Origin of the sequence: Pyxidicoccus caerfyrddinensis (genome assembly GCF_010894405.1) — a bacterium.
Lineage (GTDB): Bacteria > Myxococcota > Myxococcia > Myxococcales > Myxococcaceae > Myxococcus > Myxococcus caerfyrddinensis.
Genome location: NZ_JAAIYA010000014.1, coordinates 113,618 through 305,811 on the forward strand (window position 1 = coordinate 113,618; position 192,194 = coordinate 305,811).

Consider the following 192,194-nt stretch of genomic DNA (forward strand, 5'->3'; position numbering starts at 1 on the left):
GGACTGGCTGGTGGGGATGAACCTGTCGCGCCTGTACACGCTGGCGCACGGCGGGCACGGGGAGATGCTGAGCGTGGGGCGCGTGCAGACGCCCACGCTGGCCATGGTGGTGGAGCGCGAGTTGGCCATCCGCGACTTCGTCCCCCGGGACTACCTGGAGGTGGTGGCCACCTTCGTGCCGCGCTCGAAGGCGGTGCCCGTGGGGGCCCGGTACCAGGGCACGTGGTTCCGCTCCGGGCCGGACGGCAAGCCGGTGGTGCCGCACGGCGAGGCCCCGCGCGAGGCCCGCCGGCTGGACGCGGACGGCAAGGAGGCCCAGACCATCATCGACCGCGTGCGCAAAGGCAGCGCGGCGATTGAGTCCCTGGAGGCGGAGGAGAAGAAGATGCCGCCGCCGCTCCTCTACGACTTGACGGAGCTGCAGCGGCACGCCAACCGGCTCTACGGCTTCAGCGCGCAGCGCACGCTGGAGGTGGCGCAGGCGCTCTACGAGAAGCACAAGCTCTTGAGCTACCCGCGCACCGCCAGCCGGCACCTGTCGCGCACGGTGGCGGACACGCTGCCGGAGGTGGTGAACGCCATCCGCGCGCCCTTCGAGGAGGACCTGGCGCCGGGCACGGGCGCGCGGCCGCTCGGCAAGCGGTACGTGGATGACGCGAAGGTGACGGACCACCACGCCATCATCCCCACGCCCACGTCGCCGGACGGCGTGCGCCTGTCGCCGGACGAGCAGCGCATCTACGACCTGGTGTGCCGCCGGGTGCTCCAGGCCTGGCACGAGGACCACGTCTGGCGCGTCACCACGGTGATTACGGCGGTGACGTCCGGGGACGCGGCGGCGCGGGTGGTGGACCGCTTCCAGAGCACCGGCACGCAGGTGGAGCGGGTGGGCTGGAAGGTGCTGGACATCGGCGGCGGGAAGAAGGCCCCGCGCCCGAAGGCGGAGGGGAAGAAGGGCGAGGACGAGGAGCGCGAGCCGGACGACGAGCCGCAGTCGCTGCCCACGGGGCTGGAGCGCGGGCAGCCGCAGAAGGTGGAGGACGCGGAGGCGGTGAAGAAGCGCACGCGCCCCCCGCCGCGCTTCTCGGACGCGTCGCTGCTCACCGCCATGGAGACGGCGGGCAAGGCGCTCGACGAGAAGGAGCTCGCGGACGCGATGCGCGAGACGGGCCTGGGCACGCCGGCCACGCGCGCGGCCATCATCGAGGTGCTGCTGGACCGCGAGTACCTGCGCCGCACGGGCAAGGTGATGGAGGCCACGGAGAAGGGCATCCACCTCATCCAGGTGGTGCACCCGCACGTGAAGTCGCCCGCAATGACGGGGCAGTGGGAGGCGTGGCTCCAGCGCATCGAGAGTGGCGAGGGCCAGCTCGACGAGTTCCTCCGCGGCATCGAGAAGTACGTCATCGACGTGGTGGGGCAGGGGCCCACGAGCCCGGCCAGTGCGCCGCCGCGCTCCTTCCCCGCCGCGCCCTCGCCGGGGCTTCCCGTGCCCGCTCCGCTCTCCCTGGGGACGCCGTCAGGGGGGCAGGGCGGGCCGCGCCGCAGCGCCTCCAGCAATGCGTTCTCGGACGCGGTGGTGATGTCGTCGGGACGGGAGGCCGCGCCTGTCTCCATGGGGGCCCGTGCCGGTGCTCCCGGCAACGCCCTCGCACCGACCCGCACCGCCGCCTCCTCTCCGGCCGCCCTGGACGTGGACCCGACGGGCTCCCGGGCCTGGCGCGGTCCCGCGCCGGAAGCCTCCTCGTGGAACGCGGGCCCGGCGGGAGGCAGGACACCTTCACGCCGGAGTGCCGCGCCCACCGCGCCGCTGGCCGGGCAGCGTCCCGCGCGGGTGCCTCGCGCGCCCACGGCGCCGGACCAGCTCCGGCCGCTGCTGAAGCAGGCCTTCGGCTTCTCCGAGTTCCGGCCCTACCAGGAGGCCGTCTGCCGCGCGGCCACGGCCGGGGAAGACTTGCTGCTCGTCATGCCCACCGGCGCGGGCAAGTCGCTCTGCTACCAGCTCCCGGGCCTGGCGCGCGCGGGCACCACGCTGGTGGTCAGCCCCCTCATCGCGCTCATGGAGGACCAGGTGGCGCGGCTCCAGTCGCTCGGCTTCGCGGCGGACCGCATCCACTCCGGGCGGGACAGGGCCACGTCCCGCCAGGTGTGCGCGGACTACCTGGAGGAGCGGCTCGACTTCCTCTTCATCGCCCCCGAGCGGCTCGGCGTGCCCGGCTTCGTGGAGTTCCTCGCGCGCCGCACCCCCGCGCTCATCGCCATCGACGAGGCCCACTGCATCTCCCAGTGGGGCCATGACTTCCGTCCGGACTACCGCCTGCTCGGCTCGCGGCTCCCTCTGCTGCGCCCCGCGCCCGTGGTGGCCCTCACCGCCACCGCCACGCCGGACGTGCAGCGCGACATCGTCCAGCAGCTCGCGCTGCACGGGCCCGGCGGGAAGGCGCGCACCTTCATCCACGGCTTCCGCCGCACCAACATCGCCATCGAAGTGCGAGAGCTGAACCCCGGCGCGCGCGGCGACGCCATCCACTCGCTCCTGCAGGACGAGGACAACCGGCCCGCCATCGTCTACGCGGCCACGCGCAAGCACGCCGAGCAGCTCGCGGACATGCTCGCGGGCGACTTCCCCTCCGCCGCGTACCACGCGGGCCTCCAGCCCGCCGAGAGAGACCGCGTGCAGGCCGAGTTTCTCAAGGGCGCGCTGGAGGTCATCGTGGCCACCACCGCGTTCGGCATGGGCATCGACAAGCCGGACGTGCGCACCGTCATCCACGCCGCGCTGCCGGCGAGCCTGGAGGGCTACTACCAGGAGCTGGGCCGCGCGGGCCGCGACGGCCAGCCCTCGCGCGCGGTGCTGCTGCACTCGTACATCGACCGGCGCACGCACGAGTTCTTCCACCGTCGCGACTACCCGGAGCCCCACGTCCTGGAGCGGTTGTTCCAGTCCACGGGCACGCAGCTGGAGCCGAAGGTGGTGCTCCAGGGGCGCGTGCGCGGGGACCCGGAGGTGTTCGACAAGGCGCTGGAGCAGCTCTGGATTCACGGCGGCGTGGTGATGACGCCGGAGGAGACTGTGGCGCGCGGGCGGCCGGGGTGGATGGCCTCGTACACCTCGCAGCGCGAGCGCAAGCTTCTGCACCTGGAGCAGATGGGGCGCTACGCGGAGGCCCACGGCTGCCGCATGAAGCAGCTGGTGTCGCACTTCGGTGACGTGCAGGACTCCGGCGAGGCGTGCGGCCTGTGCGACGTCTGCGCGCCCGAGACGTGCGCCACGCTGCGCTTCGTCGAGCCCACCTCCGCGGAGCGTCACTGGCTGGAGCGCATCCTCGAGTCGCTGCACGAGCGCGACGGGCAGGCCATGGGCCGGCTCCACCGCGAGCTGTTCGGCGAGGCCCTCCCGCGCCGCGACTTCGAGCGGCTGGCGGGCGGCCTGGTGCGCGCGGGGCTGGCGCGGCTGGACGTGGACTCGTTCGACAAGGACGGGCAGGTCATCAACTTCCAGCGCCTGTCACTGACGGACGAGGGCCGGCGCACCCGCGCGGTGGACCCCGGCCAGGTGTTCCTCCCGCTCCCGCTGGAGAAGGCGACGAAGAAGAAGCGCCGCGGCAAGGCGGAGGCGTCGGGCGCCACGACGAAGCGCCCCTCGCGCAAGCGCGCCTCGCGCTCGGCGGGGGAGGCGGGCCCGGCCCGGACCTCGCGCTCGCGCGGCGCGGCGCCGGACGCGGGGGACGCGGACCGGCCGACGCACTGGCGCGCCAATGCCCCGGGAGGCTCGGAGGGCCGGTCCTCCTGGAATGCGTCCCGCGGGGCGCGCCCGGACGTCGTCTACGACGATGCCCCGGCCCCCACGTCACGCGGGCGGCGCGCGGTGCTGAGCGACGCGGACGGGGCGGAGGCGTCTCCGGCGCTGGTGGAGGCGCTCAAGGCCTGGCGGCTCGCGGAGGCACGCAAGCGCAGGGTGCCCGCGTTCCGCATCCTCACGGACAAGGTGCTGGGCGCCATCGCCGTGGCCCGGCCGGAGAATGGCCGGGAGCTCATGGCCATCCACGGCGTGGGCCCCGCGCTCACCGAGCGCTACGGCACGGAAATCCTCTCCCTCGTCTCGCGTCGGCGCTGAGGCCCGGGGCCGGGTGTCACCGGCTCCGCAATTCCCAGCCCTGCCGCGTCGTGCGCCCGACAGGTGTCGGGGCCCGGACGCTCCCCTCGTACTCCTCGTGTGGCCCGTCCGTGTCCATCTGTCCCGTTGGGGGCGACACGGGAGGCCGCGGATGCGAGGCGCTCGGTGGGTGAAAGGGTGGGGTGTCGGACTGGTGGCGGCCCTCATGGCGGGCTGCGGCCCGCTGCCGAGTGACGGCGTCCGCGTCACCATCTACGACTGGCACTACACGCCCACGCACATCCGGGTGAAGCCCGGGCAGACGGTGTGGGTGCTCAACATGGACACGGCACCGCACTCGGCGACGAGCGCCTCGGACCCCGGCAGTTTCGTCCCGGGCGAGTCGGACGGCATCTTCTTCGACACGGGCCCGTTCCTCGGGGAGGAGCGCTCCTTCACCATTCCCGAGGACGCCGTCCCCGGCTCCAAGGTTCCCTACTTCTGCACCGTCCACCACGACTTCGAGCACGGCGTGGGCCGGCTCGTCGTCGAGTAGGGCCGTGGCCTTCTCCACCTCCCGGAGCGGCCAGCCAGGCGGGAAATCGTTTTCCCTGCACGCAAGGGCACTGTGCCTCCCTGTGCACGGGCTTCACCTTTCGGCCCATCCAGCGCGGGGGTGCGCGGGCGAGGGGGAAGCGCGAGATGGAACTGGGTTTCGAGACCATTGGGAATGCCACGGTCATCTGCCACGACGACGGTCCGGTGTTGGTGACGGACCCCTGGACGGACGGTGGCGCGTACTTCGGAAGCTGGACGCTGTCGCATGAAGTCCCGGAGGCCCAGCGCGACGCCATCCAGCGGTGCGGGTACGTGTGGCTGTCCCACGGCCACCCCGACCACCTGAGCGCGGAGTCGCTGGAGAAGCTGCGCAAGGCCACGCTGTTGGTACCCAATCACTTCGGTAACCGCATCCGCGATGACTTGCGCGGCCAGGGCTTCAGCGTCCACATGCTGACGGACCGGGTGTGGACGCAGCTGTCCCCGCGCATCCGCGTCATGTGCCTGCCGGACATGAACCAGGACGCGGTGCTGCTGGTGGACGTGGGCGGGCGGCTCATCGTCAACCTCAACGATGCGGGAGACCGCGGCTGGGGCCGCTACGTGCGCGGCATCGTCCGGGGCTACAAGGAGTCGTACCTCCTGGCCCTGTCCGGCTACGGCGACGCGGACATGATCAACTACTTCACCGAGGACGGGCAGCGCATCGTCCCGTACGCCGCGGCGAAGAATCCGGTGGGCCGCACCATCGCCCGCCAGGCCGAGTTCTACGGCGCCCGCTACTTCGTGCCCTTCAGCTCCATGCACAAGTACCAGCGCGCCGACAGCATCTGGGCCTCCGAGTACACCACCACGCTGGAGGACTACGCCCGCGGCTTCGAGTCCCAGTCCTGCGCGCTCCTGCCGGCCTTCATCCAGCAGGACTTCATCAAGGACAGCACCGAGCTCATCCGCCCGAAGGAGCGCGCCCTGCGCCCGGTGGACCCGAAGGAGTTCGGCGACGACTGGAGCGAATTGCTGGAGCCCGAGGAGGCGAAGGCGCTGCGCGAGTACTTCGGCTCCGTCGAGCACCTGGGCAGCGCGCTGGACTTCCTCCGCTTCCGCGTGGGCGGGCAGGACCACGTCGTCGAGTTCCACACGCGCCGCTTCCGCCGCGGCATCACCTTCGAGGCGCCGCGCAACTCGCTGATGACGGCCGTGCGCTACCAGGTCTTCGACGACCTGCTCATCGGCAACTTCATGAAGACCACCCTGCACGGCGACTTCGGCGAGGGGCGGCTGTACCCGGACTTCAGCCCCTACGTGGCCAAGTACGCGGACAACGGCCGCGCGCGCACGCGCAACGAGCTGAAGACGTACTTCGCCGACTACCGCAACCGAGACCCGGTGGGCTTCCTGCGCGCCAAGGTGGAGGCCCACTGCGTGCGGCCCCTGCAGACGCAGTCCGCGGAGCTGCTGCGCACCCTGCTGCCCGCTGACTCCGCCGCCTTCCGCGCCGCGAAGGAGACCTTCTGGAAGGTGCGCCGCGCCCTCTTGTAGCCGCGCGAAGCAACTTCTTGCGCGGTGCGCCGATACTGCATTCATCCGGCCGCATTGCGTCGAAGGATTGACGCAGCAGGCCTGGATGAATACCGTGTAGGACTCACACTGCGCGCGCGAGTGCGTCGTGCTCCCCGGACCCCGGGGAGCTGCGACCCCCGTGCCGGTGACTGACAACCCGACAGCACTGTCCTTTTTCCACACATTTCCCCGTGCGGGGCAATTCCCTTTTCCCCACGTGGACTTAGAGTTGCAATTGTAAACTATGTTTACAATTGCCATGTGATGGCATGGAGTGCGGATACTCCAGGTTAAGCGGCGATTTCTGTTTTCACCCTCTGAGTGGGAGCTGGCCCGTCAATTGCTGATGGGCGGGGCGCGCCGGACCGCGGCTGGTGAGAGCCAGGCGGACGGCGCGTCCCCCGCAGTCGTTTTCAGAGGATTCCCGATGCTCAAGTTTCGCACCTTTGCGCTGATGGCTGGTGTTGCCCTTCTCGGTACCGCGTGTGGTGGCCCCGAGGCCTCCGAGACGCAGGCCCCTGTCATGTCGTGGGAGGAGTTCCAGGCGAACGCCTTCCAGGACGCCGAGGGCAAGTGGATCATCGACGGCGACCTGGCCTTCGATTCGAAGGAGGAGCTGCGCGGCTTCTACGACAACAACATCGCCGAGGAGAAGGGCACCACCCAGGGCGGCCTGGCGGTGTACTACATCGGCGGCGACATCAAGTGGAGCTCCACGCAGAAGGGCAACCTGACCTACTGCATCAGCACCAGCAGCTTCGGCACGCGCAAGACGGCCGTGGTCAACGCGATGAACAGCGCGACGGCGGCCTGGGAGGCCACCGCGAGCGTGAACTTCGTCTACAGCAGCACCTACGACAGCAACTGCACCGCGTCCCAGACGGGCGTGCTGTTCGACGTGCGTCAGACGACGGACACGTCCTACCTGGCGCGCGCGTTCTTCCCGAACTCCAGCCGCTCGGGCCGCAACATCCTCATCTCCACCAGCGCGTTCGGCAGCATCTCGCCCTGGACGCTGACCGGCGTGCTCCGCCACGAGCTGGGCCACACGCTCGGCTTCCGTCACGAGCACACCCGCTCCACGGCGAGCGGCTGCTACGAGGACAGCCAGTGGCGCGCGCTGACGTCCACGTATGACCGCTCCTCCGTCATGCACTACCCCCAGTGCAACGGCACCCAGACGGGCGACCTCGTCCTGACCAGCCTGGACAAGTCCGGCGCCCGCTCGCTGTACCCGTAATCACCTGGGTACACGGCTGACGCACCCGCCACGGCGTGAGCCCTGGCGGGCCGCGTAGGGCCCAAAGGCCGGAGGGTTCCTCTTCTCACGAGGGGGCGCCTTCCGGCCTTCGTCGTTTCCAGCGCCCGGGCGCCGCGCCTCACAGCGGCGAGCCTTACATCGGTGCGCTGGTGCCGAGCTCGTCGCCCGCGCTGGACTGCTCGAAGAAGATGAGCGTCTTCACGTGGTCCGACGTCTCGATGTCGAGGCACTCCAATTCGCCGCTCTCGCTCTCGTCCGCGTAGATGTGGTCCGGCGTGCTGATGCGGTGGGTGATTTCGTCCCCCGGCCGGCCGACGATGATTTCGACGGAGCCCCGGTCGCTGCCCTTCTCCTCGAGGGCAATCTCGATGAGCGGAAGGCGGCTGGCGAGCGGCTGCTCACCCAGTTCCGGGCTCTCCATCTCGATGCGGACCCAGTGGTCCTTCTCCAGGTTGCTCAGCAGGGCGAGGTAGTCCGCCCACCCCTCCCGGGGAATCTCTCGCGTGTGGTGCATGTGCGCTGCCTCCGGCTTCCGTCTCTCTGAGGAAACCGTAAGGCGTGTGCGCTCGCGGTGAGCGGCGGGCCTGCCCTCCCGGTGTGGCAGGGAGGCCCCCTCCACGCCCTCGCAGCGCCGGCCGGTGGCCCGCGGCGGGACTATTCCGCGAGCGCCCGCACCTCATCGCCCGCCATCACCAGGCGGACGGTGCCGGACGCGTCCTGCCGGCCGAAGTGCTCGTAGGCGGCGCCCTCCAGCAGCGGGGCCAGGGTGGTGCGCAGACCTCGTGCGCCCGTCTCGCGCTTGAGGGCGCGCGCCACCACGTGCTCTCGCACGGCGGGCTCCACCAGCAGGCGCAGGCCCTCCTGCTCGAACTCGCGCTCATACGCGCGCAGCACGTTGTGCTGGAGGATGTCGCCCAGGGTGGCCGCGTCCAGCGGGGCGAAGGACACCAGCCGGTTGAAGCGGCCGATGAGCTCCGGGATGAAGCCGTAGCGGGCGAAGGCGGTGGTCTGCTCCAGCTGCTCCTGCGATACCTGCGAGGCGATGGCCTCCTGCTGGAAGGCGCGCGGCTCCCGGCCGAAGCCCAGCCGCTCCTCGCGCGCCATGCCCTCGGCGGTGGAGCGCAGTCCACTGAAGGCGCCGCAGGCGATGAAGGTGAGGCAGGCCAGGTCCATGTTCTCCGGCTGCAGGCGGCTGGTGAAGCCGAAGTCCGCCGGGAAGTCCGCGCTGGAGGCGGAGAGCAGGTGCAGCAGGCTGCGCTGCACGCCGAAGCCGCTGACGTCCTTGGTGGTCTGCTGTCCGGCGAAGCGGCTGTCGGAGCGACTGGTGGCGAGCTTGTCGAACTCGTCCATGCAGATGACGCCGCAGGCGGCCCACTCCGCGTCCTTGTCCGCCACCTCGTACAGGCGCGACAGCAGGGTGTTGACGTCGTCGCCCACGTAGCCCGTCTCGGAGAACTGGGTGGCGTCCGCCAGCACGGTGGGCACCGCGAGGATTTCGCGGAACAGCAGCTCCACGAGGAACGTCTTCCCCGAGCCGGTGGGGCCGAGGAACAGGCAGTTCTCCCGCAGGCCCGGCTCGGGGGCGAGCCCCTCCAGGTGGAGGCGGCGGATGCGGCGCAGGTGGCGGTAGGCGAGCACCGAGGCCGCGCGCCGTGCCTCGTCCTGCCCGCGGTAGCCCAGGTCCGTCAGGCGCGCGTCGATTTCGCGCGGGGACAGCACCTCGAGGGCGGCGACGCGCGAGCGCACGTCCTCACCACGGGGGATGGACCGCGGCTCCAGGCCAGTGCGGGCGATGCTCATTCCAGGGGCTCCAGGCTCCACGCTCTTGCGGAGGGGCGCATCATCCCGGCGGAGCGGCGCGTCCACAAGGCACCCGAGGCCTGTGTGGCGCCCGCCTGGCGTGGACCGCGCGCTCCCCTGGCCGCCTGCCTGCCGGGACGCCGGGGTCGGGCGCACGCTGCTCGCGCTGGCGCGCCTGGAGTTGCCTGGACTGCGCCGGCTCACGCTGCCCTTGCCACGGCACCGTGAGCCGGGAGCTCCTTCGACGCGCTGGCTAGCGCGCGACGGCGGACGTCAGCGTGAAGGCCACGCTGGACTCCGCGCCGCCCGTGGTGGTGACGCTGGCGGGCAGGCCCGGGTTGGTGGTGAAGCCGAGCCCCTCGGGGCCCATGACTTCCACCTGGAAGGCGCCGGGGATGAGGAACTTGAAGTTGGCCTCGAAGGTGCCGTCGCCGTTGGCGTCGGTGAAGGCCAGCGGCTCGCGGCTGCCCTCGGCGTTGACGAGCACCGCGCTGAAGGCGGACAGGTCCACCTTCGCGTCGCCCACCACGGGCAGGGTGACGCCGGTGCCCAGCTTCAGGCTCACCGCGACGTTGGAGGAGAACTCCAGGTCCGCGCCCTTGATGACGGGGCTCATCACCCAGCGGTTCGAGCCGCCGGCCGCGTGGCCGAAGCTCTGCGCCACGTCGAAGTCCACGAGGATGACCTTCTGCTCCTGCTCGCTGGACACCGTCACGTCCGCGTCGTTGGCGAACTTCACCTTGAGGCCCGACGTGGAGAGGCTGGGCATCTGCAGCTCACCGTCCACCTCGACGCCCGAGGGCACCTCGGCGTAGTCGGACGTGGCGTAGACGCGGCTGATGCCGTCCTCGTTCACCTGCACGTACGCGCCGGAGATGACGAAGCGCAGCTCCTTGTAGGTGCCCTGCGGGACTTCGGCGTCCTTCACCAGGTCGGCGGTGTCGTTGGCCAGGGTGAGCAGGTCCGTGGTGAAGGCGTCGTCGCGCAGCACCACCTCGCCGGAGCCCTCCGCGCTGCCCTCGGCGCCGCCGCCCTTGAGGTACACCTTGGTGATGGTGACCACGGCCTTCTCGAAGCCGTCGCCCGGCGCGTCCGTCAGCTTCACCGTGACGCGGGAGTTGTCGTCACCACAGGCGGCGAGCCCCAACATGCTCACCGCGAGCAGCAGGGAAGAGACCAGGTTGCGTCGAGTCTTCATGGAAGAAAGCTCCGAGGGGGACGGGAAGGGCACCGGCCTGGCCCACCCGCGATGTGTCGGGCGGAAGACCTGCTGATGACGGGAACGGCCACCAGCCGTCCGCTTCCGGCCGGGCGCGGGATGTGGCCATGGACGCTTCCGGAGAGTCTTCCGTGGCGACATGTCTCATCACGTCTTCGAGGCTGCCCGCCCTGCTCATTTTGTTCCGCGGGGCCGCTGGCGCTGGAGGGTGCTGGCCCTCGCACTCGGCGTCCTCGCGGGCTGCACGGAGCAGCGTGACGCGCGCGTCGTCGAGTCCGGCTCCCCGCTGTGCGTGCAGGGTGCGAGCGCCTCGCTGGACGCGCTGTATGCGAGCCACTTCGCGGCCAGCGCGTCCACCGGATGCGCCAGCTCCGGCTGTCACGGTACGGGCGCGGGCGGGCTGACCTTCACCAACGCGCAGCAATTCTGGGCCGCGACGGTCAACGATGGCGCACGACAATGGGTGGTGCCCGGTGCTCCCGAGCAGAGCCTGCTCTACACGAAGCTGCTGCCGGACGCGGCCAACCGCATGCCCGAGGGCGGGCCCTATCTCGACGACGCGGCCCTCGCGCAGGTGGCGGCCTGGATTTGTGCCGGGGCGCCCGCGCCCTCCGACGCGGGGGTGCCGGAACCGGTGCCGGGAGGCCCCGCGCTCAGCGGCCTCACGCCGGACTCGGTGGCGGTGGGCAGCGCGGACGTGAGCGTGCAGTTGGAGGGCGCGCGCTTCGAGTCAGGCAGTCGCGTGGAGCTGGGGGGCGCGCCGCTGCCCACGCGCTTCGTCAGCGCCAGCCGCCTCACGGCCACGGTGAGCGCGGCCATCAACGCGCAGGCCGCCGAGCACCGCGTGCGCGTGGTGAATCCGCCGGACGGCGGCATCAGCGAGGAGCGCGTCTTCCGCGTGCTCAACCCCACCCCCACGCTCACGGCGCTTGCCCCGGACACGGTGGCCACGGGCGGCGCCGCCTTCGACGTCTCGCTCGCGGGGAGCAACTTCACCGCCAGCTCGGTCGTCCTGCTGGACGGCGCCGAGGTGGCCACCACGTGGGTGAGCGGCACGTCGCTGCGCGCGCGCATGCCGACCTTCCCCGCGCCGGGCAGTCATCAGGTGGCGGTGCGCAATCCCGCGCCCGGCGGCGGCACCAGCGCGGCGCGCACGCTCACCGCCGCGCTCATCGACGGGCCCACCATCACCGGGCTCAGCCCCTCGCCCGGCGAGGCGGACCGCGCCTTCCGCCTCGGCGTCACCGGCTCCGGCTACGACTGCACGCCCACGCGGGCCTCCGTGCTGTTCGACGGCAGCGCGCTCACGCCCGCCACCTGCGCCGCCACCCGGCTGGAGGTGGACGTGCCCGCCACCGCCGCGGGAGACCACGGCGTCCAGGTGCGCAACGCCGATGGAAAGCTGAGCGCCACCGTGACGCTTTCGCTCCTGGCCCCCAACCCCGTGCCCGCGCTCGCCAGCCTCACGCCCTCCGAGGCGAGTCAGGGCGGCACCGCGCTCACCCTCAACGTCACGGGCAGTGGCTTCGTCTCCGGCACCTCGCTGCGCTTCAACGGCGTGGCGCGACCCACGAGCGTGCAGGGCGCGAGCGCGCTCAGCGCCAACCTCACCTCGGCGGACCTCGCGGTGGCGGGGGACTTCCCCGTCACGGTGGTGAGCCCCGCGCCCGGCGGCGGCACCAGCAACGCGCTGGCCTTCGCCGTGGTGCGCCCCAACCCGGTGCCCCGCCCCACCTCGCTCTCTCCCTGCGGCCTGGTGGCCGGCGGCGCGGGCTTCACCCTCACGCTGGACGGGCAGGACTTCGCCTCCGGGGCGAGCGTCACCTTCAACGGCACCGCCGTGAGCGTGTCCACCCGGAGCGCCACGCGCCTCACCGTGACGGTGCCCGCGTCGCTGGTGGCGACGGCGCCCGCGTCCGGTGCCGCCTCCGTCGTCGTCACCAACCCGGCGCCCGGAGGTGGCGCCTCCGCGCCGGCCTGGTTCGGGCTCGCCACGCGCGCCGTCACGCTGGCCACGCACGTGCAGCCCCTCTTCGAGAAGAACTGCAACTCCGGCTGCCACTCCAGCCCGTCCACGCCCATCAACCTCACCTCGGGCCGCGCCTACGGCGAATTGGTGGGGCAGACGAGCAGCGGCTGTGCCTCCACGCTGCTGGTGAAGGCGTGTGGCCCGCTGCGCAGCCAGAGCGTGCTCATCGACAAGGTGCTGGCCACCAACAGCAGCCCCGCCTGCTCCGGCGCGGCCATGCCCAAGGGGCAGCCGCTCACCGCGGCGGAGAAGCAGACGCTCATCGACTGGGTGGCCCAGGGCGCGCCTCCCTGAGTCCCGCGCCGGGGCCCCACCGTCCTCCGGTTCCCATTCGGGCAGGACGCGTGCCCAGCCGTGAACATCTGCCCCGGGCGGGAGCGGACGGGGGTGCGGAACCGTCCTCCCAACCCGGGGCAGGCGCATTACAGAAGCAGCCACATGGTTCCCGCGGACGGCATTCGAACGACACGGACGGCAGTGCCCCGGTTGGGGGTGTGGGTGGAGGGCAATGGGGTGCGGTGGCGCGTCTGGGCGCCCGGCCACCAGCGCGTGGAGGCGGTGATTCACGACGCGCGGGGGCAGCCCGGGCGCATCGTCCCGCTGGCGCCGGAGCCCGATGGCTCCGGCACCTGCTTCGGCGCGCTGATGGAGGGGCACGGCGCCGGCACGCTCTACAAGCTGCGCGTGGACGGCGAGGGCCCCTTCCCGGACCCGTGGTCCCGCTCGCAGCCGCTCGGCGTGCACGGCCCGTCCGAAGTCGTGGTGCCGGACTTCGAGTGGACGGACGCGGGCTGGAAGGGTGTGGAACCTGAATCACTCGTCATCTACGAGGTGCACGTCGGCACCGCCACGCCCGAGGGCACCTTCGAGGCCCTCATCTCCCGGCTGCCCGGCCTCAAGGAGCTGGGCATCACCGCACTGGAAATCATGCCGGTGGCCGCCTTCCCCGGCGTGCGCAACTGGGGCTACGACGGGGTGGACCTCTTCGCGCCGCTGCACGCGTACGGCGGGCCGGAGGGGCTGCGCCGGCTCATCGACGCCGCGCACGCGCGCGGGCTCGCGGTGCTCATCGACGCCGTCTACAACCACTTCGGACCGGACGGGAACTACCTGCGCGCGTACTCGCCGCACTACTTCACCGGCCGCCACCACACGCCGTGGGGCGATGCGGTGAACTACGACAGCGAGGGCAGCGCGTACGTGCGCTCGCTGGTGCTCTCCAACGTGGAGATGTGGATTCGCGACTACCACGCGGACGGCCTGCGCCTGGACGCCGCGCACGCCATCGTCGACGAGGGCACGCCGCACCTGCTCACCGAAGTCGCCGAGCGCGCTCGCGCCAGTGCACCGGGCCGCCGTGTGCTCGTCATCGCCGAGGACGAGCGCAACGAGCGCAAGCTGCTGCAGCCTTCGCCGGAGGGCCACGGGCTGGACGGCGTCTGGGCGGATGACTTCCACCACCAGATGCGGCGCGCCTTCGCGGGAGACAGCGAGGGCTACTACCAGGACTACACGGGCAGCACGGAGGACCTCGCGCGCACGCTGCGCCAGGGCTGGTTCTACGAGGGCCAGGTGTCGAAGAACCTGGGCCACGCGCGCGGCACGAAGGCCGAGGGGCTGGAGCCCTGGCGCTTCGTCCACTGCATCCAGAACCATGACCAGGTGGGCAACCGCGCCTTCGGCGAGCGGCTGGGGCACGACGTGTCCCCCGCGGCCTTCCGCGCCATGAGCACGCTGCTCCTGATGTCGCCCTTCACGCCGCTGCTCTTCATGGGGCAGGAGTGGAACGCGAGCACGCCCTTCCTCTACTTCACCGACCACAACGCGGAGCTGGGCCGGCTCGTCACCGAGGGGCGCCGCAAGGAGTTCGCCGGCTTCGCGCGCTTCGCCGGCGCCGAGGTGCCGGACCCGCAGGCGCTGGAGACGTTCACCCGCTCCAAGCTGGACTGGAGCGAGGCGGAGAAGCCGGAGCACGCGGGCGTGCGCGCCCTGTACCGCGAGCTGCTCAACCTGCGCGCGTCGGAGCCCGTGCTGAAGGAAGTCCGGGCGGGCGGCCATGACGCACGCGCGCTCGGGCCGGACGCGCTGATGCTGGAGCGGCGCGGAGGTGGGCAGGGGCTGCAAGTCATCGTCTCCGTCCGGGGCGCGCTGGAGTACCGCGTCCCCACGGGCGCGGAGCTGGTGCTGTGGAGCGAGGCGCCACGCTTCGGCGGCACCGTGGAAGCCGCGCCGCTGAAGGACGGCACGCTGCGGCTGCATGGGCCCGCGGCCGCTGTCGTGCGCTTCACTCCGAAGGGCTGAGCAGGACGGAAGGCGCTCCTCCGCGCGGGTGCTGCCCGGGCGGGGGAGCGGGCCTCGAGAGGGAAACGCGTTGGGAATTCCATATCGGCTCAAAGGGTATGTCGGCCCGCAGTCCGAACGTTGAGCAGTCAACGGCGCTGGCCGTGGTCCGCAGGGAGCCTCACGCACCGAACGTGGGCGTCTGCCGGGTGGCGGTCAGCGAATGGAAGCCAACGCGCCGCGGGGGGAACGCGGCGCGCCGGGAGGACACCGTTCCGTCCCGGTGAGTCGTGGCACCACGCGGCCTCACCTGAGGTAGTGAATTGAATCGACAGCACATGACTTCGTCCCGCGGGGGATGGAAGCGCTTCCGCATGCCGGTCAGCGCGCTCTCGCTGGCCGCCTTCGTGGCCACGACACCCGCGCTGGCCGCCGGGGGTTTCACTTCCGTCACCGCCAGCGGGAACGACGGCAACGTGCCGGCCAACGCCATCGACGGCAACCTGTCCACGCGTTGGTCCAGCAGCGGCGTGGGGCAGTGGATTCGCGGCGACCTGGGCGCGGTGAAGGCCATCAACGCGCTCGACATCGCGTGGCACGCCGGCAACACGCGCTCCAACAAGTTCGTCATCGCGACCTCGTCCGACGGCACCACCTTCACGCAGGTGTTCGCCGGTACCTCGTCCGGGAAGACGGCGTCCTTCGAGCGCTACACGTTCCCCACGGTGAACGCCCGCTACGTGCGCGTCACCGTCAACGGCAACACGCTCAACACCTGGGCGAGCATCTCCGAGCTGGCGGCCATCACCGGCACCACGCCGACGCCGACGCCGACGCCCGACCCCACGCCGACGCCCACCACCGGCAAGGACAAGTTCGGCGTCACCATGCTCTACCCGACGAAGGCCGGCGGTGAGACGTGGGCCCTCGCGGACAACGCGACGAGCGACTCGCGCTTCGACCCGCAGGACACGATTACGCGCAACGCGGACGGCTCCTGGAAGATGAAGGACAGCCAGGTGCGCATGAGCGTCTTCACGTCCACGGGCTACAGCTCCTCGAAGATTCCCACGTACGACCGCGACGTGCTGGCCAGCCGTGGCTACATGCAGGCCGCGAACGACTGGAAGAACATCGAGATGACCGGCTTCGTGAAGCTCAACGCGGCGCAGGACGGCTCGGACAACTTCGACTGGTACGCGCGCGGCGGCAAGCACAACGACAACAGCTCCGGCTGCGAGGGCAGCAGCTACAAGGGCGGCCTGCACTATGACGGCCGCGCCCGCTGGCAGAAGGAGACGTGGCACGTCTCCTACGAGCAGGCGTCCTACAAGCCCGCCACCACGCCGCTCAAGGGCCGCTGGGTGGGCTTCAAGGCGGTGATGCGCAACACCACCGTCAGCGGCAAGGAAGCCGTGCGGCTGGAGATGTACGTCAACGAGAACGCCGACAAGGTCACCTGGAAGAAGGTCTACGACATGGTGGACTCCGGCACCTGGGGCGGCGACGCCCAGCACTGCGGCGGTGCCGTGGGCGCCATGCCCATTACGTGGGGCGGCCCCATCGCCACGTTCCGCTGGGACAACGCCAACGACGTGGACTTCAAGTGGCTGTCCGTTCGTGAAATCCAGCCGTAGTCCGGTTCGGATGCAATGACATGCGAGGGGCGCGGAAGGAGCATTCCTTCCGCGCCCTTTCGCATTTGCGGGCCGGCGCGGCGAAGATGCGCGGCCATGGGAGCCCTCGAGCGCTGGTTCCACCTCCAGGAGCGCGGCACCACCGTGGCCACGGAGCTGCGGGCGGGCGTGACGACGTTCCTGACCATGGCGTACATCCTGCTCGTGAATCCGCAGATCCTCGCCGAGGCGGGGATGCCGGCGGAGGACGTGGTGTTCGCCACGGCGGTGGGCTCGGCGGTGGCCACGTTCATCATGGGCGTGTACGCCAACTTTCCCTTCGCGCTCGCGCCGGGCATGGGCATCAACGCCTACTTCACCTACGGCATCGTGAAGGGGCTGGGCGTGGACTGGCGCGTGGCGCTCACCGCCGTCTTCGCCGAGGGGCTCCTCTTCCTCGTCCTGTCCGTCGGCGGCGTGCGCACGCTGCTCATCAACGCCATCCCCCAGTCACTGAAGCTGGCCACCACCACCGGCATCGGCCTGTTCCTGGCGCTCATCGGCCTGCGCACGCGGGGCTGGTGGTGGCGAGCCCCGAGACGCTGGTGCAGATGGGCAACCTGCACGAGGGCCGTGTGCTCTTGGGGCTGGCGGGGCTGCTCCTCATCGGCGCGCTGGTGACGCGGCGGGTGAAGGGCGCGCTGCTCATCGGCATCGCGGTGGTGGCGGTGGGCGCGTGGGTGCTCGGGCTGTCGCCGGGGCCGTCCGGCGTCTTCAGCTGGCCGTCGCCGCCGCGCGAGACGCTGGGCGCGCTCGACTTCCGCGGCCTCTTCAGCGCGAAGGTGCTGGGCGTGACGCTGGCGCTGCTCTTCGTGGACCTGTTCGACACGGCGGGCACGCTGCTGGGCGTGGGGCGCCTGGGCGGGTTCCTCACGCCGAAGGGCGAGCTGCCGGGCGCGGGCCGCGCCTTTGTCGCGGACGCGGTGGGCACCATGGCGGGCGCGGTGCTGGGGACGAGCGCGATTACCACGTACATCGAGTCCGCCGCGGGCGTGGAGGAGGGCGGGCGCACCGGGCTGACGGCGGTGACCGTGGCCGCGCTGTTCCTCCTGTCGCTGTTCTGCATCCCCCTGTTGTCCGCGATTCCGTCCGTCGCCACCGCGCCCGCGCTGGTGGCGGTGGGAGCGATGATGATGTCCGGTGCGGTGGAGGTGCCGTGGACGCGCTTCGACGAGGCGCTGCCGGCCTTCCTCACGGTGGCGATGATGCCCTTCACGTACTCGATTGCCCACGGCGTGTCGGCGGGCATCGTCAGCTACGCGGTGCTCAAGCTCCTCACTGGGCGTCACCGGGACGCGCACCCGGTGTTGTACGGGCTTGCGGGGTTGTTGGGGCTGTATCACGCGCTCGCCTGAGTGACGGCTGACAGGGCTTCCAATGGGCGCCATCCGTCCTGGCGGCGGGGTAGGCTGGGGGCCGAGTCCCTTCCTGCTCTGCTCCGGGGTTCCCACAGTCGACAGAGCCCCCGCTCCTTGCTCTACATCCTTCCGCCATGGCCATGAACGTCCAGACCGCTACCGACTCCTCCGACCGCATCTGGGAGAAGGAAATCCTCCCGGCGCTCGAGCGCTACATCCGCATCCCCAACAAGTCGCCCTCCTTCGACCCGGAGTGGGTGAAGTCCGGCCACATGGATGCCGCCGTGCAGCTCATCGCGGACTGGTGCCGCGCGCAGGCCCCGCACCTGCCGGGCCTGGAGCTGGAGGTCATCCAGCTCAAGGACGAGAAGGGCAAGCCGCGCACGCCGGTCATCTACATGGAGGTGCCGGGCACCAAGGGCGAGGACACCGTCCTGCTGTACGGCCACCTGGACAAGCAGCCGGAGATGACGGGCTGGCGCCAGGGCCTGACGCCGTGGGCGCCGGTGCGCGAGGGCGACAAGCTCTACGGGCGCGGTGGCGCGGATGACGGCTACTCCGCCTTCGCGTCGCTGGCGGCCATCCGCCTGCTGAAGGAGCAGGGCCTGCCGCACGCGCGCTGCGTGGTGCTCATCGAGGCGTGCGAGGAGAGCGGCAGCTACGACTTGCCCGCGTACATCGAGGCGCTGGCGCCGCGCATCGGCAAGCCGTCGCTGGTGGTGTGCCTGGACTCGGGCTGTGCCAACTACGAGCAGCTGTGGATGACCACGTCGCTGCGCGGAATCGTGGGCGGCAACCTGCGCGTGGACATCCTCACCGAGGGCGTGCACTCCGGTGACGCGACGGGCATCGTCGCGTCGTCCTTCCGCATCCTCCGGCAGGTGCTGTCGCGCGTGGAGGACGAGTCCACGGGCCACATCAAGGTGGACGCGCTGCACGTCGAAATCCCGAAGGAGCGGCGCGAGCAGGCGCGCGAGGCCGCGAAGGTGCTGGAGAAGGAGGTCTTCACCAAGTTCCCCTGGGTGCCCGGCGCGAAGCCGGTGTCCGACGACGGCGCGGAATTGGTGCTCAACCGCACCTGGCGCCCGGCGCTGGCGGTGACGGGCGTGGACGGCATGCCGGCCCTGAGCAACGCGGGCAACGTGCTGCGGCCCTTCACCACCTTCAAGCTGTCCATGCGCATTCCCCCGCGCCTGGACCCGAAGGCGGGCATGGAGGCGCTGAAGGCCGCGCTGGAGAAGGACCCGCCGTACGGCGCGAAGGTGACCTTCGAGGGTGAGAAGACCAGCGTCGGCTGGGACGCGCCCCCGCTGGCGGGCTGGCTGTCTCGCGCGGTGGAGTCGGCGTCGAAGACGTTCTTCGGTCAGCCGGCCATGGCCATGGGTGAGGGCGGCACCATCCCCTTCATGGGCATGCTGGGCGAGCGCTTCCCGGAGGCGCAGTTCGTCATCACCGGTCTGCTCGGGCCGGGCAGCAACGCGCACGGGCCCAACGAGTTCCTGCACATCCCCACCGGCAAGAAGCTCACCTGCTGCGTGGCCAACATCATCGCCGACCACTTCAAGCGGTAGTCGCCCGCGAGGAGACGGGGCGGGGCGAAGTGTCCCCGCTCCCGTCACCTTCACGTTACAGGCAGTTGGCCAGGCCGTCGTAGATGGACTGCGTCGTGCGGGGCAGCGGCGCGCGCAGCGGGTCGGGGCCGGAGAGCGCGGACAGGAACGCACTGAGCGGGGTGCGGGGCGCCAGCGGCACCTGGCAGGTGAAGGACTGGGCGTCCACCGTGATTGCGCCGGTGGCCGGGTTGATTTCCTCATTGCTCGCGGCGAAGACCCAGACGCACTGGCCGATGACGCCGGTGCGGTTGTCGACGGAACAGCGGAAGCGCAGGGATTGGATGTTGCTGTAGTCGCCCTCGCAGAACGTGTCCCCACAGACGTCGTCGAACTGCTGGTTCAGGGTGGAGACGAGCTGGTACCACGCGTTGATGTCCGCCTCGGACGTCAGATAGGCGGAGGTGTCCACGTACTGCCGGGCGTTCTGCGCGAAGGCGGCGGAGGACAGGCCCAGGACGGAAACGACAACCCACGAACGAATGTTCACGATGGTGCTCCTTGTTGGTCGGCGTGAAGCCTGTTTCGTTCTACAGAGTCCCGCTGCACCAGCAACATGGTGGAAACAACCCTTCCGGCCGGAGGAGTCCCGATGAAGCTCTATTTCAATCCCAGGAGCCGCGCGGTCGTCGCGAAGTGGATGCTCGACGAGTGCGGCGCGCAGTACGAGCTCGTGCCCATCGACCTCACGAAGCGCGAGCAGAAGGCGCCGGAGTTCCTCAAGATCAACCCCGCCGGCAAGCTGCCCGCGCTGGTGGACGGCGAGGCGCGCCTGTTCGAGAACGCCGCCATCTGTCTCTACCTCGCCGACAAGTTCCCCGAGGCGAAGCTCGCGCCGAAAATCGGTGCGCCGGAGCGGGGCCGCTACCTGTCGCTGGTGGTGTACTCGACGTCGCAGCTGGAGCCCTCGATGGGCGACCACATGATGAAGCAGCAGACGCCGCCCCAGCGTGGCTGGACGGACTACGAGAGCGCGCTCGACGCGGTGGAGCGCGAGCTCGGCGACGGGCCCTGGCTCTTCGGTGACTGGTTCACCGCCGCCGACGTGATGATTGGCTCGATGTTCCTCTACATGCGCATCCTGGGCGGGAAGACGGGGCGCCCGAAAATCGAGGCCTACTGCGACCGGCTCCAGGCCCGCCCCAAGGCCATGAAGGTGGGCTGAAGCCAGGACGCGTCGGTGACCCGCCAGGAGGCAGGGTGGGGGGGAGGGGAATGGGGGGGACCCCGCCTCCCGGCAGGTCGAAGGCGTTAGTCCAGGTAGCCGATGGTCTCTGCGCGGTCCACGGCCTCGCCGTAGACGGTGTAGCCGGAGTACCAGGACGTGTCGTTGGTGCCGAGCTTGTCGTACTGGAGATGCGCGTGCGGGCCGGTGGCGTTGCCGGTGGCGCCGATGTTGCCCACCTGGCAGCGGTCACACGTGCGGTCGTACGAGTCGGCCGTCTTGATCCAGTGCCACTGGCGGAACGTGTAGCCGTTCTCCCACAGGTGCTTGGCCTCGTTCTGCGTGCCGCTGCCGGTGCCAGCGCAGTAGGTGCCCACCTTGCGGATGGTGACGTTCCAGGACACAGAGCCGACCACGCCCGTCTCGGCGCCCCAGTAGTTGCAGCGGCCGCCCGCGCCGATGTCCACCGCGCGGTGGGTACCGCCGCTCGGATAGGTGGTGGTGGCCGTAATCGTGCCGGGGTGCGTACCGCGAACCTCGTGCGCCGTCACCGCGGCCGGGACCAGCGCCAGCGAGGCCAGCGCCGCCAGACCCGTCTTCATGAAGCTACGCATCGTTGTTCCTTTCGGGCCGCATTCCGCGGCCCCCGAATGGGACTGCTTTTCTCAAGGAGCCTGCTGCAACCGCTGCTTCTCCCTCAGGATCAGGCTCCACTCCTGAAGGCCCAGGCCGAGAGCCCGAATCCACGCGTCGACCTCGGGCGCCAGGCTCGGGTCCACACCCCGGAGGCGCTGGAGGTCGGGAATCGCACCGGCGAAGCCGAGCTGGGCAATGCTCTGCAGGAGCATCTTCCGCACCCCGGCGTCCGGCTCGTCGCGGTACATGGCGAGCAGCGCCTCGCGCGAGCCGGCCATCTGCTCCGCGGGCACCCCGCCCAGCGCGTTGGCCGCCGCCGCGCGCACGCTGGCGTCGTCACTGCGCAACAGCGACTTGAGGCGCTCACCGGACTCCGCGCTGATGTGCTCGGTGGAGACGCTGTCGAGGATGCGCGCCGTCACCTTCGGGTCCGGAGAGGCCGCCGCGCTCGTCACCGCCGCGTCCGCGGCCGGGCCGTGGTGCCCCGAGTAGACGAACTGGTTGTCCTCGATGAGGTTCGTCGCCGCCTCCTGGCGCACCTCGGGCGAGGCGTCCCGGGCCAGGCGCTCGTACAGGTCTCCCGTGTTCTCCGTGGCGCTGGTGCGGCGCAGGGCGCGCAGCGAGGCGACGCGGAGGGCCGGGTCTCGCTCGTCCAGGATGCGTTTGGCCACCACGCCCATGGCCGCGGGGTCCGCGCCGCGCTCGGTGCGCGCCACCAGCGCGGCCGCGAGGTGCTCGGCCATGACCGGGTCCGTCTCCCGCTCGTAGGCGGCGCGCAGCTCGGCCTCGGGCAGCGTGACGGCGGACTCGCGCAGGAGCGTGCGCAGGTACTTGCGGTAGGCCGCCGACTTCGAGCCGAGCCCGCGGCGGATGCTGTCCATCAGCCCCTCGACGGAGCACGCCTCGGCGCGCAGCGCGGGTGCGGGCTCCGACGAGGCCGCCTGCGCGGAGGCCACGGTGGGGACGAGGTGGAGGAGCGCGGCCAGGCCGAGCGCACGCAGGGGAAGGGACGGGGTGCGAATCATGGAGGTGGCTCCCGTGCTCACTCGTGGCGGTCGAGACAGGTGAAGGGGTCCTGCTCGGGCAGGCTGTTCCACACCCTCACGAAGTCGAGGGTGCCGCTCGCGTAGATGGCCTCGAAGGTCTGGTAGAGGGGCTGGAAGCGCGGGTCGGTGATGGCCATGTTCGCCATGGTGGGGAGCGCCTCCTTGCCGGACACGCGCGCGGCGAAGCGGAAGAGGGCCCAGCGCGCGCAGACGTCCGGCTCCACCGCGAAGGCCTGGGCGAACAGCGCCAGCGTCTTCGCCCGGTCATCACCGGCGGACACGGAGAGGTTGTGCGCCGCCGCCTCGCGGCCCTCCGGACTGCCCTCGGTGGTGAGGACCTTCGCGTAGCGCTCGTACGTCGCCTCGTCCATCACCGGCGTGGTGTGCATGGGCATGGACAGCGCGAGGTAGCGAATCTGCTCGTCGGGCGACTCGGTGCCGATGGTGAGCAGCTTGTCCATGTACGGCGCGAGGTTGCCCTTCTCGTTGAAGTCGCGCTTCATCACCCGGCCGATGGTGCGCGCGGCGGCCCAGCCCGCCTCGCCGGAGACGGGGTCCTTCGCGAAGTCCGCCAGCGTGCCGAGCATCCCCGGCTCCAGCTTCTTCTGCGTGTCCAGCGCGGACAGGATGCCCGCGCGGCGCTGGCCGTCGAGCGTGAGGTCCATTCCGTGCTCCAGGAGCTTCGCGGCGACCTGGGGCTGGTGGACGGCCTCCGAGTTGCGCAGCGCCATCATGATGACGTTGAACTCGCGGGGGCCGGCGTCGCGGCTCCAGCCCAGCACCTCCGTCGCCTTGGCCGCGTCGTTGCCGATGAGCTCCGTGAGGCGCTCTCGCAGGTAGTCGCGGACGTTCGGGTCTCTCGACGCGAGCAGGGGCGCGGCCCAGTCGCGGAAGTTCCCAATCGTCACCGCCTCGTTGAAGCGCTCGATGTCCTTCCAGCAGGTGGTGGCCTCGAAGCGCGAAGGCGGCTCCTCGGCCTGGGGCGTGCCCTGGCCGGAACCGCCGCCGGAGCCGCCGTGCCCGGACCCGCCCCGGGCGTGGGCCGTGGAGGCGGCCTCACCGGAAGTGGAGGCCCCGTCACCACTCGAGCCACGGACGAGCAGCGCCACGCCGGCCAGCAGCACGATGACGCCGAGCCCGGCCAGGACGAGCGGGGTACGCCGGCCCTGGGCACCCGTCACGGGAGGGGCGGAGCGGTGGACGGATTCTGGAGTCATGGGCGGTGGGGGCCTGGGAAGGGTTCCAGCCTTCCTGGAGGGCCCGGGTCCGCCGCCGTCTTGAAAAATGATTTCGGGAGGATTTCTCCCGGGATTTTCCTGCCCATGGCGGGCCGGGCCCCGACGTAAGCGCCCGGAAGGACAGCGGCCCCCTGAGGCCCCCGCCCTCGTGGGGAGCTGCCGCGGTCCGGGAGGCTCCCGCGCACGTGGCGTGGGAGCGCGGGCTCAGTCCAGGAAGCCGATGGTCTCGCTGCGGTCGACGGCCTCTCCGTAGACGGTGTAGCCGTCGTACCAGCCGATGTCGTGGGTGCCGAGCTTGTCCTGCATGAGGTGGGCATGCGGGCCGGTGGCCTGCCCGGTGCCGCCGGCGTTCCCAATCTGGCAGCGGTCGCAGGTGCGGTTGCGCGAGTCCGCCGTCTTGATCCAGTGCTTCTGGCGGAACGTCCAGCCGCTCTGCCAGAGGTGGCGCGCCTCGTTCGCGTTCTCGTAGCCGTTGCCGTTGCAGACCACGCCGGTGGTCTTGATGGAAACGGTCCACGAGACGGAGCCGACCACGCCCGTCTCGGCACCCCAGTAGTTGCAGCTGCCGGGGCCGATATCCACGGCCCCATGGTAGCCGCCGCTCGGGTAGTTGGTGGTGGCCGTCACCGTGCCGGGGAACGGGGAGCGGACCTCGTGCGCAGGCGCTGCCATGGGCATGAGCGTCAGGGACGCCAGCGCCGCCAGACCTGTCTTCAGGGTGTTTCGCATCAGGGGTTCTTCCTTTCGGACCGGTCGCCGGTCCGGCATGGAAGAGGCCCCGGCCCCCGCCGCCGTCTCACGGAATCCGCAGGGCCCGCGTTTTCTCCGGCTGCGGCCCGCTGCCTCCCTGCCTGCCCTGCGGCGGAGCGGAGCGGCCGGGCAGGAGGCTCCTGGACGTGCGGGCGTGCCGCTGGTGGTCCGGAGCCTCGGGCGACACCACTGTCAGTACATGCGGACGGAGCAGCCCCAGATGGAGCGGGCGGTGGCAGTGGGTCGGGTCAGCCCCCGGGGCGTGCGGCTGTGGATGCGCTCTCCCGGTGGAGGGCCCCACCGGCTCGAGCTCTGGCTGGCCGCCGTGCCGTCGGAGCGCGTCGCGTACGACTTCGACATGGGGGACCGCTCGTACAGCGACCACACCCATGCCTTCGCCTTTCCGGATGACATCCCCGGGGCCCGGCCGCTGGAGCCGGTGACGGAGTACGGCTTCCGGCTGAGCCGCGCGGACGGCATGCGCGTGGGCGAGGGGCGCTTCGAGACGCTCCCCTCCCGGCGCAGCCAGATGCCGAAGCGCTTCTGCATCGGCGTGGCGAGCTGCCACCAGCCCTTCGACGAGAAGGGGGAGATGCACGAGATGGGCGTGCGGATGCTGCGCGTCGCCCGGGCCGCGTGGGAGCGCTGCGACGTGAAGCAGGTGCTGTGGGTGGGCGACCAGCTCTACGCGGACTTCCCGGAGAATCAGTCGCTGTTCGACCCGGAGTACTTCAAGACGGTGGGGCCTCCGGGGCGGAAGAGCCTGCTGGAGTGCACCCACGACGAGGCGCTCGCGGTGTACCACGCGCGCTACCGGCGCAACTGGGGGCACCCGGACTGGATGGCGCTGCAGGCGCGCTTCCCGGGCTACCCCATCCTCGATGACCACGAGGTGGTGGACAACTACGGCTCCCTGCCCGAGCACCACGAGAAGAAGTGGCGCCACCTGCGCGACGCGGCCGAGGCGGCCTACCGTCACTACCAGCAGTCGCGGGTGATGCCGCTGACGCCCGGCTTCGAGGGCCCCTACGACTACAGCTTCGAGTACGGCGCCGCCGCGGGCTATGTGCTCGACGTGCGCTCGGAGCGGCGCTCCACCGACGGAGACCACGCGCGCGTCTTCGCGCCGCACCAGCTGCAGCACTTCTCCACCTGGCTGAACGCGAATGCCGACGCGCCGGTGCTCTTCATCGTGGTGAGCGTGCCGCCGTTCTTCATGCCGGCCTGGCTGTCACGCATCGCCCGCTACGTGCCGGGCAGCTTCCGCGAGGACGCGCACGACCGGTGGATGCACCCGCAGTACCGCGCCGACCGCTGCCGCATGCTGGAGCTCATCAAGCACCACCAGCAGCGCCACCCGCGCCAGAAGGTGGTGCTCGTGGGCGGCGACGTGCACGTGGGCTACGTGGCCCGCTGTGACTGGCGCACCGAGCCGGCGACGTCGCTCTTCCAGTTCGTGTCGAGCTCCATCACCCACAAGATGTCCTCGCTCGACTGGCACATGGCACGCCACATCCCGCGCACGCACTTCGCGCTGTCGGACCTGGACGGGAAGTGGGCGCGCATCCACCTGCTCGGCGGCAGCATGTCGCGCGTGCTCGAGCAGCCGGTGGGGGGCCTCAACGTGGGGACGATTGAAGTCGAGCTCGACGGGGACGACGTGCGGCTCAACTTCAAGCTGTACGGAGAAGATGAACACGCGCCCGAGGAGCCGAAGCTCCTCTTCGAGTCCGGCTTCCAGTGAGGCTCGAGGCGCTGGCGGGGCCGCCACACGGGAGGCCCGCTGCGTCTCAGCGGCCCGTCTTGATGCCCAGGTTGCCGCCGCCCTGTCCGGGCTTCTTCGTGCCCGGGCCGGAGGAGGGCTTCCCACCCTGGGGCCGCAGCGCCAGGCTCAGCTCGCTGTCCGTGGCGGACACCCGCCGCGTCACCGGCTCGTAGCCGCTCAAGGCCAGCGTCACCTCCACGGAGGAAGTGCCGGGCTGGAGCGTGAGCTTCGTCGGCGTCTTGCCCAGCGTCTCGCCGTCGATGCTCACCGTGGCGCCGGGCGGCTCGGAGAGGACGGGCAGCTCCACGGGCCGCGCCGGCTCGGGCGTGGGCTGCGTGGGCGGCTGCGCCGGCTGCGTCACGGTGACGGGCTGCGGGGGCGGCTGCACTGGCGTCGCCTCGGCGGCGTTGGGGCCGCGCAGGAAGACGAGCGCCGCGCCGGCGACGAGCAGGCCCACGCCCGCGACGGCCACGGGCATCCAGGGCACTCGGCGCGCGTCGGGCCGGTCCAGCGCCGCGGTGCCCCGCGTCTTCTCACGTGCGGGCGGCACGGCCGCGGCCTGGCGCGAGCGCGTGCTCGGGGCGGGGCTCTGCGAGGGGCGCGGGACGGCGCGGGACGCGGCGGAGCGCGGTGCACCCGGGCCTCCGGGCACGCCGCTCAGCGAGGAGTTGGAGCGCGAGTCCAGGTCCGCGTCCTCGGCGAGCTGGTCCAGCTTCGCCGGGTCCGCCTCGGTGGTGATGCGCTCCGCGTACACCTCGCGCAGGTACGCGGACAGGTGCGCGCTGCTGGCGGGCAGCCGCAGGTTGAGCGCGTAGTCCTCCAGCGCCAGCCGGAAGGCGCCGCAGTCCGGGTAGCGCCCCTCCGGCGTGGGGGCCAGCGCCTTGAGGAGAATCTCGTCCAGCCCCGGCGGCAGCCGCGGGTTGAGCTGCGACGGCCGCGGAACCTGGCAGTCCTTCACCAGCCGCAGCGTCATCATGTCCGACTCGCCCTTGAAGAGGCGCTTGCCCGTGAGCAGCTCCCACATGACGATGCCGAGCGCGAACAAGTCACTGCGCGCGTCGATGCTCTGCCCGCTCGCCTGCTCGGGAGACATGTAGGGGTACTTCCCCTTGAGGACGCCGGTGGCCGTGTTCTGGCTGCTGGTGGCCGCCTTGGCCACGCCGAAGTCGATGACCTTCACCCCGCCGTCGAAGCCGACGAGGATGTTCTGCGGGGACACGTCGCGGTGCACCAGCCGCAGCGGCTTGCCCTGCGCGTCACGCGCCTGGTGCGCGTAGTGAAGGCCCGCCGCCGCGTCCGCGATGACGCGCAGTATCAGCCCCACCGGCAGCGGCTTGCCCTGCGCGCGGGAGAACTTGTCCAGACGACGCACGTCGTCACCCTGGACGTACTCCATGGCCAGGCAGTGCCGACCTTCAATCTCCGAGAGGTCGAGGATGGTGATGAGGTTGGGGTGCGTCAGCCGCGCCACCAACCCGGCCTCGTCCAGGAACATGCTGAGGAACTCATCGTCCTCGGCGAGGTGGGGAAGGATGAGCTTGAGGACCACGAGCCGCTCGAAGCCCGTCCCGTGCTCGCGGGCCAGGAACACCTGCCCCATACCCCCAGAGGCAATCTTTCGCAGCAGCTCGTACTTACCGAATGGCACAGCCATGATGTGCCCTGAGGATAGCCCCCTTTCTCACCGGGTGGGAAATACCCAGTCGGCAAATACCCCACAGTGACCCCGCCTTCCGGGGCAGGTGACACGGTGGGATGTAGGGGTCAGGCCTTCATCTTGTAACCGGACTTCAACACCATCCACGTCACGACGGTGGCCACCACGGCGACGCCGGCGAGGATGGCGCCGCCCACCGCGGGGGAGAAGCTGCTCTGGCCCAGCATGCCGTAGCGCAGCCCCTCCACCATGTAGACCATGGGGTTGAAGAGGCTGACCTCCTTCCACGGCGAGGGCAGCGTGCGCACCGAGTAGAAGACGCCGCCCAGGAAGGTGAGGGGCAGCATGACGAAGGTGGGGAAGAAGTTGATCTGCTCGAACTTCTCCGCCCACACGGCGGCCAGCATGCCCAGCACGCTGAAGACGTAGGAAGACAAGAGCAGGAAGTACGCGGCCACCCACGCGTGCTCGAGGCTGAAGCCGGTGAAGAGGGCGGCCACCGCCCAGGTGAGGCCGCCCACCACGAGGCCGCGCACCATGGCGCCGCCGATGAAGCCGGCCATCAGCTCGCCGGGGCCCAGGGGCGACACCAGCAGGTCCACCACGGTGCCCTGAATCTTGGTGATGAACAGCGACGAGGAGCTGTTGAGGAAGGCGTTGTTGGCGATGCCGAGGAAGACGAGCCCCGGCACGATGAAGTGCAGGTAGGGCGTGCCGTCCACCGTCTGCACCCGGCCGGAGATGGAGTAGCCGAAGACGATGAAATACAGCGTGGTGCTGATGAGGGGCGAGAGGACGGTCTGGCCCGGCACGCGCATGAAGCGCCGGACCTCCTTCGCGAACAGCGTCTGCATCCCGAGGACGTTCATGATGGGCAGTGGGCGCGGTGGGTTCAGGCGGCCTGGGGACGGCCGCGGAGGATTTCGATGAGCACGTCCTCCATGCGCGAGCGGCGTGTCTCCACGTCGGCGATGGGCTGCCCTTCCGCGTAGAGCGCGCGGAGCAGCTCGCCCGAGGGCGCGCAGCCCTCGCGCTCGACATAGGTGAGGGTGCGGCCATCCGCGGAGAGGCTGGCGGCGAAGCGGCGGCCGACCTCGGACAGGGCGGCCTGGGGGTGGTCGAAGGTGACGACGACGCGGCGCTCGCCGAAGCGGCGCAGCAGCGTGGCCTTGTCCTCCACCATGAGCAGCTTGCCCTCGTTGATGATGCCCACGCGGTCGGCCAATTCCTCGGCCTCTTCCAGGTAGTGCGTGGTGAGGACGATGGTGGTGCCCTCGGACGCGAGCCTGCGCACGTACGTCCACAGGTCGCGGCGCAGCTCCACGTCCACGCCCGCGGTGGGCTCGTCGAGGAAGACGAGGCGGGGCTTGTGCACCAGCGCCTTGGCGATGAGCAGCCGGCGCTTCATGCCGCCGGAGAGGGCGCGCGTCATCGCGTCCTTCTTGGCCTGGAGGTTGAGGGCGGTGAGCACCTCGTCGATGCGGGCCTCGTCCCGGGGGCGGCCGTAGTAGCCGAGCTGGATGCGCAGGGACTCGGCCACGGAGAAGAACGGGTCGAAGTTGATTTCCTGCGGCACCAGCCCGATTTCGTAGCGGGGGCCCACCGAGTCCTGGTCCAGGTCCTTGCCGAAGACGCGGATGGTACCGGAGGTCTTCTTCACCAGGCCGCAGACGCTGCCAATCATGGTCGTCTTGCCGGCGCCGTTGGGGCCGAGCAGGGCGAAGATTTCGCCCGGACGGATGGCGAGGTCCATCGAGTGCAGCGCGGTGAAGTTGCCGTACCGCTTGGTGAGTCCCTGAAGCTCGAGGGCGGGCGTCGTCGACATGGCGGCGCCTCGAATAACACCTTCGAGGCGGGTGCGCCTGACTCTCGTGTGGCGCGGTGTGCCGAACGCCGGGAGATTTGTCAGGGAGCGAGCTGGCGGCCTCCCTGCACACGGGTCAGGGGTCGATTAGAAACTCGGGTCTGATGTCCCTTCGAACGCGTCTCCAGGGCCGCTTCCACCTGCTGGCGGCCGCCCTCGTCACCGTCGTCCAGCTCCCGCCGGTGCTCTGGTTCTGCTGGCTCACGCGCACGCCGCTGCCGGCGCTCGTGGCGCTGGGCGTCTCGTGGCCGTACCTGAAGCAGCTCCAGAGTCCCTGGACGACGACGCCTCGCGCGGCCTCCACCTATGTGGCGCTGGGGTGGTGGTCGGCCTGCCTGGTGTTCGACCTGCTCATGCTCCCCGCCGTGCTCGCCATCCAGGCGGGCGCTCCCGGGGGCGTGACGTGGGGAATGGCGGGGGCCGTCGCGCTGATGATGGGGAGTGACGCGGTGCTCGGCCGGCCCCGGTTGCGGAAGCGGACGGTGCGCGTGGCGGGACTTCCGAAGGAACTCGACGGCTATCGCATCGGACAACTCTCGGACGTGCACTGCGGACCCCACGTGCCCGAGGAGAAGGTTGCCGGGTGGGTGTCGCGCCTCAACGGGCTGGAGCTGGACCTCGTCACCGTCACGGGGGACTTGATTACGAATGGCTCCTCGCACGTGGAGGCCGTGGCGCGGGCGCTGGGAGGACTGCGCGCGAGGGACGGCGCCTTCGCGTGCATGGGCAACCACGACTACTTCACGGATGGCGAGCACCTGGTCCGCGAGCTGGAGCGGAACGGGCTGACGGTGCTGCGCAACCGGGGCGTGGTGGTGAGGCGAGAAGGGGCGAACCTGTATGTCGCGGGTGTCGATGACACGTGGACGTCACGCCACGACGTGGAGCGGGCGCTCGAGGCACGGCCGGACGGTGCTCCCACGGTGCTGCTGGCGCATGACCCGGACCTGTTTCCCCAGGCGCAGGCTCGTGGCGTGGAGCTGACGCTCTCGGGGCACACGCACGGGGGGCAGCTCGCGGTCCCGTGGGTGCGCCGACTGTCGCTGGCGCGGTTCATGACCCGGTGGACGGCGGGGATGTACCGGCAGGGCAGCTCGTGGCTGTATGTGAATCGCGGCGCGGGCACCACGGGGCCGCCGGTGCGGCTGGGCGCTCCGGCGGAGCTGGCGGTCATCACGCTGCGGCGGGCGTGACAGCGGACCGGGGCGAAGCGCCTCAAACCTCTGTCGCATCAAGCAGTCCGCGCAGCCGCTCTCGTTGCTGCGAGAGTGACAGCGGCCCCGGACGGAGCGCTTCAGTCCCCTGTCACGTCGAGCAGTTCGCGCAGCCGCTCCTCCAGGAAGCGCCGCTCCGGCGCGGTGCGCACCAGCGCCAGGGCGCGCCGGTAGCTGGCAGCTGCTTCCTCATTGCGTCCCAGTCGTCGCAGCAGCTCGGCGCGCGCGGCCGGGAGCAGGTGATAGTCCGTGAGCCTTCCGGACGTCTCCAGGTCGTCCACCAGCGCGAGGCCGTGCTCGGGCCCGCGCGCCATGGCCACCGCCGCCGCGCGGTTCAATTCCACGACGGGGCCGGGCGACAGCTCACACAGCTTCTCGTAGAGCGCGGCAATCTGCGCCCAGTCCGTGTCCTCGGCCCGCGCCGCCTGCGCGTGCAGCGCGGCGATGGCCGCCTGGAGCGTGTACGGCCCCCGGGCCCCCAGCGCTAACGCCGCGTCGAGCTGCGCCAGCCCCTCCCGAAGCTCCTCGCGGTCCCACAGCGCGCGGTCCTGCCTGTCGAGCAGGACCAGTCCCCCATCCGCCGCCACGCGCGCACGGCGACGCGCATGGTGCAGCAGCATCAGCGCGAGCAGGGACGCGACTTCCGCATCGCGCGGCAACAGCGAGCGCGCGAGCCAGCCCAGTCGCAGTGCCTCCGCGCACAGTTCCACCCGTAACAGCTCCGGCCCGTCCGTGGCCGCATAGCCCTCGGAGAACACGAGATACACGGTGTGCAGCACCCCGTGCGTGCGCTCGCCCAGTGCCTCCGCTTCCGGCACGGAGTAGGGAATGCCCGCGTCGCGAATCTTGCGCTGCGCGCGCACCAGCCGCTGCGCCATCGTCGCCGGTGGTACGAGGAAGGCGTGCGCAATCTCCTCCGTCGTGAGGCCGCACAACGTACGCAGCGCGAGCGCCACCTGGGCCTCGGGAGAGAGCGCCGGATGGCAGCACGTGAAGAGCAGGCGCAGCGTGTCGTCCGGAAGCGCCTGCCACTCCGTGCCATCCGGCGGCGGCGCGAGCTCCTGCTCGATGCGCGCCACCGCCTCCAACTCATCCACGCGAGTCCCCAGGCGCACCCCGCGCCGCACGCGGTCCACCGCCTTGTTGCGCGCGGCGCGGATGACCCAGGCCCGCGGCTCGTGAGGGATTCCCTGTCGTGGCCACTGCGTGAGCGCATCCGCGAAGGCTTCCTGCACCACCTCTTCGGCCGCGGCGAAGTCTCCGCCGAGCACACGGATGACCGTGGCCACGATGCGGCCATAGTCCTCGCGGTAGGTCTGCTCCAGGGTGGAGCCCGGGGTGCTCACTCGCGCGCGTTCAGCCCTGCTTCGTGAAGTCCACCACGGGGCGCACCTCGATGCTGCCGGTGCGCGCGCTCGGAATGCGCGAGGCGATGGCGATGGCCTGGTCGATGTTCTCCGCCTCGATGAGGTAGAAGCCGCCCAATTGCTCCTTCGTCTCGGCGAAGGGGCCGTCCGTCGTCAGGCGCTTGCCGTCGCGGATGCGCACCGTGGTGGCGGTGGCCACGGGCTGCAGCGCCTCGCCCGCCGTGTAGTTGCCGCTCTTGCGGATGCTCTCCGTGAAGGACATGTACTCGCCCATCACCCGCTCGGCCTCGTCCTTCGGCAGGGTCTCCCACACCTTCTCGTTCTCGTAGATGGCCAGCACGTAGCGCATGGTGTTCCTCTGAAGTTCGGGGGGAGTGGAGCCTCCCCGACGAAGGGTCGAACGAGGTCCGCGAAAATCGACCGGCATTTTCGACGGGATTTTCCCGGGGCTCCAGGCCCCTCCGTCCCCCATGGTTCCGCGGGGTTGGACGGCGGCGCGAGTCCGATAGACTCGCAGGTCACATCTCCGGCCCGGGTGGCACTTGAGGGTGTCCCCGTTCCACGCCAGGAGAGCCATGCTCACGCCACCGACCCTCAGTGAAACCGATGTCCGCCTCGCCGCCGCGGGGGACCGCTCCGCCTACGAGCGGCTGGTGCGGCGCTGTGCCGGGCTGGTGAGCGCCATCGCGCTGTCCATCGTCCACGACGTGGGGCGCAGCGAGGACGTGGCCCAGGAGGTGTTCGTCGCCGCGTGGAAGGACCTCGCCCGGCTGCGCAACCCCCGCACCTTCCTCCCGTGGCTGCGCAACATGACGCGCCATCTGTCCTTCCGGATGCTGCGCGACAGGCACGTGCCCACGGAGGACGAGCGCCTCGCGAGCCAGGCCGATGAGCGGGCCACCGCGGCCGAGCAGTTGCTCGCGGCGGAGCGTGACTCCGTCCTGGACGACGCGCTGATGGCGCTCGAGGTGGAGGACCGCGAGGTGCTCTTCGTCTACTACCGAGAAGGCAGGTCGCTGCGGCAGGTGGCGTCACTGTTGGACCTCTCCGAGCCGGCCGCGCGCAAGCGGCTCTCTCGCGCCCGGGCTCGGCTGCGCGAGGGCGTCGAGGCACGGCTGGGCGATTTCGCCGTGAGCACGGCGCCTGGCCCGAAGCTGTCGGCGAACGTCATGGCCCTGCTGCCGTCGACGCTCGGCTCGGGCGCCGCCGTCGCCACGTCCTTCAAGGTGGCGACCAGCGGTGGCGCGACGTGGCTCTCCTTCGTCGCACCGCTCGCCATGCTCGCCGGGACGCTGGGCGGAATCTCATTCTCCGTCCGGAAGCTGCGGGCCCGCGCGCGCGACGAGGAGGAGCGGCGGGGAGTTGGCCGCTATGGGCTCATGGCCGGCGCCGCCACCAGCATCGCGGTGGTGGGCATGGGCGTGGCCACCGTCTTCGATTTCCCGCTCTCGTGGTTCATCGGGCTCTGGGCGGGCTTCATCTTCACCTGGGACTGGCTGGTGCTCGTCTACCTGCCGCGTGTCACCGCCCGCCGGCTCGTGCTGGAGCGCGCCGAGGACCCCTCCGCCGCGAGCCGCCAGCACCGGGAGCGCGTGGCGGCCCTGGTGCTGATGGCCCTGGTGACGGGCTGCTCCCTCGCGTCCCTGGGCCTCATGCTCCGCATCCTGCTGCGCGGCGCCTGACCCCTCCGGCGATATCTGGAGTCTGGAGTGCCCCCGGCGTGCATGCCGGGGGCCTCGTGTGTCCCGGCGTCAGGCTCCGGAGGCAGCCAGGGCCGGGAGTACATCCGGCCCGGCGCTCGCGGCACCGGACCGGAGGGTCGCAATGGCCGTCCCGGAGGAGCCCAGGTAGCCCAGAATCATGACCACCGCGAGGCCGCCAGCCGGAATGAACTTCAAGGCCTTGTTCATGTCCGGCGTGGCGAGGAAGCGCAGGGCCTGGCCGGGGATGATGTTCGTCAGGGTGCGGGCGAAGGCCAGCGGGTCGCGCTTGTCGGCGGGCAGGGCGGCGTAGTGCCAGGAGGTCATGATGATGTTGGCGGCGCCCCAGAGCGAGATGCTGACCTCGCCCGTGTAGATTTTCAGCTTGCCGGCGCGCATCAGCAGGAGGAGCAGCCCGCGCGTGGGACCCAGCCCGAGCTGGAGCAGCCAGATGAAGCCGGGGAAGCCGGCCTGGCCCGGGCAGAACTCGGGAGCAGGCGTGGCGGGGTTGAGCGCCCAGGGCATGCTGCACAGGGTCGTCACGTAGCGAAGGAGGACGGAGACGAGGCCCTTGGTGGGGTCACCCTTCCCAGCGGCATGGAGCGTGATGAGGAGGCCATCCGGAGCAATGCGCACGAACATGGTGGCCGCGTAGGTGGCGAGGCAGAAGTCCCGCAGCAGCTTCTCCCAGCCGGGGTCGGCGGCCGCGAGCGGGGCTTCTCCGGACGACGGGAGTCCCAGCTTGCCCTTCAGCCACTCCACGGAGAACGACTTCCGGAAGAGGTCCAGCGTGGCGTTGTCCGGGATGGGCGTCTTGTCCAGCAGCACCTTGTAGAGGAGGGTGGTGGGAATCGCGACGAGGTACGCAACGAGGTCCACGGGCTGGAAGCTCAGCGTGTCGCCGGTGAACAACTTGTAGAGCTGCGAGACGACGGGAATCTCCCACTTCTCGGTGATGGCCTCGCGGAAGGCCTGCACCACGTCCGCGAGCAGGTCGAAGAGGGAGAGGACGACGCCTCGGGCCGCGTCGAGCGCGAAGAGGGCGATGCTCTCCATCACCTTGATGACGCCGCTGAGCAGCAGCTCCAGCGCGCGGTCCGGCTCGTTGCCGATGTTGGTGAAGTAGCCCACGCCCTCGTTCCACGCCTGCTTGCCGTCCCCGAACTCGAAGTTCTGCGACAGCTTGTGGAACTCCTCCATCAGCGCCTCCAGGCTGGAGGACACCGCGGGCGAGCGCAGCGCGAGGCCCATGGCGCTCCTGGACGCGGGGTCGTCCGAGCTCTGCTGGAAGGCGTTGAGCAACAGGTTGTGGTCCGTCGCGTGCTCCTCATCCTCCGAGGGCCGGTTCCGGGAGAAGTAGCTCCCGGTGCTGGGATTCCCATCGGCCTGGAGGATGGACACGGTGCGGTCCACGACCTGCTTGAGGTCATTCTTCAGCGTGTCGAAGCCCTCCGCCACGGCCCCCCGGACGTGCTGGATGCCCGCCACGGTGACGCCCAGCACAGTGTCGATGGTGTGCCTCACCACCTTCGCCGTCCGCCGGATGTCGTCGAAGTCGAAGAGGAAGGCCAGCCACTCGTAGAGCTGCTCCAGCTTGACCTTGAGCCAGTTCCAGACGCCCTCCACGAAGTCGAAGGCCTGCTGGGCGAACTCGATGACCGCCTCGAAGATGCGGTTGCCAATCTCGAACAGCACCTTGCCGATGCCGTCGATGACGGTGACGACGATTCTCTTGATGTTGTCGACGACCCAGCTCACGCCGTTCTTGAAGGCCTTCCACATGCTGCCCCAGTCCACGCTGAAGAGGCCGCCCAGGGCCTCGGGGCCCGTCGCCTTCGCCGCGGCCCAGCTCCGGGCCTCCGCGACGCTGGTGGTCCGGTACATGGGGAACCCGGAGGTGAAGTCCACCTCCCACGCCTGCTCGCCCAGCGCGCGCAGGTCCAGCTGCGGCCGGAAGCCCGCCGCCGCCGCGTGGCGCGCGACGAACGCGTAGGAGACGGCCCGCGCGCCCCCATCCGTCTGGGCAATTTTCATGGAGGCCTGGGACAGCTCCGCCAGGCTCCGCGCGTACTCGGGCTTGCGGTACTCCGGCGGGAGGAGGTACTTGCCGGAGCGGTCCTTCGCCTTGAGCACGTCGTCCGCCTTCAGGCCGGCCAGTTTCTGCTGGAGCTGCCCGTTGGGCTCCACCCGCAGCGGGCTGCCGGCGAGCGTGGTGGGCGTCTCCACGAACAGGGTCGCGGCCGCGAGCGCGTTGGCGCGCTGGTGGATGACGATGCGCCCGTCAGTGCCCGCGCGCACCTGGACCTTCTCCACCTGGCTGCACCGGTACGCCAGGCCGTCCACCCAGAGCGTGGTGAGGAAGGACGTGTGGAGCGTCACCGGCGCGTTGGCCATGGGCACGCCCTTGCGGCTCAGCACCGTGAGCTCGAGCGCGTGGGTGGGCACCTTCGCCATCGTCTCGCTGACGTGGGGAACCTCCACGGGCTCCTCGAACCACTGGCTCGTGCCGGGCGCCTGCCAGAAGCGCAGCAGGTCTCCACCCCGCGTGACGGTGTACGCCTCCGAGTAGCCCGAAGCGCTCTGGCCCACGGAGAAGAGGGCGTTGCCCACCGAGTTGCCCAGCGAGAACAGCGGCGCCCAGCCGGCGAGCCTGCCGCGCGAGTCCGTGCGCTGCGCGGTGTGGTGGAGCCGGCCGTCCTCGCTCACGCCGAACACCTCCAGGAGGGAGTCGAAGCGCGGCGTGGCGAAGATGCGCGACAGCTTCGTGTCCTGACTGGCGTCCACGCGCACCCAGTCGTCGAACTGGATGCCGCCGGTGGAGTACTTCCGCTGCTTCTTCAGCCAGAGCCGGCCGGTGTCGCGCTCCACCGCGAAGACATTGAGGAGGTCCTCCGCGTCCGTCACCACGGAGAGCGTGCTCACCAGGAGGGGACCGAGCTCGTGGAGCTGGCTCGTGCGGAAGCTGTCCTCGGCGAAGAGCACGCGGTCGTTCTCGCCGATGGCGAAGAGCGCGGACTGGACGGGGTTGTTCGCCACCTGGGTGATGTCCTTCACCCGCGCGTCCTTGCCGTCCGGCCCCTTCACGGGAGCCCAGACGGGGCCACCCCACCTGGTCCACCCCGGCTCGAGGAAGTTGGTCCCCAGCCGGCCGTCCTCCAGGATGACGTTGGCGTAGACGGTGCCGGTGACGCCGCGCACGGCGAGGAAGCGGCGCACCCGCTCGTGCGCGTCCTTCGGCTGGTTGACGGCCTGGAAGTACGCGTCCGTGGCCTGCTCGTACCTGCTGAGGGTGAGGCGGCCTTCGCTGTCGACGCCGAGGATGTGCGGGGTGTCCGGCGAGCCGCCGTCGGGCACGAAGAGGGACAGCTGGCGGGCGGTGATGCCGAGCGCCGTCTCCGAGTAGGGCGCCTTCGCGGCGTCACCCCGGCGCAGGCGGTAGACGGCGTCCCCGGTGCCCACGGAGTAGAGGTCCAGCGCTCCCTCCGCGTTGAGGAACGTCTGCAGCTCCGTGCCCGAGGAGAAGGGCCGCACGAGCTGGAAGGTCTCCATGTACTTCGTGCTGGCGCGCAGCGCGGGCTGAGCACCCGCGGGTGCTGCATCGCGAACGGCCTGGGGAATCATCATGGCACTGCCTCCTCGGAAAGGTGCCGCGCCCGCGCCTCTGCGCGCTCCGGCGACGGCGGATGGGCGACGCAGCGCCGGGCGAGCTGCAGGCCCGGTGAGCGCCAGATGGGACGTCCATGGCTGTTGCAGTACAGGGCCTGGTCCGCGGCGGGATGCCGGGTGTCCGCGTCTCCCCACGCCGCGCGCAGCGTCGCGAGCGCGGGGTGGAGGGACGCGGCGCCGTGGACGACGGCCCGCTCCACCGCGTGGAGCAACTCCACGCCGTGGGCATAGAAGGGGGTGGCGGAGCGCAGGAAGGCCGCGCTCCCTCCGGTGATTCGCACGCCCGCGGCGACCGTCCGTGTGGCCCCTTCGTGGAGGGTGCCATGCGTCCAGCCCACGCGGGCACAGAGCGCGGCCACGTTGGCGTTGACGCACAGGTCCACGGGGTTGTCCCGGCCCTGCTCGCACAGCCACGTGCGCACGGCGCCGGTGCGCACCCAGGGGCCGTCACCGCCGCGCACGGAGAGCAGCCTGGCGGGCTCCACCACCGTGGCGAGCGCCTGGTGCGCCTGGGCGTTGGAGCGCCGCCCGCCTTCGAGGAGGGCGAGCCACGCGAGCGCGGTGTCGTCCGCGTCCGCCGGCAGGTGGATGGGCAGGCGCGGGGTGTTCAACGTGTACGGGTAGAAGCGGAAGGCGCCCGGACGCATGGGCTCCTCGCACGCCTCCACGAAGTCGAGCGCCGCCTCGTGCGCGGCTTCGAGGCGGAGGCGCAGCGGCGCCGTGTCCGCGCGGCGCAGCAGCGTGCCCAGCAGCAGCGCCACCTGCGCGGTGACGAAGCACGTCTCATCGTCGACGGCGTCCTCGCCTTCGCCCACGCGGGAGGGGAAGGCGCCGCTGGAGGACTGGAGCGCGAGCAGCTCCCGGAGCGGGCCGTACGTCATGGCGCTTCCTCCGGTGCGGGCGCCAGCGTGGCTGTCACCCGGGAGGAGCCATCCGCTCCGAGCACTGCGCCGACGAGCGTGTGGCACGTGCCCTCGGAGAGCGCCGCGTAGAGCCCCTGCGCCCAGCCGCGCGCACGGCCCACGGACAGCAGCCGCTCACGGGCCCGGGCGTCGGGCCCGAGCAGCGCATCCGCGATGGAGTACCAGGTGAACGCGAGCGGCCGTCCCCCGGCGTCGAAGGCCTGGCTGAAGCCCGAGTCGTGCGTGGGCAGCTCGAAGCGGACGGTGCGCTGCGTGAGCGCTTCGATGTCGCGCACCACCTCCGAGCCCCGGGCCGGCAGTCCCTGCCTGCGCAGCAGCGTGTCCAGCTCCGCCGCGTAGAGCGGGCCGGTGCGGTAGTAGACCTCCACGCCGCCCCGCTCCGGGTCCAGCCCCACCATGGTGGCGCGCACGCCCCGGTTGGGCAGCACCGCGGGCCTGCCGACGACGGACGCCTCCCACTCCCGCCACTCCGCGTCCGCGGGTACCTCCAGGTACAGCTTGCGCCGCACGGCGCCGCCCCGCACCCGCAGGCCGAGCCATGCCCCATAGCGGCAGGGCGCCCCGGCCTGCCAGCCCGCGATGCGCTGGAGGACGGCACGCTGCTCCGGCGCGAGGGCAGCCTCCACCGCGTCCGCACACGTGCGCAGCCGCTGCTCCGGCGTGCCCAGGGGACACGGGTCGATGGAGAGCCGCACGTCACCCTCCGGCCAGACGAAGGCGACCTCGATGGGGGCGCCCGTCGGTGTCAGGCGGCTGGCGAACGCCGCCGCCGTGGTGGAGCCCCGAGGCTGGTGTCCGCCCCGCGCGAAGTCCTCGAGGAGGCCTCGCGCCAGGAGGGGCGCCTGCGCGGGCGCATGGGCCGCCAGCGTCAGGAGCGTGTCCCGGCGGAGGAACGGCACCGCCGGGAGCCCGGGCTCTGGCCATGGGGGGGCCGCCGGCCCCAGGCCGGTATGTCCGTGTGCAGGTGTCATGGCCCGGGCTCCCGGTGGTGCTCAGCGATGCTTGAGGTCGACGACGCGGCGGTTGACCTTCGGCTTGTCACTGGTGCCGACGGGGGGCAGGACGAGCTGAAGCTTGTTCTTCACCTCTTCTTCGTCCACGTACTTCGAGGTGCCGTCCTTCAGGACGTACTCGGCGCTGAAGAGGAAGGTCGTGTTCCCCGAGGTCCGCTTCTGGCGGATGTTGTAATAGAGCGGCAGCGAGCGCTGCTCCGTACCCGCCGGGTCGAGCAGGTCGAAGCGGAGCACGTTCTCTCGCTCCCCCTCGACGGCCCTCACCTCCGCCGGACTCAGCAGCCCGAAGGGCTTCAGGAAGAACGGTGGGGGCACGTCGCTCATCGCCGCGCCAGGCGGAGTCACGTTCCGGAGCTGCGCGAAGTTGATGTAGATGGTGGCGACCAGGTCCCAGTCGATGTGGGTCGTGTCGATCTTCACGCTGTACGGGTACTCGTCCGAGCTCAGGATGAGCGACCGCCGCTCCGTCGGCTGGGTGAAGCGGTCGAGCGTGAAGTCGTCACCGTCGCCGTAGATGAGCTGCCCGCTGAGCTCGAAGTAGGCCGTCTGCGGACTGGGCAGGGCCTGGAAGGTCCACGGCTCGCCCGTCTTCAGTCCCTTCGTCTTTTCGGGCTGCCAGGCCCAGTCGTGGCGCGCCTCGGGCTGCTGCTGGGAGTTCTTCGGGTCGTAGTAGGCGGCATTGACCTCGATGAGCTCGAACCCGCTCTGCTCCGTCGCGTTGAGCGCGCGCAGGCTGAAGGTGACGAGCGCGTCCAGCGGGGAGAAGACCTGGACGAGGTCGACGTTCGCCGAGCCGAAGGCGGGCGGGCCCTGCGTGGTCACCACCGTCCCGTTCGCCATGAGGTAGCGCAGCCGGTAGCTGTACGTGTTGGTGAGGGGCAGGTGGTAGACGCTGTCGAAGCTGACCGTCCCGTCGGTGCCGTTGGCGGTCATCTCCCGCGTCATCACGGCGGCCGTCTGCCCGGGCGGAGGCTGGAAGAAGAAGTCCACGAAGACCTTGGACACCGTCCTGTCCTTCGCCGGGTGGGTGCCCGCCGCGAAGGGCACGTTCGCCCCGACGAAGGCCACCTGCCGGATGCCGAAGAGGTTGGGGCGCAGCCCCACGAAGGTGTCCTCCGAGCTCATCCAGCCGGAGGTGTACGGGAGCGCGCCACCCGGGTAGTTCACCTTGTATTTGTACTGGAAGCGCGGGTCGAACCGGCCCTCCTGGCGCGCGCCCGGCGCGACGTACGTCAGCGTCGTCCGCGAGGGGTCGGCCGGGATGAGGACGAAGGTGTTCTTCGTCTGCCGGGTGGGGTAGTCGACGGTGACCTCCACGGACTCGAAGAGGACCTTTCCCTCGGCTCCGAGCAGGTCGCCCTCCAGTGCGAAGGTGACGACGAGCTCGCGGTTGTCCACCTCCGTGTAGACCTTCCTCCACGTGTCGTCGTCGAACTTTGGCAGGTTGGCGGAGACCGGCGTGCTCCACTCGACGACGGTGTCCTGCGAGTACGTCTGCTGGAAGGACGTGGTCGCCGAGACGGGATTGGGGCCGGTGGCCATCTGCCGCGCGCTCTCCACCGTCTGCGCGACCTGCGTCTCCAGCGTGGTCTTCGCCCAGTCGGTCACGCGCTGCACCAGCTCTTTCGAGCCGCCCGCGCCCTCCGTCACCTCCACCTTGCCGGCGCCGGACTGCCACAGCAACTGCTTCACGCCGACGAGGACGGACTTCTCGTTGCCCCAGGTGTCCCTGCGCTTCTCGTACTTCTTCTCGAACTCGATGGCGGCGGTGGCGTCGTACTTCACCAGCGCACTCGCCCCCAGCAGCTGCGTGAGCGCCCGCATGTCGTACTCGATGCGGAAGGGAGACAGCCGGCCGTCACCGCTGAAGGCGTTGACGAAGCTCTGCACGTCCCCTTCCGTTCCCAGCTCCACCTGGAAGGCCGCCACGTTGCTGGCGAAGAGAGAGGGCGTGACGGTGGCCAGCCGCGACTCGCCATCCAGGTCGAAGGAGAAGAAGGTGTCGCCGCCCGTCCACGTGAACTGGCCCCACGTCACGGGACGGCCCAGCTGGCGCTCCGCCGCGGCACGAGCCTCGCCGGGGGAATACAGCTCCACCTCGAAGGTGCACACGCCGGACACGCCGCCGTCGTTCGTCTTGTAGCGGGTGAGGGAGAAGACCGGCTGGCCGTTCTGCGACCGCAGGCGGGGGACGGGGACCAGGTAATACGTATCCTTCTCCTGGCGGTCCCGGAAGATGACGACGAATTGGTCGTCACCATAGAAGACCTGCTGCGCTTGAGTGATGTCGAACATGTACGGCTCCTGTTCGTGGCGGTGGACGTCGACGCACCTGGGTAGCAATTGACGCGCCACCTCGAATTGCGAGGCCGCATCACTCGCGCGTCACTCGCGCTTCAATGAGGAGACGTGGCGCGGCGGGCGCGCGGAGCGAACCTGGCGCGTCCGGCGCGCACGCAGCCGCGTCGGCACGCAACGCCGCGTGTTTCATTCCCGTTCGCGCGTAAGGGAGTTCACCTACGACAGCCGGGCAGGGGATGTGGAGGCCGCTGGAGCGCGCGGAAGCAGGGCGGGAGGGCGCTCGGGGCGTGTGGCGCGCAGGACTCTTGGAGGGGCACCGCGGCGCCTGGCGTGTTGGCGCGGGACGCACACTGCTTGAGTGCGCTGTTCCACCCTGGTATCCGCTGAGCCCCTCACCCCGCCGGAGGCAGGAAAGCCGCAATGGCCCAGAATTTCATCTTCACGATGCAGGACCTGCGCAAGGTCAAGAACAGCAAGGAGATCCTCAAGGGCATCTACCTGTCGTTCTTCCCGGGCGCGAAGATTGGTGTCATCGGCCCGAACGGCTCCGGCAAGTCGACGCTGCTGCGCATCATGGCGGGCGTGGACACGGAGTTCTTCGGCATTGCCAAGCCGGACCCGACCGCCAAGGTGGGCTACCTGGCGCAGGAGCCGCAGCTCGATTCCTCGCTGGACGTGAAGGGGAACGTGGAGCTGGGCCTGAAGGAGATTCGCGCCGCGCTGGACCGCTTCAACGAGGTCAGCGCGAAGTTCGCCGAGCCCATGGACGACGCGGCCATGGAGAAGCTCCTGGCGGAGCAGGGCCGGCTCCAGGACTACATCGACTCGGTGAACGGCTGGGAGCTGGACCGCACCCTCGAGATGGCCATGGACGCGCTGCGCCTGCCCCCGGGTGACGCGGACGTGACGAAGCTGTCCGGCGGTGAGAAGCGCCGCGTGGCGCTGTGCCGCATCCTCTTGGAGAAGCCGGACCTGCTGCTGCTGGACGAGCCCACCAACCACCTGGACGCGGAGAGCGTCGCGTGGCTGGAGGTGGCGCTGAAGGAGTACAAGGGCACCATCGTCTGCATCACCCACGACCGGTACTTCCTGGACAACGCGGCCGAGTGGATTCTGGAGCTGGACCGCGGCGAGGGTGTGCCCTGGAAGGGTAACTACTCCAGCTGGCTGGAGCAGAAGCAGAACCGGCTGGCGCTGGAGGAGAAGTCGGAGAGCCACCGGCAGAAGACGCTCAAGCGCGAGCTGGAGTGGGTGCGTCAGTCGCCCAAGGCGCGCCAGGCGAAGAGCAAGGCGCGTATCGCCGCGTACGAGGACCTGCTCAACCAGTCGCAGGACAAGCGCGAGGCCACGGGCGAAATCATCATCCCCCCTGCGCCGAAGCTGGGCGGGCTGGTGGTGGAGGCCAAGGGGCTGCGCAAGGCGTACGGCGACCGGCTGCTCGTGGACGACCTGAACTTCAAGCTGCCGCCGGGTGGCATCGTCGGCGTGATTGGGCCCAACGGCGCGGGCAAGACGACACTGTTCCGGATGATGACGGGCGTGGAGAAGCCGGACGCGGGCGAGCTGCGCATGGGCGAGACGGTGAAGCTGGCCTACGTGGACCAGAGCCGCGACGCGCTGAATGGTGACAACTCGGTGTTCCAGGAGGTCAGCGGCGGACTGGACCACCTGGACCTGGGCAAGGGCGGGCAGATTCCCAGCCGCGCGTACCTGGCGGGCTTCGCCTTCAAGGGGCAGGACCAGCAGAAGCGCGTGAAGGATTTGTCCGGCGGCGAGCGCAACCGCGTGCACCTGGCGAAGATGCTCAAGGAGGGAGGAAACCTCCTCCTGCTCGACGAGCCCACGAATGATTTGGACGTGGAGACGCTGCGGAGCCTGGAGGATGCGCTCCTGAGCTTCGCGGGCTGCGCGGTGGTCATCAGCCACGACCGCTGGTTCCTGGACCGCATCGCCACGCACATCCTGGCGTTCGAGGGGGACAGCAAGGTGTTCTTCTTCGAGGGCAACTTCCAGGACTACGAGGCGGACAAGAAGAAGCGCCTCGGCCCCGAGGCCCTGGAGCCGCACCGCATCCGGTACCGGCCCATCACCAAGAACTGAGCAGTGGTTGTACGGAGCCCCTGGCCTGGATGCTCAGGGGCTCCCGCGGCCGACGAGGCGCGCGAGGATGGCCTGGAACTCGTCGGGGCGGAGATTCACGTGCTCGACGACGTACCCGTAGAGCATCGCCGTCGGGACGTTGCGGCCGCCGCGCTGCTCCTGCAGCTGGTGCAGCGTGTGGAGGATGAGGCGCTCCACCCGGGTGAGCCCGTCGCGCACGTCGGGGAGGTAATCACGAGGGTCCTGGGGCATTGCCGGCCCCAGCGTACCTCGCGGCCGGGCAGCCTGTAGACTCCCGGGCATGTCCGTTGCCCAGCCGTCACCGCAGCCCGAGCCTGGTGCCGTCCCGGCCGCTCCCGAGGCGCCCTGTGCCGACTGCGGCGCCGTGCTGACGGGCGCCTACTGCGCGCAGTGTGGAGCGAAGCGCTTCACTCGCGACGAGCAGCGCTTCACGCCGTACGTGAAGCAGTTGCTCCAGGAGCGCCTCCACCTGGACGGCAGGCTGTGGCGCACCCTGTGGCTGCTCGTCACACGGCCCGGCTTCCTCACGGTGGAGGCGCACTCGGGGCGCTTCGGGCCGTACGTGTCGGCGCGCAAGCTGTTCCTCCTCGTCGGCGCCGCTTACTTCCTCTTCGGCAGCGGGACGTTCTTCCGGATGGACCGGATGCTGGGCGAGCGCGCCCAGCGCTACAACACCTTCGTCGAGTACTCCGCGCGCGAGCTGGGCGTGGAGCCCGCGGTGCACCGCGAACACATGGAGGCGCGCTTCCAGCGGGTGAACAAGCTCGCGCAGCTCGGAGGCGTGCTGCTGCTGGCCGGGGCGCTGCCGCTGCTCTACTGGAGGCCGCGTCGCTACTTCGGTGAGCACCTCACCTTCGCGCTGCATGCGTCGGTGTTCCGGTTCCTCATTGGTGCCGTGGGCCAGCAAATCCACCTGCTCGCGGGCTCATGGCTGCCGAGCATCCTGCTGGTCAACAGCGTGTTCCTCGTCTACCTCGCCGTGGCGCTGCGGCGGGTGTACGGCGGCTCCTGGGGGCCGACGTGGGGCAAGGCCGTGGTGCTGTGCTTCGTCACCATCCTCACGGTGTTCCTCAGCATCGCCACGGGCATGACCAGCGTCTTCATCCAGTGGCACCCGGGGTAGGGCACGGGCCTCAGGCGGGGCGCCGGGCCCACAGGCGCAGTCCCACCGGTTTCAACGTGCCGGCCTCGATGCCACGCTGCTCCGCGCTGTAGACGTGGTCGGTGATGGCTTCTGCTTCAGCATGAGCGGCCGTGCCCGCGCCGATGTAGCGGTAGAGGTACGGGCCTTCGTGGGCCCCGAGCAGCTCGAAGCGCCGGCCGAGCTCCTCCTTCATCCGCCATCCCTCCGAGAGAGCTTCTCCGTCATGCGAGTGCTCCTCGCGCCAGCGTGACACGGGCTCCGTGGACGGCGCGCCGTGGATGCGTGCCGGCGGGTAGCGGCCCGCGGCGGCGAGCAGCTCCTGCGTCTCGAAGTACCAGCGTGCGGTGGCGGCATCCGGCGCCTCGACGGAGAACTCCTCGGCGATGAGCAGGCCCCCTGGCACGAGCAGCCGCCGCGCATGCTCGACGGCCTCGGCGAGCGGGGTGATGTGGTGCAGCGACGTCACGAAGAGGAGGGCGTCGAAGGGAGCCGCCTCGAACTCGAGCAGCCCTGTCTCATGCCACGTCACTCCTGGAGCGGCGGCGCGCTCCGCTGGCTGCTTCACGTCGATGGCCGTCACCTCGTGGCCGGCGCGCGCGAGCACGGCGGCAAGCTCTCCCTTCCCACAGCCCACGTCGAGCACGCGGCGCCGTCCCGCCAGCAGGGGCTCAACGAAGGCGCGGGTCTCTCTCAGGGCTCGGCTCTGCCAGATCGTCATCGTCAGCGCGTCTCCTCAATCCCGGTCCTACTCGTCCCCGTGGTGAGTGGCCATGTCTTCCCAATCGGAAGTGGATATTGCGACGGTGCGAGGTCACATCGACCATGGGCGCTGATGAATACGTCCAGGCTCTTTCGAAGGTCTCTCCTGTGGCCCCTCCTGGCCATCGCCTCGCAGTCCCTTCAGGCGAGCGCACAGGAGGGTTCAAGTGCAGCGAAGCCCCAGCCTGCACGGCCTGTGATGCGAGACGGGCAACGTGACTTCGACTGGGAGCTGGGGACCTGGAAGACACAGCTGAAGCGCCGGCTGCGTCCCCTGACCGGTTCCAATGACTGGGTCGAGTACGAGGGCACGACAGTGGTTCGGAAGGTCTGGAACGGGCGCGCCAACCTGGTGGAGCTGGATGTCACCGGTCCGGCAGGGCACATCGAAGGGTTGTCGCTGCGCCTCTACAACCCCGAGTTCCGCCAGTGGAGCCTCAACTTCTCCAACAGCGCCAGCGGCACGCTGACCCTGCCCACGATGGGCGGCTTCAACAATGGACGCGGCGAGTTCTACGCCCAGGAAACACTGAATGGCCGGGCCATCTTCGTTCGCTTCGTCATCTCGGACATCACGCCGGAGTCATGCCGATTCGAGCAGGCGTTCTCTGACGATGGGGGCAAGACCTGGGAAGTGAACTGGATTGCCATGGACACGCGGGTGAAGAGTCGAGCTGACAAAGCGCAGTGAAGGCTCACGGCTACAGGTCGACAATGACCAGCGTCCCCCGGCTGCCCTCGCGCACGGTGTGAGGCGTCCGCGCCTCCACGAGGTACAGCTCTCCCGCGCGCACGGTGGTGGGGACACCGGACACCGACAGTTCCATGACTCCCTCCAGCACCAGCAGGGCTTCGTCGTACGGATGCGACTCCTCTTCGAGCGGCAGCGCATCCATGCGCAGCACCTTCACGTTCGCCGCGCCCACCTTCCCCAGCACGCGCGAGCGCCAGGCCTGGGGCAGCGCGGCGGATTCCGAGACGAGATTCAGCAAGGGCATGTCCTGGCTATAGCCAGTGCCGGATGACCGGGAAAGGGCTCGGAGCGCTCTTGATGGACTGTACCGGGGCCGGGCACGCGTGGCTGTGCCTTGCCCGGCAAACCTCCGTCTCGATTTTCCAGACAGCGTCTGGACAGTTGCAGAAGGCGGAGCCGCCCGCGGACTCGCCGATGGCGAAGGTGAACGGGAATCAGGCGCGGCCTTCACGGTGAGGCAGCGCGGGCACGCAGGCGCTCCGCGAGCGCGCGATTGAGGCCCTCGTAGGCGGGCCGGAAGCCTTCGATGCGCTTGCGCCCCATGAGCGTGATGATGAAGCCGGAGAAGTCCTCGCCGTGGACCAGCCGCGTTCCCGTGCCGTCCGGAGTCAGGCGGAAGTAGTGGAGGCCACTCAGCACTCCGGGCACGCCGCCCCTCCATTCGAGCGCCTGGCCGGGCTCCCAGCGCACGAGGGTGGCCTTGAAGCCGTACCGCTTTCCCGAGCCGTCCGGTGAGCTGACCTTCATCGCCACGCGCCCGCCCTGCTTCGCCTCACCCCGGGCTTCGAGCAGGAGGGGATTCCATTCGGCGTAGCGGGCGAAGTCGCTGAGGACCTGCCACACCTCGGTGGGCGTCGCGTCGAGCCGCGTCTCTGTCTCCAGCCGGACCATGGCCCCAGTGTTTCCCAGCGCCCCTTCTGATTCCAAGCCCCGGCACGTGGCCGATTCGTCCAATCGCTCCTCGCGGCTCACGCCTACCTTGCCAGGCAACCCACTTCGGGAGCCCCCCATGTGCTTCGACGCTGATTCCTCACCTCCCATCCCCAGCAACCCGCGCGTGGCCGTGAGCTCCCAGCGGCTCATGCTGACGGCGGCGGATGGCAACAGCTTCGCCGCGTTCCTCGCCGCCCCGGAGCGTGCGTCCGGCGTGGGCGTGGTCGTCCTCCCGGACGTCCGGGGCCTTCATCGTTTCTACACGGAGCTCGGGCTGCGGTTCGCGGAGAGCGGGCACACGGCACTCGTGCTCGACTACTACGGACGCACCGCCGGGACCGGCGAGCGGGACGAGGACTTTCCGTACAAGGAGCACATGGCCCGCCTCACCCCCCGTGGGCTGTGGACCGACCTGTCCGCAGCCGTCAGCCACCTGCGCTCCGCTGAAGGAGGCGCCTGCCAGTCGCTCATCACCGTGGGCTTCTGCCTCGGTGGGCGCGTGGCGATTCTCGCCGGGGCGCAGGGGTACGGCCTGGCCGGTGTCGTCGGCTTCTACTGCTGGCCCGCTGCGGGACGGGACGGCGCGCCGGGGCCGACCCAGCGCGCGGCGGACCTCGCCGCACCGGTGCTGGCGTTGATGGCGGGCGACGACCCGGGCATCCCCGCGGCGGACGTCGCCGCCTTCGAAGCAGCCCTCGCCCAGGCGGGCGTCGACCACGAGGTGGTGACGTACGCCGGTGCTCCGCACAGCTTCTTCGACGTGAAGCAGCGGGACTTCACCGAGGCCTCGGCGGATGCCTGGAGGCGCGTCCTCGCGTTCGTCCAGCGGGTCACCGCGCGGGTCGATGCCACCGCTGGAACTTCGTAGGGATGCAGCACCGTGTCCTTCCGAGCGCGGCTGCGTGACACCGGGGCTCGCACCGTGTGACACCCGGCCGGCATGAGCATGACACCCGCGCTGTCACGCGCGGCGGTTGGCGCGGTCCGCAAAGTGCACTGCGGAGGGCTGTCCTTCTCGAGGAGCCCACCGTGAAAGCCTTCTGGAACCTCTGCGCCCTTGCCGCCTTCGCGACCGCATCCACCGCCCTCGCGGGCGAAGTGAACGGCCAGTTCTTCGCGCGCTACTACGTCGACCTGAATTCGCGCAGCCCGTCCGGCACGCCCATCTACTCGACCTTCATCCCGCCGGGCGGCAGCACTCCGATTCCGTACGAGACGTTCACCATCGCCGACAGCGTGGCCGGGGTAGGCACGTGCTGGAGGGTCTCGGCCATCCGGCTCGGGACTTCCGCGGAGCAGAAGATGTGGATTCAAGCCACGCCTGGAAACTGGGTGTCGCTCGCTGATGACGTCGTCAACACCCTCGACCCCAGCGCGTACATCTACACCGCGAACCCGAACGAAACCGTCATCCGCATCGCCGACTACTCGGCCTTTGCCCCGGGCTCGCAGGGCCAGTTCCTCGTCACCCTCGATTCCATCTTCTACCCGCCCGAGACGCGCCTGCAGTCCTGCGACCGCTTCGCGCTGAGCTCTGGCTGGCCCTACGTGCGCATCAGTGCCTCGGGCGCGGTGACGTTCGTGAAGCGCCAGGGCTACCCGTAGCGACGGCTCCCCCTCCGCGAGGCAGGCAGCCAGGCGGCGGGGCAGGGCGGACGAGCGTTGCCGCACCCGGAGCCCTCATGCATGCTGGCGCGCCTGCATCCATGAGGACCGCTCTCAGACCGTTGCCCGCGCTCACCGGCCTGCGCTTCCTGGCGGCCTTCCACGTGGTGCTGTTCCACTACCTGGACCGGGACGGCCTGCCGGCGTGGCTCGCCAACACGGTGGACAGCGGCCCCAACAGCGTGACGCTGTTCTTCGTCCTCTCCGGCTTCATCCTCGCCTACAGCTACCTGGGCGCCGAGCCGGACGCCACGGTGCCCCGCCGCGCGTTCTGGCTGGCGCGCTTCGCCCGCGTGTATCCGGTGTACCTGCTCGGCCTCGTGCTCGCCGCGCCCGTCTTCGTGGGCAAGGTGCTCCAGCAGCAGGGCGTCACGGGCGAGTCGCTGCTCACCATCGCCGGCATCGGCACCGCGGTGGGCGGGCTGTTCCAGGCGTGGCTCCCTGGCGCGGCCTGCCAGTGGAACTGCCCCGGCTGGTCGCTGTCCGTGGAGGCATTCTTCTACCTGGTGTTCCCCTTCGCGGCGCTGCCCGTGCTGCGCATGAGCCGCAGTGGGCTGCGGGTGGCCCTGGCTCTGTCGGCGCTCGCGGGCGTGGTGCTCATGGGCGGCTGGCTGTACGGCCTGTACGTGGCGTCGCAGCCCGGCAGTGGTCTGGACTCCGAGGCCTGGAAGGTGGTGGGTGCGTACAACCCGCTGCTGCGCCTGCCGCAGTTCCTCTGTGGCGTGTTCCTGGGCCGGCTGTACTGCCTGCGCCCGCGAGTCTCCGTGCCCTTCGACAGGGCCATGGTGGCGGTGGGCGTGGTGGTGAGCCTGGTGCTGTTCGGGGTGCAGTGGGGCCATCTCGCGCTGTACTTCAAGGACCTGGCGTTGCTGCCCGGCTTCGCGTGCCTCATCTGGGGGCTCGCGGGTGGGACGGACCCGCTGGCGCGCGCGCTGGCCCGGCCAGGCATGGTGGCGCTGGGCGAGGCCAGCTATGCGCTGTACCTGCTGCACTCGCCCCTCAACAACTGGCTGCACGCCGTGGACGTGTACCTGCGGCTGGGCTGGTGGTCCCGGGGCCCGGTCTTCTTCACCGGGTACGCGCTGCTGTGCGTGGCCGTCTCGCTCGTCGTCTTCCGCCGCGTGGAGGAACCCTCGCGCCGCTGGCTGCGCAGCCGGCTGGCCGCGCCCGCGCGCCCGGCGTCACCGGCGTCGCTCGACGTGGGGACCGCGCGGACGTAGCGCTCACCACTCCCGCTTGAAGGGGAAGTTCAGCAGGGCCCAGAGGGCGCGGAGGCGGTGGATGGCGGGATAGGTCTCCGCCCCGAAGTGACTCTCGAAGTGCTGGCGCCTTCGCTCTTCGAGATAGATCTCGTGGATGCTGAGGGTGCGCACCTCCTCGCCGTGCCAGGTCTCGAACTCCCACGAGGCGAAGTCGTCGATGACTCTGTGCGGAGGGCCCTGGGGTGGGAGCCCCTGGATGAGGCTCGAAATCCTCCGCATGACCGAGGCATTGAAGACGTGCTTCGTCTGCTCGGAGACCCGACCCGCGCCATGGACGAGCCACGAGTGCGTGTATGTGGCCCGGCCCGAGGAGGTGAGCCGGAGCTGGACGGCGTGGAGCTCGTCCTCGAAGCCGGGCACGCGGGCCATGACCACCAGCTCGCCCTTCTTGAGCCGCTCATACGGCATGGGTGCTCCAGGTGCTCATGGGCGCTCACCGCGCAGCCGGGGGGCTTCGCGCTGGAAGGCCTCCACCAGCAGGTCGATGGCCGCCCGTACGCGCGCGGCGTGCTGGAGGTCCGGATGCACGACGAGCCACGCCTCTCGCGTGGGAAGCGCGTCCACTGGAGAGAGCCTCGCGAGGTCCGGCACCGCGTCCGCGAGGTAGCAGGGCAGCACCGTGAGCCCCAGTCCCTTACGTGCCGCCTCCAGCAGCACATAGCGGCTGTTGCTGCGCAGGGCGAACAGGGCTCCGTTCCCCGCGCGCTCCAGCCACTGCTGCTCCGGCGTCTGTGACAGGGAGTCGTCGTAGCCGAGCAGCACGTGCTCGCGCAGGGACTCCAGCTTCGGACGCCCGTGCTTGCGCACATATGCCTTCGAGCCGTACAGCGCGAAGGAGAGGTCTCCCAGCTTGCGCACGGTGAGCGCGGGCTCCTGCGGGCGGAACAGCCGCACGGCGAGGTCCGCTTCCCGGCGCGAGAGGTTGAGCACCTGCGTGGCCGCGAGCAATTCCAGGCGCAGCGCGGGGTGGCGCGCGCGCCAGTCGGGCAGGTGGGGCGCGAGCACGTGGCTCACCACCGTCTCCGGCGCCGTGACGCGCACGCTGCCGGACACCTGGACGTCCGCTCCGGCGAGCTGGCGCTCCAGCGTGGTGGTCGTGTCGTCGATGTGCCGGGCGGCCTCCACCGCCTGCTCGCCCGCGGCCGTCAGCCGCATGCCTCCGGGGGCCTTCTCCAGGAGGCGCACGCCCACGGCACGCTCCAGCGCCGCGAGCCGCCGGCCCACCGTCGCCGCGTCCACGCGCAGCTTGCGAGCCGCCGATGCGAGCGAGCCGCCCTCATGCACGGCCAGCAGGTAGCGCAGGTCATTCCAGTCCACGCCTGCATTCTCGCATGCCTGCCCCCGCGCTCCTGCCCCTTCCGCGCGGGCACCCCGGCTGGCACATCCATGGGGCCGCGCGCGGGTGTCCGCGCCGCGGACAGGAGTCCCACGTGTCCTCCGAGCTCCGGGCCGTCACGCCCCAGTCCATCCTCCAGGCGCGCGAGCGCATCGCGCCGTTCATCCGTCACACGCCGCTGGAGCCCTCCGCCGCGCTCTCCGCGCGGACGGGCGGCCGCGTCTTCCTCAAGCTGGAGTGCCTCCAGGTGACGGGCAGCTTCAAGCCGCGCATCTCCTTCAACAAGCTGCTGTACGTGGACGCGTCGACGCGCGCACGGGGCGTGGTGGCCTCCACCGCCGGAGGGCATGGCATCGGGCTCGCCCATGCGGGGCGGCGGCTCGGCGTCCCCGTGGAGTTGTTCCTTCCGCATACCGCGGATGCTCGCAAGGTGGAGGTCATGCGCCGCGACGGAGCGCGGCTCCACTTCCACGATTCAGTACCCGCCGCTCGCGAGGCGGCCCGGGCCCACGCTCGCGAGCACCAGCGCCTCTTCGTCTCCGCCTACAACGACCCGGACATCATCTCCGGCGGTGGCACCGTGGGGTTGGAGGTGCTCGACGACCTGCCCGAAGTAGACCTCGCGGTGGTGGGCATTGGCGGGGGTGGCCTCATCAGCGGCATGGGCGTGGCGATGAAGGCGCGCAACCCGCGCATGCAACTGTGGGGTGTGCAGCCCGAGGTGAGCCCGGTGCTCGCCGAGTGGATGCGCCACGGCCGGCCCGTTCCCGTGGAGTCGCGGCCGAGCATCGCCGACGGCCTGGGCGCGCAGCCCGAGCCCGACACCCTCACGCTGCCCCTCGCTCGCGAGTACGTGGACCGGGTGCTGCTCGTGTCGGAGGAGGACCTCCGGGACGCAATGGCGTGGCTGCTGGAGGAACACCAGCTCGTCGTCGAGCCCTCTGGAGCCGCCACCGTGGCCGCGTTGCTGCGCCATCCGCCCGAGGGCTTCCGCCACATCGCCGTGGTCATCACCGGCCGCAACATCAGCCGGGCCCGGTACGTCCAGTTGCTCGGTGAGCGACTCACAGCGCCGCCCGCGTGAGCTGGCTGTCGACGAGGAGATGCTTCACCCTCACCTCTAACGAGCCGCAGCCCCTCCAGCCATAGAGAAAACCTCACCTCGACGAAGGAACAATCTCTGGATGGCCCCGGCCTCCGCGCTGTTCCAGGTGCGCCACGACACTTCCCGGCCTGGGCGACTTGCATCTGCTCCGCGCCGTTGAATGTTGAGGTCAACGCGCACTTTCGGAGAGAGGGCCATGAAGAGAAGTTTCGTCGGTCGCATCGCGCTGTTCATCCTGACCAACCTCGCGGTGGTGGGGATGCTGGCCATCGTCGGTCGGCTGCTCGGCGTGGACAGCTTCCTGGCCCGTCAGGGCACGGGGCTCAACCTGACCGCGCTGCTCATCATGTCGGCGGTGATGGGCTTCGGCGGCTCCATCATCTCGCTGCTGCTCTCCAAGACGATGGCGAAGTGGAGCACCGGCGCACGCGTCATCGACTCGCCTCGCACCGAGTCCGAGCTGTGGCTGGTGCAGACCGTCCACCGCCTGGCGCGTGACGCCGGCATCGGCGCGCCCGAGGTGGCCGTCTACGACAGCCCGGACATGAACGCCTTCGCCACGGGTGCTCGGCGGGACAGCGCGCTGGTCGCCGTCTCCACCGGCCTGCTCCAAGGCATGCGGCGCGACGAGGTGGAGGCGGTGCTCGGCCACGAGGTGGCCCACGTCGCCAACGGTGACATGGTGACGCTCACCCTGTTGCAGGGCGTGCTCAACACCTTCGTCATCTTCGTCAGCCGCGTGGTGGGCTTCGTCGTGGACCGGTTCCTCAACCGCTCCGAGGACGGTGAGGAGCGTGGCGGCACCGGGCCCGCGTACTTCATCACCAGCCTGGTGATGCAGCTGCTGCTCGGCATCGGCGCCAGCCTCATCGTCGCCTGGTTCAGCCGGCGGCGGGAGTTCCGCGCGGACGACGGCGGCGCCACGCTGGTGGACGCAGGCTCCATGGCCCGCGCCCTCAACCGGCTGCGCCAGCTGCGGGACGAGTCCGCCCTGCTCCCGTCCAACATGCAGGCCTTCGGCATCCGCGGCGGCGGCATGCTGGCGCTGTTCTCCACCCACCCGCCGCTGGAGCAGCGCATCCAGCGGCTCGTGGACGGGAGCTGGCGCGGCGGCGCACGCCTCGCCACGGACGCGGCGGTCTGATGTTGAATTGCGTCTGTAGCCAGGGTGCCGGGATGGACTGACGCCCGGCCCCCTGGAGTGGGAGCAGGGGAGCGGCGGTCAGGTGTGCGCCAGCACGGGGAAGCGGTGGGCCTCGCGTGACGGGGTCAGTCCTCGCACGAAGAGGTCGGCCTCGGTGTCCTCGCCGGCCTCCACCGCGCCCGGCCACCAGCGCTCGGGCGTGAAGCCGAACCGGATGCTCCGGATGGGACGGTCAATCAGGCGCGGGAGGCTGGCGCGCAAATCGAAGGGCTCGCGGGTGAAGATGTCGTCGAGGTGCAGCGTGTCGCCCTCGACGCTCGCGGACACCCACGTGTCGGGGCCGAGCTGCCGCAGGGGCCGCGCGAAGCTGTTCGCGAAGTGCCAGCTTGCCACCGTCGAATAGCCTCGCGCGCCGAAGCGCTCCGTGGACGGATGGCCCTCGCGGGAGAGCGCGGCGAAGCGGGCCCGGACCTTCGCGTCCTCCAAATCGAGCGTGGGGGCGGGAGGTCCTTCCGGCACGGCTTCGTGCTCGGCGGCGAAGAGCGTCTGCAGCCACGGCTGGAAGCCGAAGCGCGGGTAGTACTCGCGCACCCGGGGGTTGGCGAACAGCAGCACCGGCGTGTCGCCGCAGGCCTCCAGCGCCGCGTCCATCACCACGCGCGACAGGCCCTTCCCACGGTGCGAGGGGATGCAGCCCACCGCGCCGAGCTGGAAGGCGGGGACTTCTCGCCCGTCCATGCGCAGCCGCATCCGCATCACCGAGGTGTTGGCCACCACGCGGCCGTCCTCGAAGAGGGCGAACGCGCGGTAGTCGTCATCCCACTCACCCCACTCGCGCCAGTGGCGGAAGTCGGCGCGGCGGAACACCTGGGGCACGTAGTCGCAGAACGCGGTCTGGAGCACGGTGTCGCGGGAACCAATTTCGGTGACTGGGGGGACGGGAGCAGGGCCCATGCACGGACTCTACCGTGTCATGGGGGGCCCGAGCGGCCCGTGAGCCCGGCGTGATATTGAAAATGCATGGCAGGGGTAACACGGACGTCTCGCATCACCTGGGCCTTGCTCACCGCGCTGCTGGCCGTCCCCGCGTCGGCGCTCGCGGAGGAGCGCTACGCCGTCGTCATCGGCGCCAACGTGGGCTGGGCCAACGACAAGCCGCTGCGCCACGCGGAGTCCGACGCGGAGCACGTGCGCGACGTGCTGGTGGAGCTGGGCGGCTTCTCCGCCGACCGCGTCCACCTGCTGAGGGACCCGGACACCACCGAGGTGCGCGCGCTGCTGCGCAAGATGAGCGGCTGGCTGCGCGCCGGGCGCGGGGACACGCTGCTGTTCGTCTACTACTCGGGCCACGCGGACGCGCGGCACCTGCACCTGCGCGGCGAGCCGCTGTCCCATGAAGAGCTGTACGCGATGCTGCGCGACTCGCCGGGCCGCGTGCGCCTGGGTGTGGTGGATGCGTGCCGCAGCGGCTCCATCGTGGACACCAAGGGCGGCCGGCCCGTGGCCACCTTCGAGTCCCAGGTGGTGGACGAGCTGGAGGTGAATGGGCTCGCGCTGCTCACCTCCAGCGGCGCGGATGAGCTGTCGCAGGAGCGGCGCGCCCTGGCGGGCTCCGTCTTCACGCACCACCTCGTCTCCGGCCTGCGCGGCGCGGCGGATGCCAACGAGGACGGCAAGGTGACGCTCTCCGAGGCGTACCAGCACGCCTTCCAGCGCACGGAGGCGGACACCGCGGCCACGCCGGTGCCGCAGCGGCCCGCCTTCCGCTACGAGCTGAAGGGCCAGGGCGAGGTGGTGCTGACGTGGCTGGAGCGTGCCTCCGCCACGCTGGTGCTGCCGCGCGTGGAGGGCGAGCGCTACGTGGTGGTGGACCGCGCCGAGCGGCGGCTGGCCGCCGAGGGCCGCACCCAGCCGGAGCGGGAGTTGCTGCTGGCGCTCGCGCCGGGCGACTACCACGTCAAGCGCGTGGGCGCGGAGTCGGTGGAGTCGGCGGCGGTGAAGCTGGAGGCGGGCTCGCGCGTGGCGGTGACCGGGCTGGCCTTCGAGCCACGGCCGCTGTCCTCGGGCCTGCTCAAGGGCCGCCCGGAGGACACCGGCGACCCGGCGGAATTGCGCGACTGGCGCCGCGACGAGGCGCTGCGGCTGCTGGCGGCCGGTGAGGCGCGCGCGGCGCTGCGCCTCTTCGACCAGGTGCTGAAGGAGGTGCCGGACGACGCGGCCTCGCTGCGCGGGCGGGCGCGCGGGCTGGTGCGCCTGGCCGAGGCGTACGAGCGCACGGGAGACAAGGGCCGCGAGCACCGGGCCCTGCGCGCGGCCATCGCCGCGGACCCCACGCTGCCGGAGGACCCGGACTTCCTGCGCCGGTATCAACAGCTCCAGGAAGAGGAGGCCACCCAGGCGCGCGACGAAACGCAGCGCGCGGAGGCCCTGCTGGAGTTCCAGCGCAACCCCCGGCTGGGCCGCATCTGGGGCGTGGGGCTGGACCTCTTCAGCTCGCGTGGGGTGATGGTCATCGCCGCCACCTACGTGGCACGGAAGGACTTGTTCCCTTACGTCGCGCTGGACATCGGCTTTGGCGGCATCGACGCGGGCACGCGGTGGTCGCTGGTGAACTCGCGCTTCAGCCCCTTCCTGGGCGCGGGCGTGCACGTGGGCGTGCCTGGGCTCGGGAGCGACAACGCGAGCATCGGCGTGGGTGGCAACAACATCACCACCGACCCGAAGCGACCCGGCGACATCCCCGCCGAGGAGGTCTTCAACCTCAACCTGCACCTGGACGCCGGCCTTCAGTACGTGGCCGAGGGTGGCTTCTTCATCGACGCGGGGCTGGGGCTCGCCATCTACCCGAAGGACGGCAGCCCCCACCTGCAACTCCTGCCCATCATCGGCGCGGGCTGGCTCTTCTAGTCAGTAGAGGTCGTCCGTGTCGGGCCCGGGCGGCCTGTCCCAGTCCACGTCATCCAGGTCCGTCACGGGCTGGAGCACGTAGCTGTGCTGGCCCGGATAGCCCGCCACCCAGATGAGCGGGAAGAGGAGGCCGCCGAAGAGGAGGGCGGAGATCTCGACGCTCCCGTCTCGGCGCATCACCGCGTTGAGGGGCTGGTAGCCCTCCTTCTCCAGGCGGACCGTCACCTGTGAGAACGAGGCGCGCCGGTCGGAGTACTTGCAGGGCGTGGTGCCCACGCGCTCGTTGTCGACGAAGACGGTGGCGCCCGACGGCGTGCTGCGGATGGTGGTGGTGCTCGCGCACCCCGTCAGGAGCGCGGCCGTGAAGAGGGCGCACACGCGGCGCGCGGTGGGTCGGCTCATGGGCGCTCCCTGTTCATGCGCGAGGCGTTCCAACGCTCATGGCTCCAGGGCATGCCGCGCACTGTGCGAGGCCACCAGCGGCCCTCGGGATGCCCGGGCGAGATTGCACGCCGCGCCTGTCCCCTCGCAAGTGCCGTCCACGCTCCTCCGAGTCACCACGGCCCCAGCGAGGGTTTTTCCCTCCGTGTTGTTCCCCGGAGACCTCACGGAGAGAATGGAAGGACCGCGACGTCCCACGTCCTTCCCTGCGACGGACGTGAATGCGGCGCTGACCCCGTCTCGCGGTCTGTGGGACATGCCTCCCCGGTCCTGTGGGCCTTCCACGTTCCGACATCCTCGCGGGCGGCACAGGCGTTGCTCGATGCGCCGGCCGGGGAGCGATGGACGCTCCCGGGTGCTGCCTTCGGGCAGGGAAGCGAGGTCTTCAATGCGCCAGTGGAAAGCGGGCCTTGTGGCGGCGGTGATGGCGGGCGTGGTGGGCGTGGGCTGTGGCAGCGAGGCGACGGTGGAGGACTCCGCGCAGAGCGCGACGGAGCGCTACCTCAACCAGATGGGGGAGGACTCCGGCCAGCAGTGTGGGAAGAAGATCTGCTTCGACCCCATCGAGCGCGACAAGAACATCACCCACATCTTCCTCGACTTCGGCGATTGCCCCGTCAGGGACTTCCGCGTGTTCCTCAAGACGGAGTCTCGCGGCACCGAGGAGGTGACGGACCGGCTCAAGACCAACGGTGGGCCATGCCAGGAGCTCAACGCGGACTACCGCTTCGAGGTGCAGGGCCCCGACAAGGTGGCCCAGGTGTGCATCATCTTCGAGGACTACCTCCCGGGCGACGTACGCATCGGCGCGAAGTCCGCGGACGATTGCCGCTATGAGGGTGCCGACAGCCTGCGCGCGTCCCTGGGGTACGAGTGCCGGAAGTGCGAGTGCAAACACTGACTCCGCCGTGAGTCCCCGGGCCCCTCCGCTGCATGGGAGGGGCCCGCCCCGTGGGCTCAGGACGGCGAGGAGCGGTTCGCGCCGAGGGTGACGAGTCCCTCACCCGCGCGGATGAACAGGTCCTGGGCGAGCCGCTCGCTGAAGCCGAGCAGGAAGCACACGGACATGTTGAGGTAGAGGGCCGACTCGGGCGTCGCCGGCTGGAGGGGCAGCACGCCGGACTTCATCAGCGCGAAGCCGAAGATGGCGCAGTACATGCCGACCAGCGGCTTGAAGAAGCCCTGCATCAGCATGGAGACGCGGCTGGCGCCCCGCATCTTCTCGAAGTCCCCCAGCCGCATGAGGATGCTCACCACACCACCGACGGCGCCGCACAGCCCCACCAGCAACAGCGTGCGGGCGGGAACGCCGAGGAACGTCGTGGCCTCGGTGGTGAGCAACTGGTGCACGAGCGTGGCGAGGCCGTGGCTGCACAGCAGCAGCAGCCCCAGCCCGAGCACCACCTGCATGGAGGGCGAGCTGGAGCGGAGGATGGGCAGCGGGCGCAGCGGGTAGAGGCGGTCCGCGAGCGCGGAGGCGATGCGCAGGCGCGTGCTGCGCGCGAAGGAGAGGTTGGGCTTGTCCCCCAGCAGGGCCGTGATGCACAGGTCCAGCGTCTCCACGGCGGGCGCTCCCAGCTCCGGAGCGGCCTTGCCGCGCAGCACGAGGACGCGTGAGAGCTCGGCCTGGAGGTCCGGCTCCATCGGCTGCGAGAGGCGCTGGCGCAGCTGCGTGGCCAGGGGCTCCGCGAGCGCTGGGGCTTCCCGCATCTCCGGTGCATCCGAGGGGATGACGGTGAGGGGCTCGAGCGTGGCCGCGGTGCCGGGGCTGCCGCGTGGCGCAAGCGTCCACGCGGGCGCGGTGACGACGGTGTTCCGCGCGGGCTGGACGGCCGGGAGGGCCGACGTGGACGTGGCGGGGGAGACCGTGAGCGCGGACTCCGGGGTGGGCGGGGGCGGACTCATCGCGAGCGCCGGCGCGGACTCGGCGGGAGCGCTTGTCAGCGCGGGGGCGGGGACGGGCGCGCTGACGGCGACGGCGGGAGCGATGGTGGCGGGTGCCACCGTGGGCACCGGTACCGGAGCAGGCTGGCTCACGGCGGCGGGCGCGCTGGCCTGCTTCGCCAAAGCCTCGGTGCCCGTGTCGCTCCGCGGAAGGAGCGCCTGCTGCTTCCGCAGCGCGTCCAGCGTGGCCGCGTCGAATTCGGCGGTGATGGGGAGCTGCTGCTGCGCCTGGAACTTCTTGAGGGCCGCCTTCGTGTGCGAACCCATGGCCCCGTCGGGCGTGCCCGGCTCGAAGCCGAGGAACATGAGCCGCAGCTGTCCCTCGCGCACGCCCACGTCCGGCGAGGCCTGGGTGGACAGGCGCAGGTACGCCGACGCCAGCTTCTTGTCGTACTGGTTCTTCTCGTAGGCCGGGCCGTTGTAGCCCTTCGCGAAGGTGGCCCAGTCGTGGTTCTGCAGCGCCTTCCCCAGCCCGTTCTTCTCGATGAATGCGGCGAGCGCGCCGAGCTGCTCGTCCTCGGACGCCATCATCCGGTCGACGAACTGCTCGACGGAGCCGTAGCCCAGGTCCGTGGCGTGGAAGCCCATCACCTGGCCCAGGCCCCAGGACGCGCTCATCAGCGCCGCGGACGCGTCCAGCGCGAGCGCCCGCTCGAGCCGCTCGTACTCCGCCACGCCGCCCGCGTAGCCCCCGGCCTTCGGGTTGCTGACGTCAGGCGCCTGCGCGTCGAAGCGGCCCTTCGTCCGGCGGCTGAAGATGTGGCGCTCGAAGAGGATGATGGGCCGGCGGTCGGCGAAGTAGCCGCAGCCGCGCGTCTCCACCTGGAGCACCGTCCACAGCTCCGCGGGGTGGACGGACAGCCGGCTGGCACAGGCGTCGATGCCCTGGGACGTGAGTGGAGTCGCGGCTCCCGTGAAGCGGTTCGTGGCGGACCTCGCGGCTGGGGTGTGCCCCCGAGCGTAGGCGCCCGCGCTCCGTGGGAGCCATCCCCCCTCTCGCGCGGGCTCGCCTGCCCACCTGGGAGCCATTCGCCAGCGCTCCATGCCGAGAGTGAAATGTCGTACACCCTCCTGGAGGGGTGGCAAGGAAGTAGGACTCGACCCTGGGCGCCGCTATGGTCACCCTCGTCGGGACCCGCCCCGAGGAGCCATGAACTTCGTCTTCATCTCCCCCCAATTCCCGCCCCAGTACTTCCACTTCGTCGCCGCCCTGCGCGAGCGCGGCGTCACGGTGCTGGGAATCGGCGATGCGCCCTTCGACTCGCTGCGCTCCGAGCTGCGCGAGTCCCTGCGCGAGTACTTCCTCGTCCCCAACCTCCATGACGAGGACGCCCTCGTCCGCGCGGCCGGCTACCTCACCTGGAGGCACGGGCGCATCCACCGCATCGACTCGCTCAACGAGTCCTGGCTGGAGGTGGAGGCCCGCCTGCGCGAGGACTTCCACGTCCCCGGCCTGCAGCCCGCGGACATCCACCGGCTGCGCTCCAAGTCCGGCATGGCAGAGGTCTTCCACGCCGCCGGCGTGCCCCACCCGGAGCTCATCCGCGTGCGCGACGCCGGTCAGGTGAAGGCCTTCGCGGAGAAGGTGGGCTACCCGCTCGTCCTCAAGCCCGACGTGGGCGTGGGCGCGGCGCACACGTTCAAGGTGGCCAGCGACAAGGAGGTGGATGCCGCCCTGTCCCACCCGCTGCCCACGTCCTACGTGGGCCAGCCCTTCGTGCGCGGCACCATCGTCACCTACGACGGCATCGTCGACAGGCACGGCGCCATCGTCTTCAGCCTCAGCCACCAGTACAGCGACGGCGGCATGGAGACGGTGCTGGAGAAGCGCGACATCTCCTTCTGGAGCCTCCAGGAGACGCCCCCCGGCCTGGACGTCCTGGGCCGCGAGGTGGTGGCCGCGTGCGGCCTGCGCGAGCGCTGGTTCCACCTGGAGTTCTTCAAGCTGCCGGATGGGAAGTTCATCGTGCTGGAGGTGAACCTGCGCCCGCCCGGCGGCTTCATCACCGACATGATGAACTACACGTGCGACATCGACGTGTACCGGCTCTGGGCGCGCGTGGTGACGGGGGACCCGGTGGCGGACTTCCGCTATACGCCGCGCTACAACGTCTGTCATAGCGCGCGCCGCAAGAGCCGCCGCTACAAACACAACCACAAACAGATTGTGGAGAAGCTGGGCAAGTCACTCTTGCAGCACCAGGAGCACCTGCCGCCCGTCTACCACAGCCTCATGGGCGAGGAGATGTACCTCACCCGGCACGCGGACCTGGACGCCATGCACGACGCGGTGCGCTTCATCCAGGCCACCGAGTGAGGCTTCAGCGCTCCGTCCAGGTGAGCTGGTACGTGCTGCTCGGTGCCTCCGGGTCCACGTGAATCCGCGTCACCTTGGGTGACTCGGCGCCGCCCACGCGGAGCATGGACTCGAAGAGGGACTCGACGTAGCCGGGCTGGTCCAGCACGGAGTTCATCTTCATCTCGTAGGTGGTGGGGCCGCGCTCGACGAGCTCCGCCTCCGTGTAGTTGTCCGTGGCGTGCAGCGTCTGCGGCAGCCGCTGCACCAGCCGGCGCGGGCCGAGCAGCCGCATGACGCCGTACACCGCGCGGCCGATGACGGTGCGCCCGTAGCCCTGCACGTGCGTCTCGGCCAGCCTGCGGAAGGCCTCTTCGCGGGGCATGCCCGGGTACGTCTCCTCGACGATGACGGAGAGGCAGTGCATCCACAGCGGCACGGGGTAGGCGGGCAGCAGGGGACGGTCCAGGTCCACGCCCACCTGCCGCAGCCGCTGCTTCAGCCGGGGTGACACCTTGCCCTGGAGGCCATGCTGGAGCAGGCCCTCCACCACCTGCACATAGACGAGCCGCTGCTCCAGCGGGACAGGCTTGCGGAGCTTCAAGTCAGGCGCCTCACCCCAGCAGCCACTGCATGGCTTGCGGCAGGCGGCGCTGCCAGTCGCGCTCGTGGTGCTCGCCGCCGGGCTCGAGCACCAGGGACAGCTCGTGGGACGCGTAGCCCGCGCGCTGGAGGTGCTCGTAGAAGGCGCGCGTGGCCTCGCCGTAGTTGAGGGGCACGCCGTCGGTGTGGATGAACTCCCGCTCACCGGCGTCCAGGTAGATGCGCGTCCAGCTGCGGCGGTGGGCGGACCACTCCTCGAACAGGCGGCCCTCGCTCCACATGACGGTGGGCGACAGGGCGCCGATGCGGCCGAAGACGTCCGGGTAGCGGCAGCCGAGGTACAGCGAGATGAGCCCGCCCAGCGACGAGCCCATGGCGCCCGTCCACTCGGGCTCGGGGCGGGTGCGGTAGGTGCGGTCCACCAGCGGCTTGAGGTGCTCCACCAGGAAGCGGCCGTAGGCCTCGCCGCGAGCCTTCACGTGGCCGCGCGGCTCATCCCAGGGGGAGTACTCCTGGAGGCGCCCGGCGCCCGAGTCCACCGCGACGATGATCCACGGCTCCAGGCGGCCCTCGCCCACGCCCTGCTCCAGCGCGAGGTTGGCGCACCACGTCTCGAAGCGGGCCGACTCCGGGTGGGCGAAGACGTTCTGCCCGTCGTGCATGTAGAGCACGGGGAAGCGGTGGTGCGGCAGCGCGTCGTAGGCGTCGGGTGTGTAGACGCGGACGGTGCGGGCGAAGCCCTCCTGGGGGGAGGGGAAGTCTCGGACGATGTGGACGTATCCCATTGGTGCGGAGCGACAGCATACATGGATGGGGAGACACCTTCCCCCTGGCGGCTCGGGCCGCTCCCCGGTCCACGGGTTGTGAGGGATTTGCGGGTGCTCGGCTGGTGGCCTGGGAGGCTGGCCCCGGGTCTGCACAGGGCCCAGGTCGAACGGGTGTCGGGCCCCCATGCCAGGGTGGTTGTTATTGGATTGGACGCTGATGGAACTGGACCGGATGCACCTCGCGGCGCTGCTGCTGACCACCGACTCCGACCTGCGCCAGGCCCTGGCCGGGCTGGACGGCTCGGAGGAGGCGCGGCTCCGTCACGCCGCCGCACAGGCCCGCGCTAAGGCGGCGGAGTCCGTCGCCGAGGAGTTGCTGAGGGTGGACCCCCGTGCCGCGTGGGCGTGAGGCGTGTCTCCGCCGTGGACGCCGCGTCCGTGGCGCGGACGGTGTGAGGGATTGGGGTTCCTGTAGGGAACAGTGGTCCCGGATGTGCAGAGGGTGTGCGGCGTGCGTCGCGTGCTCTCACTGGGGTTGCTGGGGTGCTGGCTGTGCCTTCCGGTGCAGGCGGCGCCGTATGAAGTGGAGCCGGAGGCGGTAGGTGAGCTGGACCTGCTCGCGCTGGCGGAAGAGGGGGCCATCTCCGGAGAGACGCTCGCGGCGCTGCTGGCGCTGAGGCGGGCCGGCGTGGACCCGAGGCTCGCGACGCGGGCCACGCTCTATGGACTGCCCGGGCTGACGTACGCGGAGGTGGATGCGCTGCTGCGGGCTCGGATGCGAGGGGGTGGCTCGCGTGCCGTGTCCAGCGGGGGGCTCACGGAGGAAGAGGAGCGGAGGCTCGCGTCGTTCCTCGTGAGGCGTGAGCCCGGACGCCTCGTCGGTGATGCGCGGCTGCTGATGGCCTTCGCCGCGTCGGATTCGTTGCCGCCACCCGCCGCGTTGCAGGTTCGCGCGGGAGGGCTCGCGGGGCTGCGAGCGGGCGTGCTGCTCTCCCTCGCGCGTCGTCGCCTGGGCGTGCTTCGGAGAGATGAGGGCCGACGTGCCCTCGTCGTTGAGGCCCCCGGTACGGCGGTGCTGCTGCCGAAGCTCTACGCGCAATGGACGGGAGCGCGTGCCTCCGTGCTCGCGGGCACGTACCGGCTGGGCTTTGGACAGCGCCTCACGCTGGACACGACGTCGTTGCCCTCGCCGGATGGCTTCCTCCCCGACGATGGCGTGCGTCCACCCGGCGCGCTGGAGCGGGAGTGCCTGGTGGGTGGCACCGGATGCGAGCCCGAGGAGCGCCTGTCCGACGTCACTCCCGACTTCGCCTGGGATGAAGGCTTCCGTGGGCTCGCGGGCACCGTGCGTGGCCCGGTGGGGGCGGGCGCGGAGCTGTCGCTCACCGGCTTCGGCTCGTACCAGCGTCGCTCGCTCCAGCGGAGCGCGGTGCTGGACCGCTCGGGGTGCATGGACCCGCGAGGCACCTGCCGGGCTCCGGACGTGCTGGTGCCGCTGTCGGGCTCCCACGTGGAGAAGCTCACCGCGCGCACCCTGCCGGGCGTCTTCCACGAGTGGGCGGGCGGAGGCAACGCGACGCTGTCCCTGTCCCCGCGTGCCCATGTCGGGGTGACGGGCTGGGCCGCCCGGCCGGTCTGGTCGCTGGAGGGAGCCCGGCTCGACTTCCAGCCGGGGGCCCGTTTCCCGGCGGGCGGTGGCTTCGGTGCGGTGGGGTTGGATGCGGCCTGGGGCCGTGGCGCGGTGGACCTCTTCTTCGAGGGCACGCGCAGCTTCGATGCCGCTCCCGAGGGAGGCGGTGGCTTCGCCGCACTCCAGCGCACCGTGCTCTCCAGCGAGCGGCGCGAGCTGGAGGTGGCGCTGCGCTACTACGGGCGCGACTTCGCCAACCCCTACAGCGGCGCGCCGTCCGGGCCGGATTCACTGGAGGGCCTGCGCGTGCGCAACGAGGTGGGCGCCCGCGTGCGCTACCTCCAGCGGGAGGAAGGTGCCTGGAGGGTGCGAGGGCAGGTGGATGCCTGGACGCTGCCGGCCGACGGCGCGACGCCGGGAACGGCGGGCACGATGCACCTGCGCGCCTCCGCACGGGCGGACTGGCTCGCGTGGTCGCGATTCCAACCGTCGCTCCAGGTGGAGCTGCGCGACTCGGATACCGGTGTCTGCTCCGGGGACGCGAGTGCGGACTCCTCCGTGCAGGACGAGGCAGGTTCCTGCTCACGAGGCCGATACGGCGTCACGGCGCGGGTGCGGTCCGAGGTCGCCGAGGGCGTGACGGTGGCGGTGCAGTATGGCTACGCGCGTGTGGAAGAGCCCGAGGCCAGGGGTCCCCGATATGACGGACAGGCCGTCCTCGACGTGCGACTCGCGCCCACGGAGTCCCTGAAGCTGGGCGGGCGCGTGGTGTGGAAGGACGAGGACCTCTCCGAGCGCAGCCGGCTGCGGCAGGAATTGCGCACCGCCGTGGACGCGAGCTGGGCTGCCTTCCGAGCGGTGACGGCCCGGGCCCGGTACGCGTGGGTGCTCGACCTGAAGGACGCGAGCGTGGCCCGCGTGCCGCCCGACCCGCCGCGCCACCTCTTCCACCTGGAGTTGGAGACGCGGTTCTGACGCGTCGCGGATGTGCAGTGAAACGGAGGACGTCGAACGTGAGGGTTGCCGACATGAGGGGATGGGGAAGGAGTCTTGGAGGGGTGGTGCTGCTCGGCGCATGGGCCTGTGGAGGGACACCACCGGGCGAGGGCATGGACGCGGCGTGCGCCGGGCTGTTGCCCGGGGACCTCGTCTTCACCGAGTACCTCAATGACCCGGTGGGGACGGACACCGGCCAGGAGTACGTCGAGCTGCACAACCCCACGCGTGCCACCGTGGACCTCGAGGGGCTGACGCTCTACGCGGCCCGCGTGGATGGCTCGCAGGAGCGGGCCTATCTCTTCACCGGCTCCGTGCCGATGGCCGCGGGGAGCTATCTCGTGCTGGGAGACGTGCGCGAGGGACCGCTGCCCGCGCACGTGGACCACGCGTATGGCGAGGCGCTCGGAGCGCTGGGCAACTCGGGCGGGACGCTGGGCGTGCGGTGTGGGGAGCGGGTGGTCGACGAGGTGCAGCTCACCGCGCCCGCGAGGAGCGGCGTGGCCCGCGTCTACGACGGACGGCTCGTGCCCGACTCGGCCGGCAATGATGACCCGGAGCGATGGTGTGACGGGAGCGGAGCGGAGGATGCCGCGCCGGGGCGGGGGAGCCCGGGAGCGGCGAATGCCCCGTGTGATTCCACGGAACCGTCGAGCCCCGCGACCGGGGACGCGGGCGTCGTGGCGTCCTGCGTCCCGGTGGGAGCTTCCGTCGCGCGGCCCGTGGTGTGGCCGCGTCCGGGAGAACTGGTCATCACCGAGGTGATGGCCAATCCCCGAGGCGACGACACGCTGGGCGAGTGGGTGGAGGTGCTGGCCACCGCGCCCGTGGACCTGAATGGGCTGACGGTGGGCTCGGACTCGACGGGGACGAAGGTGGAGGGACGGGCGTGCGTGTCGCTCGCGGCGGGCGCGCAGGTGGTGCTGGCACGTCGCGAGGACGCGGTGCTCAACGGTGGGCTGCCTCCACCCGTGGCCACGTTCGGCGTGGACCTGCGCAACTCGGGCGGGGTGGTGATGGTGCGGGCGGGAGACGTGCTCGTCGATGCCGCCGTGTATGGACTCGCCGAGGAGGGCGTGGCCACGCAGGTGTCCGCGCCGCTGTCGGACGCGAAGCGCAATGACTCACAGGAGGCGTGGTGCAGGGCCACGGAGGTCTACGGGACACGCGGAAACCTGGGGACGCCCGGCCGTGCGAATCGGGTGTGCAGCAGCGGAGGCTCGTATGGAGGTGTGCCAGATGCGGGCGCACCGGATGGAGGCAGGTCCGACGCGGGAGTTCCGGATGGGGGCAGACCCGATGCGGGGGCTCCGGATGCAGGCACCGTCGACGCGGGGACTCCCGCGAATGGGTGCATCGACCGTTCGACGGGGAAGGCGCGCGCACCGAGAGTCCCTGACGCCGGCTCGCTGGTCCTCACCGAGCTCATGGCCGACCCGAGCGCGGTGGCGGATGCGACAGGCGAGTGGGTCGAGGTCCTCGCCTTGCGGGACGTGGACCTCAACGGCGTGGCCCTCTCCAACGAGAGCGGGAGCAGCACGGTGCTCACCGCGACGCTGTGTCTGTCCCTCAAGGCTGGCGGCCGTGCCGTCCTGGCGCGCAGCGAGGACGCGGCCGTCAACGGCGGACTGCCCGCGGTGCTCGGCACTTTCTCGTTCAACCTGGCGAACAGCGCGGGCAATCACCTGCTCCGACTCTCCATGGACGGGCGGCTCCTGGACGCGGTGACGTGGACCGCGGCGGCGGTACCGGGCGTGTCCTCGCAGGTGGACCCGTCGCGGAGTGATGCCACCCGGAACGACCTGGCGGGCAGCTTCTGTCCCGCGCCCGCCGGGGCACGATATGGCCTCGGAGACCGGGGGACTCCGGGCGTGGAGAACCGTCCATGCGCGCCCTGAGAGGGTGGATGCTTGCTGTGCTCGCCACCGTCCTCCTTTCCTGTGGAGGGGAGCCGGCTTCTCCCTGTGGCCCCACCACGGCCCAGGTCGCGGAGGCCATCGACGGGGACACGCTCCTCCTGGAGGGGGGCGAGCGCATCCGCTACCTGCTCGTCGACACTCCCGAGAGCACTGGAGGCGCGAAGGACTGCTTCGGCCCGGAGGCCCACGCCTTCAACCGTGGCCTCGTCGAGGGACGGCGGGTGACGCTGGCCTACGGCGAGGCGTGCACGGACCGCTTCGGCCGGCTCCTCGCGTACGTGTCCGTGGACGGGCGCGAGGTGAACTCGCTCCTGGTGGAGCGGGGCCATGCCTGTGTGCTGCACGTGCCACCCGCGGGGCGCGCGCGGCGCGCGGAGTTCGAGTCGCTGGAGGCGGAGGCCCGGCGCGCGCGGCGAGGGGTGTGGGGTGCCTGCTCGCCGGTTCCCTGTCAGCGGTGAGCGTCTGCCTGGCACGAGGGGCGCACCCGTGGCCGCCTCCCGGGCGGGGCATCACTCGGGCCCGATGCGAGGGTGGGCAGCCCCCGTGCACTGGCGGAAGTATCCAATGGGGGAGCCCATGTCCCCCGCTCATCCATCCAGGAAGCCCACCTCCTCGCGAGCGGCCGTGGGTGCGTCCCCATTCGGGGTTGCCGAAGGGGAGGCGCTTGCATGAACCCCTGCGCCACACCGCCGTGCCGCCTCCCGGACCTGCTGGAGGCGCGGAGACAGGACATCCTCCGGCGCTGGGAGGCACGGGTGGGCGAGCTACTCGGGGAGGGGGCGCCGCCCCGCGCGGCATGGGTGCGCGCACCGACGGGACTGGTGGATGCAGTGGTGGACCTGTTGCGCGGAGCGCACGTGTCGATCGACCTGGAGAGGGCCCGGGCCTTTGGTGGCCGGCTCGGCCGCGAGCGCTACCTGGCGGGCGTGGACGTGGGCACGCTGGTGCGCGAGTACGGCCTCTTGCGCGATGCCATCCTCGAGGTGCTGGAGGAGGCGGGCTGGATGCCGGAGCTGGCCGGGCTGCGCCTGCTCAACCAGGCGCTCGACGTGGGGCTCGCGGACGCGATGGTGCAGTATGGCCGCGAGCAGGAGCGGGGGCTGCGGGCCACCGAGTCGACGCTGCTCGGCATCCTCGACCACGCGCCGGCCGCCATCTACGCCAAGGACCCGCGGGGCCGCTATCTCTTCATCAACCGTACCTTCGAGCAGTCGCTCGGGAAGGGCCGCCGCGACGTGGTGGGCCACACGGACCAGGAGATGTTGCCGCCCGACCTGGCGAAGGTCTGCGAGCTCAGTGACAGGCAGGTGCTCGCCAGCCGCCGGACCCTCGTCACCGACGAGCACCAGCTCCAGCCGGACGGGCCTCACATCTTCCAGTCGGTCAAGTTCCCGCTGCCGGACGAAGCGGGCGGCGTGGCGGCCATCTGCGGCATCTCCACGGACGTCACCGAGGCGCGGCGCGCCGGGCGGGAGCGCGACGAGGCCCGCGAGCACCTGAGTCGCATCATCACCCAGCTGCCCATTATAGTCTGGGCCTCGGATGCGAAGGGCATCATCACCCTCTGCGAGGGCGAGGGGCTGCGGGCCGCCGGCGTGGATGGCAGCCAGCTCGTGGGTCGCTCCACCTTCGAGGTGTACGCGGACCGGCCGGACCTCATCGAGGCCACCCGTCGCGCGCAGGCCGGCGAGTGCTTCGCCCTGGAGATCGAGATGGGCGGCGCCTGGTTCGTGACGCGCATCTCGCCCGTGCTGGGGGCGGACGGCGAGGTGGTGAGCGTGGCGGGCGTGTCGCTCGACATCACCGAGCGGCACCGCGCGCAGGAGGTGCTCCGCCAGTCGGAGATGCGCTACCGCCTGGCCACCCTCGCCACCAGCGACGTCATCTACGACTGGGAGCTCGACACCGGCCACATCGAGTGGAGCGAGCTGGCCGCCCGGCAGTTCCGCCTGCCGTCCCACCACGTGCTCGACATCCACGAGTGGACGCGGCGCATCCACCCCGAGGACCGCGCGCGGGTGAGCCGGCAGATGCAGGCCGTCATCGACCATGGCGAGAGCCACTGGGCGGACGAGTATCGCTTCCAGCGCGGGGATGGGACGTGGGCCGTCATCTCGGACCGGGGCCAGGTGATTCGCGACGCCGCGGGCCGCGCGGCGCGCATGGTGGGCGCCATGCAGGACGTCAGCGAGCAGCGCGCCGCGGAAATGGAGGCGAAGCGCCGGGCGGAGTTCGAGCAGTTGCTCATCGGCATCGTCAGCCATGACTTGCGCAACCCCATCTCCGCCATCACCATGGCCACTACCACGCTGCTGCGGCGGGAGGACCTGGACGAGCGGCAGCGCAAGGTCATTGGCCGCATCCTCTCCAGCGCCGAGCGCGCCACGCGCATGCTGCGCGACGTGCTGGACTTCACCCAGGCGCGCCTGGGCGGCGGCATCCCCATGCAGCCCCGCGCGCTCGACCTGCACGAGCTGACACGACAGGTGGTGGACGAGGTGCAGCTCGCCAACCCGGAGCGGCGGCTGGTCATCGAGTGCAGCGGCGACGGCCGCGGCCTGTGGGACGCGGACCGGCTGGCGCAGGTCATCACCAACCTGGTGAACAACGCCATCCACCACAGCCTGGAGCAGGGGCCGGTGCGGGTGCGCACGCACGGCACGCGCCGGGCGGTGGCGTTGGCGGTCCACAACCTGGGGCCGCCCATTCCTTCAGAGCTGCGCCCGCGCCTGTTCGAGCCGATGAAGCGCGCCGAGCGCAAGGACGCGCGCGACAGCCGGGGCCTGGGGCTGGGCCTGTTCATCGTGAAGCACATCGTGGACGCGCACGGCGGCGGGCTCCGCGTCCACTCCACCCCGCACGAGGGCACCACCTTCCTGGTGCGCCTGCCGCGCCTGCTCGGGCGGGAAGTCGCCGCGCGGGACATGCCCCACGCGAGCGCCTAGCTGGCGCGCGCGTGCCGAGACAGTCGGGCCACCAGCGCCACCGCGATGGGGGCCACGCCGGACAGCAGCATGGCCGTCCGTGAGCCCGCGGTGTCCAGCAGCACCGCCGCCGCCGCGCTGCCCGCGCCGATGCCCAGCGCCCAGCCCGCGTTGAATAGCGCGAAGCCCTCCGCGTGCCGGTCCGAGGGCAGCTTCCGCTGAAGGAGCGAGATGTAGAGCGCGGACTGCGGCGCGAGGAAGAAGCCGCCCGCCGCCAGCCACAGGGCGATGCCCCAGGCGCTCCCCATCAGCCCCGTGGGCACCAGCATCGCGCCCCACAGCGCGAGGAAGAAGAGTCCGCGCCGCAGGGCCCCCGCGTCGGTGCCCGGCGTGCGGGACTGCGCCGCGAGCAGCCCGCCCACCGCGCTGGTGGCGGACAGCAGCGCGGCCATCAGCCCCCACGCCTCGGCGCGTGCGCCCAGTTGCTCCAGACGCGGAGGAATCGCCGCGTCCACCAGGCCCCAGCTCACCCCGTTGGCCACGACGCCCAGGTAGATGAGTGCCGGAAGGCCGGTGCGGAAGGGGGCCAGCGACACGCGCTCGCCGGGGGCGGCGGAGGACGGGGGCGGCTCGCGGTGGGACAGGCGGCGGTTGAGGAGCGCGCCACCCGCGTTGCACACCGCCAGCGTGACGAGGGCCAGGGCGGGGTGCGCCAGCGCGAGCGCGCCCACCAGCGGTGGGCCCATCATCCACTGCACTTCAATCAGCACCGCGTCGATGGAGAAGGCGGGCTCCAGGAGGCGGGCCGGCAGCAGCGCGGGCATCAGCGCGCGGTACGCGCCGAACACGCCCGCGGGCACCACGCCCAGCGCCAGCGACAGGCCCAGCAGGAGCGGCAGCGGCGCGCGCAGCACGCTGCACACCGCCAGTGCCAGGCACAGCCCGGAGGTGACGAGCAGCGGCCCGAGCATTCCGTCCGGCAGCCGGCGCCGGTCCATGGCGCGGCCACCGAAGGGCGCGGCCCCGGCGGCACCCAGGGCGTAGGCGCTCGCCATCCACGCGCCGGACGCGTACGAGCCGGTGGCCGCCTCTCCCGCGAGCAGCAGGGCGAAGGCCGCCATCGTCCCGCTGAGCCGCACCACGGACGACGCCGCCACCCACCGGCGCCAGCCCGCGTCGGCCCAGAGCGCGCGCTGCGCACCCCGGCCCTCCCCGAGCATTCCCGCGTGTTCGGACATGGCTTCCCTCCTAGCTGGAAAGCGCCCCGAGTGCCTCCTCTGCGCCCAGGTCCGGCAAGCGTGCCCATGGGAGGAGGGCCGGGGAGCGGGAGCCCCTTGCTCCCCGAGGGCCTGCCCGGTTAGCACGGGGGCGGCACGAAGCATGTCTCGTGGAGGGGTTCATGAAGAAGGTCCTCATCGGCGTGGGCGTTGGGTGCGGTCTCATCATCCTGGTAGGCGTGGGCCTGCTGGTGGCTGGCGGCCTGTGGGCGAAGAACACGTTCGGCGGCAGCATCGAGGCCGGACAGAAGCTCGCGGCCCAGGAAGAGGAGCTGGCGAAGCTCAACCAGAGCATCGCCTTCCAGGCGCCTCCGGAGGGCGAGGTGCTCGCGCTCGACGCGAAGCGGCTGGAGACCTACTTCGCCGTGCGCGAGGGGGCGCTGCCGGTGTTCAAGGCGATGGAGCAGAAGGCCGACGCCTTCGAGAAGGAGCACGGCGGCGATGACAAGAAGAACGCCAACTTCGGCGCGGCCGTGGACGCCGCGAACATGATGATGACCATGACGGTGGACGTGCGCGCCGCCTACCTCGAGGGCTTGAAGAAGCACGGCATGTCGCCCGCCGAGTTCCAGACCATCACCACCACCGTCTACACCTCGCTGATGGCGGACGGCATGGAGCAGGCCCAGGGGGCGCTGAAGCAGAGCCGCGAGGCGATGGAGAAGCAGCTGGCCGCGCTGGACAAGAAGCTGGAGGGTGACTCGCTCTCCGACGAGGAGCGCACCCAGACGGAGGAGGCGCAGACCCACCTGCGCACCGCCATCGAGGCCATGGAGAAGGGTGAGGCGAACCCGGGCCTGGGCAACCTGACCGCGGAGGGCCGGAAGGTGGCGGCCGCCAACGTGGCGCTGCTGAAGACGTACGACAAGCAGGTGCAGGCGATGGCCAGCTCCGCCTTCGACAGCTTCCTGCTGGGTGGCTCCGCCACGGACGCGCCAGAGGGCGCGAGCGCGCAGGAAGACGACTAGCACCCGTCACGGGCGCGCCCGGTTCAGGCCTCCACCTCGGTGGAGTGCCTGGGCCCGGGGTGCTCCCGCGGCTGCTTCTGGCCTCGCGCCTCACGCCGCCGGGCGCGCAGGCTGGCCCACACCGACGCGCCGATGAGCACGACGATGATGCCCACGGACAACAACGGCGTGACGTGGAGCCACGGCTCCAGCACCATCTTCAGTCCCGCGAAGGCCAGCACCCCGGCCAGCCCGTAGTGGAGGTAGCGCAGCTGCCCCACGGTGCCGGACAGGAGCAGGTACAGCGCGCGCAGCCCGAGGATGGCGAAGGCGTTGGAGCTGTAGAGGATGAAGGTGTCCTGCGTCACCGCGAAGGCGGCGGGCACCGAGTCCACGGCGAAGAGGATGTCCGTCAGCTCCAGGCCCATCAGCGCCAGCAGCAGCGGCGTGGCCACGCGCCGGCCGTCCGCGAGCCGGACGAAGAACTTCTTGTCATGCACCTCCTGCGTCACCGGCAGCCGGTGCGCGAGCCAGCTCACCGCCTTGTTCTCCTGCTGCTGGGCCGGGTCCTCGCGAAACACGCGCCAGGCGGTGATGAGGAGGATGGCGCCGAAGACGTAGGCCACCCAGCTCCAGCGCTCCAGTGCCGCCGCGCCCAGGAAGATGAAGAGGGCGCGGAAGACGAGCGCACCGAAGATGCCCAGGAAGAGCACGCTGTGCTGGGCCCGCTGGGGAATGCCCAGGCTGCGGAAGATGACGAGGAAGACGAAGACGTTGTCGAGGCTGAGGCTCTTCTCGATGAAGTACGCGGCCAGGTACTCCTGCGCCGCGCGCGCGCCGAAGACGCGCCAGACGAGGACGTTGAAGAGCAGCCCCGCGGAAATCCACACGCCGCTCCAGATGATGGCGGCCCGGTGGGACTCGCCGCGGCGCCCGCGGTGGGCAATCAGGTCCACGACGATGAGCGCGAGCACCACTGCCCAGAAGACGGCCCATATCCATGTGGGAATGTGGTGCATGGCTCCGTCCAACCTATGCATCTCCCCGGGCGGCCAGCCTCCGGCGCTCCGGCCCGCAGGTGGGGAACGGTAGGGGCGTCGTCACCCCGCCCCTGGGACGAGCGGGCGTCCATGACGGACTGCGTAAAGACAGACACAAGCGGGCAGACGGGGGCTTGCAAGCTCTCTTCGCGAGCATCCGACCTCCAGATGTGCCAGCCTCACGCGGTACGCCGCCCGTGGGGGGCGGCATGAACAGTCATCGCGTGCGGGGGAGGGGCGCGCAGACGTGCAGGAAGTGGAGGGGGTAGTGAGATGAACAAGGTCATCTTCGCCTGTGTGCATAACGCCGGTCGCTCGCAGATGGCGGCGGCGTTCTTCAATGTGATGGCGGACCCGGACAAGGCGCGCGCCGTGTCCGCGGGAACGCAGCCCGCGGAGCAGCTGCACCCGGAAGTGCTGGAGACGATGCGCGAAATCGGCATCGACCTGGCAGACGCGAAGCCCCGCTTGCTGACGGATGCGCTGGCGCAGGACGCGCACTGGCTCATCACCCTGGGCTGTGGCGAGGCGTGCCCCAACGTGCCGGGGCTGAAGCGCGAGGACTGGCCGCTGGAGGACCCGAAGGGCCGCTCCCTGCCGCAGGTGGAGCGCATCCGCGACGAAGTGGCCGCCCGCGTGGCGGACCTGCTGGAGCGCGAGGGCTGGATGCGCGCCGGGTAGCTGAAGCCGCGGCTGGCCTGAGGAAGCGTGCGGGCCGCCGCGCCACCGTACCGGAGCCGACAGCTGCTGAGGGCCGGAGCCCGCCGCTGAGGCGCCGTGCCGGCCCCGCCGGCCAGGGGAGGTGACGGACCGTCCGGCGTCCGGGTGCGACCGCTCACCCCACAGGCGGTCTTTCTCGCCGGGGACATGCGCATCCTGGAGTCGTCTCCAGTCCGAGGTGCGCCGTCATGAGCACGTCCGTTCCGCCTGATTCCACGTCCCTCGGGGCACCGCCCTCCGCGCCGTCACTGGCGTCGTCGCCGGGGGCCTCGCCCTCCTCGCCGTTCCTGGCGTCGTCGTCGGAGTCCACGCCTCCAGGGGAGTCGTCCGCTGGAGCCACCTCGCCCCGGCCCACGCCTCCCAGGACATCGTTCCCCGGAACCGCTCCGTCGAGGACGTCGTCGTCCCGGCCGATGCCTTCCAGGAGCGCCTCGCACGACGACGGCGGGGCCGTTGCTTCGTACCGGCAGGCGGCTCCCGCCACGCCGCTGTTGCCCCACGTCCGCGCGCCTCGCGCCACGCTGGCGGCGGCCCTGGGCCTGGGTGTCCTCGCGGAGGTGCTGCTGGACCGGCCCCTGTGGGGCGCGTCCTTCCCGCTGGTGGTGACGGCGCTGCTGGGGACGCTCGTGCTGCTCGGCGGGCGCGAGGGCTGGCAGCGGGCGCGGCCCAACGCATGGCTCGCGGCGCCGCTGCTCGTCATCTCCGGCTTCGTCGCGGTGCGCGCCAGCTCGTGGCTGCTGGTGCTGAACGTGCTGACCTCGGCCGCGCTGCTGTTGCTGCTCACGCACTTCTGGGCGGCGGGCCGGGTGCAGCGGCTGGGGCTCCTGGGCTACCCGCTGGTGGCGCTGTCCTCCACGTTCCGTGGCCTGCTGTACCCGCCCGCGCTCGTCCGTGACTCGGTGGACCTGCGGGCCGCGCGCGAGCACGCACCGCGCCTGCTGCCCTTCGCGCGCGGGGTGCTCATCGCCCTGCCGGTGCTGCTCGTCTTCTGTGTCCTCCTGCAGTCCGCGGACGCGGCCTTCGCCGGGGCCATGAACCGGCTCTTCGCCGTCAACCTGGGGGAGCTGTTCGGCAGCACCCTCGGCCGGGCGTTCGGGGTGGGGTTCTCCGCGTGCGTGGCGGCGGCGGCGCTCGGCCACGCGCTGCGCCGTCGCCGGGGCCAGGAGTCTGGCGAGGCCGAGGCCGCTCCGGCCGTGCCGAGGCTGGGGCTCACCGAGGCGCTCACGCTCATCCTCGCGGTGGACGCGCTCTTCCTCGTCTTCGCGGGCTTCCAGGTGGCGTACCTGTTCATCGGCGGCGCCTCGTCGCCAGCCGAGGGCTACACCTATGCGGAGTACGCGCGCCGCGGCTTCTTCGAGCTGCTGCTCGTGTCGATGATGACGCTGGGGCTCGTCATGGCGCTGGCGCGGTGGACGCGCCGCGAGTCTCCGCTGGCGCAAGGGGCCTTCCGCGTGGGGGCCTCGCTGATGGTGGCGCTCACGGTGGTCATCGTCGCCTCGGCGGTGAAGCGCATGACGCTCTACGAGGACGCCTTCGGCTACACGCGCCTGCGCCTCTTCACGCACGTGTTCATGTTCGCGCTGGGCGCGGTGCTGACGTGGCGGGCGGTGACGCTGTGGTGGCGGCCCGAGCGCTTCGCCATCGGCGCCTTCGTCACGGCGCTGGGCGCGGTGCTGGCGGTGAACGCAGTCAACCCGGACGCGCTCATCGTCCGATTCAATATCGCCCGCGCCACCGACTCGAGCAGCCCGGACGTGAGCTACCTCTCCGGCCTCTCCTCGGACGCGGTGCCCGAGCTGGTGCGTGAGACGGCCACGGCGCCCGGGTGGCAGACGGAGCTGCTGCGCCAGTACGCGGAGCGACTGCCGGCCGAGAGCTCGTGGCCCGAGTGGAACCTCTCGCACGCGCGGGCGCGGCGGGCGCTCCAGGCGGCGGGCGCTTCCGTGCAGCAGTAGTCACGGGACGCGGCGTGCCGGTCCGGTGCCCTCGGGTGCCGGACCGGCCACGCTCAGCGCAGGTGGTAGTTGAAGGGCAGCTCCACGGTGACGCGCCCGCCGAGCTCCGGCGGTGGCGGCGGGAAGGGTGCGGCGTCGCGCACGGCCTTCATCGCGGCGTCGCAGAGGACGTAGTGAGGGCAATAGCCGAGCACCCCCAGGTCGAGAATCTGGCCCCGCGCGCCCACGGAGATGCGCACCACCAGCTTGCCCTGGATGCCGGCCATGGCCGCCTGGTGCGGGTAGCGCACGTTCTCGAAGCGGTCTCGGAACATCGTCTCGAAGTACTGCTCGCGCCACGTGGCGAGCTGCTGCTCGGTGGGGCGAGGCGGCGGTGTGAGGACGAGTCCCGGGTTGCTCGCGCCCAGCACGCCGCGCACGAGGCCGCCCACCACGCCTCCCGCGATTCCGCTCGGCATGCCCCCGGGGGTCGCGGCCGCCACGTCGGTGCCGCCCTCGTCGGCGGGGTCCGGAGTGGGCGGCGGTGCTTTCTCGGCGGGAGGCTTCGGTGGCTCGACAGGCGCGGGCCCGGGCGTCGGAAGGGTGGGCTTCGGGATGGGGCGGGGCCGGCGTGCCACCGTCTTCCGGGCGACGTTGGACGTCGGGGCGGAGGACTTCGTGGCGGCGGGCGGTGGAGGCGGCGCCGAAACGAGCCGGAGGACCAGGTCCCCGGCGCCGTCCGTGGCGCGGGTGTTGCCCCCGGGGTCTCCATGCCAGACGGTGGTGAGGCCCACGAGGGCCAGGGCATGGACGCCGAGGATGAGCGGCAGCAGCCACAAGGAGCGCCGGCGGTCCGGGGCCTGGCGCGCGCGGGCGTGGATGACGGAGGCGAACAGCGCGCCCTCGAGGCTGCCGGCCTTCGCGCCTGAATCCGGCATTGGATGCCTTCCCCTCTCCGCCTCTGGATGCCACGGCGGCCCGGCTGCCACCCCTGGTGTTAGTGGCGGTCGGCGGCCCCGTAAAGGGGGAGGCACCTCAGTGCATGTGCTCCGGTCCGCATTCTTTCCCGGCGGATGTCAGCGGGGCTTCATTGCCGGGGCTGGTGTACCCTGGAGGGCCGGCCGTTCAGGGACTCGGGCGCTTGCGGAAGACGAGCGTGAGGTTGTTGCTGGGCATGTCCACCACGCGCTCGCGCTCCAGGCCGTGACGCGCGGCCTCGGCGGTGACGGCGCCGAGCTGGCGCACGCCCCAGGCCGCGTTCCTCTCGCGCAGGGACGCGTCGAAGGCGAGGTTGCTGGGCGCCGTCTCGCGGCCCTCGACGAAGTAGGGGCCGTACATGACGAGGCACCCACCCGGAGCGAGCACCCGGCCCGCGCCGCGCATCAACCCCTGGCACGAGGCCCAGGGAGAGATGTGAATCATATTCACATTGAGGATGACGTCCGCCGAGGACACCGGCCACGTGTCGCTGCTCGCGTCGAGCACGAGCGGCGACAGCAGGTTGGGCAGGGACTCCTCGGCGCGCCACGCGGCGATGCTCTCCAGCGACTCGGGCTCCATGTCGGTGGGCTGCCAGCGGAGGCCGGGGAAGGCGCGGGCGAAGAAGACGGCGTGCTGACCGGTGCCGCTGGCGATTTCCAGCACCGTGCCGGAGGCGGGCAGCACCTCGCGAAGGACGGCGAGCAGGGGCTCGCGGTTGCGTTCCGTGGCCTGGGCGTGACGCTTCATGCCCGTGGGTCTCTCACAGTCTCCAGGGCTCGCGCGAGCGCGGAGGTGAGGCTCCGTGGGGCGGAGGACGTCCGCGTGGCCGTGCTCGCGTGGCTCAGGGGCTCGGGTGCGTGGCCGGGGCCGAGGTGTGTGGGCGCTGGACCGGGAAGGAGGGCAGGTAGCAGGCCCCTTTGTAGTCGTAGGCGTCTTCGTCGCAGGGGGACTTCACGCGGGCGAGCTCGTACCAGCAGCCGCCGCGCAGCTCGACCTCGCCCTTGCGGTTGCAGGGGGGCTTGCGCTGGCCGGGGAAGGGACGGTCCGGCATGGGGAGGCTCAGTCCGGGCGGCAGGCTGAAGGAGGGCACCGGCGCGAGGATGGTCACCGGTGAGGCCACGGCGGCGTCGCCCACGGCCACCGTGCCGCCGTCTCGGGTCTCCTCGTGCGCAGAAGCCTGGGCCATGGGGGAATCAGCATGGGTGGGGTGCAGGAACCAGCCGGTCGCCGCGGACAGCAGGGACACGACGACCGTGGCCACCGCGAGCCAGGGCCACCTGTCTGCGTCGTGTAGTGAATCCGCGGGGCCGTGCGAGCTGGGTGACGGAGGTTCTGGGTGAGGCCCGCTCCGTGGCGGAGGCGAGGGAGCGTGCGCGCCTCGCGATGGATGCGCTGGGAGTGGTGGAGGTGCGGGGGCGAACTCGATGACCGGCGTGTCGGTGCGAGAAGGCACGTGTCCGGCGTCCTGTGCGTGAGCGACGCCTTCTCCGGTGCGAACCCATGAGGGCTCGTATCCGGCACTCTTCACGTCAGGTTGCGCGGCGGGCACGGAGAGCGGCAGGTCGGCCAGGGGGCTCGCCGTGCGCATCGCCTCCTCCAGCGCACGGGCGACAACGGCCGCGCTGCCACCGCCGAGGCGCTCCTCGGGAGGGTCCGCGAGCATGTGAAGGATGAGCGCGTCCAGTTCCCCGCACACGGCGGGGTTGCGCAGGCGCGGAGGAAGCAGGGGTGCCACGTCGCCTTCCTCCGCGCCGGTGCCGCGCGGCGGCGGCGGGTACGTCCCGGTGACGAGCCGGTACGCAGTGACGCCGAGGGCGTACACGTCATCCGCGGGCTGGGCGGCGTAGTGGGCGGTGGGGTGGCTGCGGTAGTCCCACTGGAAGCGAACGGCCTCCGGGCTTCGATACGGTGGCGTTCCGGGAGGTAGCGGTGGGGCCGTGAGCGTGGGCGCGCCTCGGAAATGGCCCGCGCCGAAGTCGGTGAGGATGGCCTCTCCATCGCTCACGCGCACCAGCACGTTGTCGCCCTTCACGTCCCGGTGGACGGCGTCCACAGAGTGCGTGGCGTCCAGGGCGCGGGCCACCTGCGCGAGCAGTCGCAGCACCTGCCGCGACGTGGGGTGTTGCTCCAATCCCCAGTCATAGAGGGGCTGGCCCTCCACCCACTCCATGACGAGGAAGGGGAACGGGCCCGCCGGATGCGGCCACAATCCGTGCGCGTGAAGGCGGGGCACGCCGGAGTGGCGGATGCGCGCGAGCAATTCCGCCTCGCGGTCGAAGCGCGGGTCCACCGGGTGCGTGGCCAGCTTGAGGGCGAAGGGGCCGGAGCCGTCCACGGACTCGACGCGGTAGACGGCGCCGTAGTTGCCGCGGCCCCGTCGCTCCAGCACGCGCCAGGAACCGACCTCCGTACCCGGTGGGAGGGAGGCCGGCGCCAGGTCCTGCATTGCCCGTCGTGTCCCCATGAGAGCCCCTGCCGGAATGGGGCGGTTTGCTCCGCCCGGGCGAGGACACTACCTCATGGGTAAACCGTTTGATAACCTCTCCGTGGAGTAAGATTTCATCTCGAACCGGGGCATTGGCCACGGCCGCTACGCGTGTGGCCTGTTCCCCCTCGCGGGGGCGGATGCCCGGCCTCCCGTGAGATAGTCCCGAGCGCGCTGGAGGCACCTCTCCCGGCGCTCGGGAGGCTGTGATGACGGACCGGGCCGCACAGTTCGAGCAGCAGGGCTACCTCGTGCTCCCAGGGTTCGTCTCCGCGGCGGACTGTGACGCGCTGAAGGCCCGCGCGGAGGAGCTCGTCGCCGGCTTCCAGCCGGAGACCGTCTCCGTCTTCACCACCCGCGAGCAGACCCGGACGTCCGACGAGTACTTCCTCTCCTCAGGCGACCGCATCCGCTTCTTCTTCGAGGAGGGCGCCTTCCGTCCGGACGGCTCGCTGCGACAGGACAAGGCGCTGTCCATCAACAAGATAGGCCACGCGCTCCACGACCTGGACCCGCGCTTCGACCGGTTCTCCCGCACGCCACAATTGGCGTCACTGTCCTCCGAGCTGGGACTGCGGAAGCCCTTGCTCCTGCAATCCATGTACATCTTCAAGCAGCCCCATATCGGCGGCGAGGTGGGCTCCCACCAGGACTCCACGTTCCTCTACACGGAGCCGCTCACCTGCCTCGGCTTCTGGTTCGCACTGGAGGACGCGACGCTGGAGAACGGCTGCCTGTGGGCGCTGCCCGGAGGCCACCGCCTGGGCCTGAAGAAGCGCTTCGTCCGCGCCGAGGGCGGAGGCACCGCCTTCCGCGTGCTCGACGCCACGCCCGTGCCCGAGGAGGGCATGGTGCCGCTGGAGGTGGGGAAGGGCACCCTCGTGGTGCTCCACGGACTGCTGCCCCACCGCAGCGGCCCCAACACCTCGCCGAAGAGCCGCCACGCCTACTCGCTGCACCTCATCGACGCCGCCGCCACGTACCCCGAGGACAACTGGTTGCACCGCTCGCCGGCCATGCCTCCGCGCGGCTTCTCCTGAGCGTTACCGCTCGCTGTCAGTCCCGTGCATGAGGCCCCGTCGGGGTGCCATTCTTCGCATGGGGGAGCCCCAGTCATGTCCAGCCGCGAGCTCATCGTCCTCGGTTCCGCCAGCCAGGTGCCCACGCGCCACCGGAACCACAACGCGTACTTCCTCCGCTGGGACGAGGAGGGAATCCTGTTCGACCCCGGAGAGGGCACCCAGCGGCAGATGACGCTCGCGGGCCTGTCCGCCACCCAGGTCACCCGCATCTGCGTTACCCACTTCCACGGGGACCATGCGCTCGGGCTGCCCGGCATCATCCAGCGCCTGTCGCTGGACCGCGCGAAGCACCCCGTGGAGGTCTACTACCCGGCGTCGGGACAGGCCTTCTTCGAGCGGCTCCGGCACGCCACCATCTTCATGGACGCCGCCACCATCATCCCGCGCCCCATCTCCGAGGACGGCGTGCTCGCGGAGACGAAGGGCTTCAAGCTGTCCGCCGCGAAGCTGGAGCATGCGGTGGACACCTACGGCTTCCGGCTCGAGGAGCACGCGCGCGTGCAGCTCCACCCGGGACGGCTCGCGGAGGCCGGCGTCTCCGGTCCGCTGACGGGCGAGCTGCTCCGGCGCGGCTCGGTGGAGGTGGGCGGCCGCACGGTGCGCGTGGAGGAGATGGGCGAGACGCGCGCCGGCCAGGCCTTCGCCTTCGTCATGGACACGCGCCCATGCGCCGGCGCCACGCACCTGGCCCGGGGCGTGGACCTGCTGGTCTGCGAGTCGACGTACCTGGACACCGAGCGGAAGGAGGCGCACGACCACTTCCACATGACGGCGCTCCAGGCCGCGGAGCTGGCCCGGGAAGCGCGGGCGCGTCGCCTCGTCCTCACGCACTTCTCGCAGCGCTACGAGGACACCGCGCCCTTCGTCGAGGAGGCGAAGCCCCTGGTGGCGGACGTGGTCGCCGCGAGGGACCTCGACCGCGTCGAAGTCCCCAAGCGCTCACGTCCCGCGTGAGCCAGCCCGCCTCTCCGCCCGCACTACGGCGGGCGGGCGGGCCCTCTGCTGCCCGGCAGGCCCCGGCACCTGTCCCGGGCCGGTGCTCGAAATCCCAATTTCCATGAATCCGGGTCAAACCGGGTCAGGTAGGTGTCAGGAGTACAGGCCCCGTGTCCTGAAGCATGACCTTGGGGCTGGGGAACGCTGGACCCGTGACAATGCGCGCGGGATTTCCTGGGGGGTCCTGGAACCGAGCGCTTCAGGGGCCCATGATGGCGGGCCTCGAAATGCGCCCTGTCCGCCCCACTTCCGTGCCGTCCGTTACCGCTCCGGCACTGTCACCGGCCGTGGGGTTCCACGGCAGGGGGGCGGGATCTGCGTTATCTCTGGCGTTACCGTCCCGGGTCGGGGAGAGTCCGGCGCGGCGACCCCCTCCTTCCGGGCGAGCGGGCACCTGGAGGCGCTCCTGTATAAGGAAAGCGACCTGCCAGGCGCTGGACGCGGGAAGAGTGGGCTGCCTCACATCCCTGTCCGGCAGCTTGTTGTACCGAAGTGACCTGTCACACCTTTAGAGGCGACAGGGCTGAAACCGAATTTCAAAGGAGCTTCACATCATTCGCGAACAGAGAAGCAGCCGCGGCGGGAGCCGCGATCAGAGGACCAACCGCCGTATCCGCGCTCGCGAGGTCCGCGTCGTGGGGTCCGACGGCGGGCAGCTCGGAGTCATGCCGCTCGAAGCGGCTCTCGACCTTGCTCGTACCGAGGGGCTCGACCTCGTCGAAATCAGCCCCATGGCAAGTCCACCGGTCTGCAAGATCATGGACTACGGCAAGTTCAAGTACGAGGAGAAGAAGAAGGCCGCCGAGGCGAAGCGCGCCCAGGTGACGGTCCTGCTCAAGGAAGTGAAGCTCCGTCCGAAGACGGAGGAACACGACTACGAGTTCAAGGTCCGCAACATGCGGCGGTTCATCGAGGACGGGAACAAGGCGAAGGTCGTCATCCAGTTCCGCGGGCGTGAAATCACGCACAAGGAGCAGGGCACCGCCATCCTCGACGACGTGGCGAAGGACCTGAAGGAAGTGGCCATCGTGGAGCAGCCGCCCCGGATGGAAGGGCGTCTGATGTTCATGATTCTGGCCCCCACGCCGAAGGTCGCCCAGAAGGCCCGCGAGCTGGTCCGCCAGGCCGCCGTGGCCGCCAAGCGCGAGAAGCCCGCTGGTGAGAAGACCGCTGGTGAGAAGCCCGCTGGCGAGAGGCCCGCTGGCGAGAAGCCCGCTGGCGAGAAGTCCGCAGCCAAGCCGGCCGCCGCGGAGGCTCCCGAGGGTGAGAAGCAGGGCGAGCAGCCGCAGGAAGCGAAGCCCGTGGACACGCAGCCCGCGACTCCGTAACGGACAGCCGCTGGCACGCGGTGGAGCCGTCCACCGCGTGTGGCGGCTTCGCGCACGCAAGCCGCCGCGCTCTTCAGACCGCCCGAACGGGCGTCGGGCGTGGCGGAGCCGGAGGACGGTGACCTCGCAGGCGCCCCACCGCCGCGAGCGCCCCGAGCGCCGCACCCACCAGGAACCGGGGCCGCCGTGCGAGCCGGATGGTGTCGCGGTAGGCCGTAAGCAGCACGGCGAGGGCGAGCGGACCGGGGATGCCCTTCCTCCCTGCGCGGCCCTCGCGCTGGGTGGAGTCCAGCGCGGCGAACCACTCCCGCGTGCGCCCGGCGGGCCGCGTGCTCCAGGTGGCGTGCGTGGGCGTGTCGCCGGGATTCCACAACTGGTGCACCGCGCCCTGGGGAACGTCGAGCACGTCCCCGGCGTGCAGCGTGTGCACCTTCCCGTCCACCACGGCGCGCAGGGCGCCGACGATGACCTCGAAGCGCTCGTACTGGGACGGGTGGAAGTGGGGCGGCGGTGGCGAGCCCTGGGGCGAGTACTCGACCTCCACCACGAGCGCGTCGGGAGAGTGCTCGCGGACCGTCACGAACTCGGAGCGGGTGAGGCAGTAGGTGGTGGGCATGGCTCGGCTCCTGTCCCCGTGAAGATTCGGGCCGGGGAGGCGAAGCGCAGGCAGCGGGCCGGAGCAGCACCGTACCGGCCGTCCCGTAGGGCAGGGGGCGCGGAGGAGAACGGCTGACCGCACCCGTGTGACGGGAAGGCTCAGCCTCCGTGAGGCCCCACGGCCTGGAACTCCAGCCGGTTGCCAAACGGGTCCGCGCTGTGGAACCGCCGCACCTCCGGCACCGAGTCGTCCCACGTCACCGGGTGCCCCGCGGCGCGCAGTGCTTCCGCCAGTGCATCCAGCGTCGACACGCGGAAGGCCGGGTGGGCCTTCTTCGCGGGCAGGAAGGGGTCCTCCACGCCGAGGTGCAGCCCACGTCCATCCGCGAGCTCGAACCAGAGGCCCCCGCGCTTCGCCAATTCGGGCGGCTTGGGCACCTCACCCAGCCCGAGCAGTCCGCCGTAGAAGGCCCGGCCCTGGGGCTCCTGGCCCCGGGGCATGGCGAGCTGAACGTGATCCAATCCGTGAATCATGGCCGTCCGTATCCTTCATGGGCCGCAGCGCCCGACTTGGGAGACGAACCTTTCGAGGTCCGTGCCTCCGTGCGCCAACCCGGCGGGCGCCGGGGCGAAACTGCTCTGATGTGAGAGCTCGGCGTGGTCGAGTATTTCAGGTTTGAACCCTTGCTGTCATCTTCGACCCGCTAGTCTGCCATTTGAAAGGAGCTAGACTGTCTGTTGTCGAGGGGGGCATGTCGCGCAAGTTGCCCTGTCGCGGGGGGAGCATCTTGCTTGGCATCAAGAACAGGAGCCCGTTGGAAGCAGCGCTCATCCCGTGGGTAGGGGCGGATGGGCATGAAGCCGCGGTGCTCATTGTCAAAGGCACGTTTGACATTCGTGATGCAGGAGGGCCTCTTCGCCTTTCAGAGACCCAGGTCCCGATTCATCGAAGCGACTCCTATCGGGGAGATGCCGCCGCTTCGAGCCTGACCGCAGCGTCCGAGAGTTGCTCGACCAAGAGTGGAACAGATGTTGTTCTGCTGGGACATGCCTGCTCCATGACGGGGCCCGTGAAGGTCTTGGACGTGGAGCTACGGGTAGGCACATTGCGAAAGGTGGTTCGTGCCTTTGGGGATCGTGTCTGGTTCAAACTCCTTGGGACATGGCAGATGTCGAACCCGGTTCCCTTCGAACGGATGCCGCTCATCTACGAACGGGCTTTTGGAGGAATGGACTCCGCGGCGAACGTCCAGGACCGACGGAATCCCGTGGGGACGGGCTTCGCGGCGCGGAGGTCGGACGGGCGACTGGACGGCCTGGCGTTGCCCAATCTGGAAGACCCTCAGAACCTCATTCGCCAATGGGACAGCAGACCCGCACCCGTGGGTTTCGGCTTCATTGCTCCTCAATGGGAGCCTCGCTGCGGCTATGCGGGCACCTACGACCAGCTCTGGAGGCAGGAGCGATTCCCATTGCTGCCCCAGGACTTCGACGAGCGCTTCTACAACGCGGCTTCCCAGGGGCTGATCGCCAGACCCCACCTGAGAGGAGGGGAGTCGGTTCAGGTCCTGGGCGCCTCGCGAGGTGGGCCATTGGCATTCGCTCTTCCCGGCCTGCGTCCGGACATATCCGTCAAGCTGCGAGGACGAAGAGCGCAGCATGCGCCTGTCCTGGACACGGTCGTCATCAATACCGATGAGCGCTGGGTCACGCTGTCCTGGAAGGTGACGGTGCCGTGCCCGCGCGCCTTTCTGTACCTCGAAGAGGTAGCGGTGTCGTGCCGAACGGGGGGGAATTGAGTACCCACGAGGCAAGCGAGGTCGTCATCACTGCGCTGGGAGCGGTGTCCCCGGTGGGTCACTCCGCGGCATCGACTTGTGCTTCGCTGCGCGCCCGTATCGCTCGCTTCTCCTCGCACCCATTCTTCCTGCCCCGTACGCCCGCTCCTGCCCTGGTAGAGCCCGAGCCTGCAAGGGTGTCTTCCTTCCTTCCCTTGCTGGAGCCAGTGCCACGGCTTGAGCGACTGTTGGAACTGGCCCTACCGCCCTTGAAGGAAGTCATTGCCAATTCCGGACTGGCTCGCGGAGACCTGGAGGACACGCGTTTTCTCTTCAGTCTGCCCCGGAGCGGAAGTGGACGCCCGGAGCCATTGTCCGCGTCGGAGTTCCTCTCCGCCTATTTCGAGAGACTGGCTGTCGCTCCTCCGGTACCCACCGTTGTCTACCAGGATGGGCACACAGGCACCTTTACGGCATTGGTCGAGGCAGTGAAGCTGTTGCAACAGGGCGCATGCAGGTTCTGCATTCTCGTCGGAGTCGACTCATATCTCGACCCCGCGACGCTCCGGTGGCTGGACGAGGCCTGGCGCTTGAAAAGCGCACGCAATGTGGACGGCTTCATTCCTGGGGAGTGCGCAACCGCGTTCCTCGTGGAATTGAAGAAACAGGCGCGCACTCGAAACCGGCCTGTTCTGGCCCGGATTGGACGTATTGGAGCGTCAACGGAGCCCAATACCGTGGAGGGCGCGAAGCTCTCCACCGGGCAGGGCTTGACCCAGGCCATCCGGAGCGCATGTGGGGACTCGGTCCGGGAGGAGCCCTTCTGGACGATCTGCAACCTCAATGGCGAGAGCTACCGTGCTCACGAGTGGGGCCTTTGTCTCGCACGGTTGGGCGAGGCACTGACTCCGCAGCAGGCGCTCTGGCACCCGAGCGATTGCCTTGGGGACGTGGGTGCTGCTTCAGGAGGGCTGTATGCCGCCATGGCTTGTCGTGCATTTGCCCGCAGGTATGCTCCCACGGCACGCGCGCTGCTCTGGGCATCGTCTGATGGCGAAACACGTACCGCGTGCATCCTGCACGCACCAGATTGAAGCTTGATGAGGTGGTATGCCCAATAACGTCAACGTCAATGGTCGGACGGTGGTTCACAAGTCGAGTAACGGCGTGGCCACGGCGTTCCCTGATGTCTGTAAGACCCCCACCCCCGCCGGGCCTGTTCCGATTCCCTACCCCAATGTCGCGCAATCCACGGACACAGCACAAGGTAGCAAGACAGTGACTGTGGATGGCAATCCCGTGATGCTCAAGGGCTCGAGCTTCTCCACCAGCACGGGAGATGAGGCTGGGAGCGCTGGAGGGGTTGTGTCGGGCGGAACCAAGGGCAAGGCCGAGTTCGTCAACTACTCCTTTGATGTGAAGATGGACGGCGAGAATGTATGCCGTCTCGGGGACATGATGGTCCAGAACAAGGGGTCTTCACCCAACACGCCCCCGTTTCCCGAGGTGCAGCCTCCCCTGGTCGTGGTGCCCTTGCCGGAAGAGTCCGAGCAGGAGGTCCGGCTGGTCTCAGCCAGGTTCTCCACCAGGAAAGAGTACGACGAGGGGACGTGATGGCCGTTGATGCAGGTCGCTCTCTTCAGGCACATGGAGCACACGCATGGCTGCTCGCATCCAGTGGGTGAACCTTCCCTCGCAAGACACCGAAGCTGTGAAACGCTCACGCTTCCTCGGACATGGTGTCGAAAGCGAGGAGCATATGGGGCGTGAAGTCTACATTGACGCAGGGTTCGATTCGCCGGGCGTCGAGGCCACGCTAGTCATCGTTCCAGAGGGCGATAACGCTCCTTCGCCGATGCTCCGTGCCGAGGTGCTGACCGGCGAGCCCGGAGTGGAGAGGACCGGCATCGACGCGAAGCGGGACGGCAAGGTTCACTTCAAGGTAGCGTTGTCCTCAGCGGGCGGTGACAGATTCAGCTTCAAGATCAAGAGCAACTCGGGCGAGGAGAAAGACCTGCCTGAAGTCGTGGAGACCCGACGGATTCTCTTCTACCAGATGATCCACCTGGACCATGTGACTGTCAGCCCACGGCAATTGACGGCTCATCTGGAGGACGAGTTCCAGAACGAAGGGGAGAAGCACTTCATCAAGCTTGTCGGAATTCCACCGGCCAGGGAGATGGTGCAGGGACCGGGGATCATCGAGAAGGCGGAGTGGAACTCGACCATCGTCAGGCTTGCTGGGGAGGCATATTCCCGAGCCAAAGACCCGTTCTGCTTCGCCGCCATCCTCGTTGACCAGCTGGCGGAGAAACTCACGGAGGACTACGACTCCAAAGCCGAGATCGACGAGATGGCCGCGGAGTTCGATGTATATGCCATGAACCCATTGTGGGACGTGGGCACCACTCCGGCCGAACATGCCTTGAATCGCTGGTTCCTGGAGGGGAAGTTCGTGGAGGAGGACGGGGATGGCCGGACGTTCGTGATAGACCGCTCACGTCTCAAGCCAAGGGACCCGGATCCAGAAGGCCGGGCGTTCGCTTTCACCGTGGACCTCAGCCATCTGCCCCAGGGGGCCAAAGGAAGGGTTTCATTCAAGTATCTGGTCACCGACTTCACCAACGGAGTCAGTTTCCCCTGGTGCAATCTCATCTGTGTCGCGACCCGCACGCACTGGAAGGATCGCGCCTCCGATGAGATACGCTCGACCCTGGTTCACGAAGCGGGGCATAAGGTCGGAATGGTGCCCGCAGGGCAGACGACCTATTACGTGAAGAACGGGCGGCACTGTAACCATCATGGCAACAAGTGCGTGATGTTCGATGCGTACCACAAGGGGCGAAGCAATCGCTTCTGCGAGGTATGTACCCGCTCGCTTCGCGGCCTCGACCTGGGCGGAGAGAATCCCGGGCTCAAGCCGTTCTCGTGACGATGCGCTCTTGTTTCAATACCCTGGTTGCCGTGCTAACGCTGCCTGGGTTGGCGTGCATGGCTCAGGTGCCACCTGGGAGTCGGGATATGGCCGAGGCATACGCGACGGTTTTTGAGGTCCCGGCGGGAACGCGGCATCCAACGCCATTCTCGCCGCAATTGGAGCCAGAGGCGGTCGGCATCCGAATTTCGGCTCCTCCCGAGGTGAGCTACTCCCCGGGCGAGAGCGCCCTGGAAGGCGGGTCGTTCGCCTACGTTCCCGTCAGTGTGACCTACCGTTTCAGCATGGCCTACGGCTCGAGGTTTGGAGTCATCGAGAGCCATATGACGGTGATGGCCGTCAACGCGAGTTCCGGTGCGTCCTACGTGGCGGTGCTGCAGCAGGAAGACATGGCCGCCGTCCCACGTGAGTATCCCAGGGTGCCGCGCGAGCGACTGGAGCAGTCTTTCTTCACCCGATACTTCACCATCAATCTTGTCGACCACCTCGGACTTCCCATGGAAGAGGCGACCTACCATGTCCATCTGGGCCTGGAAGCGCATCAGTCCAATGTCGCGACAGTGGTCTTGAAGAAGCGCAGGTAGTGAAGGCGAGGCTATTGGGCAAAGTGCATGCGAACCTCGGGTTTTCATCGGCGACTCCCCGTCTTCCGGGAGGAGCTTGGCTCCTCGGTCCCCGCTCTCTCGGGTCCGGGCCTGGCTCTCCTGGCCTCCAGATATGTCCGGGCGGATGGCGTCTCATCCATCCAACTTTCTGGAGTCTGCCAGTTTCGTGACGGCGAAATGAAGGCGCTGCGGGTTTCGCTGCTGGAGGCGGTGGCCCTGCTGGTAGTCCACGAGCCCAGGCTGTTGCCCGTGAGTTTCTCCCCGAGCGGACGGGCACTGCTGTTTGGAGACGATGTCCGGCGGGTCAGTGGGTATCAACGCGCCTTCTTCGAAGTCGACCTCTTCTATCAGTCTCGAATGACTCCATGGCCAGGACGCTATGACATCAGTGGCAGCGTGGGGCCATACCTGGCGCCTGTCATCAGCGTGGAGCTTTGAGCTGCCGTGAGGCCTCTTACAGGAGGTGCTTCCGTGGATATGGCTGGCATTTACGAGGAGCACCTCAACGAGGCTTGTTTCCTCTGGTGGCGCTGGGAAGGCGCCTTGCGCTCCGAGCGTCACGACATGAGGGCGGTGGTCGCGCTGGAAGGGCGTCTGCTGGCGCATCTGGACGGGCTGGTGGTGGGGGGAGAACCCGTGATTCAGGAGTTCGTGAAGCCGGTGCTGGAGGTTCCGGAGACGCGTGAGCACCTGTCCGTAGCGGCGTTCGTCTGGTTGGCCGGGTCAGGACAGGATGCGGTGAGTGAGGTGTTTCAGATGTGGCGCTCCGCGCCCGAAGGCCTGGAGTCCGCGTATCAGCGCGCGCTGGAGTTGTGCGGACGACCGGGACTGGAGAAGGCACTGCTGGCGGGCGCAGTGGACGGGGATGGGGAGTGGAATGCCCGGGTGCTGGAAGTACTGGCGTTCCGAGGGGCGATTCCGAACGACTTCTGGGGACCGCAGCTGCTCAACGCGGACGCCAGGGCGCAGGTCGCGGTCCTGCGGGCATTGAGGCCACCGCCCGGGAAACTACTGGAAGACGTGTTGCGGCGACTGCTCGCCCATGAGGAGCCGGAGATACGTCTGGCCGCCATGGAGGCGGGCCTGGTTGCGGGTTCTCATGCCGCATGGGATGCGTGCCGCCAGGAAGTGCGAAGGCGCGGTGAGGCGCTTCGAGGGGCGTTGGTTCTGCTCGCGCTTTGCGGAGACGAAAAAGACGTGGTCGGGATTCTGCCGTTGCTCGGAGAGGTGGCGTGGCGTGAGGGGGCGCTCTGGGCTCTGGGATTCAGTGGTCGGATGCTCGCAGCGGATTCCTGCCTCGAGATGATGCGCCAGCCCGCGCGGGTGGCGCGGCTCGCGGGAGAGGCCTTCAGTTCCATCACCGGGCTTGCTCTGGATGGCGGGTACGCACTTGCGACCCCGGATGAAGATGCGTTGCCTCCGCTCGAAGAGGAAGACCTGGACGCGGACCTCGTTCCGAAGCCGGAGGATGGCCTGCCCGTGCCAGCTCCTGAGGCGACGGCTCGGTGGTGGTCTCAGGCACGTAAGGGCTTCTCGACACGAGGCCGCTGGCTGCGCGGACAGCCCGCGAATGGTGGGGCCCTGCTGGATGTGCTGGAGCACGGGGCCATGAGGCGTCGGCGAACGCATGCGCTGGAGTTGGCGCTCCGCAGCAAGGGGGCACTCCACCTTCAAGCACGGGCATTCAGCGACCGACAACGCAGGGAATTGGAGCGGATCCGTTCTGCGTGCGTTCGGCTGCCGGTCGCGCTTTGAGTCCGATTGCCGCGTCAAGAGCGGTTCGTGAGTCCCCCCAGACTCCCGGCGTGGCAGAAGGGCCACGGGCCGCACCCCCCGCGTGGCCCTTCACCCGCGCTTCGTAGGGGTCCCAACCACGGGTCCCCTCTGAGGGACTCTGGAGGGAGGGCTGGCAGGCGACTTGAAATGGAGGCCCGTGCTGCCGCAGTCTGTCCGCCCCGCCTACACGCTCCGGCGGAGTTCCTCCCCACAAGGACGCGCGATGCTTCCCGTCATCCTGGCCGTGCTCCTGTCGCAGGCAGCGCCCGCCGCCGCCCCCAACCCGCGCCAGCAGGGCGTGCCCATCGGCAAGGGCAAGACGCTGCCCACCGTCCGCCTCACCGCGCCTTCGGGCGGGTGGACGGTGGACCGGATGATGCTCGTCGAGGGCACCATCAGCGACACCACCATCGACCCCGTGGTGGTCTCCATCAACGGCGACCGCTACCTCATGCGCACCTACGGCGGCCGCTTCAGCCGCAAGTTCCCCGCCGCCAGCGGGAAGAACATCGTCACGGTGATGGCCACCAACCAGGCCGGCACCGCGCGCACGCAGGCCACCAGCTACGCGCAGATTCCGCCCGTCCCCTTCAAGGTCGTCCTCACCAGCGACACCGACGGCGTCTACACCGACCTGCACATCTACGAGCCCACCGACTCGAGCGAGGCCGGCGACCAGCTCAAGGTGACGGAGATGGCCCACGTGTACTGGGCCGACACCGCCAGCCCCTCCGGCGGCACCTTCTTCCTCAACGAGCAGGGCGGCGACTTCGACCAGCCCGCCTACGGCCCGTACCTCTACATCCACCGCGCGCCGCCCAAGGGCGTGTACCTGGTGGCCACCAACTACTGGCCCAGCGGCGACAAGGCCCACACCGTGGCCACCCTCAACCTCGCCCTCTTCGAGGGCACGCCCAACGAAATCCGCCGCATGGTGCGCATCCCCCTCGCCACGCCCGGCACCACGCGCGTGCTGGCCTGGGTGAACGTGCTCGGCGACGGGCAGGCCGAGGTGTACGTGCCCGCGCAGGACCCCAAGCCGAAGCACGCGGCCTGGCCCACCAACCTCGCGGAGGCCCTCAAGGAGCTCCAGGCCAGCGGCGACAGCGGCGGCGAGGGCGAAGGCGGCTGAAGTCCCCGAGCCCACACCCCCATGCTCGCCCTGTCCCTGCTCCTGTTGCTCCAGGCGGCCGCGCCCGAGACGCGCGACGTGCTGCCTCGAGCGGCCGTGCTCGCGGCGCCCGCGCCCGAGACGCGCGACGTGCTGCTGCGGCGGCAGGTGGCGCGCGTGGCGCTCGCGCAGGTGCGCAAGCAGGACAGTGCGTGGCACCCGGACCAGCGTGACTGCGCGGGCCTCATCCGCTTCGCCTTCCGCATCGCGTACAAGAATGTCGCCCCGGAGCGCCTGGCCACGCCGCTGTGGCGCAATGAGCGCGGCCAGCCCGCCGACTTCGCGGATGCGGAAACCCTGTTGCAACAGAGCTTCACGCCGCTGGGCCGCGACGACGCCGCGCGAGACGCGGTGCGCACCGGCGACGTGGTCGCCTTCCGCCAGGAGCACGACTCCGGCACCGTCTTCCATCTGATGCTGGTGGTGCGCCCGGAGGACCGGGCCCACGCACCGGCTCGCGTCGTCTACCACCCGGGGGAGAAGGGCGCCGCGGTGCGCACCGGACTCCTCCAGAACCTTGCCACCGAGGCGCCGCTGGAGTGGCGCCCGGTGCCGAACAACGCCGGCTTCCTCGGCTTCTTCCGCTTCAAGGAGTGGATGCCATGACGTCTCCGTCGAGCCCGCCTCCGGGCACGCCTCCTCCGGCGGCCCCGCCTCCCCGGCAGGGCCCGCCCAAGGCCATGCTGATTGGTCTGGTCACCGTCCTCATCGGCGCCGCCGTCGCGGGCGGCTTCCTGCTGGGCCGCCGTGGCAAGTCCGGCGGTGGTTCCAGTGGTGGCGCGCCGCTCGTCACCGGTGAGCGGCAGGGGCCTCCCAGCGCGGGCGCCGAGGTGGAGGGCATGCCCGACGCCGAGGTCGCCACCATGGAGGTGCCCGGCACCGCCGCGCCCGCCGCCGTCTGGGTGGACGTGCACCACCCCGGCAAGGTGCGCGAGGCCATGGCCGGCAACGCGTGGCTGAAGGAGCAGCTCGGCAAGCCGCTGGGCCAGGGCTTCGTGGGCGGCTGGGCCGCGTTCTTCGGCTCCACCGGCGAGGACCTGAAGGGCGAGTTCAAGGGCGCGGTGCTGGACCTCGTCGCCAACCAGCTCCTGGACGCGCCGTTCCGCGTGGTGTGGTTCGCCGGTGACGCGCGCGCGAGCACGCCGGCCTTCGTCCTTCCCAACCCCGGCGGCACCACCACCTCGGCGTTCGACGCGCTGGACCACGTGGCCAACCGCGGTGGCATGAACGCGGCGAGCTGCCCGGGTGGCACGGCCGGCACGTACGAGATGAAGCGCTGGCTGGTGGCGGAGCAGACGCTGTGGGCGGCGCGCTCGGCGGACCGCATGGTGCTCGCCCGTCACCCGGTGGCGGTGCTCCAGGGCCTGTGCACGGAGCTGCCGAAGCTGGAGGCCGAGGACAACGTGGACGTGGAGCTGGGCTTCGACCCGGACGCGTACGGCCGCGAGGTGCAGCTCCTCACGAGCGTGGTGGGCATCGCCCCGGGCGCGCGGCTCCAGTTCGGAGTGGAGGGCAACAAGCTGGTGGGCCGAGGCATCGCCGGCCAGCTCATGGACGGCCCCGCGCGCCTCGATGCGGCGCCCCTGTCCGATGACCTGCTCAAGCTGGTCCCCGAGGAGACGCCGGTGCTGCTCGCGCTCCACCTCAAGCTGCCCGAGTCGCTGGAGCCCGCCACGCTGAAGTCCTTCTGGGAGGAGGGCGGCGGCAAGGGCGCCACGCGCACGCGACAGGTGGCGCTGGTGTGGACGCCGCGCGGCGACTCTTCGCTGCCGCTGGAGATGGCGATGCTCTGGGGCCGCCCCGAGGACAAGGCCGCGCTGGAGGGGCTGTTCTCCGGTGGCTACAACCGGCTCGTCACCGGCACGGCGTGCAACCACGTGGTGCTCGCGTCCAACGACGCGGAGCTGGAGCGGCTGAAGAAGGCCTGCGAGGGCAAGACGCCCAACCTGCTCAACGCGGCGGGTCCGGTGGTGGCGGGCTTCCGCGCGCCGACGTCGGTGGCCTTCGGGGTGAATACGGGACGGCTGCTCAGCGGCCTCACCATGGACGGCTTCCTGTCCGAGTCCCGCGTGGGGCGCAACGCGCCGATGCCGAACGCGGCGCCCCCTGAAATCGAAGCGGCGCGGCGCGACCTGGAGTCGATGCCGTTCCTGGGCCTGCGCGGCACCGTGCAGGGCGATTCGCTGGTTCCTGGAGGTTTCGGGTCATGAAGAGTGTTGCTCGTTACGCGGCGCTCGCCGCCCTGGTGCTGTCCGGCGTGGCCGCGGCCAAGCCGCTCTACATCACCGTCCCGCGCTCCTATGGCAGCCAGGAGCCCGTCGCCGTGGACGTGGCCTTCGAGGACAAGGGCCCCGTGGAGCTGCGCGTCCTCAAGCCGGACAACCTGGACGCCTTCATCCGCGCGCAGGGGGATTTGCGCCGCGCGTACCAGACGCCGCCGACGCTGAACAACCCGGGCCGCGCGCTCAGCCGCGGCCTCAATGCGGTGAATGCGCCGGGCATGTGGCTGCTCGACACGCTCAACCCGTCCTTCCGCGCGGAAGTGGGTGACGTGCTGCCCAAGCCGTCGGACGTGCCGGGCTCGGGCGAGCCGCTGGCCAAGGTGGCGGAAGGGCCGAAGAAGCTCGTCGGCGTGCCCCCGGGCTTCACGGTGGCGCGCAGCCAGTGGCTGAACCTGGACCTGGGCGGCGCGGACCGCGACTTCAACGTCCCCGGCTTCAACACGTCGGACGAAAGCAGCGGCTTCCAGGAGCGCCGCGTGGTGCTCGCGCCGCTGCCGGCCGGCACCTACGTCCTCCAGCTCGTGCAGGGCAAGGTGGAGGGGCAGGTGGTGCTCGTCGTCAGTGACCTGACGGTGCAGCTCAAGCAGACGGATGGCCAGGTGCTGGTGCGCGTGGCCGGCAGGGACCAGAAGCCGCGCTCGGGCGCGCAGGTGCAGGTGTACCTGCCCAAGGGCAAGGGCCCGGCGGGGACGACGGACGCCAAGGGCGAGGTGACGCTCGAGGTCGCCGAGCCGCGCATCATCGCCACGGCCGTGTCAGGGAGCGACACGGCGATTGTGGACACGGACTTCTACTCCGCGCTGGCGGTGGCGCCGGACGTGTTCATCTACAGCGACCGGCCCATCTACAAGCCGGGCAACGAGGTGAAGTACCGCGGCCTCGTGCGCCAGCCGGACACGTTCCTCGCGCGCCTCTTCACCCCGAAGAAGCGCGAGGTGACGGTGAAGCTCATCTCGCAGGAAGGCCGCGCCATCACCACGCGCGCCCCGGTGGACGAGTTCGGCGCCTTCAACGGCACGCTCAAGGTTCCGGACGATTTGGGTACCGGCGTGCTGCGCGTGGAGGCGGAGGTCGACGGGCAGCCGCACCAGGGCGAGGCGCGCGTGCAGGACTACGTGAAGCCGACGTTCTACCTGGAGGTGGACCCGGAGTCGGAGACGGTGGTGCCCGGGCAGACGCTGCGCGTGAAGGTCCGCGCGCGCCGCTACGCGGGTGGCACGCCCAACGGCGCGAAGTACGAGGTGTTCCTCTACCGCAGCCTGCTGGACGCGCCCGCGTGGGTGGATGACGCCGGCAAGGGTGGTGGTGGCAGCGCGGTGACGTACGGCTCGTCCTCCAGTACCGAAGGCAAGCTGAGCGTCCCGGAGCGGCTCTACTCCTCCGTGGCCGCGCGTGACGCCACCGACGACCCGTGGTCCAGCGCGAGCGCGTTCGACGCGAACGGCGAGGCGGACATCGAAGTGGCCGTGCCGGCGCTGGCGGCGGGCGAGGAGCGGATTCCGTACCGGTACTCGCTCACCATCCGCGCGCGCGACGACCAGGAGACCTTCGCCAACTCCACCACCGCCTTCTTCCTGTCGAAGGTGGAGGTGATGGGTGTGGCGCGGTACTCGGACCCGGTGGTGGCCAAGGGCGGCGAGGCGACGCTGGCGATACGCGCCACCACGCTGTCCGGCAAGCCCTACGGCGTCACGCAGGGCGAGGTGGAGTTCGTCTCGCGCAAGGCGGACGGCGCGGAGAAGAGCCTGGGCAAGCGCTCGTTCACCACGGCGGCGGACGGCACGCATCGCGAGAAGGTGCCCACCTCGGACGTGGGCGCGGTGGTGGCGCGCGTGGTGGTGAAGGACAAGAAGGGCGAGACGTGGGAGGGCGAGGAGTCGCTGCTCGTCATCGGCGCGGCGGACGAGCCGGTGGCGCAGGTGCCCAACCTCACGCTGGCGTCGCTGTCCGGCTCACTGGAGCCGGGAGACACCGCGCGACTGGTGGCGCTGATGCCGGACGGCTGGGGCCCCGGTGGCCGTGACGCGGGCCCGGTGTGGGTGACGCTGACCGGCGCCAGCCTCTATGCCACGCAGGTGGTGGAGCTGACGGGCCGCACGCTGGTGCACAGCTTCAGCGTGGAGAAGCGCTTCGGCAGCGCGGTGTACGCGTCCGTCGCGTACCCCACGGCGACGGGCCGCTGGGAGGAGCGCACGGTGGCGTTCCGCATCGTCCCGCGCGAGCGCACCCTCACGGTGGAGGTGCAGCCCCGCCGCGTGGAGGCCCCGCCGCTGACGGAGCAGACGCTGGACGTGCGCGTGGTGGACCACGAGGGCCACGGCGTGGTGGCGCAGGTGTCCGTGGGCGTGGTGGACAAGGCCGTCTACGCCATCCAGAGCGAGTTCCGCCCCAAGGTGCTCGACTTCTTCTACCCGCCGGCGCGCAACAACGTGTCCAACTTCTTCTCGTCCGAGTTCCAGGGCTACGGCTACGGCGAGGAGCTGGCGCGGAAGATGGCGGGCCTGCCCGACCATGCCTTCGCGTCCATCAAGCCCCCCACCCGCAACGCGAAGGACCTGGAGAAGGACACCGCGCACTGGGACCCGGGTGTGGTGACGGACCGCGACGGCCGCGCGACGGTGCGCTTCACGCTGCCCTCCAACCAGACGCTGTGGGTGGTGACGGCGGTGGCGGCGGACACGTCCGGCCGCTTCGGCGAGGGCACCTCCGAGTTCGCCACGCGCGGCGGTCTCAACCTCTACGCCGCGCTGCCGCAGTTCATGCGCGAGGGTGACGAGGCGCTCGCCTCCGTGCGCCTGTCCGCGGGCGAGAAGTCGCAGGGCAGCCAGCTGCTGGACGTGAAGCTGGCGTCGCTGGGCTCGCTGAAGGCGGAGCAGTCGCAGCACAAGGTGGAGCTGGCCAAGGGTGGCGAGCAGGTGGTGCCGGTGACGCTGAAGGCCACCAGCACGGGCGCCGCGCAGCTCGCGGTGGACGTGACGGGCGGCAAGGACCCGCTCAAGGACCGCAAGCTCTTCCAGGTGGAGCCGGCCGCGGTGGAGGACACCGTGAAGGTGAGCGCCTGGGGCGGCGGCGCGCTGGAGGTTCCCGCGGCGAAGGAGGCGACGCTGGCGAGCGTGGAGCTGGTGCTCCAGCCGTCCATCGTCGACGCGGCGCTCTCCAACGTGCGCGAGCTGTTGACGTACCCGTACGGCTGCCTGGAGCAGCTCGTGTCCACCACCGTGCCGAACGTGGCGGTATACCAGGTGCTCCAGCAGGCGGGTGCGCTGGCGAAGCTGGACACGGACACGCAGGCGCTGCTGGCCGAGGCGCGCAGCCGCTCGGTGCAGGGCACCGCGCGCATCCTCAACCTCTCCGTGAAGGGCGGCGGCTTCACCTGGTTCGGCGGCTACGACACGCCGAGCCTGCCGCTGACGCTCATCGCCCTGGACGGCCTGGCCTATGCGGCGGAAGCCGGGCTGGTGGACCGCAATGACCCGCGCATCATCGACAGCTCGCGCTGGCTGGAGGCGCAGGAGGGGCTGCCGCCCGAGTACGACGCCACCCGCGCCTACGTGCTGGCGCGGCTGGAGGGGCCGAAGCAGGCGGCTCGCGTCCGTGCGCTGGTGGAGGGCGCGGAGGGTGGAGACCTGTACCCGCTGGCGCTGGCGGTGCTGGCCGCGGAGAAGGCGGGCATCATGAAGGAGCCCGCGCTCCAGGCGCGCATCAACTCGCTGGTGTCCAAGAGCGCGCAGGGCTTCGCCACGCTGGCTGCGTACAAGCCGGGCCAGCAGCTGGAGATGAACGAGGCGTTCTTCCGCTTCCCGCTGCGGCGCGTGGGCATGACGGCCATCGCCGCGCACGCCGCGTCGTTCGGCACGCTGGACCTCACCCGCGCCCGCCGCCGCATCCTGGAGATGCTGTCCGAGCCGGACCTGTCCACCTTCGACCGGAGCACCGCGCTGCTGCACTCGCTGTGGCTGCTGGAGCGCGACGCGAAGGCCTTCCGGGGCATGCAGCCGCCGGAGGTGAAGGGCGCGAAGGACGTGAAGTTCTCGCCGCGCGGCATGGGCCTGGTGGCGGTGCTGGCGCCGGGCACGCGCTCGGTGGACGTGGGCGGCTTCGACGGCGTGGCCACCCTGCGGGCCACCGCGCTCACCCCGCTGGCAGCGGTGCAGCCGCAGGCGGAGGGCATGTCCATCCAGCGCGGCTACTACGTGCTGCGCGAGGGCGGGAAGGTGAAGCTGGCCCCCGGCGACACCGTGTCCCAGGGTGAAGAGGTCTACGTGGAGCTGACGATGGACGCGCGCGGGGACAACCGCGTGCGCTCCGCGTACTACGTGGTGGAGGACGCGGTGCCGGCGGGCTTCGTCCCGTTGCAGGAGGACAAGGCCTTCCGTGGGCCGCCGCACTCGCTGCCCCTGGTGCCCGAGGCGCTCCGCCGCCGCGTGCTGAACCCGGAGCGGGCCACCTTCTTCTTCGAGGAGCCGGCGTGGTGGAGCAACAGCCCGCGCACGGTGGGCTACGTGATGCGTGCGCAGTTCCCCGGCACGTTCTCCGCGCCGCCCGCGAGCATCGAGGACATGTACGCCGCCAGCATCCACGGGCGGACGGGCGCGGACTCGCTGAAGGTGGTGCCCTCGAAGAAGGGCACGGGCGACCTGTAGCCCATGGTGTGGGCCGCCACGGTGGCCGCGCTGCTGGCGGCCACCCCCACCTTCGTCACCCGCGGTGACGTGACGCCCGAGGCGGAGCTGCGCCGCGAGGCGGAGTCCTCCTGGAAGGCGCTGGAGGCCCGCTACGTGGCGGAGGCGGGCGGGGCTCCGGCGAAGGTGCCGGGCACCGTCCTCCTGGAGCGCGGCGCGGCCCTGGCCCCCGAGCGCAATGCGCAGGGCCGGCCGGGCCGCGTGGAATTGCGGCAGAACATGCCGGGCATACTCGACGAGCGGCTGCGCGTGGCGCTGCGGCATGAGCTGGCGCACCAGTTCCTGTGGTGGGCCTGTCCCCAGTCCAGCGAGGACCGGCTGTTCCACGAAGCCTTCGCCGTCGCGGTGAGTGGTGAGCTCGCGGCGTGGAGGGATGCGCCGTACCAGTCGCTGTCACGCGCGGCGTCGGAGCTGGCCTCGGCTCCTGCGGTGGACACGCCGCGTGCACGGCGGGCACTGGCGCGGCTCTTGAGTGAGACGGCGGGCTTTCCCGGTGCGCTGTCACGGCGGCTGCGGCAGTGCCGGGACGGGGCGCGGTGGGTGGTGCCGCTGTCGATCGACGAACTGGCGGAGGTGGAGGTGCGTGCGGCCGGGCCCGCCACGGTGGTGCTGAGCCGTCACTCGGGCGAGGTGCTGTTGTCGGAGGGCGACGTGCGGCGCGCGCTGCCGTACGGCTCCACGCTGAAGCCCTTCCTTTACGCGGCGGCCGCGGAGCGCCCGGTGCTGGCGCCGCGCGTGGGCGTGCAGGAGTGGGCGTGCGGGCCGAACCTGCCCGCGAAGGTGGACGGCAGCACCGCGCTGCTGCGCTCGTGCAACGGGTACTTCATGGACTGGGAGGCGCAGGGCACGGCGCCCAAGGCCTTTGGCGCGTGGGGGTCGGTGCTGGGCGCGGTGGGGCTGACGGGGACGCCGGCGGACATGGCGGATGCGATTGGCCTGCGCTCCACGCTGGCGCTGTCTCCGTGGGGCATGGCGCAGGCGTACCGTCTGCTGGCGGAGGCGCGTCCGGACGTGCTGGCGTTGCTGACGGACAACGCCGCGCGCGGCACGCTGTCGGAGCTGCCCGCGTCGAAGGCGCTGGTAGGCGTGGCCACGAAGACGGGCACCGTGCGCGATGCCGCGAGCCGTCCGCAGTTCGGGTGGATTGCCGCCGTGGACGCGGACCTGGTGGTGGTGGCGGTGCGGCCGGGGAAGATGCCGCGTCACTTCGCGCAGGAGATTCCGGAGTTCCTCTTCCGTGCGCGCCGGCAGGCCGGGCTGGAGGCTGCGCGCGTGCAGGTGCTGGGGCTGGTGCCCGCGAGGGATGTGGAGGCACAGTGTCCCGGTGCGGGCTTCGCGCTGGAAGCCGGAACGCCGCGCGCCGCGCCGTCCGAGTGGACGCGGCTGGAGGGGCTCACCTTGCGCGGGGCGGCGGTGTGTCTGGGCATGCCGTGGCGCGTGCGCTTTCCCAGTGGGCCCGCGCAGGGACGGGACTACGCCGGGGTCTTCACCTGGTCGACGCCGCCGCCATACCGGCCGCCTCCGGGCGTGCCCACGTCACCGAGCGCCCTGAAGGCGCGGCGCGGCTCCGACTTCGTCTTCCGCACCACACGCCTGCAATACACGGCGGGAGTGGTGGCGGCGGAGGACGTGACGCTCAAGGGCGAGGCGCGCGTGGCGCTGGCGCGGGTGATTGCGCACAACGAGCGCCACAGTCGGCACGCGGGCCGTCCCGTCTGCGATACCACGCACTGCCAGGCCTTCCGGGGCACCGTGCGCGTGCAGCGCGACGAGGCGAAGGCGCTGGGGCTGCCGCCGCTGAAGTGGGACGAGTGGCTGCTCTTTTCGCAGGGCGGGCAGGAGCCATGGAAGGAAGTGCGCCCGCGCGCGGACGTGGAGGGGCTGGTGGGCCGCTCGCTGGTGTCGCTGCGCTTCGAGAAGGGCCGCGCGCTGTTCATCCTCACGAAGACGGAGGGCGACTCGACGTTCGAGTCCGCGGGCTCGCTGCCATGCGACTTGCTGCGCTCAGGGCTGAAGCTGCCGTCGTGCCCGCGCCTCGCCTCGTTCGACGGGCCGGGCATCATCTTCGAGGGACGCGGACGGGGCCACGGCGAGGGTCTGGACGTGGAGGCCGCGAAGGAGAGCCGGCTGAGCAGTGACGCGATTCTCCAGGAGGCCTACGGCCGCGAGCGCCCGCTGCCGAAGGACGACAGCGGGAGCTGAGCTTGGGAGAGGGCATGAAGTGCCGCTGGGCAGGTCTGCTGGTGCTGCTGTCTGCATGTGCAAACACCAGCTACAGGTATCAGGGCCGGGACACGTATTTCGGTGGTGAGGGCAAAGCCGTCTGGGTGCGCGGGCCCTGGCCCGCCATTCAACCCGCCACCGACGTTGACGACGTCATCGATCAACTCTGCCCCGCCATCGTCGAGTTGGAGGGGCCGCCACTCCTCTCCAATCGGCATCATCGAACCGGAGAACAAGAAGCTTGGCATCGTCACTGACGCGGATGAATAGGGGCGTCTCATGAGGTTCTCGGCCCTGCTGTTGGCGGCGTTGGTGTGCTCCGGGTGCGCCCTCTTCCGCCGCCCCTTTCGCCCCGAGCATGCTCCGAAGGAGGAGGCTGCGAAGCTTCCATATCCGCTGTGGCTACCAGAGTCCGGGCGGATGCAGGTGCCAGCCACGGTCGCCGCAGCAGTCTCGCTCGCACTCGATGACATGCTTCCACGCGACGTGGCGCCCCCCAGAGATGCCACTCCCGACGAGGTGTGCCTGTACCGGCGAGACTCGTACGACGCGGAGACCGCCCCACTGAACGACGATGTGCTGCTCGTCAGCTTCCGCGTCAGGGAAGGTGCCTGCCGCGCGGAGGGAAAGACCGCGACCGAGGCCGCGACCTACGCCATTGACGTGCGCACCTGGCGGATCTTGGCCGTCCAGAAGTAGGGGAACGCACGAAGGCCCAGGACACCGGACCTCGGTGCCTGGGCCTCGCTTACGCCCGACGCTAACGCCGGTTACTTCGCCTGGACGATGGACTCGCCCACGATGTTGAAGCCGCTCGCGGCGGCCTTCACGTCGATGCCCGAGAAGCTGGTGTACGGGTAGGCGCCGTCAGCGATCTCCTCGATGAACTCGATGTAGTCGCCGCTGATCTTCTTGCCGTTCGCGTCGATGGAGAACGCCCCCGGCGCGCCGCGGAAGGTCCACATGCAGGCGCCCGTGGTGATGGGGTCCAGCGCGTCGATGGAGGTGTGGTTCTTGAACCCGATGTCGATGCGCGTGAGGCCGATGTGGAGGTTGTACCACCAGCCACCGACCGAGTAGTCGATCTGGTAGTGCTGCCCCAGCACGAGCCGGCCATTCTGGTACACGTTCATCCGGTACGCCGAGCCGCCCGGCGAGCCCGTGAACGAGGGCGCGAAGAAGACCTGGTCCCGCTCAGCGCCAATCCCGACGCGAATCGAGCTGACCACCTGGGCGCCATCCCGCGCCGCCAGCGTCAGGCCCTGCCCCTTCGCACCGACGCCGCCGAGGTCGGCCGTCAGGTTCCAGCTCGTCGCCTTCGAGAACTCGCTGGAGAAGCCGTCCGTCTTCACATCCGCCAGCCCGGAGACCGCGATGCCCTTCGAGTCGCGCGCCAGCGACGCGCGGCCCGTCGCGCAGTTCTTGATGCCCCCGAAGCCTTCGATGCACTGCTGCTCGGCCTTCGCTTCCTGCGTCGCAAGCGAATCACCTACGGGCGTCTGCTCCTCGCCCTGGCAACCCGCCGCCGTCAGGCTGAAGAAAGCCGCCGCCAGAATGCGGCCCGTCATCTTGCTGGTCATGGATGAACCTCTCTCGTTGGGGGGACGACTGCATGCCGGGTCTGCTGAAGACCCGCCGCGCGCGAATGCACCCTCCGAGCCACGGTCGCCGCGATGCGTCGCTCCGTCTGGGCTCCACGTGAGAAACCCATGCCGAGTAGCGCGGCCCGTCACAGATTCACGCCATTCGTAACCTTCCGCGCCACAATTCCGGGTGCACGCAGAGTGAATCACTCTTCACTTTTTGCACGAGCCCTGCCAGGGCGCCTGAAACGCAAACAGGCCCGGGCGCCTCATCGGCATCCCGGGCCTGCTGTCACGACGGGAACTGCGCTACCGGTTTAGTAGCGGTAGTGGTCCGGCTTGAACGGGCCCTCGACGGGCACGCCGATGTACGAGGCCTGCTCCGGAGAGAGCTTCGTGAGCTTCACGCCGAGCTTCTCGAGGTGCAGCCGCGCCACCTCCTCGTCGAGCTTCTTGGGCAGCGTGTAGACCTTCTTCTCGTAGGTCTTCAGGTTCGTCGCCAGCTCCAGCTGCGCGAGGCACTGGTTGGTGAAGCTGGTGGACATCACGAAGCTGGGGTGGCCGGTGGCGCAGCCCAGGTTGAACAGGCGGCCCTCGGCGAGGATGAGGACGCTGTTGCCCTTGGGGAAGGTCCACATGTCGTACTGCGCCTTGATGTTGGTGTGCTTGATGCCCGCCACCTTCTTCAGGCCGGCCATGTCGATTTCGTTATCGAAGTGGCCGATGTTCGCGACGATGGCCTTGTCCTTCATCTTCGACATGTGCTCCGCGGTGACGATGTCGCGGTTGCCCGTCGCGGTGATGAAGATGTCCGCCTTGCCGACCCAGTTCTCAATCGTGTCGACCTGGTAGCCCTCCATCGCGGCCTGCAGGGCGCAGATGGGGTCGATTTCCGCGACGATGACACGGCAGCCCTGGCCCTTGAACGCCTGGGCGCAGCCCTTGCCCACGTCGCCGTAGCCGAAGACGAAGGCCACCTTGCCGGACAGCATCACGTCCGTGGCGCGGTTGAGGCCGTCCACCAGCGAGTGACGGCAGCCATAGAGGTTGTCGAACTTGCTCTTGGTGACGCTGTCGTTGACGTTGATGGCGGGGAACAACAGCGTGCCGGCCTTCTGCATCTCGTACAGACGGTGCACGCCGGTGGTGGTCTCCTCGCTCACGCCGCGCACCTTGGGCGCCACGCGCTGCCACAGCTTCGCGTCGCGCTTCTGCAGGTCCTTGAGCAGCGCGATGATGAAGCCCCACTCCTCGGGCTCGGTGGCGGCGTTGAAGTCGGGAACCTTGCCGGCCTTCTCGAACTCCAGGCCCTTGTGCAAGAGCAGCGTGGCGTCACCGCCGTCGTCCACAATCTGGTCCGGGCCGGAGCCGTCGGGCCAGATGAGCGCCTGCTCCGTGCACCACCAGTACTCCTCCAGGTTCTCACCCTTCCAGGCGAAGACGGGCGTGCCCTTGGGGTTCTCCACGGTGCCGCCCGTCTCGGGACGGCCCACCACCACGGCGGCGGCCGCGTGGTCCTGGGTGGAGAAGATGTTGCACGAACACCAGCGCACGTCGGCGCCCATGACGGACAGCGTCTCGATGAGGACCGCCGTCTGCACCGTCATGTGCAGCGAGCCCATGACCTTGAGGCCCTTGAGGGGCTTGCTCTGGCCATAGCGGGCGCGCAGCGCCATCAGGCCGGGCATCTCGTCCTCGGCCAGCATGATTTCCTTGCGGCCCCACTCGGCCAGGCTCAGGTCCGCCACTTTGAAGGCCGGGCGGGCCGTGTCCGTCTTCGTCTTCAGTGCAGTGCTCATCGTCGACTCCATGAGAGGGCTACGGGTTCAAGGGGTGCTGCTTCACTTCCTGCGGACCGCCACGGCGGACAGCAGCGCGGGCCCTTTTGCAGCGGGGTCCGCGGGGAGGGGGTGGATGCGGACGTCGGTGAAGCCCGCGTCCGTGAGCCAGCCGGTGAGCTGCTCCGGCTCGAAGCCCAGCCAGACGTGTCCCATCTGTTGCTGATACTCGCGGCGCTCGTGCCGCTGCATGTCGATGAGCAGGATGCGGCCACCCGGCACCAGCGCGCGCGCCGCCTCCGCCAGCACGGCCGGCGGCTCTGCCACGTGGTGCAGCACCAGGTGCAGCATCGCCACATCCAGCGTGCCGTCATCCACGGGGAGTGCGTGCAAATCCCCCCGGTGCAGTTCCACGTTGGCCACGCCGCCCAGCCGGGCCTTGGCCGCCTTGAACATGGCGGCGGAGGACTCGACGGCGACGATTCTGCGCACGTACGGCGACAGCATCTCCGACGTCTGGCCGGTGCCGCAGCCCAGGTCGCCCACGCGCCACGTGGGGTCGAGGAGGGCGAGGAGGCCGAGCACGTCGAAGCGCTCGCCGAACAGCTCGCGGCGCAGCTTGTCCCACTTGCCCGCGGCGCTGGAGAAGAAGGCCTGGCTGCGGCTCTGCCGCTCGGCGAGCACGGGAGCGAGTCGCTGGTCGTCCTGCTCGGCCGCGAGCGCCTGGGACATCTGCTCGCGCGTCAGCGTCCACAGCCGCTTCGCCGCGGGAGGCAGCCCGTCCGCCACGTGGTACAGCCGGCTGGTGCCCTCCGGGCGCCATTCCACCCAGCCGTCATCCGCGAGCACCTTGAGGTGCCGGCTCACCGTGGACTGCGGGAGCTGGAGCACCGCGCACAGCTCCACCACCGTCAGCTCGTGCCGCTCCACCAGGCGCAGCAGGCGCACGCGGGTGGGGTCGGCCAGTGACGTCATCCAGCCGAGTATGGCGGGGGCGGCGGCGCTCATGGGCGGTGGAGACTCAATCCGTTCATCCGGATGGAGTATTGATACGGAGCTCGTGTCCGGTCAAGGAGAACGTGGGTGGGTCCCTGTGGGGACACGGGGCGGAGGCGGGTGCTTCCTTCCGAGCAGGAGGCCAGGCGGAAGGACTCCCGGTCAGGGGGACTCGTCTCGCGGGGAGGCTCGGACAGGCTTCGCGCTTTTGCGGTTTCTCCACACGGGGGACCACCTTCGGGCATGGCTTCGTCTGGAGGTAGACATGGCTGGAGTGCGTAGCGGCGTTGGCGCGGCGGGGCTCATGGCCGCGTTGGTGGTCGGTCTGCTGGTTGGGTGTGCGGCCCACGCGGAGGACTCGGAGAAGCAGCAGCGCCGCATCGGTGAAGCCGCGGCGGACCGCACGGAGTTCGTGGGCCAGCTCGTCGTCTTCGACGCGAAGCAGATTGCCCTCGGTGAGCTGGCGCTCAAACAGTCGCAGGACCCGCAGGTGCGCCAGTACGCGAAGAAGCTGGTGGCGGACCATCGCAAGCACATGAAGGATTTGGAGACCTGGGCGGAGAGCAAGCGCATCGAGGTAGCCGCGGTGGACCTGTCCGCTTCGCCCGAGCAGCAGGGCACGGGCGGCTCCGGAAGCGCGGGCGTCCAGGAAGGTTACGAGGAGCGCATGGTCGGCGTGGACAAGCGGCTCGACGAGGCCGTGGTCGACGCAAAGAAAGACGTGAAGGAGCTGCAGGAGAAGCAGGGCAAGGACTTCGACAAGGCCTTCATCTCGCGCGTCGTCGATGACCAGAAGGACGGACAGGAGCTGGTGGGCGACGGGCTGGATACCTACCGGGCCGATGCCGCCTTCGGCCTCCTGCTCAACCACACGTACAACCTCATGGACCAGAACCTGGAGCGCGGGAAGCAGGTCGAGAAGGTCGTCGACTGACACGGCGCGGACCGTCCCGCACCGTCGTGAGCGGTGCGGGTGGCCCCACGGGGAGGGGTTCTTGCAGCTCGATTGCGCGGACTGTTAGGAGGGTGGCTCCCCAGCCATCTCATCCGGAGACCGCCATGCGCCGCTCTTCGTGGTCCCTTGCCGCCCTGTCGCTCACCGCAGTGCTGCTCGTCACCGGCTGTACCTACTCCGTCGCCGCGGGTGACCCCCGGCCGAACATCGACCTGCCCGAGAGCCAGGCCTCGCTGGCTCTGGAGATGGACCCGAGCGTCCGCGACGTGTTCCACGTCCCCAGCCGCAGTGGCGTCGCTCCCACCAACGTGGAGGCATGGCGGACCACCCTGGAGCGTGGCTTCAAGAACGGCTTCCGCTCGGCGTTCAAGACCGACGGAGGGAAGGACCTCGTGCTGCACATTGTCGAGGCGGAGCTGGAGCTGGTCCCCGCGGAGGTGCAGGACAACGGTGGCGTGGTCGCCACCGAGGCGCAGGTCCGCTACAAGGCTCGGCTGGTGGACGCGCAGGGCAATGTGGTCCGGCGCTCCACGGGGACGGTGGCCTCCAAGCGCTCCACCTCGCGGACGACGGAGACCACCCTCATCGCCGAGAGCGCCGTGGAGACCATGTACGAGAAGATTGCCCAGGACATCTTCTCCAACGCCACGGCGTCCGACCTGGTGCCGTGATGATGGCGTCGCTGCCGGGACGTGAGCGCACGGAGGAGGAGTTCGGGAAGCTGTTCGCCCAGGCCGGACTCCGGCTCTCTCCCGTCATCCACACGCCGGCCGCGCTCAGCATCACCGAGGCCGTGGCGGCCTGAGTGTGTACGGCGCTGGTCGCCGTGCTTCCGAGCGGGTTGACGTGGCTCGCTGTGGCGCCTAATCCCGGTGACATGCGGACCGCTGAGTGGCTGCTGCCGGCGTACCTGTTGGGGGTGCTGTGCGCGTGCACGGCGCCCACGCCGAAGGTGCCTCCTGTTTCTCCCCAGGGCGCCACTCCCGTGGGCCCCTTCATTCCCGAGGCCCGGGCCCTCTTCGAGGGCTGCACGTCCGTGCCCGAGAGCGCCGACTCGCGCACATACCTCTGTGGTGACGTGGCGGTGTGGATGGCCGAGGCGAAGAGCGGGCGCCTCGAGGACGTGTTCAACCGGGCCCGGGAGCGCGTCACGGGGCGCTATGGGGCGGACGTGGTGGAGGTGAAGGGGGAGTTGCCGCTCGCGGGCGGCTCCTGGCCCTCCAGCCGCTTCGCCGCGTGTCCGGGTGCGGACGGTGGCACCGGGGACAACTGCCGCGCTGGAGGCTACGCCACCGCCGTCACCGCGACGGGCGGGCGACTGCGCGGGCTCGGGTGTGTCGCGCGGGGGAATGCGCGGCCCCTCCTTGCGCACTGCCTGGAGCTGCTCGAGTACGTCGCATCGCACGGCAATCCCGAGGGCGATGTGCTGGACCCGGACGCACTGTTGCTCCCGCCGCGCCTGCCGTGGCGCGCGTTGGCTGCGCCGCAGGGGTGTCAGCTCACCATGTCGACTACCCGCGCGGGGCGCATCGGCTGCGGGGATGCGACCTTCCGCTGGAACGTCTACCAGCCCGCGCGGACCAACGTGACGGCGCGCTGGAGGGACCAGGGCGTGGCGGAGCTGGCGGAGGCGCTGCCGGGCGCCGGGCCCGTGGAGGAGGTGCCGTGCCGCCTGGAGCACCAGCCCACGGGCTGCTTGCGCTTCACCGCCCCCACCGCGCATGGCCCGCTGGTGGTGTGGGCCGCCGCGGTGGAGTGGGAGGACCGCGCCCTCTTCGCCTCGTGCAGCTTCCTGTCCTCCGAAGCCACGTTCCCCGCCGCCTGCAACGGCGCCTTCTCGCTGCCCTGACTTCGGAATCCTCGTGTACGAACTGCAGGACGTCTCCAAGCGCTTCGGTTCCACGCAGGCGCTGCACCCACTGAGCCTGCGCCTGCCCACCGGACGCACCACGGTGCTGCTCGGCCCGAGCGGCTGCGGCAAGTCCACGCTGGTGCGGCTGCTCAATGGCCTGCTGCATCCGGACACGGGCCGCGTGTTGTTCGATGGCAAGCCGCTGCCCTTGGAGGGAGAGGCGCTGCTGGCCGTGCGCCACCGCGTCGGCTACGCGCTCCAGGGCGGCGGGCTCTTCCCGCACCTGACGGGCGAGGAGAACGTCACCCTCATGGCTCGGCACCTGCGCTGGTCCTCCGCGCGGACGCGCGAGCGACTGGAGGCGCTGGTGGAGCTGACGCGCTTCCCGGCGGATGCGCTGGCCCGGTATCCCGCGCAGCTCTCCGGGGGACAGCGGCAGCGCGTGGCGCTGATGCGCGCGCTCATGCTGGACCCGGATGTGTTGCTGCTCGACGAGCCGCTGGGCGCGTTGGACCCGTTGGTGCGCCATGAGCTGCAGGGTGATTTGCGCGCCATCTTCGCGCGCCTGCGCAAGACGGTGGTGCTGGTGACGCATGACCTGGCGGAGGCGGGCTTCCTCGGGGACGACATCCTCCTCATGCGCGACGGACGCGTGGTGCAGCAGGGCGGGCTCGCGGACCTGGAGGCGCGGCCGGCGGACCCGTTCGTCACCCGCTTCATCCAGGCGCAGCGGCCCCTGCCCGGTGGAGGAGCGGCGGCGTGAGGACTTCGTGTGTTGCGATGCTGTTGCTGTTGCTATCCGCCTGCGGTGGCGCCCCGCCGTCCTCCGGTGACGGCGTGCCCACCGTGCGCGTGGGCTCCAAGAAGTTCACCGAGTCCGTCATCCTCGGGGAGATGGTGACGCAACTCGCGAGGAGCACGGGCTCGCCAGCGGAGCACCGGCGCGAGCTGGGCGGCACCACCGTGCTCTGGGAGGCCCTGCGCCGGGGCGAGCTGGACGTGTACCCCGAGTACACCGGCACGCTTCGTCAGGAGTTGCTGTCCGGCCGCAACCTGACGGACGACGGCGCCCTGCGAACGGCCCTCGCCGCCGAGGGCCTGCGGCTGAGTGCGCCACTGGGTTTCAACAACACCTATGCCCTCGGCATGAAGGAGGCCGAAGCCGAGCGCCTGGGCCTCCGCCGCATCTCCGACCTGCGCGCGCACCCCGAGCTGCGCTTCGGCTTCAGCAACGAGTTCATGGACCGCGCCGACGGCTGGCCCGCCCTGAGAGACCGCTACCAGCTCCCACAGAAGGACGTGCGCGGACTGGACCACGACCTCGCGTATCGCGGGCTGGAGAGCGGGGCCATTCAAGTCACCGACCTCTACTCCACCGACGCCGAAATCGCCGCGTATGGGCTGCGCGTGCTGGAGGATGACCTGCACCACTTCCCTGCGTACGACGCCGTGCTGCTCTACCGCGCCGACGTGGAGTCGCGGGCCCCGGAGGCGCTCGCCGCGATGCTCCGCCTGTCGGGGCGTCTGTCCGAGTCGGAGATGGTGAAGCTCAATGCCCGCGCCCGCCTGGAGCGCGTGCCCGAGGCCCAGGTGGCCTCCGACTTCCTCGCGAGCGCGCTCGGCATCACCTCCGAGGTCCATGGCGAGGAGCTGTCCGCGCGCGTCTGGCGCCGCACCCGTGAGCACCTGTTCCTCGTGGGCGTGTCGCTGCTCGCGGCCATCGCCCTCGCGGTGCCGCTGGGCGTGCTGGCCGCGCGCAGGCCGCGGCTGGGGCGGGGCGTGCTGGGCCTGGCCGGCATCATCCAGACGGTGCCCTCGCTGGCGCTGCTGGTGGTGATGATTCCGCTGCTGGGCATCGGCTCGCGGCCGGCCATCGCCGCGCTGTTCCTCTACAGCCTGCTGCCCATCGTCCGGAACACGGCGGCGGGGCTCGCGGGAATCCCGCTCGAAGTCCGTGAGTCCGCCGAGGCGCTCGGCCTGCCCTCGCTCGCGAGGCTGTGGCGCATCGAGCTGCCCATGGCCGCGCCGTCCATCCTCGCCGGCATCCAGACGGCCGCCGTCATCAACGTGGGCACCGCCACGCTGGGCGCGCTCGTCGGAGCGGGCGGCTACGGCCAGCCCATCCTTACCGGCATCCGGCTGGACGACGTGGGGCTCATCCTCGAGGGCGCCGTGCCCGCCGCCGCACTGGCGCTGCTCGCCAGCGGCCTGTTTGAAATCATCGAGCGCGCCGTCGTGCCGAAGGGCCTGCGCCTGCGCGCGGAGTCGGAGTCCCGCTGAGCGCTACACCGGCTCGGCGCGGGACGCGGGCTGGGGCACGGGCACCGTCCTCGGTGCATCCGAGGCCAGCCCCGCCGCGCACAGCCGCACCAGCGCCATCCACACCAGGTCCGCCAGCAGCAGGTGCACCAGCTGCATCCACACCGGCGCCAGCAGCACCAGGTTGACGACGCCCGCGCACAGCTGCGCCGCGTACACGATGACGATGGCCGTGGATGCTCGCCGCACCTCCGCCGAGGGCCGCAGCCGCGCCACCCACCGCGACAGCAGCATCACCAGCGCGCCCAGGCCCACCGCCAGCACCGGGTGCAGCACGCGCAGCCGGACGAGCCCGTGCGCCGTCTCGGACATGTCCTGGCTCAGCCCGTGCGCCAGGCTCTCCGCCGGAAACAGCGTGTCGCCGAGCGCCGCCACCGCGCCGCTCACGCCCAGCAGCAGCAGCCCCACCACGCTCGTGCCCAGCAGCAGCCCTACCAGCCCCTGGCCCCGCAGCGCCAGCGGCGCGCGCCCGCGCGAGAACCACACCACCAGCGTCTGCGCGCCCACCAGGAGGAACGTGTTCACCAGGTGCACGCCCATCCACAGCGCGCGGCCCACCGACGCGTCGTCCGCCACGTATTTGAGGAGCACGATTCCCGCGCCCACCAGCGCCTCGGTCACCATGAACACGAGCGCCCATACCGCCGCGCGTCGTGCCGGGTGCCCCTTCACGTGGGCCCGTACGCCCCACACGCACATCGCCACCGCGAGCACCATGGCCAGGCCGCTCGTCAGTCGGTGCGTGTACTCGATGATGGTGGCCACCGTCGGCGCGCGCGGGACGACCTCCCCGTTGCACACCGGCCAGTGCGCTCCACAGCCCGCGCCCGAGCCGGTGGCCCGGACGAAGGCACCCCACAGAATGACGCCCAGCGTGTAGGCGAGCACCCCCAGGCTGAAGACCTGGAACCGGCGGGACGAGGCAGCGTGAGTCATCGCGCTCCCCTTAACCCACTTCGCACCCGGCTGCTGCCCGGCCCCCCTCATCCAGTCTCACCCCGGCCATCAGCGCGGTTGCTCGCTTCCCGCCCTTTCTCCACCGTCCGACATATCCGGAAAGGGTCGCTCGGATATCCCACCCGGCCAGTTGGATATGCCTGCTCCCTGCACCTACCCCGAAGGATGATTTCCGTTTGGGCGTCCGGGGCCTCCGCGTGCTGGCACGCGAGGTGCTTTACCCAACAGCAACAAAGCTTTCAGTGGTGGCCGCTTCGGCGGCCCCGGCACCCCGGGCCGGAGTTCCCCCCTCTTCGTCCCGCGGGTGTGTTCTTTCAGAGGCACCGGCAGCAAGGCGCTCCGGGTCGGGGTTTCCCCCCTCCTCGGCCCGGAGTGCGACCTCTGACCCGATTCCCACAGGGGTGTGGGGAAACAGGGCGGAGCGCATCGCGGGTTGGGGTCTTCTCCTCTGTACTCAGCCCGCGATGCGCATCTGCTCGGCCCCCAGCACGGCGGGCAGCGGCCCGTACGCCATGGAGCGCTCGATGACGTTGCGCAGCTCGCGCACGTTGCCGGGCCACGGGTGGGCCACCAGCGCCGACAGCGCGTCCGGCCCGAGCTGCGGAGGTTCCTCCCCCTCGGGCGTGAGCATCCGGACGAAGTGCCGGGCCAGCGCCACCACGTCCTCGCGCCGCTCGCGCAGCGGGGGCACCCGCACCGGCACCACCTGCAAGCGGTAGTAGAGGTCCTCGCGGAAGCGGCCCTCGCGCACCAGCTGGCTCAAGTCCCGGTGCGTGGCCGCCACCACCCGCACGTCCACCTCCACCGGGCGCATCTCCCCTAGGGGGAACACCTCCCCATTCTCCAGGAACCGCAGCAACTTGGGCTGCACTTCCAGGGGGAGCTCGCCAATCTCGTCGAGGAAGAGGGTGCCGCCGTGCGCGGCGCGGATGACGCCGGGGTGGTCCGTCGTCGCGCCGGTATAGGCGCCGCGCCGGTAGCCGAAGAGCTGGCCCTCGAAGAGGTCCCTCGGCACGGCGGCGCAGTTGAAGGCCACGTACGGCCGCTGCGAGCGCGTGGACAGCGTGTGGAGCGCGCGGGCCACCAGCTCCTTGCCGGAGCCGGACTCGCCGGTGACGATGACGGTGGCGCGGCTGGAGGACAGGCGCGCCAGCTCCGCGCGCAGCCGCTTCATGGAGGGCGACGCGGCGATGAAGCCGGGCAGCTCCGTGTCGCGCACCGACTCCACGTCGCCCACGTTGACGGCGGGGCCCTCCACCTCCGCGAAGCCTCGCAGTGCCGCCACCTCCAGCGCGAAGCCGCTCAGGCGGGACAGCGCGGTGAGTAGCGCGCGGCCGTCCGCCGGCAGCGGGCCCGCCACGCCCAGGCGCAGGCGCCGGCCACACCCGTCTCCGAACTCCACCTCGTCCGTGGCCGGGACTCCCGCGAGGCCCGCGAGCAGCGTGGCCCGGCCCTGCGAGTCCAGCTCCTCCAGCCGGGGCGCGGAGCCGGGGAAGAGCCCCTCCACCACGCCGAGCAGCTCGCGCTGGAGCAGCGCCGAGCCCATGCCGCGCACGGACAGCCGCTCGAAGGGCACCACCAACGCCTCCGCTCCCAGCCGCGTGGGGCCCGCGGCGGGCGCGGTGACGGCGTACAGCGGGCGAGGCATGGCGCGGGTGAAGTCCTGGGGTATCGCCATGCCCGCGCGGCGCATCTCCGCCTCGCTGGCCGCGAGCAGGTCCTCGGCGGCGGGGTCTCCTTCCAGCTTCGCCACCAGCGCCAGGAGGTGCCGGGTGAAGAGGGCCATGGACACGTCGCCCGCAAGGCGGAAGGTGCCCAGCGACGCCTCCATCTGCTCCCGGGCCTCGCGCGGGCGGCCCTCCAGCGCCAGCAGCATGCCCTCGAAGCGGTTGAGAATCGCCGAGTGGCCGGCGGACGGCATCCGCTCCAGGAAGACGCGCGCGCGGCGCAGCATGACGCGCCCCTCGGCGAGCTGGCCCGCGAAGGCGCGCGCGCCCGTCTCGTAGACGAGGCACTCGCGGCGAAGGAAGGGCCAGCCGCCCAGCTCCGTGACGCGCGCGGACGTCTCGGCCAGGCGGTCCGCGGCGCGCTGGGGCTGCCCCTCCGCCAGGTCCGCCATGGCCTCCGCGAAGAGGGCGTAGGCGCCGGTGAGCTGACGCTGGATGGGGCCGTCATAGGCGGCCAGCCGCCCGGCATACCGGCGCAGCTCCGTGTGGCGGCCGGCGACGAGCGCCACCATCACCCGAGGCACCACGAGGTGGATGGGCGTCCAGCTCAGCTCCTCCACCACCGCGTCCGCCTCGTCCAGCACGGCCTCGGCCTCCGCGTAGCGCGTCAGGCGCAGCAGGGCTTCGGCCTCCGCGCGCGCGGCGAAGATGAAGGAGAAGCCGCGCACCATGCGCCCGCCGTACGCGGCGTCTCGCGCGCGGCGCACCAACTGGAGCGCCTCCGCCGGGTCGCAGGCCTCCTCCAGGCGGCGCTGCGCGAGGAAGGCCAGGTTGCGCGCTTCGAGGTAGGGGTAGCCCAGCCGCGCGGCGCCCTCGGCCACCTCGCGGAAGCGGCGCGTGGCCAGGGCGGACTCGCCGCGGATGGTGGCCTCGTGGGCGCACGCGTCCTCGGCCAGCAGGCGCAGCACCGGGTCCGTCACGGAGGGCAGCACCGCCGCGAGCCGCCCGGTGTAGCGCGCCACCCGCTCCGCCTCGCCCAGGTAGAAGGCGCTGGCCAGCTCGGCGATGCGCAGGTGGCAGCGGACGTCCGGGTCGTCGCGCACGGCCAGCAGCGCCTCGGCGCGCGCCACGTGCGCGGCGGACCTGGCCACGTCGAGCAGCTTGCCGTCCGGTGAGGCGTAGAGGTGGGCCGCCAGCGCGTGCACCTGGAGCTCCACGTCCTCCGGCAGCAGGCCCGCGGAGGCCTCGTCCAGGTGGGGTAACAGGGTTGCGAATGCACTGCGCGGATCTCCGCGTCCCCAGCGCTGGAGGTAGGAGAGGCCCACCGCCGCCATCGCCCGGGCGCCCGGTGTCCGCAGCACGCCCGAGGCCAGCAGCGCGAGCAGCTCCTCCTCCGCCGCGCGCCACTCCGCCTTCTTCAAGTGCGCGAGGCAGGGGGCCAGGCGCGCGGACTCCTCGGGCCGCAGTTCCTGGCGCTGGGGCGGGGAGGCCGCGGGAGCGGTGCCACCTTCGAGGAGGTTGCGGAGCGCCTGGGCCACCCGGCCGCGCGGACGACGCGCCTGCGGGGCCTCGTTCGGCAACTCCCAGCGGTAGACGGTGAGGGGGGTGACGCCCAGCAGGCGGGCAAACGCGGCCCGGCTCTGCTCTCCGCGCAGCGCGCGGATGACATCGGGGCCCAGACCACGGGGCTCCCCCTTCTCCTCCAGGCTCACCACACTAATCCCCTTTTAATCCCCCCGGCCCGCCGCCTTCTCTTTCATGCTTTTCGAGGGCGAAAGCAAACGATTGAGCATTTCCGAATTTTAAGTCCCGGCCCCACGGTGGAGAGGCCCGGCCGTGGTGCGGGCGGTGGGGGGAGCGCTTCGCCTCCCTCAACACCGGAGAAGTCGTTATCGTCACTTCGTGCCCAGCGGACCTGACCAGCCACCTCTCCCTACGTCTCCGCGCATCCAGGATGAGCGCCTGCGCCGGCTGGAGGCCGCGCTCGCCGAGGGTCGCGCGAGGGAGGAAGCCTGGGTGGAGGAATGGGTGCGGCGTACGGGCGAGCTGCCGTCCCGGAAGGTGCGCCGCAAGTGGGAGAAGAAGTGGCGACGGGATGCCAGGCGCGAGGCGCAGCGGGCCGAGCGGGACGCGCGGTTGGAGCGCACCCGCAGCCCGGTGCGCGGGGGCATCTACGTGGCCGTGGCCGTGGCGTGCGTGCTGATGGCGCTGTCGCAGCCCGCGCGGCTGTGGTGGCTCGTCTTCGTGGCGCTCTCGTTCTTCATGTCGGCCGCGAAGCACCTGGAGCGGCCCCGGAAGGATGCGCTGCGGGACGCGGTGGAAGGGCCCGAGGCGGAGGCGCGGCGGCTGGGCGAGGGCGAGGAGCGCTCCGTTCGAGAGCTGGAGCTTCGGCGCGCGGAGGGCGCGGAGCCCCTCCGGAGGGACTCCGGGCGAAGCGGTGAGCGGACCTCCACGCGCGAGGCGGAAGCAGGGCGGAGGCAGGACTCCGGAGCGGATGCGTCGGTGGACCCGCGCGTGGCGAAGGTGGATGCCCTGTGCGGCAAGCTGATGGAGGAGCTGCGCGCGGGCCCCGCCGTGCTGCGCGAGGTGGTGCACGCGCCGGAGCGCACGGTGGAGGCGCTGCGCAAGGGGTGTCACGAGCTCGTGCGCCGTGAGCGCGAGCTGCGGGCACTGTCGACGCCGGAAGAGTCCCGGCGGCTCGAGTCCGAGCGCGAGGCACTGGCCACGCGCGTGTCCACCGAAGAGGACACGGTGGTGCGCGATCGGCTGGCCGGGGCGCTGGCCGCGCTGGACGAGCAGCGGCGCCAGCGCGCGGAGCTGGTCACCGCGGCCAACCGGCTGGAGGCCGAGCACACGCGCCTCTACTACACGCTGGAGGGCCTGTACGCGCAGGTGCTGCGCGTGCGCTCGGCGGACACGGCCGGCGATGACCTGGCTGGCGCGGGGCTGCGGCAGAGCGTGGAGAAGCTCGGCTCGGAGGTGGAGGCGGTGACGCAGGCGCTGGAGGAAGTCCACCGCCCGCCCGACGGCCGGGTGCGGACGCGGTAGTCCGCGCTACTCGCTGGTCGCGTTGCGAGGCACGGAAGGCTGCTGCGCGCCCGTACTGACCGCGATGCGCACCGTCTTCATGTTGACGAACTCGCGGATGCCCACGTCCGCCAGTTCGCGCCCGTGGCCCGAGTGCTTCACGCCGCCGAAGGGCAGCCGCGGGTCCGACGCCACCATCTCGTTGACGAAGACCATGCCGGACTCGACGCCGTCGATGAACCGCCGCTGCTCCGCCTCGTCGCGCGTCCACACGCTGGCACCGAGGCCGAACGGCGTCGCATTGGCCAGCTCAATCGCGTGGTCCACGTCCCGGGCCCGCAGCAGCGTGGCCACCGGACCGAACAGCTCGTCATGGAAGGCGGGCGCCTTGGGCGGCGGGTCCGCCAGCACGGTGGCCGGGTAGAAGTTCCCCGGACGCTCCAGCGGCTTGCCTCCCAGGAGCAGCCGCGTGCCGGCCTTCACGCTCTCCTCCACCTGCGCGTGCAGCCCCTTGAGGATGCCCTCGGTGGCCAGCGGCCCCAGGTCCGTCTTCGGGTCCATGGGGTCGCCCACGGTGATGCGCTTCATGCGCTCCACGAAGCGGCGCTCGAAGTCCGCGGCGATGGCTTCCGCGACGATGAAGCGCTTGGCCGCGATGCAGGACTGGCCGTTGTTGATGAGCCGCGCCGTCACCGCCGTCTCCACCGCCTTGTCCAGGTCCGCGCTGGGCATGACGATGAACGGGTCACTCCCGCCCAGCTCCAGCACCACCTTCTTGATGGCCTTGCCCGCCGCCGCGCCCACCGCCCGGCCCGCGCCCTCGCTGCCGGTGAGCGTCACCGCCTTCACCCTCGGGTCTTCGATGACGCGATTCACGTCCGACGTCTCAATCATCAGCGCCTGGAACGCGCCGCGCGGGAAGCCCGCCTGGACGAACAGCTCCTCCAGCGCGAGCGCGCACTGCGGCACGTTGTGCGCGTGCTTGAGCAGCCCCACGTTGCCCGCCATCAGTGCCGGGGCGGCGAAGCGCACCACCTGCCAGAAGGGGAAGTTCCACGGCATGATGGCCAGCACCGGCCCCAGCGGCTGGTAGCGCACGAAGGCCCTGTCCCCGCCCACTTCAATGGGCTGGTCCCTCAGCAGCCCCTCCGCCTTGGAGACGTAGTAGCGGCACGCGCTCGCGCACTTGCGGGCCTCCGCCTTCGCCGCCTCCAGCGGTTTGCCCATCTCCTCCGTCATGATGCGGCCGTAGCGGGGGGCCTCCGCCTCCAGCAATTCCGCGGCGCGGCGCATCCACGTGGCGCGCTCGGCGAACGAGGTGTGGCGGTAGGTGCGGAATGTGTCCGCCGCGAGCTGGAGCTTCGCCTCCAGCTCCTCGGCGGTGTGCGTGGCGAAGCTGCGCAGCGTCTTGCCCGTCGTCGGGTCGATGGTGGCGATGGCCATGGGTTCCCTCCAGGAGCCGTGTGATAGCAGCCGGGCGCGGGGAGACAACGCCGCTCGTCGGCCGAGCGTCCGGCCGCGCACTTCATTTTCGCCCGGACGTCGCCTCCCTTATAAGCCGGGGTCAGGACAGGAGACCGCCATGCCCGACCTCATTCGCGAGCGCCGCTTCAACCCTCTCATCGCCGGAGTGCTGTCCGTCGTGATTCCCGGCCTGGGCCAGCTCTACAAGGGGCAGCTCATCCGGGCCATCGTATGGTTCTGCATGGTCGGGCTCGGCTACTTCCTCCTCGTCGTGCCGGGCATCATCCTCCATGTCCTCTGCGTGGCGGGCGCGGCGCTCGGCGGGGCGGGCACCGACCGCGTCCGAGTCGTCTGACGGCGCCAGGTCCGCAAGCCTCCACCATGACGCAACCGTGACCGAACGCTGGCCGCGCGCCCGCCATCGCGGCGCCGCGTCCGTGTTCCCATGAGGCTGTCCCCTCCAGCAAGGAGAGCAGCCGCGCATGGCAATGTCCGGTGGTGGTCGCAAAAGTGGCATCCGCAGTGACATCAACGTCACCCCGCTCGTCGACGTGGTGCTGGTCCTCCTCATCATCTTCATGGTCGTCACCCCGATGATGCAGTCGGGGAAGGCCGTGGCGCTGCCGAAGGCGGCCCAGGTGGAACACGAGGCCGGCTCGGACGCGCTCGTCCTCTCCATGACGCCGGACCGCAAGGTGTTCGTCGACGCGGACGCCTACTCGGACGACGCGGCCTTCCAGGCGAGGCTCCGGGACGAGCTGCTCCGCAAGCCCGAGCGCCGCTTCCTGCTCAAGGCCGACCAATCCCTCTCATGCGGGGACGTGCGCAAGGTCATCCACCTGGCGCGGGCCGCCGGGGTGGAGCGGGTGTCGTTCGGCGTGGAATCGCTCGAGGCGAAGTGAGGAGCCACCCCATGCGTGCTCAGAAGCGAAGCTTCGTGCGGCCCCAGGCCGACGTGAACTCGGACATCAACGTCACGCCGCTGGTGGACGTGGTGCTGGTGTTGCTCATCATCTTCATGGTCCTCACGCCGCTGATGAACAAGGACCTGGCCGTGCAGCTCCCGGAGCAGACCGAGGCCCCGGCACCGCCATCCCGCCCCGATGAGAAGCTCTGGGTGGTGGGCCTCACGCCCGAGGGCCGGCTCACGCTGAACGACGAGCCCGTGGCCGACGCGGACTACGTGCCGAAGCTGAAGGGCATTTTGGAGGCGCGGCCCCGGGGCCAGCGGCACGTGTTCTTCAAGATGGCGGACCGCGCGGGCTACGGCCGGCTGGTGGCGGCCCTGGACGGGGCGAAGGCCGCGGGCGCGGAGGAATTGGGCGTCCTCACCGAGTAGCGGGCCGTGGGCAGCAGCCGACATTCCGTGCACTCCGGGGTCCCGCATGGCCCCCGGGTGCGTAGTGTCACGGACATGTGGCGAAGGTGGTGGAAGTGGATGTCGGGGCTGGACGTGGCGGTGACGCGGCTGCTCGGGATGCTGCTGCTCCTGGCCGTGTGCCTGCTGGGGTTCATCGCGCTGTCGGACGAGGTGTCCGAGGGCGAGACGCAGGACATCGACGAGCAGGTGCTACGCGCGCTGCGCAGCCCGGAGGACCCGGCGGTGCCTCGCGGGCCGTGGTGGCTGGCGGTGGCGGCGGAGGAGGTGACGTCGCTCGGCGGGGTGACGGTGCTGGCCCTCGTCACGCTGATGGTGTGTGGCTTCCTGCTGCTGGCGCGGCGCTACCGGACGCTGCTGCTGGTGCTGGTGGCGACGGTGGGTGGGGCGGCGCTGAACACGCTGCTCAAGCAGCTCTTCTCCCGGCCCCGGCCCTCGGTGGTGCCGCACCTGACGGAGGTGATGACCCAGAGCTTCCCGAGCGGGCACGCCATGCTGTCGGCCACCGTGTACCTCACGCTCGGCGGGCTCCTCGCGCAGCTCGCGGAGCGGCGGCGGCTCAAGGCGTACATCATGGGACTGTCGCTGCTGCTGCCGTTCATGGTGGGGCTGACGCGCGTGTACCTGGGCGTGCACTACCCCACGGACGTGCTCGGCGGCTGGGTGGCGGGGCTCGCATGGGCGCTGCTCACCGTGGTGCTGGCCCGCGCCCTGCGAAGGCGGAGCCCGGCCCTTCGCGCGGAGGCGCACAAGCCGGTGGAGTGAGCCTGTCCGTCGGCCGCGGGGCCGGAGGACGGACCCGTCCCAGGCCACCCTCCGGGTCGAAAGCATGCCAGCAGCACGGCCGGGCATGAAAAAACGCCCCGGGGCGCCACCCACTGCGCGAAGCTTGCCGCCTCCGTGCTCGCTCTCCGCCCGCCACCATCCCCGTCGCTCTCCGTCCGGCTCCACGCGAGGTGCCGCGCATGAGCGTCTGGGATTGGCTCGGGCGATGGGTCCCCGGAAGTGCCCCGACGGTGCCCATCTTCTACGACGAGAGCTACCGGCTGCCGCTCAGCGGCGTCGAGTCCACGGTGGGAATCGAACCGCGCGGGGTGGACTTCACCACCTGGTACCTCCTGGAGAAGGGCGTGGTGCGCGCGCAGGACGTGCACCGCCCGCTGCCGGTGAGCTACGCGGAGTTGGCGCGGGTGCATGACGCGGAGTACCTGGAGTCGCTCGGCCGCCCGGAGACGCTGGCGCGCATCTTCGCCACGGACCCGTCCGAGGTGCCGGTGGACACGCTGCTGTCCAACATCCGGCTGGTGTGCGGCGGGACGCTCGGGGCGGCGCGGCTGGCGCTGGCGCGCCGGGGCCCCGTGGTGAACATGGCGGGCGGCTTCCACCACGCGGCGCCGGGGCGGGGCGGCGGCTTCTGCGCCGTCAATGACATCGCGGTGGCGCTGGCGGCGCTCCACGCGGACGGCTTCGACGGGCAGGCGGTGGTGCTGGATTTGGACGCGCACCCGCCGGACGGCACGGCGGAGTGCCTGGCGGGGCATGAGCGCGCGTGGATTGGCTCGCTGTCCGGCAGCGACTGGGGCGCGCTCCCGCTGGAGGTGGACGAGACGCGCGTGCCGGAGGGCACCGGCGACAGCGACTACCTCGCGCTGCTGGAGGGACTGCTCGCGCGCATGCCCCGGCCGGCCGTGGCCTTCGTGATTGCGGGCGGGGACGTGCTGGCGGGAGACCGCTTCGGCCGCGTGGGGCTGACGCTGGACGGGGCGCGGCGGCGGGACATGGCGCTGGCGCGCGCGCTGCGCGGGGTGCCGAGCGTGTGGCTGCCGGGCGGCGGCTACCACGCCGAGTCGTGGAAGGTCTTCGCCGGCACGGTGCTGGTGCTGGCGGGGAAGGGCTCCCGGCGCATCACCGCGCGGTATGACCCGCTGAGCGCGCGCTACCAGCGCATCTCCCGGCTGCTGACCCAGGAAGGCACCCCGCTGGAGGAGCCGCTGACGCTGGAGGACCTGGAGGGCTCGCTGGGACTGGGCGGCGCGCTGCAGCCGCGGGTGCTCGGCTACTACACGGCGCAGGCGCTGGAATACACGCTGTTCCGCTACGGGCTGCTGTCGCACGTGGAGCGGCTCGGCTACAGCCGGCTGCGCGTGGAGGTGGGCTCCACCGGGGCGGGGGACCGCATCAAGGTGCTGGGCCGTACGGGCGGGCAGGAGCACCTGCTGGTGGACTGCGTGGTGGAGCGGCGCCCCGTGGCGGGCGAGCCCTTCCTCTTCGTCAACTGGCTGAGCCTGCGCCACCCGCGCGCGCGCTTCAGTGAGCGGCGACCGCAGTTGCCGGGGCAGGACGTGCCGGGGCTCGGGCTGTCCCGCGAGGCCACGGAGATGCTGCAGTTGATGGCGAAGCGGGTGGGCCTGGCGGGCGTGGCCTTCCGTCCCATGTGGTTCCACCTGGCCGCGCTGGCGCGCTTCCGCTTCCGCTTCGCGGACCCGGTGCGGCAGGGCCGCTTCGAGGCGATGGTGCGGGACCTGTCGAGCCACCCGATGCTGGAGATGACGCGCGCGGTGGTGGACGGCCGCGTGCTCCTCAACGGCGAGCCGTACCACTGGGAGCCGGATGACATGGTGTCGCGCCTGGAGCCCTCGGCGGCGGACGTGGAGGTCATCGCCACCGAGCGCGAGCGCTGCCACTTCACGGTAGAGGGCTTGAGCTAGGCGTGCGCGCCGTGCTCCGGCACCAGTCGCGCCTCGTCCGGTGAGCCCGGGTACAGCACCTGCGTGCCATGCACCCGCGCGAAGGCGGTGAGCCGGTGCGGCTCGGAGCGGGTGGCGCTGAGCAGGTGCTGCACCTCCACGCCTCGGGCCCACAGCGCGTCCGCCACCAGCGAGCGGTGGCAGCGCCAGCGCAGCGCCTCCGCGCACATGATGGCCACGGGCCCCTCGCGAGACAGCACGCGCAGCTCCTCCAGCCCTCGCGCGAACTCCTCCGTCTGCATGTAGTCCGCGTAGCCCTGGAAGCTGCGGTTGCGCCACGCCGTGTTGGGCGAGTCCGGCCGGGGCTTGCGCAGCCCGCCCAGCCGGGGCAGGTGTTGGTGGTGGATGTCCACCCGCGCCAGCGTCCGCGCGAAGGTGTCCAGGTTGAACTGCGGATTGGTGCGTGAGCGCGGCACCGTGCGGATGTCCGCCAGCGTGCGGACGCCGTGCGCCTCCAGCATCGCCACCAGCTCATCCGCCGTGCGCGTGGAGTGGCCCACCGCGAAGACGTGGGCCTTGCCCCATCCCCAGGCTCGCTTCGGCAGTGCGGATGCCATGTCCCTGGACCTCCTGGACGGAAGGATGGGGATGGCCGCGCGGCCACGCAGGCCCGGAGTCCGGTGGCAGGAAGGGCGGGCAAGCGGGCATGGACCGCGGGCCCCATGGGCGTGGTAGTCAGGGGCCGTGGACCTGGACGCGCTCCGCCGCGAGCAGCACAAGCTCCGGCTCTCCTGGATGCCGTGGCTCTACTTCGTGCTCAAGCCCCGCCACCGCGAGTGGGCGGACGCCTGGCAGCGCGAGGTGCAGCAGCGGCTGCGCGAGCTGGAGACCGTCGAAATCGCGGAGGGGTGCTTCATCGCCCCGCAGGCGCGTATCTTCGCCGAGCCCGGGCGCACCGTGTCCATAGGCCCCGGCTGCAGCATCGCCGCCGACGTCTTCCTCCACGGGCCCGTGGTGCTGGGCCCCAACGTCAGCATCAACGCCCGCGCCAGCCTGGACGGCGGCGCCGCCGGCATCCGCATCGGCGAGGGCACGCGCATCGCCACCGGCGTCACCGTGTACGCCTTCGACCATGGGCTCGCTCCGGACCGGCCCGTGCGTGAGCAACCCGTGACGTCACGTGGCGTCGTCATCGGCGCGGATGTCTGGGTGGGCGCCAACGCCGGAATCACCGACGGCGTCACCGTGGGAGACCATGCCGTGGTGGCCATGGGCGCCGTCGTCACCCGGGACGTGCCCCCCTGGTCCATCGTCGGCGGCGTGCCCGCGCGAGTCATGGGTGACCGCCGACTGCGCCCTCGCTCGGGTGCTCCCGGTGGGTGGGAGCCCGACGACGGAGCGTGAACCCCTCTCGCCTTCATTGACTTCAAGACATTCGGTCGCCGTATGCTTCGGGGTGACGTCGCCACCGGGAGGGGAATCAGGGTCTGGAGTCGCTCCCGGCAGCCGTGTGCGCTGTCAGGACCCCGGCCCCTCTCCGAGGGCGTAGGAGGCCGGATTGGCGGACGAGCAGCGGGAAACGGGGCCTGATGAGGCCCCCGCAGGGCCGGTTCCCGAGCCGTATCCCGGCGGGGGCGGAGCGCGTGCGCCGCTCGAGTCCGCCGCCGCCGCCGCCACCGCCTCGTTGAGCGAGCGCCGCATCCGCGTGCTCGATGAGTTGATGCGCGAGGTTCCCTTCCAGGTCGACGCGCGGGGCTGCCTCACCTGGCTGACCAAGCCCTGGGAGCGCCTGACGGGCATGCTGGTGTCCAAGTGGATGGGCCGCCCGCTGGCGGAGGCCTTCCACCCGGAGGACCGGGAGCGGGCCCGCGCGCTGCTGGAGTCCGCGGCCGCCCAGCGCAGCCTGGCGCCTCGCGAGGAATTGCGCATGGAGGCCGCCGAGGGACGGGGCACGCGCTGGGTGGTGCTGTCCGCCCGCGCCCTGCCGGACTCGGACGGCGACGTGGTGGGCACGCTGGCGGACGTCACCTCGCGCCGGCAGGCCGAGCAGGCCATCACCACGCGCGAGCGCTACCTGGAGACCATGGTGGACGTGCAGCGGCGGATGATGCCGCACCAGCTGCCCCTCGACCTGTACGGCGCCGTCGTGGAGCCGCTGGGCCACGTGTCCGCCGCCAGCCGCGTCTACGTGTTCGAGATGCACCGCGCCCCGGACGGCACGCTGCTGGGCTCGCAGCGCGCGGAGTGGTGCGCGCCCGGCATCGCCCCCAACCTGGAGGACCCGGAGATGCACGGCCTCCCGCTGATGGAGGCGCTGCACCCCCACCAGGCGGCGCGCCTCTTGCGCGGGGACCCCGTGCAGGGCCTGCCCCGGGACTTCCCCGCCAATCTGTCCGCGGTGGTGGAATCACAGGGCGTGCGCTCCGTGCTGCTCATCCCGCTGCGCGTGCACGGGCAGCTCTTCGGCGTCATCGGCTTCGACAACTGCCGCGAGGCCCGGCCGTGGGGCCCCATTGAAGTCAACCTCCTGTCCGGCGCGGCCGGCGCCCTGTCGCTGGCGCTGGAGCAGCGCACGGACAACGCGCTGCGCGTGCGCACGGAGACGACGCTGCGGCGCACCGAGGCCGGCGTCCACCTGCTGATTGAAGCCTTCCCGGACCCCGTGATGGTGCACGTGGGGGACGGCGTGCTGCTGTCGGTGAACCCGGCCCTGGTGCAGTACCTGGGCTACCGCGAGCCCTCGGAGCTGGTGGGCCGCCACGTGCTGGAGCTGGTGCGGCCGGAGGACCGGGGCGCGGCGCAGCTCCACCTGGGGCAGGCGATGGAGGGCCATCGCTCGGCGCGCGCGGTGGAGATGCCGCTGGTGCGCAAGGACGGCGAGGTGGTGGTGGCGGACCTGGTGACGCTCGCCGTCGTCGTGGACGGGGCGCCCGCGCGGGTGACGGTGGCGCGCGACTTCACCGAGCGCAAGCGCACCCAGGCGCAGCTCATGCTCACCGACCGCATGGCCTCCATGGGCCTGCTGGCCGCGGGCATCGCCCACGAGCTGAACAACCCGCTCGCCTACGTGCTGTCCAACCTGGACTACCTCCACAGCACGGTGGGGCCCCGCTCGCGTCCCCTCACGCACGACGAGCTGGTGGAGTGCCGCCAGGTGCTGGACGACGCCCGCGAGGGCGCCGAGCGCATGCGGCAGATTGTCCGCCAGCTGCGCGTCTTCTCCCGGGTGGAGGACGGCAAGGAGGAGGCGGTGGACGTGCACCGGGTGCTGGACTCGGTGACGCAGATGGCGGCCAGCACGGTGCGCGCCCGCGCGCGGCTGGTGAAGGAATACGGCGAAGTGCCCACGGTGAAGGGCAACGAGGGCAAGCTGTTCCAGGTGTTCCTCAACCTCGTCATCAACGCCGCGCACGCCATCGACGAGGGCCAGTCCGAGACGAACGAGATTCGCCTCACCACGTACCTGGACGAGGGCGGCCATGTGATGGTGGTGGTGCGGGACACCGGACACGGCATCCCCCCGGAGCACCTGCGCCGCATCTTCGACCCGTTCTTCACCACCAAGGCCGCGGGCGTGGGCACGGGCCTGGGGCTGTCCATCTGCGACACCATCGTCAACGGAATGGGCGGTCACATCTCCGTGGAGTCCTCGGTGGGAGCGGGCACCACCTTCCGCGTGGCCCTGAGTGTCGCCCCGTCGAAGGAAACGGCGAGCCGGCCGGGCGTGTGAGCGGCGCCTCTCCCCCGAGCGCACGACGGGACGGGGACACCCGGAGTCCTTGCCGGGGCTGGGAAGTCCGGACACTGTAGGCCGCCTGACGGCGCGCCCTCGCGGGCCCTGCACGCGCGCCGGGGCCGTCACCACCTTGTCCCGTGGTGGCGTCCTCCCCAGGCGCCCCGGAGGCTCGTATGCGCACCCCACACGTCCGGCTCCCGCTGGCGCTCGCCTTCGTCCTCGCCACGGCGGCCGGGGCCGCCTCCCCGCCTCCTCCGGAAGGGACGGGGGCCGGGCTGGCGGGCGCGTGCGCGGGCCAGCAGCGCTTCCTCATCGGCGCCGGCACCGGCGACATCACCGGCCCCGCCGCCGAGGTGGGGATGATGGGCTATGGCCAGGTGGGACAGCAGACGTCCGGCATCCATCAGCGGCTGCGCTCGCGCGCCTTCGTCATCGCCTCGCCGTGCAACGGCCGGCGGGTGGCCTTCGTCAGCGCCGACCTGGCCATGGTGTTCCAGGGCGTGAAGCAGCAGGTGCTGGAGAAGCTGCGCGCGCGCTTCGGCGACCGCTACACGGACGACAACGTCCTCTTGAGCGCTACGCACACGCACTCCGGGCCCGGGGGCTTCTCGCACTACACCTTCTACAACCTGACGTCGTTCGGCTTCGTGCCGCAGAACTTCGACGCCATCGTCTCCGGCATCGTCACCTCCATCGCCCGCGCCGACGGCCGCCTCGCCGAGGGCACCCTGCGGCTGTCCTCTGGTGAATTGCTCGGCGCCAGCCGCAACCGCTCGCCGGAGGCCTACCGCCTCAACCCGCCCGCGGAGCGCGCGCAGTACGCGTCCGACGTGGACACGCGCATGACGCTGCTGCGCCTCACCCGCACGGACGGCACCGAGGTGGGCCTCATCAACTGGTTCGCCGTGCACGCCACGTCCATGGGCAACGAGAACACGCTCATCAGCGGCGACAACAAGGGCCTGGCCGCGTACCTCTTCGAGGGCGCGCGCGGGGAGCGCCCCACCGGCGGGGGCTCCACCTTCGTCGCCGCCTTCGCCAACTCCAACGAGGGCGACGTCACGCCCAACATCCTCGGCGGCACGAATGGCGGCGGCGCGAATGACTTCGAGGACACGGAGCTGGCCGCCGGCCGCCAGTACGACTTCGCCGCGCGGTTGTGGGCCACCGCCAACGCACCCCTCACCGGCGGCGTGGACTACCGCCACACGTACGTGAAGCTGGACGCGGTGGACGTGGCGCCCGCGTGGACGGACGGCACGCCGCGCCGCACCTGCACCGCCGCCATCGGCCTGTCCATGCTCGCGGGCGCGGAGGACGGGCCGGGCTTCGGCGCGGAGGGCGCCTCGTGCGCCGCCATCCATGACCTCTGGAGCCAGTTCACCTGCGCCGTCACCACCACGCCCTGTCAGGGGGAGAAGCCGATTGTGCTGGAGACGGGCAGCCTGCGCCCCTACCCGTGGACGCCCGACGTGCTGCCCCTGCAGCTCGTCACCGTGGGCACCCTGGCGCTGGTGGCGGTGCCCTTCGAGCTGACGACCATGGCCGGGCGCCGGCTGCGGCGCACGGTGCAGGAGCGGCTGGCCCCCATGGGCGTGACGGAGGTGGTGATTGCCGGGCTCGCCAACGACTACTCGGGCTACGTCGCCACCCGCGAGGAGTACGCGCGCCAGGCCTACGAGGGCGCCTCCACGCACTTCGGCCCGTGGACGCTGGCCGCGCTCCAGCAGGGCTTCGACGGGCTCGCGGTGGCCCTGCGGGACGGCCAGCCCGTGCCACCGGGCCCCACGCCCCGGGACTTGCGCTATGTGCAGACGAGCCTCCAGCCGGGCGTGGTGTTCGACGACAAGCTCTTGTGGGTGGACTTCGGCGACGTCGTCACCGATGCGCGCGCCGCCTACGCGCGGGGCGACACGGTGAGCGTCACCTTCTGGGGCGGTCACCCGAAGAATGATTTGCGCCTGGAGGGCACCTATCTGCGCGTGCAGCGGCGGGAGCCGGACGGCGCCTGGCGGGACGTGGCGGACGACAGCGCGTGGGAGACGCGCTACCGGTGGCGGCGGGAGAGCTGCGTCCCCACGCTGGCGTGCTCGCACGTCACCGCGGAGTGGGACATCCCCGCGGACGCCGCGCCGGGCACGTACCGGCTCGTCCACGAGGGGAACTGGAAGTCCGGGTGGGATGGGCGCGTGCGCCCCTACTCGGGTGCGTCGCGCGCCTTCACCGTGCGGTAGCGCGCACCCGGGAGGCCCTCCAGTCCGGGGCGACCTTGCGCGGGCCGGGTTGCCGCGAGGCGGACCGCCACCACCTTCGCGCCAGGAGGGAATCACATGATGCGTCGAATCGCAGTGTGTCTCGTCTCGCTCGCGCTCACCTCGCCCGTCTGGGCCCAGGAGGAGGCGCAAAAGCAAGAGCCGCCCCCGGCCACCGGCGGCGCGGGCAAGCCCATGGACATGTCGAAGATGGGCCCGTGGATCCGCAAGCCGACCAATGAGTCCAAGACGAAGAAGGAGGTGGAGACGTTCCTCAATGAAGAGGACGCCATCATGAAGCGGCACGACTTCCAGGCGACGGTCACCCGGAGCTCGTTCCCCATCTTCATGGCCACCGACGACAGCAAGGGCGTCCCGAAGGCCGAGGAGTACGACGAGCAGAAGTACACGGAGATGATGAAGCCCTCCATGGAGCAGGGGCCCGAGGTCAAGGACGTGAAGCACAAGCGCAACATCACCGTGCTGTCCGACTCGCTCGCCACCTTCACCGACGAGTACAGCATGACGGTGGGCGGGGTGAAGCGCACCGGTCGTAACGCCGGGCTCCTGGTGAAGGAGGGCGACGCGTGGAAGTGGAAGGGCTTCTTCGAGGCGGGCTGGGGTGACCAGCCGGCCTCCGGCGTCGGCGGCTCCGGCGAGCCCCAGTACCCGGAGACGGGCAAGGACAAGCCGAAGCAGTAGGGCGCACCGGACGCGCACCGAGGGCCGCCCCCCGTCACCGGGTGGGCGGCCCGCGCGCGTCCTACTTGCAGACGCGCTCCGGGTTGCACTCCTTGCGGCACTGCTGGCACGCCGCGCCGCCCTTGCCGCACTGGTTCTGCGCGGTGCCCGGCATGCACCGGCCGCTCGAGCAGCACCCGCTGGCGCAGGACTCGGGGGTGCACTCGCACTTGCCGTTGACGCACGCCTGGCCCACGTCGCAGGCGTCGCCGTCGCCGCACCGGCACTCGCCGCCCTGGCACACCTGGCCCAGGCCGCACGCGCTGCCCGTGCCGCACCAGCACCGGCCATTGAGGCATGACTCGTTGGGGCCGCACGCGGCGCCCGTGCCGCAACGGCACTCGCCGGCCACGCACCGGTCCACCTCGGGCCGGGTGCACGCCGAGCCGGTGCCGCAGGCGCAGAAGCCGTCCGGCGCGCAGGCGCTGGCACGGTCCGGATCACACGCCGCGCAGGCCTCGCCATTCGCGCCGCACCGGGTGAAGGCCGTGGAGACGCACTGGCCGTCGAGGCAGCAGCCCTCGCAGGCGGGGCCGCAGGAGGTGCCGGAGTCGGGCGTCTCCGACGAAGAGGGCTCCAGCCGCACCCGCACGTCCACCTCGCGCCCCGCGCGGACCTGGGCCTCCGCGGTGCCCTGCGCCGCGAGCGCGGTGCCGCTGCGCCCCTCCAGCCGCAGTGTCACCCGGGCGCCGTCCGGCGCGTCGGGCAGCAGCACCCGGAACGTCTCCCCGCTCTGCAGGATGCGCCCGGGATTCTCCGGCAGCAGCGCGGGGCTGATGGCTTCGCCGCCCTCCACCGTGCCGGACACCTGGAGCTGCGTGAGCTGCAGGAGCGGGTTGAACTCCGCCGTGACGTACAGCGCCGTCCCCGCCGCCGTCGCCGCGTCCTGGCACGCGCTCGCGGCCAGCAGGAACAGCGCGGCCAGCAGCCTGACGGCGCGAGTGGACCGGACGTGCCTCCGGCCCTCGTGGGCAACCTCGTGAATCATGATGTGCAAAGGCTAGCGGGTTGCGTCTGGCCTGGAAGCCGCGCGTGCCAGCAGAAGCGCGCGCGCGTCGGGAAGGGAACGCTGGCCCCGGAGGGTCATGGTGGATTTCGTGCGGTAACCCATGACCCCTGTTCGTCAGGGGCTCAGAGGTGGGCTTCCGGAGGCGGTGCGGGCGGTGCCGGCGTGCCCGGGCGGTGGGGCTGCACGCGGTGGATGAGCTCGCGGAGCCGGGCCGAGGGATTGAGGAACTGCACGCCCACGCCGGGGGACATGCCCCACGCGCGCGCCTGGGCGGAGTCCACGTGGCGCACCACCTCGCCCGCGCACTCCACCTCCTCGCCGGCCAGCAGCAGGGTGAACTCCAGCCGGTGGAACAGGCGCGGGAAGGGCTCCGCGCAGCACAGGAAGAGGCCGCCCTTGTTCAGCTCGGTGCAGCGCACCTCCACGGCGTCCGTCCCCGAGCGGCGGCGCACCCGTGCCAGCCAGGTGAGCGGCGGAGTGACGTCGCTCGGCTCCCGCGCCGGAGCGTCCGCTTCCGGCGCCGCCAGCGAGGGCGCGGGCACCGGCGTGTCGCCAATGGGAGGGACGTCCGCGTGCTGCTGCCGGGCCGAGGGCGGCGCCGCTGCGGCGAGCAGCGCCTCCTTGAACTCCAGCGCGGTGGCGTAGCGGTCCTCGCACCGGCGCTCCAGCGCACGCAGCAGCACCTCCGACAGCGCCGGAGGCACCGAGGGCACCAGCACGTGCGGCGGCAGCGGGCCCACCGGCCTCGAGGACAGCGCCAGCTCCGCCATCTGTCCGCGCTCGAAGGGCAGCTGCCCGGTGGCCATGTAGTACGCCGTCACCGCCAGCGCGTAGATGTCCGCGCGCCCGTCCACCGGCTGCCCCGCCCACTGCTCCGGCGCCATGTACGCGGGCGTGCCCAGGACGATGCCCGCCGCCGTCACGTCCTCGTTGTCCGGGCGGTGCGCCTTGGCCACGCCGAAGTCCAGCACGTGCAGCGACGGCGGCTCCGTCGCGTGCCGCACCACGAAGAGGTTGTCGGGCTTCAAGTCGCGGTGCACCACGCCGCAGCGGTGCGCGGCGTCCAGCGCGTCACACGCCTGGGCCAGCAGCAGCACGAGCTGCCCCGGGTCCAGCGGCCGGGGCAGGTGCGACAGCGGCACGCCCTCCAGGTACTCCATGACGAAGTAGTGGATGCCGCCCGGCGCCTCGTTGATGTCGAAGATGTGGACGATGTGCGGATGGCCCACGACGTTGACGGTGCGGGCCTCCGCGTAGAAGCGCGCGCGCAGGCTCTCGTCGTGCGCCAGGTGCGGGTGCAGCACCTTCACCGCCACCCGCGCGCCGATGCGGGTCTGCTCGGCCAGGTACACCGTGCCCATGCCGCCGGCGCCCAACCGGCGCATCAGCCGGTAGTGGCCCAGCGTCTGGCCGGTGAGGTCCACGGACGGCGGCTCCACCTCGTGGGTGGACCGCGCCGCCTGTGTCCAGTGCACGTTCTCGCACAGCACGTCCTCGGGATGGTCAGACAGACAGAGCTCGCAGTGCATGGTCGGCTCAAGCAGACACCAGGATGCGGGCTTTCGTGTCTGCGTTGGGGATGTGCACCGTTGCTCTGTAGACCGAGCACACAGCCCCGGGGCGATGGCCCCCGGTACGAGACGGCGGTTCGCGCCGTTGCGATGACCGCTAGCGCACACCCGTCCGGAGGTCGTCTGCTGTATGTGCCGGATTCCAAGAAGACGGCGCGCGCGCGTTTCGTCCAGCGCATTCGTGCGCGCATCCGCTCGCTGAACCCGCCTGCCTTTCGCCAGCGGGCACTGTGACGCCGCACCGTCGACCAGCGGACCGGGGCCTGCACCCGGGGGCGCGGGAGGTGCGGCGCGCCGCTACGCGCGGGCCTTGGACTTCGCCTTGGGCGCCGCGGCGAAGGGGACTGCGTCGATGCGCACGCCTACGTACGAGGGGAAGCGGGGCACGCCGTCGTCGGACAGCTCCTGGTAGCGGAAGGTGATGACGGTGCCGATGGCCGGCGGGGCCTCGCGCTCGGCGTCGGACAGGCCGGTGCCCACGCTGAAGCGCTTGCCGTTGCGCAGCTCCACCTCCAGCGCGCCCAGGCGGCCCTTGTGCCGGCCCGCGCCCGCGACGTGGCCCACGACGCGCGCCTCGTCGTCCTTGAAGCTCTTCACCTTGAGCAGCGTGTGCGAGCGGCCCGCCTCGTAGCTCGAGCCCGGCTTGCGCAGCATGAGCCCCTCACCGCCCAGCCCCTCCACGCGCTCCAATTCCTCGCGCAGGTGCGGCGTGCCCTTGCAGCGCTCGTGTGTGTGCCACTTCGCGTACGCCGGCTTCGCGTCCTCCATCCACTTGCGGCAGTGCTCCAGCCGCTTCTCGAAGGGCGCGTCCACGGACGGCGCGTCGAAGGCGACGAAGAACAATTCCTTCCAGTCGTCGCTGCGGTCCTGCCGGCGGACGATGCTCACCGTGCGCTGGAAGCGCTTGCGGCCGCCGAACAGCTCTCCGTCGAGCGGGAAGTCCGGCAGCCCGGCGGTGAACCACGCGGGCGCGAAGAACTCGTTGCCCAGGCGGGACCAGAAGCGCTGGCCGTCCCAGTACGCGCGCACGCCGTCGAGCTTCTCGCTCATCCACCAGTCGGTGAGGTCGACGTCGGTCTCCCACGAGTGCGCCAGCAGCAGCGGCGGGGCCTTGTCCTTGGCCTCCTTGGTCTCCGCGGCGTCCGGAGATGCGCCGGCCTTCTTCGCCTTGCCCGCGCTCTTCGCGGCGGGAGCAGTGCCGGTGCCGGACGCGGCGGCGCCGGTGCGCGCGTCCTCGGCGGCGTCCCCGCGCACCTTGCGCAGGTGCTTGCAGGTGCGCCGCTCAATCGCAATCGACTGGTTGCGCCACGCGGGGCAGCTGCACGAGTACACGCCACCGGTGTTCTTGAGGATGTAGGGCTTGGAGCCTGAACCCTGGAGCTCGAGCTTCGCGCCGTCCGCGATGTCCGCCATGACTTCCCCCTCCGTGCCGCGTCTCTCGCGGCGACGAAAGGAAGAGTACCTGGGGGGTCTGACATTCCCAGGACGTGATGGGGTGGGCATTCGGCGTCAAATGGGGTGGCGCGCGAGGGGGCGGGGCCGAATGATGGCGGGGCTCTTCACCGCCTCCGGAGGCCGCACGAGATGGTCGTCATCGTCATGGGAGTGTCGGGCGCGGGGAAGACCACGGTGGGCCAGGCGCTGTCGGCCGCGCTGGGCTGGCGCTTCGTGGACGCGGACGACCTGCACCCGAAGGCCAACATCGCGAAGATGGCGGCGGGCGTGCCGCTGACGGACGAGGACCGGTGGCCGTGGCTCCAGGTGCTGCGCGGGGTGATGGAGGATGCGCTGGCGCGCGGCGAGGACCTGGTGATGGCGTGCTCGGCGCTCAAGCGCTCCTACCGGACGGTGCTGGAAGTGGACCCCTCGCGGGTGCGGTGGGTGTACCTGAACGCGCCGCGTGACGTGCTGGCGCGCCGGCTGGCCCAGCGCCATGGCCACTTCATGCCGCCGTCGCTGCTGGACACGCAGTTGGCCGCGCTGGAGGTTCCGGAAGACGCGCTGGAGGTGGACGTGTCACCGCCGCCCGACGTGGTGGTGAAGCACCTCCGCGAGGGACTGGGGCTCTGACGCCCGGCCCTCCTCTCCCGCACCGCGAGAGGAGGGCCTTTCACCGCGCATCCGCCGCCCGGCGGCCTGAGGCGTCGTGGAAGGAACGTTCCTTCCACGAGCCACCGTGCGCGACTCAGGGCAGGACGTTGACGCGGCCACCCACGCGGGTGTTGTTGTCCTCGATGAGCTCGTTGTCGGTGGTGCCGTGCGAGTCCACGAGGGCGGCCAGGTAGAGCGAGCCATACAGGCTGTAGCCCGCGTAGGCATTGACCGTCACCGTCTGGCACTGGCCTGGCGCGAGATTGCCGATGTACTCGAGGCCCACGCGGAGGTCGGGCGTGGGAGTGGACGGCCCGAGCGGGGTGATGACGGTGTCCTCGGACAGGTACAGCTCCACGTCGGTGTTCCCCGGCACGGTGCCCTGGTTGCACACGCGCGCCGAGGCGGTGAAGGACTGGCCCCGCTGCGTGCTCGCGGGCCCGGTGACGGACGTCACCACGAAGTCCGGCCGGTCACCGATGCCAATGCGGGCGCCCGTGCGGGTGTTGTTGTCCTCCAGGAACTCCATCCTCGTGTTTCGCGGGTCCACCACGGCGCCCAGGTACCAGACGCCTTCCTCGACGTTCGTGTACGCGGGGACCGTCACCGTCTGGCACTGGCCCGGGGCGAGCATTCCGATGGGGGCGAAGCCCACGTTGACGTCCGGCCCGGAGCCATACTGGCCCGGGGTGATGACCGAGTCCTTGGACAGGTAGATTTCCACCTCCCCGGCGTACTCCGCCTGCGTGCCCTGGTTGCACACCGTCGCCGAGACGTTGAACGACTGGTCGCGCCTCGAGCTCGCGGGCCCGGTGACGGCCGTCACCACGAAGTCCGGCCGGTAGCCCACGCCGATGCGGCTGCCCGTGCGGGTGTTGTTGTCCTCGAACAGCTCGGTGACCATGCCGGCCGGGTCCACGGCCGCGCCCAGGTAGTACGTGCCATCCATCGGTCCCCCGCCGTAGGCGGGGAGGGGCATCGTCTGGCACGCGCCCGGAGCGAGCATGCCCGTGTGGATGATGCCGATGCCGTAGTCGGTGCCCGAGCCGGGGCCGTTGTTCGGCGTGATGACCGAGTCCTGCGACAGGTAGATTTCCACGGCGGTGTACTCCGGCGCGGTGCCCTGGTTGCACACCGTCGCCGTGACGTTGAAGGACTGGCCCGGCGCCGCGCTCGCGGGCCCGGTGACGGACGTCACCACGAAGTCCGGCCGGTAGCCCACGCCGATGCGGTTGCCCGCGCGGATGTTGTTGTCCTCGAAGAGCTCGGTTGTCCAGCCGCGCGGGTCCACGACGGCGCCCAGGTAGAAGGTGCCCTCCGTGCCGGGTGCGCCGCCGGTGACCGTCACCGTGCCGCACTCTCCGGCCGCGAGGTTGACGTGGCCCACGCCCACCGGCTGGTCCGTGCCCGGGCCCGGCGTCGTCGTCGGGGTGATGACGGAGTCCTGCGACAGGTACAGCTCCACGTCGGCGGAGTCCCGCACCGTCCCCTGGTTGCACACCCGGACCGTCGCGCTGATGCCACCGCCGGGCTGCACGGTGGCGGTGCCCGAGACGGATGACACCACGAAGTCAGGCTTCTCGCCGAACCCGATGCGGCTGCTCACGCGGGTGTTGTTGTCCTCGATGAACTCCTGGAGGCCGTTGGCCGGGTCCACCACGGCGCCCACGTAGTACGTGCCCTGGAAGTTGGAGGGCACGGTGGTCGCGAACGTCCGCGTCTCGCACTGTCCCGGGTTGAGCGGGAAGAGGAAGGAGGAGCTTCCCAGGTAATAGTCCGTGGAGCCGTTGGGGGTGATGACGGTGTCCTGGGACAGGTACCACTCCACCGGCGCGCTGCCCGACTGCGTGCCCTGGTTGCACACCGTCGCGGTGACGCTGACGAGCTGGCCCGGCAGCGCGCTCGTGGGCCCGGTGAGGACCGTGACGACCAGCTCCGGCCGGTAGCCCACGCCGATGCGGTTGCCCGCGCGGGTGTTGTTGTCCTCGATGAACTCGACGACGGAGTTGCCGGGGTCCACCGCGGCGCCCACGTACCAGGTGCCCTCGGCGGGCGCGGACGCCCAGGCCGACACCTGCTCCGTCCGGCACTGGCCCGGCGACAGCGGCTGGATGTACACGCTCCCCACCATCACGTCGGTGGGCGGGTTCGGCGGAACGGGCGGGGTGATGACCGCGTCCTGGGACAGGTACAGCTCCAGCGCGCCGTAGCCGGGCTGGGTGCCCTGGTTGCACACCGACACGGAGGCGGTGAAAGGCTGGTTCGGCAGCGTGCTGGTGGGGCCCGTGACGGAGGACACCACCAGGTCTGGCAGGTAGCCCACGCCGATGCGGCTGCCCAGCCGGAGGTTGTTGTTCTCGTTGGCCTCGGGCAGCGCGTTCATCGGGTCCGCGGCGGCGCCCAGGTAGTACGTCGCATCGGCACCCACCGAGGAGGAGGCCTGCACCTGCGCCGTCCGGCACTCGCCGACGCCGAGGTCCATGAAGACGTACCCCACCATGAAGTCAGGGGAGGGGGTGGTCGGCGTGTTGGGGGTGATGACGTTGTCGCGCGACAGGTACAGCTCCACCATGGCGCCACCCGGCAGCGTGCCCTGGTTGCAGGCGCGCACCGTGAGGGACAGCGGCTGATAGGGCAACACGCTCGTGGGCCCCGTCACCGACGTCACGACGAAGTCCGGCCCCGTGGCCAGCGCCTGCGCCGCGACTTCCGGCGACTCCGCCTCTTGAGGCTGCGACGCCTCTGGCGCCTCACCACACGCGGCCAGCGTCATCCACGCCACGAGCCCCGTGACACATCTGCTTCTCACACTTCGGTAATGCATCTCTCCACCTCGCGAAATACCTCCGGCCCGGCATTGGGAGAGAAGGCGGTTGACGGAGGAGGGCGTCGGTAATTCAACGCGAGGTGCAAAAGAAACACAGATACCGGAAGTCCTGACGGGCGGACCCACATGGTCCGCCCGTCACGGCCGTGGTCCTACGGCTGGGGCGGCCCGAGGCGGCGCTCGCGGACCCACTCGGCGCGCTCCTCATCGGAGAGCGGGACGGGCGCCTTTCGGGAGGCGAGGCCCGGCGCCTGGGGCGCGATGCCGGCCCACGTGGTGAGCCGCTCCAGCGCCAGGGCGCGCTCGGGCTCGGGGAGGTTGGAGATGCTGGAGCCGTGGTTGCCGCCGGGCTGGAAGAACCGGTAAGCGTCGTTGCGCTCGCGCACGTCGAAGGCATTCGTGGACCACGGGTCGTTCTCTCCGTAGACGAGCAGGATGCGCTCTCCGCGCGCCTTCACCCACGCGGCGATGAGCGGCACGGACAGGGGGTCGAACGGGTAGGGCTCCAGCGAGAAGGGCACCAGGGCGGCCGGCGCGTACTGCCGCGGGTAGTGCACGAGCCCTTGCAGGTGCCGCTCGTCGGAGCGGTAGCTGCCGAGCTGCGTGCCCGCCTGGAAGTAGTAGGGCGCGTAGAAGGAGATGCTGGCGTCGCTGAAGGCGTAGAGGCCGACGAAGGTGTCCAGCGCCGCAATCACCTCGTCCGCCGGTGCGCCGGGCGTGGGGATGATGGAGCAGTCGGCGGCGGTGCTGTACTGCCAGAAGACGAAGGGCAGCTCGAGGATGGTGAACTCGAACGTCTTGTCCGCGCCGAGGAAGTCGAAGGTCAGTCCCTGCGCGGCGGCGGCCAGCGCCAGCTGCGGCACCAGCTCGTCGCGCCGGGTGAGCGCGTCGCGCTGGAAGTCGCGGATGCGCTCGCGGCAGGCCGCGTCACCCACGCGGCTGAGGAAGTGGATGTAGCGCGGGTCCGACGGGCCGAAGCTGTTGGGCGCCACGTAGGCGACGGTGGCGTCCACGTCGTTCGAGTAGAGGGCGCGGTGGTAGAGGGACGTCATGCCGCCCTTGCTGGCGCCGGTGCTCACCCACTTGCCGGTGTAGAGCGCCTTGAAGGCGGTGACGATGCGGTGGTGGTCCGCCGCGGCCTGGCCCAGCGTGAGGTGCTCCCACGTGGCGGGCACGGGCGTGGACGGGCCGAAGAAGCGGTGCTCGACGCGGAGCTGGTTGGCGTCGAGCAGGAAGGTGGGCTCCGTCCGGCTCGCGGTCGTGCCGATGCTGTAGCCCGTGCTGGCCAGCACCATGGGGCCCTGCGTGGCGCGGTGCAGCAGCGTCAGGCGCTGCTGGAAGCGCGCGCCCTCGGGGTGCCGGTGGTCCACCGGCTGGTCATACGAGAGGACGAAGAATCGCGCGCCGGGCAGCGGCGTGGTGCCTTCGCGCACCACCGTGAGCCCGGGGATGGACCGCAGCGCGACGAGGATGTCCGTCTCGCCGTCGAGGGCCGCACGGGCCGCGACGGGCGTGACGGCCGCGGCTTCCGGGGGAGGAGCCTCTCCCTCGGGGAAGGTGGAGGTACCTCCACAGGCTTGAAGTCCCAGCGCGAGCGCGCAGCCCAGCGCGATGAATGGACGTCGGATGAGCTTCTGCATGGCTTCGAGAGTTCCTGTCCGAAATTCCCGGGAAAGTCCGGGTAGGGACGGAACGCCGTCAGGCCGTGGTTATTGCAACTCAGTGGTGGGATTGTTGCCGGATGGAGGGCGTCTCCGGGAGGACTGAAACCCGGAGCGCGCTCGTGTCACGGGCCCGGCTGCAGCAGGCCGCGCACCAGTGACTCCATCAGTTCCGGCGCGGTGCGGTGCTTCAGGTTGGGGGCGCCCTGTCCGCTCCACAGGGAGATGAGGTCCGTGCGCCCCGCCTTGACGACGGCGGGCCTCAGCTTCGACAGGAACCAGCCCTGGACGGGGAAGGGCAGCAGCTGCGCGGCGCGGGCGTTCATCTCGTCGCTCCAGCGGTTGCGCAGGCCGCGCGCCAGCCGCCCGGAGAAGGCCCGCGTCAGCACCGTGGCCTGTGACTTGTCGCTGAACAGCGCGGCGCGGTGCTCGGGCGTGGCGCCGGACTCCTCGCACGCGAGGAACGCGGTACCAATCTGCCCGGCCTGCGCGCCCAGCGCGAGCACGGCGCGAACGCCGCGCGCGTCGCTGATGCCACCGGCGGCGATGACGGGCGCCTTCACGCGGTCCGCGACGAGCGGGGTGAGCGCAAGCGTCCCCATCAGCGAGTCCTCCGCCCGCGCGAGGAACGATGGCCGGTGTCCGCCCGCCTCGAAGCCCGTGGCCACGATGAGGTCCACGCCCGCGTTGTCGAGCGCCTGCGCCTCCGCAATCGACGTCGCCGCGCCGACGGTGACGATGCCGCGCCTGCGGCACTCCGCGAGGATGGTGGCCGACGGCACGCCGAACACGAAGCTGAACACCGGCGGCCGCGCCTCCAGCAGCGCGTCCACCTGGTCCTCGAAGCGCTGGCTGAAGCGCTCGGGCCGCTCGGGCTTGTCCACGCCCAGCTCGCGGTAGAAGGGCTCGAAGAGCGCGTAGGCGCGGTCGAACGCCTCCGGGCTCAGGTTCAGCCCGCCTGGATCATGGTCCGACACCCAGAGATTCACGGCGAAGGGCTGGGACGTCAGCGACCGCAGCTCCTGCGTCAGCCGGCCCAGCTCGTCCGGCGGCAGGGTGTACGCGCCGAAGGAGCCGAGCCCTCCCAGGTTGGACACCGTGGCCGCGAGCCGGGTGGTGGACAGTCCACCGCCGAACGGTCCCTGGACGATGGGGTACTTCACGCCCAGCCGGCGCACGGCCTCCTGCTCGCTGCCTGCCTTGCCGCTCCATGTCTCGCTCATGGGGCAAGGATAAGCGCCGCTGGTTTTCCGCGCGCCACGCGTAAGCAGGGTTACTTCACTTCGTGGTAACCGGACGGTTACTGGAGGACGCCCATGTCGTTGCCAAGGCGAAAGAGCAGGGCTCCCGCTCCGCCGCCCCCCTGTGCGCTGACGGAGTGCATGTCCCTCATCGGCGGCGCGTGGACGCCCAACGTCATCTGGCACCTGAGCGCCGGTCCGCGCCGCTTCAGCGAGCTGCGGGCGGACATGCCTCGCATCTCCGCCAAGGTCCTCAGCGCCCGCCTGAGGACCCTGGAGCAGCGCGGCGTCATCCGCCGCCGGGCCCTGCCCACCTCTCCGCCGTCGGTGGAGTACTCGCTGACGGAGCTGGGTGCGGAGCTGCTCCCGGCCATCCGCGCCATCGTCGACGTCGGCGCGAGGCTGAAGCAGCTCCGTTGAAGCTCCGTTGAAGCTCCGTTGAAGCTCCGGTGACGCGCTACTGCTTCCAGCGCTTGCTCGTCTGATACACGTCCACCAGCGGGGAGATGAGCGTCACCCGCGGGCGCCAGGAGGAGCCGTCCTCACCCTCCTGCAAGGATTTCAGGGAAAGAATTTCCGACATACAGGCCAGCGGGGAGTGCTCCCACACCTGCCGGAGGTCCTCGGTCGTCACATTGCCGAGCAGCTCCCCGCGCGTCTCGTCCACGACGGGAATCCGCTCCAGCCCGTAGCGCTTCATCACCGCGAGCGCCCGCACCACGGTGTCATTCGGGAACAGAGTCACTGCCTTCGCCACCAACGCACTGCGAACTTCGGACTGCGCCGCCATCGCCCACCTCGCCAACCCATGCTGCCCGGCGGGGGACATAGCAAACGGGCTGCCAACCACCGGGCGTCTCAGGAGTCCTTGTCTTCGGGTGCGCGGGACGGCTCGGCCATCACCTGCACCGTCTGCTTCAGGCGCTCCAGCCCCAGCCGCACCAGGGCGCCGCGCAGGTTGGGCTGGGTCATGATGGTCTTCTCGAAGACCTCTCGCTCCAGCTTCAGCAGCGTGCAGGTGGTGAGCGTGCGCACGGTGGCGGTGGCCAGGCGGCTGCGCAGGAGGGAAATCTCCCCGAAGAGGGCGCCCTCCTCCAGGCGGGGGTAGGCCGTCTGGGTGCCGTCATCGTGGGTGTGGAACACCTCACACTGGCCACGCAGTAACAGATACAGCGCATCCCCGGGCTTGCCCCGGGTGAGCAGGGTTTCACCCGCCTGCACCGTGACGGGGACGAAGGCGTGGCCGAGTTGTTTCTGTAACTCGGGTGACAGTGTGGCGAGCAGCGGATTGACGCGCATGGCCTCCGCCATGAAGCGCTCGCGGGCGGTGCGCTCCACCTTGTCGCCCTCCACGCCGTAGTCCGCCCAGGCCGCTCGGTCGCCCGTCTGGGACAGCTCGAGGACGACGGCGTCCTCCAGGGCCACGACGCTCGCGGTGCGCGGGGTGCCGGTGAGCAGCGCCAGCTCGCCGAAGAACTCGCCGGCGCCGAGCTGCTCGACGATGCGGGGCTGTTGGCCCTCCGCCTCGCGGGCCACGGCGACGCGGCCCTCCAGGACGACGAACATGGAGGTGCCGGAGTCTCCCTCCTTCACCACCACCTCGCCCGCCTGGAGGAAGCGGGTGACCACCGGCGTGGAGGACTCCGCCGCGCCCGGAGTGCCGGGCTGCGCGGGCGCGGCCCCGGCGCCGGTGGACGACGAGGGGCCAGCGGAGTCGGAGAACAGGGACCGGAGACGCTCCAGCAGGGACATGACGATGACTTCCAGGCGAAGAGGCGGCGCCATCCTACAAGCGCCGCGTGGTGCGCGGGGAGCGTCGGGCTCTCCCGCGCACTCCGGGTGTTACGTCTCGGAAGGAGGAGTGCTGGGGGTGCTGGGCGTGCCGCGGTCGGCCTCCTTGGAGCCGACGACGGTGAGGTTCATTCCAATCTGGACCGAGACGGGCTTGCCATCGACGGTGACGAGCGTCTTGCCGTTGATGTACCAGCCGAACGAGCCGGTGGAGAACGACTTCACCTCGGCGAGCATCTCCTGGCCGTTGATGACGACCTTCAGCGGCTCGGCCTTTTCGAGGAACTGCGACAGGGTCACGGGGCACGGGGACTTGGCCATGCGGGAACCCTATCACCGGGACTCGGAGATGGGATTGTGACGCTCGGGCCTGTGTTGGAGACAGGCCGCACGCGTCGTGCTTGACGGGCCCACGCGGCCCGTCCACCTTGGGCATCCCCCTTCACCGAGGAGAACACCGCCGTGAAGAAGCTCGTCAACGCGCCCCGCGCCGTGGTGCGGGAGATGCTCGAAGGACTGGTCGCGCTCGCTCCGGGACAGGCCCTGCTGGAGGGGGAGACGGTGGTGGTGCGCGCGGACACGCCGCCGGATGTGCGCCAGCGCAAGGTGGCCGTCATCTCCGGCGGTGGCAGCGGGCACGAGCCGGCGCACGCGGGCTACGTGGGCGCGGGCATGCTGGACGCGGCGGTGGCGGGGGACGTGTTCACCTCGCCGAGCACGGACGCGGTGCTGGCCGCCATCCGCGCGGTGTCCGGTCCGGCGGGCGCGCTCCTGGTGGTGAAGAACTACACGGGGGACCGGCTGAACTTCGGGCTCGCCGCGGAGCTGGCGCGCGCGGAGGGGATTCCCGTGGAGACGGTGGTGGTGGCTGACGACGTGGCCCTGCACGACACGGTGGAGCCCGCGCGGCGCCGGGGCATTGCCGGGACGGTGCTGGTGCACAAGCTCGCGGGAGCGGCCGCCGCGTCGGGCGCGTCGCTGGCGGAGGTGGCGCGGGAGGCCGTGGCCGCCGCGGCGGAGCTGGGCACCATGGGCGTGGCGCTGGGGCCGTGCACGGTGCCGGCGGCGGGGCGGCCCGGCTTCACGCTGGGCGAGGATGAGCTGGAGCTGGGCCTGGGCATCCACGGGGAGCAGGGCGTACGGCGCGTGCCGATGCAGCCGGCGGATGCGCTGGTGGACACGCTGCTGACCACGATTCTGGAGGACCGGCGCATCTCCTCCGGTGACAGGGTGGCGCTGCTGGTGAACGGGCTGGGAGGCACGCCGCCCATGGAGCTGGCCATCGTCGCGAGGCGGGCGCTGGCGGTGCTGCGCGAGGCGGGCGTGCGCGTGGAGCGGGCGTGGAGCGGGACGTTCCTCTCCGCGCTGGAGATGCCGGGGTGCTCGCTGTCGCTGTTGAAGGTGGACGATGCGCGGCTGGCGCGGCTGGACAGCGCGACGACGGCGCCGGCCTGGCCGGGGGCGGGGAGTGTGGCGCCGGTGCGTGAGCCCCGGCACGTGTCGCCCGAGCGGGAGACGCCGGTGGACGTTGGCGAGCGGCAGCCGGGGATGGAGCGCTTCCAGAAGGCGGCGCTGGCGGTGGCGGATGCATTCGACGCGGCGGAGTCCCGGCTGACGGCGCTGGACAGCGCGGCGGGGGATGGTGATTTGGGGCTCAGCCTCGCGCGCGGTGCGGCGGCGATTCGCGCGCTGCCGGAGTCGTCATGGACGAGTCCCACGCGGGCGCTGAATGCGATTGGCAATGCACTGCGCCGCAGCATCGGCGGCAGCTCGGGGCCGTTCTATGCCACCGCGCTGCTGCGCGCCGCGCGTCACCTGGTGGACCGGGCGCCGGACGCCACCGCATGGGCCGAGGCGTTCGGTGTCGCGGTGGATGCGGTGTCGGAGCTGGGCGGCGCGCGTCCTGGAGACCGCACCATGCTGGATGCGCTGCGGCCGGCGGCGGACACCTTCGCGCAGGAGTTGAAGGCGGGCCGCTCCACCGCTGACGCCTGGGCTGCCTGTGTCCGCGAGGCCGAGCAGGGCGCGGAGGCCACGACGCGCATGCAGCCACGCCTGGGCCGTGCGAGCTACCTGGGCGACCGTGCGCTCGGCGTGCCCGATGCTGGCGCGGCGGCGGTGGTCGTCTGGCTGAAGGCGCTCACCGCGTTCATCGGGTGAGCGGCGGCTAATACTACCTGGTCATTTGGCAGCATGGAGCTTGGGTGCCAGGGACGCAGGGGATTTCTCTCACAAGCGCTTCTCGCCCGTCAGCGCGGTCGATGTGACGGCGCATTTCTAGGGTGCGCCGAAGCGACGTGTCCGGGCTACACCACCACGTTATGGAGAAACCAAAATACCCAAGGGAGCACCTCCACGCTGCCCTGGCAGCCTCTGTGCCCGAATGGCTCGAGCTCGCCGACCTTCTTGAGGACCTCGGCGAGCTAGTGGACCAGGTCTTCTTCGCGAGTCTCGCGACGGAGGAGGGCGAGAACCTCCGCTTTCATGTGGTCGTCGCAGGCAAGAAGAAGTTGGAGGAAGTGACGGACACGGAGTGGCCTGCCGCCATCCCGGAGGAGCAGGAGCAGGAGCTGGCCTGGACGGTCATGCGGATCGAGCCGCACCGGGTCGACCCCAAGGCCCTCGTGAAACTCGCAGGGGCTACGGAGTTCGGGCGCACGGCCTTGGTGCTCGACCAGCGCGACGAAGATGGCCAGCTCTGGATCTTCGGAGTTGCACGACGCAATCCTCGAACAAATGGCGGCAGGGTGCTCGTCGTCTCCACATCGGCACCGGGTGCGGTGTCCGTCTACTTCGAGGGGCGACGCATCATGCGCTACGAGCGTGGACTGCTCGTGCCGCCCGTGGTGGACGTCTTCTCGGAGTCTGGGGTAGTGACCCGCGCAATCCGCAGCTCAATTCCAGAGTTTCTGGCGCGGATGAAGAACTACCTCTTCTCGCCTCACAACGTTGGGGAGCGCGTCTTCTCGCGCTTGGTGCGGGGGATGCGGGCGACAGGACATGGCTGTTCTGTGCTCGTTCTGCCTGCGGTTCCCGAGGGCGAGGCGGCACCGAAGCCGAAGTACCGACTGCTGCGAGCGGACGTGCTGGCCGCACAAGCCCAAGCGTACGTCGACGTCCACACTGAGAGGATCAAGGCGCAGTGGGGGGCGGAGAACCTGGACGAGTTTCCGTTCGAACGGTGGAAGCAGCAAGAGGACGTCGCCGAAGCAAACCTCGAGGCGGCAGTGGACGACATTGCGCGGCTCACAGCCCCGGATGGTGCGCTACTGATGGGGCCTGAGTTCGCCGTCCTCGGAGCTGGCTACATGGTGACGGGCACCGGAACAGGAAAGGTGCTGGACATCTTTGAAGCCTTCGACGCCGAGGGCGAACGCGTCAGCGAGAAGCCGTATGCACTCGAACAACATGGGGCGCGGCACAAGGCTGCAGCCACTTTCGTTTCCCAGAGTGGTGGGTTCGCGTTTGTCGCCTCCGAGGATGGGCCGCTGAAGGTCCTCGTACGCCACGAGGAGCGCATCCTCCTTTGGCGCGTGGAGCTTCCTGAGTACTGAGGTCGTCCGCCTGCGCGTCTTCGGGTGAAGCGCTGGCGAGATGCAGGAGCAGAGCCGCTGTACGACCCGGGACACGTGACCAGGTCGTACTAAGCCACTCGGGGTAAGTCCTGTCAGAGGGTCGTGCGGAGTGAGAGTGGCTGGAGCCGTCCCGTACGCTGCATGCACTTCCGGGATGTCAGGCGTTGTTCGGCTGGGACCGGGCTGAGCCTGACCATACGAAGTCGTGTATTGTCAGCGCTCCACGCAGCTCTGGAGAAAGCAACATGCGACGTCTCGTGTGTGCTGTGACGCTCTCAATTGGAATGCTGATGGGCTGTGGTGGCCCCGCCGACGTGAACACGCCGGACACGGTCGACTCGGTGGAGCAGGGGCTGGCCTGCCAGTACCCGGACATGCTCTGCCCCTCGCGCTACGCCTGTGTCGGTGGTCTGTGCCGCAAGGAGTGTCCGGAGACGGAAGTCTGCTGGAACGGCGCCGCGTGCCGCATCTACGCGGACGGCACGCCGTACTGCTTCTAAGCCACCCGGGGTAAATCCTTGCCTACCTCAGGAGGTTGGCAGAGGACGTGAGCCGTCTGAAGTCACCTGGGTGGCGCATTCAAGATGCGGATGAGCCCTGCCGAGCCTGGGAGGGCCTGCGCGAGGGAGCCCCCAACGCGGCTAGCGGCTGCCGCCGTCACGCGCTCCGTCGCGACCTGCCCTTATGACAATGACACTTCGTGCGAAGCCATGCCGCCGACGGTAGGAGCGCGCGTGGTATCGGGCCACCACCGGAGGCCTCTGCCCCTGTTGCAAGCGCCTGGCAGCCGTGGCCCGCTGGGCGAACAGGAGCGGAAGGAATGCTCATTCCGCGGGACTGCCGCCTGGGGAGGCAGTCTCGGGTGCGGACGGGAGCGGAAGGAACGCTCATTCCGCGGGACTGCCGCCCTGGCCGGGCGAGGACGGCAGGGGCGAGGTGCAGTGGGGGGTCCATCGGGAAAGGGCTGGCTGGGCACTTGGGGCGCCCCTCCTGGGGCTGGCGCCCAACACCTGCGCGGGACCCGTCACGTCATGCCCGGCGCCGTTCAACAGGACGAAGCGGCACGCAGCCGTACCGCACCCTTGCCAGTTCTGCGCGCCAGCGGATGAGGGTGCGGACACGGATGGGCCGTCAGTTTGAAGGGTTCCCGTTCCGGACCCTCCTCCGCGCCTCATGCCCGACAGCGGGGATGTTACCGACGTAGGCAAGGATTTTCCCCGGATGGCTTAGCCGTTGCCGCGCCGCCGGGGCGCGTTCACGCGCGTCCTGGCGGCCGTGGCCCCTGCGCCCCAACTGCCCACCGACGTGCACATCGTCACGGCCCCGGTGTTCCCCCTGAACGCTCCACAGCACGACCGCGGCGCGCATGGCTACCGCGCCGCGTACTTCGTAGCGCAGCACCTGCCGAAGCTGCTTGCGCTCGGAAGGGGGCAGGCAGAGACCTCTCCGCCCGGAAGCCACATCGCCGCTCCTTGTGCTGAACGGGCGGTGATGCGACCTCTGACAGGGCTTACCCCGGGTGGCTTAGCGCTCGCTGCCCTCTCGGAAGAGGGAGACCACCCGGGCCACCGGAGTGAACCCGAGCCGGGTGGCGAGCTGGAGCGACGCGGTGTTGGACTCGAAGGCAGCCCACACCGCGCGCTTGCCCCGGGCGCGCATGTGCTCGATGAGCACGTGCGCCGCCGCCGATGCGTACCCCCGCCGTCGCCACGCCTCCACCGTGTCGATGGACACGTCCCACCACGTCTCCGTCGCGCTGCCGGAGTAGCTGAAGGCGACGGGCAGGCCCTCCGCCGTGAAGGCGACCCCGAGCGACGAGGAAGCGCGCGCGTGCGTGAGCTCCCGGGCGAGGTCCTCTGGCAGGTGACCCAGGTCCAGCGGCTCGCCCTCTTCGAGCACTCGCGCCTCGCCCCGGATGACGGGCGGCGGCGGTGGGCCTTGCTGGACGTGGACCACCGCCACCTCCTGGCCCCAGCCCGGCACCGGCCCGAGCGTCCGCGCGTCCTGCAGCGACAGCACCACCTCCGTGCCGGGAGGCAGCCGCTCCAGGAACGCGAGGAGCTGGGGCCTGGGCGGTTGGCCCACGATGCAAGCCTCCCCGTCGTCATTCAGTAGCGCGGAGCGGCCGTCGCTCCACTCGATGGCGCTGGCGCCCGCGCCCAGCAGCGCGCCGCGCGCCCAGACCTGGTCGGGCACATCGGGAAGCCGGGCCAGCAAGGGCGCGGGGTCGAACATGCGCGCAGTGTACCGCGCTCAGTGCGGGTTCAGCTCGGCGGCGCGCTTCTCCAATTCGCGCACGGCGAAGTCGATGAACGCTCGCACGCGCGGCGTCCTCCGCATGTCCGAGTGGACACCCAGCCTGACGGCGAGCACCGGGCCGGGGCGTGGCGTCTCGATGCGCCGGAGCGTCAGCCGGCGGTCCACGAGCACACGGGGCAGGGCGGCGAGCGCCTCACCTGCCTCGGCGGCCGCGAGCTGTGACCAGATGCTGTTGGTGCGCAGGATGGACCGTGCATCGGGCGCGACGTTCCGCATCCATTCCGTCATCGGGGCCCGGGGCGGCGTCTCGTGCAGCATGACGATGGACTGACCGGCGCAGCCCGAGGCGAAGTCCGGAAGCCCGTGCTGCTCCAGGTACGAAGGCGAGGCATAGAGGCCATACGCGACATCGGCGACCTTGCGCTCGACGACATCCTCCTGGTCGAACAGCCCGGGGCGGAAGGCGATGTCGGCCTCGCTGCGGGACAGGTTGAAGCGTCGCCCGTCGTTGATGAGCGCCAGGCTCACCCGGGGATGCCGTCCGCCGAACCGGGCCATGATGGGCGCAATCACGTGGTCCCCGAGCCAGTCCAGGCTCGTCACGGTGATGCTGCCCTGAAGGCCCGTGTCGCGCGCCGCGAGCCGGCGCTCCACCGTGAGCGCACCTTCCTCCATCCGGTCCAGCCCGTCGAGGAGGCCCGTGCACAGCGGCGTGGGCGTGAGCCCACTCTTGCCGCGCTCGAACAGCTTCGCGCCGGTGCGTCGCTCGAAGGCGTCCAGCCGGCGGCTGACCGTGGGCTGTGTCGTCCCCAGGGCCCGTGCGGCGGCGCTCAGCGAGCCGTGTTTCGCCACCGCGAGCGCGATTCTCAAGTCGTCCCAGTCCACGGTGCTCCCTGTCGCCCTATACGGATTCGTATAGGCACCCTTCGGAATCATGGGCTGCCGGGCCCGGAGGCGCCACGTACATCGTGAGCGTCGTCGTCACCGCTCACAGGAGCACCCCATGACTTCCGCAATCGCCGCCCTCGTGGTGGCCACCAGTCTCGCACTTGCCCCCGCCGCCCCTCCTGAAGACGCTGCACTCCAGGCGCGGGTGGACTCCGTCATCGACCGCGCCCTCGCGGAGAAGCGCATCGTCGGCACCGTCGTTGTCGTCGCGAAGGACGGCAAGGTCGTCTACCAGCGCGCCGCCGGCTTCGCCGACCGCGAGGCGAAGAAGCCCATGCGCGAGGACGCGCTGTTCCGCCTGGCCTCGCTGACCAAGGCGATGGTGTCCGTCGCGGCGCTGAAGCTCGTCGAGCAGGGGAAGCTCGGACTGGAAGACCCGGTGACGAAGTGGATTCCCACCTTCCGGCCGAAGCTGGCGGACGGCACCGAGCCCATCATCACCGTGCGCCACCTGATGACGCACACCGCGGGGCTGACCTACGACTTCATGGAGCCGCCGGACGGGCCGTACCACCAGGCCCGCGTCTCCAACGGGCTCGACCAGCCCGGCCTGTCCATGAAGGAGAACCTGCGCCGCCTCGCCTCTGCGCCGCTGACGTATGCGCCGGGGACGCGGTGGGGGTATTCGATGGCCACTGATGTGCTGGGAGAAGTGCTCGCCCGCGCCGGTGGGGCGCCGCTGCCCACGGTGGTCGAGCGGTTCGTCACGCGCCCTCTCGGCATGACGGACACGGCCTTCAGCGTGAAGGACGTGGCGCGACTGGCGACGCCGTACGCGGATGGGAAGCCGGAGCCGGTGCGCATCGGCGAGTCGCGCTTCGTGCCCAGCGGCGCCAGCGGCGTCACCTTCGTGCCGGGCCGGGTGTTCGACGCGCGCTCCTTCGCGTCCGGAGGGGGCGGCATGGTGGGCACGGCGGCGGACTACCTGAAGTTCCTGGAGGCGGTCCGGACGGGCGGGGCGCCGGTGCTGAAGTCCGCCACCGTGGAGCAACTGACCACGGACCAGGTGGGCCCGCAGGCGGCGAGCAACGGGCCGGGCTGGGGCTTCGGCCTGGGCGTGGGCGTGCTCGTGGACCCGGTGAAGGCGAAGAGCCCGCAGTCGGTGGGGACGTTCAACTGGATGGGCGCATACGGCCACAGCTGGTTCGTGGACCCGAAGCAGGGGCTGACGGTGATTGCCCTCACCAACACCACGTTCGAGGGCATGTGGGGCGCCTTCCCCGTTGCCCTCCGCGACGCCGTCTACGACGCTGGCCACTGAGCGGGCCCACGCGGGGCCTGCACGGAGGCCCCGATGACGCGCGGCTGGCGGTGGGTGTCGATGTGGTGGAGCGGAGCCCTGGTGACTGGCGCCTTCGCCGCGCACGCTTCCGAGCCCGCGGCTTCCGACTGTGACTTCCGCCTGGAGTGCCGGCTCGGGGCCCGCGCGTTCTCGGTGGGCTTCGACTCCGCGTCGGGCGAGTGCGTCGAGGACGACATGCGGGCCTTCGTGGAGACCTCGGGTGGGAAGACCGACGTTCCGCTGGAGAAGGCCTGGTACCGCTCCATCTCGAACCTCGCGGATGGGGCGTCCATCTGCCGCGTCGCCGGAGCCGGGGTGCCTGTCAGCGAGGTCTCCGCCTTCGCGGTGGATGACCATCGGGCACTGGTGTTCTTCACGCAGGACGGCCGCCCCGGCTACGACTCGGTGGGCGTGGTCCTCATCGACGCGGCGACGGGGAAGGTGCTCGACGTGAAGCAGCGGCTCGGGCAGTCGAAGGACAGCACGGTGGCCATCCTGAAGACGCCACGCGGGTACAAGCTCCAGTTGGTACGCGAGTCCCTGTCGGTAGTGCGCTGTGACTGCTCCGCCGCCTTCGCGGACGACTGGATGTCCGTGGAGGTCGTCAACGGCCGGATTCGCGCGCGCTGGATGCGGTGAGACGCCGGCAGGTCAGTGCGTCGTCGGAAGCCACCCGGCGCGCTGCATGGCCTGGAGCGTGACGTCGGCGAGCTTCTGGTAGCCAGCGGGGCTCGGGTGGAAGGCGTCGGAGGAGAGCCACTCGTAGTGTTCGGCCAGCTCGCGCGAGGCGGGCAGCAGGTCCACCACGAGGACGCGCGGGCCGAAGGGGCGGGCCGTGTCGTTGATGGCGGCGTTCCACGCGTTGACCTGCTCGCGAAGCTTCGCGCGCATCTCGGACGTGGCATGCGAGCCGACGAGCGTCGCGAGGTCCGGGACGTTGAGCAGCACCACCCGGGCATCCGTCTCGCGCATCAGCCGCTCGAGCGTGGCCTGGAGGGTCTTCTGGTAGGTGGCCAGCGGCACGGGGCGAAGGGCGTCGTTCACCGACAGCCACATCGTCACGAGCGTGGGGTGGAAGGCGATGGCGCGGGGCACCTCGACGTCCTCCGCCTCCGCGAGCGTGATGCCACTGCGCGCGAAGCGGTCATACACCGTGCCTTCGGGCAGCGCGGCGCGGAGGCGCGCGGTCCAGTTCTCGCTCGTGGGCAAGGAGCTGCCGACGCCGAGGGTGTCGGAAGCGCCCAGCGCGGCGTAGCGGATGGGCGTGCGCAGGGCAGCCGGGGCGAGTGGCGCCTCGGCAGGAGTGGGCTCTCTCAGCGCGGTCTGGGGCCGGCCGGCGAGTGCGGCGGTGCCCAGCCCGAGCATCGTGGCCAGCGTCAGGAGGAGGAAGAGGAGCGGCATGCGTGGGCTGCGTCAGGAAATGAGTGCCCCTGGCGATAAAGCCCCCGCGGCCCCCGTGCATGGGCGGGCCGAGGAATGAACGTTCCTTCCACGGGGAGGCGGCCGGGCCCCCGGCCTCCCTCCCGAGGGCCTTCAGGTGAAGCGACGGCTCACCCCACCTGGGTGCAGGCGCATTCGGTGGCTGGTCCGTCCGGGTGACAACTGAAGTGCTCGAGTGATTGAGCGCAGTTGAATGGAATCAACCGGTCCGCTGTCGCCGGGGCTACTGGAACGCGGGCCAGACGAACGCGGGCGTCTCCGACCACCGCTCCTTGAGCCGTGACTCCAGCGACGCCAGCGTGCGCGACAGCGCGGGCACGGGATTCTGCGGCTCCAGCACGGTCCGGCAGCGCGCGAGGTGCCGCAGCAGCGCCGCGCGCTCGGAGAAGCCCGGGGCCCACTCGCGGTCCTGCTCCAGGGCCTTCGGTGGAATCCACTGAAACAGGTTCACCGTGCGCGCCGCGGCGACGATGGCGCGCGCCCGCATCCACGAGGTATCCACCTGCGCCGCGTCGCAGGACTGAGAGCAGGCGATGCGGTAGCTCAGCTCCGCGCGGGTGATGAGCTCGTCGGGCAGTGGCACCACGAGCAGCCACATCAGGCAGTCGTAGAGCGCGTGGCGCATGCCGCAGTACTCGAAGTCGAGCAGGCGCGCGCCATTCGGCGTGAAGATGGTGTTGCCCGGCGCCATGTCTCCATGGGTCATCGCGAGGAAGGGGCCGGGGTCGGCCAGCTCGCGCGCGAGCACCTCCAAATCCTCATGGGTGCCGGGCGCCTCCACCGCGCCGGTGGCCCTCACCCAGCGGCTCAGCCGGTCCTCGTGGTCCAGCAGGTAGCGCGCGTTGTCGATGCGCGCTCGCGAGGGCCGGGGGCTCAGCGTGTGTCGGATGAGGTCGAAGTCCGCCTGCACGCCCAGGGTGCGCGCGTGCATCTGCCCGGTGAGGCGCGCCACCGCGAGCAGCCCGCTGGTGGCGGCGCGCGGGTCATTGCCGTTGAGCAGGTCCTCCAGACTCGGCCCTGTGCCCAGGTCTTCGAGGAGGAACAGGCGCGTGGCCACGTCCCCGGCGATGAGGCCCGGCGCGGTGGTGAGGTTGAGGCGGCCGAGCAACTCCAGCCCGGTCCACTCGTCCAGGCCCAGCACCGGGTCGTCGCGGAAGTGCTTGAGGATGACGGTGGCCATCTCCCCGCCGCGCACGGAGGCTCGCACGACGTCGCAGCGGGACTGGGTGCGCAGGACCTGGGGCCCGGACAGCAGCACGGGCCGTCCCCACGCGGCGGAGAGCGCACGCGCTCCGTCCGCGAGGAGCATTTCCAGGTCCGGGGCGCTCAGGGCAGCCGCTCCACGGTGGCGCCCGCGCGCTCCAGCAGCTCGCGGTACCAGGCGAAGGCGCGGGCGGTGCGGTCCCCCAGCTCCTTCGACCCCCACAGCACGGTGAGCGTGCGGCGCGTCTCCGCGTTCGTCTTGGTGCGCTGCGCGTCCTTCACCGCGTTGGCGCAGGGCCCCTCCGCGTCGAAGAGGCACAGCAGCCCCTCCAGGTCGATGCTCTGCCCTGAAGCGTTGAAGACGTACTGGGAGCCGGCGGGCGCGATGCCGATGCGGAACGGCGCGCGGGCCCGGTCCAGATCCACGACGCTGATGGGCAGGCCGCTGTGCAGCGACACCGCGTTGCAGGCGTCCACGGCGGTGTTGATGGAGCCGAGCGAGCCGTCCCCGGAGGCGCGCACGAGGTACTCGGAGGCGGGCTTGCCGCGCCCGGTGGGCTTGTAGCCGCCGTGGCGGAGCATGTCGCGCACGGTGCCTCGCACGGCGTCGTCGCTGGAGAAGGGGGCGGAGGCGCCGGGCTTGAGCAGGGCCACCAGCCACTCCGGCGAGGGCAGCGAGCCCAGGGGCGCGGGGAACGTGGTGGTGAAGGCCAGCGTATCCAGGGAGGGATGCGGGTCGACGGTCAGCACGGCGGGGGACTCTACGCCCGCCCCGGGGCCCGGGGGCGCGTCATGTCACGCGAGTGTGGACAGTCCTTCGAAGCGCGCTCCCGTGGCCCGGGTGCGCCCCCGGCATCCCACCGGGAGCCCGTCCGCCCGCCTGCCCCCGGAATGAGAACCCACATCCCCGGGGTTCGGAACACTCTCCCTGGGGCGCCCTCCGTGATAAGGGCGCCGCACCCCGCTTCCCGGGCCCCCGCGCACGCACATGATCCGTCTCGACAACATCGGTAAGCAGAACGGCCAGCAGATCCTCTTCATCGAGGCCTCCGCGGCCCTCCACAAGGGCGAGAAGGTGGGCCTCGTCGGGCCCAACGGCGCCGGCAAGACGACGCTGTTCCGGATGATTACCGACCAGGAGCACCCGGATGAGGGCCAGGTGGCCGTCGACCGAGGCGTCTCCATCGGCTACTTCAGCCAGGACGTGGGCGAGATGAAGGGCCGCAGCGCCGCCGCCGAGGTCATGGACGGCGCGGGCCCGGTGAGCACCGTGGCCGCCGAGCTCAAGTCGCTCGAGGCCGCCATGGGTGACCCGGACCAGGCGGACAACATGGAGAAGCTCGTCGAGCGCTACGGCGTGGTGCAGGGGCGCTTCGAGGAGCTGGGCGGCTACGCCCTGGAGGGCCGGGCGCGGGAAATCCTCGCGGGCCTGGGCTTCACCCAGGAGATGATGGACGGCGACGTGGGCGCGCTGTCGGGCGGTTGGAAGATGCGCGTGGCCCTGGCCCGCATCCTCCTGATGCGCCCGGACGCCATGCTCCTCGACGAGCCCAGCAACCACCTGGACCTGGAGAGCCTCATCTGGCTGGAGGAGTTCCTCAAGGGCTACGAGGGCGCGCTCCTCATGACCTCGCACGACCGCGAGTTCATGAACCGCATCGTCAACAAGGTCATCGAAATCGACGGTGGCTCGCTGACGACGTACACGGGCAACTACGAGTTCTACGAGCAGCAGCGGGCGCAGAACGAGAAGCAGCAGCAGGCGCAGTTCGATCGCCAGCAGGCGATGCTCGCGAAGGAAATCAAGTTCATCGAGCGCTTCAAGGCACGCGCCTCGCACGCCGCCCAGGTGCAGAGCCGCGTGAAGAAGCTGGAGAAGATCGAGCGCGTGGAGCCGCCCAAGCGCCGCACCACGGTGCTGTTCGAGTTCCTGCCGGCGCCCCGCTCCGGTGAGGACGTGGTGAGCCTGAAGAACGTCCACAAGGGCTACGGCAACCGGAGCATCTACGAGGGGCTGGACTTCCTCGTGCGGCGCACGGAGCGCTGGTGTGTCATGGGCGTCAACGGCGCGGGCAAGTCCACGCTGCTGAAGCTGGTGACGGGCTCCACGCAGCCGGACGACGGCACGGTGGCGCTCGGCGGCAGCGTGAAGATGGGCTACTTCGCGCAGCACGCCATGGACCTGCTGGACGGCGAGCGCACGGTGTTCCAGTCGCTGGAGGATGCGTTCCCCCGCGCGGGGCAGGGCAGCCTGCGGGCGCTGGCCGGCTGCTTCGGCTTCTCCGGGGACGAGGTGGAGAAGAAGTGCCGCGTGCTGTCCGGTGGTGAGAAGGCGCGACTGGTGATGGCGAAGATGCTCTTCGACCCGCCGAACTTCCTCGTGCTCGACGAGCCCACCAACCACCTGGACATGGCGACGAAGGAGATGCTCATCACCGCGCTGTCGCGGTACGAGGGCACCATGCTGTTCGTCTCGCACGACCGGCACTTCCTGGCCGCGCTGTCCAACCGCGTGCTGGAGCTGACGCCGGAAGGCATCCACCAGTACGGCGGCGGCTACACCGAGTACGTGGCGCGCACCGGCCACGAGGCTCCTGGTCTGCGCAGCTGAGGTGATTCACCGGCGCGGCGAGGCCCTCGCGAGCCCGCCGCGCTTCCGGCCCGCTGCCGCTACGGCAGCCGGCCGTCGTAGAGGATGGTGACGCCGAGGATGCCGTCGGCGCCCACCGAGCCGACGATGGGCTCCTCCTGGTGACTGGGGCTCAGGTAGAACGAGCCGAAGCCCACCTGGTTCTCAATGGGCGCGGCCACCTCGACGGTGACGTCGATGGGACGGTTGCCCATGAGGCGCTTCACCTGGTCCATGGACATCTCCACGGTGCGCCCGGTGGAGTCCTTGACGAAGAGGGGCGTGCCGCCCGCCGTGGCCAGTTCCGAGCGGAGCAGCTGGAACTGCTGCGGCGAGAAGTACTCGGCGCGCGTCGGCCGGGGCATGGCCGCCACGAAGCGCCCGAAGTTCATCCACCCCACCGAGCCCTGCGAGTTCACCGGCGTGTTCTTCGCCCAGTTCTCGGCGATGTTCGGGTTGCGGGTGAGCATGACGACGTTCTCGCCAACGTTCATTCCCGCCGACTCCTGCGCGCCGTGCCAGAAGCGCTGGAAGAAGGGCTGGCTCTCGATGGCGCCCGCGGCCAGCCGGCCGTCGCGCACCGAGCGCGGGTGGAGGCCGCTGGTGAGGATGGTGTTCAGGTCGTTCAGGCTGATGTCCCGCATGCCGCGGAAGCCGTGGACGCGTGAGCCCGCCGCCCCCGCGCCGAAGCGCGGCATGGGAACGAAGACGCCCACGCCGTCCATGACGACGTTGCCCGGACGCGGCACGGTGTCCACGCCTGGCAGGTCCAGCAGCTTGCTCAGCCCGAAGGAGGTGCCGGCGCTCAGCCCGCCCTGCAAGGCCGCGTTCGTCAGGTGCCGCCGGTCTCCGCTGAAGATGCCCTCCAGCGCGCCCGGCGTGCCCAGCACGTAGGCGCCCATGCTGCCCAGGCCGTCCACGGTGGCGCCGCGCACCGCCGCGCTCATGGCGCCCTGGCCACGCGCCGCCGCGATGACGGACATGCGCAGGCCGAAGTACGTGGTGAGGCCGTCCACCGCGCCGCCGGCCACCGCGTTGGCCCACTTCACCTGGCCCGTCGTCTCATACTGGTTGCTGGCGTTGAGGGCGGTGCTCACCACGCTGGTGGTGAGGCCCGCCGCGCTCGCCTGGAGCGTGGCCGTGCCCAGCGTGACTCCGCCCAGCGTGAGCGTGGCGCCCGCGGGCACCGCCGCCGCCGCGAGGATGGGCGCCGCCACCGCGGCCACCATGCCCACGCCGGCGATGATGGTCCGGCGCCGGTTCTGCACCTGCTCGCCCATGGCGGCAATGGACTCGCCGTAGCGGGGCAGGCTGGCGCGGAACGTCGCGTCCTGCGCGCTGCCCGCCGTCATCGCCTGGGCGATGTAGGCCGGGTCCTTCGAGTTGCGGACCAGGCTCGCCAGCCGCGTCAGGCTGTCGGCGTTGAGGCCGGCGTACTCGTTGAGGCGCGACTTGATGATGGGGTTGCCGCCGTTGAGGATGTTGATGGCGGCGTCGGTGAAGGGGTCTCCGCCGTAGCGGCTCAGGTCCGGGTTGGCGAGGTCTCGTGAGTACTTCGCCAGGTCGTCCAGGTAGTTCGCCGCCTGCGCGGGCGTGAGGCGCTTGGAGTCCACGGCCTGGGCGACGGTGCCGGCGTACAGCGGGCTGCCCAGCCTGGCCACGGCGGGGTGGCGCGCCAGCACGTCCGCGCGCGGGAGCGACACCTGCGCGTCGGGGAGGATGAGGGGCACGCCGTCCGGGCCGGTGGGCACCCGGCCGTCGGTACCGAAGCCGCCGGTCATGCCCTGCGTCACGCCCTGCAGCTGCGTGAAGGCGACGGCCGTGGCGAGGTTGCCGCCGTGGTGGTCGACGAGCCGCGAGTCGAGGCGCGGGTTGTCGAGGAACGCCACCAGCAGGCCGTTGCGCTGCTCTGCGGTGGCGCTCTGGAGCAGGCCGCCGATGTGCTCGTTGCGCAGCAGCGCGCCCATGCGGGCGGACTCGCGGCCCGCGGTCACCCTGTCACCCAGCGCGCATGCGACGCCCAGTCCCTTGCCGAGCGCCTCGCGGAAGTCCGCGTTGACCAGCGGCTGCGGACCGGCCTTCTTCGCGACGGTGAGGAAGAAGCTGGCCTGCGCGCCGTTGGGCACGCCCGCGGTGACGGGCAGCGCGGAGGCCACCTTCATGAAGTCCTGGAGGGCGGACGTGCGGGTGCCGCTGTTGATGAACAGCGGGTCGTTGAAGTCCTTCGCGTTGATGCCGAGCGACGTGACGAACTGCTCCATGCCCTTGGGCCCCACAGCGTCCAGCACCGCCTTCGCGGCCTGGGGCGTGGTGGCGGACTGCATGGCCCAGGAGGCAATCTCCCCGGTGTGCAGGTTCCGGCGGGCGAGCGTCGGGTCCACCGCGGACTTCGCCAGCGCGGCCGACATCTCGGGCGTGAAGCCCTGGGTGGCCTCGGAGAGGTAGTACATGGTGGCGGTGAAGCCGTTGAGGTCCGCGTCGGCTCCGCGCGGGGGGGCGTAGCGCGACACCATGGCGGTGGTGAGCGCGGCGAGCGCCTTCGGGTTCTGCTCCCCGGAGTCCAGCCAGAAGGCGTCCTGGCCGTCGATGATGGCGCCGATGTCCTCCGCGGAGGGGTACTCCGGCAATTGCCGGACGGCCTCGGTGAGGGCGGCCTGCTCCCGCGCGGTGAGGGCGCGGCCGGCGGGGCGGGGCGCGTCCGCCAGCAGCATGCCCTGCGCGGCGGTGGGGATGCGCGCGGCGTCGATGGCGAGCTGCCGCTCGGGCGAGCCCGGGGGCGTGCTCAGCACGCGCTGCATGGCGGCGCCGCTGGTAGCGTGGGCGACCTCGTAGTGCCCCTCGGCGTTGAACTGCTGGAGGCTGGCGTAGCTTCGGCCGGTGGACGGGTCGAAGATGGACTCGCCCTGGCGGATGACGGCGTGGCCGGTGGTGCCCTCGGCGCCCGGACGCGTGTCGCTCAGCAGGAGCACCTCGCTGCGGGCGCGCAGCTGCGGCGTCGCCAGCTCCAGCCAGTCACCCACCGCGTCCAGGCAGTTGCGCTGCGCGTCCCGGGTGTCCTCGGTCAGCAGCGTCGTCGCGGGAGCGGCGGTGTCGGCCGCGGGTGCCACGAGTCCGCCAGCGGCGAGCTGCTGGCTGCGCACGCGCTGCGAGTCGCCGGTGTCGAGGGTCAGCGTGTCCGCGCTGAAGAGGTCGGCGCGCTCCGGCTGCGTCGTCGTCGTTGGCTCCGGCTTCGCCTCGGGCTTCGGCTTGGGAGGCGGTGGCGGAGGCGGCGGTGGTGGCGGTGGTGGCGGCGACGGCGGGTCGCGATTGATGCTGGTCATGGATTTCCCCCTCTTGATGGCGGCACCCTGGTGGGGCGCGCGCCGCTCTTGTTTGTGTATCGGCGCGAGGAGTCTCCGGGTTGCGTGCTCGGAGGGCTCCAGGGCTTGGACACACGGACGTTGCAACTACTCGGTGCGCGTCAGGCCCTGTGGTGACGGGAGCGCCTGTCGCAAGGCTCGTATCTCGGTGAGCAATTCCCTCGCGGCCTCGAGGGCGGCGGGGGACGCGCTGGCGGGCTCGGCCCGCTCCGGCACGGAGTGCTCCCCCAGGCCCGCGTCACGGTGCATGCGCACGCGCGCGAGGATGACGTCGCGAATCTCCCCGGGGTTGCTCACGCCGCGGAAGTGCGCCTCGTGCAGGCGCTCGCCGTGGCCGGAGCCGCCGCCCTTCGAGCCCGAGGAGCCCCCGCCACCGGCGGTCTCCACCTTCACGTCGGAGATGCCGAGCAGGCGCTGAAGGGGGTTCTGCTGGATGGAGACCTGCTGGATGTTGGCGAAGGTCATCGTCTTCTCCTGGAAGGTGACGATGCCCTCATGCAGCCGCAGGCTCCGGTCGGAGAGGACGTACCAGCGGAACGCGTAGTCGAGGCGCGCGACGAGGAAGCCGAACGGGAGCTGGACGATGAAGCCCAGCCAGGCGAGCACCTCCAGGCCCCAGGCAATCTTCTCCGACAGGGGGAAATTGATGACCGGGACGATGGCACTGAGGAACATCGCGCCGACGGTGAGGCCCGCGACCAGGCCCACCTGTTTCACTGCCCAGAGGAACAGCCGGTAGCTGCGATAGGCGGGCGCGGAGCGGAACACCTTCACGTCACCCTCGGGAATCCGGGGCGCGGGAGGAACCTTCAACAGCCGCAGGAGCCACGCGTGGGGAAGCTCAGCCATCCGTCTTCTCCGGAGGCGCGGACGGGGTGCTCAAGTCCTGCCGGAGCGCGCGCACCTCGGCGGCGACCTCGCGCAGCGTGGCGGCGAGCACATCCTCCGTGCTGGAGTGCAGCGCCTGCGTGGCATCGCGAGCCGTGGGCAGCGCGCGGTCTCTCGCGCCCTGCATCTTCGAGTAGAGGAAGTCCCGCATCGCCTCGAAGGCCTGGAGCCCCTCGATGGTGATTTCCGCCTGCGAGTTGCCGCTCGCCGTCTGCACCTGGATTTTCGCGAGCCCGAGCCACCGCTCCACGAGGTTGCTGGACAGGTGGATGTCCTGGATGCGGGCGTAGGTGAGGGACACCTCGCGCCGGAAGAGGATGCCCCAGCGGACGGTGATGCCCTCCGCGTCCAGCTCGTAGCGCAGCGTCTGGAAGCGGAAGTAGTGCAGCAGCAGGAGGATGGGGAAGCCCGGCCCCGCCAGGAACGAGGTGAGCACGTAGTACGTGAGCAGGTTCTGGTGCGGGCGCAGCACGGCGGGAAGCCGCGACAGCAGTGCCACCTCCGCGGCGGCGGACTCCGTGAGCGGAGAGGACGAACGTGTATCGGTCATGTACGGCCCACCCCAAGGACTCCCGCGAAAGGGTCCGCCCAGACACTACGGGCCTGGGGGAACTCCATTGCAAGGTGTCACGGCCCCTATTCGAACAGCCGGCTCGCCAGCCGCGCCAGCTTCTGCGCCTTGCCCGAGTACGGCGGGAAGAACAGGTGCGCCAGCGACGTGCGCCCCTGCCGCAGCACCGCGCGCTCGTGGCTGAACGTCCGGAAGCCCGTCTCGCCGTGGTACGCGCCCAGGCCGCTCTGCCCGATGCCGCCGAAGGGCAGGTTGGGATTCACGTTGTGCAGCACCACCGTGTTGATGCAGGTGCCGCCCGCGCTCGTCTCACGCAGCAGGCGCTCCACCGTCGCCTCGTCCTGGCTGAACACGTAGAGCGCCAGCGGCTTGCCGCCCGCGCGCACCTGCGCCACCACGTCGTCCAGGGACTCGTACCGGAGCACCGGTAGCACCGGCCCGAAAATCTCCTCCTCCATGATGGGCGCGTCCGGCGTCACGTCCGCCAGCACCGTGGGCGCGATGTAGCGCGTCTCCGCGTCCACCCCGCCGCCCATCACCACTCGCGCCCCCGCCTGCACGGTGCGGTCCATCAGCCCGCGCACCCGCTTGAAGGCCCCGTCATCCACCAGCCGGCAGAAGTCCTGGCACGCGCGCCGCGCTTCTTCCGACTTGCCGTAGAAGCGCTCCAGCGCCGCCTTCATCGCCGTCAGCAGCGCCTCCTCCTTCGAGGCATGCACCCACACGTGGTCCGGGGCGATGCACGTCTGCCCCGCGTTGAGGAACTTGCCCCACACCACGCGCTCGGCCGCCGCCTCCACGTCCGCCGTCGCGTCCACCACCACCGGCGACTTGCCGCCCAATTCCAGCGTCACCCCGGCCAGGTGCTTCGCCGCCGCCTCCATCACCCGCCGGCCCACGCGCGGCCCGCCGGTGAAGAAGAAGTGGTCGAACGGCAGCCGCAGGAGCGCCTCGCCCACCTCCGGGCCGCCCTCCAGCACCGCCACCTCGTCCTCGGGGAATGCATCGCGCAGCAATTCCGAGATGAAGCGCGCGGTGTGCGGCGTCTTCTCGCTCGGCTTGCACAGCACGGTGTTGCCCGCGGCGACCGCCGCCACCAGCGGCGACAGCAGAAGCTGGAAGGGGTAGTTCCACGGGGCCATGACGAGCACCACGCCGCGCGCTTCGGATTGCACGTGGCTGGAGGTGCCGGTGAGCAAGAGCGGCGTCGTCACCTTCCGCGGCTTCATCCACCCCTTGAGGTGCTTCTGCACGTGCGCCAGCTCCTGGAGCACGGGCATGACTTCCGTGGCCTCCACCTCGGCGCGGGGCTTGCGGAAGTCCGCGTGGATGGCGTCCGCGAGTGCCTCCCGCCGCGCGACGATGAGCTCCTTGAGCTTGTCCAGCCGGGCCAGCCGCTCCTTCGCTCCGCGCCTCGCCACGTCCCAGCGGCGCGCCTGGAGGCGGTCGAACGCCTCCCGCACACCCTCCGGCATCCGCTCTTCCGCCAGCTTCACCACGTGCATGGACCGGCTCTCCTTCCGGCGGTGTCCCTTTCGAGAACACCGCCCGGACCGGCCATCTTGCCTACTCCATCAGCCGGGTCGCGCGGGAGGCCATTTCCTGCGCCTTTCCGCGATACGGCGGGAAGAACACCGAAGCGAGCGACTTCATCCACTGAACCGTCACGGCCCGCTCATGGCTGAAGGTCTTGAAGCCGTAGACGCCGTGGTAGTGCCCCAGGCCGCTCATTCCCACCCCGCCGAAGGGCAGGTTGGGGTTGGCCACGTGGATGAGGACGTTGTTCACCACCGCGCCCCCGGACGTGGTGTTCCGGAAGACGTCCTCGATGGCCCGCTTGTCCTGGCTGAACACGTAGAGCGCCAGCGGCTTCTCGCCCGCCTGGATGTGGGCGTAGACCTCTTCGCGCTTCTCGTAGGTCATCACCGGCAGCACGGGGCCGAAGATTTCGCCCTCCATGATGGCCATGTCCGCCTTCACGCCCGACAGCACGGTGGGAGCCACATAGCGCGAGGGCCCGTCCGCCAGGCCGCCCACCTCCACCTTCGCTCCCACGGCCACCGAGCGGTCGACCACGTCCTTCACCCGCCGCCACGCCACCGGGTCGACGATGCGCGCGAAGTCCGGGCTCGCCTGCCGCTCCGTCTCCGTGTCGCCGTAGAAGCGGGTGATGACGGCCTTCAGCGCGTCCAGGAACTCACGCTCGCGCGAGACGTGGACGAAGGCGTAGTCCGGCGCCACGCACGTCTGGCCGCCGTTGAGGAACTTGCCCCAACAGATGCGCTCGGCCGCGGCGGTGAGGTCCGCCGTCTCGTCGATGATGACGGGCGACTTGCCGCCCAGCTCCAGCGTCACGCTGGCCAGGTGCTTCGCCGCGGCCTCCATCACCTTCCGGCCGATGCGCGGGTTGCCGGTGAAGAAGATGTGGTCGAAGGGCAGCTCCAGCAGCGCCTCGGCCAGGTCGGCGCCACCCTCGAAGAGGGCCACCTCGTTCTCCGGGAAGACGTCCTTCACCAGCCGCGCCATGAAGCGCGAGGTGTGTGGCGTCTTCTCGCTGGGCTTGCAGATGACGGTGTTGCCCGCGGCGATGGCGGCAATCAATGGCGCCATCAGGAGCTGGAAGGGGTAGTTCCACGGCGACAGCACGAGCACCACGCCGCGCGCCTCGTAACGCACGTGGCTGGACGAACCGGACAGGAGCAGCGGCGTGCCCACGCGCGTCGGCTTCATCCACGACTTGAGGTGCTTCACCGTGTGGTTCAGCTCCTCCAGCGTGGGGTGCACCTCCGTCAATTCCACCTCCATGGCGGGCTTGCGGAAGTCGCGGTGGATGGCGTCCGCCAGCTCCGCGCGCCGGGCGACAATGGCCTCGCGCAGCCGCTTGAGGCGGGCGATGCGCTCGGCGGCGGTGGTGCGCGACATGTTCCACCGGTGCGCGCGCTGGTCCTGGAAGACCGAGCGCAGGCGCTTGAGCTCGGCGGACGGCCTGGTGTCGACGGGGGAGGGGACGGCTTCAAGCATGGGCGCGCTCCGGTTTTGGATTCAGGGGTGTGGAAACGACGAAAGGGGCTCGGGCCTAGCGGGACTCCAGCCCGCGCAGCAGGGTGGTGAGGGCGGCCGTCAGCTCGCCGGTGAAGTCCACGCGCAGCGGGGCCAGGTGCGGCTGCTGGAGCAGCTCGCGCGCCACCGGCGCCACGTCCGCCATCTGCCGCAGGCCCGTCACCAGCGCGTGCAGGTGGATGAGGAAGCGCGGGCCGTCTCCCTCCTTCAGGAAGGGAAGCCGCTGCTCCACCCGGGCCCCGGTGCTCAGGAGCGCGCCCAGCAGCCGCTCCTTGAATGGCAGCACCTGCTGCGCCGTCACGTTCTGCTCCAGCACCGTCTGGAGCATGGCCAACAGCCGCGTCAGCGACTCCTCGCCCTCCAGCGACTCGGCCACCGTGCGCGCCAGCCGCGCGCCCGTCCACCGGCCCTCGCCGTGCTCCAGGAGCCCGTCCAGCCGTGCGAACCACGAGAAGAGCAGGTCTTCCAGCAGCGCCAGGAACAGCGCCTCCTTCGTGGGGAAGTAGAGGAACACCGTCCCCTTCGCGAGCTTCGCCCGCTCCGCCACGTCCGCCATCTTCACGTCCGCGTAGGACGTGGACCGGTACAGCGCCAGCGTCTCGTCGAGGATGAGCCGCCGCCGCGCCTCCTTGTCCTCGTCCTTCCGCGCGCGCAGGGGCAGGGCCCGCTTCGCCTTTGCCGCCGTATTGCTGACCATGAGTCAGATGTAAGGTGACCCCAGGTCAGTCGTCAAGTGACTTGCGGTCATCTGGTGGCGCCCGATGGAAACAGCCGATGATTGGTCGAATGTGGGTGAAGGTGCGAAGCTGCCTCCCATGCGTCCGATTGAAGCGGAGCTCCTGGCCGGCAGCGCGCTGTACCGCGAGGTGGTGCTGGAGAAGCTGCTCCACGCGCGCGAGTCGGTGTGGATGGCCACGGCCAACGTGAAGGCGATGTTCGTGGAGCACGGGGGGCGCTTCGTGCCGCTGGTGGAGGTGCTCGACAAGCTCGCCGCAAAGGGCGTGGCGCTGCGGCTGCTGCACGCGGAGTTGCCCAGCCGTCCCTTTCGCGCGGCCTTCGACAAGAAGGCGCGGCTCGTCGCAGGGGGCCTGGGGCTCAAGGTCTGCCCGCGGGTGCACTTCAAGGCGGTGGTGGTGGACGGGGCGTGGGCGTACCTGGGCAGCGCCAACCTCACCGGCGCGGGGCTGGGGGCCAAGAGCGACACGGTGCGCAACTTCGAGTTGGGCTTCGTCACCGAGGACTTCGACGTCATCGACCGGGTGACGGCGCTCTACGAGGCGGTGTGGAGCGGCGCCGAGTGCCGCACGTGCCGGCTGCGCGCGGTCTGCCCTGACCCAATCTTGCCGGCTGGCGGGAGGTTGGAGCAAAAGCGGGGCGCCGCGCGGTTGGGCAAGGCGCGCCGCTTGAGGCGCCACACCTCGGAGACCCGTTGATGATGAAGCTCTATTTCGCCCCGAAGACGCGCTCCACCCGTCCCCGCTGGATGCTGGAGGAGCTGGGCATTCCCTACGAGCTCGTCACGGTCGACCTGTCGAAGGGGGAGCACAAGCGCCCCGAGTACCTGCGCATCCACCCCATGGGCTCCGTGCCCGCGCTGGAGGACGACGGGCAGGCCGTCTTCGAGTCCGCCGCCATCCTCCAGCACCTCGCGGACCGCTACCCGGAGAAGGGGCTGGCCCCGGCCGTGGGCACGGCGGCGCGCGGCGAGTACTACGCGTGGATGATGTTCTGCATGGCCACGCTGGAGCCGGCGCTCGCCAGCGTCGCCTCGCACACGCACTTCCTGCCCGAGGCCGAGCGCGTGCCGTCGGAGGCGGAGCGGGGCCGCAAGCGCTTCGCGGAGCTGGCGCGCATGCTGGAGGAGAAGCTGCGCGCGCGGGACTTCATCGTGGGTGACGGCTTCACCGCCGCGGACGTGCTGCTGGCCTCCATCCTCGGCTGGGCCCGGGGCAGCGGACTGCTGGCGGACTACCCCGGCCTCCAGGCCTACGTGCAGCGGCACATGGCCCGTCCGGCCGCACAGCGCGCGATGAAGTAGGGCCGTGGCCCGGGGCCACGCCAGGAGGTCTCTCCTGGCCGGCCCCGGCCTCCTCCCGCCCTCCGGAACCCTTCCTTGCGCAAGGACGCCTCCTCCAGGCCGCCCTACGAGTCGGACGAATACCTGCGGCTGCGGCGCCGCAACATGCTGCTGTGCGCGGGGGGGCTCCTGCTGTCCGGCGCCTCGCACCAGCTGACGCTCGGCCGGGTGATTCCGGAGGTCTTCGCCGTCCACGCGGCGTGGAGCGCCAGCTTCGTCGCGCTGGGCCTGGCGGTGGCCGCCCGGTGGGTACCGTCCCGGATGACCGGCGCAATCGCCGCGCTGATCAGCCTGTCCGCGCTGATGCTCGACATCCGCTTCACCGGGGGGCTCGCCAGTCCCTTCTTTCCCGGCCTGTACGCGGTGCCGCTCATCGTCGCCGTCTTCACGCCGGGGCGCCGGGAGCCCACGCTGGTGGCGTGCGCGCTGACGCTGGTGTCCCTGCTGCTGACGTGCTGGTGGTCCGGCGCGACGCTCCAGGCGACGCTGGCGCAGGTCTTCTCCTTCGCCTTCGTCGCGTGGGTGTCCGCGTACGGCGGGAGGACGTTCCGCCGCCTGCGCGACGCGGAGCGCGAGGCGGACCGGGAGCGCGTGGAGGCGCTGCAGCGGCTGGCGGAGAGCGAGCGGCTGCGCTCCCAGTCCGAGCGCAACCGCGCGGAGATGGAGCGGCTGGCGGTGATGGGCAAGCTGGCCGCGGGCGTGGCGCACGAGGTGAACAACCCGCTGGCCTTCGTGAAGTCCAACCTGGGCTTCCTGGAGGAGGAGCTGGGCGAGCCCGCGCCGGACGTGGAGGAGCTGCGGCGCGTGCTGGAGGAGACGCGGCAGGGGGTGATGCGCATCCAGCAGATTGTCGCGGACCTGCGCCGCTTCTCGCGCGACACGGCGGAGAGCGACGAGCGCTGCGCGGTGGGCGACGCGGTGGATGAGGCCCAGCGGCTGGCGTCGGTGCGGCTGCGCAGCCTGGGCGAGGTGATGGTGGACGTGGCTCCGAACCTGCCCCTCGTGCGCATCAGCCAGCGTCACCTGGTGCAGGTGCTCGTGAATCTGCTGCTCAACGCCGCGGACGCGCTGGACACGGCGGAGCCCCGGCGCCCGGCGCGCATCGTCGTGAGCGCCGCGGCCACGGAGGCCGGCGTGAAGATGGAGGTGGAGGACAACGGCCCGGGCATTCCCGAGTCCGTGCTGCCGCGCCTCTTCGAGCCCTTCTTCACCACCAAGCCCCCGGGCAAGGGCACCGGCCTGGGACTGGCGCTGTGCCGCGAGTACGTGGCGCGCGCCGGAGGCACGCTGGCGGCGGAGAACCGTCCGGAAGGCGGCGCCCGCTTCACCCTGTGCCTGCCCGGCGCCGTGGTCCACCGTCAGCGCTGACGGCTGCTTCGTGGCGCCCGCCTACGGAGGCTCCGGGGCCTCGTCCTCGTCGGCCTGGACACTGCCCGCCGTCTCGAGCGCGGGCGTCTTCCCCAGCTTCATGTCCCGCCACGAGCTGGGGGACGCGCCCACCATCTTCCGGAACAGGCTGCTGAAGTGCTGGAGCGAGGCGCAGCCCACCTCCACCGCCACCGCGGTGAGCTTCATGTCCGTCTCCAGCAGCAGCGACTGAGCCATGCGCACCTGCACGGCGTTGAGCTCCGCCTGGAAGGACGTGCCCGCCTCCTTCAGCCGCCGCTGGAGCGTCCGCTCGGACATGCCCATCACCCGGGCCACGTCCGCCAGATTCACGTCCGGGAGCTTGCCCTTCATCACCTGGTGCAGCTCGCGCAAGAGCGGCGACTGGCCGGTGGCCTCGGCGACCAGGTCGTTCAGCTTCGCCAGCAGCGGCGCCGCGAGCGCCTCCGGGTGGCCCAGCCACTCCAGCGCCTGGGCCGGGTCGCTGAAGGCGCGGCTGGGGTACGCCCCGGACAGGAGCGTGTAGAAGCCGCCCACCACCGCGCCGACGACACCCTCCGGACGCACCAGGGCCTGCTTCAACACGGACGTGCTGAAGGCCTTCTCCCGCGGCTGCATGTACTTCACCAGCACCGCGAAGGCGGACGGGTCCGCGGCCTCCAGCCGGCGCGCGTCCACCAGCGAGGCATGGGGCTTCGCGGGCGCCAGCTCCACGTCCAGCACCTGGACGAGCCGCCGCACCTGCGACTCACCCGGACGCCCCCAGAGAATGAAGCCGCACAGGTCCGCCGTGGCGTACCAGTGCAGGAAGCCCTCCCCGACTACGTAACGGCCGAGGGGGTCCCGGAGGTAATCGTCGAGTCCGTCTGCGGATCGCACGGCTCGGCAGAATAGCGCTTAATGATTCGGGCCACCCAGAACGGATTAATGGGCGAAAGCGGGGTGATGAGAGCCGGACGGACCAGGGCCGAGGCGGCAAGCTCCCGGGTGGTCTCCGGCAGCTCGTACCAGGGGGCCTGGGGCTTCAGGTGGTGCGCCTGGTGGTAGCCCGCGTTGAAGAAGAAGAGGTTGTACAGGCGGGACGTAGAAGTATTGCCCAGCGCGTCACGCTGGCTGGCGTCGGTCTCGAAGTGGGCCGCGAGGTTCAGCCAGAGGATGCACACCTGTCCCACCAGGAGCACGCCCCACCAGGCGAGCCCCAGCGCCGGCCGCCAGAGGACGAGCGCCAGCAGGGTGCCGTCCACGGCGATGAAGTCCAGCACCAGCTCCAGGCGCTGGTTGCGCTTCTTCGCCCACCGCCACACCTCGCCCACCGTCTCGAAGGGCCAGAACCAGGGCGTCAGCGCCGCGCGCACGCAGTAGCGGATGGCCCCCTCGCCCGGGCGCCGCCGGCCCCAGTCCCCCGGGCCGTCGTTGTACTTGTGGTGGTTGAAGTGGTGGATGTAGTAGCCGCGGTAGGGGAAGCCGCACGCCATGCCCAGCGTCCGTGACACCAGCCAGTTCGCCAGCTTCGGGCGGGCCGTGGACAGGTGCATGTGGTTGTGCAGGACGGCGTAATTCCAGAACAGCACCACCCAGCCCAGCGCGCACATCCCCAGGCGCCCCGCCAGGCCCAGTGCGTCCCAGCTCAGGATGAAGGACGGGAACCAGACCCACCACAGCGCGTGTACCGCGAGCTGCGGCAAGTCGAAGGTGGGGGGCGGGGGGCGGGGGGCGCGAGTCATGAATACTCTCAGTACGCCTGCCCACGCCGCGCCGCTTCACTCCACGCGCCAAGCGCTTGCATCAAAGCGAAATCCGCCGTGTCGCATCCCCCTCGGATGACTCACCCGGGTTCCCCCCGCCCCGGGCCGAGTCCAATCTGGTTCCCTCTCTTCCGTGTGTGTTGGAAGAGAGGGCACGTCCCAGGGTCGGGACGTCAGTTCTCGAGCGCGTGTGCCACCTGCCCGAGCAGTCGCAGACGCGGCGCGTCCAGCTTGCGCACGGTGCGAAGCAGGCGGCGCACCTCGGGACGCTCGCGGTATTCCGGCGGATCCTCCGCCAGCGCGGGCGCGCCCTCGACGCCGGCCATGCCGAGCAGCACGTCCGACGAGCAGTTGAGGACGAGGCACAGCTTCCTGAGCGTGCGGACGCTGGGGAGCATGTGGCCGCGCTCGAGGCGGCCGTACACTTCGGTGGCGATGCCAACGCGCTCGGCCACGTCGGCCTGGGTCAGCTCCAGCCGCTGCCGCGCCGCGCGAACCGCGTTTCCAATGATGGTTGCCAGTCGTTGTTCCATGGCGTGCGGAAACCTGTCGAAAAGAGGGCTTCGCCCCCCGCTTTCGAGCGGAGAGACACCGGGGAGAAGGGGCTGCTGTTGGTTGCCTCGTGGAACACAGACTACGAGTCGGGTCTGACATTCCGGCGCATCCGGGAAGGCGTGTGGAAGCGTCCGGAAGCGGGCGTGTTTTCCGCCCGGTGAGGACACGCGCGGCGTGAGTCGCAAGTAGAGGCGGAGGCCGAAAAATCGGCCTGGGCGGCGTTGTCAATGATGCGCGAGGTGCGGGATGGAAAAGCCCTGGTGTTTCCGGGGTTTACGAAGGCGGGAGGTCTGACATAGGTTGGGCGCCCCGGTGGGTACCGGGAGACCGGTGCATGCCTCCGGTGACACGGAGCCGGGGGTGCATCGCGCGCCTCGCGGGGAGGGATGTTGAGGTCGTGAGCGACGAGCGTCCGGACGCGCTGCTCAAGAGCGCACTCGAAAAGATTGTGTACTTCGAGGCTCGTGCGGAGCAGCTCCACGGCGAGCTCGACTCGACGCGCGAGGAGATGGCGCACCTGAGGCGTGAGCTGGCGGAGACGGGCCAGCGCGAGCTGGAGCTGCGGCGCGAGGTGGCGGAGCTGGAGGTCCGCATCAGCCGCATGCAGGCCGAGCGCGAGGAGCTGACCCGGCTCAACCAGGCGCTGCGCGGTGAGCGGCACCAGCTCATGGACAAGCTGCTGGACGCCAGTCGCATCCGCTCGTCCGCGCAGGAGCGCGCCGAGGAGGACGACGACCTGGGGCTGGACCTGGCCTCGTTCATCTCGCAGCTGCGCAGCGAGGTGCTGCTGCGCGGCGAGGCGGGCCCGGTGGCCCACGGCGTGGTGGTGCCTCCCGTGCGCGGGCCGGCCGTGCCGCTGCGCGGGCATGCCACGACGGGCTCCGACAGCGAGCCGCCCGTCGCGGCCGTGGAGCATGACAGGGGAAGTGAGGGCCTTTCGCCGGTGGCCCGCGAGGCGCAGCGCTTCTTCCAGGCCGGACGGCTGGGCGTGAGTGCGGCGCAGCACGCGGAGCTGTCCGCGCACGCGGGCTTTGGCAGCACCACCGACGAGACGCTCTTCGGCTTCTCCGTGCGCGAGCTTTCCGCGCAGGACTCCGCTGCACGAGTGCGCGCCGCCGAGCGGCTGAAGGCCCTGGCCCAGCCCGCCGCCGCACCCGCGCTCGCCGCCGCGCTGCATGCGGAGACGGATTCCTCCGCGCAGGTGGCGCTGCTCCAGGCCTTCGCTTCACTGTGCCGCGAGCAGGGTGCGTCCGTGGTATCGCCGCTGTTGGCCTCGCCGGTGCCGGAGGTGCGCATCGCCGCGCTGAAGGCGCTGCTGACGCTGGCGCCGATGGACGCGGCGCCGCACCTGGCGCAGGCGATGAAGGACCCGGACCGCTCGGTGCGTCGGCGCGCGTCGCTGCTGGCGCTGGGGCTGGAGGGCGAGACGGCGCGCCGGCTGGGCGAAGAGGCCATCCACGACGAGGACCCGGAGGCGCGCGCGCTGGCGGCGCTGGCGCTCGGCGCGGGGAGTGGCGAGAACGCGCGCACGCTGCTGCTCGGGGCGCTGGCGGACCGCGAGCCGCGCGTGCGCAAGGCGGCTGCTCAGAGCCTGTCTCGCATCCTCGGGCATGACGTGTCCGCGGTGGTGGATTTGGACGACACGCATCGGCGCCGGGAGATTCGCCGGCTGGCGACGCTGCCCATGAAGCCCGTGCGGGCGAGGTTGGAGCAGCCACGGCCCGTAGTGGTGGCTCCGGTGTTGGCAGTGGCGCAGGTGCCAGTGCAGGTGATGGCCGCAGCCATTGGCGCACCGGTGCAGGTCGTGGCCGCCGCGTCGAATGCCGCCCCCGTGAAGGCGATGAACGGGCAGGGTGCCGCCGCGCAGCCCGTCTACGCCGTCGCCGCAGTGGGGCACGCGCAGGCCGGCTCCGGGGCGTCCGCGCAGAACCTCCGTTCCGCTCCTCCCGCGCAGCAGTTCCGTCCCGGTTCCCCGCCGCCCGCGCAGGTCAGCGCCGTGGCGTCCGCGCAGCCCCGGCCCGCTCCTCCGCCGGCCGCGCCCGCGCAGGTCAGCGCCGTGGCATCCGCGCAGAATCTCCGGCCCGGTGCTCCCGCTCCCGCAGCTCGCGCCAATCCGCCGACTCCCCTGGCTCCGGCCTCACGTCTCTCGCCCGTGCAGGCGGCGCTCGTCGCCATGGGCGCCGTGCCCGGGCAGGCCGCCGCCGCGCCGCGCGCCCCGGCTCCCGCCGAGCCTCCTGCCCGTCCCACCGCCTCTCCCGTCGAGGCGCTCTGCTCGCAGATGCTGGCGGAGGTCCGCTCGGCGGTGCGCGGTCGCTCGCTCGTCGAGCTGGCGGTCAGCCTGTCGGCTCCCGCGGAACTCGCCCAGGAGGCGCTCACCCTCCTGTCCGCACGGGGAGCGGTGGTCCGAAGGGGGCACAAATACTTCGCCGCTTGAGGCAAGGTAGCCGTTCCGCACGTCTTGCGAAGGGTCGTCCATGGAAGCGCCGACGTACAGCTCCAAGCAGGTGGCCGAGATGCTCGGCGTGTCCGCGAAGCAGATTCCGCCGGAGTCGCGGAAGGACATCTACACCCCGGATGACATCTGGGAGCTGCGCACCACGCTGAACGCCTTCCCCGCGCGCCTGGGCCACCGCCGCCAGCTCTTCCTCAACTTCAAGGGCGGCACCGGCAAGACGTCCCTGTCCACCTCCTACGCCTGGCGCCTCGCGGAGCTGGGCTACGCGGTGCTCCTCATCGACCTCGACAGCCAGGGCCACGCCACCAAGTGCCTCGGCTACGAGGGCGAGGACTTCGAGAAGACGCTCCTGGACGTGCTCGTCCGCAAGACGCCGCTGGCCAAGGTCATCCAGAAGTCCACCCTGCCCAACCTGGACTTCGTCCCGTCCAACCTCACCATGTCCACCATGGACCTCGCGCTGATGCCCATGTCCGGCCGCGAGTTCAAGCTGCGCAACGCCCTCAAGGACGTGGAGGCCCAGTACGACGTCATCGTCTTCGACGCGCCTCCGTCCTTCGGCCTGCTCAACCTCAACGCGCTGATGGCGGCGAACGACTTGTTCGTCCCCGTGCTCGCGGACTTCCTGTCCTTCCACGGCCTCAAGCTGCTGTTCGAAACGGTGCAGAGCCTGGAGGAGGACCTGAACCACGTGCTCGACCACGTCTTCATCGTGGTCAACTCCTTCAACGCCACCTTCAAGCTGGCGAAGGAAGCGCTGGAGGCCCTGCAGACGCACTACCCGGAGTTCCTGCTGCCCACCATCATCCGGCAGTGCACCAAGTTCGCGCAGGCCTCCAGCGAGGGCCGCCCGGTGTTCGTCGCGGACCCCACGTCCAAGGGGGCCACCGACATCCAGGCCATGATTGACAACATCCTGCCGCGCCTGGTCGCCGCGGCAGCCGCCGCCCCGAAGAAGGGCACCCAGCAGGCCGGCTGAGAACCGCCATGAAGAAAGCCTTCGAACAGAACGTGTCCCGCGCCAAGCCCCGCCTCCGCCTGGGTGCGCTGACCGGCCTCATCGACCCGGCGGCCGAGGCCGCCCCGGAGTCGGACGTCTCCGCCGAGGCCGCCCCGGAGCCCACCGCCGAGGCCCCGGACCTGTCCGCGGAGGTCCGCGCCCGCATCGAGCGCGCCCGCGCCCCGCGCCCCACCGCCGCCGAGGCGATGGACGCGGCCCTGCGCGCTCCGGAGACCGAGGCGCAGTACGCGTCGCCCGTCACCTATGCGTCGCCGGCCCCGTCGCCGGAGGCCCTGCTCGACGCCGAGCCTGCCGAGCCCGCCGCCGCGCCCGTCACCTTCGCCGCGCCGCCCACGGCGCTGCACCTGGACGGCCTCGTGGCCGGACACCCGCCGGAGGCGCACCCCATGACGCAGGCCTCGGCCCACGCCTCGCTGCCCCACGTCACCGCCACCGTCGCCGAGCCCGTGGCCCGGGTGGAGGCTCCGCCCACGGAAGTCGAAGTGCAGACGCCCGCTCCGCCCCATGACGACACGCAGGACTCCGCCGGGCGGCGAGAGCGACTGAAGGCGCGCCTCAAGGCCGTGCGTGAGAATCCTCGCCCGGAGCCGCTGCCGGCCACCGTGGCCGAAGCGGGCCAGCGCGCGGTGGAGCGCATCACCCACCTCCAGGCCGAATTGGTGAAGGTGAAGGCGCTCAACCTCTCCCTCACGCAGGACCTCGAGGTGTCGCGCCGCCAGGCGGAGAAGGCCACCGAGGAGGCCCGGCTGCGCATGGACGAGGCGCGCCGGCTGTCCGCGGAGATGGAAGGCCGCGTGAAGCTGCTGGCCGACCTGGAGCGCGAGCTGTCCGCGCTGGAGGGCGAGCGCGACGAGGCGCTGCTGTCCCTCCAGGAGACGCGGCAGGCGCTGCAGGCCGCGGCCCGTGAGCGGCAGGAATTGGAGGACGAGGTGGCCCGGGGCAAGCAGTCGCTCGTGGACAGCCTCGCGGAGGAGGAGCGGCTCGCCGGTGAGTTGGAGTCCGCCAAGGACGAGTCCATCTCGCTGCGCCGCACCGTGGAGGCGCTCCAGGGCGAGCGCGACGTGCTGGCCCAGCAGGTGGCCTCGCTCACCGCCGAGCGCGCCGAGCTGCTGGAGGCCCGCAAGGCCCTCGAGTCCGTGCACCGCGCGCTCAGCCAGGCCACCCTGCGCTGACCGTCTCCCCGGCTCCGCGAGTCACCTCGCGGAGCCGTCTGCCCCCGCTGGAGCGGCGCTACCCGGTACGGGCGCCCCGGCTGGAGTGAGTCACCTTTCGGAGCCGCCTGCCTGCCCTCGCCGCCGCCGCGCCAGCCGGTGCGGGTGGCCGGCATGTCGGGCGCGGGGTCTCCTCCGGTGTCGCCGCAACGCGACGCCCGGGGGTCCCCCATGAAGCGCCCGCTCCTCGTCGCTCCGCTGTTGCTCGCCGCCTGTGGCGGTGGAGAGCTCAGCCTCTCCCTCACCAGCGACGACCTCGGAGACAACTCCCTGTCCCTCTCCGCACCGGCGGACCTCACCACCGTGAGGGCGCTGAACATCACCGTGGACGAGGTCTGGGTCCACGTCTCGGGTGACGACATCCCCGACGTGGTGAGGGGCGAGGACGTGGCGGCCAGCTCGGACGGCTGGCACCTGCTGACGGCCGAGGACCGCTCCTTCGACTTGATGACGGTGCGCGGCGGCGCCGCATGGCCGCTCGGGGACTTCCCGCTACCCACGGGCAGGCTGACGCAGGTGCGCCTCAAGCTGAAAGCCTACCTGGCGCCGGCCGTCGAGCGCGCGAGCCTTCCGGGCGCAGTGGTGGAACAGGACGGCACGGCGTGCGACTTGAACGTGCCGGCGAGCGTCATCGAGCCGGGCTTGAAGCTCTCCGGCCTCCTCCCCGCGATGCGGATTGAGGCCGGCGGCAGGTACCGCGCGCTGGTGAATCTGAAGATAAAGGACTCGACGAAGGTCGACGGCGCCACGTGCGCCTACAAGCTGGACCCGGTGCTCAAGGTGAAGTGGTCCGGCGGGGGCGGCGACTCGAAGTAGCCGCGCGCCCCGGCCGTCTCGTTACTTCACGCTGTCCTTCGCGACGCCGCTGCTGCTGGCGGGGCGGATGACGGCGTAGTCCGGTTGCTTCAGCTTCGGCGAGCGCAGGCCCTCGGTGGCGACTTCCGGGAACTCGTCCGCCGTGCCCTTCAGCGTGTCGAGGTAGGCGACGAGCTTGTCCCGCCGCTCCTGCTTCTTCGGGTGGTTCTTCTGGTTCTTGACGTCGGTCATCTTGGAGATGAGCCCGAGGTAGGCCGCCGGGTCGTACCCCGCGGAGAGCATGAGCTGGACCGCCATCCGGTCCGCCTCGAACTCCAGCTTCGGCCCGTTGCCCTCGTCGAAGGCGGCCAGCGTCTTCTCCGTGAGGTAGGCGAGCAGCTCGGGCTCATTGTCCAGGTCCAGCGTTCCACCCGTCTCCAGGGCGGCGAGCAGGGTGTTCGCGCTCAAGGCGGACAAGACGGCCTTGCCGACCGCCTTGGCGCCCTGGGCCGTCTGGCACGCGTCGACCTTCTGCGCGTTGTACTGGCGGATGGCGTGCTTGAGCACGCCGTGGGCGATTTCATGCGCCAGTGCGCCGGCGAGCTGGCCCTCGTTGTCCACCTCCATCAGCAGTCGCCGCGTGACGAGGACGTAGCCACCCGGCGCGGACAGCGCGTTGAACTGCTCCGTGTCGTTCAGCACGCCGAACGTCCAGTTCAGCGTGGGCCGAAGCGATTGGGCCGCCAGGTTCTTGCCCACGATGTTGACGTAGTCGTGCAGCTTCTTCTCTTCCGCCGTGGAGAACATCAGCCCGCCGCCGCGCTGCACGAAGTGGATGGCCAGCGCGCCACCGAGGGCGTACTCCTCCGCCACGGTGGGCTCGACATCCAGCTTCTTGCACTCCACCACCTCCACTGCGCCCTTCGCCAGCTGGGGGGCCGCGCTCGCGCCCTTGTTGACGAGGGTGTTGAAGTCGACGCCGCGGCAGGACACCGCCAGGGTGCCCACGCCCAGCATCGCGAGCATCTTCAGTCGCGAGCCCATCAGTTGCCTCCCTTCTTCCCGGAGCTCTTCTTCGACGCGACCTTGTCGCTGGGCCCCACCACCGGGAAGAGCCCGGCCTCGGCGACGTGCGCCGCGATTCGCTCGGGCGTCAGCTGCTCGTTCCGCTTCTCCAGCGCCTTGATGTCCGCGACGGCCTTCTCGTAGTCGCCCTTCTTGCCCTTGCCGTAGGCCTCGGCTCCGGGGCTGAGCGCCTTCACCGCGGCGCCGCTGGCGACGAACTTCTTCGGGTCGAGCTGCCGCGTGCCGTCCTTGTCCGTCACCAGCTCCATGTTGGGCTGGGTGGTGGACAGGTTGGTCTGGAACACGAAGCCCTTCTTCCCGCCCGGCGCCTCCACCTGGTGCCACTGCTTGTTCTTCGGGTCCGCGCCCTTCCACGTCACCTTCTCCCCCGGCTGGAGGATGACCACCGTGTCCGCGGTGGAGGACGGGCCCTGCTGCACCCGCGTGTTCTTCGCCTTCACGTACAGCGGATCATTCACCCTCACGGCCGCCGCCATGCCCGGAAGGCCCAGCGCCAGCACGGCGGCGGTGACGGCCGCTCTCGTCCTCATCCTCATGGGTTCCGCACTCCTTTCAGCTCACTTGTCCAGGCTCGCCACCCCGTCGAACTCCGGCGGGGGCGCCTTGGCGTACTTGTGGCAGCGCTCCAGCAGCGCCTGCGTGGGCCCGTCCTCCGGGTCCTCCAACCGTCGTGCCTCCAGCACCGCCGCGGCCTCGGCGAAGCGCGCCTCGCGGTAGAGCGCCAGCGCCGCGTGGTAGCGCTCCACCGTCACCCGCTTGCGCACGTCCAGGCTGCCCTTGAGCGCCAGCAGCTCGTACACCGTGACGGCCTCCGTCTTGCCCGCCACGCGCACCCGGTCCAGCTCGCGCACCTCGATATGCTCCTTCGCCAGCTCGTAGGTGTGCGGGCCAATCATGATGACCGAGCCATACGCCTTGTTCGCGCCCTCCAGCCGCGCGGCCAGGTTCATTCCGTCGCCGATGGCCGTGTAGCTGAAGAGCTGCTCGCTGCCGAAGTTGCCCACGAAGTTCACCGCGCTGTTGAGACCGATGCGCGTGTACATGTCCGGCAGGCCCTTCGCGCGGAACTCCTCGCGCAGCCGATCCACCTCCTCCTTCGCCGCCAGCGCCCCCCGGCAGGCCCGCACCGCGTGGTCCGGCTGGCGCATGGGCGCGCCGAAGAGGCACACCACCGCGTCGCCGATGTACTTGTCCAGGCACCCGCCCTCCTTCAGCAACGCGCCGCTCACCCGCGTCAGATACGTGTTGAGGATGCGGACCAGGTCGCGCGGGTTCTCCTTGAAGCGCTCGCTGAAGGTGGAGAAGCCGCGGATGTCGCTGAAGAAGGCGGTGATTTCGACATTCTCCCCGTCCAGCCGGGGCAGCTCTTGCTCGGAAATCATCTGCTCCACGAGCTTGGGCTCCATGAAGCGGCTGAAGGCCTGACGGATGAACTCCGCCTCCTTGTTGGCCATCAGGTGGTTGAAGGCCACCGCGGCCACGCTGGCCAGCATGCCCGCCAGTGAGGGCAGGGCGGTGAGCAGGTACGTCCCCGTCTTCGCGAGGATGGGGCCCGTCACCAGGTGCATGCCCAGGTAGAGCGCCAGCGGCCACGCGATTTCCAGCGGCGTCCACCGCGTCGTCATCAGCAGCACCACGGACGTGAGGGCCACCACGAAGACGAGCACCAGGCTCATCCACAGCGGCGCCTCGGTGATGAAGCGGCCGTCGCCCAGCAGCGTGTCCAGCACCGCCGCCTGCTTCACCACGCCGGGCGCCGCGGGCGAGAAGGGCGTGGCCTTCACGTCGTTCAGCCCCACCGCGTTGCCGCCGATGACCACCACCTTGCCCCGGAAGGTGTCCGGCGCCAGCCCCGTGGGCCGGCCCTGGCTGCGCAGCACCCACGCGTCCAGGACTTGAAGGAGCGACTTCACCTCGAAGCGCTCGTGGAGCTCTCCGCCGAAGTCGATGCCCGTGCCGCCCTCCGCATCCACCGCGTACGCGCGCGAGCCCAGCCGCAGCGTGCGACCGGACAGCTCCACCTCGCTTGCGCCCAGCAGGCCCGCCGCCACCCGCACCGGCAGCGTCGGGTACGCGTTGACGCCGTCCGTGTACGCGAAGTGCGTGCGCCGCATGAAGCCATCCGGGTCCGTCTCCTGGTCCACCAGCCCGAAGCCATCCATCGCCCCCACCAGCACGGGAATGGGCCGCACCGGGTAGTACGGTACCGGCTTGCCGTAGGCGGGCTCGCGGACCAGCGACTTCAGCGGGTGGCGCTCCGTGCGCATGGGGAAGGCCAGCGCGCGGGCCATGGCCTCGGGCGTGACGGGCGGGAGCGCCTGCTCCTCCTCCACGTCCTGAAAGGCTTCCTCGTCGGGAAAGGACTCCCCGTCCGGCGCCTTCGCGTCGTCCCCGGCCGACGGCAGGGCCTCTGAAGGCAGCGCGTCCCGGGCCGAGGCCACCGGTGCGGCGGAGGGCGCGGCCGGGGCCGGCGGGGGCGGGGTGTCGAAGCTCGCACGGGGCAGGGGATCCGCATCCGCGTTGGTGGACACGCCTAGGAAGAAGGGCACCCGCGTCTCGAGCAGCACCTGCGCGAAGGCCAGGTCCATGCCCGGGTCCGTGGAGCGCTCGTCCATCACCGCGTCGAAGACGATGGCGCGCGCGCCCTCGGCTTCCAGCTGCTCCACCACCCGGGCCCACAGGTTGCGGCTGTAGGGCCAGTTACCGTAGTTGCGCGCGTACTGCGCGTTGGCGCGGATGCCGTCCAGGCTGGGCTGGTCGATGGCCAGCACCACCACGTGGGGCGACTTCTCGCGCTTCCCGGTGAAGGTGGTGACCGTCTTGTCGTAGGCGCCGCGCTCGGCCTCCTCCAGCCAGCCGCCCAGTGAGCCACCCAGCAGCTCGCATGCGGCCGCCAGCGCGGTGGCCAGCGCCGCCACGCCCAGCATGTGCTTCCAGTCGTTGCGCCAACGCAACCGGAGAATCTTCCAGCGCTCGCCTGCCACGGTCCCCCTCTTGCGACGCATTCCGGGTGTCACATTAGCCCAGTCCGGGTCAGGCCCGTCAGTCCGCCCTCCAGGCGCGGCAAAGCGGACGTCGGTCAAGGCCAGCCATGCGGGCAGGCCGTCGCAATCCTCGAAGCCACCCTGGCGGCGTCCCGTACAGGGTTTGCCGGTCTCCTGTGCCGTCCGGACCTTATGCGCCGATGTCGGAAGGCCCCCGGCCTTCCACCGCCCCGCGCAAAGGAGTCCGACGTGGCATTGGATATTTTCAAGGAGAAAGGCGTCCCGCTCGACCGCCAGGTCTTCACCTGGAAGGACCTCGTCCGGCGCCCCTACAGCAAGCTGGACGACGACGCGTTCACCCGCGTGTGCGTCATCTACATGAACGGAATCATGGCGGACGCGCTGCGCACCAAACACGCGATTGCGCGCATGAACCGCGACCTGCGCGAGCCGCTCGCCCTGGTGCGCCGCGTGGAGCAGCACGAGCAGACGCTCATCAACTGGCTCAACCCGCCCGACCAGACGCCGCTGGAGACCACGCTCGGCTTCGAGCAGGTGGCGATTGAGGTGACGGCCAGTGTCGCCCTGCGCGAGCCGGACCCGTACCTGGCCCAGACGTACCGCTTCGGCCTGCTCGAGGACTTCGACCACCTGTACCGGTACGGCGCCCTCTATGACCGCCTCGAGGGCAAGGACCCCAACAGCATCACCCAGTCCTATACGGACATCCTCGCCGGGCGCCCCACGTCGGTGGAGCACCGCAACCCGCTGGATGACCTGCGCCGGCCGTACGACAAGCGCACCGCGGTGCCGCTCACGAAGCTTCACGCCATGAGCATCACCGCCGCGGAGAACCAGACGCACGACTACTACATGACGGTGGGCCCGTTCTTCAGCGACCCGGTGGCGCGCCAGCTCTACGCGGAGATTGCCTCCATCGAGGAGCAGCACACCTCCATGTACGAGTCGCTGCTGGACCCGGACGAGACGGTGCTGGAGAAGCTCGTGATGCACGAGTGCATGCAGGTCTACAACTTCTACTCGTGCCTCGCGTACGAGAAGAACCCGCGCATCAAGGAGATATGGCAGCGCTTCACTGATTACGAGCTGGGCCAGCTCCACCACATGATTCAGCTCTTCCAGCAGGTGGAGGGCCGCGACGCGGCGGAAATTCTTCCGAAGACGCTGCCGGACCCCATCGGCTTCAAGGAGCACCGCGAGTTCGTCCGCAAGACGCTGAACCAGGAGGAGGACCTCGCCTCCAACGGGCCGGACTACGTGCGCATGGCGGACCTGCCACGAGACCACCGCTCGTTCGTCTACCGCGACCAGCTCAACTCCGACGGCTCCCCCTCCGAGACGGTGGCGGCCGGCTACCAATGGACTCCCGGGACGGAGCTCGCCGCGCGCGCGCAGCGCATGGGCTCGGTGCTCGAGGGAAAGAAGGTTCACTGACATGAAGAAGACGACCAGCGACCTCGGCATGAACAGGACGGGCATCGCCACCTCGCCCGTGGACAGCGCGGACATCATCCAGGCGGCGCAGAAGCGCCAGCCGAGCCACCTGGGGGACGACTCGCTCATCCTCAAGGTGCGCCAGCAGTACGCGGTGGAGTCGGACGGCATCGGCAGCGTGCCGCCTCCCACCAGCCTCAAGGGTTCCAACTCGAAGCCCACCGTCTTCATCGACAAGCTGGGCGAGCGCGCCGCCTTCGAGCGCTCCGGCGTCCGGCTCTACCAGGGGGCGCTCGCGAAGTTCGAAGTCCTGGGCAGCTGGGAGGGCGGCCCCACCCGCGAGGGGCTGACGCGCATCCTCAACGACGAGCTGTCCCACTTCGGCCTCGTGTCCGAGGTCCTGACGAAGCTGGGCGCGGACCCCACCGCGATGACACCGTGCGCGGACGTGGCGGCGGTGACCTCCATGGGCCTCCCAGCCGTGGTCAGCGACCCGCGGATGAACCTGCGCGACACGTTGCACGCGCTGCTGGTGGCGGAGCTGACGGACAACGCCGGCTGGGAGATGCTCATCGAGCTGTCGCGCGGCCTGGGCCACGACACCCTGGCAGAGCGCTTCCAGCTCGCGCTCGACGCGGAGGCCGAGCACCTGACGCTGGTGCGCAACTGGCTGTCCGCGGGCGTCACCCTGGAGGCGCGCGCCACCCCGGTGCCCCGGGCGGAGGCCGGCCCCGGCCTCACGCCGACGGTGTAGCCGCCTTCAGCTTCAGAAGGACGAGCCCGGCTCCTGGAGGAAGCGCTCTTCCTCCGCGGTGGACGGGCGCCCCAGCGCCACGTTGCGGTGGGGGAAGCGGCCGAAGCGCTCGATGACCTCCCGGTGCCGCCGGGCGTAGTCGAGCGGCTCGCGGCTGTCCCGGTGGTACAGGGCCAGCATCTCGAAGAGGGCCACGGCCAGCCGCTGGTCGTGGACCTCCTCGCTGTGCTCGAAGGGCAGGTAGAGGAACCACCGCCACACCGGCGGCAGCGCCAGGTCCAGCCCGCGCGCCAGCCCGTGCCGTGACACCTCACGCGCGAGCGCGTCCGTGGCGAAGGCCCGGGGTGTGTCCCGGAAGAGGTTGCGGGGGAACTGGTCCAGCAGCAGCACCAGGGCGAGGCAGCTTCGCGGCTCGTCCTTCCACGCGCCCAGCGCTCCGGAGGCGGCGGCCTCGTGGACGTCCAGGAAGCGGCGGCGGCACTCCTCGTCGAAGCGCGCGTCGCGTGAGAACCAGCGCTCCCGGGGGCGGCCGCTGGTGGGGTTGAGGATGGGGTCCGGCGGTTGGCCGAACCAGAAGCCGAGGACTTCCTCCGCGCTCGCCATGTCGTGCCTCCAGCACGGCCGCCCGACAGTCGGACGCGCCCCCCAGTCCCTGGGGTGCCATCTTTGTACACCGCCAACATCCGGGCTGGCGGCGGGGACGGGGCGGCACCACCTTCCAGCGGACAGTCGCGGGGCCTGAGGCGGCCCGGCCACGGCCACGGGAGGATTCGGATGGAGACGACGACGCAGGAGCCGACGACGCGGACGGTGCCGGGCCCGGTGATGCGCACGGCCCTCAACCCCACGCTGCGCACGGAGTCGGTGGTGGCGCTGGGCACCTTCGGCGCGCTCACCGTGGGCGCGGCGGTGCTGGGCGGACGGCAGAGCTCCGCGGACTCGCTCTGGTTCAAGCGCCTGCGCAAGCCCGCCTTCCAGCCGCCGCCGAAGGTATTCGCCCCGGTGTGGACGGTGCTCTATGGCCTCATCGCCCTCTCCGGGTGGCGCGTGTGGACGGCGCCCGCGGGGGCTCGCCGCTCCAGGGCGCTGGCCCTGTGGGGCGTGCAATTGGGCCTCAACGCCGCGTGGTCCTGGCTCTTCTTCGGCAAGCACCAGCCGCGCCGGGCGCTGGCGGACAACCTGGCCCTGCTGGGGAGCATCGGCGCCTATGTGGCCACCACGCGGAACGTGGACCGCCCGGCTGCCTGGATGGTGGCCCCCTACCTGGCCTGGGTGGGCTTCGCCAACGTGCTGAACGCCGAAATCGTCCGTCGCAACGCGTAGGCCACAAGGGGGGAGCGGGCCCGCAAGTACCGGGAAGGAGGGGGGAAACCACCCGGCCGGAGGCCCGTACGAGAGGCTGGAAAATTCCTCGCGAAATCCGCTTCGGGAAGATGGGAGGGGGGCGCCGTTGAGAGAGCGACCGCCATGGATGCTTTCGCCCTGCAACCATCCTCGTTGTTCTCCGGCTCGCTGCTCAAGCGGAGCTTGACGGGGCAGGAGCGGACGGGTCAGCCTGCACCCCGAGTGGAAAGCAGGCCTCCTTCATCGCCGACCCTGGACAGCCGGTGGTTCGCGGCATTCGCCCGGGAGCATGAGGCGGCGCTGCTCGCCACCGCTCTGCGCCTGTGTGGCAACGCCACCGACGCCAGGGACCTCGTCCAGGGGACCCTCGAACGCGCCTGGCGCAACCTGGCCCGGTACAAGGTCGGCACCGACGGGCGCGCGTGGCTGCTCACCATCCTCCACCACCTGTTCATCGACCTCTGTCGCTCCCGCACGCGTGAGCGGCGCGCGGACGTGTCCGCCGAGGACGTGGAGGAGCGCATCGCCGCGCCGGAGGTGGAGGCCGCCCCCGCCTGGGCCTCCATCAGCCTGGAGCAATTGCGCGACGCGCTGGAGAAGATTCCGGAGGATTTCCGCACGGTGTACCAGCTGCACGCGATGGAGGGCCGCTCGTACGTGGAGATCGCCGAGCGCCTCGGGATTCCGAAGGCCACCGTGGGCACCCGCCTCATCCGCGCGCGCCGCAAGCTGAAGGAGCTGTTGATGCCCACGCCCCCGGGCGAAGGGGAGGGCACATGAGCGCGTCGGAGCCCCTGGACATCCACGACCAGGTCCACGCCTTCGCGGACGGCGAGCTGTCCCCGGAGGAGGCGGACGTCTTCCGCGCCCACCTGGGCACCTGCGCGCAGTGCCAGGAGGACCTGAACGACATCCTCCAGCTCCAGGCCCTCGGGGGGCGGCTGGGCGAAATGGACGCGCAGCCGGTGCAGCCGGTGCACCCGCACCGGGACGCCGCGCCCTCGCGGGCCTTCCGTCCCGCGTGGAGCCGCCGGGGCAACCGGGTGGCGGCGCTGGCCCTGGCGGGCTCGCTGGCCGCGGTGCTCGCGGTGGTGGTGCTGCGCTCGCCGGACGTGGTGCCCCAGACCGCGCACGACGCGATGGCCCTGGCGCCCACGCGCTCCATGGAGGCGCGGCTGAGCTGGTCCGGCGCCAGCGCGCACCGGCCCTACGGCGTGCTGCGCTCCGGCGACGAGCGCCCGAGGGAGCTGGTGCCGCTGCAGCAACTGGCGAAGCTCGAGGAGGCGGGGGACCTCCACGGGCTGGCGACGGGGCACCTGCTGCGCGGTGAGCGGGACCAGGCCGCGGAGTACCTCCAGCGCGCGCCGGCCTCGCCGGACGTGGACAGCGACAAGGCCGTGGTGGCGCTGTCGAAGGGGGAGCTGGAAGAGGCGCTCATCCTGCTGGACGGCGTGCTGGAGAAGCACCCGCAGCACCCGGAGGCGCTGTGGAACCGGGCGCTGGTGCTGCGCGAGCTGGGGCTGGATGCGCTGGCGGCCGACGCGTTCGACGCGGTGGCGGGCCTGCGCGAGCCGGGCTGGGCGGAGGAGGCGAAGGAGCGCGCGGCGGCGCTGCGCCGCCGGCTGGAGGTCCAGCGCGGCACGTGGGACGACGCGCAGAAGGCCGGCAAGGCGCTGGCCACCGACGGCACGCCCTTCCCGGAGGGCCTGGCCCGCGCGGTGCCGGGCTCGGCGCGCAACGCCCTCTACTCGGCCCTGTGGGCGGCGCCGACGGCGGACGCCGTGAAGGCACTGCTGCCGCTGGCGCGCGTGCTGGACGCGCACTACGGCGGGGACACGCTGGAGCGTCGCGTCTCGCACGTGGCCGGCCTGGACTTCAAGCGCCGGGGCCCGCTGGCGGAGCGCTACCGCCAGGTGGTGCTGGGTACCTTCGACGCCTCGGGGCTGGACGCGTACGTGCGTGAGCTGGAGGCCTCGGGCAACTCCGACTTCCTGCTGGCCGTGCTCCCGCTGACGGGGCAGCTCCCGGCGCGGCTGCCGGAGTACGAGAAGGCCGCGAAGGCGCTGGGTGACCCGTGGTTCACGCTCAACGTGGAGCGCGAGGCGGCCCGGGCGGAGTTCGCTCGGGGCGACCTGGCCGGCGCCGAGGCGCGGCTCTTGCGCGCGCTGCCGGCGTGCCGCGCGGCGAAGGCGGACTACCGCTGCGGGCAGATGGAGTACGTGCTCAGCCACATCTACACGGAGGAGCACCGGCTGGTGGAGGCGCGCGAGCACGCGGTGGCGGGCCTCCAGCTGGCGCGGCAGGCGCAGGAGTGGACGCAGCAGTCGGACCTGCTGATGGTGCTGGGCAACGTGGCGCGCTACCGCAACGCCTTCGCGCTGGCCCGGGCCTACCTGGGCGAGCAGGCCGCGCGCGACGGCCGGTGCGCCGCCCGGCGTCAGGTGCAGGAGGGGCTGGCGGCGATGCAGGTCTTCGCCCTGCGTCCGAAGGAGGCCCGCGAGGAGCTGGAGCACGCCCCCGTGTGTGACGTGCCCTTCTTCATCAACGGCGCCCTGGTGCAGGCGGACCTGGCCCGGTTGGACCCGCGCCCGGGTGACGTGGAGGCGCTGCGCGACGGCCTGCGCAAGCTGGAGTCCTCCGGCCTGCTGCGCCCCGGGGAGCTCGCCCTGGCCACCCACATCGAGGGCCGCGCCGTCATCGAGAAGAACCGCGAGGAGGGCCGCGCGCTGCTGCGCAAGGCCATCGCCGAGGGCAACCGGCTGGGCTCCGAGGACCCGGGGGCCTGGAAGGCGCGGGCGTACAGCTACTCGTCGCTCATCCTGGACGCGGGCAAGGCGGGGGACTGGGCCGGGGCGCTCGGCCTCTTCGCGGAGGAGTCCGGCGCCGGTGCTCCGGAGCGCTGCGAGCTGGGCGTGGAGGTGCACGACGAGCGCACCCTGGTGGCGGCGAAGGGGCCGGGCGGGGAGCTGCTGGGCCACTTCGACGCGAGCCGCCGCTCGCCGGACTTCGACGTGACGAAGCTGGTGCCCCAGGCGGTGGTGACGGCGCTGAAGCCCTGTGAGCACGTGCGCGTCTTCGCCCGCTACGCCGTCCACGGGCAGGCTGGCCTGCTGCCGCCGGAGCTGGCGTGGAGCTACCACACGGGCGCGAAGCGGGCGGCCCCGACGGTGACGGCCGCGCGGCCCCTGGTGGTGCACGACGTGGAGGCGCCGGCCTCGCTGAACCTTCCCCGGCTGCGCAGCTGGGAGCTGTCGGGCGCGGCCTCGCCCCGCCGGGTGGAGCTGACGGGCGCCGCGGCCACGCCGTCGCGGCTGCTGGCGGAGCTGGCGGACGCCACCGAGGTGGAAATCCACGCCCATGGCCTGGTGAACCTCGGTGTGTCGGACGCGTCGCTGCTGGTGATGGCGCCGGAGGCGGACGGCCGCTACGCCCTCACCGCGGGCGAGGTGCGCAGGCAGAAGCTCAAGGGCGCGCCGGTGGTGGTGCTCGGCGCCTGCCAGGCCGCGCGGACGGCGCCGTACCTCCACGCGCCGTGGAGCCTTCCCGTCGCCTTCGCCGAGGCGGGCGCGCGCGCCGTCCTGGCCTCGCCCATCGACATCCCGGACGCAGAGGCCGGGCCCTTCTTCGAGCGGGTCATGGAGCGCATCCGCGCTGGCGCACCCGCCGCCATCGCACTCCGGGACGAGCGCATGCGTGCCCTCGGCGCGCGCCCCGACAGCTGGGTGAAGACAGTCGTCGTCTTCGAGTAGCCCGACAGCCGTACCCCTCCCCTCACAGTCCAGTCTCCCTCACGCACCCGGTGCCCCAGCGCCGGCAACGCCGTACGTGTCACCCTTCACACCGAGGTTCACACCATGAAGTCCATCCGCTTCTCGCTGCTCGCCGCCTTCGCCCTGTCCGCCGCCGCCTGCAACGTCGACCCTGACTTCGCCGAGGCGGAGTCGGGTGAGCTCGACTCCCTGGCGCAGGCGAGCATCGTCTCCGGCCCGCCGACGCCCATCTCCAACTACTGCCCCAGCGCCATCGTCGCCGCGCCGGGCACGCTGCCCACCGCCCCCACGCCCATCTCCGCCTACGCCACGGCGCCGCTGTACCCGATGGGCACGGGCCTGCGCAGCGCGCACACCGTCATCTTCACGGACCCGGCCAACCCGTCGGGAAGCTGGCAGGCCATTGGCTTCGACGTGAAGGGCTACCGCCAGGTGTTCTACGTGTCCGGGCAGAACTCGCGCGAGCTGCGCCTGCTGCTCAACAAGATTGCGACGGACATCGACAACCTGGAGCAGGACAGCGGCACCGGCAACGAATTCTCGTGGGGCATGAGCGGCCAGATTGGCGGCCCCATCCTCCCGCAACCCGGCATCCACGACGGCGCGTGGAAGGTGGCGTGGACCAACGCCTACAAGACGAACGAGTTCATTTCAGTGAGCCCCTCGCCCCTTCAGCCTATTCGGTGAACGCGTTCGACTCAGTGAGCGCCGCGCGCCTTCAGAACAGCCGGAACACGTCCGCCAGCACGCCGCATGGCCCGTAGCGGCGCTGCCTGGCGGGCGAGTCGTAGACGATGAGCACCGAGTCATCCGGCTCGAAGTAGGAGAACAGGGCCACGCCCTCGGCGTGGTCCGCCTTCTCCGAGCGGGGCACGTCGAAGAGCGGCTCCAGTCCACCCGGCTCCTGCGGGTGGATGGAGTCCTTGGTGAGATTCAAGCCGTTGCGCAGCCGGTAGAGGCGGATGGTGCCGTCCAGCGGCAGCGTGGGCCCGGCGAGGATGAGCAAGTCATTCCCGTGCCGGCTCAGCTCGCGGATGCCCAGGCCGTCCAGGTCGAGGAAGTGCTTGCGGTACCAGCCGCCCTTCTTCTTGCGGTGGGGCTCGAGGGCACCGTAGCCGTTGCTGTCGACTTCCATCTCCAGCAGCACCGCCCAGCCGCGCAGCACCGGGCCGCGCAGCCCCAGGAAGACGCGGTTGCCGTGCACCGCGAGCCCCTCGATGTCCAGGCCGTTGTCCTTGCTGGGAATGGCCAGCGCACCGGGAGGCGCGCCCGCACCCGCAGGCACGAGGAAGGGCCCCAGGTGCTCGTCCTCCCGCAGCAGCTCCACCAGCCGGCTGCCTTCGGAGGGCTCCAGCGACACCGCGTCCTGCTTCTTCGCGCGCCCGCTCTTCGAGGCGGCCTTCCCCTTGCCCTTCGTGGGCAGGGGCAGGCGCGCCAGCATGAAGCGCGCGGGCTGGTGCTCCACGGTGGCCAGCCGGGCCAGGTCCTTCGCCACGCCCTTGCCCTTGGGCTTCCTGCGCACCGAGCTGTGCGAGCCGACGAGCCACAGGTGGCCGTCCTGCATGTCCAGCGCTTCGATGTCCATCTCCTCGCCGCCCTTCACGCCCAGCAGGCCCGCCACGTCATGGCGTTGCTGATGGGAGAAGACGCGAGGCTCCTCGGGGCTGAGCCGGTGCAGCACCCCGTGCTCGTCGGATGCCACCCAGACGCTGCCATCCGGGGCGCGCGCGGCGGCCGACAAATCCTCCGGCACCGCGGCGTCACCGTGGTCGAACTTCAGCAGCAGGCGGCCGAGGAGCTGGGGTTGTTCCATGCCCCCAGTCTAGTTGCGCAGCTTCGACGGCTTGGGCGGGTTCATCGCCAGCACCACCGCGAAGTAGCGTGCCTGACTCTCGGTGGTGCAGCGGACCTCCTGGATGCGACCGCCCATCTTCACGCGGACGATCCAACCTTCATTGTCTCGGGTCAGTGCGGGCGTGTCCGTCGTCATGGTCTCCATCCTTGGTGGCTTCCTCCTCCCCCGGGTAGAGCAGCCGCCATGCCAGCGCCGGAAGCGTGCGAATCCAGGCGCTTTCCCTGCCCTGCTGGCCGATGGAAGACAGGCCGGACTGTAAGTTTTGCGAACCCCGGGGTGCCGGAGCTTCAGTGGACGAGCCGGTCCGGCTGCTCGACGGGCGGCTGCGCGGTGGCGCCCGTCAGGCGGGGCAGGGCGACGTGGAAGGTGGAGCCCCGGCCCACCTCGCTCTCCACCCAGATGCGGCCGCCGTGGCGCTCGACGATGTCCCGGCTGATGTAGAGCCCGAGCCCCAGCCCGCCGTACGAGCGGGACGACACGTTGCGCGCGCGGAAGTAGCGGTCGAAGAGGAGCTTCTGCTGGTCCGGGGGAATGCCGATGCCCGGGTCCTTCACCGACAGCAGCGCCAGGTCGCCGCGCGTGTGCAAATCCACACGGATGGCGCCGCCGTCGGGGCTGTACTTGAAGGCGTTCTCCACCAGGTTGGCGATGACCTGCTCCAGCCGGTACGGGTCCGCGCGCACGAGCACAGGCTCGGGTGGCCGCTCGAAGTGGACGGAGTGGCTGCCGCGGTGGACCTCCATGGCCTGGAGGACGTGCTCCACCAGGGCGTCCAACTGCGTGGCCTCCGGGTGCAGCGCGAGCCGTCCCGCCTCGATTCGCGACGCGTCCAGCAGGTCATTGATGAGGCCGGTGATGCGCAGCAGGTGCTGGCGGGCGTGGCGCAGGGTGGACGGGTCCACGTGCTCGCCGCGCTCCATCTTCCGCTCGAGCGTGGCCAGCCGGAGGCTGAGCGGGGTGAGGGGCGTCTTCAGCTCGTGCGAGGCGATGGAGAGGAAGTCGTCGCGCACGCGGATGGCCTCCTGCGCCTCGTGGTACAGGCGCCCGCGCTCCTCGTCGGCGAGCCTGCGGTCGGTGACGTCCTCAATCATGATGCCCAGCCCCAGCACGCGGCCGTCCGTGGCGCGCACCGGGTAGAAGCTCCCCGCCAGGAAGCGGGGCGCGCCCGCCATGCCCAGGTCCTCGGTGGTGGTCTCCCGCTTCTCCATGGGCTCGCCCGTCTCCAGCACGCGCCGCATCACCTTCTCCACCTCGATGCCGATGGGGCCGAGCACTTCGCGGGGGCGGCGGCCCACGTGGCCTTCGGGCGAGACTCCGTTGATGCCGGCGAGCACGTCGTTGACGCGCACGTAGCACAGGTCCATGTCCAGGAAGCCCAGGCCGATGGGTGCGGTGCGGAAGAGGGTGCCGAGCTGGGCGAGGCTCTCATCGCGCTCGCGCTCGGTGCGGCGCCGCTCGGTGATGTCCTCGACGATGCCCACGCCGCCCTCGACGTGGCCCGTCTCGTCGAAGCAGGGGGCGAAGCGGATGTGGACGGGCGTCGACTTGTTGGCGGTGACGGAGTGGTAGTTCCCCTCGTAGTCGGAGCCGAGCCCGGAGAGCGTCCGGCGCACGCACTGCATGAGCCGCTCGTCGCGCAGGGAGAGCAGGTTGAGGCCCACGAGGATGCGCTTGGGTGAGCCGATGATGCGCACGAAGCGCTCGTTGCAGGCGGTGACGACGGGGGTGTTGTCGAAGTGGAAGATGCCCAGGGGCGCGTTCTCCACCACGACGCGGTAGAGGGCATCGCCGTTGGAGCCCTCGGGGTGGGGGCCCGCCTCCGGCTGGAGCGTGTGCTCCATGGGCTCGCTGACGGTGTCGATGACCTCGTGCAGGCGGCGGAAGTTGATGACGATGCGCTCGTCGGCGCCCTGGCCGCTGGCGCCCACGGTCAGCTCCACGAGGATTTCCACGCCGTCCTTGCGACAGGCGAGCACGCGGGTGGCGCGGCCGCCGAGCGCATTGCGGCGGGACAGCAGGTAGCGCAGCAGACTCCTGCCGCCGTACTGGTGCAGGCGCTGGGGGAACAGGCGCGAGGCGGGCTGGCCCTGGAGCTCCTCGCGCTTCCAGCCGAGCAGTCGCTCGGCGGCGCTGTTGAGGAAGCGCACGCGCTCATCAGCGTCGCAGGCCACGAAGGGGTCCACGGAGGCGTCCAGCCAGGCGCTGAGTTCGTCGATGGCTCCAGCCATGTGCTCCCCTGGGGCCGCCCGGCCCATGTTTGGCTGGCGAGCCGGGACATGAGGGTCCTGGCGCCCGCATCGCGATACGCGGAGGGCGCGTCCCCTTTGAATACAGGTAGCCATCGGAGGCGTGGGCCGCGCCTCCTGGCACACAGCAAGTCCCTGGTTCAGGTCCGTCCGTGAGGCAGGCGACGGAGCGGGCGCCACCCTGGTGCTGGTTCTCCGGGCGTCAGCGGGCCCGCGCACCCGAGGGCCCTCGTGCCGCTACCTTCGCTTCGTCTTGCTCGCCGCGGGCTTCGCGCTTCCATGGCCGCGAGGCGCCTTCGCGCCGCGACCTCCACTCGTAGCTTCCACACTCCGTGCCGTGGCGCGTGAGCGGCCCGCGCCGTCCGGTCGCGTGGCCTTCGCACCACCACCGCCACCGCGAGGGCCCGGCGTCTCCGCGCCCTTCAGCGCCAGCGCCTCCAGCCGCTCACGCATCGAGCGCGTCTCCTCCTTCAGCCGGTCCACTTCCTCGCGCAGCGACGCCACCTCGCGCGCCTGCGGCTCACCGTCCCGCAGCGCACGCACCGTCTCGCGCGCGGCACGGCGCGCACGCGGGTCCTCGAGCGGCGTGCCCTCCAGCGCGGGAATGAGCCGCCGGTCGCCGAGCGTGCGCCCCGCCTCGAACACGCCCATCTGCACGCGGAACAGCGGGTCCCTCAGCAGCTCCGCCAGCAGGTCCACCGCCTCGCGCTTGCGGCCGGCGACCTCCGCCAGCTTCGCCACGGCCTGAGTGGCCGCACGGCGGAGCACGCGAGGCTGCCCATACGCCGTGCGCGCCGCGACGATGGGGAACGCCGCCGGGTCCTGCGCCTCCGCGAGCCCGTCCACCGCGCCCACGGCGATGACGTCCTGGAACGAGGGCCGCGTGGAGACGGTCTCCAGCACGCTCACCGCGTCCGGAGCGCGCACCCGGCCATAGCTGCGCGCGGCCTCGCCCTCCACGAAGTAGCTCGCGTCTCCGCCCTCCACCAGCGCGCGCAGGCGGGAGGCCACCTCCGTGTCGCGGCGGAACTCGCCCAGCGCGGCCACCACGGCACGGCGCACGCGGGGATGCTCGGTGGACAGCGCGGCCAGCAGGCGCGCACGGGACTCAGGCGTGCGCAGCCGTCCCAGCGACTTCGCGCACGCGGCGCGGGTGCCCCAGAAGAGGCGAGCATCTCCGAGCGCCTCACCCAGCGCCTCCACGGCGCGAAAGCCCCCGTGCTTGCCCAGGGCGGTGGCGGCTTCGGTGCGGGCGCGCATCTCCGGCGCGGCGCGCAGCTCTTCCAGCCAGAGCGCCGCGCCCTTGTCCACGTCCACCGTGCCGAGCACCTCACGCCGAGGGTCCACGCGCACCTGCGTGGGCGCGGTGGGGCAGGGCAGCAGGAACGAGTGCTCCGCGTCCGTCACCTCCAGCCGGTGCAGCGTGTCGCGCCCGTCGGTGGTGATGGCCACGTCGAGCGGCAGGCGGAACACGGGCGTGCCCGAGTCGGTGCGCTGCGTCTGACGGACCTTGATGCGCAGGCGCGCGTCCTCGGCCTCGTAGCGGACCTCCACCTTCAGCTCCGGGTGGCCGGGCGCGAAGACGTACTGGTCGAAGAAGCCGTCCAGGTTGTGGCCGGTGGACTCCTCGAAGGCGCGGGACAGGTCCACCGTCTCCACGGCGCCGTGGCGGTGGCGGGCGACGTAGTGGCGCAGGGCGCGGAAGAAGAGCGCGTCACCCAGGCGGCGGCGCAGCTCATGGAGGACGAGGCCGCCCTTTTCATAGAGGTGCCGGTCGAACACGTCCATGGGCGCGTGGAAGCGGCGCGCGACGATGGGGCGGGCGTAGCGCTCGCGCACCTCGCCCAGGTAGCCGTCGAGCTGCGCGCCGCGGTGCTGGTCCGCCTCGTCCTGCCCGTCGGCGCGCTCCTTCCAGAGCACCTCGCACCAGGTGGCGAAGCCCTCGTTGAGCCAGCCATGCGGCCAGTCGCGGCAGGTGAGCAAATCACCGAACCACTGGTGCGCCAGCTCGTGCGACACGAGCGGCTCCGCGTTGTAGTCCGGCTGGGCGCGCGCGTCGTGGAGGACGCCGTCGGTGAGGCTGGTGGCGGTGGTGTTCTCCATGCCGCCGAGGATGAACTCGGTGAGGAAGACCTGCGCGTAGCCGCTCCACGGGAAGGGCTCGCCGGTGGCCTCCTGGAAGACGCGGACCATCTCTGGCGTGCGGCGCACGCAGCGCAGCGCGTCCTCGCGGCGCCCCTTCGGGAAGAGGTAGCGCAGCGGCACGTTGCCCACGGAGTCGGTGGCCTCCTCGAACTCGCCCACCGCGAGCGTGATGAGGTAGGGCGAGACGGGCTGCTCCATTCGGTAGTGCTGCGTGCGGCGCGCGCCGTGGGTGCTGTCACTCACCAGCGTGCCGTTGGAGAGGGCGGTCATCTCCGAGGGGAAGGTGGCGAGGACTTCGGACGTGGCCTTCTGCGCGGGCGTGTCGAGGCAGGGGAACCACGCGCGCGCGTCGATGTCCTGCCCCTGTGTCCACGCCTGGCGGGGACGGTCGGGGTAGCCGGCGTCGGGGCCCCAGAAGTAGAGGCCGCGGCGCGGGCGGCACGTGTAGTGGATGGCCACCTCGCACGCGTGGCCGGGGCTCAACTGCGAGGGCAGCTCCACGCGAACATGCGCGCCGGAGTTGGCGAAGCGCGCGGGATGCCCGTCGGCGAGCACCTGGGACACGTCGAAGTCCACCGCGTCGAAGGTGACGGTGGACACGGGACGCAGCGCGGAGACGCGCGTGGTGCAGGCGCCGGTGAGGCGGTGCTGCTCGAAGTCGAGGTCCAGCTCGATGCGCACGTGCTCGGCGCGGACGGGCCGCTCGGCGGCGTAGTGCTCGGTGGCGCCAGGAAGGGAGAACGGGTGGAGGTCGCTGGAGGCGGACTCGGACGCGTGACGGTGGCAGCAGCGCATAAGCGTTCACGACTCTTCCGCATGGCTGCTCCACCGTCGAGCGGGAGCGCACCAAAGGGCACCCCAGCGTCGGCTATCAACGAAGTCGGCCAGGGAACGTCCACGGCCTCCGGGAGCCCGCGGGCCCGGCTTCACCCCGCCTGGACCAGATTGCTTGCAAGCGCCCCGGAAACTCAATATTCTCAATGTCGATATTGATTTTTGACCTGTTATGGCGCCTCGGACCTCGACTTACCCCATGCAGTCCCGGTGTCCCGTCCGTGCAACCAAGGCTTCGAAAGGACGCACCGCATGAACCCCGCAGCGAAGTCCCCCATCGTCTCCATCACGAACGTGACCAAGGACTACAGCCTGGGCAAGGTCGTCGTCCCGGCGCTCCGGGGCGTGGACCTGCAGGTCCACCCGGGGGAGTTCATCTCCATCGCCGGGCCGTCCGGCAGCGGCAAGACGACGCTGCTCAACCTCATCGGCTGCGTG

General features: G+C 70.7%; 160 protein-coding genes (1 of these 160 cut by a window edge). 87 read left to right on the top strand and 73 right to left on the bottom strand.

What is annotated here, in order from left to right:
• The 4 genes from G4D86_RS30965 to G4D86_RS30980 all read left to right on the top strand — a co-directional run.
• Positions 1–4,117: the 3' portion of a DNA topoisomerase 3 gene (locus G4D86_RS30965; RefSeq protein ID WP_240360557.1), read on the top strand. 587 nt of this gene lie to the left of the window's left edge; the window shows 4,117 of its 4,704 coding nt (coding positions 588–4,704); the start codon falls outside the window, past its left edge; its stop codon occupies positions 4,115–4,117.
• A 151-nt stretch (positions 4,118–4,268) separates the two neighbouring features.
• Positions 4,269–4,652: a cupredoxin domain-containing protein gene (locus G4D86_RS30970; protein WP_163997678.1), complete on the top strand. Its 384-nt coding sequence runs from the start codon at positions 4,269–4,271 to the stop codon at positions 4,650–4,652.
• A 146-nt stretch (positions 4,653–4,798) separates the two neighbouring features.
• A complete protein-coding gene (locus G4D86_RS30975; RefSeq protein WP_163997679.1) occupies positions 4,799–6,193 on the top strand; it encodes an MBL fold metallo-hydrolase in 1,395 nt (464 codons plus the stop codon).
• A gap of 448 nt (positions 6,194–6,641) precedes the next feature.
• On the top strand, positions 6,642–7,454 hold the full coding sequence (locus tag G4D86_RS30980) for a M57 family metalloprotease (RefSeq protein WP_163997680.1): 813 nt from the start codon (positions 6,642–6,644) through the stop codon (positions 7,452–7,454).
• A gap of 154 nt (positions 7,455–7,608) precedes the next feature.
• Here G4D86_RS30980 and G4D86_RS30985 read toward each other — a convergent pair whose 3' ends face one another.
• The 3 genes from G4D86_RS30985 to G4D86_RS30995 form a co-directional block, all read right to left on the bottom strand.
• A complete protein-coding gene (locus G4D86_RS30985) occupies positions 7,609–7,989 on the bottom strand; it encodes a DUF5335 family protein (protein WP_163997681.1) in 381 nt (126 codons plus the stop codon).
• A 140-nt stretch (positions 7,990–8,129) separates the two neighbouring features.
• On the bottom strand, positions 8,130–9,275 hold the full coding sequence (locus G4D86_RS30990; protein ID WP_163997682.1) for an AAA family ATPase: 1,146 nt from the start codon (positions 9,273–9,275) through the stop codon (positions 8,130–8,132).
• A gap of 253 nt (positions 9,276–9,528) precedes the next feature.
• Positions 9,529–10,473, bottom strand: a complete 945-nt coding sequence (locus G4D86_RS30995; RefSeq protein WP_163997683.1) for a DUF4382 domain-containing protein — start codon at positions 10,471–10,473, stop codon at positions 9,529–9,531.
• Between the two features lie 229 nt (positions 10,474–10,702).
• On the opposite strand from G4D86_RS30995, the gene G4D86_RS31000 reads away from it, so the two are divergent.
• The 6 genes from G4D86_RS31000 (at position 10,703) to G4D86_RS31020 (ending at position 19,408) form a co-directional block, all read left to right on the top strand.
• Positions 10,703–12,817, top strand: a complete 2,115-nt coding sequence (locus tag G4D86_RS31000) for an IPT/TIG domain-containing protein (protein WP_163997684.1) — start codon at positions 10,703–10,705, stop codon at positions 12,815–12,817.
• A gap of 144 nt (positions 12,818–12,961) precedes the next feature.
• The gene (gene treZ, locus G4D86_RS31005; RefSeq protein WP_163997685.1) at positions 12,962–14,824 is read left to right on the top strand and encodes a malto-oligosyltrehalose trehalohydrolase; all 1,863 of its coding nucleotides are present in this window, start codon (positions 12,962–12,964) and stop codon (positions 14,822–14,824) included.
• Positions 14,825–15,126: 302 nt separating this feature from the next.
• A complete protein-coding gene (locus G4D86_RS31010) occupies positions 15,127–16,440 on the top strand; it encodes a discoidin domain-containing protein (protein ID WP_240360558.1) in 1,314 nt (437 codons plus the stop codon).
• Between the two features lie 96 nt (positions 16,441–16,536).
• A complete protein-coding gene (locus tag G4D86_RS53915; RefSeq protein ID WP_205519872.1) occupies positions 16,537–17,100 on the top strand; it encodes an NCS2 family permease in 564 nt (187 codons plus the stop codon).
• Positions 17,004–17,834 carry an NCS2 family permease gene (locus G4D86_RS52265; RefSeq protein ID WP_205519873.1) on the top strand — a complete coding sequence of 277 codons (831 nt, stop codon included), beginning with the start codon at positions 17,004–17,006 and terminating at the stop codon, positions 17,832–17,834. The genes G4D86_RS53915 and G4D86_RS52265 overlap by 97 nt, the downstream gene beginning before the upstream one ends.
• 137 nt (positions 17,835–17,971) lie before the next feature.
• Positions 17,972–19,408 (top strand): M20 family metallopeptidase, encoded by a 1,437-nt coding sequence (locus tag G4D86_RS31020; protein WP_163997686.1) that lies wholly within the window; start codon positions 17,972–17,974, stop codon positions 19,406–19,408.
• A gap of 55 nt (positions 19,409–19,463) precedes the next feature.
• Here G4D86_RS31020 and G4D86_RS31025 read toward each other — a convergent pair whose 3' ends face one another.
• Positions 19,464–19,937 (bottom strand): hypothetical protein, encoded by a 474-nt coding sequence (locus G4D86_RS31025; RefSeq protein WP_240360559.1) that lies wholly within the window; start codon positions 19,935–19,937, stop codon positions 19,464–19,466.
• Positions 19,938–20,039: 102 nt separating this feature from the next.
• Between G4D86_RS31025 and G4D86_RS31030 the strand changes: the two genes are divergently transcribed.
• Entirely contained in the window at positions 20,040–20,612 is a 573-nt protein-coding gene (locus G4D86_RS31030) for a glutathione S-transferase family protein (RefSeq protein ID WP_163997687.1), read from the top strand.
• 86 nt (positions 20,613–20,698) lie between these two features.
• Here the strand turns inward: G4D86_RS31030 and G4D86_RS31035 are convergent, their stop codons facing one another.
• The 4 genes from G4D86_RS31035 to G4D86_RS31050 form a co-directional block, all read right to left on the bottom strand.
• Entirely contained in the window at positions 20,699–21,226 is a 528-nt protein-coding gene (locus G4D86_RS31035; RefSeq protein WP_163997688.1) for a hypothetical protein, read from the bottom strand.
• Between the two features lie 51 nt (positions 21,227–21,277).
• Positions 21,278–22,273: a HEAT repeat domain-containing protein gene (locus tag G4D86_RS31040; protein ID WP_163997689.1), complete on the bottom strand. Its 996-nt coding sequence runs from the start codon at positions 22,271–22,273 to the stop codon at positions 21,278–21,280.
• 17 nt (positions 22,274–22,290) lie between these two features.
• On the bottom strand, positions 22,291–23,511 hold the full coding sequence (locus tag G4D86_RS31045; protein ID WP_163997690.1) for a hypothetical protein: 1,221 nt from the start codon (positions 23,509–23,511) through the stop codon (positions 22,291–22,293).
• 225 nt (positions 23,512–23,736) lie between these two features.
• Complete coding sequence (locus tag G4D86_RS31050) at positions 23,737–24,261, bottom strand: hypothetical protein (RefSeq protein WP_163997691.1); 525 nt, start codon at positions 24,259–24,261, stop codon at positions 23,737–23,739.
• 253 nt (positions 24,262–24,514) lie between these two features.
• On the opposite strand from G4D86_RS31050, the gene G4D86_RS31055 reads away from it, so the two are divergent.
• Positions 24,515–26,026: an alkaline phosphatase D family protein gene (locus G4D86_RS31055; protein ID WP_163997692.1), complete on the top strand. Its 1,512-nt coding sequence runs from the start codon at positions 24,515–24,517 to the stop codon at positions 26,024–26,026.
• Between the two features lie 46 nt (positions 26,027–26,072).
• Here G4D86_RS31055 and G4D86_RS31060 read toward each other — a convergent pair whose 3' ends face one another.
• The 3 genes from G4D86_RS31060 to G4D86_RS31070 all read right to left on the bottom strand — a co-directional run bounded on the left by G4D86_RS31060 (position 26,073) and on the right by G4D86_RS31070 (position 29,529).
• Complete coding sequence (locus G4D86_RS31060; RefSeq protein ID WP_163997693.1) at positions 26,073–27,701, bottom strand: serine/threonine-protein kinase; 1,629 nt, start codon at positions 27,699–27,701, stop codon at positions 26,073–26,075.
• 110 nt (positions 27,702–27,811) lie between these two features.
• Positions 27,812–28,558, bottom strand: coding sequence for an ABC transporter permease (locus tag G4D86_RS31065; protein WP_240360560.1), 747 nt, complete (start codon positions 28,556–28,558; stop codon positions 27,812–27,814).
• Positions 28,559–28,596: 38 nt separating this feature from the next.
• Positions 28,597–29,529, bottom strand: a complete 933-nt coding sequence (locus tag G4D86_RS31070; RefSeq protein WP_163997695.1) for an ABC transporter ATP-binding protein — start codon at positions 29,527–29,529, stop codon at positions 28,597–28,599.
• Positions 29,530–29,672: 143 nt separating this feature from the next.
• Here G4D86_RS31070 and G4D86_RS31075 point away from each other — a divergent pair, with 143 nt between their 5' ends.
• On the top strand, positions 29,673–30,761 hold the full coding sequence (locus G4D86_RS31075) for a metallophosphoesterase (protein ID WP_163997696.1): 1,089 nt from the start codon (positions 29,673–29,675) through the stop codon (positions 30,759–30,761).
• 101 nt (positions 30,762–30,862) lie between these two features.
• Here G4D86_RS31075 and G4D86_RS31080 read toward each other — a convergent pair whose 3' ends face one another.
• Positions 30,863–32,128 (bottom strand): RNA polymerase sigma factor, encoded by a 1,266-nt coding sequence (locus tag G4D86_RS31080; RefSeq protein ID WP_163997697.1) that lies wholly within the window; start codon positions 32,126–32,128, stop codon positions 30,863–30,865.
• Between the two features lie 10 nt (positions 32,129–32,138).
• Positions 32,139–32,498: a YciI family protein gene (locus G4D86_RS31085; RefSeq protein ID WP_163997698.1), complete on the bottom strand. Its 360-nt coding sequence runs from the start codon at positions 32,496–32,498 to the stop codon at positions 32,139–32,141.
• A gap of 226 nt (positions 32,499–32,724) precedes the next feature.
• On the opposite strand from G4D86_RS31085, the gene G4D86_RS31090 reads away from it, so the two are divergent.
• Positions 32,725–33,831, top strand: coding sequence for an RNA polymerase sigma factor (locus tag G4D86_RS31090; protein ID WP_163997699.1), 1,107 nt, complete (start codon positions 32,725–32,727; stop codon positions 33,829–33,831).
• A gap of 69 nt (positions 33,832–33,900) precedes the next feature.
• Here G4D86_RS31090 and G4D86_RS31095 read toward each other — a convergent pair whose 3' ends face one another.
• From G4D86_RS31095 to G4D86_RS31110, 4 genes are read right to left on the bottom strand one after another with little or no spacing between them, the layout of a single operon-like run.
• Positions 33,901–37,473: a PLL family lectin gene (locus G4D86_RS31095; protein ID WP_163997700.1), complete on the bottom strand. Its 3,573-nt coding sequence runs from the start codon at positions 37,471–37,473 to the stop codon at positions 33,901–33,903.
• Positions 37,470–38,396 (bottom strand): hypothetical protein, encoded by a 927-nt coding sequence (locus tag G4D86_RS31100; RefSeq protein ID WP_163997701.1) that lies wholly within the window; start codon positions 38,394–38,396, stop codon positions 37,470–37,472. Before G4D86_RS31100 ends, G4D86_RS31095 begins: the two co-directional genes overlap by 4 nt.
• Complete coding sequence (locus G4D86_RS31105) at positions 38,393–39,409, bottom strand: hypothetical protein (RefSeq protein ID WP_163997702.1); 1,017 nt, start codon at positions 39,407–39,409, stop codon at positions 38,393–38,395. The genes G4D86_RS31100 and G4D86_RS31105 overlap by 4 nt, the downstream gene beginning before the upstream one ends.
• A gap of 21 nt (positions 39,410–39,430) precedes the next feature.
• A complete protein-coding gene (locus tag G4D86_RS31110; protein ID WP_163997703.1) occupies positions 39,431–41,746 on the bottom strand; it encodes a hypothetical protein in 2,316 nt (771 codons plus the stop codon).
• Between the two features lie 426 nt (positions 41,747–42,172).
• Here G4D86_RS31110 and ettA point away from each other — a divergent pair, with 426 nt between their 5' ends.
• A complete protein-coding gene (gene ettA / locus G4D86_RS31115) occupies positions 42,173–43,852 on the top strand; it encodes an energy-dependent translational throttle protein EttA (RefSeq protein WP_163997704.1) in 1,680 nt (559 codons plus the stop codon).
• 33 nt (positions 43,853–43,885) lie between these two features.
• Here the strand turns inward: ettA and G4D86_RS31120 are convergent, their stop codons facing one another.
• Entirely contained in the window at positions 43,886–44,104 is a 219-nt protein-coding gene (locus G4D86_RS31120) for a hypothetical protein (RefSeq protein WP_163997705.1), read from the bottom strand.
• Positions 44,105–44,153: 49 nt separating this feature from the next.
• On the opposite strand from G4D86_RS31120, the gene G4D86_RS31125 reads away from it, so the two are divergent.
• The gene (locus G4D86_RS31125; protein WP_163997706.1) at positions 44,154–44,996 is read left to right on the top strand and encodes a DUF3667 domain-containing protein; all 843 of its coding nucleotides are present in this window, start codon (positions 44,154–44,156) and stop codon (positions 44,994–44,996) included.
• 10 nt (positions 44,997–45,006) lie between these two features.
• On the opposite strand, the gene G4D86_RS31130 is transcribed toward G4D86_RS31125, so the two are convergent.
• Entirely contained in the window at positions 45,007–45,735 is a 729-nt protein-coding gene (locus tag G4D86_RS31130; protein ID WP_163997707.1) for a class I SAM-dependent methyltransferase, read from the bottom strand.
• Positions 45,736–45,975: 240 nt separating this feature from the next.
• Between G4D86_RS31130 and G4D86_RS31135 the strand changes: the two genes are divergently transcribed.
• Positions 45,976–46,467: a hypothetical protein gene (locus tag G4D86_RS31135; RefSeq protein ID WP_240360561.1), complete on the top strand. Its 492-nt coding sequence runs from the start codon at positions 45,976–45,978 to the stop codon at positions 46,465–46,467.
• A gap of 10 nt (positions 46,468–46,477) precedes the next feature.
• On the opposite strand, the gene G4D86_RS31140 is transcribed toward G4D86_RS31135, so the two are convergent.
• Positions 46,478–46,774, bottom strand: coding sequence for a cupin domain-containing protein (locus tag G4D86_RS31140; RefSeq protein WP_163997709.1), 297 nt, complete (start codon positions 46,772–46,774; stop codon positions 46,478–46,480).
• A 203-nt stretch (positions 46,775–46,977) separates the two neighbouring features.
• Positions 46,978–47,421 carry an SRPBCC domain-containing protein gene (locus G4D86_RS31145; protein ID WP_163997710.1) on the bottom strand — a complete coding sequence of 148 codons (444 nt, stop codon included), beginning with the start codon at positions 47,419–47,421 and terminating at the stop codon, positions 46,978–46,980.
• 118 nt (positions 47,422–47,539) lie between these two features.
• Between G4D86_RS31145 and G4D86_RS31150 the strand changes: the two genes are divergently transcribed.
• The 3 genes from G4D86_RS31150 (at position 47,540) to G4D86_RS31160 (ending at position 50,348) form a co-directional block, all read left to right on the top strand.
• Positions 47,540–48,331, top strand: coding sequence for a dienelactone hydrolase family protein (locus G4D86_RS31150; protein ID WP_163997711.1), 792 nt, complete (start codon positions 47,540–47,542; stop codon positions 48,329–48,331).
• A 161-nt stretch (positions 48,332–48,492) separates the two neighbouring features.
• Positions 48,493–49,068 (top strand): hypothetical protein, encoded by a 576-nt coding sequence (locus tag G4D86_RS31155; protein ID WP_163997712.1) that lies wholly within the window; start codon positions 48,493–48,495, stop codon positions 49,066–49,068.
• Positions 49,069–49,169: 101 nt separating this feature from the next.
• On the top strand, positions 49,170–50,348 hold the full coding sequence (locus tag G4D86_RS31160) for an acyltransferase family protein (RefSeq protein WP_163997713.1): 1,179 nt from the start codon (positions 49,170–49,172) through the stop codon (positions 50,346–50,348).
• Positions 50,349–50,351: 3 nt separating this feature from the next.
• Here G4D86_RS31160 and G4D86_RS31165 read toward each other — a convergent pair whose 3' ends face one another.
• Together G4D86_RS31165 and G4D86_RS31170 are read right to left on the bottom strand one after the other, a co-directional pair.
• Complete coding sequence (locus G4D86_RS31165; protein WP_163997714.1) at positions 50,352–50,798, bottom strand: hypothetical protein; 447 nt, start codon at positions 50,796–50,798, stop codon at positions 50,352–50,354.
• 15 nt (positions 50,799–50,813) lie between these two features.
• Positions 50,814–51,707 (bottom strand): LysR family transcriptional regulator, encoded by an 894-nt coding sequence (locus tag G4D86_RS31170; protein WP_163997715.1) that lies wholly within the window; start codon positions 51,705–51,707, stop codon positions 50,814–50,816.
• Positions 51,708–51,820: 113 nt separating this feature from the next.
• Between G4D86_RS31170 and G4D86_RS31175 the strand changes: the two genes are divergently transcribed.
• The gene (locus G4D86_RS31175) at positions 51,821–52,810 is read left to right on the top strand and encodes a threonine ammonia-lyase (protein ID WP_163997716.1); all 990 of its coding nucleotides are present in this window, start codon (positions 51,821–51,823) and stop codon (positions 52,808–52,810) included.
• Between the two features lie 217 nt (positions 52,811–53,027).
• Positions 53,028–53,975 (top strand): protease HtpX, encoded by a 948-nt coding sequence (htpX, locus tag G4D86_RS31180; RefSeq protein ID WP_163997717.1) that lies wholly within the window; start codon positions 53,028–53,030, stop codon positions 53,973–53,975.
• Between the two features lie 78 nt (positions 53,976–54,053).
• Here htpX and G4D86_RS31185 read toward each other — a convergent pair whose 3' ends face one another.
• Positions 54,054–54,929 carry a GNAT family N-acetyltransferase gene (locus G4D86_RS31185; protein WP_163997718.1) on the bottom strand — a complete coding sequence of 292 codons (876 nt, stop codon included), beginning with the start codon at positions 54,927–54,929 and terminating at the stop codon, positions 54,054–54,056.
• Positions 54,930–54,995: 66 nt separating this feature from the next.
• Between G4D86_RS31185 and G4D86_RS31190 the strand changes: the two genes are divergently transcribed.
• Complete coding sequence (locus G4D86_RS31190; RefSeq protein ID WP_163997719.1) at positions 54,996–56,882, top strand: caspase family protein; 1,887 nt, start codon at positions 54,996–54,998, stop codon at positions 56,880–56,882.
• Here the strand turns inward: G4D86_RS31190 and G4D86_RS31195 are convergent, their stop codons facing one another.
• Positions 56,883–57,284: a PEGA domain-containing protein gene (locus G4D86_RS31195; RefSeq protein WP_163997720.1), complete on the bottom strand. Its 402-nt coding sequence runs from the start codon at positions 57,282–57,284 to the stop codon at positions 56,883–56,885. It lies immediately after the preceding gene.
• 427 nt (positions 57,285–57,711) lie between these two features.
• On the opposite strand from G4D86_RS31195, the gene G4D86_RS31200 reads away from it, so the two are divergent.
• Positions 57,712–58,224 (top strand): hypothetical protein, encoded by a 513-nt coding sequence (locus G4D86_RS31200; RefSeq protein ID WP_163997721.1) that lies wholly within the window; start codon positions 57,712–57,714, stop codon positions 58,222–58,224.
• 56 nt (positions 58,225–58,280) lie between these two features.
• Here the strand turns inward: G4D86_RS31200 and G4D86_RS52270 are convergent, their stop codons facing one another.
• Positions 58,281–60,296: an N-acetylmuramidase domain-containing protein gene (locus G4D86_RS52270; RefSeq protein ID WP_205519875.1), complete on the bottom strand. Its 2,016-nt coding sequence runs from the start codon at positions 60,294–60,296 to the stop codon at positions 58,281–58,283.
• Between the two features lie 121 nt (positions 60,297–60,417).
• Between G4D86_RS52270 and G4D86_RS31210 the strand changes: the two genes are divergently transcribed.
• Positions 60,418–61,584: an ATP-grasp domain-containing protein gene (locus G4D86_RS31210; protein WP_163997722.1), complete on the top strand. Its 1,167-nt coding sequence runs from the start codon at positions 60,418–60,420 to the stop codon at positions 61,582–61,584.
• Positions 61,585–61,588: 4 nt separating this feature from the next.
• Here G4D86_RS31210 and G4D86_RS31215 read toward each other — a convergent pair whose 3' ends face one another.
• Complete coding sequence (locus tag G4D86_RS31215; protein ID WP_163997723.1) at positions 61,589–62,167, bottom strand: DUF2378 family protein; 579 nt, start codon at positions 62,165–62,167, stop codon at positions 61,589–61,591.
• A 10-nt stretch (positions 62,168–62,177) separates the two neighbouring features.
• Complete coding sequence (locus tag G4D86_RS31220; RefSeq protein WP_163997724.1) at positions 62,178–62,951, bottom strand: alpha/beta hydrolase; 774 nt, start codon at positions 62,949–62,951, stop codon at positions 62,178–62,180.
• Positions 62,952–63,150: 199 nt separating this feature from the next.
• Between G4D86_RS31220 and G4D86_RS31225 the strand changes: the two genes are divergently transcribed.
• The 5 genes from G4D86_RS31225 (at position 63,151) to G4D86_RS31245 (ending at position 70,423) form a co-directional block, all read left to right on the top strand.
• Entirely contained in the window at positions 63,151–63,342 is a 192-nt protein-coding gene (locus G4D86_RS31225) for a hypothetical protein (protein ID WP_163997725.1), read from the top strand.
• 102 nt (positions 63,343–63,444) lie between these two features.
• Complete coding sequence (locus G4D86_RS31230; protein WP_240360562.1) at positions 63,445–65,538, top strand: hypothetical protein; 2,094 nt, start codon at positions 63,445–63,447, stop codon at positions 65,536–65,538.
• 53 nt (positions 65,539–65,591) lie between these two features.
• Positions 65,592–67,457, top strand: coding sequence for a lamin tail domain-containing protein (locus G4D86_RS31235; protein WP_163997727.1), 1,866 nt, complete (start codon positions 65,592–65,594; stop codon positions 67,455–67,457).
• On the top strand, positions 67,445–67,936 hold the full coding sequence (locus G4D86_RS31240; RefSeq protein ID WP_240360563.1) for a thermonuclease family protein: 492 nt from the start codon (positions 67,445–67,447) through the stop codon (positions 67,934–67,936). The genes G4D86_RS31235 and G4D86_RS31240 overlap by 13 nt, the downstream gene beginning before the upstream one ends.
• 210 nt (positions 67,937–68,146) lie before the next feature.
• The gene (locus G4D86_RS31245; protein WP_163997728.1) at positions 68,147–70,423 is read left to right on the top strand and encodes a PAS domain-containing protein; all 2,277 of its coding nucleotides are present in this window, start codon (positions 68,147–68,149) and stop codon (positions 70,421–70,423) included.
• On the opposite strand, the gene G4D86_RS31250 is transcribed toward G4D86_RS31245, so the two are convergent.
• On the bottom strand, positions 70,420–71,640 hold the full coding sequence (locus tag G4D86_RS31250) for an MFS transporter (RefSeq protein ID WP_240360564.1): 1,221 nt from the start codon (positions 71,638–71,640) through the stop codon (positions 70,420–70,422). The genes G4D86_RS31245 and G4D86_RS31250 overlap by 4 nt on opposite strands.
• Before the next feature lie 161 nt (positions 71,641–71,801).
• Here G4D86_RS31250 and G4D86_RS31255 point away from each other — a divergent pair, with 161 nt between their 5' ends.
• Positions 71,802–72,647, top strand: a complete 846-nt coding sequence (locus G4D86_RS31255; protein WP_163997729.1) for a hypothetical protein — start codon at positions 71,802–71,804, stop codon at positions 72,645–72,647.
• Between the two features lie 23 nt (positions 72,648–72,670).
• Here G4D86_RS31255 and G4D86_RS31260 read toward each other — a convergent pair whose 3' ends face one another.
• The gene (locus tag G4D86_RS31260) at positions 72,671–73,645 is read right to left on the bottom strand and encodes a TerC/Alx family metal homeostasis membrane protein (RefSeq protein ID WP_163997730.1); all 975 of its coding nucleotides are present in this window, start codon (positions 73,643–73,645) and stop codon (positions 72,671–72,673) included.
• A gap of 294 nt (positions 73,646–73,939) precedes the next feature.
• Between G4D86_RS31260 and G4D86_RS31265 the strand changes: the two genes are divergently transcribed.
• Together G4D86_RS31265 and G4D86_RS31270 are read left to right on the top strand one after the other, a co-directional pair.
• Positions 73,940–74,347 carry an arsenate reductase ArsC gene (locus G4D86_RS31265; protein WP_163997731.1) on the top strand — a complete coding sequence of 136 codons (408 nt, stop codon included), beginning with the start codon at positions 73,940–73,942 and terminating at the stop codon, positions 74,345–74,347.
• 452 nt (positions 74,348–74,799) lie between these two features.
• Entirely contained in the window at positions 74,800–76,341 is a 1,542-nt protein-coding gene (locus tag G4D86_RS31270) for a DUF4153 domain-containing protein (RefSeq protein WP_163997732.1), read from the top strand.
• Between the two features lie 53 nt (positions 76,342–76,394).
• Here G4D86_RS31270 and G4D86_RS31275 read toward each other — a convergent pair whose 3' ends face one another.
• The 3 genes from G4D86_RS31275 to G4D86_RS31285 form a co-directional block, all read right to left on the bottom strand.
• Entirely contained in the window at positions 76,395–77,258 is an 864-nt protein-coding gene (locus G4D86_RS31275) for a TonB family protein (RefSeq protein WP_163997733.1), read from the bottom strand.
• 187 nt (positions 77,259–77,445) lie between these two features.
• Positions 77,446–78,048 (bottom strand): DUF938 domain-containing protein, encoded by a 603-nt coding sequence (locus tag G4D86_RS31280; protein ID WP_163997734.1) that lies wholly within the window; start codon positions 78,046–78,048, stop codon positions 77,446–77,448.
• Between the two features lie 94 nt (positions 78,049–78,142).
• Positions 78,143–79,690, bottom strand: a complete 1,548-nt coding sequence (locus tag G4D86_RS31285) for a serine/threonine-protein kinase (protein WP_240360565.1) — start codon at positions 79,688–79,690, stop codon at positions 78,143–78,145.
• 305 nt (positions 79,691–79,995) lie between these two features.
• On the opposite strand from G4D86_RS31285, the gene G4D86_RS31290 reads away from it, so the two are divergent.
• From G4D86_RS31290 to infC, 3 genes are all read left to right on the top strand, one after another.
• Complete coding sequence (locus tag G4D86_RS31290; RefSeq protein ID WP_163997736.1) at positions 79,996–80,826, top strand: phytanoyl-CoA dioxygenase family protein; 831 nt, start codon at positions 79,996–79,998, stop codon at positions 80,824–80,826.
• Between the two features lie 75 nt (positions 80,827–80,901).
• Positions 80,902–81,822 carry a ribonuclease Z gene (locus G4D86_RS31295; protein ID WP_163997737.1) on the top strand — a complete coding sequence of 307 codons (921 nt, stop codon included), beginning with the start codon at positions 80,902–80,904 and terminating at the stop codon, positions 81,820–81,822.
• A 653-nt stretch (positions 81,823–82,475) separates the two neighbouring features.
• Positions 82,476–83,192, top strand: coding sequence for a translation initiation factor IF-3 (infC, locus tag G4D86_RS31300; RefSeq protein ID WP_420821872.1), 717 nt, complete (start codon positions 82,476–82,478; stop codon positions 83,190–83,192).
• Positions 83,193–83,265: 73 nt separating this feature from the next.
• Here the strand turns inward: infC and G4D86_RS31305 are convergent, their stop codons facing one another.
• Positions 83,266–83,808: a cupin domain-containing protein gene (locus tag G4D86_RS31305; RefSeq protein WP_163997738.1), complete on the bottom strand. Its 543-nt coding sequence runs from the start codon at positions 83,806–83,808 to the stop codon at positions 83,266–83,268.
• A gap of 140 nt (positions 83,809–83,948) precedes the next feature.
• The gene (locus G4D86_RS31310) at positions 83,949–84,323 is read right to left on the bottom strand and encodes a VOC family protein (RefSeq protein WP_163997739.1); all 375 of its coding nucleotides are present in this window, start codon (positions 84,321–84,323) and stop codon (positions 83,949–83,951) included.
• Positions 84,324–84,541: 218 nt separating this feature from the next.
• Here G4D86_RS31310 and G4D86_RS31315 point away from each other — a divergent pair, with 218 nt between their 5' ends.
• The 13 genes from G4D86_RS31315 (at position 84,542) to G4D86_RS31375 (ending at position 101,940) form a co-directional block, all read left to right on the top strand.
• Positions 84,542–85,588: a DUF2169 family type VI secretion system accessory protein gene (locus G4D86_RS31315; RefSeq protein ID WP_163997740.1), complete on the top strand. Its 1,047-nt coding sequence runs from the start codon at positions 84,542–84,544 to the stop codon at positions 85,586–85,588.
• 248 nt (positions 85,589–85,836) lie between these two features.
• A complete protein-coding gene (locus G4D86_RS31320) occupies positions 85,837–86,661 on the top strand; it encodes a hypothetical protein (protein ID WP_163997741.1) in 825 nt (274 codons plus the stop codon).
• A 16-nt stretch (positions 86,662–86,677) separates the two neighbouring features.
• Positions 86,678–87,181: a DUF4150 domain-containing protein gene (locus tag G4D86_RS31325; RefSeq protein WP_163997742.1), complete on the top strand. Its 504-nt coding sequence runs from the start codon at positions 86,678–86,680 to the stop codon at positions 87,179–87,181.
• 46 nt (positions 87,182–87,227) lie between these two features.
• Positions 87,228–88,499: a hypothetical protein gene (locus G4D86_RS31330; RefSeq protein WP_163997743.1), complete on the top strand. Its 1,272-nt coding sequence runs from the start codon at positions 87,228–87,230 to the stop codon at positions 88,497–88,499.
• A gap of 89 nt (positions 88,500–88,588) precedes the next feature.
• Positions 88,589–89,086 carry a hypothetical protein gene (locus G4D86_RS31335; RefSeq protein ID WP_163997744.1) on the top strand — a complete coding sequence of 166 codons (498 nt, stop codon included), beginning with the start codon at positions 88,589–88,591 and terminating at the stop codon, positions 89,084–89,086.
• A 498-nt stretch (positions 89,087–89,584) separates the two neighbouring features.
• Entirely contained in the window at positions 89,585–90,862 is a 1,278-nt protein-coding gene (locus G4D86_RS31340; RefSeq protein WP_163997745.1) for a TIGR02270 family protein, read from the top strand.
• Between the two features lie 244 nt (positions 90,863–91,106).
• Positions 91,107–92,015, top strand: coding sequence for a DUF2135 domain-containing protein (locus G4D86_RS31345; protein ID WP_163997746.1), 909 nt, complete (start codon positions 91,107–91,109; stop codon positions 92,013–92,015).
• A 21-nt stretch (positions 92,016–92,036) separates the two neighbouring features.
• Positions 92,037–92,660 carry a DUF1175 family protein gene (locus tag G4D86_RS31350; protein WP_163997747.1) on the top strand — a complete coding sequence of 208 codons (624 nt, stop codon included), beginning with the start codon at positions 92,037–92,039 and terminating at the stop codon, positions 92,658–92,660.
• A complete protein-coding gene (locus tag G4D86_RS31355; protein ID WP_240360566.1) occupies positions 92,657–94,264 on the top strand; it encodes a hypothetical protein in 1,608 nt (535 codons plus the stop codon). The genes G4D86_RS31350 and G4D86_RS31355 overlap by 4 nt, the downstream gene beginning before the upstream one ends.
• The gene (locus G4D86_RS31360) at positions 94,261–98,979 is read left to right on the top strand and encodes an alpha-2-macroglobulin family protein (RefSeq protein ID WP_163997749.1); all 4,719 of its coding nucleotides are present in this window, start codon (positions 94,261–94,263) and stop codon (positions 98,977–98,979) included. The genes G4D86_RS31355 and G4D86_RS31360 overlap by 4 nt, the downstream gene beginning before the upstream one ends.
• Positions 98,980–98,982: 3 nt before the next feature.
• Positions 98,983–101,220, top strand: a complete 2,238-nt coding sequence (locus tag G4D86_RS31365) for a hypothetical protein (RefSeq protein WP_163997750.1) — start codon at positions 98,983–98,985, stop codon at positions 101,218–101,220.
• Between the two features lie 14 nt (positions 101,221–101,234).
• A complete protein-coding gene (locus tag G4D86_RS31370) occupies positions 101,235–101,498 on the top strand; it encodes a hypothetical protein (protein ID WP_163997593.1) in 264 nt (87 codons plus the stop codon).
• Positions 101,499–101,520: 22 nt separating this feature from the next.
• Positions 101,521–101,940, top strand: a complete 420-nt coding sequence (locus G4D86_RS31375) for a hypothetical protein (protein ID WP_163997751.1) — start codon at positions 101,521–101,523, stop codon at positions 101,938–101,940.
• A 71-nt stretch (positions 101,941–102,011) separates the two neighbouring features.
• Here G4D86_RS31375 and G4D86_RS31380 read toward each other — a convergent pair whose 3' ends face one another.
• From G4D86_RS31380 to G4D86_RS31390, 3 genes are all read right to left on the bottom strand, one after another.
• Positions 102,012–102,821: a hypothetical protein gene (locus G4D86_RS31380; protein ID WP_163997752.1), complete on the bottom strand. Its 810-nt coding sequence runs from the start codon at positions 102,819–102,821 to the stop codon at positions 102,012–102,014.
• 320 nt (positions 102,822–103,141) lie between these two features.
• The gene (gene ahcY, locus G4D86_RS31385; protein WP_420821873.1) at positions 103,142–104,611 is read right to left on the bottom strand and encodes an adenosylhomocysteinase; all 1,470 of its coding nucleotides are present in this window, start codon (positions 104,609–104,611) and stop codon (positions 103,142–103,144) included.
• A gap of 54 nt (positions 104,612–104,665) precedes the next feature.
• Positions 104,666–105,610: an ArsR/SmtB family transcription factor gene (locus G4D86_RS31390; RefSeq protein ID WP_163997754.1), complete on the bottom strand. Its 945-nt coding sequence runs from the start codon at positions 105,608–105,610 to the stop codon at positions 104,666–104,668.
• Positions 105,611–105,863: 253 nt separating this feature from the next.
• Between G4D86_RS31390 and G4D86_RS31395 the strand changes: the two genes are divergently transcribed.
• The 6 genes from G4D86_RS31395 to G4D86_RS31420 all read left to right on the top strand — a co-directional run bounded on the left by G4D86_RS31395 (position 105,864) and on the right by G4D86_RS31420 (position 110,685).
• Positions 105,864–106,532 carry a DUF4142 domain-containing protein gene (locus G4D86_RS31395; protein ID WP_163997755.1) on the top strand — a complete coding sequence of 223 codons (669 nt, stop codon included), beginning with the start codon at positions 105,864–105,866 and terminating at the stop codon, positions 106,530–106,532.
• A 125-nt stretch (positions 106,533–106,657) separates the two neighbouring features.
• Positions 106,658–107,224, top strand: a complete 567-nt coding sequence (locus G4D86_RS31400) for a hypothetical protein (RefSeq protein WP_163997756.1) — start codon at positions 106,658–106,660, stop codon at positions 107,222–107,224.
• The gene (locus G4D86_RS53920; protein ID WP_275899163.1) at positions 107,224–107,358 is read left to right on the top strand and encodes a hypothetical protein; all 135 of its coding nucleotides are present in this window, start codon (positions 107,224–107,226) and stop codon (positions 107,356–107,358) included. Before G4D86_RS31400 ends, G4D86_RS53920 begins: the two co-directional genes overlap by 1 nt.
• A 72-nt stretch (positions 107,359–107,430) precedes the next feature.
• Entirely contained in the window at positions 107,431–108,402 is a 972-nt protein-coding gene (locus tag G4D86_RS31410; protein WP_163997757.1) for a hypothetical protein, read from the top strand.
• Between the two features lie 13 nt (positions 108,403–108,415).
• Entirely contained in the window at positions 108,416–109,168 is a 753-nt protein-coding gene (locus tag G4D86_RS31415) for an ATP-binding cassette domain-containing protein (protein ID WP_163997758.1), read from the top strand.
• 17 nt (positions 109,169–109,185) lie between these two features.
• Positions 109,186–110,685 carry an ABC transporter permease/substrate-binding protein gene (locus tag G4D86_RS31420; RefSeq protein ID WP_163997831.1) on the top strand — a complete coding sequence of 500 codons (1,500 nt, stop codon included), beginning with the start codon at positions 109,186–109,188 and terminating at the stop codon, positions 110,683–110,685.
• A 3-nt stretch (positions 110,686–110,688) separates the two neighbouring features.
• On the opposite strand, the gene G4D86_RS31425 is transcribed toward G4D86_RS31420, so the two are convergent.
• Positions 110,689–111,660, bottom strand: a complete 972-nt coding sequence (locus G4D86_RS31425; RefSeq protein WP_163997759.1) for a COX15/CtaA family protein — start codon at positions 111,658–111,660, stop codon at positions 110,689–110,691.
• 475 nt (positions 111,661–112,135) lie between these two features.
• Positions 112,136–115,060, bottom strand: coding sequence for a sigma-54-dependent transcriptional regulator (locus G4D86_RS31430; RefSeq protein ID WP_240360567.1), 2,925 nt, complete (start codon positions 115,058–115,060; stop codon positions 112,136–112,138).
• Between the two features lie 316 nt (positions 115,061–115,376).
• Between G4D86_RS31430 and G4D86_RS31435 the strand changes: the two genes are divergently transcribed.
• On the top strand, positions 115,377–116,396 hold the full coding sequence (locus G4D86_RS31435; protein WP_240360568.1) for a hypothetical protein: 1,020 nt from the start codon (positions 115,377–115,379) through the stop codon (positions 116,394–116,396).
• A 6-nt stretch (positions 116,397–116,402) separates the two neighbouring features.
• On the opposite strand, the gene G4D86_RS31440 is transcribed toward G4D86_RS31435, so the two are convergent.
• Entirely contained in the window at positions 116,403–117,818 is a 1,416-nt protein-coding gene (locus tag G4D86_RS31440; protein ID WP_163997761.1) for an NAD-dependent succinate-semialdehyde dehydrogenase, read from the bottom strand.
• A gap of 139 nt (positions 117,819–117,957) precedes the next feature.
• Between G4D86_RS31440 and G4D86_RS31445 the strand changes: the two genes are divergently transcribed.
• From G4D86_RS31445 to G4D86_RS31465, 5 genes are all read left to right on the top strand, one after another.
• Positions 117,958–118,194 carry a DUF5683 domain-containing protein gene (locus tag G4D86_RS31445; RefSeq protein ID WP_163997762.1) on the top strand — a complete coding sequence of 79 codons (237 nt, stop codon included), beginning with the start codon at positions 117,958–117,960 and terminating at the stop codon, positions 118,192–118,194.
• 127 nt (positions 118,195–118,321) lie between these two features.
• Positions 118,322–118,741: an ExbD/TolR family protein gene (locus tag G4D86_RS31450; protein WP_163997763.1), complete on the top strand. Its 420-nt coding sequence runs from the start codon at positions 118,322–118,324 to the stop codon at positions 118,739–118,741.
• 11 nt (positions 118,742–118,752) lie between these two features.
• A complete protein-coding gene (locus tag G4D86_RS31455; RefSeq protein ID WP_163997764.1) occupies positions 118,753–119,178 on the top strand; it encodes an ExbD/TolR family protein in 426 nt (141 codons plus the stop codon).
• Positions 119,179–119,277: 99 nt separating this feature from the next.
• Positions 119,278–119,982: a phosphatase PAP2 family protein gene (locus tag G4D86_RS31460; protein WP_163997765.1), complete on the top strand. Its 705-nt coding sequence runs from the start codon at positions 119,278–119,280 to the stop codon at positions 119,980–119,982.
• 200 nt (positions 119,983–120,182) lie between these two features.
• Positions 120,183–121,925, top strand: coding sequence for a histone deacetylase family protein (locus G4D86_RS31465; protein WP_163997766.1), 1,743 nt, complete (start codon positions 120,183–120,185; stop codon positions 121,923–121,925).
• Here G4D86_RS31465 and G4D86_RS31470 read toward each other — a convergent pair.
• The gene (locus G4D86_RS31470) at positions 121,922–122,521 is read right to left on the bottom strand and encodes a DUF488 domain-containing protein (RefSeq protein ID WP_163997767.1); all 600 of its coding nucleotides are present in this window, start codon (positions 122,519–122,521) and stop codon (positions 121,922–121,924) included. The genes G4D86_RS31465 and G4D86_RS31470 overlap by 4 nt on opposite strands.
• A 127-nt stretch (positions 122,522–122,648) precedes the next feature.
• Here G4D86_RS31470 and G4D86_RS31475 point away from each other — a divergent pair, with 127 nt between their 5' ends.
• The 4 genes from G4D86_RS31475 to G4D86_RS31490 all read left to right on the top strand — a co-directional run bounded on the left by G4D86_RS31475 (position 122,649) and on the right by G4D86_RS31490 (position 128,594).
• Positions 122,649–123,308 (top strand): acyltransferase, encoded by a 660-nt coding sequence (locus G4D86_RS31475; protein ID WP_163997768.1) that lies wholly within the window; start codon positions 122,649–122,651, stop codon positions 123,306–123,308.
• Between the two features lie 280 nt (positions 123,309–123,588).
• The gene (locus tag G4D86_RS31480) at positions 123,589–125,634 is read left to right on the top strand and encodes an ATP-binding protein (RefSeq protein WP_420821874.1); all 2,046 of its coding nucleotides are present in this window, start codon (positions 123,589–123,591) and stop codon (positions 125,632–125,634) included.
• Between the two features lie 179 nt (positions 125,635–125,813).
• On the top strand, positions 125,814–127,874 hold the full coding sequence (locus G4D86_RS31485) for a neutral/alkaline ceramidase (RefSeq protein WP_163997769.1): 2,061 nt from the start codon (positions 125,814–125,816) through the stop codon (positions 127,872–127,874).
• A 96-nt stretch (positions 127,875–127,970) separates the two neighbouring features.
• Entirely contained in the window at positions 127,971–128,594 is a 624-nt protein-coding gene (locus G4D86_RS31490; protein WP_163997770.1) for a hypothetical protein, read from the top strand.
• Between the two features lie 61 nt (positions 128,595–128,655).
• Here G4D86_RS31490 and G4D86_RS31495 read toward each other — a convergent pair whose 3' ends face one another.
• From G4D86_RS31495 to G4D86_RS31505, 3 genes are all read right to left on the bottom strand, one after another.
• Entirely contained in the window at positions 128,656–129,621 is a 966-nt protein-coding gene (locus tag G4D86_RS31495; protein ID WP_240360570.1) for a hypothetical protein, read from the bottom strand.
• A gap of 143 nt (positions 129,622–129,764) precedes the next feature.
• A complete protein-coding gene (locus tag G4D86_RS31500; RefSeq protein ID WP_163997771.1) occupies positions 129,765–131,171 on the bottom strand; it encodes a protein kinase domain-containing protein in 1,407 nt (468 codons plus the stop codon).
• Between the two features lie 339 nt (positions 131,172–131,510).
• Positions 131,511–132,626 (bottom strand): DNA ligase, encoded by a 1,116-nt coding sequence (locus G4D86_RS31505; protein ID WP_163997772.1) that lies wholly within the window; start codon positions 132,624–132,626, stop codon positions 131,511–131,513.
• 171 nt (positions 132,627–132,797) lie between these two features.
• On the opposite strand from G4D86_RS31505, the gene G4D86_RS31510 reads away from it, so the two are divergent.
• On the top strand, positions 132,798–133,283 hold the full coding sequence (locus tag G4D86_RS31510) for a gluconokinase (RefSeq protein ID WP_163997773.1): 486 nt from the start codon (positions 132,798–132,800) through the stop codon (positions 133,281–133,283).
• 115 nt (positions 133,284–133,398) lie between these two features.
• Here G4D86_RS31510 and G4D86_RS31515 read toward each other — a convergent pair whose 3' ends face one another.
• The 3 genes from G4D86_RS31515 to G4D86_RS31525 all read right to left on the bottom strand — a co-directional run bounded on the left by G4D86_RS31515 (position 133,399) and on the right by G4D86_RS31525 (position 139,015).
• Positions 133,399–136,113 carry a CARDB domain-containing protein gene (locus G4D86_RS31515; RefSeq protein ID WP_163997774.1) on the bottom strand — a complete coding sequence of 905 codons (2,715 nt, stop codon included), beginning with the start codon at positions 136,111–136,113 and terminating at the stop codon, positions 133,399–133,401.
• Positions 136,114–136,283: 170 nt separating this feature from the next.
• Positions 136,284–137,771, bottom strand: coding sequence for a S28 family serine protease (locus tag G4D86_RS31520; RefSeq protein ID WP_163997775.1), 1,488 nt, complete (start codon positions 137,769–137,771; stop codon positions 136,284–136,286).
• Positions 137,772–137,917: 146 nt separating this feature from the next.
• Positions 137,918–139,015, bottom strand: a complete 1,098-nt coding sequence (locus G4D86_RS31525; protein WP_163997776.1) for an NAD(P)H-dependent flavin oxidoreductase — start codon at positions 139,013–139,015, stop codon at positions 137,918–137,920.
• A 159-nt stretch (positions 139,016–139,174) separates the two neighbouring features.
• Between G4D86_RS31525 and G4D86_RS31530 the strand changes: the two genes are divergently transcribed.
• A complete protein-coding gene (locus G4D86_RS31530; protein WP_205519879.1) occupies positions 139,175–139,453 on the top strand; it encodes a winged helix-turn-helix transcriptional regulator in 279 nt (92 codons plus the stop codon).
• 37 nt (positions 139,454–139,490) lie between these two features.
• On the opposite strand, the gene G4D86_RS31535 is transcribed toward G4D86_RS31530, so the two are convergent.
• From G4D86_RS31535 to G4D86_RS31545, 3 genes are all read right to left on the bottom strand, one after another.
• The gene (locus G4D86_RS31535) at positions 139,491–139,778 is read right to left on the bottom strand and encodes a CBS domain-containing protein (RefSeq protein ID WP_240360571.1); all 288 of its coding nucleotides are present in this window, start codon (positions 139,776–139,778) and stop codon (positions 139,491–139,493) included.
• A gap of 113 nt (positions 139,779–139,891) precedes the next feature.
• A complete protein-coding gene (locus tag G4D86_RS31540) occupies positions 139,892–140,818 on the bottom strand; it encodes a cyclic nucleotide-binding domain-containing protein (RefSeq protein WP_240360572.1) in 927 nt (308 codons plus the stop codon).
• 57 nt (positions 140,819–140,875) lie between these two features.
• Entirely contained in the window at positions 140,876–141,145 is a 270-nt protein-coding gene (locus tag G4D86_RS31545) for a hypothetical protein (RefSeq protein ID WP_163997780.1), read from the bottom strand.
• 141 nt (positions 141,146–141,286) lie between these two features.
• On the opposite strand from G4D86_RS31545, the gene dhaL reads away from it, so the two are divergent.
• The 3 genes from dhaL (at position 141,287) to G4D86_RS31560 (ending at position 144,899) form a co-directional block, all read left to right on the top strand.
• A complete protein-coding gene (gene dhaL, locus G4D86_RS31550) occupies positions 141,287–142,984 on the top strand; it encodes a dihydroxyacetone kinase subunit DhaL (RefSeq protein ID WP_163997781.1) in 1,698 nt (565 codons plus the stop codon).
• Positions 142,985–143,121: 137 nt separating this feature from the next.
• Positions 143,122–144,378, top strand: coding sequence for a putative sensor domain DACNV-containing protein (locus G4D86_RS31555; RefSeq protein ID WP_163997782.1), 1,257 nt, complete (start codon positions 143,122–143,124; stop codon positions 144,376–144,378).
• Between the two features lie 266 nt (positions 144,379–144,644).
• Positions 144,645–144,899, top strand: a complete 255-nt coding sequence (locus tag G4D86_RS31560; protein ID WP_163997783.1) for a hypothetical protein — start codon at positions 144,645–144,647, stop codon at positions 144,897–144,899.
• A gap of 1,024 nt (positions 144,900–145,923) precedes the next feature.
• On the opposite strand, the gene G4D86_RS31565 is transcribed toward G4D86_RS31560, so the two are convergent.
• Both G4D86_RS31565 and G4D86_RS31570 read right to left on the bottom strand, forming a co-directional pair.
• Positions 145,924–146,634: a GNAT family N-acetyltransferase gene (locus G4D86_RS31565; protein WP_163997784.1), complete on the bottom strand. Its 711-nt coding sequence runs from the start codon at positions 146,632–146,634 to the stop codon at positions 145,924–145,926.
• An 18-nt stretch (positions 146,635–146,652) separates the two neighbouring features.
• Positions 146,653–147,594 carry a LysR family transcriptional regulator gene (locus G4D86_RS31570; RefSeq protein WP_163997785.1) on the bottom strand — a complete coding sequence of 314 codons (942 nt, stop codon included), beginning with the start codon at positions 147,592–147,594 and terminating at the stop codon, positions 146,653–146,655.
• A gap of 67 nt (positions 147,595–147,661) precedes the next feature.
• Between G4D86_RS31570 and G4D86_RS31575 the strand changes: the two genes are divergently transcribed.
• Together G4D86_RS31575 and G4D86_RS31580 are read left to right on the top strand one after the other, a co-directional pair.
• Positions 147,662–148,867 carry a serine hydrolase domain-containing protein gene (locus G4D86_RS31575; RefSeq protein ID WP_163997786.1) on the top strand — a complete coding sequence of 402 codons (1,206 nt, stop codon included), beginning with the start codon at positions 147,662–147,664 and terminating at the stop codon, positions 148,865–148,867.
• A gap of 33 nt (positions 148,868–148,900) precedes the next feature.
• Entirely contained in the window at positions 148,901–149,527 is a 627-nt protein-coding gene (locus tag G4D86_RS31580; protein ID WP_163997787.1) for a hypothetical protein, read from the top strand.
• 12 nt (positions 149,528–149,539) lie between these two features.
• Here G4D86_RS31580 and G4D86_RS31585 read toward each other — a convergent pair whose 3' ends face one another.
• From G4D86_RS31585 to G4D86_RS31595, 3 genes are all read right to left on the bottom strand, one after another.
• Complete coding sequence (locus tag G4D86_RS31585) at positions 149,540–150,289, bottom strand: GDSL-type esterase/lipase family protein (protein WP_163997788.1); 750 nt, start codon at positions 150,287–150,289, stop codon at positions 149,540–149,542.
• Positions 150,290–150,551: 262 nt separating this feature from the next.
• The gene (locus tag G4D86_RS31590) at positions 150,552–151,637 is read right to left on the bottom strand and encodes a phosphotransferase (RefSeq protein ID WP_163997789.1); all 1,086 of its coding nucleotides are present in this window, start codon (positions 151,635–151,637) and stop codon (positions 150,552–150,554) included.
• Positions 151,638–151,654: 17 nt separating this feature from the next.
• Complete coding sequence (locus G4D86_RS31595; RefSeq protein WP_163997790.1) at positions 151,655–152,281, bottom strand: phenylalanine--tRNA ligase beta subunit-related protein; 627 nt, start codon at positions 152,279–152,281, stop codon at positions 151,655–151,657.
• 238 nt (positions 152,282–152,519) lie between these two features.
• On the opposite strand from G4D86_RS31595, the gene G4D86_RS31600 reads away from it, so the two are divergent.
• Positions 152,520–154,142 (top strand): ABC-F family ATP-binding cassette domain-containing protein, encoded by a 1,623-nt coding sequence (locus G4D86_RS31600; RefSeq protein WP_163997791.1) that lies wholly within the window; start codon positions 152,520–152,522, stop codon positions 154,140–154,142.
• A 59-nt stretch (positions 154,143–154,201) separates the two neighbouring features.
• Here G4D86_RS31600 and G4D86_RS52275 read toward each other — a convergent pair whose 3' ends face one another.
• From G4D86_RS52275 to G4D86_RS31630, 6 genes are all read right to left on the bottom strand, one after another.
• A complete protein-coding gene (locus tag G4D86_RS52275; RefSeq protein WP_205519882.1) occupies positions 154,202–157,480 on the bottom strand; it encodes a hypothetical protein in 3,279 nt (1,092 codons plus the stop codon).
• Between the two features lie 126 nt (positions 157,481–157,606).
• Positions 157,607–158,368: a PH domain-containing protein gene (locus tag G4D86_RS31610; RefSeq protein ID WP_163997792.1), complete on the bottom strand. Its 762-nt coding sequence runs from the start codon at positions 158,366–158,368 to the stop codon at positions 157,607–157,609.
• Positions 158,361–158,957, bottom strand: a complete 597-nt coding sequence (locus G4D86_RS31615; protein WP_163997793.1) for a PH domain-containing protein — start codon at positions 158,955–158,957, stop codon at positions 158,361–158,363. The genes G4D86_RS31610 and G4D86_RS31615 overlap by 8 nt, the downstream gene beginning before the upstream one ends.
• 86 nt (positions 158,958–159,043) lie before the next feature.
• Positions 159,044–160,483: an aldehyde dehydrogenase family protein gene (locus tag G4D86_RS31620; protein WP_163997794.1), complete on the bottom strand. Its 1,440-nt coding sequence runs from the start codon at positions 160,481–160,483 to the stop codon at positions 159,044–159,046.
• A 61-nt stretch (positions 160,484–160,544) separates the two neighbouring features.
• Positions 160,545–161,999 carry an aldehyde dehydrogenase family protein gene (locus G4D86_RS31625; protein ID WP_163997795.1) on the bottom strand — a complete coding sequence of 485 codons (1,455 nt, stop codon included), beginning with the start codon at positions 161,997–161,999 and terminating at the stop codon, positions 160,545–160,547.
• 55 nt (positions 162,000–162,054) lie between these two features.
• Complete coding sequence (locus G4D86_RS31630) at positions 162,055–162,735, bottom strand: TetR/AcrR family transcriptional regulator (protein WP_163997796.1); 681 nt, start codon at positions 162,733–162,735, stop codon at positions 162,055–162,057.
• A gap of 118 nt (positions 162,736–162,853) precedes the next feature.
• Between G4D86_RS31630 and G4D86_RS31635 the strand changes: the two genes are divergently transcribed.
• The 3 genes from G4D86_RS31635 (at position 162,854) to G4D86_RS31645 (ending at position 165,483) form a co-directional block, all read left to right on the top strand.
• The gene (locus tag G4D86_RS31635; protein WP_163997797.1) at positions 162,854–163,471 is read left to right on the top strand and encodes a phospholipase D-like domain-containing protein; all 618 of its coding nucleotides are present in this window, start codon (positions 162,854–162,856) and stop codon (positions 163,469–163,471) included.
• Positions 163,471–164,076: a glutathione S-transferase family protein gene (locus G4D86_RS31640; protein WP_240360573.1), complete on the top strand. Its 606-nt coding sequence runs from the start codon at positions 163,471–163,473 to the stop codon at positions 164,074–164,076. Before G4D86_RS31635 ends, G4D86_RS31640 begins: the two co-directional genes overlap by 1 nt.
• A gap of 75 nt (positions 164,077–164,151) precedes the next feature.
• The gene (locus tag G4D86_RS31645; protein ID WP_240360574.1) at positions 164,152–165,483 is read left to right on the top strand and encodes a sensor histidine kinase; all 1,332 of its coding nucleotides are present in this window, start codon (positions 164,152–164,154) and stop codon (positions 165,481–165,483) included.
• Between the two features lie 21 nt (positions 165,484–165,504).
• On the opposite strand, the gene G4D86_RS31650 is transcribed toward G4D86_RS31645, so the two are convergent.
• The 3 genes from G4D86_RS31650 to G4D86_RS31660 all read right to left on the bottom strand — a co-directional run bounded on the left by G4D86_RS31650 (position 165,505) and on the right by G4D86_RS31660 (position 167,779).
• On the bottom strand, positions 165,505–166,242 hold the full coding sequence (locus tag G4D86_RS31650; protein ID WP_163997798.1) for a helix-turn-helix transcriptional regulator: 738 nt from the start codon (positions 166,240–166,242) through the stop codon (positions 165,505–165,507).
• A gap of 80 nt (positions 166,243–166,322) precedes the next feature.
• A complete protein-coding gene (locus G4D86_RS31655; protein WP_163997799.1) occupies positions 166,323–167,225 on the bottom strand; it encodes a fatty acid desaturase family protein in 903 nt (300 codons plus the stop codon).
• Positions 167,226–167,419: 194 nt separating this feature from the next.
• The gene (locus tag G4D86_RS31660; RefSeq protein ID WP_163997800.1) at positions 167,420–167,779 is read right to left on the bottom strand and encodes a helix-turn-helix transcriptional regulator; all 360 of its coding nucleotides are present in this window, start codon (positions 167,777–167,779) and stop codon (positions 167,420–167,422) included.
• A 419-nt stretch (positions 167,780–168,198) separates the two neighbouring features.
• Here G4D86_RS31660 and G4D86_RS31665 point away from each other — a divergent pair, with 419 nt between their 5' ends.
• The 4 genes from G4D86_RS31665 (at position 168,199) to G4D86_RS31680 (ending at position 173,304) form a co-directional block, all read left to right on the top strand.
• Positions 168,199–170,235 carry a HEAT repeat domain-containing protein gene (locus G4D86_RS31665; RefSeq protein ID WP_240360575.1) on the top strand — a complete coding sequence of 679 codons (2,037 nt, stop codon included), beginning with the start codon at positions 168,199–168,201 and terminating at the stop codon, positions 170,233–170,235.
• A 40-nt stretch (positions 170,236–170,275) separates the two neighbouring features.
• Positions 170,276–171,235: a ParA family protein gene (locus tag G4D86_RS31670; RefSeq protein WP_163997802.1), complete on the top strand. Its 960-nt coding sequence runs from the start codon at positions 170,276–170,278 to the stop codon at positions 171,233–171,235.
• Between the two features lie 8 nt (positions 171,236–171,243).
• Positions 171,244–172,449, top strand: a complete 1,206-nt coding sequence (locus G4D86_RS31675) for a coiled-coil domain-containing protein (RefSeq protein ID WP_163997803.1) — start codon at positions 171,244–171,246, stop codon at positions 172,447–172,449.
• Positions 172,450–172,659: 210 nt separating this feature from the next.
• Positions 172,660–173,304, top strand: a complete 645-nt coding sequence (locus G4D86_RS31680; protein WP_163997804.1) for a DUF4382 domain-containing protein — start codon at positions 172,660–172,662, stop codon at positions 173,302–173,304.
• A gap of 21 nt (positions 173,305–173,325) precedes the next feature.
• Here G4D86_RS31680 and G4D86_RS31685 read toward each other — a convergent pair whose 3' ends face one another.
• From G4D86_RS31685 to G4D86_RS31695, 3 genes are read right to left on the bottom strand one after another with little or no spacing between them, the layout of a single operon-like run.
• Positions 173,326–174,327: a M48 family metallopeptidase gene (locus tag G4D86_RS31685; RefSeq protein WP_240360576.1), complete on the bottom strand. Its 1,002-nt coding sequence runs from the start codon at positions 174,325–174,327 to the stop codon at positions 173,326–173,328.
• Positions 174,327–174,899, bottom strand: coding sequence for an SH3 domain-containing protein (locus G4D86_RS31690; protein WP_338050624.1), 573 nt, complete (start codon positions 174,897–174,899; stop codon positions 174,327–174,329). Before G4D86_RS31690 ends, G4D86_RS31685 begins: the two co-directional genes overlap by 1 nt.
• 27 nt (positions 174,900–174,926) lie before the next feature.
• Positions 174,927–177,353: an adenylate/guanylate cyclase domain-containing protein gene (locus G4D86_RS31695; protein ID WP_163997806.1), complete on the bottom strand. Its 2,427-nt coding sequence runs from the start codon at positions 177,351–177,353 to the stop codon at positions 174,927–174,929.
• Between the two features lie 249 nt (positions 177,354–177,602).
• Between G4D86_RS31695 and G4D86_RS31700 the strand changes: the two genes are divergently transcribed.
• Both G4D86_RS31700 and G4D86_RS31705 read left to right on the top strand, forming a co-directional pair.
• Positions 177,603–178,808: a hypothetical protein gene (locus G4D86_RS31700; protein ID WP_163997807.1), complete on the top strand. Its 1,206-nt coding sequence runs from the start codon at positions 177,603–177,605 to the stop codon at positions 178,806–178,808.
• A gap of 1 nt (position 178,809) precedes the next feature.
• Positions 178,810–179,562, top strand: a complete 753-nt coding sequence (locus G4D86_RS31705) for a ferritin-like domain-containing protein (protein ID WP_163997808.1) — start codon at positions 178,810–178,812, stop codon at positions 179,560–179,562.
• Between the two features lie 12 nt (positions 179,563–179,574).
• On the opposite strand, the gene G4D86_RS31710 is transcribed toward G4D86_RS31705, so the two are convergent.
• A complete protein-coding gene (locus G4D86_RS31710) occupies positions 179,575–180,165 on the bottom strand; it encodes a DUF924 family protein (RefSeq protein ID WP_163997809.1) in 591 nt (196 codons plus the stop codon).
• Between the two features lie 171 nt (positions 180,166–180,336).
• Here G4D86_RS31710 and G4D86_RS31715 point away from each other — a divergent pair, with 171 nt between their 5' ends.
• The 4 genes from G4D86_RS31715 (at position 180,337) to G4D86_RS31730 (ending at position 185,363) form a co-directional block, all read left to right on the top strand.
• Complete coding sequence (locus G4D86_RS31715) at positions 180,337–180,885, top strand: TspO/MBR family protein (protein WP_163997810.1); 549 nt, start codon at positions 180,337–180,339, stop codon at positions 180,883–180,885.
• Between the two features lie 144 nt (positions 180,886–181,029).
• Positions 181,030–181,686, top strand: coding sequence for an RNA polymerase sigma factor (locus tag G4D86_RS31720; protein WP_163997811.1), 657 nt, complete (start codon positions 181,030–181,032; stop codon positions 181,684–181,686).
• The gene (locus G4D86_RS31725; protein ID WP_163997812.1) at positions 181,683–184,655 is read left to right on the top strand and encodes a CHAT domain-containing protein; all 2,973 of its coding nucleotides are present in this window, start codon (positions 181,683–181,685) and stop codon (positions 184,653–184,655) included. The genes G4D86_RS31720 and G4D86_RS31725 overlap by 4 nt, the downstream gene beginning before the upstream one ends.
• A 105-nt stretch (positions 184,656–184,760) precedes the next feature.
• Positions 184,761–185,363, top strand: coding sequence for a hypothetical protein (locus tag G4D86_RS31730; RefSeq protein WP_163997813.1), 603 nt, complete (start codon positions 184,761–184,763; stop codon positions 185,361–185,363).
• A 31-nt stretch (positions 185,364–185,394) separates the two neighbouring features.
• On the opposite strand, the gene G4D86_RS31735 is transcribed toward G4D86_RS31730, so the two are convergent.
• From G4D86_RS31735 to G4D86_RS31750, 4 genes are all read right to left on the bottom strand, one after another.
• The gene (locus G4D86_RS31735) at positions 185,395–186,489 is read right to left on the bottom strand and encodes a DUF3616 domain-containing protein (RefSeq protein ID WP_163997814.1); all 1,095 of its coding nucleotides are present in this window, start codon (positions 186,487–186,489) and stop codon (positions 185,395–185,397) included.
• 9 nt (positions 186,490–186,498) lie between these two features.
• Complete coding sequence (locus G4D86_RS31740) at positions 186,499–186,666, bottom strand: hypothetical protein (protein ID WP_163997594.1); 168 nt, start codon at positions 186,664–186,666, stop codon at positions 186,499–186,501.
• 152 nt (positions 186,667–186,818) lie between these two features.
• Positions 186,819–188,759, bottom strand: a complete 1,941-nt coding sequence (locus tag G4D86_RS31745) for a PAS domain-containing sensor histidine kinase (RefSeq protein WP_163997815.1) — start codon at positions 188,757–188,759, stop codon at positions 186,819–186,821.
• 255 nt (positions 188,760–189,014) lie between these two features.
• Positions 189,015–191,717 (bottom strand): M1 family aminopeptidase, encoded by a 2,703-nt coding sequence (locus tag G4D86_RS31750; protein ID WP_163997816.1) that lies wholly within the window; start codon positions 191,715–191,717, stop codon positions 189,015–189,017.
• A 291-nt stretch (positions 191,718–192,008) separates the two neighbouring features.
• Between G4D86_RS31750 and G4D86_RS31755 the strand changes: the two genes are divergently transcribed.
• The coding region (locus tag G4D86_RS31755; RefSeq protein ID WP_163997817.1) for an ATP-binding cassette domain-containing protein at positions 192,009–192,194 on the top strand (186 nt) is incomplete at its 3' end.

Excerpts from the sequence above, each read along its gene's own strand:
- G4D86_RS31445 (WP_163997762.1), top strand. The coding sequence starts at position 117,958 with ATGCCCGACCTCATTCGCGAGCGCCGCTTCAACCCTCTCATCGCCGGA.
- G4D86_RS31060 (WP_163997693.1), bottom strand. The coding sequence starts at position 27,701 with ATGGCTGTGCCATTCGGTAAGTACGAGCTGCTGCGAAAGATTGCCTCT.
- G4D86_RS31295 (WP_163997737.1), top strand. The coding sequence starts at position 80,902 with ATGTCCAGCCGCGAGCTCATCGTCCTCGGTTCCGCCAGCCAGGTGCCC.
- G4D86_RS31045 (WP_163997690.1), bottom strand. The coding sequence starts at position 23,511 with ATGACTCCAGAATCCGTCCACCGCTCCGCCCCTCCCGTGACGGGTGCC.
- G4D86_RS31140 (WP_163997709.1), bottom strand. The coding sequence starts at position 46,774 with ATGCCCTTGCTGAATCTCGTCTCGGAATCCGCCGCGCTGCCCCAGGCC.
- G4D86_RS31745 (WP_163997815.1), bottom strand. The coding sequence starts at position 188,759 with ATGGCTGGAGCCATCGACGAACTCAGCGCCTGGCTGGACGCCTCCGTG.
- G4D86_RS31590 (WP_163997789.1), bottom strand. The coding sequence starts at position 151,637 with ATGCTCCTCGCGGACGGAGCGCGTGCGCTCTCCGCCGCGTGGGGACGG.
- G4D86_RS31610 (WP_163997792.1), bottom strand. The coding sequence starts at position 158,368 with ATGGCTGAGCTTCCCCACGCGTGGCTCCTGCGGCTGTTGAAGGTTCCT.
- G4D86_RS31410 (WP_163997757.1), top strand. The coding sequence starts at position 107,431 with ATGCGGACCGCTGAGTGGCTGCTGCCGGCGTACCTGTTGGGGGTGCTG.
- G4D86_RS31265 (WP_163997731.1), top strand. The coding sequence starts at position 73,940 with ATGAACAAGGTCATCTTCGCCTGTGTGCATAACGCCGGTCGCTCGCAG.
- G4D86_RS31420 (WP_163997831.1), top strand. The coding sequence starts at position 109,186 with ATGCTGTTGCTGTTGCTATCCGCCTGCGGTGGCGCCCCGCCGTCCTCC.
- G4D86_RS31245 (WP_163997728.1), top strand. The coding sequence starts at position 68,147 with ATGAACCCCTGCGCCACACCGCCGTGCCGCCTCCCGGACCTGCTGGAG.
- G4D86_RS30975 (WP_163997679.1), top strand. The coding sequence starts at position 4,799 with ATGGAACTGGGTTTCGAGACCATTGGGAATGCCACGGTCATCTGCCAC.
- G4D86_RS31560 (WP_163997783.1), top strand. The coding sequence starts at position 144,645 with ATGCGACGTCTCGTGTGTGCTGTGACGCTCTCAATTGGAATGCTGATG.
- G4D86_RS31160 (WP_163997713.1), top strand. The coding sequence starts at position 49,170 with ATGAGGACCGCTCTCAGACCGTTGCCCGCGCTCACCGGCCTGCGCTTC.
- G4D86_RS31505 (WP_163997772.1), bottom strand. The coding sequence starts at position 132,626 with ATGGCGGACATCGCGGACGGCGCGAAGCTCGAGCTCCAGGGTTCAGGC.
- G4D86_RS31705 (WP_163997808.1), top strand. The coding sequence starts at position 178,810 with ATGAAGAAGACGACCAGCGACCTCGGCATGAACAGGACGGGCATCGCC.
- G4D86_RS31735 (WP_163997814.1), bottom strand. The coding sequence starts at position 186,489 with ATGGAACAACCCCAGCTCCTCGGCCGCCTGCTGCTGAAGTTCGACCAC.
- G4D86_RS31525 (WP_163997776.1), bottom strand. The coding sequence starts at position 139,015 with ATGAGCGAGACATGGAGCGGCAAGGCAGGCAGCGAGCAGGAGGCCGTG.
- G4D86_RS31370 (WP_163997593.1), top strand. The coding sequence starts at position 101,235 with ATGAAGTGCCGCTGGGCAGGTCTGCTGGTGCTGCTGTCTGCATGTGCA.
- G4D86_RS31365 (WP_163997750.1), top strand. The coding sequence starts at position 98,983 with ATGGTGTGGGCCGCCACGGTGGCCGCGCTGCTGGCGGCCACCCCCACC.
- G4D86_RS31145 (WP_163997710.1), bottom strand. The coding sequence starts at position 47,421 with ATGGTCCGGCTGGAGACAGAGACGCGGCTCGACGCGACGCCCACCGAG.
- G4D86_RS30990 (WP_163997682.1), bottom strand. The coding sequence starts at position 9,275 with ATGAGCATCGCCCGCACTGGCCTGGAGCCGCGGTCCATCCCCCGTGGT.
- G4D86_RS31135 (WP_240360561.1), top strand. The coding sequence starts at position 45,976 with ATGCGAGACGGGCAACGTGACTTCGACTGGGAGCTGGGGACCTGGAAG.
- G4D86_RS31260 (WP_163997730.1), bottom strand. The coding sequence starts at position 73,645 with ATGCACCACATTCCCACATGGATATGGGCCGTCTTCTGGGCAGTGGTG.
- G4D86_RS31485 (WP_163997769.1), top strand. The coding sequence starts at position 125,814 with ATGCGCACCCCACACGTCCGGCTCCCGCTGGCGCTCGCCTTCGTCCTC.
- G4D86_RS31620 (WP_163997794.1), bottom strand. The coding sequence starts at position 160,483 with ATGCACGTGGTGAAGCTGGCGGAAGAGCGGATGCCGGAGGGTGTGCGG.
- G4D86_RS31750 (WP_163997816.1), bottom strand. The coding sequence starts at position 191,717 with ATGCGCTGCTGCCACCGTCACGCGTCCGAGTCCGCCTCCAGCGACCTC.
- G4D86_RS31345 (WP_163997746.1), top strand. The coding sequence starts at position 91,107 with ATGCTTCCCGTCATCCTGGCCGTGCTCCTGTCGCAGGCAGCGCCCGCC.
- G4D86_RS31575 (WP_163997786.1), top strand. The coding sequence starts at position 147,662 with ATGACTTCCGCAATCGCCGCCCTCGTGGTGGCCACCAGTCTCGCACTT.
- G4D86_RS31360 (WP_163997749.1), top strand. The coding sequence starts at position 94,261 with ATGAAGAGTGTTGCTCGTTACGCGGCGCTCGCCGCCCTGGTGCTGTCC.
- G4D86_RS31460 (WP_163997765.1), top strand. The coding sequence starts at position 119,278 with ATGTCGGGGCTGGACGTGGCGGTGACGCGGCTGCTCGGGATGCTGCTG.
- G4D86_RS31600 (WP_163997791.1), top strand. The coding sequence starts at position 152,520 with ATGATCCGTCTCGACAACATCGGTAAGCAGAACGGCCAGCAGATCCTC.
- G4D86_RS31340 (WP_163997745.1), top strand. The coding sequence starts at position 89,585 with ATGGCTGGCATTTACGAGGAGCACCTCAACGAGGCTTGTTTCCTCTGG.
- G4D86_RS31540 (WP_240360572.1), bottom strand. The coding sequence starts at position 140,818 with ATGGCGCCGCCTCTTCGCCTGGAAGTCATCGTCATGTCCCTGCTGGAG.
- G4D86_RS31545 (WP_163997780.1), bottom strand. The coding sequence starts at position 141,145 with ATGGCCAAGTCCCCGTGCCCCGTGACCCTGTCGCAGTTCCTCGAAAAG.
- G4D86_RS31200 (WP_163997721.1), top strand. The coding sequence starts at position 57,712 with ATGCGCCAGTGGAAAGCGGGCCTTGTGGCGGCGGTGATGGCGGGCGTG.
- G4D86_RS31020 (WP_163997686.1), top strand. The coding sequence starts at position 17,972 with ATGGCCATGAACGTCCAGACCGCTACCGACTCCTCCGACCGCATCTGG.
- G4D86_RS30970 (WP_163997678.1), top strand. The coding sequence starts at position 4,269 with ATGCGAGGCGCTCGGTGGGTGAAAGGGTGGGGTGTCGGACTGGTGGCG.
- G4D86_RS31275 (WP_163997733.1), bottom strand. The coding sequence starts at position 77,258 with ATGCCGGATTCAGGCGCGAAGGCCGGCAGCCTCGAGGGCGCGCTGTTC.
- G4D86_RS31425 (WP_163997759.1), bottom strand. The coding sequence starts at position 111,660 with ATGACTCACGCTGCCTCGTCCCGCCGGTTCCAGGTCTTCAGCCTGGGG.
- G4D86_RS31250 (WP_240360564.1), bottom strand. The coding sequence starts at position 71,640 with ATGTCCGAACACGCGGGAATGCTCGGGGAGGGCCGGGGTGCGCAGCGC.
- G4D86_RS31075 (WP_163997696.1), top strand. The coding sequence starts at position 29,673 with ATGTCCCTTCGAACGCGTCTCCAGGGCCGCTTCCACCTGCTGGCGGCC.
- G4D86_RS31655 (WP_163997799.1), bottom strand. The coding sequence starts at position 167,225 with ATGACTCGCGCCCCCCGCCCCCCGCCCCCCACCTTCGACTTGCCGCAG.
- G4D86_RS31130 (WP_163997707.1), bottom strand. The coding sequence starts at position 45,735 with ATGACGATCTGGCAGAGCCGAGCCCTGAGAGAGACCCGCGCCTTCGTT.
- G4D86_RS31195 (WP_163997720.1), bottom strand. The coding sequence starts at position 57,284 with ATGAGCCGACCCACCGCGCGCCGCGTGTGCGCCCTCTTCACGGCCGCG.
- G4D86_RS31305 (WP_163997738.1), bottom strand. The coding sequence starts at position 83,808 with ATGCCCACCACCTACTGCCTCACCCGCTCCGAGTTCGTGACGGTCCGC.
- G4D86_RS31030 (WP_163997687.1), top strand. The coding sequence starts at position 20,040 with ATGAAGCTCTATTTCAATCCCAGGAGCCGCGCGGTCGTCGCGAAGTGG.
- G4D86_RS31290 (WP_163997736.1), top strand. The coding sequence starts at position 79,996 with ATGACGGACCGGGCCGCACAGTTCGAGCAGCAGGGCTACCTCGTGCTC.
- treZ (WP_163997685.1), top strand. The coding sequence starts at position 12,962 with ATGGTTCCCGCGGACGGCATTCGAACGACACGGACGGCAGTGCCCCGG.
- G4D86_RS31570 (WP_163997785.1), bottom strand. The coding sequence starts at position 147,594 with ATGATTCCGAAGGGTGCCTATACGAATCCGTATAGGGCGACAGGGAGC.
- G4D86_RS31165 (WP_163997714.1), bottom strand. The coding sequence starts at position 50,798 with ATGCCGTATGAGCGGCTCAAGAAGGGCGAGCTGGTGGTCATGGCCCGC.
- G4D86_RS31395 (WP_163997755.1), top strand. The coding sequence starts at position 105,864 with ATGGCTGGAGTGCGTAGCGGCGTTGGCGCGGCGGGGCTCATGGCCGCG.
- G4D86_RS31690 (WP_338050624.1), bottom strand. The coding sequence starts at position 174,899 with ATGAGGACGAGAGCGGCCGTCACCGCCGCCGTGCTGGCGCTGGGCCTT.
- G4D86_RS31225 (WP_163997725.1), top strand. The coding sequence starts at position 63,151 with ATGGAACTGGACCGGATGCACCTCGCGGCGCTGCTGCTGACCACCGAC.
- G4D86_RS31090 (WP_163997699.1), top strand. The coding sequence starts at position 32,725 with ATGCTCACGCCACCGACCCTCAGTGAAACCGATGTCCGCCTCGCCGCC.
- G4D86_RS31350 (WP_163997747.1), top strand. The coding sequence starts at position 92,037 with ATGCTCGCCCTGTCCCTGCTCCTGTTGCTCCAGGCGGCCGCGCCCGAG.
- G4D86_RS53915 (WP_205519872.1), top strand. The coding sequence starts at position 16,537 with ATGGGAGCCCTCGAGCGCTGGTTCCACCTCCAGGAGCGCGGCACCACC.
- G4D86_RS31270 (WP_163997732.1), top strand. The coding sequence starts at position 74,800 with ATGCCTTCCAGGAGCGCCTCGCACGACGACGGCGGGGCCGTTGCTTCG.
- G4D86_RS31040 (WP_163997689.1), bottom strand. The coding sequence starts at position 22,273 with ATGATTCGCACCCCGTCCCTTCCCCTGCGTGCGCTCGGCCTGGCCGCG.
- G4D86_RS31680 (WP_163997804.1), top strand. The coding sequence starts at position 172,660 with ATGAAGCGCCCGCTCCTCGTCGCTCCGCTGTTGCTCGCCGCCTGTGGC.
- ettA (WP_163997704.1), top strand. The coding sequence starts at position 42,173 with ATGGCCCAGAATTTCATCTTCACGATGCAGGACCTGCGCAAGGTCAAG.
- G4D86_RS31675 (WP_163997803.1), top strand. The coding sequence starts at position 171,244 with ATGAAGAAAGCCTTCGAACAGAACGTGTCCCGCGCCAAGCCCCGCCTC.
- G4D86_RS31585 (WP_163997788.1), bottom strand. The coding sequence starts at position 150,289 with ATGCCGCTCCTCTTCCTCCTCCTGACGCTGGCCACGATGCTCGGGCTG.
- G4D86_RS30995 (WP_163997683.1), bottom strand. The coding sequence starts at position 10,473 with ATGAAGACTCGACGCAACCTGGTCTCTTCCCTGCTGCTCGCGGTGAGC.
- G4D86_RS31710 (WP_163997809.1), bottom strand. The coding sequence starts at position 180,165 with ATGGCGAGCGCGGAGGAAGTCCTCGGCTTCTGGTTCGGCCAACCGCCG.
- G4D86_RS31125 (WP_163997706.1), top strand. The coding sequence starts at position 44,154 with ATGTCCGTTGCCCAGCCGTCACCGCAGCCCGAGCCTGGTGCCGTCCCG.
- G4D86_RS31400 (WP_163997756.1), top strand. The coding sequence starts at position 106,658 with ATGCGCCGCTCTTCGTGGTCCCTTGCCGCCCTGTCGCTCACCGCAGTG.
- G4D86_RS31240 (WP_240360563.1), top strand. The coding sequence starts at position 67,445 with ATGCGCGCCCTGAGAGGGTGGATGCTTGCTGTGCTCGCCACCGTCCTC.
- G4D86_RS31440 (WP_163997761.1), bottom strand. The coding sequence starts at position 117,818 with ATGGCCATCGCCACCATCGACCCGACGACGGGCAAGACGCTGCGCAGC.
- G4D86_RS31625 (WP_163997795.1), bottom strand. The coding sequence starts at position 161,999 with ATGCTTGAAGCCGTCCCCTCCCCCGTCGACACCAGGCCGTCCGCCGAG.
- G4D86_RS31235 (WP_163997727.1), top strand. The coding sequence starts at position 65,592 with ATGAGGGGATGGGGAAGGAGTCTTGGAGGGGTGGTGCTGCTCGGCGCA.
- G4D86_RS31100 (WP_163997701.1), bottom strand. The coding sequence starts at position 38,396 with ATGACGTACGGCCCGCTCCGGGAGCTGCTCGCGCTCCAGTCCTCCAGC.
- G4D86_RS31050 (WP_163997691.1), bottom strand. The coding sequence starts at position 24,261 with ATGCGAAACACCCTGAAGACAGGTCTGGCGGCGCTGGCGTCCCTGACG.
- G4D86_RS31580 (WP_163997787.1), top strand. The coding sequence starts at position 148,901 with ATGACGCGCGGCTGGCGGTGGGTGTCGATGTGGTGGAGCGGAGCCCTG.
- G4D86_RS31210 (WP_163997722.1), top strand. The coding sequence starts at position 60,418 with ATGAACTTCGTCTTCATCTCCCCCCAATTCCCGCCCCAGTACTTCCAC.
- G4D86_RS31740 (WP_163997594.1), bottom strand. The coding sequence starts at position 186,666 with ATGACGACGGACACGCCCGCACTGACCCGAGACAATGAAGGTTGGATC.
- G4D86_RS31105 (WP_163997702.1), bottom strand. The coding sequence starts at position 39,409 with ATGACACCTGCACACGGACATACCGGCCTGGGGCCGGCGGCCCCCCCA.
- G4D86_RS30985 (WP_163997681.1), bottom strand. The coding sequence starts at position 7,989 with ATGCACCACACGCGAGAGATTCCCCGGGAGGGGTGGGCGGACTACCTC.
- G4D86_RS31070 (WP_163997695.1), bottom strand. The coding sequence starts at position 29,529 with ATGTCGACGACGCCCGCCCTCGAGCTTCAGGGACTCACCAAGCGGTAC.
- G4D86_RS31325 (WP_163997742.1), top strand. The coding sequence starts at position 86,678 with ATGCCCAATAACGTCAACGTCAATGGTCGGACGGTGGTTCACAAGTCG.
- G4D86_RS31095 (WP_163997700.1), bottom strand. The coding sequence starts at position 37,473 with ATGATGATTCCCCAGGCCGTTCGCGATGCAGCACCCGCGGGTGCTCAG.
- G4D86_RS31465 (WP_163997766.1), top strand. The coding sequence starts at position 120,183 with ATGAGCGTCTGGGATTGGCTCGGGCGATGGGTCCCCGGAAGTGCCCCG.
- G4D86_RS31355 (WP_240360566.1), top strand. The coding sequence starts at position 92,657 with ATGACGTCTCCGTCGAGCCCGCCTCCGGGCACGCCTCCTCCGGCGGCC.
- G4D86_RS31510 (WP_163997773.1), top strand. The coding sequence starts at position 132,798 with ATGGTCGTCATCGTCATGGGAGTGTCGGGCGCGGGGAAGACCACGGTG.
- G4D86_RS31520 (WP_163997775.1), bottom strand. The coding sequence starts at position 137,771 with ATGCAGAAGCTCATCCGACGTCCATTCATCGCGCTGGGCTGCGCGCTC.
- G4D86_RS31110 (WP_163997703.1), bottom strand. The coding sequence starts at position 41,746 with ATGTTCGACATCACTCAAGCGCAGCAGGTCTTCTATGGTGACGACCAA.
- G4D86_RS31670 (WP_163997802.1), top strand. The coding sequence starts at position 170,276 with ATGGAAGCGCCGACGTACAGCTCCAAGCAGGTGGCCGAGATGCTCGGC.
- G4D86_RS31495 (WP_240360570.1), bottom strand. The coding sequence starts at position 129,621 with ATGATTCACGAGGTTGCCCACGAGGGCCGGAGGCACGTCCGGTCCACT.
- G4D86_RS52275 (WP_205519882.1), bottom strand. The coding sequence starts at position 157,480 with ATGACCAGCATCAATCGCGACCCGCCGTCGCCGCCACCACCGCCACCA.
- G4D86_RS31565 (WP_163997784.1), bottom strand. The coding sequence starts at position 146,634 with ATGTTCGACCCCGCGCCCTTGCTGGCCCGGCTTCCCGATGTGCCCGAC.
- G4D86_RS31280 (WP_163997734.1), bottom strand. The coding sequence starts at position 78,048 with ATGAAGCGTCACGCCCAGGCCACGGAACGCAACCGCGAGCCCCTGCTC.
- G4D86_RS30980 (WP_163997680.1), top strand. The coding sequence starts at position 6,642 with ATGCTCAAGTTTCGCACCTTTGCGCTGATGGCTGGTGTTGCCCTTCTC.
- G4D86_RS31330 (WP_163997743.1), top strand. The coding sequence starts at position 87,228 with ATGGCTGCTCGCATCCAGTGGGTGAACCTTCCCTCGCAAGACACCGAA.
- G4D86_RS31455 (WP_163997764.1), top strand. The coding sequence starts at position 118,753 with ATGCGTGCTCAGAAGCGAAGCTTCGTGCGGCCCCAGGCCGACGTGAAC.
- G4D86_RS31470 (WP_163997767.1), bottom strand. The coding sequence starts at position 122,521 with ATGGCATCCGCACTGCCGAAGCGAGCCTGGGGATGGGGCAAGGCCCAC.
- G4D86_RS31450 (WP_163997763.1), top strand. The coding sequence starts at position 118,322 with ATGGCAATGTCCGGTGGTGGTCGCAAAAGTGGCATCCGCAGTGACATC.
- G4D86_RS31150 (WP_163997711.1), top strand. The coding sequence starts at position 47,540 with ATGTGCTTCGACGCTGATTCCTCACCTCCCATCCCCAGCAACCCGCGC.
- G4D86_RS31335 (WP_163997744.1), top strand. The coding sequence starts at position 88,589 with ATGGCCGAGGCATACGCGACGGTTTTTGAGGTCCCGGCGGGAACGCGG.
- G4D86_RS53920 (WP_275899163.1), top strand. The coding sequence starts at position 107,224 with ATGATGGCGTCGCTGCCGGGACGTGAGCGCACGGAGGAGGAGTTCGGG.
- G4D86_RS31190 (WP_163997719.1), top strand. The coding sequence starts at position 54,996 with ATGGCAGGGGTAACACGGACGTCTCGCATCACCTGGGCCTTGCTCACC.
- G4D86_RS31490 (WP_163997770.1), top strand. The coding sequence starts at position 127,971 with ATGATGCGTCGAATCGCAGTGTGTCTCGTCTCGCTCGCGCTCACCTCG.
- G4D86_RS31500 (WP_163997771.1), bottom strand. The coding sequence starts at position 131,171 with ATGCACTGCGAGCTCTGTCTGTCTGACCATCCCGAGGACGTGCTGTGC.
- G4D86_RS31035 (WP_163997688.1), bottom strand. The coding sequence starts at position 21,226 with ATGCGTAGCTTCATGAAGACGGGTCTGGCGGCGCTGGCCTCGCTGGCG.
- G4D86_RS31310 (WP_163997739.1), bottom strand. The coding sequence starts at position 84,323 with ATGATTCACGGATTGGATCACGTTCAGCTCGCCATGCCCCGGGGCCAG.
- G4D86_RS52270 (WP_205519875.1), bottom strand. The coding sequence starts at position 60,296 with ATGGCTCCCAGGTGGGCAGGCGAGCCCGCGCGAGAGGGGGGATGGCTC.
- G4D86_RS31085 (WP_163997698.1), bottom strand. The coding sequence starts at position 32,498 with ATGCGCTACGTGCTGGCCATCTACGAGAACGAGAAGGTGTGGGAGACC.
- G4D86_RS31315 (WP_163997740.1), top strand. The coding sequence starts at position 84,542 with ATGTCGCGCAAGTTGCCCTGTCGCGGGGGGAGCATCTTGCTTGGCATC.
- G4D86_RS31065 (WP_240360560.1), bottom strand. The coding sequence starts at position 28,558 with ATGCAGACGCTGTTCGCGAAGGAGGTCCGGCGCTTCATGCGCGTGCCG.
- G4D86_RS31390 (WP_163997754.1), bottom strand. The coding sequence starts at position 105,610 with ATGAGCGCCGCCGCCCCCGCCATACTCGGCTGGATGACGTCACTGGCC.
- G4D86_RS31725 (WP_163997812.1), top strand. The coding sequence starts at position 181,683 with ATGAGCGCGTCGGAGCCCCTGGACATCCACGACCAGGTCCACGCCTTC.
- G4D86_RS31615 (WP_163997793.1), bottom strand. The coding sequence starts at position 158,957 with ATGACCGATACACGTTCGTCCTCTCCGCTCACGGAGTCCGCCGCCGCG.
- G4D86_RS31720 (WP_163997811.1), top strand. The coding sequence starts at position 181,030 with ATGGATGCTTTCGCCCTGCAACCATCCTCGTTGTTCTCCGGCTCGCTG.
- G4D86_RS31635 (WP_163997797.1), top strand. The coding sequence starts at position 162,854 with ATGCGTCCGATTGAAGCGGAGCTCCTGGCCGGCAGCGCGCTGTACCGC.
- G4D86_RS31255 (WP_163997729.1), top strand. The coding sequence starts at position 71,802 with ATGAAGAAGGTCCTCATCGGCGTGGGCGTTGGGTGCGGTCTCATCATC.
- G4D86_RS31380 (WP_163997752.1), bottom strand. The coding sequence starts at position 102,821 with ATGACCAGCAAGATGACGGGCCGCATTCTGGCGGCGGCTTTCTTCAGC.
- G4D86_RS31660 (WP_163997800.1), bottom strand. The coding sequence starts at position 167,779 with ATGGAACAACGACTGGCAACCATCATTGGAAACGCGGTTCGCGCGGCG.
- G4D86_RS31185 (WP_163997718.1), bottom strand. The coding sequence starts at position 54,929 with ATGGGCCCTGCTCCCGTCCCCCCAGTCACCGAAATTGGTTCCCGCGAC.
- G4D86_RS31530 (WP_205519879.1), top strand. The coding sequence starts at position 139,175 with ATGTCCCTCATCGGCGGCGCGTGGACGCCCAACGTCATCTGGCACCTG.
- G4D86_RS31685 (WP_240360576.1), bottom strand. The coding sequence starts at position 174,327 with ATGGGCTCGCGACTGAAGATGCTCGCGATGCTGGGCGTGGGCACCCTG.
- G4D86_RS31640 (WP_240360573.1), top strand. The coding sequence starts at position 163,471 with ATGATGAAGCTCTATTTCGCCCCGAAGACGCGCTCCACCCGTCCCCGC.
- G4D86_RS31375 (WP_163997751.1), top strand. The coding sequence starts at position 101,521 with ATGAGGTTCTCGGCCCTGCTGTTGGCGGCGTTGGTGTGCTCCGGGTGC.
- G4D86_RS31220 (WP_163997724.1), bottom strand. The coding sequence starts at position 62,951 with ATGGGATACGTCCACATCGTCCGAGACTTCCCCTCCCCCCAGGAGGGC.
- G4D86_RS31120 (WP_163997705.1), bottom strand. The coding sequence starts at position 44,104 with ATGCCCCAGGACCCTCGTGATTACCTCCCCGACGTGCGCGACGGGCTC.
- G4D86_RS31715 (WP_163997810.1), top strand. The coding sequence starts at position 180,337 with ATGGAGACGACGACGCAGGAGCCGACGACGCGGACGGTGCCGGGCCCG.
- G4D86_RS31730 (WP_163997813.1), top strand. The coding sequence starts at position 184,761 with ATGAAGTCCATCCGCTTCTCGCTGCTCGCCGCCTTCGCCCTGTCCGCC.
- G4D86_RS31630 (WP_163997796.1), bottom strand. The coding sequence starts at position 162,735 with ATGGTCAGCAATACGGCGGCAAAGGCGAAGCGGGCCCTGCCCCTGCGC.
- htpX (WP_163997717.1), top strand. The coding sequence starts at position 53,028 with ATGAAGAGAAGTTTCGTCGGTCGCATCGCGCTGTTCATCCTGACCAAC.